The sequence below is a fragment of the Pseudoxanthomonas daejeonensis genome (assembly GCF_022637495.1).
In the GTDB taxonomy this organism is placed as follows: Bacteria; Pseudomonadota; Gammaproteobacteria; order Xanthomonadales; family Xanthomonadaceae; genus Pseudoxanthomonas; species Pseudoxanthomonas daejeonensis.
The window spans coordinates 1,194,969-1,421,881 of record NZ_CP093331.1; the positions used below are offsets into that span (position 1 = coordinate 1,194,969).

Below are 226,913 nucleotides of genomic sequence, written 5' to 3' on the forward strand. Positions count from 1 at the left end.
GCGTCCGGCACGGGCACGTCGGGGAGCCGACGGTCACCGGGCAGCGGCAGCCAGCCCAGCTCGAGCAGCAGCGGCGTCGCGCCTGCCGCGGAGGGCTGGAACACGCGGTAGGCCCGCACGCCCGCGCGCCCGTCGCGGTTCTGGTTGTCCAGCAGCACAGCCGGCAGTGGCAGGAAGCGGCCTTCGCCGGCCGCCCAGTCGTAGGCGCGCGTCCTGGAGGGATCGGCGGCCCATTCAAGCGGCTGTGCGCGGCGTTCATCCAGCACCTGCGCCGACGCTTCCAGCAGGGCCTGCTTGGCGTGCATGCGCTGCAGCTGCCACAGGCCCAGCGCCGCGCATGCGCACGCCACGGCCAGGGCCAGCAGCCAGCCCGCCCACAACGGCAGGCGCCGACGGCTCATCGCGCCATCCCCGTGCGCGCCTGCGATAATGCCGGCCATCGCATTGCTGCCGCCAAGGCCACCGCCATGAACGACTCGCTGAAGACCCTGCTGGTGGTGGCGTTCCTCATCGTCATCCTGTGGAACCTCGGTTCGGCCCTGTACTACCTGCTGGTCGACCGGGGCCAGAGCAAGCGCACGGTCAACGCGCTGACCCGCCGCATCGGCCTGTCGGTCGCGCTGATCCTGCTGGTGATCCTGGGCATCTGGACCGGCGTGATCCAGCCGCACGGCGTGGGTCGCTGACCACCGACCCGCGGGCGCAAGCCCGCGCTTTCCGTTTCCTGAAAACAGCAGGGACGCCCGGAGGCGCCCCTGTCGTTGTCGCGTCGCGCTTTAGGCTGCCGGCCAGGGCCGGCGGCACTCAAAGCACGTAGACGAACAGGAACAGCGCCAGCCAGACCACGTCCACGAAATGCCAGTACCACGCGGCTGCTTCGAAGGCGAAATGGTTGTCGGAAGTGAAGTGGCCCTTGGCCACGCGCAGCCACATGATCGCCAGCATGATCGTACCCAGCAGCACGTGCGCGCCGTGGAAGCCGGTGAGCATGAAGAACGTCGAACCGTAGATGCCCGAACCGAGGGTCAGGTTCAGGTCCCTGTAGGCGTGGATGTATTCCTCGACCTGGAAGAACAGGAACGCCAGGCCCAGCACCACGGTCAGACCGAGCCACAGCAGCACCTGGTTGCGGGCGTTGGCCTTGAGCGCGTGGTGGGCGATGGTCAGGGTCACGCCCGAGGTCAGCAGGATCAGGGTGTTGAGCAGCGGCAGGCCCCAGGCCGGGATGGTCTGGAACTGGCCACCGACCTCGCCCGGGCCGGCGGTCGGCCAGGCGGCGGTGTAGCCGTCCCACAGCAGCGCGTTGGTCATCACGCCGTCGCCTTCGCCGCCCAGCCACGGCAGGGCCAGGTGGCGGGCATAGAACAGCGCGCCGAAGAACGCGGCGAAGAACATCACTTCGGAGAAGATGAACCAGATCATCCCCATCCGGAACGAGACGTCGACCTGGCGGTTGTAATGCCCGGCCAGCGACTCACGCACCACCTCGCTGAACCAGTAGAAGAGCACCGCCAGCATCGCGGCCAGGCCGACGAAGAACGTCCACTTGCCCCACGTGATGCCGTTGAGCCACGTGGCCACGCCCAGCATCAGCGTGAACAGCGCGACCGAAGCCATGATCGGCGCCTTGCTGTGGGTCGGTACGAAATATTGGTCCGCGTTCGGTTGGGCCATGGCGTGTGGTTCCGTGCTCGTCAGGGCGCCGAATGCGGCGCGTTTGAAGCCTGTGCCACGCCAAGTCGCGCGGTCAGGTCGTCGTTCTTGAAGAAAGTGTAGGACAGGGTGATCGTCTTGACGTCGCCCGGCAGGTCGGCGTCGACGATGAAGCGCACCGGCATGTCGCGCGATTCGCCCGGCTGCAGGGTCTGCGCGGTGAAGCAGAAACACTCGGTCTTGGTGAAGTGCCCCGACGCGCGCGCCGGTGCAACCGACGGCACCGCGCTTCCGACGATGGGCCGGTCGCCGTCGTTGCGGGCGAAGTACATCGCCTCGTTCAGTTCGCCGGGCACCACCTGCATGGTCAGCTGCTCGGGCTCGAACGCCCAGGGCAACTTCGAGTTCACGCCGCCATCGAACTGCACGGTGACGGTGCGCGCCTTGCGCGCCTCGCCGGCGACGGCCGCGGTGCCCGCGCGCGCCTGGCCGGTGCCGCCCTCGAGGCGGATGCCGAACACCTTTTCGCAGGCGATCCGGTACAGCGGCACCAGCGAGAAGGTGAAGGCGAACGCGGCCAGCGCCACGCCGGCCAGCTTGAGCCAGCCCGCACCGCGCTTCGCCTGGGCCCGGGGCTCGCTCATGCCGCGCCCAGCACGCCGGACAGGATGAAGCCGACGTAGATCGCGATCGCGATGATGCCCACGATCCACGCCGTGCGCGCCACGCCCTTGCGGCGCTGCGTGCTGTCCTGGTTGTGGTTGCTCGGTGCGGTCATGGCTGCTGCTTTTTCTTCAGTGCCGGCATCCGGTCGGAGGCCAGCGCTTTCGGGTTGATCACCCGCACATGAATGTGCGGGCTCTTGCGAAGGACTCGCCTCAGTGACTCACGTCACCGTGGGCCAGGTCGCCATCCTTGATCACCGGCGGCGTGGCGAAGGTGTGGTGCGGCGCCGGCGACGGCACGGTCCACTCCAGGCCACGCGCGCTTTCCCACGCGCGGGCATCGGCCTTGGCGCCGTTGCGCAGAGAGTGCAGCAGGATGCCGGCCATCAGGAACGGGGTGGCAAACATGCCGAACGCACCGATCGAGCTGACCAGGTTCCAGTCGGCGAACACCACGTTGTAGTCCGGGATACGGCGCGGCATGCCGGCCAGGCCCAGGAAGTGCTGCGGGAAGAACAGCACGTTGACGAACACCATGGTCCACCAGAAGTGGAACTTGGCAGCGGTCTCGTTGTACATGCGCCCGGTCCACTTCGGCCACCAGTAGTAGACCGCGGCGATCAGGCCGAACACCGCGCCGGTGACCAGCACGTAGTGGAAGTGCGCCACCACGAAGTAGGTGTCGTGATACTGGAAGTCCGCTGGGACAATGGCCAGCATCAGGCCGGAGAAACCGCCGATGGTGAACAGGATCACGAACGCGACCGACCACAGCATCGGTGCTTCGAAGCTCAGCGAGCCCTTCCACATCGTGCTGACCCAGTTGAACACCTTCACGCCGGTCGGCACCGCGATCAGCATGGTCGCGAACATGAAGTAGATCTCGCCACCCAGTGGCATGCCCACGGTGAACATGTGGTGGGCCCAGACGATGAACGACAGGAACGCGATCGAGGCGGTCGCGTAGACCATCGCCTGGTAGCCGAACAGCGGCTTGCGGCTGAAGGTCGGGATGATCTCGCTGACCACGCCGAAGGCGGGCAGGATCATGATGTAGACCTCGGGGTGTCCGAAGAACCAGAAGATGTGCTGGAACATCACCGGGTCGCCGCCACCGGCGGCGTTGAAGAAGCTGGTGCCGAAGAACTTGTCGGTCAGCAGCATCGTCACCGCGCCCGCCAGCACCGGCATGACCGCGATCAGCAGGAACGCGGTGATCAGCCAGGTCCAGCAGAAGATCGGCATCTTCAGCAGGTCCATGCCCGGCGCGCGCATGTTCAGCACCGTGGCGATGATGTTGATCGAGCCCATGATCGAGCTGACGCCCATCATGTGGATGGCGAAGATCGTGAACGCCACGTTGTAGCCGCCCTGCAGCGACAGCGGCGGGTACAGCGTCCAGCCGCCGGCAGGCGCGCCGCCCGGCAGGAACAGCGTCATCAGAAGCAGGGTGAAGGCGAACGGCATGATCCAGAAGGACCAGTTGTTCATGCGCGGCAGCGCCATGTCCGGCGCGCCGATCTGCAGCGGGATCATCCAGTTGGCCAGGCCGACGAAGGCCGGCATCACGCCACCGAAGATCATGACCAGCGCGTGCACGGTGGTCATCTGGTTGAAGAATTCGGGGGTGACGTGCTGCAGGCCCGGCGTCATCAGCTCCAGGCGGATGATCACGCTCATGCCCGCGCCGATGATGAACATCACGAAGGAGAACAGCAGGTACAGCGTGCCGATGTCCTTGTGGTTGGTCGAGAAGAACCAGCGATCGAAGAACCCCTGCTTGTGGCCGTGGTGGTCGTCGTGGTGGTCGACTGCGGAATGGGCCATGGCGTTGCTACCTCTGGAATGCGTGTGCGTGGCGGCCGCCGGGCGGCCGTTGCCTTGTTCTTGTCGGACCGGGCGGATCAGCCCTGCGCGGCGCCAGCTTCGGGAGCGGCGTCCGGCGCGGCGGCTTCGGGAGCGGCGCCGGCATCGGCCGGGGCGCTAGCGTCGACCGGAGCTGCCTCGGGTGCCGGGGCAGGCTCGACCGGTGCAGCAGGCGCGGGCTTCTTCGATGCCAGCCAGCGGGCGAACTCTTCCTTCGACACCGCCTCGACCACGATCGGCATGAAGCCGTGGTCCTTGCCGCACAGCTCGGCGCACTGGCCGCGATACACGCCGGGGGTCTTGATCTCGGTCCAGGCCTCGTTGATCAGGCCGGGGATCGCATCCTGCTTCCAGCCCAGCGCCGGCACCCACCAGGCGTGGATGACGTCGTCGGCGGTGATGACGAAGCGGACCTTGGTGTCGACCGGCAGGACCAGGCGGTTGTCCACGTCCAGCAGGTAGTGCGGGTTGGCCTCGAGGGTCGGCTGCTCGCCGCTCTGGCGGATGCGGTCGGACTCGCGGTCCAGGCGGCTGGTGAACGACACGCCCTCGCCCAGGTAGTCGTACTTCCACATCCACTGGTAGCCGGTGACCTTCACGGTCATCGCGGCGTCGCGGGTGTCGTACATCGCGATCAGCTTGGCCGTCGCCGGCCAGGCCATGGCGATCAGGATCACGACCGGGATCACCGTCCAGATCACCTCGGCGGTGGTGTTGTGGCTGAACTGCGCCGCGACCGCGCCCTTGGAGCGGCGGAACTTGAACATCGCGTAGCCCATCGCACCGAACACGATCACGCCGATGACCACGCACACGATCAGCACGATCATGTGCGCTTCGTAGGCGTTCTGCGAGGAAGCGGTCACCCCGCGCCCCATGTTCAACTGCCAGCGGTGCGGATCCGCCGACTGGGCCCAGGCCAGCGCGGGGAACGCCAACAGCGCGCCCGTCGCGATCAACCGCTTCCACCAACCCTTCGCTTGCATCATTGCCTAGACCCTGTCTGCGTCATCGGTTGCGGCCATCGCCATGGGCTGCGGCCGCCAGGAATTCGTTCAAACACCGCGCCAGCTGCGAGCGTTCGGCCGGGCCCAGGAAAGCGCCCACCTCGACCCGTCTGCCGCTGGACGACAGCGTGACCCTGCCGTCGTCCCCCTCCACGCGCACCCGCACCCAGTACGGATGGGCGCTGAAAACAGCATCGGCCCCGCGACGGACTTCCACCGTCCCGGGACCGATGGCGATCTCCTCGCCCCGCTCCCCGCTGCGCCACACCCATCGCAGCGCCAGCGCGACCCCCGCGCTGTGCAGCAGGGCGAAGGCAGGCGCGAAGACGTTGCCGGCCAGCCAGCCAAGCCCGGCCACCAGCCACATCGCCCCCGCCAGCGCGGCGAACAGGGACCTGAACTGGCGGGCCGTCAGGGCCCGCGGCGGGCGCAGCCGCAGCTGCGCGCCGGCGTCGCCGGATCTGGACGGAACCACCTCGATCATGTCGCCCACCGCCGCTTGCCGCCTGCGGAAAACACTAAAGATGGTAAGCGTTGGGCATACCCAGCGGCAACTTGCATTGATCCGGAGCAACTAATGGAGCGGGGACTGCCGGGACTCGCAGCGCCCGCATGCCGGGTCCGTGGCCCCGTCTCCAGCACCGCCACGCGAGCCTCTGGACGGGACAAGGTGACATCGCCAATGCACAGGCCAGCTACGTCTGGACACCGATGCCGGCCCGCCCTCTGCCGCCAACGATCCATCACATGGCCGAGCAATCAGCCTTCTCCCACCCGTTAGACGATGGCTCATCGCGACCGCACAGAGGGGCAGCAGGAAGCCTAGCCCGGAATTCGGACGCCTCTTGACGACGTGCGACACATGTCGCATTGTTGCGACACAAATCAAACGCCGGAGCTCCTCGATGGGCAGTTCGCCGACCCCGTCCAATGCGGAACTGGAAATGCTGAAATGCCTCTGGCGCCACACCGCCTGCAGCGCCCGCGAGCTGCACAACAGCGTGGCTCCGGCGCTGGACTGGTCCTACTCCTCCACCCGCAAGACCCTCGAACGCATGGTCGACAAGGGGCTGGTGGCGGAGGAATCCCTCCACGGCCTCAACGTGTACCGGGCCAAGGTCGGCAAGGTGGCGACCCTGGCTGCGCTGAGCGCGGACTTCGCCCGCCGCGTGCTGGAGATCGATGGCCCCTTGCCGGTGCAGGCGTTCGCCGACAGCCGCCTGCTGAGCGAGACGGAGATCGAACAACTCGAAGCGTTGTTGCGCGCCCCCGACGCGGAGGACCGGTCATGAGCCTGCCCGCCTCCAGCTTCTGGATCGTCCATGTCTTCGGCTGCCTGGTGGCCGGTGCACTTGCCTGGGGCCTGGGAGTAGGGCTGCAGCGCTGGCTGCGCATCTCCCATGCATCGCGCAACTACTGGCTCGGGTTGTGGCTGCTGGCGGCAGCGCCGGCCATCATCGCGGTTGCGCTGGATCTGTGGGCTCCTGCGGTCGTTCCGCTGCCGGCGTACTTGCCCCTGCCTTTGGCGATCGACGACGGCGTGGATGCCGGGATTGCCGCAAGAACGTCGGCCCTTTCCCTGCCGCAACCTGCCCTGCTGCTGGCCGCGCTGTACCTAGCCGGTGTCGGCGTCGCCCTGCTCGCCCAACTGCGTGGCGCGCTGGCGGTACGGCGCGTGTTGCGCGCATCAACGCCCGTGGGCCGTACCCGCTGGCCGGGGCAGGCCTGCGCGGAGGAAGTGCGGCGCCTGATGAATGCCGGGATCGGTGTGCGCCTGACCGCGCAGACGGTCAGCCCGTTTGCGGTGAGCTGGCCGCAGCCGGTCATCGTCCTGCCGGCCACCGCGCTGGAACGCTTCAGCGACCGCCAGCTGCACATGGTCATCCGCCATGAGGCCGCGCATCTGCTGAACCACGATCCGCAGCGGGCGGCATGCATGCGGCTGGCCGGCGCCGTGCTCTGGTTCGACCCGTTCGTCCGCCTTCTTGCCGCGCGCGTCCAGATGGCGGCCGAACTGCGCTGCGACGCCTGGGCGCTGCAGGTCGATACCGCGGCCGGACGCGACCTTGCTTCGGCCTACGTCGACACGTTGCGCATGGACCACACCGGCGGCCACGCCACCATGGCGTTTGCCGGGCGGCGCATCGACGATCACCTGCTGCGCTTGCGGCACATGCTGGGCGGAGATCCGGACCGGGCCTTGCCGCTACGTCTACGCGTGCTGTTCACGGCCATGGCGATAGCCGTCGGCGGCCTGCTGGCCTCGATGCAGGCCGCGCTGGCGGACCCGCGCGTTCCCGTCGCCAGTTCCAGTGTCGGTACCGCCCTCCATGTAGCCGTGGCCGAGCCCGAGCCGCTTTTCTCCAGCCCTGTCCCCTCGGCACGCGTGAGCAGCCATTTCCAGGACACCGGCGGCGGCCGCAAGCGAGCGCACAACGGCATGGACCTGGCAGCCCGGCGAGGCACGGACGTGCTTGCGCCCGCCGACGGCATCGTCGTGGCCGCCACCATGCAATACCCAGGCGGCCCGCGCTACGGCACCGTGGTCGTGCTCGACCACGGCCACGGCTGGCAGACGCTGTATGCCCACCTGGACAGCTTCGACGTGACGCCGGGCCAGCAGGTCAAGGCGGGCGAACGCATCGCCGGCATCGGCACCACCGGCGAGACCACCGGCCCCCACGTGCACGTGGAGCTGCTGCGGCACGGGCAGCGGATCGATCCGGAACCGCGACTGCGATGAACGCGTAGCCCGCGCCACAGATACCCCTTCTTCAGGCGCACCACTTTCCTGGCCGCAGGACGGGCGACTGCGCGCGCGAAACACCCCACGACACGGAGAACACGACCCGATGCCATGCCGCCGCATGCTTCCCCTGGCGATCGCGATCGCCCCGCTGTGCGCCACCCCGCTCGCTTCGGCGCAATCAACCCAGGCGCAATCCGCTCCGGTGCAAGCGACCTCGGCGCCTGCCCCGGCCCCCTCCGTGCCGGCGACGCCCGCCAACGCGACCGCCACCACGGACCTGGACAGCGTATCGGTGCAGGGTGAACGCTACGACGCCCGCCGCGACGACACCGCGACCCGCATCGTGATCGCCCGCGAAGAACTGCTCCGGCAGGGCGACGCCACCCTGGGCGAGGCCATGAAACGACTACCCGGCGTCACCATCGGCATCGGCACGCCCGGGCGCTCGGGCGCGATCGCGTTGCGCGGCATGGCCGGCTACACCCAGGTCCTGATCGACGGACAGCGCGCACCCACCGGCTTCGATTTCGACTCGCTGACGCCGGACATGGTCGAGCGCATCGAAATCCTGCGCTCCCCGACCGCCGACCTCAGCGGCGAGTCCATCGCCGGAACGATCAACATCGTGCTGGCGCAGACCGCGCGCACGGACGCCAGGCAACTGACCCTGGCCTGGGCCACGGCCGATGGTCGGCAGGCGCCATCGGCAAGCTGGCGCTCGAGCCGTCGCGAGGAAAGCCGCAGCCATGTGCTCACCGCCACCGCGGCGCGGCGCGAGTTCCTCTACGAAGACACCGGCCTGGAGCGCGGCTACGATCCTGCCGGCGTGGAAAACCTGCGCCGCACCACCCGACTGCGCTCCATCGGCGTGCGCGATGGGCTAACCCTCGCCCCCACCCTGGACCTGCGCCTGGCCAACGACGACACCCTGGCGCTGCAGGCCTTCCTGGACAGCAGCCATCTCGAACGCACCGGGGACGTGGACTGGGAAACGCTGCTCGGCCCGCAGCTGGACCACGTCCGCTACCGCCAGGGCAACGACATCGACAACACCCAGTTCAACACCAGCGTTACCTGGACCCACCCGTTCGCGGGCGCCGGCACACTGACCGCCAAGGCCAACGCCGCCTGGAACCGCGAGGACTACCAGTTCCGCGAACAGGGCTATGCCGCCGACGGCTCACTCAACCTGGAGGACAGCACGACCGCCGACATGGATGTTCGCAACCTCGGCAGCAACGGCAAGTGGGCGCTGCCGAAGACCGGTCGGCACCAGGTCCAGACCGGGTGGGAGGCCAGCGTGGACCGGCGCCGCGAAACCCGGATCCAGCACCTGCTACCGGTTGCCGGCAAGGAAGGATCCATCAGCGACCTGTCGTTCGATTCGCAGATCCGCCGCCTGGCCGCCTATGCCCAGGACGACATCGCGTTCTCACCGCAATGGTCGATGTACCTGGGGCTGCGCTGGGAGGCCATCGAGACCACCAGCGGCGGCACCGGCTTCGCCGCCGTGCGCAACCGCGCCAGTGTATTTTCCCCGGTACTGCAGTCGCTGTGGAAAATGCCCGGCAGCGACAAGGACCAGGTCCGCCTGGCGCTGAGCCGCACGTTCAAGGCACCCACCCTGGCCGCGCTCAGCGCGCGCCCCTACACCTCCACCAACAATCGCCCGTTGAACCCGGACGTGCGCGGCAATCCCGGACTGGAACCGGAACTGGCCACCGGCCTGGATGCGGCATACGAACGTTATGGCAAGGACGGCGCGCGACTGAGCGTCGGCGGCTACGTGCGCCGGATCCGCGGCGTGATCCGCACTGAAACGCGGATGCTCGAAGGCCGCTGGGTCGCCTTCCCGGCCAACGGCGGCGACGCCAGCGCCTGGGGCCTGGAGATGGATGCGCGTGCCGGCCTGGCGCAGCTGCATGCCGGTGCCCCGGCCATCGACCTGCGCTTCAACGCCACCCTCAACCGCTCCAGGGTCGACGGTGTTCCTGGCCCCGACAACCGCATAGACCAGCAGGTTCCGTTCAGCGCCACACTCGGCGCCGATTGGAAGTTCGATCCGGAGTGGACCGCCGGCCTGGGCTACACCTATCGCAGTGGCGGCCCGGTGCGGATCACCGCCTCCCGCGGCAACCTGGACGCGTACCGGCGCGAGCTGGACATGTACCTGCTGTGGGCTCCGGCCAGGCGCGCGAAACTGCGCCTGGCCGTCACCAACGCCCTGCATCCGACCCTGGAAACAGGCCAGTGGTATCTGGACGCCGATGGCCTGCAGCGGATCGACCGGCAGCGCCGCCCGCCGGTGGGCGTGCGGCTGCAATGGGAGATGCAGCTGTAGCCTGCGGCGATCAAAGGCCGACGTCGAAACCGGCCAACGCCCGCGGCAGCGTGGGCATGCCGCAGGTCCTGACCCGTCCGCAAGCGGGGCACTGGCCCGGCAAGCCCTAGAATGGCCGCCTCCCGTCCGCTCCGGACCCCTGCGCGCCCCGTCACGCCGTGAAGCCCACCCCCCTGGCCGTGGATGCCGCCGAGGTCGAAGCCCTGTTCGACTCGATCCCGGACGTGCTGTTCTTCATCAAGGACCGCGAGGGCCGCTACACCCACGTCAACGCGACCATGCTGCGCCGGCTGGGCCTGCGTTCGCGGCGCGAGATCATCGGCCGCCGCGCCATCGAGCTGTACCCCGGCGGCCTGGGCGTGACTTATGGCCTCCAGGACCAGCAGGTGCTGGAAGGCGCGGTGATCGACAACCTGCTGGAACTGCAGCTGTTCCCCGACCAGGAGCCGGGCTGGTGCCTGACCTGCAAGCGGCCCTTGCTGGTGGACGGGCAGGTGGCCGGCCTGGTCGGCATCTCCCGCGACCTGGCCAGCCGCGAGGGCCTGGCAGCCGACTACCAGTCGCTGCGGGAAGCCCTCGTCCACATGAACCGGCATTACGCCGGGAACATCCGCATCCACGACCTGCTGGCGATCACCGGCTTCTCGGCTTCCAAGCTTGAACGCACCTTCCAGAAAGTGTTCCAGCTCACGCCGCTGCAGCTGCTGAGCCGGATCCGGATCCAGGCGGCGATGCATCGCCTGCACGGCCCGGGCAGCATCGCTTCGATCGCCCAGGCCTGCGGCTTCGGCGACCAGAGCGCGTTCACCCGCCGCTTCGTGGCCCTGGTGGGAATGACCCCGAGCGAATACCGGGCGCTGCGCCAGCCCTGAGCCTGCCGCGGGGCGGTTTGTGCCGGCCCGGGCGGCCATCGCGCCGGAATCCGTCAAGCCAGCCGCGGCCGGCGGCGCCATCATGGCCGCTTCCCGCGCCCGCCCGGGCCCGTCGCCACTGCGCCCGTCCGAAGCCGGATGCCGGCGGCGTTCGTCCTCCTGCCGATACCCGCCATGACCGCCCAAGCCACGCCCCCATCCTGCACGCCGCCCACCGACGCCCCCGCTGCCGATGCGCCGATCCCGGTCGTCGCCACCGGCAGCGCCGCCACGCCATCGCCGCTGCGCGTCGCGATCACCGCGGCTTGGCTGCGCGACGAGGACACCCACGTCCGCGAGCTGCTGGTGCAGGCCCGGCAGGACGCGCTGGCACAGGACGAGATCGACGCGCTGGCCGCCGACCTGGTCCGCCGCGTGCGCGCCCGCGCCCAGGACCAGGGCGCGATCGAAGCCTTCATGCGCCAGTACGACCTGGGCAGCGAGGAAGGCGTGCTGCTGATGTGCGTGGCCGAAGCCCTGCTGCGCATCCCCGACCAGGAAACCGCCGACAAGCTGATCCGCGACAAGCTCGGCGACGCCGACTGGGAAAAGCACCTGGGCCAGAGCGAATCGGTGCTGGTCAACGCCTCGACCTGGGGGCTGATGCTCACCGGCAGGCTGGTCAACCTCAACGACCTCACCCGCCACGACGTGCCCGGCGCGTTCAAGCGCCTGGTCGGCCGCGTCGGCGAGCCGGTGGTGCGCCTGGCCGTGCGCCAGGCGATGCGGATCATGGGCCATCAGTTCGTCATGGGCCGCACGATCTCCGAAGCGCTGTCGCGTTCGAAGAAAGGCGACAACGCCGCCTACCGCTATTCGTTCGACATGCTCGGCGAAGGCGCGCTGACAATGAAGGACGCGCAGCGCTACCTGCAGGCGTACCGCGACGCGATCCACGCGATCGGGCGCAGCGGCAACCATGCCGCTGGCGACGTGTTCGCCGCGCCCAGCATTTCGATCAAGCTTTCCGCGCTGTTCCCGCGCTACGAACACGCCAAGCGCGAGCGGGTCATGGCCGAGCTCGCACCGGCGGTGCTGGAACTGGCGCACCTGGCGAAGGGCTATGGCATCGGCTACACGGTCGATGCCGAGGAAAGCGACCGCCTGGAGCTGTCGCTGGACCTGATCGAGGCGACCTTCTCCGATCCGTCCCTCGATGGCTGGGAAGGCTACGGCCTGGCGGTGCAGGCGTACCAGAAGCGCGCGCCGTTCGTGATCGACTTCCTCGCCGACCTGGCCCGCCGCGTCGGCCGCCGCATCCCGGTGCGCCTGGTCAAGGGCGCGTACTGGGACGCGGAGATCAAGCGCGCCCAGGTCGAGGGCCAGGCCGGCTACCCGGTGTTCACCCGCAAGCAGAACACCGACGTGTCCTACCTGGCGACGGCCCGGCGCATGTTCGTCCATGGCGACGCCTTGTACCCGATGTTCGCCACGCACAACGCGCAGACCATCGCGGCGATCAGGGCGACCGCGAAGGGCCGGCCGTACGAGCACCAGAAGCTGCACGGCATGGGCGACGACCTGTATGCCGAAGTGGTGCCGGCCGACCGCCTCGGCGTGCCGTGCCGCGTGTACGCGCCGGTGGGCAGCCACGAGGACCTGCTGCCGTACCTGGTGCGCCGCCTGCTCGAGAACGGCGCCAACTCCAGCTTCGTCAACCGGATCACCGACGAGGACGTGCCGGTGGCCGAACTGATCCAGGACCCGGTCGCCGCGGTGGCCGGCTTCGATTCAGGCGGCTCCTCCATCGCCCATCCGCGCATCCCCTTGCCGCGCGATCTCTTCATCCAGCAAGGCTTCGACAGGAACAACTCCATGGGCGCCAACTTCGCCGACGACAACGAACTGAAGACGCTGGCCGCGCGCCTCGGCGAACATGCCGGCCCCTGGCGCGCCGCACCGCTGGTGCCGGGCGCCGCGCAGGCCAGCAGCGAAAGCCTCGCGGTCACCAGTCCAGCCGACCGCCACCAGGTCGTGGGCCACTGGCAGCCGGCCGATGCCGCCACCGTGCAGCGCGCGCTGGCCAATGCCGTGTCCGCGCAGCCGGCCTGGGACCTCACCCCCGCCGCCAGCCGCGCCGCGATCCTCGAGCACGCCGCCACCCTGCTCGAGCAGCGCATGCCGGAGTTCATGGCGCTGTGCGTGCGCGAAGCCGGCAAGACCCTGCCCGACTCGGTCGCCGAAGTGCGCGAGGCGGTCGACTTCCTGCGCTACTACGCCGGCCAGGCGCGCCGCCAGTTCGGCGCACCCGAGCAGCTGCCCGGGCCGACCGGCGAATCCAACGTGCTGCAGCTGCAAGGCCGCGGCGTGTTCGTCTGCATCAGCCCGTGGAACTTCCCGCTGGCGATCTTCCTGGGCCAGGTCGCCGCAGCGCTGGCCGCCGGCAACAGCGTGATCGCCAAGCCGGCCGAACAGACCAACCTCATCGGGCATGCGGCGGTGAAGCTGCTGCACGAAGCCGGCGTTCCCGAACAGGTCCTGCAGTTCGTGCCCGGCGACGGCGCCACCGTCGGTGCGGCGCTGACCGCCGACGCGCGCGTGGCCGGCGTGGCCTTCACCGGTTCCACCGACACAGCACGCGCGATCAACCGCGCGCTGGCCGCGCGCGACGAGGCGCCCATCGCGGTGCTGATCGCCGAGACCGGCGGCCAGAACGCGCTCATCGCCGACTCCTCCGCACTGCCCGAACAGCTGGTCAAGGATGCGATCGGTTCCGCCTTCACCTCCGCCGGCCAGCGCTGCTCGGCCGCGCGCGTGCTGTTCGTGCAGGACGACATCGCCGACAAGGTGATGACGATGCTCGCCGGCGCGATGGCCGAACTGAAGGTCGGCGACCCCGGCCTGCTGGCCACCGACGTCGGCCCGGTGATCGATGCCGACGCACTGGAGCTGCTGCAGGCCCATGCCCAGCGCATGGACCGCGAGGCCCGGCACATCGCCACCGTCCCGGTGGACGCCGGCGCCGCGCAGGGCACGTTCTTCGCCCCGCGCGCCTACGAACTGCAGTCGCTTTCGCAGCTGCGAAGCGAGGTGTTCGGTCCGGTGCTGCACGTGCTGCGCTGGAAGGCCGAGCACCTGGACGCGGTGATCGAGCAGGTCAACGCCACCGGCTACGGCCTGACCCTGGGCATCCATTCGCGCATCGACGAGACCGTGGACCGGATCGTGTCGCGGGTGAAGGTCGGCAACGTCTACGTCAACCGCAACCAGATCGGCGCGGTGGTCGGCGTGCAGCCCTTCGGCGGCCAGGGCCTCTCGGGCACCGGCCCCAAGGCCGGCGGCCCGCACTACCTGCCGCGCTTCGCCACCGAGAAGACCGTGACCGTCAACACCACCGCCGCCGGTGGCAACGCTTCGCTGCTGACCCTGGGCGACTGATCGCAGCTGAACGCGAGTGACGGAGGAAGGGGCGCTCGATGCGCCCCTTCCTGTTTGCGCGCGCGGGTGACTTCAGGGGCTTGCCTGCCCGCAACGCATCGGCGACGCTTGGGTCGTCCCGATGGAAGCGGGGCACATCGGAGGCGGGCCGGCGGCGTCCGCGGCGGGGACAGGGAGGCGGATGACTACCGATTTCTACAACCTTCTGCTGACCGACTGCGCGCTGGCACTGATCCTGCTGGGCCTGTTCTGGTACGTGTCGAGGGTTTCGCGCGGGGTGCGCGGCATCGCGTCGTGGGGCGCGGGGCATTTCATCTATTCGCTGGGTGCGGCGATGCTCGACGGCACCGCCACCGGGCTGGAGCGCGCCGGTTCGGCGACCGCGACCGTGGTGGTCGCGGCCATCGGCGGCATCCTCGCCTGCGGCGGCCTGGCCGTGCTTGCGGGCGCGACCATCAAGTTCGTCCAGCAACGCCCGCTGCGGCGCACGGAATGGATGCTGGTGCCGGCATTCGTCGCCCTTTCTTTGCTGGCCTGGCTGGCCGGCGACGCGATCGACGGCCAGGGCGCGGCGATGAGCCTGGCCGAACTGGCCATGCTGGCGGTGATGCTGTGGCAGCTGCGCCAGCTCGACACCCCGCCGCTGCGCGTGCCGGCGCGACTGGTGATGCTGGGCTGCATGGTGCTGGCCTTCCTCTATGGCCGCGACCTGTTGCATGCCTTCACCGGCCGCTACGGCCCCAACGACGCCTGGGTCAATGTCGACCTGTCGACGTGGTACCTGATCAACTTCTGCATGCTGATGCTGACCAGCTTCCGCGCCGCCGAATCCTTGCGGCAGACCGCGATGCTCGATCCGCTCACCGGCACGCTCAACCGGCGCGGACTGTTCGCCCGGCTCGACCCGGACCTGGAACGGCTGACCCGCGAGGGCCACCTGGCGGTGATCGCGCTGGACCTGGACCACTTCAAGCGGGTCAACGACCGCTACGGGCACGAGATCGGCGACCTGGTGCTGCAGAAGCTCAGCGACACGATCCGCAGCCAGACCCGCGAGCACGACGTGTTCGCGCGCACCGGGGGCGAGGAGTTCGTGATCGTGGTGACCGGCCCGGACGCGCATAACGCGCACCACCTGGCCGAGCGCATCCGCGTCTCGCTGTCGACCATGCGCCTGGATCCGCCGGCGCCACCGGTGCGGGTCACCAGCAGCCTGGGCGTGGCCATGTCGAACCGGTCGATGCCGCTGTCGATGCTGATGCGCGGCGCCGACGAGGCGCTCTATACCGCCAAGCGTGCCGGCCGCGACTGCGTGGTGACGCACACGCTGTAACGGCGTGCAGGCGCCAGTTCCACCGCTTCCCACAGGGTTGCGCCGACTCGCCTCTCTTTGTAGGAGCGGGCATGACCGCGACACCGACGCCGTCGGTAGATGCGACACCTTCGTCCACCAATGCTCCGGCCGTTACTACGTCATCCAACATGACGGCCGTGCACCACTTGCAGGCGCGAGGGAGAAGGCATCGACGGACCGGGGCGCCTTCAAACGTCGATCATGCCGACGGCGTCGGTGTCGCGGTCATGCCCGCTCCTACAGAAGCGGAGCAATGCGTCGGCCGCTTCAGCCGGCGACCAGCCTCACCCGCGCGAAGTTGCGCTTGCCGACCTGCAGCACGCCTTCGAAACCGGGCGCGAACGACTGGGTCGCGTCCTCGACCACCACGCCCTCGACCTTGACCGCGCGCTCCTTGAGCTTGCGGTTGGCCTCCGAGTTGGACGGGGTGATCCCGGCGGCGGTGAGCAGCGCGGCGATGCGGATACCTTCGGCCGGCACCAGCACGTCCTGCAGCGGCAGGGATGAAGTATCGCCCTGTCCGGTGACCACCGCATGCCAGCCGGCGATGGCCTGCTCGGCGGCGGCGGCATCGTGGAAACGCGTAGCCAGCTCGCGTGCCAGGCGCAGCTTGACCTCGCGCGGGTTCAACGCGCCGGACTCGACGTCCGCGCGCAGCTTCGCCGCCTCGGCCACCGAGATGTCGAAGCTGAGCAGGTCGATCCAGCGCCAGGTCAGGTCGTCGCCGATCTTCATCGTCTTGGTCACGATGTCGATCGCCGGCTCGCTGATGCCGATGTAGTTGCCCAGCGACTTGCTCATCTTGTTGACGCCATCCAGGCCTTCCAGCAACGGCATGGTCAGCACGATCTGCGGCTTCTGCCCGTGGTGCTCCTGCAGGCCACGGCCCATCAGCAGGTTGAACTTCTGGTCGGTGCCGCCCAGCTCCACGTCCGCCTCCAGCGCCACCGAGTCGTAGCCCTGCACCAGCGGGTAGAGGAATTCATGGATGGCGATCGACTGCTGCGCCGCGTAGCGCTTGGCGAAGTCGTCGCGCTCGAGCATGCGCGCCACCGTGTGCTGGCCGGCCAGGCGGATCATGTCGGCCGCCGGCATCTTCCCGAACCACTCGCTGTTGAAGCGCACTTCGGTGCGCTCGCGGTCCAGCACCTTGAACACCTGCTCCTCGTAGGTGCGGGCATTGGCCAGCACGTCCTCGCGGGTCAGCGGCTTGCGGGTGACGTTCTTGCCGGTCGGGTCGCCGATCATCCCGGTGAAGTCGCCGATCAGGAAGATCACCTGGTGCCCCAGGTCCTGGAACTGGCGCATCTTGTTCAGCAGGACGGTGTGGCCGATATGCAGGTCCGGCGCGGTCGGGTCGAAGCCGGCCTTGACCCGCAGCGGGCGGCCCCCGGCCTTCATCGAGGCGGCGAGGCGCTCCGCCAGCTCCTCGCGCTTGAGGATCTCGTCGGCACCGCGACCGAGCAGGGCTAGGGACTCTTCAACGGACTTCTGCTCGGAAAACACGACCGGCTCCACAGTTCTGGCGATGACAAACTTGAACGAAATGTTACGTGCGGGTTAACTGGAAAGCCAGAGGAAAGTTCAGGTTCTTCAATGGTTTGACGCACTACTTTCAGGTGACTATGTTACGCGCCAGTGGGCCGCGCTCCGGGGTCCCGTGAAGGAAGTTGAGCGATGTCCCTGACCGACCACGGCCGCGTCCGCAAGCAGCAGTTCCACGACCGCCTCGGCATCCTTCACCACCGCAACCTGCACCGCAAGCTGAAGGAGCGGTTCCCCGCCGCCTTCAACACCCGCTGGACGCGCCGCCACTGGCTGCACGCCAGCCTGTTCGCCACCCTCGGCGCGCTGCTGGCCACCATCGTCCCCGGCTTCTCCGCGCAGCTGGAACCGGAGCGCCAGGCCAACGCGATGCTGCCGCTGGTCCTGCCCCCGCTGACGGTGCGCTCCACCGGCGAGACGGCCGGCTACTGGGAAGTCGTGCAGATCGAGCGCGGGCAGACCCTGGGCTCGGTGTTCGGGCAGGTCGGCGTGCCGGCCAGCACGATGCACCGGATCCTGGACAACCCGGCCAACCGCGACGCGCTGACCCGGCTGCGTCCCGGTGCCGAAATCGCTTTCCAGCGCGACGCCGACGGCGAGCTGCGCGGCTTCCGCTTCGACCGCAGCCCGACCCAGCGGGTCGAACTGCGCCTGCAGGGCGAAAGCATCCACGAGAAGGTGCTCGAGCGCGCCACCACCACCCGCCTGGCGGTGACCAGCGCCGAGATCGACCACTCGCTGTATGCCGCGGGCCGCAAGGCCGGCCTGAGCCCGGCGGCGATCGCGGTGATGACCGACGAGATCTTCAAGTACGACATCGACTTCAAGGACGTCCAGCCGGGCGACCGCTTCAGCGCGGTGGTCGAGGAGACCTGGCGCGAGGGCGAGCGGATCGGCACCGGCCGGATCCTGGCCGCGACCTTCAGCACCAACGGCAAGAGCTATACGGGCTTCCGCTTCGAGCGCAACGGCAAGGCCGAATACTTCACCGCCGACGGCCGGCCGCTGAAGAAGAGCTTCATCCGCATGCCGATCCCGTATGCGCGCCTGTCGTCGAACTTCGGCGCGCGCCGGCACCCGGTGCTGGGCAAGATGCGCATGCACAAGGGCGTGGACTATGCCGCCGGCACCGGCACGCCGATCATGGCCGCAGGCGATGCGCGCGTGCAGTTCGTCGGCACCCAGCGCGGCTACGGCAACGTGGTGATCCTCGACCACGGCCGTGGCCACACCACGCTGTACGCGCACATGTCGCGCTTCGGCAAGGTCAGGAAGGGCCAGCAGGTCGGCCAGGGCACCGTCATCGGCTACGTCGGCGCCACCGGCCTGGCCACCGGCCCGCACCTGCACTACGAATTCCGCGTCAACGGCGTGCACCGCAACCCGCTGTCGGTGACCATGCCCCCGCCGGAGCCGCTGAAGGGCGGCGACCTGGCGGCGTTCCGCGCGGCGACCGCGCCGACCCTGGCGCGGATGGAGTCGATGGAGAAGCTGATGTTCGCCCACGCCGACACGGCCAAGGCGAAGAAGAAGGACAAGCGCGGCTGAGCCCAGCGCAGGCGCACCGGCGCGGACGCCTGTCCGCGAACCGCCACGCCAGGGATGCCGCATCACCACCTCCGTCGTCCAGACGCCCTGTCGCGGCCATGCCTGCTCCTGCAGGCGGATGCGCCATCGCCGCGACCCCGGGTTCCGGATAACCTGCGCGCATGTCGCACCTCTACCTTGGCCTGATCTCCGGCACCAGCGCCGACGGCATCGACGCCGCGCTGGTCGAATTCCCCGATGGCACCAGTGCACGCGGCCTGCAGTTGCGCGCCGCGCGCGTGCACCCCTGGCCCGCCGCCCTGCGCGAGCGCCTGGTCGCACTGGGCCAGGGCGGCGAGCTGACGTCGCTGGATGAACTGGGCCGGCTCGACGTGCAGGTGGCGCAGCAGTTCGCCGACGCGGCCCTGTCGCTGCTCGACGATGCCGGCATCAGCCCGCGACAGGTCGCCGCGATCGGTTCCCACGGCCAGACCCTGCGCCATCGGCCGCATGGCGATGCACCCTTCACGATGCAGGTCGGCGATGGCAGCGTGATCGCCGAACGCACCGGCATCGCCACCGTCGCCGACTTCCGTCGCCGCGATGTCGCCGCCGGTGGCCATGGCGCACCGCTGGTGCCGGCCTTCCACGCCGCGCTGCTGCATTCGCCGGACGAAGACCGCGCGGTGCTCAACCTCGGCGGGATCGGCAACTACACGCTGCTGCCGCGCGTGGGCACGGTGCGCGGCTTCGATACCGGCCCGGCCAATGCCCTGCTCGATGCCTGGTGCCTGCGCCACACCGGCGAGGCGTTCGACGCCGGTGGCGCGTTCGCCGCCCGCGGCCGGATCGACGACGCGCTCCTGGCACGGCTGCTCGACGACCCCTGGTTCGCACTGCCGCCGCCCAAGAGCACCGGCCGCGAACAGTTCCACCTGGACTGGGTGCGCACGCGACTGCATGGCGGCGAATCACCCGCCGACGTGCAGGCGACCCTGCTGGAGCTGAGCGCGGTGACCATCGCCCGCGCGCTCGGTGCGCACCAGCCGGGCACCGCGCGGGTGATCGCCTGCGGCGGTGGCGTGCGCAACCCGCAGCTGCTGGCGCGCATCGCCGCGCACCTGCCGCACGCGCGCATCGCATCCACCGACGCGCATGGGCTGGATCCGGATTTCGTCGAGGCCATGGCGTTCGCCTGGCTGGCGCGGGAAACGCTCGCCCAGCGGCCGGGCAACCTGCCCGCGGTGACCGGCGCGCGCGGGCCGCGCGTGCTCGGCGTGGTGCATCCCGCCTGAGAGCCGAGCACTCGCAGAGCGAGATCGCTCCGCTGCTCCTTCGCTTCTCGTAGAGCGGCGCGCCTAGCCCCGCTCTACGAAGTCGCCGCGTCGTTATCGATGCGAGTGCCGCATCGGCACCGCCAATCGAAAAAAAAGGCCCCGCCTCCGCCATGGAAGCGGGGCCGTTTTGCGATCGTTACTGCGCGCTGCCGCCGAAGTGGTGGGTGAACTGCAGGTTGATCGTGCGGCCGACCGAGTCGAACCAGGAGATGTCGTAGTACGGATACGCCGTATAGGTCGGATCCTTCGGCGGCATCTTGTTGGCCAGGTTGGTCACCGCCAGCGCCAGGCGCGACTGGCCGTTGAAGCGGTACGACACCGACGCGTTGTAGCGGTAGGTCGCCTCGATCCACGGACCCGGGTCGCCCTCCTCCCACACCTGGTCGTAGGACCAGCCGTTGGGCAGGCTGCCCAGCCGCTGGCCGTACAGGGTCGCCGACCAGGCGCCGTTCTCCCAGCCGATGCTCGCATTGCTCTTGTTGCGCGGGATGTCGAAGCCGCTGTTGATCGCGAACTCGTCCTCGACCGGATCTCCGGGGAACTGCTGGAAGTCGTGCTCGTTGACCCAGGTGTGGTTGAACGTGAAGGTCCAGCGCCCGATCGAGGTGTCGAAGCGGTAGCGCGCGGCCACGTCCACGCCGTTGGTCCTTTCGCGGGCGACGTTGATCGGGTTGACGTAGATCCCGTACAGGCTGTCGTTGGAGGTGCGGGTCACCCGCGAGAGCGCGTCCACGCAGGTCGGCGAAGCGATGTCCAGTTCGCCGAGCCGGCACGCGGCCTCGTCGCGCAGGATCGCGTCCACGCTCATGTCCTGGACCTGGTCGCGCATGTCGATGTCGAACCAGTCCGCCGACAGGTCCAGGCCCTGCAGCGGCGACCAGACGAAACCGGCGGTCCACGACGTGCTGGTCTCGGCGTCCAGCTCGCGGTTGCCCTCGCGCGTGCGGATCAGGCCTTCCTCGTAGTCGGAGCAGTCGTCGGCATCGTCGAGCAGGCAGTAGTAGTAGTCGTTGCCCGAGGTTTCGTCGTTGCCGATGCCCGAATAGACGTAGTGCAGGTCCGGCGCGCGGAACGCGGTGCCGTACGAGCCGCGGACCAGCAGGCTGTCGACCGGCCGCCATTCCAGGCCGGTGCTCCAGGTCGGCTTGCCAATCGAGTTGCCCGAGTAGCGGTACTGGTCGTAGCGCGCGGCCAGGCTCCAGTTGAGGCTGTCCAGCACCGGCATGCGCAGCTCGCCGGCGGTCGCCCAGCGGTTGCGGCTGCCATGGCCGTCCGAATCCTTCCAGCTGTAGTAGTAGTACTGCGTGGCCAGCGGATCGGGGTTGAGGTCGTAGGACTGGTTGCCGAACTCCACCGTGCCGGCGAAACCGGCGTCGCCGCCGGACAGCGTGAACAGGTCGGCCTTGCTCACCGTCAGCGCGAGCGTGCCGGTTTCCGATTGCGGCCTGTAGACCGAACGTGCGGCGATGCTGTCGAACTCTTCGCGGGTCAGCGGCGTGTACAGGCGGTCGGGGTCGGCGCTGAAGATCGGGAAATCGTCGTCGTCCACGCCCAGCTGCGGGCCCAGGAACAGTTCGTTGGCGCGCGCGGCCACGATCTGCGGCCAGCTGATCTCGGCCTTGTACTGCGAGTAGCTCAGCGAGGCCTCGTAGTCCCAGTCCTGGGCGAAGGTGCCCTTGAAGCCGGTGGTCAGGCCGAAGGTCTTCTGCGTGGTCTCGACCATGCCGCGATCCAGCCCGCCCATCTCCTCGGGCGAGAACTGGCGCTGCCAGTACTCCACGTCGCCAGTGGCGTCGTTGTAGAAGTAGCCTTCCTCGTTGCCGTCCGGCGCCATGTAGCTCCACGAGCTCACGTCGCGGAACAGCTCGACGTTGTGGTAGCCCAGCTGCACGTCGGCGAACCATTCGCTGCCGTTGTCGAACGCGTAGGACAGCGAGGCGTAGCCGTTGGCACCGCGGCGCTTGCTCAGGATCGTGCCGTAGCCGATCGACTCGTCGCTGCCGCAGTAGTAGCCGTAGCGCGGGCGGAACGCGTAGTAGGTGGTGCCGCCGTTCTGGCCGGCCAGCGCGTCGCAGGTGTCCTGGCCCGGATCGAGGTAGTCGTCGTACCAGTCGGTGCGCAGGTAGGCGCGGCGCGCGATCTGCGAGCCGGTGGTCGGCCCGTCCTTGGTCGAATCCTGGATTGGGCGCTCGTAGGCCCACAGCGGCGTCTGCGACTGCAGCTCGATGCCGTACAGGCCGCTGAAGCGGCCGCGCTCGAAGCCGTCGACGAAGGTGCCGTTGAACGACTCGCCGCCGCCATCGCTGGTGGTGCCCAGGCGCATGTCGACCAGGACGCCATCCACCTTCTTCTTGAGGATGAAGTTCACCACGCCGGAGATCGCGTCCGAGCCGTAGATCGCCGAAGCGCTGCCGGTCAGCACCTCGACCCGCTCGATCATCCCGATCGGGATGCCCGAGATGTCGGTGAAGTTGCTGCGGCCCTTGAACGGCATCGGGAAGTCGGCGATGCGGCGGCCGTTGACCAGGACCAGGGTGTGGTTCGGGCCCAGGCCGCGCAGGTCGACCTGCTGCGCGCCGGGCGAGAAGTCCGCGCCGCTGGCCGACTGCTGGCTCTGGGTCTCGCCGCCGTTCTGGGTCATGCCGCGCAGGATGTCGGGCACCGACGTGAAGCCATTGGCGCGGATCTCCTCGGCGGTGATCACGCTGATCGGGGCGGGGCCGTCGATCTGCGCGCGCGGGATGCGCGAGCCGGTGACCTGGACCGCTTCGATCTCGGTCACCTCCTCTTCCTGGACGACGGGCGGGCTGCCGGAGCTGGCGTCCTGCGCGGCCGGTTGCGGGGCCGGCGCGCGGCGCGCGGTATCGACCCGCGCCACCAGCACCGCGCCGGTGGCCTGGTCGCGTTGCGCACCGAATCCGCTGCCATGCAGCAGCTGCTGCAATGCCTGGTCGGTCGAGGCCGCGCCCTGGACGCCGGCGGTGCGGCGGCCCTTGAGGTCATCGGCCCGGTAGACCAGCTGGGTATCGGACTGGCGGGCCAGGGTATTGAGCGCGGCCGCCAGGTCGCCGGGCGGGACATTGATCGGACCGGACGAATTGGCCGCCTGCGCCGCCAGCGCGGTCGAACAGGCCAGGCTCAACAGCAGGACTCGCGACGGATGACGCATCGGTTCTTCTCCCCGGTACCGGAACGGCACTCTTTCGAGCTATGGACGAACGACGCGGCCGATGCCCCCATGGCCACGCACGGATCAACGCGAATGCAGCACGATCCGGTCCGGATGACGCTCGGCACGGACCGGGAAACCCTGTTCGAGCAGGCCCACGAAACCTTCGAGGTTGGACCAGCGGAAATTGCCGCCGATGCGCAACTGGGCCACGGCAGGATCGGCCAGTTCGAGCCGGCGGGCATTGAAGCGGTTGAATTCGTCGGCCGCGGTCGTGAGCGGCACGTCCTCGAAGGCCAGGAAGCCCTTGCGCCACTCCAGGTAGCGCTTCGCCTGCGCCAGCGGCAGGGAGCGCACCAGCACGCCTTCGCGGCCGGCCGTGGCCAGGCTGCCGGCCGGAAGCAGGGCGGAAGGCACAGCGCGGCCATCGGCACCCGGCGCGGACTCCAGCCGCACCCGGCCCTCGGTCACCACCACCCGCAGCGTCTCGGCGTCGCGGCGCACCGCGTAGCGCGTGCCCACCGCCACCGCGCGATGGCCGTCGGCCTCGACCACGAACGGACGCGCGCGGTCGTGGGCGACATCGAAGAACGCCTCGCCCCGGACCAGGGCGACATGGCGCTGGCCGCGGTCGAAGCGCAGGTCCAGCCGGCTGTCGCTGCTTAGGGTGGCGCGGCTGCCATCGGCCAGCACGACCTCGCGCACCTCGCCGATGGCGCTGGCGTAACTGGCCTGGTGGCGCCCGCCCAGCTGCCACCCGCCCCAGCCCAACCCGGCCGCCAGGAACAGGACCGCGGCGGCGGCCGCCGCCGAGGGCCAGCGGGCGCTGCGTGTCGCCCTGGGCCTGGGCGCGAATGCGAGTGCGCGCAGGTCCGGGGCCGCGTTGACCGCGGACCCGACCGCATCCATCGGAACGGACACCGGCTCGCGCGCGCCTGCCACGATCCAGTCCGACCACTGGTCGCGCGGTGGAATCTCGCCTTCCGGCAGGCCCGCGGCCAGTGCCTGCAGGCGCCCGGCTTCGGTCCAGGCCGACTGAAGGCGCAGCAGCGCCACCCGGTGCGCGGTGCTCTCGGCGAGCCAGGCCTCCAGCGCCTGCTGGTCGTGCGCGGTCCATGGCCCGGCGTCGCGCTGGGCCAGCCAGGCCGCGGCGGCGGATTCAATCTTCCTGCTGTCGGCCATGTCCCGGATCCCCTTCCGCGTCGGCCCGTGGCACCCGCCGGCCGGGTACGGGCGCGCCGCCACCGTAGAGGTGGTCGGCGATCAACCGCATGCCCTTGGCCAGGTGTTTTTCCACGGTCCTTCCGCTGATGCCCAGGCGCTGGGCGACGTCGTTCTGCGACAGTTCCTCCACCCGCCGCAGCCACACCACCTGGCGGCAACGTTCGGGCAGCGCGTCCAGGGCTTCGGCCAATCGCCGCAGCGCCTGGCGGGTGCCGACCCAGCGTTCGGGCGACACCTCGTCGATCAGGTAGACGTTCGAGGACTCGAAATCACCCACCGGCTCGATCGACACCACCCGGCTGCGGCGCAGCCGGTCGGTCATCAGGTGCCGGGCGGTGGTGAACATGAAGGCGCGCGGGGCGGTCGGGCGACTGCGCGCGGCGGCTTCGTACACGCGGACATAGACCTCCTGGCGCAGGTCGTGCAGTTCGTCGCGGCGCGGCCAGCAGCGCTGCAGGAACTGCATCAGCGCCCGCTCGTGGACCAGGACCTCGCGGACGAACCAGTCGTCTAATTCGGTGGACATGCCCGCACTCTAGCCCAGCGCGCGGCCGGCGACGGGACATCGATGGGGGAATGCAGCCGCAGGTTCGTCTAGGCTGGTGGCGGCCCGCGGTGTCCTTCCGCGGCGCCAGAACCGGGAGTGCTGGAATGACGATGCGTGGCGGCAGTTTGCGGAAGGTGGCGGGCGCGGTCCTGGCGGGCCTGCTGGGGGCCGGCATGCTGGCGATGCCGGCGGCGGCGGCCGACTACGGCCACTACGTGCTCGGCGACACCACGGCCCGCACCCCGGGCAAGGTCCAGCCGGGCCTGCTGCTGATGGGTGGCGGCGACCGCAACTTCGACGCGATGCACTGGTTCATGAAGAAGGCCGGCAACGGCCACATCGTCGTGCTGCGTGCCTCGCAGGGCGGCGAGATCGGCGAGGAGTTCTTCAACGAGATCGGCGGCATCGCCTCGGTGGAGACCTTCGTGTTCAAGGATCGCGAGTCCGCCTCCGATCCGGCCGTGCTGGCCGCGCTCAAGCGCGCCGACGGCATCTTCCTGGCCGGCGGCGACCAGTCGCGCTACGTGCGCTACTGGCGTGGCACGCCGGTGGCCGAGGCCCTGGACGCGCACGTGCGCGCCGGCAAGCCGCTCGCCGGCACCAGCGCCGGCCTGGCGATGCAGGGCGAATACCTCTACGGGGCGATGGACGGCGGCAGCCAGACCACCCCGCAGGCGCTGGCCGACCCGCTCGGCGACGGCAACACGATCGAGACCGGCTTCCTGCACCTGGACAAGCTCAAGGGCGTCATCACCGACACCCACTTCACCGAACGCGGCCGGCTTGGCCGCCTGGTCGCCTTCGTCGCCAAGGGCGAGTCGCTGGCCGGAAGGCCGCTGATCGGGCTGGGCGTGGACGAGGACGCGGCGGTCGCGGTGGAAGGCGACGGACGCGCCCGCGTCTACGCCACCGCGCCGGGCGCCGGCGCCACGGTGGTCAAGGGCGGCTTCGCGCAGAAGCAGGCCGAAGACGAACCGATGCAGCTGGCGCAGGTGGAAACCGTCGTCGCCGGCGTGGATTCGGTGCTGCACCTGCCATCGGGCAAGATCGACCGCCCTGCCGCGCAGCGCCGTTACGCGGTGCGCGACGGAGTGCTGGTCGCGCTGGACGCGCCTTTGCTGGTGATCCATGGCGGTGCCGGGGTGGAGCGCGCCAGCCTGTCGGCGGAGGAAGAAGCCGAGGCGCGCAAGGCGCTGGCCGCCGCGCTGCGTGCCGGACACGCGCAACTGAAGGCTGGCAAGCCGGCGGTCGAGGCTGTGTCCGCCGCGATCCAGGTGCTGGAGGATGCGCCGCAGTTCAACGCCGCCCGCGGCGCGGTGTTCACCCACGACGGCAAGAACGAACTGGACGCCTCGATCATGGACGGCGCCAGCAATCGCGCCGGCGCGATCGCCGGCGTGCACCGGGTGAAGAACCCGATACTGCTGGCGCGCGCGGTGATGGACCACTCCCGGCACGTGATGATGGTCGGTGACGGCGCCGAGGTGTTCGCCGCCGAACAGGGCATCGCGCTGGTCGATCCGTCGTACTTCCGCACCGAGAAGCGCTGGCAGCAGCTGCAGCAGGCGCTGGCCGAAGAAGCCAAGGCGCAGGCCTCCAGCACGCCGCTGATGCTGCCGGGCAAGGCCTACTTCGGCACGGTCGGTGCGTTGGCACTCGACGCACAAGGCAAGCTGGCCGCAGGTACCTCCACCGGCGGCATGACCAACAAGCGCTATGGCCGCGTCGGCGACGCGCCGATCATCGGTGCCGGCACCTGGGCCGACACGCGCTGCGCGGTGTCCGGCACCGGCTGGGGCGAGTTCTACATCCGCAGCGCCGCGGCGCACGAGATCTGCGCGCGCGTGCGCCTGGGTGGGCAGCCGCTGGCGCGCGCGGCCGAAGGCGTGATCGACCGCGACATCCCCAAGGCCGGCGGCGACGGCGGTGCGATCGCGCTGGGCGCGGACGGCAGCGTCGCCTTCCCGTTCAACACCGAAGGCATGTACCGCGGCTGGATCGGTGCCGATGGCGTACCGCACGTGGCGGTGTTCCGCGGCGAAGAACTCGCCCGCCCCTGATCGCACCCTGCCCCGGCGCGGACTTCACTCCGCGCCGGCGAGCAGCGCCTCGTAGCATTGCAGGTCGGCGGCGGAGAAACAGCAGAACAGCACTTCGCGGACCGCACGGCCGCTGGAGCCGGCGACGCTGGCCACTGCGACCGGTGCCGCCAGCGCCAACGGATAGCCGTACACGCCGGTGCTGATCGACGGAAAAGCCACGCTGGCGCAGCCGGCCGCGTCGGCCAGGGCCAGGCTGTTGCGGTAGCAGTCGGCCAGCAACGCCGCTTCGCCGTGGCCACCACCGCGCCAGACCGGACCGACGGTGTGGATCACGTACCGCGCCGGCAACCGGTAGCCGGCGGTGATGCGCGCCTGGCCAGTCGGGCAACCGCCCAGCGCCCTGCACTCGGCCAGCAGTTGCGGACCGGCGGCGCGGTGGATCGCGCCATCCACGCCACCGCCGCCAAGCAGCGAAGCGTTGGCCGCGTTCACGATCGCATCGACCGCCAGGGTGGTGATGTCGACGCGGACCGCGCGCAGGGCCGGGCGCATGGGCCTGGCGCTCAGAAACCCTTGCCCGCCGGCACTTCCTTCAGCGCGGCGATCGCATCGGCGAGCGCCTCGACTTCGGTGTTCTCGAAGCCGCCGCGGACCTCGTGTTCGGATGCGAACAGGCCCTGTTCGAGCAGGCGCAGGATGGTTTCGTGCTGGTCCCAGCCGCGCGCCACGGAGACCCGGCGGATCCGCTCGGCCAGGATCGGATCGATGTCGCGAAGCAGCAGGTCGGTCATGACGCCCCCTGTCGGCTGTCCCAAGACTGCCATGAATCGAACGCCGGCTGGTATCCCGAACGGCCGGCCATCACCCCGTCGCCGGCGCGCCCTGCTCGCGGATGCGCGGCCACAGCCACGCGAGCAGCAGCAGGGTCGGCACCACGGTCAACGCGCTGAGCGTGAAGAACGTGGCGTACGAACTGGCCTCGACCAGGTATCCGGACAAACCACCGGCGAACTTGCCCGGCAAGTTGGCCAGCGACACCATCAGCGCGAACTGCGTGGCGGTGAAGTTGCGGTCGGTCAGCGAGGACATGAAGGCGACCAGGGTGGTCCCGGCGAAACCCTGGGCCACGTTGTCGAAGGTGATGGCCGCGTAGAACGCCCAGATCTCCGACGGGTGCGCGGCCATCAGCAGGAACGCGAGGTTCGAAAGCGCCACGCCCAGCGCCGCTGCCAGCAGCATGCGCCGGAACCCGAACGCGGCCACGCACACGCCACCGAGGAACGCACCGCCGATCCCGGCCCAGATGCCGTACAGCTTGGACACAGTGGCGATGTCGGCCTTGGTGTAGCCCGAGTCCAGGTAGAACGGACCGGCCATCACCCCGATCACCTGGTCGGGGAACTTGAACAGGCCCACGAACAGCAGCAAGGCGATGCCGAAGGTCAGGCCGTTGTTGGCGAAAAAACTGGAGAACGGCTGCCAGAACGCACCGAGGAAATCGATCCGGCGCTGCACCGAGGCTTCCGGTGCCACCGGTTCGCGGCTGAGCAGGGTCGCCAGCAGCGGCAGCACCATCAGCGCGGCCAGACCCAGGTAGGCCACGGTCCAGCCGGCGAAATCGGCCAGGTACAGCGCACCGGCACCGCCCAGGATCAGGCCGATCCGGTACCCCAGCGTGTAGGTCGCCGCGAGCGCGGCCTGCGCGTCGGCCGGCGCCACTTCGATCCGGTACGCGTCGACCACCGAGTCCTGGGTCGCGCCGGCGAAGGAGGTGAACAGCACCCAGCCCACCAGCGGCATCACCCCCAGTTCCGGGCGGACGAAGGCCAGTGCACCCAGGCCCAGCGCCACGCCCAGCTGCGCGGCCACCAGCCACGAACGGCGTCGGCCGAGGAAGCCCAGCGGCCGGAACAGGTAGCGGTCCAGCAGCGGCGCCCACAGGAACTTGAGCAGGTAGAAGAAGCTGGCCAGGCTGATCAGGCCGATGCTGTGCAGGTCCAGGCCCGAATCGCGCAGGCGCGTGGACAGGGTCAGCGAGGCGATCGGCAGGAACGGCAGGCCGCTGCCGAAACCCAGCACCGCCAGGGTCAACGCCGAGGGCGTGCCGAAGGCGCGGCGGATCCCGGCCCAGCCCTTGTAGGCGGGCTTTTCCGCTGCGGCGGGCGGCGTCCCGGCGCTCACTTGCCGGCGTCCGCGTAGTCCACGGTGAACGGGGCGTGGTCTGAGAAGCGCTGCTCGCGGTAGATCGAGCAGCCGCGCAGCCGCTCGCGCAGCGACGGGGTGACGAACTGGTAGTCGATCCGCCAGCCGACATTGTTGGCGCGCGCCGCGCCGCGGTTGCTCCACCAGGTGTAGTCCTGGCCTTCCGGGTGCAGCACGCGGTAGGCATCGACCCAGCCGCGCCCGGACTTCGCGTCGGCCTCGCCGGCCTGGTCCGCGCACAGGCCGTTGAGCCAGTCGCGCTCCGGCGGCAGGCAGCCGGAATTTTTCTGGTTGGAGGTCCAGTTCCTGATGTCCAGGCGGCTGCGGACGATGTTCCAGTCGCCGCACAACACGTAGTCGCGGCCGCTGGCCAGCCACTGGTCCAGGATCGGCCTGAGCCATTCCATGACCTCGAACTTGTAACCCTGGCGCAGCTCGCCCGAAGACCCTGACGGGATGTAGAACGACACCACGCTGAGGTTGCCGAAGCGTGCCTCGATGTAGCGGCCCTCCTCGTCGAAGTCCGGCCGGCCCAGCGACGTGCGCACCTCGTCCGGCTCGCGCCGGGCATAGATCGCCACGCCGCTGTACCCCTTCTTGGTGCTCGCGTCGCGGTAGAAGCAGTGGTGGCCGTCGGGGCGGAAGCGTGGATCGGACAGCTGGTCCTCCTGCGATTTCGTTTCCTGCAGGCAGACCACGTCGGCCTGCTGCGCGTCGAGCCAGTCGAAGAAGCCCTTGGTGGCGGCGGAGCGGATGCCGTTGGCATTGAAACTGATGATGCGCATGCGGGCGACGACCGGAACGGGAGCAGCGGCTAGCCTAGCGAATCGCGCGACCCACGGGCGGCCTTCCGCCGCGGCTCCGCGGGCCGGTGGCCGCTCCATCGCCGGCTACGTGAACGGCATGCACATCATCGCCGCGCGCGAAGGGTGCATGACCCCCGCAGATCCGGGGCCGGTGGTCTTCCGGATCGAAGACGGCCGCGCCCACCGGTGGTCCGCCCCGTCCATACATCCGAGCGGCCGTGAGCGACTTCCGACCGCAGCTGGCGATGCCTCGAAGGCAGGCAGGTATCCTGTCGACCTCCACCGAACGATCCACGCCCAAGATGTCCGACCATCGCACCCGTTTCCTGCAGCTGGCACTGGACGCCGACGCGCTGCGTTTCGGCGAGTTCACCCTGAAGTCCGGGCGCACCAGCCCCTACTTCTTCAACGCCGGCCGCTTCGACAGCGGCGCGCGCCTGGCCGCGCTGGCCAGCTGCTATGCCGATGCGATCGATGGTGCGGGGATGGATTTCGACCTGCTGTTCGGCCCGGCCTACAAGGGCATCCCGCTGGCCACCGCGCTGGCCTGCGAGTACGCGGGCCGCGGTCGCGACCTGCCGCTGGCCTTCAACCGCAAGGAAGCCAAGGCCCACGGCGAAGGCGGCACCCTGATCGGCGCGCCGCTGGCAGGCCGCCGGGTGCTGGTGGTAGACGACGTGATCACCGCCGGCACCGCGATCCGCGAGGCGCTGGCGACCATCGGGGGCGCCGGAGGCCAGGTGGCGGGGATCGTCGTGGCGCTGGACCGCCAGGAGATCGCCGCCGATGCGGACCGCCGTTCAGCCGCGCAGGCGGTGGCCGAGGAAGCCGGCGTGCCGGTGCGCGCCGTGGCCGGGCTGGCCGACCTGCTTGCATTCGCCGACGGAAACGAGAAACTGGCAGCATTCCGCGCACCCCTGCAGGCCTACCGTGTCCGCTATGGTTGCGATCCGACAGGCTGACTGACAGCAGGGGGCTGCCGCGATGCCAGTGAAGACCGAACATCGCACCCTGCGGGTGCTGCTGGCGGCAGGCCTGGTCCTGCCGGCGCTGGCGCTTGCCCAGGGCAAGAAGGACGAGGCGCCCAAGAAGCTTTACTGCTGGAACGAGAACGGCCAGCGCAAATGCGCCGACTCGCTGCCACCGGAGGCCATGGCCGCCGCGCGCGAAGAGATCAGCATCCGCAGCGGCATGCGCACCGGCGAGGTGCAGCGCGCGATGACCGGCGAGGAGCGCGCCGCGCAGGCCGAGGAAGAAGCCAAGCGCAAGACCGAGGCGCTGGCCGCCGAGACCCGGCGCCGCACCGACCAGGCGATGCTGACCTCGTTCCAGAGCGAGGACGAGCTGCGCCGGGTGTTCTCGGAGCGGATCAACCTGGTCGACAACAGCATCAACACCGCGCGCTACAACGTCACCAGCCTGCGCGAGGGCCTGGTCACCCTGCTGCGCAGCGCCGGCGAACGCGAACTGGCGGAAAAGCCCGTCCCCGAGAAGCTGGCCACCGATATCCGCGTGCGCCATGCGCAACTGCTGTACCACTCGGCCCTGCAATCGAGCTTCGAACGGCAGCGCGCCGAACTGGACGTCGAGATCGACGACATCCTGCAACGCTATCGCCAGCTCAAGGCGAGCGACGCGCCGGGCGCGCGCGTGGCCATGGACCTGCCGCCGAAGCCGCGACAGTAGGGCACGCCCTGCCGCGCCTCAGCGCGGCCGCCGGATCAAAGCAGCGGGCAAGCCAACTCTACGAAAACGTCTCTTCAGGCCGTGGCGCACACTGGCGGCGGCGATCCCGGACCGTGCCGGCAACCATCCCGGCCTGCGCCACGCGCTCGACGGGCCTTGCCGGACCGCCGCACCCGGCGGCATGCGATGACGTCGAGGGTCGGCGCCTCGTGATCCACGCGTTCCGAGGATGTGTCACGCGCCTCCGGCGACGGTCCGGCACCCGACAGGTGCCGGCAACGCCGGCGGACCTCAGAACTCCAGCGTCGCGTCCGGCAACAGCACGCTCAGCTGCTCGCGGTAGAGGTCCTTGATCCGCGCCAGCGCGGCCTGGTCGTCGGCCTCGAAGCGCAGCACCAGCACCGGCGTCGTGTTGGATGCACGCAGCAGGCCCCAGCCATCGTTCCAGTCCGCGCGCAGGCCGTCGATGGTGGTCAGGCGCGCGCCGGCGAACGGCGCATCCTCCACCTGTGCGGCCGAAGCGAACCTGGCCACCACCGCATGCGCGTCGCCAGCGACCGGCACCTTGATCTCCGGGGTCGACACGCTGTCGGGCAGTTCGCCCAGCACCTCGGACGGGGTCTCCATCCGGCCGGCGAGGATCTCCAGCAGGCGCGCGGCCGAATACAGGCCGTCGTCGAAGCCGTACCAGCGCTCCTTGAAGAAGAAGTGGCCGCTCATCTCGCCGGCCAGCTCCGCCTCGGTCTCGCGCATCTTCGCCTTGATCAGCGAATGCCCGGTCTTCCACATCAGCGGGCTGCCGCCCTGGCGCAGGATGTAGTCGGACAGCTTGCCGGTGCACTTCACGTCGTAGATGACCAGCGCGCCCGGATTGCGCTGCAGCACGTCGGCTGCGTACAGCATCAGCAGGCGGTCGGGGAAGATGATCTGGCCTTCCTTCGTCACCACGCCCAGGCGGTCGCCGTCGCCATCGAAGGCCAGGCCCAGGTCGGCGTCGAAGCGCTTGACCATCTGCACCAGGTCTTCGAGGTTGTGCGGCTCGCTCGGGTCCGGATGGTGGTTGGGGAAGCTGCCGTCCACGTCGCAATACAGCGGGATGACTTCGGCGCCGATCGCCTCCAGCAGGCGCGGCGCGATGTCGCCGGCCACGCCGTTGCCGGCATCGACGACCACCTTCAGCGGCCGCTCCATCTGCACGTCGTCGGCGATGCGGCGGATGTAATCCTCGTCCACCGCCTGCTGCTGCAGCGAACCGGTGCTTGCGGCGCGAAGCAGGTTGTTGTCGCGGATGCGTACGTACAGGTCCCGGATGGCGTCGCCGGACAGGGTCTCGCCGCCGACCACGACCTTGAAGCCGTTGTAATCGGGCGGGTTGTGGCTGCCGGTCACCGCCACGCCGCTGCCGGCGCGCAGGTGGTAGGCGGCGAAATACACCACCGGGGTCGGCACCATGCCCACGTCGATCACGTTGCGGCCGGCGCGGCGCAGGCCCTCGATCAGCCCGCTGGCCAGCTCGGGGCCGGACAGGCGTCCGTCGCGGCCGACCACGATGTCGGTCAGGCCCTGCTCGGCCATCACGCTGCCGATCGCCTGGCCGATCCAGGCCGCGACCTGCGGGGTCAGCTCGCGGCCGACCACGCCGCGGATGTCGTAGGCGCGGAAGATGCCCGGCTCCAGGGCCACCTCCGCCGCCGTGGGCGCGGTGCGCACCGGCGCCGGCGGCGCCGCCTCCAGCTCCCGCTGGATGGTTTCCCCGAGCGTAGGGACTTCCTCTTCGATGGCGCCTTCGGCGACGCGGCGGCGGTGCTGCGGCAGCTTGCCCCAGGCCAGCAGCATCACCCCGATGGCCAGCAGCGCCAGCACCACGGCGGCGACCAGGCAGGGCAGCGCGCCGAGGCCGAATGGCCCGTGGGCCACGTCCGGCACCGCGGCCGCGGCACGCAGCCCGGTCTTGCCGACCTCACGCGAAAGCACATCCGCGCTTCCGCCCAACTCGGCATCGCCGCGCTCGATCACGTTGTAGCCACCCTGGCGCAGCGCCAGGTAGGCGCCTCCGGGGACGGCGGCCTTCTCCAGCCCCGCAGCCAGCGGGGCCACCGGCAGGCGCACGTAGGCGACCGCGGGTGAACCGGCCAGGCTCACCGGGATGGCAACACCCAGGCGCGGGGCCTGGTCCTCGCGCACCACCGCGACCACGGCGGCGCCTTCGTTCATCGCTTTTTCCAGCAGGCCCAGCCGTGCGTAGCCGAAGCGTCCCGCATCGGCATAGGCCGGCCCCAGGTCGGCGGTCAGCACCTGCGCCTGTTCGGCGTCCGTCCAGCCGTCGGTGAGCGCGGCGGCGGCGGCGGCGGCATCGCCGGCCGCGAGCGCGGCCTGTACGTCCGGGCGCTTGATCCGCTCGTCCAGGGTCCGGGTCTGCGCCACGAGCGCAGCCGTGGCACTGGCCACCAGTCCGTCGCGGGCGGCGGTCAGTTGCTGTTCGCGGGCATCCGCCCGCCATTGCGCCACACCGCTCCAGGCGAACCACGCGGCCAACAACGCCAGCAGCGCCGCCAGCAGCGGCGCGCGCTTCCTGAACTCCCCCGCTGGCACCCGGCCTGCATCCATATGGCTCATCACCCCGAAACTCCCCCTGTTATACGGTTAACGCACGCCGGTGTGGCCGAAGCCCCCTTCGCCACGCGCACTGCCCGCAAAAGTATCCACCACCTTCAGTTTCGCACGCACGATTGGTGCCAACACCAGCTGGGCGATGCGGTCGCCGGGCTGGACCGTGAACGCGTCCCGCCCCCGGTTCCACAGGCTGATCAGCAGCGGGCCCTGGTAATCGGCATCGATCAGGCCGGTGCCGTTGCCGAGCACGATGCCGTGCTTGTGGCCCAGTCCCGAGCGGGGCAGGACCAGCGCGCACAGGTTCGGGTCGGCGACATGGATGGACAGGCCGCTGGGCACCAGCGCCGCGTCGCCCGGCAGCAGAACCAGTTCGGTCTCCAGCGCCGCGCGCAGGTCCATGCCGGCGCTGGCCTCGGTGGCGTACTCGGGCAGCGGCCAGGTATCGCCGAAACGCGGGTCGAGCAGCCGCACTTCCAGTTCGGTCGAGGCCATCGGACTCATGCCTGCAGCCGCTGCGCGACCAGCTCGACCAGCCCGTCGGCCAGGCGGACCTTGGGCGCGGGCGGGAAGTCGCGCTCGCCGCCGGGCCAGTACGCGGTCATGGCGTTGTCGTCGCTCTCGAACCCCGCCCCGGGCACCCCGACGCGATTGGCCACGATCAGGTCCAGGCGCTTGGCCGCCAGCTTCTGCCGGGCGTAGTCGGCGATGTTGTCGGTCTCGGCGGCAAAGCCGACCACCAGCTTCAGGCCAGCATCTTCGCGGCGCGCGACTTCGGCCAGGATGTCCGGCGTGCGCACCAGGTCCACGGCGAGCGTCTCGCCAGTCCCGGTCTTCTTGATCTTGTTCGGCGAGAACGCGCGCGGGGTGTAGTCGGCGACCGCCGCCGCACCGATATAGATGTCAGCCGGCAATGCGGCCGAAACCGCCTCGCGCATCTGCGCGGCCGAGCGCACGTCGACCCTTCGCACGCCAGGCGGCGTCTCCAGTTGCACCGGGCCGGCGACCAGGACCACCTGCGCGCCCTGCCGGGCGGCGCTGGCAGCCACGGCGAAACCCATCTTGCCGCTGCTGCGGTTGCCCAGGTAGCGCACCGGGTCCAGGTCTTCGTAGGTCGGGCCGGCGCTCACCACCACCTTCAGGCCCTGCAGCAGGCCCGGGCCTGCCTGCACGGCCGTGGTGGAGGCCAGTTCGGCGACGATGGCGTCCGGTTCGCGCAGGCGACCCGGGCCGGACTCGCCCTCGGCGAGCGGGCCGTCATCGGGTCCGATCACCTGCGCGCCGCGCGCGCGCAACACCGCCACGTTGGCCACGGTCGCCGGGTGCTGCCACATGCGGTGGTTCATGGCCGGGACCACCGCGAGCGGTGCCTCGGTCGCCAGGCACAGGGTGCTGACCAGGTCGTCGGCCAGGCCATGGGCCAACCGTGCCAGCAGGTCGGCGGTCGCCGGGGCGACGACCACGCGATCGGCCCAGCGCGCCAGTTCAAGATGTCCCATCGCCTGCTCGGCGCTGCTGTCCCACAACGTGGTGCGCGCCGGATGGCCGGAAAGTGCCTGGAAACTGAGCGGGGTGACGAACTGCTGCGCGCCGGCGGTCATCGCCACCTGCACTTGGGCACCCGCTTCGCGCAGGCGCCGCACCAGTTCCAGTGCCTTGTAGGCGGCGATCCCGCCGCCGACGCACAACAGGATCCGCTGCCCGCCGAGCGGGCCGGTGGCCGAAGCTGTCACCTGGCATTTTCCTACGCTGAACAGGGCGACCAGCTTACTCCAAGCACCCCCGCGCACCGATGCCCGCGTTCAGCGGAAAACGGCAGCCTGCGGTCATGCATATCCGCGACTGGCCCAGCCACGAACGTCCCCGCGAAAAACTGCTCGCCCGGGGCGCGGGCGCGCTTTCGGACGCCGAACTGCTGGCGATCTTCCTCGGCTCGGGCCTGGCCGGCCGCGACGCGGTGCAGACCGCGCGCGAACTGCTGGCCGCGCACGGTCCACTGCGCAGCCTGCTGGACCATCCACCATGCGAGCTGGCCCGCCTGCCCGGGCTGGGCCCGGCCCGCGCTTGCCAGCTGGCGGCCGCGCTGGAACTGGGCAACCGCCACCTCGCCGCGGCGCTGGAGCGCGGCGACGCGTTGACCGACCCGGTCGCTGCCGGCCGCTACTTCGCCCGGCGCCTGCGGCCGCGCCCGCACGAGGTGTTCGCTGCGCTGTTCCTTGACACCCGGCACCGCGCGCTGGCGTTCGAAGAGCTGTTCCAGGGCACCATCGACGGGGCCGAGGTGCATCCGCGCGAAGTCGTCCGCCGCGCCCTGGCGCACAACGCCGCGGCGGTGATCGTCGGCCACAACCATCCCTCCGGATGCAGCGAGCCTTCCGCTGCCGACCGCGCCGTCACCGTGCGCCTGAAGCAGGCGCTGGCACTGGTGGAAGTCCGCCTGCTCGACCACTTCGTGGTCGGCGACGGCGAGCCGGTATCACTGGCTGCGCGCGGGATGGTCTGAACCCCACGCTCGCCGGCACGGTAGATTGAAGGCCCGTTCCCGCCGGAAATCCGCGATGACCGCCTACGCCGCCCTGCTGCGCGCGATCAACGTCGGAGGCACCGGCAAGTTGCCCATGTCCGAGCTGCAGGCGATGTGCGAAGCCGAAGGCTATGCCGGCGTGCGCACCTACATCGCCAGCGGCAATGTGGTGTTCCAGACCGCACTCGGCGAGGCGCAGGTCAAGGCGGCGCTGGAGCGGCGACTGCACGAGTACGCCGGCAAGCCGGTGCGAGTGCTGGTCCGCACCGCCGCGGAACTGGCCCGGATCCTGGCGGCCAATCCCTTTCCGGACCAGGCGCCCAACCGCACCGTCGCCATCCTCCTGGACGATGTGCCGTCCCCCGACGCGCTCGTGACCGTGGTCCACCAGCGGAACGAGCGCCTGGCGCTGGGCGAACGGGAGATCTACGTCGACTATGGCGCCGGGATGGCCGATTCCCGGCTGCGGATCCCGGCCGGCGACATCGGCACCGGCCGCAACATGAACACCATCGCCCGGCTGGCGGCGATGACCGCCGCGCTGGGGATGGACCCGCCGGCGGCACCAAGCGCACCCGCGGCCAGGCCACCCCCGGCCCGGGCGCGGCGGAGCAGGTAAAATGGCCGACCGAACCGCATGAACCGCCTCCCCGAGTGAAGACCCTCCTCAACGCCCTGATCATCCAGGGCATCGACGCACTGCGTGCCGCAGGCACCGTGCCGGCCGACGCGGCCACTCCCGACTTCGTGGTCGAGCGGCCCAAGACCCGCGAGCACGGCGACTTCGCCACCAACGTGGCGATGCTGCTGGCCAAGGCCGCGCGCACCAATCCACGCGCGCTGGCGCAGGCGCTGGTCGCCGCACTGCCCCCGAGCGAGGACGTGGCCCAGGTCGAGATCGCCGGGCCGGGCTTCATCAACTTCCGTCTCGCACCGGGCGCCTGGCAGCGCGAAGTCGCCGCCGCGCTGCGCCATGGCGACGAATACGGCCGCAACACCTCCGGCCAAGGCCACACCGCGGGCGTGGAGTACGTGTCGGCCAACCCGACCGGGCCACTGCATGTGGGCCACGGCCGCGCCGCGGCGATCGGCGACTGCATCGCGCGCGTGCTCGACGCCAACGGCTGGACGGTCAAGCGCGAGTTCTACTACAACGACGCCGGCGTGCAGATCGAGAACCTGGCGCGCTCCACCCAGGCGCGCGCGCGCGGCTTCAAGCCCGGCGATGCGGAATGGCCGGCGGAAGCCTACAACGGCGACTACATCCAGGACGTGGCCGACGCCTACCTGCGCGGCGACGCCGTGCAGATCGAAGGCCACAGCGTCACCGGTGCGGGCGACCCGCAAGATACCGATGCGATACGGCGCTTCGCCGTGGCCTGGCTGCGCAACGAGCAGAACCAGGACCTGGCCGCATTCGGCGTGGACTTCGACATCTATTTCCTCGAGAGCTCGCTGTACACCGGCGGCAAGGTCGAGGAAACCGTGCGCGAGCTGGTGGCCAAGGGCCACACGTACGAAGAGGGCGGCGCGCTGTGGCTGCGCACAACCGACTTCGGCGACGACAAGGACCGCGTGATGCGCAAGTCCGACGGCACTTACACCTACTTCGTGCCGGACGTGGCCTACCACCTGAGCAAGTGGCAGCGCGGCTACGAGCGCGCGATCACCGAACTGGGCGCCGACCACCACGGTTCGCTGGCGCGCGTGCGCGCCGGCCTGCAGGCGCTGGACGTGGGCATCCCCAAGGGCTGGCCGGAATACGTGCTGCACCAGATGGTCACGGTGATGCGCGGCGGCGAAGAGGTGAAGCTGTCCAAGCGCGCCGGCTCGTACCTGACCCTGCGCGACCTGATCGAGGAAGCCGGCCGCGATGCGACGCGCTGGTTCCTGATCGCGCGCAAGCCCGATTCGCAGCTGGTGTTCGACATCGACCTGGCCCGCCAGCAGAGCAACGACAACCCGGTGTTCTACGTGCAGTACGCGCATGCCCGCGTGGCCGCGCTGCTGCGCCAGTGTGCCGAGAAGGGCTACGCGTACGACCAGGCCAACGCGCTCTCGCGCCTGGCGCTGCTCGACGACGAAGGCTCGCTGTCGCTGATGGTCGAACTGTCGCGCTGGCCGGAGACGGTCGAGGCGGCTGGCCAGTCGCTGGAACCGCACCTGATCGCCCAGTACCTGCGCGACCTGGCCTATGCTTTCCACACCTGGTACGCGAATACGCCGGTACTGGTGGAGGACGCGGACCTGCGCGACGCGCGACTGGCCCTCGCCCTGGCGGTCCGCCAGGCACTGGCGAACGGACTTGGACTGCTCGGCGTCAGCGCGCCGGAGCGGATGTAACGCGCTGGATCCATCGCGCTGAATAACGGAGACAGGTAGTAATGGCGGCAAGACGTGGCAAGAACCAGGCACGACGCAACGGCGGCAGCAATGGCCGTCCGGCGTGGGTCTGGGTGGTGGCCGGACTGGCGATCGGCGCGGTGGTGTTCCTCGCAGGCCCGGGCCTGTTGAAGAAGGACGGCGACGGCTTCGTCCGCTTCGGACCGCAGGCCAATCCCGACGCGCAGCCGGCGCCGATCGCCGACACCGAGGCGATCGCCGAGACGCCGGGCACGGAGACGCGACCGGCCGAAACCGCGCCGCAGTACGACTTCTACACGGTGCTGCCCGGCAACGAAGTGCGCATGTCCGATGCCGAGCTGGCGGCGAGCGCACGCGAAGAAGATGCGCGTCGCGCGCAGGACGAGGCGCGCCGCGCCCGGGATGCACTGGAAGGTCGTACCCCGGCGCCCGCCGCGACGACCGCCGCCGCACCCGCGGCGGCGGTGGCGGCGACCGACACCAGCCCGACGCAGGTCGCCAGCGCCGCCCCTGCGGCGGCCGATGGTGCGCGGTACATCCTCCAGGCTGGCGCCTTCGGTGCTTCCAACGACGCCGAGCAGGTCAAAGCCAAGATCGCACTGCTCGGCCTGAGCGCGCGCGTCGAATCCGGCCAGGCGGCCGGCAAGACCGTCTATCGCGTGCGCATGGGGCCGTACGGCACCGCCAGCGAACTGGCCGAAGCCAAGCAGAAACTCGCCAGCGGCGGCCTGCCCGCGATGGCGATCAAGGCGCAGTAAGTCCGCGCAGTAAGTCCGCTTGGCGGAATTACTCCCAAGGTTTGCAGATGCAAACCTTGGGCCCCGCGCCCGCTAAACCCACAACCCCCACGCCTGCCGGCGCGCCCCCTTGACTCAAGGGGGCTGATTCTTCGGCCAATTTTTTCGGCAGAAGGACTTGCGCCATATCCGGCGGACCGCTGCCCCTGATGGTGCGAGAATCAGCGGGCTTCTTCCAAAGGAAATCGCGATGTCCAAGACCGCCCTCATCACCGGCGCCACCTCCGGCTTCGGCCTGGCCGCCGCACGCCGCTTCGCCGCCGCTGGCTGGAAAGTCGTTGCGACCGGTCGCCGCGGCGACCGCCTGCAGGCGCTGGTCGACGAACTGGGCGCTGCGAACGTGCACGCGGCGCAATTCGACGTGCGCGACGCGGCAACGATGGGCGCGGCGATCGACGCGCTGCCCGAAGGCTTCCGCGACATCGACGTGCTGGTCAACAACGCAGGCCTCGCCCTGGGCACCGCCTCGGCGCAGCAGGCCAGCCTCGAGGACTGGCGGGTCATGATCGACACCAACATCACCGCGCTGGTGACCCTGACCCATCGCCTGCTGCCCGCACTGGTCGCGCGCAAGGGCGTGATCATCAATGTCAGTTCGGTGGCCGGCGTGTATCCGTATCCGGGCGGCAACGTGTACGGCGGCACGAAGGCCTTCGTCAGCCAGTTCTCGCTGAACCTGCGCACCGACCTGCACGGCAGCGGCGTGCGCGTGACCACGATCGAGCCGGGCATGGCCGAGACCGAATTCACCCTGGTGCGCACGCACGGCAACCAGGCCGCATCGGACACGCTGTACAAGGGCGCGCAACCGATGACCGGCGAAGACATCGCCGAGCAGATCTTCCACGTCGCCACCCTGCCGGCGCACCTCAACATCAACCGGCTGGAAATCATGCCGGTGACGCAGTCGTTCGCCGGATTCCAGGTCTACCGCGGCTGAGGCCGCGCACGGATCCGCTGCGCTTCCCCCGTCCTGATCGACGGCCGAACCGCGCAGCGCCGCCACTCAGCGCAGCAGCGCGGCCACTTCCTCGGCGACTTCGTAGAAGCCGTTGATCACGAACTGCACGCCGATGCAGACCAGCAGGAAGCCCATCAGCCGCGAGAACGCCTCCACGCCGCTGTTGCCGAGCACGCGCATGATCGCGCCGGAGCTGCGCAGGCACAGCAGCAGGATCAGGCTGGCCAGGAAGAACGTGAGCGGCGGCGCCGTGTGCATCACCCACTCGGCATAGGGCCGCTCGTCCTGCACGGCCGCCGCGGTGCTGATGATCAGGGCGATCGTGCCCGGACCGGCGGTGCTGGGCATGGCCAGCGGAATGAATGCGATGTCCTCGGTGCGGCGCTGGCGCAACTCCTCGTTGCGGCGCTCCACTTCCGGCGTCTCGTCGAGCTTCTGCTGCGGGAACAGCATGCGGAAGCCGATGAACGCGACGATCAGCCCGCCCGCGATGCGCAGGCCCGTGATCGAGATGCCGAAGACGTTCATTACCAGCTGCCCGGTGTAATACGCCGTCGCCATGATCACGAACACGTAGATCGCGGCCTTGAGCGCCTGCCGGTCGCGCTCTTCCTCGCTCATGCCGCGCGACAGGCCCATCAGCAGGGCTACCGTGGTCAGCGGATTGGCCAGGGGCAGCAACGTCGCCAGGCCGATGCCGACCGCCTTCAACAATTCAAGCACGCAGTGACTCCCGCCGGGTCCGGGAGTCACGATACACGCCCCGTCGTTTCGTCGCACCGCCGCCAGGCGGTGCAACCCGGGGCGGGCGCGCCGGGTCAGGCCAGCGGTTCGTCCGACAGGTAGGTGTAACCGGTCAGGCCCGCTTCCAGCGCCTCGGCCAGCGCCAGCGACTCGGCTTCCGGCAGCGCCGCGTCGTGCACCCGCTGCGCGTAGGCCTGCCGCAAGTCGTCGAGGCGGTAGCCGACGTAGTCGAGCATCACGTCGGTGGTGTCGCCGCGGCGCTGCTGGGTCAGCTCGTAGCCGCCACCGGCGGTCAGCCGCACTTCCACCGCGTCGGTGTCGCCGAACAGGTTGTGGATGTCGCCGAGGATCTCCTGGTACGCGCCGACCAGGAAGAACGCCAGGCAATAGCTCTCGCCATGGCGCACCGGGTGCAGCGGCAGCGAGGTATCCAGGCCACCGTGCTCGACATAGGTCTTCACCGTGCCGTCCGAATCGCAGGTCATGTCGGCGATCACGCCACGCCGCGTCGGCGCCTCGTCCAGGCGGTCGATCGGGACGATCGGGAATACCTGGTCGATCGCCCAGGCATCGGGGATGGATTCGAACACGCTGAAGTTGACGAAGTACTTGTCGACCAGGCGGTCGTTGAGCTCGTCCAGCACCGCTCGATGGTTGCGCTCGCCCATGTCCAGGCGCGCGCGCACGCCGTGCGCCACGGCGTAGAACAGGTCGTCGACACGGGCGCGCTGCGGCAGGTCGATCTGGCCCAGCGCGTAGGCCGAAAGGCCTTCGGCATGGAAGTGCTGGGCTTCGTGGAACAGCTCCAGCGGCGGTCGCCGGTCGAGGTCGCCATGCAGTTCGCGCAGGTGGCGGATCGCGGCCGGCTCGTCGTCGTGCACGTCGGGCACGCGCCCGTCCGGCGCGGTCTCCACCTCGGTCGTGTTGGCCACCAGCACGGCGTGGTGCGCGGTCATCGCGCGGCCGCACTCGGTGACGATGCGCGGCGGCACCAGCCCCTGCTCGGCGCAGGCCTCGGCCAGTGGCTGGACGATGTTGGCCGCGTACTGGGCCAGGCCGTAGTTGATCGAGCACTCGCTGCGCGAGCGGGTGCCTTCGTAGTCGATGCCCAGGCCACCGCCCACGTCCATGTAGCGCACCTTCGCGCCCAGCCGCGACAGCTCGCTGAAATAGCGCGTGGCTTCGCGCATGCCATTGGCGATGTCGCGCACGTTGGAGATCTGCGAGCCCATGTGGAAGTGCAGCAGCTGCAGGCAGTCGCTCATGCCCGAGTCGCGCAGCGATTTCCACAGGTCCAGCAGCTGGCGCGGGGACAGGCCGAACTTGGCCTTGTCGCCGCCGCTGTTCTGCCACTTGCCCGCGCCCAGCGAGGCCAGGCGCATGCGCACGCCCAGGCCGGGGCGCACGTCGAGGTTGCGCGCCTCTTCCATCACCAGCGCCAGCTCGGAGGGCTTCTCGATGACGATGAAGGTCTCCAGGCCCAGCTTGCGGCCGATCAGCGCCAGCCGGATGTACTCGCGATCCTTGTAGCCGTTGCAGACGATCAGCCCGCCGGGCCGCGACAGGGCCAGCACCGCCATCAGCTCCGGCTTGCTGCCCGCCTCCAGGCCGAAGCCCTCGCCATGGTGGCTGGCCAGGGTGCCGGCCACGCCGCGATGCTGGTTCACCTTGATCGGATACACGGCGGTGTAGCCGCCGGCGTAGTCCCAGTCGGCCATGGCCTGGGCGAAGGCGGCCTGCAGCCGGCCCAGGCGGTCGCCGAGGATGTCCGGGAAGCGCAGCAGCAAAGGCAGCTGCATGCCCTGGGCGCGAGCGGCCTCCACCAGCGCCGGCAGCGCCAGCGACGGACCGCCCTCGCCGCGCGGCAGCACCTGCATGGCACCCTCGGCCACGTCGAAGTAACCGCCGGACCAGTGCGGGATGGACCAGGTCTTGCGGGCGAGGTCGGCGGACCAGTCGCTCATCGGCGTAAAACTCGGGCTGCAATGAAGGACGCGCATTCTAACCCCGGCGTTCAGAAGGGTCCGTTACAATGCGCGCCCTTCGCCACCGGCCCGCCTGCCGGACCGGCCCGCCCCCTTACGACGCCCCTACGCGCCCAGCCCCACGAGGACCGCCATGAGCACCCAGGACAACTGGTACATCGAGCACTTCGAGCCGACCGGCTCGGCCATCGGCTACCGGATCAAGGCCAAGCTGGACGAGGTGCAGTCGCCGTTCCAGAAGATCGAGATCTACAGCACGACCGACTGGGGCAACCTGATGCTGATCGACGGCGCGGTGATGCTGACCAGCCGCGACAACTTCCTGTACCACGAGATGATCGCCCACCCGGTGCTGTTCACCCACGCCGCCCCCAAGCGCGTGGTGATCATCGGCGGCGGCGACTGCGGCACGCTGCGCGAGGTGCTCAAGCACCCGGGCGTGGAGAGCGCGACCCAGTGCGACATTGACGAGCAGGTCACGCGCATGGCCGAGAAGCACTTCCCGGAGCTGTGCGATTCCAACGGCGATCCGCGCGCCGAGCTGCTGTTCGACGACGGCGTGGCCTACATGGCCAACTGCCCGGCCGGCAGCGTGGACGTGGTCATCGTCGACTCGACCGATCCGGTCGGCCCCGCCGAAGGCCTGTTCAACAAGGACTTCTACGCCAGCTGCTTCCACGCCCTGAAGGACGACGGCATCCTCGTGCAGCAGTCCGAATCGCCGCTGGCCCAGCTGGAGCTGATCAAGTCCATGCGTTCGGAAATGGGCAAGGCCGGTTTCTCGACGTTCAAGACCCTGCCGTTCCCGCAACCGTGCTATCCGACCGGCTGGTGGAGCGTGACCCTGGCGCGCAAGGGCCAGGGCTTCGGCTTCCGTGACGGCGATGCGGCCGCCAAGACGTTCAAGACGAAGTACTACAGCGCCCACCTGCACCAGGGCGTGCTGGTCGCGCCGCCGTTCGTGGCGGAGGCGCTGGGCGAAGCGCAGGGCTGAAACGCGGTCAGATCCCGCGCACGGGGTCGAAGCCAGCCGGGAGCGACCAACCCTGCTGCGCGCTCTCCCTGCGTTCGCCGGCGACGGCGCGTGTATGACTGAAATGCCCCGCCATGGCGGGGCATTTTCTTCGCGGTCGTGCCGCAGCGACGGGCGTCGCGTTCACGCCAGCAGCTTGGCCTTCTCCGCGGCGAACTCCTCGTCGCTCAGCACGCCGCTCTTCTGCAGTTCGGCGAGCTTCTGCAGCATCGCGAGTTTCTCGTCGGTCATGCCGGCCGCCGGTGCCGGTGCGGCAGCCGTTTCCGACGGGGGTGCCGCAGCGTTCCCCCTGCCCATCACCGCCTTGGCGGTGCCTGTGATGACCGCGGTGCGTGCCACCGTTCCAAGCAGGCTTCGGGTCCTTCTCATGGCCACCCTTCCTGTCAGTTCATGCGGCCGGGCCGCATCCCGCACCGTCGCGCAATGGCAAGGTGCGCAGCCACTCTACGCCCGCCGGCAAGGGCAAACATGACTAGGGCAGCGCAGGTCCCGTGTGACAGGCGCAGTCTCCGGCCATGCGCCGGACCTGCTCCTTACAGCGCGTCGGCGTCCAGCTCGCCAGTACGGATCCGCACCACCTGGCCCAGGTCATAGACGAAGACCTTGCCGTCGCCGATCTTGCCGGTGCCCGCCGCGCGCACGATCGCCTCCACCACGGACTCGACCTGGTCGTCGGTGACGGCGACTTCGACCTTCACCTTCGGCAGGAAGTCGACCACGTACTCGGCGCCGCGGTACAGCTCGGTGTGGCCCTTCTGCCGGCCGAAACCCTTGACCTCGGTGACGGTGATCCCGGCGATGCCCTGGCCCGACAGCGCCTCGCGCACGTCGTCCAGCTTGAACGGCTTGATCACGGCCATGATCATCTTCATCCGGGAACTCCAGTGGTGGGGCAGGCAGACAGGATAACTCGACCCGCGCTTGCCACGTCCGCGGGCCTCCGGTCCAATGCCGACGCATGCTTCGGACTTTTCCGACCGCATGCACCGCCACCGCCCGATTCCCGCCGTCGCAACGCCGGCGCATGCTGCCCCCAACGCCGGAGAACCCCATGATCGACCTCAACCACATCGACGACCTCGCCCGTCGGCTCAGCGAGCTGGTCCCGCCGGGACTGCGCGCCTCCGGCGAAGAACTCCAGGCCAGCTTCCGCAGCGCGCTGCAGGCCGGCCTGGGCAAGCTGGACCTGGTCACCCGCGAGGAGTTCGACGTGCAGCGCGCGGTGCTGCTGCGCACCCGCGAAAAACTGGAAACCCTGGAGCGCACGGTCGAGGAGCTGGAAGCGCGCCTGCACGCCGCCAGCCAGCCGCCAGCCGCCAGTCCGTACTGACGCCGCCATGGGCCTGGCGCTGGTGCACAGTCGCGCCCGCGCCGGGATCGCCGCGCCCCCGGTGCAGGTGGAAGTACACCTGTCGGGCGGCCTGCCTTCCACACAGATCGTCGGCCTGCCGGCCGCAGCGGTGCGCGAATCGCGCGACCGCGTGCGTGCCGCGATCCTCTGCGCGCAGTTCGAATATCCACAGCGCCGCATCACCATCAACCTGGCCCCGGCCGACCTGCCCAAGGACGGCGGCCGCTTTGACCTGCCGATCGCCCTGGGCATCCTTGCCGCCAGCGGCCAGATCGACCGCGACGCCCTGGCCGGCTGCGAGTTCCTCGGCGAGTTGGGCCTGACTGGCGAACTGCGACCCATCGACGGCGTGCTGCCGGCCGTGCTGGCCGCCACGCGCGCCGGGCGCCGCCTGGTGGTGCCGGCCGGCAGCGGTGCCGAGGCGGCGCTGGCCCGCGATGCCGAGGCCTACGTCGCCCGCACCCTGCTGGAAGCCTGCGCCGGGCTCGGAGGACAGACCCCGCTCCCGCGGGCGCAGGCGGCGCCCGTGCAAGGGGAAGGTCCGAACCCCGGCACCGCAGCCGACATGGCCGATGTGCGTGGCCAGGCCCAGGCCCGGCGTGCGCTGGAGATCGCCGCCGCCGGTGGACACCATCTTCTGATGAGCGGACCGCCTGGTTGCGGCAAGACCCTGCTCGCCTCGCGCCTGCCCGGACTGCTGCCGGAGGCCTCCGAGGCCGACGCGCTGGAGACCGCCGCGGTCGCTTCGATCAGTGGGCGCGGCTTCGATCCGGAACGCTGGCGCCAGCGCCCCTGGCGCGCGCCCCACCACGGTGCCAGCGCGGTCGCCCTGGCCGGCGGTGGCAGCCCGCCGCGGCCGGGCGAGATCTCGCTGGCGCACAACGGCGTGCTGTTCCTCGATGAACTCCCCGAATGGAACCGTGCCGCGCTGGAAGTGCTGCGCGAGCCGCTGGAATCCGGGCGGATCACCGTTGCCCGCGCCGGGCGCAGCGCCGAATTCCCCGCGCGTTTCCAGCTGGTCGCGGCGATGAACCCCTGCCCGTGCGGCTGGGCGGGCGACCCGTCCGCGCGCTGCCGCTGCACGCCGGACCGGATCCGGCAGTACTGGAGCCGGATCTCCGGGCCATTGCTCGATCGCATCGACCTGCACCTGGCCATGGCCCGGCTGCCGCCACGCGCGTTGCGCGCCGACACGCCGCCGGGTGAGTCCAGCACGACGATCCGCGGACGCGTGGTCGCCGCGCAGGCGCGCCAGCACCGGCGCGGCGGTCCGCTCAACGCCCATCTGGACTCCGCGGCCCTGGCGTCCGCATGCCAGCTCGATACGCGAAGCCAGGACCTGCTCGAACAGGCCGGCGAACGCCTGCAGCTGACCGCGCGCAGCCTGCACCGGGTACTGCGCGTGGCCCGCACCATCGCCGACCTCGATGGCGAGGGCGCCATCACCACGGCCCACCTGGCCGAAGCACTGGGCTATCGCGCGCCGTTGCACGCCGGTGGTCGTTGACGCGCGGGCTTGCAGTCCGGCGGGCAGGCGCTGCGCCGCTTGAGCACCCCGCAAATTGCGGCGCGATGCCCTGCGTGCTGGCTGTCCCGGCACCCAAGGCACCGGTCGCACGCACGCACCCGCCCGGCGGCGCCTTCAGCCCCTCGCGGGCGGCGCCCCCCCCTCCCATCGGTCATGCCCCTGGTTTAACGCGTCGGCAACGACGTCGGCCCGCCCATGCGCTAGCGTGGCGTTCCAATGCCATCCCGGCATCCCCGGAGCCCGCCACCCATGCATCGCTCGCACACGTCACTGCGCACGACCCTGCTTGTCTCCAGCCTGGCCCTGGCCCTGTCCGCCTGCGGCGGCAAGCAGGACGACACCACGGCCGCGGCCAACGCCACGCCCGAAGCACCCGCCGTGCCGAAGGAAGTGGAACTGATCCCGCGCGAAGCCCTGTTCGGCAATCCCGAACGTGCCGGCGTGCAGATCAGCCCCGATGGCAAGTACCTGAGCTGGATCGCGCCGGTCGACGGCGTGATGAACGTATGGGTCGCCCCGGCCAACGATCCGTCGGCCGCGCGCGCGGTCACCGAAGACAAGGCGCGCGGCATCCGCAACTACTTCTGGTCCTACCACCCCGACACGCTGCTGTACCTGCGCGACAGCGGCGGCGACGAGGACTTCCACCTGTACTCGGTCGACCTGGCCAGCAACCAGAGCCGCGACCTCACCGCGTTCCCGAAGACCACCGCGCAGGTGGTCGGGGTCAGCCCGACCCAGCCCGGCAGCATCCTGGTCGGCATGAACGACCGCGACGCGAAGTGGCACGACCTGTATCGCGTCGACCTGGCCAGCGGTGCGCGCACCCTGGTGGAGAAGAACACCCAGGAGATCGCCGGCTACATCGCCGATGGCGAATACAACCTGCGCTATGCCCAGCGTTCGCGCCCGGACGGCGGCATGGACATCCTCAAGCGCGCCGGCGATGCGTGGGAGAAGTCCGACGACATCCCGTTCGAGGACGTGCTGACCACCAGCACCCTGGGCCTGACCAACGATGGCAAGACCCTGTACCTGGCCGACTCGCGCAACCGCAACACCTCGGCGCTGTATGCGGTCGACAGCGCGACGGGCGAGCGCAAGCTGCTGGCCGAAGACGCGCGCGCCGACATCGGCGGCGGTTTGAGCGACCCGCGCACCGGCGAGCTGCAGGCAGTCTCGGTGAACTACCTGCGCGAAGAGTGGAAGCCGCTCGGCGATGCGCTGGCGGCGGACCTCAAGACCCTGGAGGCGATCGGCCCGGGCGAGGTCGGGGTCAACTCGCGCACGCTCGACGACAAGACCTGGATCGTCACCTACTCGGCCGCCGAATCGCCGGTGGTCTATTACCGCTACGACCGCACGCCCGGCGCGGAAGGCAAGTTGACCAAGCTGTTCTCCGCGCGCCCGGCGCTGGACGGCAAGCCGCTGGCGCCGATGTGGCCGCTGGAGATCAAGTCGCGCGACGGCCTCAACCTGGTCAGCTACCTCACCCTGCCACCGCAGGCCGACGCCAACGGCGACGGCAAGGCCGACCACCCGGTGCCGATGGTGCTGCTGGTCCACGGCGGTCCGTGGGCGCGCGACGACTACGGCTACAGCAGCTACGACCAGTGGCTGGCCAACCGCGGCTACGCGGTACTCGGGGTCAACTTCCGCGGCTCGACCGGCTTCGGCAAGGAGTTCACCAACGCCGGCGACGGCGAATGGGCCGGCAAGATGCACGACGACCTGATCGACGCGGTGCAGTGGGCCGTCGGCCAGGGCATCACCACCGACGACAAGGTCGCGATCATGGGCGGCAGCTACGGTGGCTACGCGACCTTGGCCGGCCTGACCTTCACCCCCGACACCTTCGCCTGCGGCGTGGACATCGTCGGCCCGTCCAACCTCAACACGCTGCTGGCCACCGTGCCGCCGTACTGGGCCAGCTTCTATGAGCAGCTGGCCAAGCGCATGGGCGACCCGCGCACCGAGGAAGGCAAGAAGTGGCTGACCGAGCGTTCGCCGCTGACCCACGCCGACAAGATCACCAAGCCTTTGCTGATCGGCCAGGGCGCCAACGACCCGCGCGTGAAGCAGGCCGAAAGCGACCAGATCGTCGACGCGATGAAGGCCAAGAACATCCCGGTGACCTACGTGCTGTTCCCCGACGAGGGCCATGGTTTCGCCCGCCCGGAGAACAACAAGGCCTTCAATGCGATCACCGAGAACTTCCTGGCCAAGTGCCTGGGCGGGCGCGCCCAGCCGATCGGCGAGGACCTCAAGGGCTCCAGCGTCACCGTGCCCGCCGGCTCCGATGGCGTCGAGGGCCTGAGCGCGGCACTGCAGGTGCATACGCAGGACGTGCGGAAGTAACAGCGCGGGGCGCCGATCCTTCGGCGCCCCGTTTTCCATGATTCGCCATCAGTTCGGCGAGGCCTGTGCGGTCGCGGCCGTACGTGTTCGTGGCAAAAAAGCGTTTCTCAGCCAGCGCCTAGGACTTCCAGACCTCGCCCAGCGGGTCCAGCTCCATGGTTTCCATCGCCGGCGCTCGCCAGCCGAATCCACACACGGCCAAAGCACCTTCGTTCATCGAATCCAGGCCGAATGCTTCATCCAGCCATGTCTCATTGATTGCGCATGTCACGTACGCGGCGAGGCCAGCTTCGGTGGCAGAGAGATATAACGTCTGCGAAAGATGCCCCGCCTCGAGCAAGACGGCCCTATATGCCTTGGGATGCTGCCGATACTTCCAGAAATTGCGAGCGTAACGAGGCGCCATGACCACCATTACGTGTGCATCGGCAAACCAGTCCTGAGCGGCGACCGCGCGCAGCATGAGCTCCTGAAGCGGAACGACCGGATCGGGCAAGTGCCGCAACGCATGCGCGACTGGATCATAGTGATACAGCCCCGGTTGAACTCCAGCGACATCCCGTATCAAAAGGTACGCCTCGACCGGGTGCAGCCCGCCTCCCGAGGGACTGCTCTTCTTCAAGAAGACCGTATCTTCAGTTACCCGTACCGAGGCGTGTGCCGAGAAGACCCGCTCCAGCAACTGGGCTGTCAGCTCTAGCGGGACCGTGCGGTTCAGATCGAAGTTCCGGCAGGTGGCACGGCGGCGAAGCAACCTGTCGAAATCGACATGATTACTGCGAGGCAGGGAAATGGATTCGCCGGCCATCTCGTGGGCAATCCGCTCCGGCGGCGGCGGTCCGAGCTGGGCACGCAGTTCTGCTGCGGTTTCTGTCCCGCCTTTCCGCATGGCCGCTACCGAGTCGGTCTCACTCCAGCGAGTGAGCCCGTGAACCAGCGCCGAAAGTGGATGCCAATGCGCGCTCCGTAGCGCATCGTCCTGCCGCAGGTAATAGGCGTGAGCCGGGTCATCGGCCACGACCAGACCTGCGTGAACAAGACGGGCCAGAGCGAGCTGGCTTTCGTCCGGAAACGTTTCCAGTTCGACCCACTTCTGCGGGCTCAGCTGGCCGAACAATTTGCACTCTTTTGGGTCCAGTGAGTGCTCTCGACCGGTATGGGGTGCCAGTGCGATCCAACCCATATCGCGCACCACCCCATTGCCGCCCTCCAGCAGGTTGGCCAAGTCGAAGCGCACACTTTCCCGGGGCTCCAGATAAACCACCCCACATCGCCGAATCCGCACAAGCGCTCCCTATGCAAGCACAATTTTCCCGCTAAGCTTTCGCCCCGAACCCATCCAAGACGGATGGCAAAGGGGAAACCGATGTCAGACAAGATTCCGGGCGCATCACCGACGCCCCTCCCTCCCGACGTCGCCGAACGCCTGCTTGACCTGCTTTCTACCGACGATGAATTCCGCCAGCTTTTCGCAAAGGACCCGGTATCCGCGCTCCTGGAGGCAGGCTACAAGCCGAGCGACGAAGATCTGAAGCAGCTTCGGTCCAACATGAAAGTCGGATCCCTGGCTTCCAAGGACGAAATTGCAAGCGGACGCGATGAACTCAAATCTTCGCTCACATCACTTCTCTGCATGCACCCGATCCAGCTCAATGCGGGCTCTTCCGGTCAGAAATCGGAGTGAGAAGACAAAACCTGCGCCGGCGTAGACCTCTGCGCGTCCATGCGCCGGCGCAGGACATCTTGATCGCCTGCATCTGACTTGAGCGCAGCGATATGCGCTTGGGCCAGCCGTGAATCAACGACATTCAGGGGTTGCTGGCACCAGGAGCAGCCGTATTCGCCATAGGAACGTCCGCGATGGGAAGCCAGCCAATTGGCATTGGCTAAAGCCTCTTCTCTATTTCCTGCCAGCATGTGCGCCTCCATAAGAGCCACACGTGCCTGCACGGGCTCCGTGTCGTCCATAAGGGGCTGCAGTATCTCTATGGCCACTTTCGGTTTCCCGTCATTCGCTGCCCGCCGCGCGCGCATAACGGCGGCCAGTGCGCTGACCGGCTTCAACGATGCGACGTCAGGCGCACCAGCCAGTGCCGCCTCGACTTGCGCAGCGAGTTTGGTATCGCCCAGACGCTGGGCGAAAATCGCCGCATACAACGCAGTCATCGCGTCTCCGCGCCGATCGGTAACGCTCTTTGGCTGGGCAAAGGCCTGCAATGAGAGCTTGACCATCCGACCAAGCTCTTCAATGGCGACGTCTCGATCGCCATCCGACCACAGCGCCACGGCGAGCGGCATGAGACTTTGGCGAGAACGGCTGGGGAACTTATGGGAAAGCTCCACCAAGCGCTCGGATTCGACGCGCGCCTCGCTCCACTTTCCTTGATCCAAATAGATCGAAACCCTGTCGAAGTAGGGCACTGAAAGAGATCGCTCGGGGGGCCAGGCTTGCTCAGCCTCCGTGAAGTTCCCCTGGGCGGCATTCCAAACGGATTTCCAGACACAAGCACTGGCCACGGAACTTTCGCAAGCGAACTTCAACGGCTCAAGCGCTCGCTTGTAGTCGTCTCGGGCCAGACGCATTCTGCCGAGATGCTCGGATGAGAGCGCGGAGAATTCGCTTTGCGGGGATACAGCCCGCGCCGCAAACTCTTCGGCCTTTGCGTATTCGTTTAGAACAGCAAGCTCATAAGCCGCGTTGGTCTGAGCGGGGAAGAAGTCCGGATACATCTTTGCCATCTGCATCCAGGCCAACGAAATCTTTTGAGGTTCGTCGACCTGTGAGCCCCAAGAATCCAGATAGACCTGATCTCTTGGCGTCAGATTCTGGCGAAGTGCCTGGGCATGGCGCAGGAAGGGCAAGCCTTCCTGTAGGTGGTCCGTTGCATTCAGGGCACGTGTCACGCCCAGGTGAGCAAGGGCGAACTCCGGGTCCAGAGATATGGCCCGCCCGTAGAAGCCACGGGCCTGCTCGTACTCCCCTTTCCCATACGCCTCCTGGCCCAACGCGTAGGCTCGCAGAGCATCCAAGCTTCGTGTGGACACTTGAGGCAGGGGCTTGGAATTCGTCGCCAATTCGATCTGACCTTCGCCAAGTTTTGACCGCAAGAGCGACGTCACCCCGTCTATGGAAGTCAGAACCGAATCGAGACCGGCCCCATCCTCAGATGCGGAATAAATGGTCTGTGCAGTCGTCGGATCTATCAGTTCCAAGCTGACACGCACCTTGCCCCCGACCTCGGAGACCGTAGGAAGGATCACGGCGCGAGCACCATCACGGATCGCAACTTCCGACGCGGTTGTCCGGTCAAGGGTTGTATCGGCGGGCCGGCGCATACGCGCCAGGCTGTCACGCACCTTCAGATCGCTCAGCACATTGACGTATCGCGACTGCTCCAGGCTGATCCGGAATGCCTGCTCCAGCGAATCGTCGAGCACGGTCTGGCCGGTGAGGTTGCGCAGGTCGCCCACCACCACCCAGTCACGCTCGGAGAACGCGATCGCCGGTTCGGGGCGGGTCATGAACCAGCCGCCCACGACCAGGCCGGAGACCACCGCCAGTTCGGCCGCCAGCGCTATGGGGCGTCGCCAGGCCGGGATGTCACGCCGTGCCTTCGCATCGCCGCGCGGTGCGCGCAGCGGGGCCAGGCCCGGCTCGCCGACCTCGTGGACCTCCTGTATTTCCGGCAGGCCCTTGAAGTACCAGCGGCCGTGCGTGCGCCAGTGCAGCGCCTCGCCGCGCTCGCCCAGCTCGCGGGACGCACGGCGGACCAGCGGTTCGGTGATCGAGGAGATCAGGATCTGCCCGGGCCGCGCCAGCTGCATCAGGCGTGCGGCGAACGGCTTGGCGAGGCCCTCGACCTCGATCGGCTTGGCGCCGGCACTGATGGCCTCGTCGCTGTTGCGCCAGATCAGCACCTCGCCAACATGCAGGCCGGCGCGCGCCAGCATCGGGCCGATGCGGTGCGCCTGGCCCAGCGCATCCAGGCCACGCCGGTAGTCCAGGGCGAAGCCCAGGCCGTCGAGCGGACGCTCGAACAGCAGCAGCAAACCATCGGATCGGTCGATCAGGCGGCCGCGCCAGCGCTGCTGCAGTTCCAGCACCAGGCGGTCATGGTCGCGGAACAGGGTGGCCGCGGTGCTGTCGCCCAGCCGCTCCACCAGGCTCGTGGAATCGCACAGGTCCGTCAGCAGCAGGGTTCGCAGCTGCGGGGCGTGGGCGTCGTGTGGCATGCCGTCCATCGTCGCCGGCTCAGGGTCCCGGCGACCCGAGGTCGTCGATCCAGAACGCGCGGTTCCCGCCCATGCGCTTGGCCTCGTACAGCGCCGCGTCGGCGCGCGCGTACCAGTCGTTCCAGTCCTGCTCGGGCTCGACCATGCAGGCGCCGACGCTGACCGGGCAGATGGTCGGCACGGCCTGCTGCAGTTGCAGCAGGTTGCGGGTGGTGGCGACCACGAACTCGGCGTAGCGCATCACGTCCTCGCGCCTTTGCGCCGACACCAGCAGGCAGAACTCGTCGCCGCCCAGGCGGCACGGCACGTCGTTGGCGCCGGCGACCGAGCGCAGGATGCCGGCGATGTTCTGCAGCACGCGGTCGCCGACGAGATGGCCATGGTCGTCGTTGACCTGCTTGAAACGATCGCAGTCGACCAGCACCAGGCCCATCGATTCCTTCATGCCCAGGCGCCGGCATTCCTGCAGGTGCAGGGTCAGGCCGCGCCGGTTGTACAGGCTGGTGAGTTCGTCGGTGCGGATCAGCTCTTCGGTCTGGTTGAGCTGGTGGGTGGTGGCGTAGAGGTTGTCCAGCGCCGTTTCCAGGTCCTGGTTGCGGCGGCGCAGCTGCCGGATCAGGCTCTGTTCGTTGAGCACCACGCGGGTGATCGAGCGGCGCAGGAACTGCGCGACCAGGCCAGGATCGCGACCGACCAGCTGCTGGAATTCCTCCTCGCCCAGCTCGATCACGCGTCCGTCGCTGGTGGCCACCGCGTCCGCGCTGCGGGTGTGTTCGCCGATCAGCAGGCCCAGTTCGCCGAAGAATTCCTGCGGCCCCAGCTGCTTGGTGGCCAGGTCATTGCCGAAGTCCAGTTCGACCCGGCCATGGTCGATGACATACATGAGGTCGCCGGTATCGCCGCGGCGGAAGATGCGCTCGCCGGACCGCACCGCGCGGGCACGGCCCACCGCGGCGAAAAGATCGAACTCGCACGCAGCCAGGGCGGCGTTTCCGCCACCACTGCCATCCTGCTCGACTCTGTCTCGGACGTTGCGCGTCACGCCGTCGCTCGACATCCCACGGCTCCCATACCCGGCCCCCCCCGGATGAGCACGGAGCATACCATCGCCCCGCGTACGGAACGGGGGAAAAGCCGGCCCCCGGGCGCCGATGGTCGGACCGGAATGACCACCGGGCGATCGGAGCGGGACCCGGCCCGGCGGACGGGCCTGCGGGACCGCCGCAACCGGCCGCATCCCGGGCGCCGCGGAGTTCCTCATGGTTGCGACCCCCGTTGCCGGCCAGACGCCGGCTCCTACAGGGGTTAACGTCGGAACTGGGGTGGCGGCGGCCTGGAAAGTGGCGGGTGCGCACCCTCCCAGGCGCACCCGCCGCGCCCGCCCCCTACTGGTGGGCGGGCCGAACCTGCGTGCTCAGGCCGCGACGCGGTCGTGGAACTGTTCTTCCTCGGTCGAGCCCTTCAGCGCCGTGGTCGAGGACTGCCCCTGCTGGATCGCCTGGGTCACTGCGTCGAAATAGCCGGTGCCGACCTCGCGCTGGTGCTTGACCGCCGTAAAGCCCTTTTCGGCAGCGGCGAACTCCGCCTCCTGCAGTTCGACGAACGCGCTCATCTGGTTGCGCGCGTAGCCGTGGGCCAGGTTGAACATCGAGTAGTTCAGCGCGTGGAAGCCGGCCAGGGTGATGAACTGGAACTTGTAGCCGTAGCTGGCGATCTCCTTCTGGAACTTCGCGATCGTCGCGTCGTCCAGGTGCTTCTTCCAGTTGAAGCTGGGCGAGCAGTTGTAGGCCAGCAGCTTGCCCGGGTACTTCGCGTGGATCGCTTCGGCGAACTTGCGCGCGAACTCCAGGTCCGGCTTGCCGGTCTCGCACCAGACCAGGTCGGCGTACGGCGCGTAGGCCAGGCCGCGGCTGATCGACTGGTCCAGGCCGTTGCGCACCTTGTAGAAGCCCTCGACGGTGCGCTCGCCGGTGCAGAACGCCTGGTCGTTGGGATCGATGTCGGAGGTCAGCAGGTCGGCGGCCTCCGCATCGGTGCGCGCGACCAGCAGCGTCGGCACGCCCATCACGTCGGCGGCCAGGCGCGCGGCGTTGAGCTTCTCGATCGCCTCCCGGGTCGGCACCAGCACCTTGCCGCCCATGTGCCCGCACTTCTTGACCGAAGCTAGCTGGTCCTCGAAGTGCACGCCCGAGGCGCCGGCTTCGATCATCGCCTTCATCAGCTCGAAGGCGTTGAGCACGCCGCCGAATCCGGCCTCGGCGTCGGCCACGATCGGCTGCAGGAAGTCGATGCTGTCGTCGCCCTCGGCATGCTGCAGCTGGTCGGCACGCAGCAGTGCGTTATTGATCCGGCGCACCACCGACGGCACCGAGTCGGCCGGGTAAAGCGACTGGTCCGGATACATCTGCCCGGCCAGGTTCGCATCGGCGGCGACCTGCCAGCCCGATAGGTAGATCGCGTTCAATCCCGCCTTGACCTGCTGCATGGCCTGGTTGCCGGTCAGCGCGCCGAGCGCGTTGACGAAGTCCTTCTCGTGCAGGTAGCGCCACAGCTTCTCGGCCCCGAGCCTGGCGATCGAATGCTCGACCGGGACGGTGCCGCGCAGGCGAACCACGTCCTGCGCGCTGTAGTTGCGGGTGATGCCGGCCCAGCGCGGGTCGGTATTCCATTCGTGCTGGATCTGCTCGGCGGTCTTCAGCGTGGTCATGGTGTTTCTCCGTGGGGCGTGGTCAATACGGCAGCGGAAAGTGAGCGGCGTGCATGTTCTTTTGTAGGAGCGGGCATGACCGCGATACGTGCGTCGGAATTACGGGGACGTCGCCCGTGCCGAGTCGTCGGGTCGCGGTCATGCCCGCTCCTACAAGGGTCATGGCGCACGGATCGCGGACGGTGCTCAATCGATGCGTGCGTAAGCCGGCAGGGTCAGGAACTCGACCAGCTGGCAGGCGCGGGTCAGTTCGTCGAGCAGGGCGATCGCCTCGGGTATGCGCCTGCCGCCCGGCAGGGTGGCGGTATCACCCAGTCGGCCCGGCAATGCGGCCAGGGTCCGTTCGAACAGGGCGAAATCGATCACCGTGCCGTCGGCCAGGTGGACCGGGCTGCCATCGGCATGGCGGCCGCGCGGATCGGAGTGGTGCAGCCACTGCCACAGCTGCGCACGCGCGATCTCGGCGGTGGCCGCGTCCTCCATCAGCCAGTGGATCGGCACGCAGCCGTTGCCGTCCAGCCAGGAGGCGATGTAGCGCACGCAGACCTCGACGTTGTTCTCGAAGCCTTCGCGGGTGATCGTGCCTTCGCTGGGACGGATCAGGTCGTCGCGGCTGGCGTGCACGTCCTCGCGGCGCACGTGGTGCTGGTGCGGCGTGGGCATGTGCGCATCGAAGATCGCGCGCGCCACCGGGATCAGCGCCGGATGCGCGACCCAGGTGCCATCGTGGCCGGCGGTGACCTCGCGCAGCTTGTCGGCGCGCACCCGCGCCATCGCCTGCTCGTTCGCCGCCTCGTCGCCGGCGATCGGGATCTGCGCGGCCATGCCACCCATCGCGTGCGCGCCGCGACGGTGGCAGGTGCGGATCAGCAGTTCCGAATAGGACTTCAGGAACGGCTGGGTCATCGTCACCTGGCCGCGCTCGGGCAGCACCCGGTCGGCGTGCGCGCGGAAGGTCTTCAGGTAGGAAAAGATGTAGTCCCAGCGCCCGCAGTTCAGGCCGACGATGCGGTCCTTGAGCGCATGCAGGATCTCGTCCATCTCGAACACCGCCGGCAGCGTCTCCACCAGCACGGTGACCTTCATCTGCCCGTGCGGCAGGCCCAGCATCGCCTCGACGTGCGACAGCGCGGTTTCCCACAGTGCGGCTTCTTCCATCGACTGCAGCTTGGGCAGGTAGAAGTACGGGCCGCGGTCGTTGGCCATCAGCGTGCGCGCGTTGTGCCAGGCGAACACCGCCATGTCGAACAGGCCGCCGGCGATCGCCTCGCCGTCGATGCGCACGTGCTTCTCGTCCAGGTGCCAGCCGCGCGGACGCACGATCAGGACCGCACGCTCCTCGTACGGACGCAGCCGGTACTGCTTTCCGGTGTCGGCTTCGAAGGTGAGCGTGCCGTCCACCGCCGCGGCCAGCGCACGCTGGCCAGCCAGCAGGTTGCGCCAGGTCGGCGCGGTCGAATCCTCGAAGTCGGCCATGTAGCACTGCGCGCCGGAGTTCAGCGCGTTGATCACCATCTTCGGGTCGGTCGGACCGGTGATCTCCACGCGGCGGTCCAGCAGTGCGCGCGGGATCGGCGCCACGGTCCAGTCGCCGCTGCGCAGCGCCGCGGTATCGGCGCGGAAGTCGGGCAGGCCGCCGGCGTCGAAGAAGGCCTGGCGTTCGCGGCGCGCCGCCAGGCGCGCGCGGCGCTCGGGTTCGATCGCCCGGTGCAACGACACCAGCAGGCCCAGCAACGGCGCAGGCAGCAACTGCTCCTGGCCGGCAACGCGTTCGGTCAGTGCAAGCCCGGCAGCGGCGCGTCCACCCGAGGGGACGGAGGCGGCGGGTACCGGGCGGCTGGCCGGACGGGTCGACGGAATGGAGGGAATTGCGGCGGTGGCGATGGCGGACATTGCAGGCTCCATGACGCTGCGGTCGGGAGGCCACGCTGCGCTGCGGCAAATTATTTGACAAAGCAGTTTTGGCAATGTATTGCATAAGCACAATTAATATGCAGGCTTAACTGTTTGGTGCCCCCGACCGTAAGCCCCCGTTTTTCCTACAAATCTGATCGGCTGAAACCGCTAAGGGCGTTCTGCCAGACGGTCCGCCTGGGCTCGGTATCGCGGGCCGCGGACGCGCTTTTCGTCAGCCAGCCGGCCATCACCCTGCAGCTGCAGGCGCTGGAACGGGACCTGGGCGTGCCGCTGCTGGAGCGAAACGGCCGCCGCCTGGCCCCCACCCGGGAGGGCGAGGTGCTGTACGAGATGGCCCTGCCCCTGGTCGAGCAGCTGGACGGACTGGAGTCGGCGTTCCGCGACCGGGTCCGCGGGCTGGACGCCGGCGAGCTGAAGATCGCCGCCAACAGCTCGACGATCCTCTACCTGCTGCCGCAGATCGTGGAGGCCTTCCGCTCCCGGCACCCGGACGTGCACCTGTCCCTGCACAACGTGGTCACCAGCGAGGGCACCGACCTGCTGCGCGAGGACGCGGTGGAACTGGTGGTCGGCACCCTGCTCGACGTACCGGCCGACCTCAGCTACGAACCGGCCTACCGGTTCGAACAGCGACTGATCGCGCCGCCCGGCCATCCCTTGCTCAACAAGCCCCGGCTGGAGCTGCAGGACCTCGGCACGTACCCGTTGATCCTGCCGCCGAAGCGGCAGATCACCTGGCGGCTGGTCGACCTGGTGCTGCAGCAGAACCGCGTGCCCTACACGGTCGCGCTGGAAGTCAGTGGCTGGGACGTGATCAAGCAGTACGTGGCGATGGGCATGGGCGTGTCGATCGTGCCTTCGATCTGCCTGGGCGAGAACGATGGCGATCGCCTCGCCTCGCGCTCGCTGGCTGCGTTCTTCCCCTCGCGTGGCTACGGCGTGGTGGTGCGCAAGGGCCGCGTACTGTCGCCCCAGGCGCGCGCTTTCATTTCGCTGATCAAGCCCGACCTGATGGCACCGCGCGAGCACGACGAGTCCGGGCACTCGGAGCGGTAAGGGCGATTCCCCGGCGCTGGGGGCCGCTCGCACCCGTCGCGCCCCCGTGGCGAGATCAGGCCTTCCTGTCGGCATCCGGCGCAGGCTTCTTCTTCGGCGGTGCCGGCACCTCGCGCCCCTTCAGCTCCAGGCCGTAGTAGTGGTTGTATTCGTGCGTCCTGCGGCGCGATGCCACCGGCTTGCCGGTTGCCTTGTCCGTTTCGCGGCGGGTTGCCATGGGATCTCCTCTCTTGCGCCGTGCCTGTCGACCGGCGCGGTGCTGCGCCGATGCCAGGAAGAACGCCGACTGTGGCGCCGACGGGCCAGCGCGACGAGCGTGGGCGTCGTGCATTCAGATCTGGGCCAGCATCAGCACGTAGCCGTCCGGATCCTCCAGCCGGAATTCGCCGCCGGGCATGTAGAACGGACACCGGATCTCGCCCGGCGCATGTCCCAGTGCCACCAGGGCTGCGCGTGCCTGGCGGATGTCGTCGTAATACAGGTAGAACAGGATGGCCTGCTGCGCGGCGTCGACGGGGCCCGACGCGAGCCCGACCATCAGTTCGGCGCGTCCGCTTTCCAGCCGTGCCCAGATGGGCGTGGACCGGCCCTGTGGAACGACCGTGTTCTCGACCGAAAATCCGAGGTCGGCATAGAAGCGGATGCTGCGCTCGACATCGGCAACGTGGGCGAATGCGACCAGCGAGCGGGTCTTTGCGGTCATGGTGCTTCCCGGGTGTCGGACAAGGGCACGTCAAGGGTACGAGGCTCCGGCCGATCGCATCGCGCGTGCCAGCCCGGCGATACGGCCTGCCGCGTCAATCGGCGACCGGCGCGTCCACGCCCAGCAGCCACCGCGACAGCCGCAACCAGGGCGCACTGGTGATCGCCAGCAGTTCGATCGCGTGCACCACTACCATCGCCCCGCCGGCCCACAGGTACACCGGATGTACCCGGCGCATCGCGATCCAGTCGCGCGCGATGGCGACCACCAGCAGCGAATCGGCCATGATCGAGAAGGTCACGAACGGATGGGGTACGCCCGGTAACAGGTGGCGGAAACGCATCCAAGCCGGAGCGAGCGCCGAGATGGTGGCCAGCAGCAACAGGCGCTTGTGGCTCTCGCCGTCGCGGCGCAGCACCACCGCTGCAGCGACCAGCCCGCCGAACAGGAGCATCTCGATCAGGATGTTCACGAACTGGCCGAGTGCGAAATCGCCGCCGCCCGCAGCCAGGTCGCGATGCGTGGCGAACAGCCCCACGCCGACCCCCGACGCCATGATCGCCACGCACATCGCCGCGCCGAACCAGCCCCACTGCCGGTGCCGCACCATGTGTCGCTGCCGCACGCGCCAGGCCTGGGCGATGAACAGCAGCAGCCAGCCGAATACCAGCACGCCATGCACGTGGACGATCGCCGGTGCATCGAAACTGCCACGCGCCATCGGAACGAAGTAGGTGCCCATGAAGCCGGTCAGGGCAACGGCCAGGAATACCGCGCCCATCGCCAGGAAGAACCGGCTTCGGGGCCTGGCCCCGGCATTCGTCCGCCCGCCGCGCTCATTCATACCAACCCCCCGCGTCGTCGCTTCGCGGACCAACGCGCTGGAAGCCCCGTACCGGCCACCGGCCTGCGGGCGCCGCTAGCGGACTTCCTCCATCAGCCCGACCAGGTTGCCGTCGGGATCGCGCAGGAACGCGGTCCACAGCTCGTGGTCGGGCATGCGCGCGGCCAGTTGCGGGTCGCGTTCGCCGGTGGCGCCGCGCACGAGCATCGCCGCGTGGGCGGCCACGATGTCATCCACGCGGAAGTAGAGGATCGAATTTGCGCCCACCGCGCCCGAACCCTGCGGCGTGGTGAGCATGATCCGCACGCCGTCGGCGTCGAGGAAAGCCAGCTCCGGGCCGGCACGGAACAGGAATGGCAGGCCGAGCACGTCGCGGTAGAACGCGAGCGCCGCATCGACATCGGCGACGGTGATCGCGACCTGGCGGATGCCCTGTACCTGCTGCGATGCCATGCGCTTCTCCCAGCCCGGTCGACGTGCGTCGCCGACGATGGCCGCATCATGCACGGTCCGCGCCGGTGCTTCTACAGCTTGAACAGGGGCTGCAACAGGCGCGCCATCCAGCCCGAGAAGCGCAGCGGCGCGTCGGTGGCGGCGACGCAGATGCATGGCACGCCGGGTACGGTGACGGGCTGGTGCTCCACCTCCGAATCCAGGTCGGCGACGTCACCCGGTGCGAAGTGGCCGATCGCATCGCGATAGGCGCCTTGCAGGATCAGGGTGAGTTCGGTGCCGCCATGGGTGTGCATCGGCACGCTGCGGCCGGGCGCGGTGCGCAGCAGCATGAGGTGGCCGTCATCGACATGCGCTGCGCGCACGTAGTGGATGCCGGGGCCGAGCATGCGCCAGCGCAGGTCCGCGTAGCGTTGGCCGAAATAGGGTTGCAGCGTGCGCGGCAACTCGCCGGCGGCCACCTGCGCACGGGCGGGGCGGCGGCGCGGCGGCAGCGGCTTGCCCTGGGCCAGCACGCGCGAACGCAGCTGTTCACGGGCATCGTCGGGCAAGGGTGCACCCTCCTGCTGCACCAGCAGGTGCCCGCCGATGCGGTCGGCCAGCGCCAGCTGTTCGCGGCACTGCGCGCAGACATCGAGGTGGGCGATCACGACTGCGGCGAATGCCTCAGCAAGCGCACCCGCGGAGAACGCGAGCAGGGTCGGGGAATCGGGATGATGGTTCGGGTTCATGGCGCGGCCCCCAGTCCGGCCTTCAGCCGCGCGAACGCACGGCGCAGGGTGGATTTGACCGAGCCCAGCGGCATGCCGAGTTCGGCGGCGATCTCGCTGTGGCTGCGCGCCTCCAGGTAGGACATGCGGATCAGGCGCGCCTGCCCGGCGGGCAGCTCGCGGATCGCACGGTCCAGGCCGACATGGTCGGCATAGGCATCGGGTGACACGGCATCCTCGTCGCTGGCCCAGTCGTCGCCGGCTTCGGCGAACACGGTCTCCGTCTCGCGGCAGGCCTCGCGGCGGTGTGCGTCGATCTGCAGATTGCGGGCGATGCGGAACAGCCAGGTCGACAGGCTGGCCCGGGCCGGATCGAACGAGGCGGCGTTGCGCCACACGCGCAGCATCGCTTCCTGCACCAGGTCGTCGGCGTGCGCGCTGGAGACGCCATGGCCGAGCAGGTAGCGCTTGAGCCGGGGCGCGAAGTGGTCATGGATGCTGAGGAACGCATCCATGTCCTCGCGCGCGGCGACCGATCGCATCTGCTCGCCCCAGTAGCGGGTATCGTCCGGCATGGCGTTGGTCTGGCTGGACACGCGCTTGTGCGCCGCGAGCGGCGTTACTTTCCCGATGACTGGATCGGCTGGCATCTTAACCCTGGCGTGTCCATGCTTGGTTCCATGGGCTATACGCACCAGGCAGCCAACCGGATCCCGGTCGCCGATGCCAAGACGCGTGCGGCCACCGCCTCATCGCGGTGCCGGGCGCGGGGCCGCTTCGGGCCACTGCTGCGGAACCGTCCGCAGGCGCGAAATGTCGTAGCCCATGCCCTCTACCTCGGCCACCAGCTGGCGGTAGCGCGCCTCGGGCAGGGTGGGGGTGCGCGCCATGATCCAGACGTAGTCGCGCTTGTTGCGTGCCACGATGGTGTCCGAGTAGTCCGGCGCCAGCGAAGCGATGATGTACTCGGCCTTGACCGGCCATAGGAACCGCATGCCCAAGACGGCGTTGCCGGTGCCTTCGCGGACGAAACCGGTCGGGGTCATGGTTTCCAGCTCGCCGTCGAAACTGTCCTTGCGATAGCGGAACACGGTGTCGATGCGCCCGGCCGCGCCTTGCGAGTAGGTTTCCACCGCGTTGAACGCGCCGCGCTCGAACCGGGTGGGAATGGAGGCGATCACGTACCAGTCGCCCATGAACCGCTCCAGGTCCACGTGCGCGACCGGTTCGACCGGGCCGGCGTTGCCGCGATCCGCACACGCAGCCAGCACGCCGGCGATGGCCAGCGAAGAGACGATTCGGGCTACCCGGTGAACCTTCATGATCCGATCCTCAGCGCCGCGGCGCGAACAGGTAATGGGCGACCAGCCACTGCTGGCCGCCCTCGTAGCCGAACAGCTCGGCGCAGGACATCCAGAACATCCGCCAGCGCTGGAACCAGAGCCGTCCCTGCGCATCGCCACCGTAGGCCTGCGCCAGGACCGGGAGCAGCCGTTCGCGCTGGCGATCCTGGTTGTCGAGCCAGGCTTCGGCGGTTCGCTGGTAGTGGACGCCGTCCACCAGCCAGCGCCGCTCCAGCACCAGGTCGCCCTGCAGGTGCAAGAGGGTATCGGCGGCGGGCATCAGGCCGCCGGTGAAGAAATGGCGCCCCATCCAGTTGCCTTCGCCGCCGGTGTCGAACGGATACGCTGCGAGCCGGTGGGCGAAGATATGCACGAACAGCCGTCCACGCGGGCGCAGCCACCCGGCGATGCGCGCCATCAGGGCTTCGTGGTTGCGCACGTGCTCGAACATCTCCACCGACACGCAACGGTCGAACGACCCGGCAGGCAGGTCGAGCACGTTGACGTCGCAGGTGAGTACACGGACGTTGGCCAGCCCCTGCTCGCGGCAGCGCTCCTCGATCCAGGCCCGCTGCGAGTGCGAGTTGGACACCGCGGTGATGCGTGCACCCGGGTAGCGTTGCGCCATCCACAGGGTCAGCGAGCCCCAGCCGCAGCCGAGCTCGAGGATGTCCATGCCGTCTTCCAGCCCGGCCCGCACGCCGTATAGGCCCAGCATCGCTTCTTCCGCCTCGGCCAGGGTCGCGCCGGGCCGTTCGAACAGGCACGCCGAGTACTTCAGTCGCGGACCCAGGCACCGCTGGAAGAATGTCGCCGGCACCTCGTAGTGCTGCGCGTTGGCTGCTTCCGTGTGCACGGCCAGCGGCATGCGCCGCAACGCTTCCACCAGGCGCTGGTGGCGTGCCTGCTGCATCGCAGCGCCGCCGCCCATGCATTCCTGCAGTCGCTGCGCGCAGAGGCGACGGATGCCGAAGCGGATCGCGGCATCGGGCAGCAGGCCACGCTCGGCCAGCCCGAGCAGGCCGGTTTCCGGCGCGTCCTGGCGCAGGACGCCAGGCGTGGGCAGTACGGTGCTCATGTGTGGGGACTCCTGCGATCGACGTCGCGTGGAAACCAGGGGAACAGCATCGGGGTGCGTTTCTGGTAGCGCCGGTAGTCATCGCCGCGGGTGCGCAGTGCCTGCGCCTCGGACCAGGGGATGCCGCTGAGGTAGCGCAGGAACAGGTACATCAGCACCGGACCGACCCAGCTCAGCACATGCAGCGGCGAGCCGACCGAAAGAAGCACGTAGGCGAACCAGTGCAGCCATTCGAAGAAATAGTTCGGATGCCGCGACCAGCGCCACAGCCCGCGGTCGCAGGTTCGGCCGCGATTGGACGGATCGGCGCGGAACCGCGCGAGCTGCCGATCGGCCACCGCTTCGCCCGCGACACTGGCCAGCCAAACGGCCACGCCCAGCACGGTCCAGGCCGTGACGCGGCCCACCGGATTGGCCGCGACCGCCGCGAACGGCAGCGCGAAGAGCACGACCACCACTGCCTGGCCCAGGAAGAACACAAGGAACGGCAGGCCACGATCGCGCCAGTGCTCGCGAAGGTGGCGGTAGCGGCCGTCTTCCGGCTCGCCGAACACGCGCACCGCAAGATGCGCGGCCAGGCGCAGGGCCCAGCCTCCGGCCAGCACCGCCAGCAGTACCCGCGGCAATGTCGCGCCGCTGCCGCCGGCCGCCAGCACGAGCGCCGCCAGTCCCATGCCGGCGGCCCACAGCACGTCGACGATGCCCGCGTTGCGACGCGCACGCTCCCATGCCCAGCCCGCCAGCATCAGTGCCACGACCATCGCGGCGATCACTCCCAGCAGCGCCGGCGTATCCATCAGCCAGCCTCCGCAGCGACCCAGCGATCGCCGTGCGCCGGACGCGCGCCGGGACGGGCCAGCAACAGGTGCGACACGCCGATCGAACGTTCGAGGAAGCCGCCCTCGCAATAGGCCAGGTAGAACTCCCACAGGCGCAGGAAGCGCTCCTCGTAGCCCAGCGCCTTCGCCTGCTCGCGCGCGCCCATGAAGCGCTCGCGCCAGGCCCGCAGCGTGCGCGCGTAGGACAGGCCGAAATCCTCCAGGTGCACCAGCTGCAGGTCGCTGGCCCGGGTCTTGGCGGCCAGCATCGCCTGCACCGAGGGAATGAAGCTGCCAGGGAACACATGGCGCTTGATGAAATCGACCGAGTGCAGCGCCTGCGCGTAGCGGTGGTCCTCGATGGTGATTGCCTGGACCAGGGCCAGGCCATCGCCGGACAGCAGCGAAGCCAGCTTGCCGAAGTACGTCTCCTGCCAGCGCGCACCGATCGCCTCGATCATCTCGATCGACACCAGCCTGTCGTACTGGCCTTCCAGGTCGCGGTAGTCGCGCAACAGCACCGTGACCCGCTCCTGCAGGCCGGCCTGCTGCACGCGCGCGGATGCCAGGTCGAACTGCTCCTGCGAGATCGTGGTGGTGGTGACGTGGCAGCCGTGCCTGCGCGCGGCGTGCAGGGCGAACCCGCCCCAGCCGGTGCCGATCTCCACCACCCGCTGCCCGGGCTGCAGGTCCAGCTTGCGGCAGATCGTCTCGAGCTTGCGGGTCGAAGCCTGCTCCAGGGTGTCGTCTTCGGCCCACAGCGCCGACGAGTACATCAGGTCCGGCGACAGGAACAGGCTGAAGAAATCGTTGCCCAGGTCGTAGTGCGCGGCGATGTTGCGGCGTGCGCCGTCGCGGGTGTTGTCTCGGGCCGCGTGCCAGGCGCGCAGGGCGGCGGCACCCAGGCGCGCAGGGCCGGTTTCCATCGCATCGAGCAGGTCGCGGTTGCGGACCAGCAGCCGCACGAGTCCGACCAGGTCGTCGCAGCGCCACAGTCCATCGGCATACGCGGCACCTGCACCTACGCTGCCGTTGAACGCCAGCGCGCGGAAGAAGCGCGGATCGTCCACCGACAACCGCACCGCAGCGGCGCTTGCCTGGTCGCCCAGCCGCGCGTGGCCCCACGCGTCGTCGATCTCCAGCGCGCCATGCCGCAGTCCCGCCAGTCGCCGCAACAGGCGCTCGCGCAGCCAGCCGTCCAGCGCCATGGGCCGCTCCGCAGCAGCGATGCGGGCTTGAAGGGACGTCTGGCTCATCGATGGGCTCCGCGATCGGTCGGGTCGGGCGCCGGCAGCCGCTCGACGGCATGCAGTCGCGGGTGGTCGTGGACGGGCGTGCGCTTGAGCCACAGGCGCAAGGCCTGCCAGTGGATCGCGCCCACCACCTGCGCGGTCATGAGCGGATAGCGCCACAGCATCCGCGCCAGCGCCGCGCCATCCAGCGCACGGCGGTGCAGGCGCAGGCTCGCGTCGAACTCCCGCGAGTCGCCCTCGCTGACCTGCATGTGCACGCGCAGGTCCTCGCCGGGCTCACTGAACTTCCAGTCGTAGCGACGCGCCATCGCCATGAACGGGGAGACATGGAAGGCCTTGTCGAAGCGCCAGCGCAACGAGGCTCCGCAGCGCTCGGCCGTCGCCACCGGCAACACATAGGCATGGCGTTCGCGCCAGGGCGTGTTGGTGATCTCGGCGACTACCGCCTCCAGCGCGCCGCCGGCGTCGGCGGCGGCATGGCAGTAATAGAAAGTGACCGGATTGAACACGTAACCGGCGTAGCGCGGGTGGCACAGCATGCGCACCGCGCCGGCCGGGCGCTTTCCACTCGCCCGCTCGACCTGGTCCAGCACCGCGTCGCGCAAGGGCCGCGTGGCGGGGGCCAGGTAATCGCTGCGTCGCCACTCGGCCAGGCTGCGGCCCCGTGCCGACCACAACCAGCGCCCGTCGAACACGTGGTCGACCTCGTCCAGGTCCAGGTACAGCTGGGCGATGCGGTAGCCGAAGGCGTGGGCGCGCGGCTGGTGGCGGCGGTGCGCCACGCGGCCTTCGAATACCGCGCTGTGGAGCACGCTCATGCGACTGCCCCGAGTTGCCGCGCAGGATGGGCCTCGATCGCGGCCGCCACGTCCTCGCCACTGCGCATGCCGTCCTCGTGGAATCCCCAGCCCCAATAGGCGCCGGCGAACCATGTGCGGCGCACGCCCTGGATCTCGTTGAGCCGCGCGCGCGCGGCGACAGATCCGGTCGTGTACACCGGATGCGAGTACCGCATGCGTCGCAGGATCTTCGCAGGGTCGATGGCTTCGTCGCGGTTGAGGGTGACCACGAACGGCTCGCGCGACTCCAGTCCCTGCAGCAGGTTCATGCAGTAGCTCACCGTACATGGCGACTGCGCTTCGGCGGGCACGAAGGCGTTCCAGGCTGCCCAGGCCTTTCGCTGGCGTGGCAGCAGGCGTGCATCGGTGTGCAGGACGACCTCGTTGTCCTGGTATTCGATGGCGCCCAGGATCGCGCGCTCGCGCGGGTGCAGGTCCTCGATCACGCGCATCGCCTGGTCGCTGTGGCAGGCCAGCACCACGTGGTCGAAGTCCTCCGGGCCGCCGGCATGATTGAGGCGCACCCTTCCCGGCTCGCGCATGAGCAGGTGGACCGGGCACGAGCGTCTTACCTGCACGCGACCGCGGAAGCGCTCCTGCAGGCGTTCGACATACGTGGCCGACCCGCCTTCCACCACGCGCCATGCCGGGCGCCCGGCGACCTGCAGCATCTGGTGGTTGGCCATGAAGGCGACCAGGTACTGCGCGGGGAATTCCATGATCCGCGACGGTGGCGCCGACCACAGCGCCGATCCCATCGGCACCAGGTGGTCGTCGCGGAACGCGGCGCCATAGCCGTGCTGCTCCAGATAGCCGCCCAGGGTCGGTCCCGGGCCCGGCTCGCGAAGCAAGTCCGGCGCCTGCCGGTAGAACCGCAGCAGGTCGGCGAGCATTCCCAGGAAGCGCGGCGAGGCCAGGTTGCGGCGCTGGCAGAACAGCGCATCGAGCGAGGTCGCGTTGTATTCCAGCCCGTCCTCGCGCTGCACCGAGAATCCCATCGTGGTCGGCCGGGTCGCCACGCTCAGCTCGTCGAAGAGCGCCGACAGCCGCGGGTAGTGCTCGGTGTTGTGGACGATGAAGCCGGTATCGACGCGATAGCTGCGGCCGTCCTGTTCGACGTCGTGCGTGTGGGTGTGGCCACCCAGGCGATCGTCAGCCTCGAACAGGACCACCTCGTGGCGACGCGAAAGCCGCCACGCCGCCGCCAGCCCGGCGATGCCCGAACCGACCACGGCGACCCTCACGGCCGCACCGCCTTGTCCATCACCCAGGCCGGCACCGGCCGCAGGTCCCATACCAGGCCCAGCGCCTGCATCACCCGCAGCCCGTACCAGGTCGGATCGAACTCGTACCAGCGAAAGCCCTGCCGCACCGATCCCGGATAGAAGTGGTGATTGTTGTGCCAGCCCTCGCCCAGGGTGAGCGCAGCCAGCCAGGCGTTGTTGCGGCTGTCGTCGCGGGTGGCGAAGCGGCGCCGGCCGAAGCGGTGGGCCAGCGAATTGATGGTCACGGTGGCGTGGAACAAGGCCACGGTCGACACGAAGAAGCCCCACACCAGCATCTGCGGACCATTCGTGCCCAGCTCCGGTGCGACCCGCTGCAGCAATGCACCCAGTCCGTAGAGCGCCACCGCCAGAAGCAACGGGACCACCGCGTCATGGCGGTCGAGCCAGCGCAGTTCCGGGTAGCGCACCAGGTCCTGGACGCGCCGCCGGTCGGTGGCGAACGCTTCTTCGGTCAGGAACCAGCCGACATGGCTCCAGAAGAATCCGCGCCGTGCGGGCGAATGCGGATCCCGTGCGGTATCGGCATGGCGATGGTGGTGGCGATGGTGCGCGGCCCACCACAGCGGGCCTCGCTGCGCGCTGGAAGCACCGATCGTCGCGAACAGTGCCTGCACCACGCGCGACGTCCGGAACGCGCGGTGCGAGAAATAGCGATGGTAGAACGCGGTGATCGCGAACATCCTGAGCAGGTAGAGCGAAGCGGCAACGACCACCGCGACCGGCGAAGCGCCGGTCCACAGCATGCCCAGGCAACCGGCGTGCAGTGCCAGGAACGGCGCCGCGCGCACCCAGTCGATCCGGTGGCCCACCAGGCCTTCGCCCTCGCCGCGCACGGTGCCACCGCCCAGCCAGCGACCCAGGCGCGGCCACGGGGACGCTCGCGCCGCGGAGGGCTGGATCGCGGTCGGAGGAACATCCTGCATGGTTGGCCTTGGACGCGGGATCGTTGGGAATCTCCCGGTATACGCAGCAGCGGGGCGAATGGATCCCTTCGCGTGGATGCCTGAACGCGTCAAGGGATGTGCAGCGTCCGTGATGAATCCGATGCATCGCGACGGGCGTAAAAGCCTGCGCTGCGCCATGCAGCCCGACGTTTCCCTTCTCCGAACTGCACGAGGCATCCCAATGAAGCGCCACCGCATCGCACTCGCTCTTTCGTTCGCCCTGCTCGCTCCTGTTGCCATGCCCGCGCTGGCCGGCAACGCCGCCACCCCGGCCTCGCCACGCGCCGACGTCGTCGACCTGGCCATCGGCTCAACCGACCACACCACCCTGGTGGCCGCGGTCAAGGCGGCTGGCCTTGTCGACACGCTCAAGGGCGCCGGACCGTTCACCGTGTTCGCCCCGACCAATGCGGCGTTCGACACACTGCCCGCCGGCACCGTGGACACGCTGCTCAAGCCCGCCAACGAGGCCAGGCTTGCCGCGGTCCTGACCTACCACGTAGTGGCCGGCAAGGTGGACGCCGCGACCCTGCTCGGCCAGATCAAGGCCGGTGGCGGCAAGGCCGCGCTCAAGACGGTACAGGGTGAATCGCTGGTCGCGCGCCTGGACGGCGACCGCGTGCAGCTGACCGATGCCAAGGGAAATACCTCGCACGTCACTACTGCCGACCTGCGCGGCAGCAACGGTGTCGTCCACGTCATCGACGGCGTGCTGATGCCCTGACCGCAGGCGGATGCCGGTGCGGGCGGCGGCTTTCGCAGTCCGCGCACGGCCCGTCGCTCGACCGCACAACCACCCAATCACCTATCCCTTCATGAGATCACTGCCATGAACAGACTGCTGCTCTCCGCTGCACTGTGCACGCTGGCCGGACCGGCGCTGGCCGGACCGGCCGAAGGTCGTTTTTCCATGTCCCTGCTGGGTGGCATCGACACGCCGGTCAGCGGCGACGTGCACACCGGCGCCATCTCGGACATTCCGGACCTGGGTCCGCTGAACCCGGCACTTGCCGGCGTCGGTGCCCAGCTTCGGATCGAGTCGCGCGGACACGATCGGGTCTATGGCGCGGCCAGTTCGTACGGCCTGGAGTTCGCGTACGGCTTCGACGACCGCTCGGAAATCTTCGGCCACCTGCGACAGGCCAACGCGGGCGCCGGCCGCGTCCGCGTAGGCGGCGCCTACGTACCTGCGCTCGCCACCGAGCTTTCGGTGTTCGGAACCTTCAGCCGCTATGAAGCGTACACGGCCGAAGTCGGCTATCGCCGCTACTTCGGCGAAAGCGGCTGGGCACGACCGTTCCTGGCCGGACGCATCGGCGGCACCGAGACCGATGCCATCCGGGCCACCTTCGAGATCCCCGATGCAAACATCGTCATCCCCGACGCGCCGTTCTTCGACAAGGACTGGGCGCTCAGCGCGGGGCTGGAGGCTGGCGTCATCATCCCGGTGGGCGGGCGTTTCAGCATGACCGTGAGCGGCGGCGTGCAGTACGTGGGCGACCTGTCCGGTGATGATTCGGCGATCGGCGGTCTGGGGCTGGCATCGATCAACGACACCGGCAGCCGGGTTTCCGTACCCGTGTCGATCAGCGGCCGCTGGGATTTCTGAGAAACCCCGGTGCAGGCTCCACTCGGAGCCTGCACCGGCACAGGTGCATCAGCGCGCTTGCGGATCCAGGCGGAACAGCCGGCCTTGCGCGCCCTTGTCGCCGTCTTCCAGCAGCCAGATCGTGCCATCAGGGCCCTGCTCGACTTCGCGGATGCGGGTACCCATGTCGAAACGTTCGGCCTCGCGCGCGCGCTCACCGTCGAAAGACACCCGCACCAGGCTCTGCGAGGACAGGCCGCCGATCAGGCCGCTGCCTTTCCAGCCCGGATAGCGGTCGCCGCTGTAGATGACGAAGCCGGCCGGCGAGATCACCGGCGTCCAGGTGATCACCGGTGCGCGGTATTGCGGCTGGGTGTCGTGGTCGGGAATCGGGCGGCCGTCGTAATGATCGCCGTTGGAGACGATCGGATAGCCGTAGTTGGCGCCCTTCTCGACCAGGTTAAGTTCGTCGCCGCCCTTGGGGCCCATCTCGTGCACCCACAGCCGGCCGTCGCCGTCGAAGGCGATGCCGAGCATGTTGCGATGGCCGAGCGACCAGACCTGCGCGGTGACATCGCCCTGGCCGGCGAAAGGATTGCCCTCGGGCAGGCTGCCATCGTCGCGCAGGCGCACGATCTTGCCGAGGTTGGAGGCCATGTCCTGCGCCGGATCGAACTTCTGCCGTTCGCTGGAGGTGATCCACAGCAGCCCGTCGCTGCCGAAGGCGATGCGATGGCCGTAATGGCCGTTGCCCGTGACCTTGGGCACCTGCCGCCAGATCACCTGCAGGTCTTCCAGTTCGTTGTCTTCGAGGTCGAGCCTGGCGCGCGCGACCGCAGCGCCGGAGGTATTGCCTTCACCGGCCTCGGCATAGCTGAGGTAGACCCAGCCGTTCTGCGCGAACTGCGGATGCAGCACCACGTCGCCGAAGCCGCCCTGGCCGGCATGCACCACGTCCGGCACGCGCTCGATGCGGGTGCGCTTGCCGCTGGTGACATCCTGCAACCACAGGCGACCGGCCTTCTCGGTGACCAGCAGGCGGCCGTCGGGCAGGAACGTCATCGCCCAAGGCTCGTCGAAGCGACCCGCCTCCACGGCATTGAAGGGCTTTGCGGCGGTGCCGGGCGATTGCGCGCCGGCGCTGCTGCAGGCTACGGCAAGCGCGGCGGCAAGCAGGAGGGTGGAATGGAAGCGCATGCGATACACCTCGCTGGAAGGGATCATCCGATCCTACCCGTGGCGCGTCACGTGGCCGTGACGCCGCTGCGAACGCCGTCGGTGCGGGCCGCTGTCAGCGCGTGCGCTTGAGCGCGGCGAATGCTTCCAGCGCCGCCTGCCTGCCCTCGGCAAGATCGACCTGCGGCATGCGCGGATAGCCCGGCGCGTGCCGCCGCAGGAGGTCCGGCTGCTCCCAGGGCGCGAACCGCGCGGGCAACGGCAACGCCGCCAGCTCCGGCACCCAGCGTGCGACGTACGCGCCGTCCGGATCGAACTTGCGCGCCTGGGTCACCGGATTGAACACGCGGAAGTAGGGGGCGGCATCGGCACCGGTGCCGGCGGTCCATTGCCAGCCCTGCGTATTGTTGGCGAGGTCCGCGTCGACCAGCGTGTCCCAGAACCAGCGCGCGCCGTGTTGCCAGTGCACGCGCAGGTGCTTGGTCAGCCAGCTGGCCACGATCATGCGCACGCGGTTGTGCATCCAGCCGGTGTGCCAGAGCTCGCGCATGCCCGCATCCACGATCGGTACGCCGGTACGGCCGTGGCGCCAGGCGTCGAGCCGGGCCTGCAGCGGCCGGGCCCAGCGGAAGTCCTCGAAGCGTGGGTCCAGGTCGCGCTCGGGCACGTGCGGGAAGTGGTGCATGACGTGGTGCGCGAATTCACGCCAGCCCAGTTCGGCGAGGAAGCGGTCGCGGTCGGCGGGCGCGACGCGGTCGCCGTCGCCTGCATCGATGATCGACGCGGCCACGCGCTGCACCGATATCTCGCCGAAGTGCAGGTGCGGGGACAGGCGCGAGGTGCCCGCCTCGGCGGCCATGTCGCGGGCCGCCGCGTAGCCGTCGAGCGATGCGCCGAGAAAGCGCGCCAGCGCCTCGCGCGCGCCCGCTTCGCCCGCATTGAAGCGTTTCCAGAAGCCCGTGTCCCACGCCGGAACCGGCGCCGGCAGCGCATGATCCATCGACACGCCATGCGGTGCCTCGATGGCATCGGGCGAAGGCAGTTGCGCCGGCGCATCCCAGGTTTTCGGCACCCGCCACTGCGCGCGCGCCGAACGCCAGAACGGGGTGAACACGCGATAGGGATCGCCCTGCTTGGTGGCCAGTTCCCAGGGCTCGAACAACAGCGAGCCGTTGAAGCTCTCCGCGTGCAGGCCTGTCTGCCGCAGGCTGCGCTTGATTCTTGCATCGCGCTGTTCGATCGCCGGCTCGTAGCGGCGCGTCCACAGCACCGCCTCTGCGCCGGTGAGCGCGGCCAGCGCCTGCAGCGTGCCCAGGCTCGGGCCATGCAGCACCAGCAGGCGCGAACCGCGCCGCTCGAGCTCGGCCGACAGTGCAGCCAGCGAACGGCGACGCCACGCATCGGACGCCGCACCCGGCGCCCATCCGCCTTCTTCGTCGGGTGCGTGGATGTAGACCGGGATCGGCAACCAGCCGCGCTCGAGCGCCGCGCGCAGGGCCGGCTGGTCGTCCAGGCGCAGGTCGTCGCGGAACCAGACCAGGGCCGCTCCCATGCGCGCTCCTAGCCGGTGCCGCGGTTCTTGCCCCGCCAGGGGCGATACCACGCGCGGATCGCGGCCATGTCGGCGGCCAGGTCGCCGGTGGTGTGGAACAGCGGACCGAGGCCGATGACCTTGTCCGGATAGTGGAAATAGGCCATCAGGATCGGCACCTCGGCGCCGTGGGCGATCTTGAGGAAGCCGGACTTCCACTGCTCGACCGGCTTGCGCGTGCCTTCTGGCGCGAGCGCGAACCACAGCCTGGGCGACTCCCGGATCAGGTCGACGCTCTGTCCGACCACGCCTTGGGGCTTGCTGCGGTCCAGCGGGATCACGCCCAGCCGGCGCAACACCAGCGACAACGGCCACCAGAACAGCGAATCCTTGCCGAGGATGCGCGCATCGAAACCCATCGCCATCTTCGCCGCCAGGCCCAGGATGCCGTCCCAGTTGGAGGAATGCGGCGCGGCGATCAGGACCAGCTTCGGAATGTCCGGGAGGGTTCCCACGACGCGCCAGCCGGCGAGCCTGAGGATGCTGCGGCCAAGCCAGCGCGAGAAGCGGCGTGCAGGCGGCACCTGCGGCATGTTCGGCGGAAGCGCAGGCAACAGTGGCTCGTGGACGGCCATGGGTCAGTCCCAGCTGCTGGTGCCGCGGCCGCGCTTGATCTCGCTGCGCTCGCGCTTGCCCTGCAGTCGACGCTGCTTCGACGCGCGGGTCGGCTTGGTCTCGATCCGCCGCTTGGGCACCGACAGGCCGGCAACGACGAAAGCGGCGAGCCGCTCGCGTGCGTCCTGGCGATTGCGGTCCTGGGTGCGGAAGCGCTGCGCGTCGATCACCAGCACGCCGGCGTCGGTCACGCGGCGGTCGCGCCGGGCCAGCAGCCGCGCACGCAGGGGCTCGGGCAGCGAGGGCGAGCCGGCGATGTCGAAGCGCAATTCGACCGCCGTGGACACCTTGTTGACGTTCTGCCCGCCGGCGCCGCTGGCACGTACGAAACGCTCGACGATCTCCGCATCGGGGATCGCCAGGGTGGGGCTGATGACCAGGTCGTCGGCGGGCATGGGCCGGAATTCTAAGCGAACAGCCGAGGCGCCGGGCGTGAGGGGTGCGCAGGTTTTCCTGCCCGCGCGATAGGATCTCCAGCACCCCGCCAACCGGAGCCCGACCCATGCTGATTGTCCGCGGCCTCGCCGTATTTCTGGCGCTTTCCGCCCTGGCCCTGCCGGCCGCGGCCGCAGCGCCGGACGACGCACGCCTGCAGCGCCTGTTCGAGCTGACCAATGTCGAACAGGACTACGCCCGCGTCCTGGGCCAGATGGAGGCCATGCAGCGTGACCTGATCCAGGGCGCCCTGCCCGCCGATACCGCGCCCGAGCGGCGTGCGCAGCTGCAGCGGTTCTTCGAGGAACAGCAGGCGGAGATGCGCCAGATCCTGGCATGGGAAAAGATGCTTCCGTTTTACCTGGAGGTCTATCGCCAGACCTACGACGTACAGGACATCGAGGCGATGATCGCCTTCTACGAAACGGCTGCCGGGCAACGCATGATCGAACGCCAGCCGGCACTGCTGCAGAACCTGATGAGCGCGATCGTCCGGGTCATGGAGCCCGAGATGGCCGGGCTCCGCGAACGGACCGAAAGCCGGGTGGAAAAGATGCATGCATCCGGCGAGCCGGCCCGTTGATGTTCACGAAAGTTCCGGCACGCGCCAGCCGAAAAGATCCATTGCCCTGACGAATTCACCCTGCGGCGGCGCTTGGACGTTCAAGATTTCGCCGCTGCGCGGGTGCGGGAATCCCAGTCGCCATGCATGCAGCAGCATCCGGTGCACGCCACGCATGCGGAACTCGCGGTTGTGGCGGCCGTCGCCGTGGCTGGTGTCGCCGACCAGGTGGTGCGAGGCGTGCTTGAGGTGGCGGCGGATCTGGCGGAAGCGGCCGGTCAGCAGCTCGCATTCCAGCAGCGCATAGCGCGAACTGTCGAAGCCACCCGACGGCACGGGCAGTTCGCCGGTGGCCAGGCGGCGGAACCGGGTGACCGCCGGCTTCTTCTGCGGCTTGCCCGGGCCGCCATCGAGTGCATGGTCGATCGTGAACGCCTCGTCCGGCCAACCGCGGCACACCGCGAGATAGCGCTTGTCGAGCTGCTGCGCCATCACCGCCTTGCCCAGCGCCGAGGCGCTGTCGCGGTCGAACGCCAGCAACAGGCAACCACTGGTCGCGCGATCCAGCCGGTGCACCAGGTGGATCGACCGCCCGAACTGCGCGCGCAGGCGATCGGCGGCGAAGTCGGTCTCGTCGGCGGCCAGTGCGCTGTCGTGCACCATCAGCCCGGCCGGCTTGTCGACCACCGCCAGCCATTCGTCTTCGTACACCACCGGCAACTGCATCGATTCCTACCCTTTTGCGTGCGTAAACCCTACCGGGTTGCGAAACCTGCGGCGCAGCGGCCCGGGATGACATCTGCGACACTCGCCGGGCCGGCAACCCGCCCGGCCCTCTTCGTTGGAGACCACGGATGATCCCCGGCAAGTCCATTCTCGCATTCGCCCTCGTCGTAGCCCTTGCGCTGCCCGGCCCCGTGCCGGCCGCCGCGGCGCAGGCACCCGCACTGCCCAAGGGCATCGTCGCCGGGCCGAGCATCGAAGGCATCAGCGAGTTCACCCTGGCCAACGGCCTGCGCGTGCTGCTGTTCCCCGACCCGACCAAGCCGACCGTCACCGTCAACCTCACCTATGGCGTGGGATCGGTGCACGAGAACTACGGCCAGACCGGCATGGCCCACCTGCTCGAGCACCTGCTGTTCAAGGGCACGCCGAGCCATGACGATATCAGCGGCGAGATGAAGCGCCGCGGCATCGCCTTCAACGCCACCACTTCGCTGGACCGCACCAATTACTTCGCCTCGTTCCCGGCCAACGCACAGACCCTGGATTGGGTGCTGGGCATGGAGGCCGACCGCATGCTCGCCTCGCGCGTGGCACGGAGCGACCTGGACAGCGAAATGACCGTGGTCCGCAACGAGCTGGAAGCCGGCGAAAACAATCCGATCGGCGTGCTGATGCAGCGCCTGCGCTCGACCGCCTACCTCTGGCACAACTACGGCCACTCCACCATCGGCGCGCGCTCGGACGTGGAGGGCCTGCAGATCGAGCAGCTGCAGGCGTTCTACCGGACCTGGTACCGGCCTGACAACGCCACCCTGGTGATCGCCGGGCGCATCGATCCGGACCAGACCCTGGCCAAGGTGCAGGCCGCATTCGGCCCGCTGAAGAACCCGAAGACGCCGCTGCCGCACGCGCCCACGCTCGAACCGGCGCAGGATGGCGAGCGCGAGGTCACCGTGCGCCGGGTCGGCGACCTCAACCTCGTCGCCGCCGCGTACCACATCCCTGCCCGCACCCACGCCGACAACGCGGCCCTGGCCGTGCTGGCCAACGTGCTCGGCCACACCCCGGGCGGCCGCATGCACCGGGCGCTGGTCGAGACGCGCATTGCCGCTGCCTCCGGCGCCAGCGCCGAAGGGCTTGCCAATGCGGGCATGTTCACCGCCGTCGCGGTGCAGCCGCGCAGCGGCGATGCACGGAAGATGGAAGAAGTAATGCTCGCCCAGGTCGAGCAGGTGGCCAAACTGCCGGTGACCGCCGAGGAAGTGACGCAGGCGCAGCAGCGCATCGCCAATTCCTACGACCTGTACTTCACCGACGTCAACGCGGTCGGCATGGGCCTGTCGGAGTTCGTCTCCGCCGGCGACTGGCGCCTGCTGTTCACCAGCCGCGACGCGGTGGCCAAGGTCACCGCGGAAGACGTCAACCGTGTCGCCGCCCAGTACCTGCGTTCGGGCAACCGCACCCTGGGTCGCTTCGTGCCGACCGACGCGCCCGACCGCGTCGACGTGCCGGCCGCACCGGCCGCCGCCAGCGTGGTCGCGGGGTACACCGGGCGCGCGGCGGTCGACGCAGGCGAGCATTTCGAGCCGACGCCGGCCAACATCGAGGCGCGCACCGAGCGTTTCATTCTCGGCGACAGCCTGAAGGTCGCGCTGCTGCCCAAGCGCACCCGCGGCGGCACGGTCGTAGTGAGCGGCAACTTCCGCTTCGGCGACGTCGCTTCCCTGACCGGGCGCGATACGGCCGCCGACTTCACCGGCGCGATGCTGATGCGCGGGGCCAAGCAGTTGAGCCGCGTGCAGATCGACCAGAAGCTTGAAGCGCTGCAGACCAAGGGTGGTGTCGGCGGCAGTCTCCAGGGCGGCAGCCTGTCCTTGCTCAGCCGGCGGGCGCAGCTGCCCGAAGCGCTTGCGCTGATGGCCACGCTGTTGCGCGAGCCGACCTTCCCGCAGGACGAATTCGAACAGCTCAAGTTGCAGGCGATCACCGGCCTGGAGGCTTCGCGCAGGGAACCGGGCAGCATCGCCGGCCAGGCGCTTGCCCTGCACTTCGACCCGTGGCCCGCCGGCCACCCCCTCCATACCGAGACGCTGGACGAATCCCTGGCCCGGCTGCGCTCGCTGACGCGCGAGGACCTGGTCGCTTTCCACCGCGACTTCTACGGCACCGCGCAAGGCGAGATCGCCATCGTCGGCGACTTCGACGCCGAAGCGGTGAAGAAGCAGCTGGAGACGCTGTTCGCCGGCTGGAAGACCGCTCACGCCTACGCGCCCATCAGCACGAGCTACACCGCCGTGGCCGCGGTCGACGAGCGCCTGCCCGCGCCGGACAAGCCCAATGCGGTGTTCATGGCCCGCCACAACGTGGCCCTGCGCGTGACCGATGCCGACTATCCTGCCCTGATCGTGGCCAACCGCATCTTCGGCGGTGGCGCGCTGAAATCGCGCCTGGGCGACCGCATCCGGCAGAAGGAAGGCCTGAGCTACGGAGTGTCCAGCACGATCGGCGCCGACGACAGCCTCGCCGGCAAGGACGACGCCGGCAGCTTCTCGATCCAGGCCATCGCCGCCCCGCAGAACATGGACAAGGTCGAAGCGGCGGTGCGCGAGGAGCTGCAGAAGCTGATCGCCAGCGGCATCACCTCCGAGGAGCTGCGTGATGCGGTATCCGGCCTGTTGACCGAGCGCGAGCAGGGTCGTGCCAACGACGGCCAGGTCGTCGGCATGCTGCAGGACCAGCTGTATTTCGGCCGCACCATGCAGTTCACCGCGGACCTGGACGAGAAGTACCGCGCGCTGACGCTGGACCAGGTCAATGCCGCGATCCGCAAACACCTGGATCCGGCGAAGCTGAGCGTGTTCGCTGCCGGCGACTTCGCCGCGGCGGCGAAAGCCGCATCGACCGACGCGGGTGCCGGTCCCGCAGGCCGGTAAGGCAATCCACGATAGCGCTGGTGGACGGGCGGCCCGCGAGGGTCGCCCGTTTCTTTTGCGCAACATCGCGCGATGCAAGGCGAGGCGCGCTGGCGGTCACCGGCTTGTGTCGTTGCATTCCTGCCCGCGGATCCGCTCTTCTGCGGCACGGGCCCGGGGCATGGCTGCGTCACCTGTGTCGATGACGCCGCACGTCGACGCATGCGCCACCGACCCGGGCAGTAATGGCATGGCGGCAACATCGCCGCCGCTCCCTACCGCCGCGGCAATGCCGCCAGGATCGCCCACAGGCCGCCGAGGCCGGCGATCCATGCCGAGGCCGGGATACCCAGCACGCTCGGGCCACCGGCTTCCAGCGCGTACAGCACGGCCGCCACCAGCAAAAGGCCGCTGCCGAGGATCGCGGCCACCGAGCGGCGCTGCATCGTCTGCAGGGTGCGCGCCAGTTCGGCCAGGTCCTGCGAGCGGATGCCCATCTCGTGCCGGCCCTCGACCTGCTGCTCCAGCCAGGCATGCAGCAGTCGCGGCATCTCCGGTGCGCGGGTCATCAACTCCGGCACGCGCTTGCCGAATTCACGCAGCAGCCGGCGCGGGCTGTAGCGTTCGCGCAGGATCTTCTCCAGCACCGGTTGCGCCACCGCCCAGATATCCAGTGCCGGATCCAGCAGGCGGCCGACGCCCTCGATGTTCAGCAGGGTCTTCTGCAGGAGGATCAGCTGCGGTTGCAGGGTCAGCTCGTAGCGCTGCGCGGTGCGGAACAGCTTGGCCAGCACCTCGGCCAGCGGAACTTCGCTGAGCGGCCGGGTGAAGTACGGCTCGCACACCCCGCGCACGGCCGCCTCCAGTTCGTCGATGCGCACGGTCGCCGGCATCCAGCCGGCCTCCACGTGCAACTCGGCGATGCGGCGGTAGTCCTTGCGGAAGATCGCCATGAAGTTCTCGGCCAGGTAGTACTGGTCCTGCGCCGACAGCTGGCCGACGATGCCGAAATCCAGGGCGATGAAACGCGGATCGTGCCGCCGCGCCGGATCATCGTCGACCCAGATGTTGCCGGCATGCGCATCGGCGTGGAAGAAGTTGTCCCGGAACACCTGCGTGTAGAACACGCGCACGCCCTTGGCCGCGAGCACCTTGCGGTCGATGCCGGCCGCCTCCAGCGCGACCACGTCATCCGAAGGGATGCCGCTGACCCGCTCCATGGTCAACACGCGCGAGGCGGTGTGCGTCCACACCACCTCCGGCACGTACAGGTCCGGCGAATCGGCCCACAGCCGCCGCATCACGCTGGCATTGGCACCTTCGCGCTGCAGGTCCAGCTCCGCGGCCAGGGTCGTCTCCACTTCGGCGACCACCGCCTGCGGACGTATCTTGTCGGCGTTGGGATGGGTGCGGTCCACCAGCGCGGCCAGCGACCTGAGCAGGGCGATGTCCGAAGCGATCTGCTTCTCGATGCGTGGACGCAGCACCTTGACCACGACCTCGCGCCCGCCGTGCAGGCGCGCGGCATGCACCTGCGCGATCGACGCGGACGCCAGCGGCACGGTGTCGAACGCGGCGAATGCGCTGGCGATCGGCTGGCCCAGCGCCTGCTCGACGATGACGCGCGCGGTGTCGCCGTCGAAAGGCGCCACCTGGTCCTGCAGCAGGGTCAGCTCTTCGGCGATGTCATGCGGCACCAGGTCGCGGCGGGTCGACAGGATCTGGCCGAACTTGACGAAGATCGGCCCCAGCTCCTGCAGGGCCAGGCGCAGGCGGGCGCCGCGCGGAAGTCCGGCGACGTGGGCCGACGCGCGCGGCACGAACGGCTTGCCCAGCCGCAGCCAGCGTTCGACCGGAGTGTCGTCGAGCAGTTCGTCCAGGCGGTAGCGCAGGACCACGCGACCGATGCGCCAGGCGCGCGATGCGGCCCTCACTGGGCCGCCTCCGCACGCGGCAGGCGCGCCACGCGCGCGGCAATGCGCTCGACGTCGTCGCGCAAGGCATCGACGTCATCGTTGAATGCGGCCAGCTCGGCGCGCGCGACCACGTCGCGGGATTCCTCGGTGACGTACTCCGCCCCCGACCGGGCCAGGCCGGTAGCGGCCACCCGGGCGCCACGCAGCGCGGCGGCGGCGGCGTTGGCGACCTGCACGCCGATCACCTCGCCGAAGGCGGCGACGAAGGGCTGCTGCCAGTCCGGCTCGAATCCGGCGGCCAGGCGCTGCAGGCGTTGGGCCAGGTCCGCATCGCCGGAGACATGCAGGCGGCCGTTGCCCCGCGCGCCCGCCAGGAACGGCAGCTGCCCGAGCAGTCCGCCGATCGTGCCACGCACGGCGAGGTCGGCCTCGCGCAACGGCGGACCGACCTGCAGGTAGCCACCGTGTACGCCGATCTCCAGCGCCAGCGGCGGCGATTCCAGCGCCAGCGAGATGCGCCGCCCGTCCATGGACGCGAGCGCGGTGCGGGTATCGGGATCCAGCGCCACTGCGCGATTCAGCGCTGTTTCCAGGGCGCGTCCGGCCAGTGGCTTGAAGGCATCGAAGGGCGTGGGCATGGCCGCATTCTACCGGCCGCCACCAGGCCAGGGCGCAACGACCTCGGTGCATGGCGGCGTGGCGACGGAAAAAGGAACGGGCGAGGCTTGCGCCTCGCCCGCTCCATGGCCTCCATGCCTGCCGCACGCCGGTTGCACACGGCCCGGGCGGCGAGCTCCCTCCTTGCGGTGCGTGGCGCTAGACCTTGCGGCCGCGCAGCAGCGAGATCGCGCCCAGGATCAGGAACACGACGAACAGGATCCAGGCGATGTTGGTCGCGGCACCGGCGATTCCGCTGAAACCCAGGATCGCGGCGATGACGGCGATGACGAAGAAGACGACGGCGTAATGAAGCATCGGGGTATCCCTCGGTGAGCGCCACTCCAGGCGGTTGCCGGGGATGCTGCGCGGTCGCCGGTGGTGATCAGGTGATGGCGCCGGCTTCCTGCCATGCAGCCTTCAGCCTTGTGAGTCCCTCGTCAAAGGACACCCGTGGCACGTAACCGAAGTCGCGCTGCGCCGGCTCCATGCTGTACCAGTGCGGGGTACTGAGCTGCTCGGCGAGGAAGCGCGTCATCGGCGGCTCGCCGCGCAGGCGCAGCAGCGGCCACAACCGTTCGCACACCGCACCGATGCGGTACGCGGCCTTGAACGACAGGTGCTTGTCCACGGGCGGAGCGCCCGCGGCGGCGAGCAATGCATTGAGCAGCTCGCGCATCGGCTTGGGTTCGCCGTTGGAGATGAAATAGGCCTTGCCGGCGCATGCGGCGCCGGGTGCGAGGTGCTCGAACGCGTCGAAGTGCGCCTGCGCGGCGTTGTCGATGTAGGTGGTGTCGACCAGGTTGTCGCCACTGCCGACGATGCGCAGCCGGCCTGCGCGCGAGCGCTCGACCAGGCGCGGCAGGATCTGCGCGTCGCCCGGTCCCCAGATCAGGCGCGGGCGCAGTGCGACGACGGCCAGCTGCGCGCTGTTGGCGGCCAGGACTTCCTGCTCGGCGATCGTCTTGGTCGCTGCGTAGGGCGCCTGGAAGTCCTCGCCGTAGGGCACTTCGTCGGCGCCGAGTCCTTCCACCGGATGGGTGGCGCGATGGGTCACGCTGGGCGTGGAGGTGTAGACCAGCCTGCCGACCCGGTGCTCGCGGCAGGCCGCCAGCACGTTGCGGGTGCCCACGACATTGGCCTGGAAATAGCTGTCGTAGCTGCCCCATGCGCCGGCCTTGGCCGCGTTGTGGAAAACCGCGTCGATGCCGGCGGCAGCGTGCATCACCGCGTGCCCGTCGGCGAGGTCGCCGCGGATCTGGCCGACGCCGAGCGCGGCCAGCGCCGGCGAGTGGCTGCGCTGGAAGCTGACCACCTCGTGCCCGCGCTGGCGCAGGCCGCGGCACAGCGCCTGGCCCAGGAATCCGCCACCGCCGGTGACCAGGATCTTCATGCATTCGCTCCGAGGCGGGCGGTGGCCCAGGCGGCCAGCTTCTCGCGGCCGATCTTGGCATTGTGGCGGATGTCGACCGGGAACCCCGGGTGCTGCAGGAAACGCTCGACGCGTGCGGCATGGGCGTGCCGCGCGCCGCGCGCGCGAAGTTCCGCTTCGATCCGCGCGAACTCGCCCGCATGCACGCCCGCCGCCAGCTCCACGCACAGCACCACGCGCTGCGTGCCGCGCGCGCCGACGCCGACCAGCGCGGTGCGGCGCACCTGCGGGTGCACGTTGAACACCGGCTCGACCTGTTCGGTATGGAGCGGCCCACCGCTCGCTTCCACGCGCTGGGTCTTGCGGCCGCAGAACCAGAGCCGGCCCTCGTCGTCGAAATAGCCGACGTCGCCCATGCGATGCACGACCCGTTCGCCGCCGGATTCACGCACTTCGCGGATCTTGGCCGCGGCCGTGGCCGCGTCGCGGTTGAAGTAGCTGTCGGTGGCGGTAGGACCGGCCACGGTGATCTCGCCGACCTCACCCGGCGCCAGCTCGCGCACGCCGGACCAGTCTGCGATCGGTGCATCGTCGATGGCGATGATCCTGACTTCGTTCGGCGGCACCGGGCGGCCGACGCAGGTGCCGGCTCCGGCTTCGGTCGCCGCGCGCGTGTCCTGCAGCTCGCGCCCTTCGATCACCGCCACCGGCAGGCATTCGGTGGCGCCGTACGGCGTCCAGAACTGCGCGTCGTCGGGCAGCAGGGTGCGGATCTTCTCGACCACTTCCGGCGGCACCGGTGCACCGGCGGAGGTCACCCGGCGCAGGCTGGGCAGTGGACGGCCATGCTCGGCCAGCACCCGCATCAGCGCCGGCGAGCCGAACAGCTGGGTCACCCCGAAGCGGCGGATCGCGTCGTGCAACCGCTCCGGATTGGCCCGCGCCGGCCGGGTCGGGTCCATGTCGGGGATCACCGAGGTCAGGCCCAGCGCCGGATCGAACAGCGCGAACGGCGGGAACGTCGGCAGGTCCACGCCGCCGGGCTCGATGCCGAATGCGGTGCGCATCATCTCGATCTGGGCGACGAAGTGGCGATGGCGGTAAACCACCCCCTTGGGCACGCCGGTCGATCCGCTGGTGAACAGGATCGCGGCGACATCGTCCGGCGCGGTGTCGGCCAGTTGCGGCCCGGCGGCGGAGCCCTGGCGTTCGACCTGGGCCAGCGTCGCGCCGCCCCAGCCCCAGCGCCGGCCCACGGTGACCAGCACCTGTGCCGACTTCGCCCAGCCCAGCACGCGACGCGCGACGTGGGCCAGCGGGATGCCGATGAAGGCCTGCGCCTGCGCCTCGTCCAGGCATTGCCGCAGCGCGCGCCGGGCGATGCCCGGATCGACCAGCACCGGCACCGCGCCGGCCTTGAACAGGGCGAACATCAGCAGGAAGAACTCCGGCGACGGCCGCACCATGACCACCGTGCGCATGCCGCGGACGATCCCGTGCCGGGCCAGGCCGGCGGCGATCGCGTCGCTGCGCACATCCAGCGCGCGGTAATCCAGGACGACGTCATAGGCGGCCAGGCCCGCGCCCGCGCCACGCCGGCCGGGGCAGCGGATCGCGGGCTGGTCGGGACGTTCGGCGGCCAGTCGCGGCAGCGCCGCGGCGATGTTGCAGGGTTGCGTCATCGGCCGATTATCGCCGATCCCCCCGTACGCTCGCCTTGGCCGAAGCTGAAGCGCCGCCGCTTGCGCCGGCCCGCGGTTCCGGCAGAATGCCGCGCCCCCCTCGCATCGCGGCTCCCGATGGCGCATCCCTGCCTGACCTGTGGTGCCTGCTGCGCCTACTTCCGCGTCAGCTTCCACTGGAGCGAGGCCGACGCCGCCCATGGCGGACAGGTGCCGCTGGAGTTGACCGACACCCTGCGCACCCATGAGCGCGTCATGCGCGGCACCTCGCAGGCGCAGCCGCGCTGCATTGCCCTGGACGCCGACATCGGCCGCTACAGCCGCTGCACGATCCACGACCGCCGGCCGTCGGCGTGCGCCGCGGTGCCGGCTTCGCTGGAGTTCGGCGCGCGCAGCGCGCAATGCGACAAGTCGCGACTGGCGCATGGGCTGCACGCGTTGACCGAAGCGGACTGGATCGGCGTCGGCGAAGCCGAACGCAATCCGCCGCCGGACGCGTAAGCCCATCACGGTGCATCGAAGTCGTGCCGCGCTCCTGTAGGAGCGGGCATGACCGCGACACGGGCATCGGAATCACGAGAGCGTCGCCTGCGCCAATGGCGTCGGGTCGCGGTCATGCCCGCTCCTGCAAGAGCACGGCTCAGTCGCTGTTCGGCGGATTCGCGTCGAGGAAACGCCGGATCGCCGGCACCAGCACTTCATGCCTGTCTTCGAGCACGTAATGCCCGGCATCCTCGAATGCATGCACTTCGGCCTGCGGCAGGTCGGCGCGGAAGCGTTCGAGGAAGTGGTGGTCGAACACGAAGTCCTTCAGGCCCCAGCCGATGAAGGCGGGGCGGTCGGCGAACGCGGGCAGCGCCTTGCCGGCCGCCTCGAGCAGCGGCCAGGCCTCGTCCTTGGGCGACAGCGGGATGTCCTGCATGAAGCGGATGGTGGCGATGCGGTTCTTCCACGAGTCGTACGGCGCCACGTAGGCACGACGCACGTCGGCGGGCATCTTCCGCTCCACGCCCAGCCAGGACGCCCCGGCTGAGAACGCGTTGAACATGCGGACCACCAGCTCGCCGACGAAGTAGTCGCGGCCCAGCGCGATCTGCCACGGCATCGCCTTGTCGGCCGGCATCGGGAACGCAGCGGTGTTGAGGATCACCAGCCGCTTCACCTGCGCGGCGTGCTTCAGCGCCCAGCCGAAGCCGATCATCCCGCCCCAGTCGTGCACGGCCAGGGTCACCGGCGTGCCATCGTCGACGCCGGCATGGCGCAGCAGCGCCTCCAGGTCGTCCACCCGCGACTGCAGGGTGTAGTCGTAGCGCGGCGAGGACGCCAGGTAGTCGTCCGGCTTGTCCGACAGGCCCATGCCGACGTGGTCGGGGACGATCACCCGGTATTGCTTGCCGCCAGCCGGGTCCGTCAACCCGGCCACGAGCGTGCGCCAGTAGTAGCTCCACGACGGATTGCCGTGCAGCGCGACCACCACTTCGCCGTCGCGCGGGCCCTCGTCCAGGTAGGACATGGCGATGCCGGGACGGACTTCGAAGCGCTTCGGGTCGCGGGGATAACCGGGAAACTGGGGCACGGGCAGCGGGTTCGCGCGGAAACCCCGCATTGTAGGCCAGTGCGACCCGGCGCCAGCCGGCGGTGCAGGCGACGGCGACAGCCCTCGTGCCTCGCAGGGACTACCATGCATGCCCCTCCCACCATCCCGCCCGCCATGGCCAAGCCCCCGCTCCAGCTCGACGACACGCAGATCGAACGGCTCTCCGCGCTGCTCGAACAACGCGCCGTGCCGTTCCGCGGCTTCAACCTGGAAGCGCTGGACGGGTTTCTTTCGGCGCTGGTAGTGGCGCCCTCGCCGGTGCCGCCGGAGGAGTGGCAGCCGGTGGTATGGGGCGGCAAGGCGCCCGGCTGGGGCAGCCCGGAGGAGGCGCAGGAAGTCCAGGACCTGCTGGCCGGCCACTGGAACATGTGCGCCGCCCGCGCGCGCCACGGGGAGCAGGACCTGCCGGACCACCTGATGCCGCTGATGTGGCTGCCGGAGGATCCGGAAGACGGCGATGAGGCCCTGGGCGAGGATGAACTCGACGTCGGCCGGGAATGGGCGCTGGGCTTCTTCGAAGGCGTGGCCTTGCGGGAGGCCGAATGGGATCAGTGGCTGGAAGCGAACGACTGGATCGACGAGCTCTTCGACCTGCTCGAGCGCCTGGCCTCAGGCGAAGTCGCCGACGCAGACGATCCGGAGAAGGCCCCGGCGCCACTGGGCTATCGCGAGCGGCTGGAGATCGTGATGGACCTGCCGGCCATGCTGGCCGATCTCAACCACCACCACATCGCCGCGCTGACCCCGCGTACGCCGATCCGCCGCGAGGCGGGCCCGGGCCGCAACGATCCCTGCCCGTGCGGCAGCGGGAAGAAGCACAAGAAGTGCTGCGGGGCGGACTGAACAGCGACCCTGGCTGAGACGGGCCCGGGCAACTACCGGGATCCGGCGACGACGCGCCCAACGGGCCAGACATGAAAAGGGCCGGACAAGCCGGCCCTTCGTTCCACTCAGGTGTGCGCGGGGCGCCTCACCATTCGACCTCGGCCATCGAGCAGTTCAGGCCGGAGCCGATCCCGAGCAGGGCGATGCGGTCGCCCTTCTTCAGCCGGCCCAGCTCCTTGAGCTTGCTCAGCACGATCGGCACCGAGGCCGGGCCGATGTTGCCGTGCTCGCCGAAAATGGTCATGACCTTCTTCGGGTCGATGCCGATCGACTTCACGAACGCGGCGGTGTGCGGGCGGCTGACCTGGTGGATCACGAACTGGTCCAGCTCGTCCACCGCCCAGCCCAACGCCAGCTTGGCCGCGATGAAGGTCTTCTGCGCCAGCTTGATGCCCTCGATCAGCAGCATGCGGGTGTCGGTGACCATGCGGTCCAGGTTGCCGCGGCACAGCTGGTTGAATTCGGTGGCCGAGCGGGTCACGCCGCCCTTGTAGCGCGGCGCGTCCGGGACCAGCTCGCGGCGGGCCATGACCATCGCCGCGGCGCCGCAGCCCAGGGTCAGGGCGGCCATCTCATCGCGGAACTGCTGCTCGGTCACGTCCGGGGAAGCCATCCGCTCGAGGGTCTTCTCATAGACCAGGTTGGCGGTCTCGCCGTCCACCACCAGCGCGTAGTCGATCTCGCCGCGCTCGAGCATGCGGGCGGCGATATCCATGCCGTTGATGAAGGCCAGGCAGGCGTTGGCGACGTCGAAGGTCATGCAGTGGTCGGACACGCCCAGGTTGCCGGACACGATCGACGCGGTGGACGGCTCCAGGTAGTCGCGGCTGACGGAGGTGTTGACCAGCAGGCCGATCTTGTCCACGCCGATGCCGGCGTCGAGCAGCGCCTTGCGCGCGGCCAGGGTGGCCACGTCGGAGGCCTGCTGGTCGTCGTCCCACATGCGGCGGGCATGGATGCCGGCGATGTCGCCGAGCACGTCGGTGCGGATGCCCAGGCGGTCCAGGGTCGGCTTCAACCGTTCGTTGATTGCCTGCGAGGTCAGCGTGTGCGGCGCATCGATGTGCGCCAGACCCGCGATGGAGACATTCTTGAAAAGCATGGCAGGCCGCGCCGGAAGGGCGAAAGGGGCATCGATTCTAGCGGCTGGCCGCCTTCACCGCACCTTTACGTATCGACCGTCCCCGGCCGGCATTCAGCGGGCGCAGCGCCAGGCGGCGAAACGCTGGGTGCCGTCGGCCGGCTCGCCCAGCGGCTGCAGGGTGTCGGCCGGCAGGCCCAGGGCCTCGTTGCGGGCCAGGGTTTCCAGCTCGTCGCGCACCTTGACGGTGTTGCGCTCGTAGAAGGCCACGCTGTTCTTCACCGAGACCTCGATCTCGCCCTGCTTGGTACACCCGGCAGGTGCGGCCCCGGCCGGGACCACCCGGACCTGCTTGGCCTCGGGCTTGAGCGATACCCAGGTACAGGCCGCCAGCGGCAGGACCAGGAGCAGGACGGACAGGGGACGGAGCATGGCGGGGTTCCAGTTGGGGGCGAAGCCGGCCCAAAGAGTGCCGGAGAGCCCGGCATGGAAGATGAACGGCGCGCGAGCGCGTGATACGCAAGCGTCCGGATGCGGCAAGCGCCGCATCCGGGCCCGCGATCACTTCTTCGCCGCGGCGACCGGCTTGCCGTCCGCATCGACCACGCGCACCTCGCCCAGGTTCAGCGCGCGCACCGGCGCCTCCACCTGCTTGAGGTCGCCGACCACGACCCAGACCAGCTTGTCCGGATCCAGGGTGGACGCGGCCTGCGTCACCTGCTCCAGGGTCAGCGCCTCGATTTCCGCCTTGCGCTTGAACACGTAGTCATCCGGACGGTCGTAGCGGACGATGCCGCCCAGCGTGCCCATCACCGCGCGACCGGTCTCGTAGGCGCCGGGCAGGCTGCGGATCTCGGTGGCCTGGATCTTGTTCACCTCGGCGGCCGTCGGCGGGGTCTTGCCGCCCGCGTATTCGCGGATCTCGCGGTCCAGTTCCTTCAGCGATTCGGCGGTCTTGTCGATCTGCACCGGGGCGAAGACGATCCACGGCCGCTGGCCCTGGGCACCGGGGCTGGAGCTGTAGGCGCCATAGGCCCAGTGCTTGTCCTCGCGCAGGTTCATGTTGAGGCGCGAGGTGAACTCGCCGCCGAGCACCGAGTTGGCGAAGTCGAACTTGATCGCGCCCGGGTCGCGGGTCGAAGGCACGACCTGGCCGGCCAGGATCGTGGCCTGGACGGCGCCGGGCTGGTCGACCAGATAGACCGTGGACCTGGCCGGACGCTGCACCGCCGGCAAGGCGGCGGCTGCGGCAACCGGAACGCTGGCCTTCCAGTCGCCGAGGTGCTTCTCCAGCAGCGGCACCACCTCGTCCAGGGTGGTGTCGCCCACCACCAGGACGGTGGCGTTGTCCGGGCGCACCCACTGCCGGTGGAAGGCGACCAGGTCGTCGCGGGTCAGCGAGGCGATCGAGGCCTCGGTGCCGCTGCCACTGAACGGAATCGCATAGGGATGGCCCTTGCCGTACAGCAGCGGCGGCAGGACGCGCAGCGCCGCACCATTCGGACGCGCCTTCTCCTGGCCGATGCCGGCGATCCAGGTCGCGCGGACGCGGTCGATCTCCTTGGTGTCGAAGCGCGGGCGGCGCAGCATGTCGGCGTACAGGCCGACCGACTCGTCCAGGTTCTCCTTCAGCGCCGACAGGTAGGCGTTGCCGCCATCCAGCGAGGCGCCGGCGCCGAGCGAAGCGCCGAGCGATTCGGCGCGGTTGGCGAAGGCCAGGGCATCCAGCTCGCCGGCACCTTCGTCGAGCATGCCCATGGTGAAGCTGGAGGTGCCCAGCTTGCGGCCCTGGTCGGCGGCGAAACCACCCTTGAATTCATAGCTGAACTGCACCACCGGGACCGCGTCGCGACGCGCCAGGATCACCTTGGTGCCGTTGCTCAGGGTGGCGCGCTCGAGCGCCGGGAACTTGAGGTCGGGGAAGCTCTCGGGCATCGGCACGCCCTTGCTGCGATCGACCGTGGTCTTGACCGTCTTGAACTTCGCGTCGGGCTTGGGCAGCACGAACGGCGCCGGCGTCGGCGATGCTTCCTCGGCCAGCACGGTACGCTCGCCCGGCAGCACCACCAGGGTGTGCGAGCCCTCGCCCAGCCAGCGGGCGCCGCTCTTCTGCAGGTCGGCGGCGCTGGCCTTGGCGATCACGTCCAGGCTGGTGCGGAAGCAGCCCGGATCCTTTGCGTACACCGCGCACTCGGCCAGCGCGTCGGCCTTGCCGCCGAAGCCGCCGATGCGCTCGACGCCGCGCACGAAGCCGGCCTTGATCATGGTCTGTGCTTGCGCGAGTTCGGCGGCGGTCGGGCCTTCGGCGAGCAGCTTGCGCAGCTCCTCGTCGATGATCGCCTCGACCTTGGCCGGGTCCACGCCCTGCTTCACGTCGGCCTCGATGTAGAAGGTGGAGGCAAGCTCGAACGGCTGCACGTAGGCGCTGACCTTGTCGACCAGCTTTTCTTCATGGACCAGGCGGCGGTCCAGGCGCGAGCTCTTGCTGCCGCCCAGCACCTGGCCCAGCAGCTGCAGCCGGTCCAGGTCGGCGTCGGCGTAGCCGGCCACGCTCCAAGCGCGGTGGATGCGCGCCTGCGGCACCTTGTCGGTCATCGTCGCGCGGCTTGTCTCGCGCTTGACCGGGCCGGCCTGCACCCGCGCCATCGCCGGACCGGCCGGGATGTCGCCGAAATAGCGGGTCACTTTTTCCTTCGCGGTGGCCACGTCGATGTCGCCGGCCAGCACCAGCACCGTGTTGTTCGGGCCGTACCAGGCGCGGAACCAGTTCTTCACGTCCTCAAGCGAGGCGGCGTCGAGGTCGTTCATCGAGCCGATCGTGCTGTGGTGGTACGGGTGGCCCTTCGGGTACAGCGCGCGGTAGATCTCGTCGTCGGCCTGGCCGTAGGGCTGGTTCTCGCCCTGGCGCTTCTCGTTCTGGACCACGCCGCGCTGCTCGTCGAGCACCTTCTGGTCGATCGCGCCGAGCAGGTGGCCCATGCGGTCCGATTCCATCCACAGCGCCATGTCCAGGGCGGTGGTCGGCACGTTCTGGAAGTAATTGGTGCGGTCCAGCCAGGTGGTGCCGTTCTGGTCGGTCGCGCCGGCCAGCTCGAACGGCCCGAAGTATTCGTCGCGGTAGTTCTCCGAACCGTTGAACATCAGGTGCTCGAACAGGTGCGCGAAGCCGCTGCGGCCCGCCGGCTCGTCCTTGCTGCCGACGTGGTACCAGAGGTTCACCGCCACGACCGGCGCCTTGCGGTCGGTGTGCACGATCACCCGCAGCCCGTTGGGAAGGGTGAACTCCTCGTACGGCACCAGCTGCTCGCCCGCGGCAGCAGCGGTCCTGGCCGCCAGGGCCGGCGAAGGCGCCAGTGCGGCGACGCCGAGCGAAGCAGTGATGGCCAGGACCAGGGCGGCCGTGCGAGGGCGGCGGGCTGCCGTCATGGTGGTGCTCCTTGTGATGTGATCTCCCGATCCTACCCAGCGCCCACCGCCTTTACACTAGGCCACAAGCCATGCTGGACCGGAGCCCGTGATGCCCGATCCCACCCCGATGGATCGCCACTGCCTGGTGACCGGCGCCAACCGCGGCCTGGGCCTGGAGTTCGTCCGCCAGCTGCTGGCCCGCGGTGAACGCGTGGTCGCCGCCTGCCGCCAGCCCGGGCGCGCCACCGCCCTGAACATGCTGGCCGGCGAACATCCCGGCCGCCTGCACGTGCTGCCGCTGGATGTCACGACCGCACGCAGCCGGGACGAGCTGGTGCGCGAACTGCCGCTGGTGCTGGACGGCGCGCGCATCAGCCTGCTCCTCAACAACGCCGGTGTTCTGCATGGCGGCGAGCGTTTCGGCCAGGTCGCCGAAGCCGACCTGGAGACCAGCCTGCGCACCAATGCCATCGGCCCGTTCCTGCTGGTGCAGGCGCTGGCGCCCTTGCTGGCGGACGCGGCGGCGTCGCCAGGCGCGGTGGTCGCCAACCTCTCCTCGGAGATCGGATCGCTGGCGCAGCGCCACGAGTTCCGCACCCCCAGTTATGCGATCGGCAAGGCTGCGCAGAACATGGGCAGCGTCCTGCTGGCACGGGCGCTCGCGCCGCGCGGCATCCGCGTGGTGGCGCTGCATCCGGGCTGGGTGCGCACGGACATGGGCGGCGCCCAGGCGACCTTGTCGGCGACCGAGGCGGTGGCTTCGCTGCTGCAGGTGGTCGATCGCCTCGGACCCGCGGACACGGGCCTGTTCCTCGACCGGGAAGGCCAGCCCCTGCCCTGGTAGACCTGTCGCGGGGCACCCATGCGCCCACCATCTGCTGAAGGCATCCCCCGCGGCCCTCGATTGGCCGCCGGCGGCACGTCGCAACTCGGCACCGCCTTCTTCTGATGCCCTCTTTGCGCGCTGCGCGGACGTCCGCACCCGGCTGCGGACACTGCGGGCGCGCCTTAATTCCCTCTAATTTCAATCGCTTGCAGTTGGCACGCGACATGCGTTGCTTTTCGGCACGAAGCGCATCACCAAGAAACACTGAACAGATGGTGAACAAATAAGGGGAATGTTGAACTTTTCCTTGCGCTAGCTGGTTAGGTGTATTACCTTACTACCACACCACCGTTACACAACACCGGAGCACGCCATGAACACCAAGACCCTGTCCGCCGCGATGAGTCTGATCCTGTCGCTGGCCGCGCTGTCCACCACCGCCGTTGCCGCCGACACCCGCGTCGACCACATCGTCGACCTGCCGACCGTCACCGTCCGCCCCGACGCCGGCCTGGCCGCCGACACCGCCCGCGTCGACCACATCGTCGACCTGCCGGCCGTCACCGTCCGCCCCGACGCCGCGCTGCGCACCGAACTGGCCGCCCACGCCTTCGTGGCCCGGATCGTCGACCTGCCGGCCATCAACGTCCGTCCGACCGGCGAGCAGCTGGCCGAGCGCGCCGCGATCGTCGCCACCGAGCAGGCCAAGGCCCTGACCGCGCAGCTGGCCACCACCCTGCTGGCCGAAACGCTGGTCGTCGCGCTGCCCTGATCGCCGCATCCGCGCGGCGTCAGGCGGGCCTGCCCGCATACAATCGCCGCGATGCCAGACCCTGTTTACGACGTCCTGCTCTACCAGCCCGAGATCCCGCCGAACACCGGCAACGTGATCCGGCTGTGTGCCAATACCGGCGCGCGCCTGCACCTCGTCGAACCACTCGGGTTCGCGATGGAAGACAAGCAGCTGCGGCGCGCCGGGCTCGACTACCACGAGTTCGCCCGCGTGCAGGTGCACGCCAGCCTGGACGCCGCGCTCGATGCGATCCGGCCGCAGCGCCTGTTCGCCCTCAGTACCCGCGGCCAGGTCCGCCACGACCAGCCGCACTACGCCGATGGCGATGCCTTCCTGTTCGGCCCGGAAACGCGCGGCCTGCCCGACGAGGTCCTCGACGCGATTCCGCCGCCGCAACGCCTGCGCCTTCCGATGCAGCCGGGCAATCGCAGCCTCAACCTCTCCAACGCGGTCGCGGTGGTGGTGTTCGAGGCATGGCGCCAGTCAGGTTTCGCTGGCGGCCAGTAGTACACGACGGTTGTGCAAAACCCTTAGTCAGGGGGCAATCAACATAGTCCAGTCGATGCCCTCCCGAAACTCGGGAATCCTGGATCAATCGGACGCGCCGTCGCCATCACCTTGCTTGATGAAGTCCACCATCATATGCAGGTACCCCTCGGGCTGACGGGTCGACACGCGCTCGCCATGCGCATCAGTTTCGAACTCGTACATGCCATGGTCCGCCTCCGGAAATACGGCTGTGGTGATGGGACGACCCGCGCGCTTGAGTCCGTCCAGCCGCCGCAATGTCTCGAAAGGCGGGGCATCGCGATCTTGTCCGCCGAGGATCCACAGCTGCGGCACGTCGAGGTTGGACAGCACGGGCATCGGATCGTAAAGCGCCGGCACGCCCTCGAGCAGCGCCGGAAAGTCCCGGCGCGCCGCCGCTTCGGGAGTGGAAAGCAGGTAGGAGGTGAAGTTGCCGCGCACGAACGGGAACCATGGCTCCTTCCCGTACTTCTCCTTCAACGCATCCAGGCGGTCGAACCCTTCTGTGAAGTTGCTTCCGATGATGGCTGCAGTAGCGTCGGCGACTTCGCTGGCCTTGCGCTGTACTTCCGGACCGAAGCTGGCGCGCGCCATGTCGAAGGCGATCGCCTCGCGATCTTCCTCGATCGGCGACACGGCAAGACCGAAGCTGACGATCACGAAATCAACCGGCTCGATGCTCGCAGCCAGCGGTGCCACCCACCCTCCCTGGCTGCCGCCCTGGTATCCGATGCGTCCTGCGCGCTTGCCCGCAAGGCGCCGGGCCTCGCGCATGGCATGGATCGCATCGGTGGCGAGGATGAGGTAGTTCTGCGTATAGCGGCCATCCGAGTGGCCGGTGCCGCGCTTGTCATAGGCGAAGACACCGATGCCCTGGCTCGCCAGTTCGCGCTGGAGTGAGTACGTGTCCACCGCCGAGGAACGCTCCGCACCGTGGATAAGCACGACAACAGGCACGCGTGCCTCGCCGGGCGGCAGCGTCAATCGTCCGCTCAACGTGGCTCCGCTTACCTCGAAGCGCGTACTGACCTGCACCAGCGACTGCCGTTTGCCGGGTACGTCGTCGAAGCGAATCTCACCCCGATCGCAGTCCGTCACCATCATTCGATGACCATCGCGACGATCGGTCCAGCCGAGCGTGCTGATCCACACGCCATCGGCTTGCCTCGCGAGTGCCCCGGTCCTGCCATCGGTACGCCGCCAACGGAGCCCGCCCGCTGCCCCAGGCCCGATGTCGAGCGCGCTGCCATCGGCCATGCGATAGCTGCCCGTGTGGCAGGAAGGGGCTTGCTGCTCCGGTGAATCCGGCTCTGCTGCCTGCACCGGGGCATGGAACGCAGCCAGCACGAGGATCACGGCGAACGACAGTCCGCGCATGGCGGCTCCAATTAGGTTAACATTTACGTAAATGCTGACCTTTTGCCTCGAAGGCGTCAACCCTCCGGGAAAATCACGACATGACCGACTTCATCCAGCAACAAGGACCTGCGTTTCTGGCTCACCTTCTGCGGCGACTTGCCGACGAACTCGTGCAAGGCGCGGCCGACTGGTATCCGTCGGTTGGCGTCACGGCACCGCCGCGCACGATATCCACGCTTCTTGCACTGGACGAGCACGGCTCGCTGGGCGTGACCGAACTGGCAGGGCTGCTGCGACAGTCGCATCCTCTGGTGATCGTCTGGATCAAGGAGCTGACGCGGCTGTCGCTGGTGAAGTCGAGCGACGATCCCGCCGACCGGCGCAGAACCGTGGTGACCCTGACGACAAAGGGCCGGAACGAGCTGGTACGCATCCGCAAGGCCTTGGTGGTCATGGAGCAGGCATCCACCGAACTGCTGGACCTGGCCGGGCCCGATTCGCTTCGAATGCTGTGGGAGCTGGAACGCAACTGCCGGGAACTGTCTTTCCGGCAACGCCTGCAACAGAAGGCGAGCCAGCGCGGGCAACACGATTCCTAGCTGCGATATCCGCTGGCTTCCGCCCGTATCCGGATACTCGTGCTGCGCGCCGGGACTCGGCCGTGCTGCTGCAGGCGCAGCCTCAACGTACCCCGGAAGAGCGAACACACTCCTGGATAGTCATGGGATCGCTGTGGACGCCAGATGCAGCTCGTCCACGACAAAGGGGCCCGCTTGGCGACAAGGCCGCCAGAAGCGTGCCGGGAGGCGAGCGACTTGATCTTCAGGCGCGGCGGCGGCTACATCGCGCCGGCCATGTGTTCATTGCTGCGGCGCGGCCCCGTTGACGGATGTCACCGGGCCGAATCGTGCAGGATCTGGCAGGTCGACCGGCACGCCAGCGGCGTTACACGTGCCTGCATCGCACAACTGGGTCCGCAGCGCGGGGGTTGCCTGCACGATGACGTGATAGATCACGTTCTGCTCCATCGTGCTGCGAAACGCCTGGCTGCCGGGACCGCGCGCCCAGATGCCCACGTCATCGCCGCCATGGGTTTCGGCCTGCATCGGCAGCAGCGCTTCCTGCATGAAGTCAGGATGCTCCGTATCCACCTGTGACAGATCCGGTCGGCCCTGCACCGGCTCGTAGCTTGAAGGTACGTGCGGGTGGCGCTTCGGACCCGCTGGCTGCAGGTTGGTGGCGCCGGTGTTGCCCGCGCCACCGGCGTAGACCAGGGTGGTATAGGGCAGGCCCAAAGCGTCAAGCGCGTACTGGTCCGGATCGCCGCCTTCGCCGGCGGTGCCGCGAACCTTGCCCAGGATCGGGTTCCCGCGCCGCGGGTAGCCGACGATGTTGAGCGTGTGCGAATGGTCGGCGGTGACCACGATCAGGGTGTCGTCTTCCGAAGTCATCTCCGCCGCTACCTGGACCGCGCGCGCCATCGCGGCAGTCTCGTCCAGCGCGCGGAAGGCGTTGCCCTCGTGGTTGGCGTGATCGATGCGCCCGCCCTCCACCAGCAGGACGAAGCCGTTGCCCTCGCGCGCCAGGCGCGAGATCGCGATCCGGGTCATCTCCGCCAGGTCCGGCTCGCCGGCTTCGTCCCGGCGCCGGTCATGCTCGTACTGCATGTGATCGAACTCGAACAGGCCGAGCAGGCGGGTGGCATCTTTCGCCAGGCGCAGCTGGGCGTTGTTCCAGACGTAGGCGCCACCCGGGTTGCGTTGCAGCCATTCGGCGGTGAGGTCGCGCCCGTCCAGCCGCAAGCCTGCCTTGCCGGGGTACTCCGGGTCGCGCACGGTGCTCGGGGTGAGATAGCCCCGGCCACCGCCCAGGACCACCGACGGGCCGCGACCAGGCGCAAAGTCGAGCAGCTGTTGCGCGATGTCGCGGCAACCCGCATCGCGTGCCGCCTGGGGCATGGCGGCATCGGTTTCCCAGTTGCGGTCCGGGACATGGGCGTAGGTTGCCGCCGGAGTGGCGTGGGTAATGCGCGCGGTGGTCACGACCCCGCTGGCCAGGCCGGCGGCGTCGGCTAGCCGCAGCCAGGAGACCACGTGCCGGCTTTGGCTGTCGGCGCAATCGTGGCGCGGCCCTGCGGAGACGCCGATCGCGCCCATGTGCGACTTCACGCCAGCGGCGATGGCGGTCATGGTGCCTGCCGAGTCGGGCGTCTGCGAGTTGGTGTTATAGGTCTTGCTAAAGGCCGAATGCGGGAAGCGTTCCCAGGACAGCAGGTTTTCCTCGCCCGCACCCCCAGCACGCTGGCCCTCGAGGATTCGCGCGGCCGCCACCGTGCTCAGGCTCATGCCGTCGCCCAGGAAGACGATCACGTTCTTTGCCTGTGCGCCCATCGCACCATTGCGCGCAGCGTGCGCTGCTCCGCTGCGGTACCACCATTCGGCAGTTTCACCGCGTGGATGCGCGACCGGCGACACATCGACCGCCCACGTACTGGTGTCGGCAGCACTTTGGGGCGCGGTGGAGCAGCCCGTGATCGAGGAGGCCAGCGCCGAGGCAGTGATGGCCGCGCAAAGCACAGCCTTGGTCGAGTTACCCATACCAATCCTTCCAAGTGAACAGTTGCCCGATATGTGCACATATGCTCACTTAGTAGAGTGCCTGTAAAGCGCTTTCGATCATGCGCTGCAGCATTCGGCAGGCAGTGATGTACCCGCACACAGCAGGAGCCGGCGGCCTCGAGAGTTCCACAATGTCCGCCAGCAACGAGCCAAGCTCCTCGCTGGGCGGAAGGAGCCCCCAATCGCAAGCGTGAGTACGCACCTGGCAAGGCTCATCGCCGAGGACGCGCCGGGAGTACCACTACGCTGAGGGTTATCGCGCACCGACCACCGCCCGCCGGGGCTTGAGCCGCCCAGCCGGCCTTCGGCGCAGCCTCGCCCCGCGAACACCATCCGGGCCGGGGACGCGCCCGTCCTATCGCGAGCCGCGATCTCGCGGGCCGCGCCGGCACCGTCGTGCGCAACAGTTATTCGGGCTGGTATGTTCGGCCAGCTGCGCGCTTGATATACCCGACCGCGCAGATGGATCCGCCTACCCACTTCATCGATGACTTCCAGGAGTCGATACAGGCCGCAAGCGGCGTCCTGACGGCTCTCCGATGCGGACGCGGGTGCCACAATGCCAATGCTGCAGCGCATGATCGAAAGCGCTTTACAAGCGCCCCGTATCGTGAGCATATGCGCATCGCAAGGGCAATTGTTCGACTCGGGGAGGCACGAATTGAATACATCGACCACAGCCATTCTTTGCGCAGCCATCGCTTTGGCGGTGTCTGCATGCGGGAAGTCCGGCGATGGCGGCACGGCGAGCAAGGCTGACACGCTGGTCATCGCCACGGTCAACAATGCCGACATGATCCGCATGCAGAAGCTGGCATCGGACTTCACCACGCAGCATCCCGACATCAGGCTGGAATGGGTCACGCTGGAGGAAAACGTCCTCCGCCAGCGCGTGACCACCGATATCGCCACCCAGGGCGGCCAGTTCGATGTGCTGACGATCGGCACCTACGAAGTACCCATCTGGGCCGCTCGCCACTGGCTCAAGCCACTGCAGTTCGGCCCGGAATACGACGTGGACGACCTGCTGCCGCAGATCCGCCAGGCCGCCAGCTTCGACGGGCAGCTTTACGCGGCCCCCTTCTACGGCGAAGGCTCGATGCTGATGTACCGCACCGATCTGTTCGAGCAGGCCGGTTTGGCAATGCCCGAACAGCCATCGTGGTCTTTCGTCGTCGACGCCGCCCGCAAGCTCACCGACAAGCCCGGCGGCGTGTATGGGATCTGCCTGCGCGGCAAAGCCGGCTGGGGCGAGAACATGGCCCTGCTCAGCGGCATGGGCAATGCCTTCGGCGCGCGCTGGTTCGACGAGAACTGGAGGCCCCAGTTCGACCAGCCGGAATGGAAGGCCGCGCTGCAAACCTATGTGGACGTGATGAAAGATGCCGGTCCGCCCGGCGCGGCGTCGAACGGATTCAACGAGAACCTGGCGCTGTTCAACGCGGGCAAGTGTGCGATGTGGGTGGACGCTACCGTGGCAGCCTCGTTCGTAAGCGATCCGAAGGAATCCCGGGTGGCCGACAAGGTGGGCTTTGCCGCCGCTCCCGATACCGGCAAGGGCAAGACCACCGGCTGGCTGTGGGCATGGAACCTGGCTATCCCGGCGAGCTCCAAGAAGGCCGACAAGGCCCAGACGTTCATCGCCTGGGCGACCAACCGCCAGTACACCGAATTGGTGGCCTCCAGGGAGGGGTGGGCCAACGCCCCCCCAGGCACCCGCGCCTCGCTCTACCAGAAGCCCGAATACCTCGAGGCGGCCCCGTTCGCGGCGCAGACCCTGGCGGCCATCAAAAGCGCGGACACGCACAACCCGACGGTGAAGCCGGTGCCCTACGTGGGCGTGCAGTACGCGGCCATCCCGGAGTTCCAGTCCATCGGCACCACCGTTGGCCAGCAGTTCTCCGCCGCCCTGACCGGATCGATCAGCGTTGCTGACGCGCTCGCCAATGCACAAGCCAGCACCGAGCGAGAGATGAAACGCGCGGGTTATCCAAAGTAAGCGCCCACCCGAGGGCCGGCTTCCCGCTTCGGTCGCGGGTCGCCGTCCAGTCTTGATTTCCGGACCTGCGGGCGGACACACCGGGCTCTCCCTCCCCGCCCGGGTGTCCGCGGCAGGCGGTCGACTCTCCGTCGCCGCGTTCGGTCCGTACCCATCCACGGAAACGCTTGATGGCAACGCAACAGACGCAAAAACTCGGACGACTGCTGATCGCCCCGTCGGTCATCCTGCTGCTGGCGTGGATGATCATCCCGTTGGCGATGACGATCTGGTTCTCCACGCTCGACTTCAACCTGATGAACCCGGAAAGGACCTTCGTTGGCCTCGCCAACTACAGGTACTTCCTCGAGAACCCGGCATTCCTGTCTTCGCTCGGCAACACGTTGCTGATGGTCGGCTCCGTGCTCGCGATCACCACGGTCTTCGGCGTGCTTATCGCGCTGCTGCTGGACCAGGTGTTCGTCGGCCGGCGGATCGTGCGACTGATGCTGATCGCCCCGTTCTTCATCATGCCCACGGTCAGCGCCCTGGTATGGAAGAACCTGTTGATGCATCCGGTGTCGGGCCTGCTCGCTTGGCTGTGGCAGGTGTTCGGCCTGACCCCGGTCGACTGGTTCACCGAGCATCCGATGCTCTCGATCATCCTGATCGTGGCCTGGCAATGGCTTCCCTTCGCCATCCTGATCCTTCTCACCGCCTTGCAATCGATGGACGGCGAACAGCAGGAAGCGGCGCTGATGGACGGCGCCGGCGCGTTCGATCGCTGCCTGCACCTGACGCTGCCGCACCTGGCGCGCCCGCTGACCATCGTCATCCTGATCCAGACGATTTTCCTGCTGACGGTATTCGTGGAGATCTACGTCACCACCGGCGGCGGCCCCGGCACGCAGACAACCACGCTGGCGTACCTGATCTACTCGCAGGCGCTCCTCCAGTACGACGTAGGCGCAGCTTCCGCTGGCGGCCTCATCGCGGTGGTGCTGGCCAATATCGCCGCCCTCTTCCTGGTCCGCATCATCGGCAGGAACCTGGAGACCTGAACCATGGCACGCCGTACGTCCGCCCCGCAGCTCGCCCTGACCACCGTGACCGCCTGGCTGGTAGGCCTGGTCATCTTCTTCCCGATCTTGTGGATGCTGCTTACCAGCTTCAAGACCGAGATCGATGCGTTCTCCTCCCCGCCCTCGTTCCTGTTCTTCGACTGGACGTTGGAGAACTACGTCGCGGTCCAGGAGCGTAGCAACTACCTGGCGCACGCCTGGAACTCGGTGGTGGTGGCGCTGGGCTCGACCCTGCTCGCCATGGCCATCGCCATCCCGGCCGCATGGTCGATGGCATTCTCGCCCACCCGGCGCACGCGCGGCATCCTCCTGTGGATGCTGTCGACGAAGATGCTCCCGCCGGTGGGCGTGCTCGTGCCCATCTATCTCATCTATCGCGATGTGGGTCTGCTCGACACCCAGCTTGGCCTGGTGATCGTGCTGTGCCTGAGCAATCTTCCGATCGTGGTGTGGATGCTGTTCAACTACTTCAAGGATATTCCCCGGGACATCCTGGAGGCCGCACGCATGGACGGGGCCACGGTCGGCAAGGAAATCCTCTACATCCTCGCGCCGATGGCGCTGCCTGGCATCGCCTCCTCGCTGCTGCTCAACGTCATCCTGGCGTGGAACGAGACGTTCTGGTCCTTGAACCTGTCTTCGTCCCAGGCGGCCCCACTGACCGCATTCATCGCTTCCTACTCCAGCCCCGAGGGGCTGTTCTGGGCCAAGTTGTCCGCCGCATCGACGATGGCGATCGCGCCAATCCTCGTACTGGGATGGTTCTGCCAGAAGCAGCTCGTACGCGGGCTGACTTTCGGCGCCGTCAAATAGTCAGATAAACCGTTTCAACAGGTGCTCAATGGGACGTATCACACTGCAAGGCGTTCGCAAGGTCTTCGACGACACGACCGTTATCCACGGAGCGGACCTCGAGATCGAGGACGGGAAGTTCATCGTCTTCGTCGGTCCATCAGGATGCGGCAAGACCACCCTACTGAGGCTGATCGCAGGATTGGAGGACCTCAGTGATGGAAAGATCCTGATCGATGGCCGGGACGTGACCCGCCTGCCACCGGCGGGCCGCGGGCTGTCGATGGTGTTCCAGTCCTATGCGCTGTACCCGCACATGACCGTCCGCAACAACATCGCTTTCGGCCTGAAGATGGCGCGCCTGCCGAAGGACGAGATCGCGCGTCGCGTCGCCAAGGCTGCCGAGATCCTCAACCTCACCGATTATCTGGAGCGACGCCCCGGGCAACTGTCAGGTGGACAGCGTCAGCGCGTGGCCATCGGCCGCGCCATCGTCCGCGAGCCCAAGGGCTTCCTGTTCGACGAGCCGCTGTCCAACCTGGATGCCGCCCTGCGTGCCCAGATGCGCCTGGAGGTCACGCGACTGCAGAAGCAGTTGAAGACCACCGCCATCTACGTGACCCATGACCAGGTCGAGGCCATGACCATGGCCGACCAGATCGTGGTACTGCAGGCGGGCCGGATCGAACAGGTCGGCTCGCCACTCGAACTGTATGAGCGCCCGGCCAACGTGTTCGTTGCCGGCTTCATCGGCTCGCCACGCATGAACCTGCTGACCGGCGCGGTGGCCGAGCGCCACGACGCAAGCACATTGGGGATCCGGCCCGAGCATGTCCGCGTGCGACACGGCAGCGTCGAGGCCGATGGCCCCGGAGAGGCATGGATCGGCACGGTGGTACAGGCCGAGCACCTGGGCAGCGACACCTTCCTATATGTCGACGTTCCGGGCATGGGCGCGGTGAACGCGCGCTGCACCGGCGAACTGCGCGCGGCCCCCGGGGACAAGGTGACGCTGCTGCCGGACGCGGCGCGCCTGCATCGCTTCGATGCGAACCAGCAGGCGATCCGCTGACGTTCCTACGTCGCTTCCCATCCGAAACTCCAATACAGACAGGAATGACACCATGTACATGGACATGTTCAAACTCGACGGACGCGTGGCTGTGGTCACAGGCGGAGGTCGCGGCATAGGGTTGGCTATCGTCGAAGCGCTCGCCGAGGCCGGCGCCAAGGTCGTGATCGCCGACCATGACCTGGCCGTGGCCGGGGAGGGCCTTTCCACCCTGCGCAGCAAGGGACTGGACGCCGAGATCACGCAGATGGACGTTACCGACCCTGCGCGCGTCAACGCCGTCGCCGACGAGCTGGTCGCCAAGTACGGCAAGGTCGACATCCTGGTCAACAACGCCGGCATCGCCCGCAGCCAGACGCCGGCCGAGAACGTCGCCGACGAGCACTGGCTCAACGTGATCGACGTCAACCTCAATGGAACCTTCTGGTGTTGCCGCGCCTTCGGCAAGCACATGCTGGAGAAGCGCGAAGGCACCATCGTCAACATCGGCTCCATGTCCGGTTTCATTGTCAACAAGCCACAGGAACAGGCGTACTACAACGCTTCCAAGGCGGCGGTACACCACCTGACCAAGTCCCTGGCCGCCGAGTGGGCCTCGCGGGGCGTCCGGGTCAATGCACTGGCGCCGACCTATGTCGCGACACCGCTCAACGCCTTCGTCAAGGACGATCCCGCGATGTACGACGCCTGGATCGGCGGCACGCCGATGGCGCGACTGGGCGAAGTCGAGGAAGTGGCGTCAGTGGCGCTGTTCCTTTCCTCCAAGGCTTCCAGCCTGATGACCGGAAGCGTCGTGCTGGTCGATGGCGGCTATACCTGCTGGTAGGCCAGCGCTTCGGCCCATGCCGCGTTGCCGACGGCGGCGGCATGGGTAACACGCGGTCCGGCGCCTGCTCGCAGACGCCCACCATGGACCGGAAACCCCGCGGGGGTAATGCACCCCCGCCGTATCCTCTGGCTTGACGCGGCACAGGCAACGTTCGATGTATCTAGTTTGCGGAGAGGCGCTGTTCGACGTTTTCGCCCAGGGCGAACGCGGCGACGTGCTGGAGCTGGCGGCGCGTCCCGGTGGCTCGCCCTTCAACGTCGCCATCGGCTTGACCCGACTCGGCCACCGGGCTGGCCTCCTGGCCGGCCTGTCCACCGATGTGCTCGGCCGCCGCCTACGCAACGTGCTCGTGCGCGAGGGCGTGTGCCTGGACTACATCATCGACAAGCCGCACCGGACCACCGTCGTTCTGGTGGCGCTGGACGGGGATGGTGTACCGCAGTATTCGTTCTACGGCGACGGTTGCGCTGATCGCGAGATCGTCCAGTCCGAATTGCCGACCCTGGGAGATCGCGTCGAAGGGCTGCACTTCGGATCCTACACGCTGGTGACCGATCCCACGGCCTCTGCCTACTTCGCGCTGGCGGAACAGCAACGCGGGCGCCGGCTGATCTCCCTTGACCCGAACGTGCGAGCGACCGTGGAGCCGGACATGCAGGTCTGGCGCGATCGCGTGACGCGATGGCGGCAGCTCGCTGACCTCGTCAAGGTCAGCGAGGAGGATCTGGCGCTGCTCCATCCCGGCATGGAAGTCGACGAGATTGCACAAGCGTGGTTGCAGTCGCCGGTCCAGGTGCTCGTGGTGACACGCGGTGGCGGCGGCGCGCTTGGTTACACTGCGCACGCCCGCGTTGAGCTTCCCGCATCCGAAGTTGCCGTCGTCGACACGGTCGGGGCCGGCGACAGCTTCCAGGCCGCCCTGCTCTCCTGCTTGCCGGACCGTTCGGCCCTGCGTGAGGCATCCACATCGCCGCAGCGCCTTCAACAGGTCCTGGCCTATGCCACGCGCGCTGCGGGGATCACCTGCACACGCGAGGGCGCCAATCCGCCTTACGCGCAAGAGATGGCATAACGCGCGGACGGGAGACCTCCCGCGTAGCCGCGCGTCCTGTCCAGTGGTCGCGACAGGTATGCGGTTCGCCACGCGGGCGATACTTCAGGGCGGGAAGCTCGCCGCCGGAATCCGTGCCGGGCGTGTTTGCGGCCATCGCCTCGTGCGATGGCCAGCACACCCGGTGCGGATCCGCTTCTCGCGCTGCTCAGCGTATATCGCGGGCGAGATGCTGCAGGCGCTTGAACGCCTCGAAGCGACGGTCATGCAAGCTGGCGATCTCGCCGCCCGCCGGCAGGCAGGTTTCGCCCGGGTGGCTGAGCGTGGCCATCGCCGCACGGATGTCCGGGAACAGGCCTGCCGCGACCGCGCCGAGCGTTGCGGCACCCAGCAGCACAGGTTCCGCGGCCTGTGGAGCCATCAGCGGCTTGCCGACCGCGTCGGCCAGCAGCTGGCGGATCAGGCGTGACTGGCCTGCACCGCCGCTGATGACGATCCTCTCGACCGACGCGCCCGCCTTGGCCTGGGTTTCGATGATCTGCCGCAAGCCGTACCCGACGCCGCACACGCCGGCCAGGTAGAGCACCGCGAGGCTGTCGAGGTCCCGTTCCATGCCAAGCCCGACGATCGCGGCACGGGCATGGGGATCAGCGAACGGCGAGCGATTGCCGAGGAATTCCGGCACGACATGCAGTCCTTCCGCTACCCGGGCGACCTCGGAGAGCGACGAGGCCCTGGCCAACAGCCTCTCGGTCAGCAGCTCCGAGACCGGAATGCCGCGGGCGCGCGCCAGCGCCTGCGCCTCGCCCGCTGCAGGATGGCATTCGACCAGTTGGTCGATCGCCGCGCCTGCGGCGGACTGTCCGGCTTCGTTGAGCCAGGTGCCCGGGATCAGGGCCGAGTAGTACGGCCCCCAGACGCCGGGCATGAAGTTCGGCTCGACGGTCGAAGTCAGGGTGCAGGAGGATGTGCCGAACACGTACCCCATGTTCGTGAACGGGTCGCCCTCGATGCCCACCGTGCCGATGCCGCCGGCATGGGCGTCGATCATGCCCGTCGACACGGCTGTGCCGGGCGCCAGGCCGAGGTCCGCGGCCGCGGCCTCGGTAAGACCCGCGCCCAGCGCGATGCCCGGGTCGACCACATGCGCGCCGATGCGGACGAAGCCGTCGTTGGCCAGCTCGCCAAGACCGATCCTGTCGAAGTAGGTCGGGTCCCAACGCCGCTCATGGGCAAGATAGGTCCACTTGCACGTCACCGTACATGTCGAGCGGGAAAGATCGCCCGTGGCCTTCCATGTCAGGAAGTCGGCCAGGTCGAAGAACGCCCAGGCCTTGGCGTAGACCTGCGGGCGGTTCTCCTTGAGCCAGAGCAGCTTTGGCGTCTGCATTTCGGGCGAGATGCGTCCGCCGACGTACTTGAGCACGTCGTGTCCATCGGCATTGATGCGCTCCGCCTGCCCGACCGCACGGTGATCCATCCAGACGATCACGTCGCGCGCAGGATCTTCCGAGGGCCCGACCGGAAGCGAGACGCCCTCCTCGCCCAACACGACGAGCGAACATGTCGCGTCGAAGCCGATGCCGACCACCTGGCGGGGGCTCGCCTTGGCCTCGTGCATCGCGGCGCGTACCGAGCGGCAGACGGCATCCCAGATCTGCGCGGACGACTGCTCGACCATGGCGCCCGGTCCACGCCATATTTCCAGCTCGGCCTTGGCCGAAGCGACCATGTGGCCTGACAGGTCGAAGAGGCCGGCGCGCGCGCTGCCGGTGCCGACATCGATGCCCAGGACGAGGCGCTCGTCAGTTCTGCTCATTTCAGTGCTTCCACGATGGAGGATGTAGCGGGTGTCTGATCAGATGTCGTGGGTGCTGGGCATGATGACCAGGTCGCGGATGGTCACCCCGGGTGGACGCGTGAGCATGAAGAGGACGGCTTCGGCCACTTCCTTCGGCAGCATCAGGCTGCCAGCGGCGATTGCCTCTTCCATCTTCGCCTTCGGCCAGTCGTCCAGCAAAGCGGTGACCACCGGTCCGGGCAGCACTGCGCCGATGCGCACGCCATGCGGCGCGACCTGGCGGCGCGTGGAATGGACGAACGCCTGCACCGCGAACTTGGATGCGGTGTAGATCGGCTCCCAGACCACCGGAACGACGCCAGCGACCGAAGAGGTGAACAGGATATCGCCCGACTTCTGCGCGATCAGGTGCGGCAGCACGGCGTGCACCGACCGGAACGCGGCGTTGATGTTCAGGTTCAGCATGCGATCCCATGCGTCTGGATCGCCCTCCGCCACCACGCCACCGATGTAGGCGCCCGCATTGGCGTGGAAAGCGTCGAGGCGCCCGCCCAGCTCGAGGATGCGCGGCAGCATGGCCGATACCTGGGGGCCATCGAGCAAGTCGACCTCCAAGGGCAGCGCGTTCGGGCCCATCTCGTCGCAGACTGCCTCCAGGCGGTCCGCTGTCCGGTCAATCAGCACCACCTTGGCGCCCGAGGCGACGAGGATGCGGGCGCATTCCCGGCCAATGCCCGATGCTGCACCGGTGATCGCGACGACCTTCCCTTTCATCTGTTCCGACATTCTTTTCTCCTTGGTTACCGGTCAGCTACGGCCGTGCGCCGCGCGGGAGCGGCGGGCGAGCGAGTCGACGATCACGGCGATCGCCAGGACGCCACCCGTGATCATGTAGCGCAGGCTGGACGGCAGGTTGAGAAGCGTCAGCCCATTGGAAATCGCCTGGATGACGATGATCCCCAGCAGTGCCGAATAGGCGCTGCCGCGACCGCCGAACAGGCTGGTGCCACCGATCACCGCCGCCGCGATGGCATTGAGGTTTACGTCCCCGGTGCCGGCCTGCTGGCTCGACGAGGCAAGGCGGGCCGCCGACAGCAGGCCACCCAGCGCGGCCAGGCTCGAGCACAGCACGAACGCCGAGAGGTATACGCGCTTGACGTTGATGCCCACGCGACGCGCCGCTTCGCGATTGCCGCCTACCGCGAACATCGAGCGGCCCCACCGCGTCCGGGTGAGCGCGTAGTCGAGGATCACCACCAGCAGCACGAAGAGACCGAACATCCACGGCACCCCGCGACCCAGGTTGAGATACCACGCCGCGAACTGGAGCGCGATCGTCAATGCGGCGACCTTGGTCAGCAGCGCTCCAGCGGATTGCGCAGACAACCCGACCGCGCGGCGGCGCCTGGCGGTGTGCATGCCCGTGAGCAGGACGGCCAGTCCCGGCAGCAGCGCGGCCAGGTGCGAAAGCCAGTCAGGCATGATCATGAGCTGGCCAAAGCTCACGAGAGCCGATGCGTAGGGGAGGTTGATCGATCCGGCATTCCCCAGCAGGTAGAGCTGCAAGCCCAGCAACGCGAGCAGGCCCGCCAGGGTCGACACGAAGCTGGGCATGCCGATCCAGCTCAGCAGGGTCGCGTAGACCGCGCCGATCACGGCGCCGGCGACTACGGCCAGCAGGATGGCGAGGGGCAGGGGCAAGCCCATGTTGACCCAGACCACGCCGACGATCGCGGAAGCCAGTCCGCTCATCGACCCCACCGACAGATCGATCTCGCCCAGCATCAGGACGCAGACGATTCCGAGCGAGATGACGCCGACGGTTGCGCAATCGAACAGCAGGTTGACCAGGTTGTTGGGATCCAGGAACAGCGGATTCAAGCTGGTGAACACGATCGAGATGACCACCAGGCCGACCACCACCGGCAGCATCCCGAGATCGCCCGAGCGGACCCGATCGTAGAAGGCGCCGATGGCGCCCGCGATGCTGTCGTCGTGCCTGACCCGCTCGTCGGAACGGTCGAGTGCTTTCGTGGTTTCGCTGCTCATTGCGCTTCCCCCTCGGCTTGCGCCGCCTTTCTCTGGCTGCGGCGTGATACGGCGTTCTCGCTCGCGCCGGTGATCGCGGTGACGAGCTCATGGTTGCTCGCATGGGGCTCGAAGATGCCGTTGTTCCTGCCCAGGCGCAGCACGACGATGCGGTCGGCGACGGCCCGGACATCCTCCATGTTGTGACTGATGATGATCACGCCGAGTCCGCGCTCGCGTACCCGCTCGATCAGATTGAGGACCTCGGCGGTTTGGGCCACGCCCAGGGCAGCGGTGGGCTCATCGAGCATGATGATGCGCGGATCCAGCAGCAGCGAACGGGCGATCGCCACGGTCTGCCGCTGCCCGCCCGACAGGGACGCCACGGGCTCACGCACCGAAGGAATGCGCGCGGCCAGTTCCTTGAGCAACGTCCATGCGCGAACTTCCATCTGGACTTCGTCCAGGCACATCGGGTTGAGCTCGTGGCCGAGGAACAGGTTGGCCACGACGTCCAGGTTCTCGCACAGGGCCAGGTCCTGGAACACGGTGGCGATGCCGAGCTTGAGGGCCGTCGCGGAGCTGTCGAGCCTGACCGACTTCCCGTTGAACTCGATGGAGCCCGATGTCGGCTGATGCACACCCGCCAGGATCTTGATCAGCGTCGACTTTCCCGCGCCGTTGTCGCCGACCAGCGCGACCACTTCACCGGCGTGCACGTCGAGGCTTACATCGGTCAGCGCGGAAACTGCGCCGAAATTCTTTGACACGCCCTTGATGCTGAGAATCGTCTCGCCTGGGGGCGGGCGTTTCGCCGTATCGGTCATTGCGGTGGTCTCCGTATCTGGACGTGCTCGCGCATGACGGCATCCGGCGGGCAGCCGCGCCCGGCCGGGATGCGCCAACTGGCGGGACTTCGGCAGGCGCCGGTTAATTCAGGATGCCAAGGCCCTTGCAGTCTTCGACATACTCGGCGGTGCAGACCTGCTCCGGGGTGTGGATGCCCGTGTCGAAGATCTGCGCCTTCATGTTTTCCCTGGTCACGACGGTCGGGACGAACAGTTCCGACGGCGTGTCGAAGAGCGTCGCCTTGGGTTCGGGCACCTCGCCCCTGAGCAGCTTGACGGCGACGTTTGCGGCAGCGGCAGCGACAATTTCCGAGGGCTTGGAAATGGTGTTGTACTGGTCGCCGGAGATCACGCGCTGAAGCGCTGCGATCACCGCGTCGTTGCCGGTGACGGGCGGGAGCGAATCGACGCCAGCCGCCTTGAGGGCGGCGATGGCGCCACCGGCGGTGCCGTCATTGGCTGCGGCGATGCCTTTGATCTCCGAACGGAAGCGCGTGATCTGGCCCGCCGTCCACTGCTGGGCCTCGCTCGGCTTCCAGTCCGGCGTATCGAACTCAGCAAGCGTGGCGTAGCCGGATTCCTTGAGACCGCGACGGATCCCGTCGCCGATCAGGCCGGCGGCCGCATCGGTCGGCGAGCCATTGATCTGGAGCACGCCGGAGCCAGCGGGCACGCCCGTGGCGGCCAGGTGGTCGACGAGCGATTTGGAGATGGAATAGCCGATGCCCTCGTTGTCGAAGGAAACGTAGTAGTCGGCCGGCGTATCCGGAATAGGCCGGTCATAGGCGATGACTTTCACTTCCTGCGACCTGGCGAACGTCACCAGGGCCGCGGCAGAGGACGAGTCCACGGGGTCGAGGACGACGACTTTCGCGCCCTGGATCAGGGCGGCGTTGAACTGTCGCTGCTGCAGCTCTGCGTCCCCGTTCGCGTTCTGGTAGATCACCGCGCAGTCCGGGCAGAGCTTTGCCAACTCGGCCTTGAAGGCGGGGAAGTCCCGCTCCTCGTAGCGGGTCGATCCCTGGTCGGGCATCAGGAAGGCGATCGTGTCCTGGGTCTGGACCTTGCAGCCGCTGGTGAGCAGCAGCCCGAGCATGCCAACACCCGTTGCCAGCCTTATGGGATTCATATCGATGCTTCTCCGGATCGTTCGGTTTTGCCCGGGGCGGCGGCCGGCGCGCACAAGAGGCTGCAACGGCGCTGCTTTCCCGGGCGCGCTGGGCGCCGCTGGTTCAACCGGTGGAGCACCCATGCTCAACCGGTGGAGCTAGGTTGCTTCGGGGGGCTCAAGGATGTCAAGCTGCGCCGCAAGGGAACGGGGCGGTCGAGGGACGAGCATTGGCCGGCAAGCGAGTTACCGCGGGAAAACGCACGACGATCTACGACCTCGCGGAACTGGCGGGTGCATCGCCGTCCGCCGTCAGTTCGGTCCTCAACGGCACCTGGCGCAAGCGCCGGATCGGTCCGGCGCTTGCCGAGAAGATCAAGCGGCTTGCCGACGAGTACGACTACTCGGTCAACATGCAGGCGAGCGGATTGAGCCGCGAGAAGTCCAATCTCATTGGAATGATCGTGCCGAAGTATGACAACCGATACTTCGGGTCAATCGTAGAGAAGTTCGAGGAGATGGCACGCGAGCGCGGCCTGTTCCCGATCGTCACCTGCACGCAGCGCGACGCCGGGCTGGAGATCCAGGCCGCGCGGGAGATGATCTCCCACCAGGTCAATTACCTGATCGCGACCGGCGCCACGGATCCCGATCGCATCACCGAGCTCTGCGCCTCCGCTGGCGTGGGCTCCTTGAACCTCGACCTGCCCGGCAAGCTTGCGCCCTCGGTGATTTCAGACAACCGCGGCGGCGCGAGGGAGCTGACCCGCTGGATCCTGGAAGCCTCGCTGGGCCGGCGAGCCGCGGACGAGCCACTGCTGTTCATCGGCGGGCGCGCGAAGGACCACAACACGGTCGAGCGCATCAAGGGCTTCCGCGAGGCGCATGCCGAGGCCGGCATCGCGGTCGGGCGCACCAACATCCTGGCCAAGGGCTACTCGCCCGGCGAGGTGCGCGATGCACTGGATGCGCATGTCGCCGCGGGCCGCAGCCCGCCGGAAGCGTTCTTTGTGAGCTCCACGATCGCCCTCGAGGGTGTCGTGCAGTGGATCGATGCAAACCCGGCCTATTCGGCCGCGCGCCCTTTCATCGGCTGCTTCGACTGGGACCCGATGGTGCCCGTGCTCGAACCGAACATCCTCATGCTGAAGCAGGACGTGCCAGGAATGCTGGAAGTACTGTTCGACATGATCGACGGCAGGATCGAGGCCGCGGGCGTCGTGGAGATACCGACGTCACTGGTGCGCCAGTAAGCCTGCGACAGGGGCGGACTGCATCCGCCGGTCAATCGGGTCGGCCACGCTCCACCTGTCCAGGGGAGCCCGCGACACTGTAGTGCGACTACTCCCCGACCAGCACCGGCTCTCCGGTGGCCGTGGGCAAAGATACGCCCAGAAAGTTCGCCAGCGTCGGCGCGATCTGGCGGATATCCATTCTTCCGAGGTTCTTTCCGGGCTTCACGCCAGGGCCCAACACAAAGAAGGCCGCGTTCATCTCCGGATGGGTGTTCCGATATCCGTGCGCACCCGTCGTATTCGCCTGCTGCCTCACGGTTTCTCCGGCCAGCGCGCCTCCCATGGCCAGGCCACCCTTGGCGTCGACCAGGAATGAAGCCTCCTCCAGCGCACCTTCCCTCACCGCGGCCTCGCCGCGCAGCACGCTTGCCACGCCGCCGGCCGGGTCTTTCTCCAGCGCGGCAAGGATCGCGTCCACCGTGTCGCGACTTGCGACGTCGTTCTTGTCCTTGAGCACGACCGAGGCGCTGCCCCCCGAGTTCCAGGAGTAGGCCTTCCATGACTGGAGCTTGCCCTCCTGGTCCACTGCGATGAGGCCGGCCTTGGCGAATGCGGCGTTCAGGTTGATGGTCGCGTCGACCCGATGGAAGCCGTGATCCGAAACGATGGCGATGATCGAGCCTGGATACACCGCACGCTGGGCTTCGATCAGGCGCGAGATCATCGCGTCCGTTTCCTCCAGCGCCCGCTTGGCCCCGTCGTTCGCCGGCAGGGGGCCGCGCTTGTGCTGGGCGCTGTCCAGGCCGGTCAGATGGACGGTGAGGAGTTGCGGCTTGGCCTCCTGGATCATCGCTAGCGCGATGCTGGTCAGCTTCTCGTCGAATGACCACTCTTCACTGTTGTCGGCCGCATCGAACAGCTTGTCTGCACCCGCCACCTTTTCCAGGAATCCTCGCGGCGTGCTTACCGCATAAAGAAGGTGGCTGTCCGAAGCCGTCTTCTTGGTGCGCCAGTACTCGGGCATGTTGTAGTCGATGGCCGGGTGGGCCACGCTCACCGGCCACAACACGCTGGCGGTAGTCAGGCCGCCCGACTTGGCGGCGTCCCAAAGTGTAGGCACCCGGATCTGCGAGCCGTACCAGTTCCATGCACCTTTCTCGACGCCCTCGGGATCGAAGACCGTGTTGGTCCTGATGCCGTGCTCGGCAGGCGCGGTGCCCGTGATGATCGAGGTGTGGTTGGGATACGTGACGGTTGGCGTCACGTTGACGACCTCCGTCGAGTAAGCGCCTTTCCGCACGAATTCGCGCAGGGTCGGAACCTGCAGGCCAAGCCGGTGTGCTTCGATCACGTAGTCCGGATGGAGGCCATCGACGGATATCAGCAGCACCGCGCGTTCGTTCTCCCGCGCAGCCGCAAGGGGACTCGCCAGCAGTAGCGAGGCCAGGACGAAGTTGAGCTTGGATGCGGTGTTCATTGGCCTCTGCACGACGGGGCTGAAGTGGAGCGCCCGGATCAGCGGGCGCGAGCGGGGCTCTTCGGGAGGAATCCGATCACTCCCAGCGGGTCATTGGTGAAGATCGCGTCGTAGCCGAGCTCGACGGCCTTGCGCCAGTCATCTTCTTTGTCGATCACACCGGAGAAGACGAGCACGCCGTCCTGCTGGAACTGCCTGACCTGCGCCGGCGTCGTTTCGTCCGTCTCCAGGACGATGCAGCTTGCGTGCAGTTCGCGCAGGGTCGCAGCATAGTCGTGGCTGTTCCGAGGCACGCCCAGCGGGCACGTGCGTACGCGCGGATTGAGGTCGTGCATCGCGCTGATCGTGCGCCAGTCGAAGGACTGCAGGACTACCCGGTCCTCGAGGCCATACTTGCGGATGAGCTGGTCGACCTTGGCCGCATAGAGGGTCGTATCGATCGCCCGTCCCGGCGCGCCATCCTTCGGCAGCTTCGTTTCCACAAAATACTTGATCCGGGTATTGCCCTTGAAGGCGCGGAATACCTCCTCCAGCGTCGGCATGCCCGCGGCACGCTTCTCGGCGTCCGGGTAGATTTCGCGGGATTTGCTGCCGCAGTCGAAATTCCGGCTCTGCTCCAGGGTCAGCACGCGAACGGGCTTGGGAGTCAGGCCGATGCCCGGCGGCGCCGTACAGAAGGTCGGATTGATGTTGTTGTCATGCGTGACCAGAAGCTCGTTGTCCGCGGTCATCTGCAGATCGAACTCCAGGTACTCGACGCCCGCCCGCGCGGCCTGCTCGAACGCATACATCGTGCTCTCGGGCCACAACAGGGCGCCGCCGCGATGGGCGATGACATCGGGCCTGTTGGCGCCCGCCGCCGCCGAAGCGGCCGACGCCGCGACGACCATGACCATCGTTTGAAGCAGCTTCATCGACCACCCTCCCGCTCACGACCAAGGAAATCCACCATATCGGAGGGCTTGTCCGTCAGGAACAGCGTCGCGCCCGCATCCAGCAGCCTGCGGTACTCGGCATGGCGTTGCGCCAGGGGCAGGCTGTCGATCTCCCACAAGGTTTCGGTGGTCAGCCGCGTGCCCTCCGGGCGCTTGGCCGCGTTGAAGGCCGCAAAGTACTCCGGCGTGCTTCGGTACCAGAGGAAGTACCCCGCCGGGTTGTACTTCGCGAACCCCATCAGTTGCCCCAGATCACTGGGCCTGCAGGTTGCCGGCGCGTCTGCGGGGCAGTCCTGGATGCGAGGCACGATGGCGAGCGCGTCCGCCACCCCGGCATCGGGCTGGCGGGAGTCGTCCGGTGAACCGGTCACCCACGCGGTCGTCTGGCCTTGCATCCCGACTTTCCTGACCAGCTCGGCCACTTCGGCGTGGGTGGCAGCCTTGATGTCGAGGTGGACGATCAGGCCATGCTGCTTCGCGGCCAGCAGCATCTCCTCCAGCGTGGGAAGGGGCTCGTCCGTGACAACTACGCTCGGTCCACCGTTGCCGCGGCGCAGACGCAGCTTGCGCAGCTCCTCCGAGGTGAAATCGGCAACGCGCCCCGTGCCGTTGGTGGTGCGGTCCAGCGTTGCGTCGTGGATGGAGACAAGTGCGCCGTCCTTGGATTTCCGGATGTCCAGCTCGATGCCGTCGATGCCCTTGTCGGCGCAGGCATGGATCGAGGCCACGGAGACCTCTGGCGCTTCGCCTACGCAGCCACGATGGGCAATTACCAGCACACGGCTTGTATCGCGAAGCTTGTGTGCCGGATTCGTTTCCTGGGAGGCTTGCCCGAGGGCGCCACCCGCCTGCACAAGCAGGCAGGTGGCGACCGCGACACGTGCGAGACGGATCGCTGGCTTTGGCATCAGAAATCCGCCTTGAGGGTGACGAAGAAGTATCGACCGATGGCATCCATGTAGGCCGAGCCATTGTTCGAATTCGCCGTATCAGCGCTCAGGTGGGGGGTGGTGGCGAACGCACGCAACACCGGGTGCTTGATCTCGCTGTCGGTGAGGTTCTTGATGCCCAGTGAGACCGAGTACCTCGTGGTCGGGAACCAGCTGATGTTCAAGTCGTGCAGCCAGTAGGACGGGACGTACGGCATTTCGCGCGTCTCCAGCGACTGGTCGTTCATCTCGTACCGGCTCTTGCTGTTGTAGCGCGTGGTGAGTCCGAAGCTGAACTGACCGACCTCATACTTGTTCAGCATGGTGGCCTTGAAGTCCGGGTACTGGAACTGCCCCGCATCGTCGCTGCCCTCGCTGCCACGCTGCGCAATGACGCGGCGCTCGAGATTGCGCGTGCCGTTGAGGGCGATCCGGTAGCGCCCCGGACCGAGGTCGAAACCGTAGTGCGCTCCGAGATCGATGCCGCGGGTCCTGCGTCCGGCCAGGTTGGCGTACTGCGCCTGCACGTAGTCCACTTCACCCACCTGGTGCCCGGTACCGCTCGTGGTATGGCGGTTCACGAACTGGCAGTACCCCATGTCGGGGCCCCCGCTGGCGTTGACGCAGTTGTTCATGATCGTGCCGTAGGCGATCGACGTGATCACGTTCTCGATGTCGATTTCCCAGTAGTCCGCGGTCAGGTCAAGGCCGCGCACGAAACTCGGCTGCCACACGACGCCGTACGAGAACGAGTTGGACGTTTCTGGCTCGAGGTCCGGGTTGCCGCCGGTGTAAACGCGCGGCGTGTTCTGGTTCGGCCTCGGCAGGGGGCCGGTCCAGCCGGGGACCGTAGCAGCGCAGTTGGCCATGCGATCGCTGTCCTGGAGGATCAGGACGTCCTGGCACGGATCGGAGATGTGCCCGAGCGTGACCATGCCAATCGGCGAATACAGCTCGCCGAAGTTCGGCACGCGGATGCTGAAGCCCTTTACGCCACGCAGGCTCACGCCTTCGAACGGCGTCCAGATCAGGCCGAGCTTCCACGTATTGGTGGATGGGTTGTCGCTGTAGTGCGAGTACCGGTACGCGGCCTCGAAGTCGAGCTTGCGCGCGCCTGGCATGTCGCTCAACACTGGAACCACTACTTCGCCATAGACTTCCGACACCTGGCGGCTCGCCTGCATGTCCGGGTGCAGCGCGTGGTCATTGCCCGGCGACCAGATGATGTTGTTGAGCTTGGCGGTGTCAGGATCGTCGCGCGTGTCCAGCTTCTCCTCGCGCCACTCCAGGCCGGCCGCGAACCTCACGCTGCCGGCGGGCAGGCTGAACAGCTCTCCGTTCATGCCGAAGCCGGCATTGAGCATGCTGTTCTTGGTGCGCTCGTCACGCTGGTAGGGCATGACATAGTTGAGCCATGCGTCGCTTGGCATTTCCGTGCTGTAGAGATTGGTCGGAACGCAGCCAGCTGCCCGCGCCGCTTCGCTGGCGCAGATGGGATTTCCTGCCGAATCCACCGTCACGTCGCGCGCCAGCAACCATTCGTTGACGCCGAGCATGTTCGTGGTGGTGATGTCGTCCTCCACCGTGCCCCAGCGGACAAAGCCTTGCCAGTCGATCCAGTCGGTCAGCCTGCCACTGAGGTCTGTGCCGAAACTGATCGCATCGCGACGGTGGGTCTCGCGGGACATCGGCAGATGCGAGTAATGCCGGCTCATCGGCATCTGGCTCACGCCCAGGGCCTGCATGTGGGCGCGCATGGAATCAGGCAGGTACGGATCACTCAGGCGCGCGATCATGCCCGGGCGGGCCACGCCGGTCACAGGGTCGGTTCCCCACCAGTTCGTCGGGCGCACGTCGTCACGATGGCCCGGCCACTGCGCGTGACCGCTGACGTACGTGGTCGCGTAGCCGAAACTGGTGTTCCACACGAGTTCCGGGGTCAGCTGGACTTCCAGGTTCGCGTACGCCGAGGCCTTCTCGGACTTGTCGCGCAGCAGCATGTAGTCGTAGATGCCGAACGTCGAGTCCGGGCCGCCGTTCTGGGTGCCGGTGTCGTTGTTGGAGATCGTCTGGTAGCTGTCGCGGGGGACGTTGACCACCTGCCCGTCGATCAACTGGTACCAGTTGCCGTTGATGGCGTTGTTTCCGCACGGCGTCCGCCCGTTGAACTCGCACCACGTCGGATAGGGCGAACGGTAGAACTGGTGGAAGTCGATGATGATGTTGTCGGGGATGCCATCATCCGGACCGGTGTTGGCCGGATTGGCCTGGTAGACCATCCGCTCCTGGAAGCGATCGAGCAACGGTATGTCGTCGGTGTAGACATAATTGACGCCGAAAACCAGGTGGGCTCTTTCTTCCAGGAAGTCGAAGCCCGATCCCAGCGAGAAGTTCGTCTGCCGCGCATCGCCCTGCTCGGACATGCCGGTGGTGAAGGATGCGCTGGTGCCGTCCATGCGCTTCTTCATCACGACGTTGACGGCGCCGGTGACGGCGTCAGCCCCGTAGATCGCAGAAGCACCGCCGGTGACGGTTTCGATGCGTTCAACCAGCGCCGAAGGAATGGTGTTCAGGTCGACCGCCGCGGTACGCGCGCCGCCGGATACCCACCGGCGTCCATCGACCAGCACCAGCGAACGGTTGGTGCCCATGCCGCGCAGATCGATGTTGGCGACGCCCTTGTCATACTCCTGGCCCATCGAGTTCATTTCGCCCAGGCCCGGGCCGACCGCGGGATTGAGCAGCAGCGCGTCGTACACGGTGAAGCGGCCGCTTTCCTTCACTTCCTCGAAGTCCACGACCGAAATCGGCATCACCGATTCCAGCTCCGGACGCGCGATGCGGGAACCGGTGACGACGACGCTGTCCAGCGTCTTCGCCGTTTGCTCCTGCCCCTCCCCCGCGGGCTCTTCTTGGGTCGAATTCGCGGTCTGTGCCGCGACCGATGGTGCGAGCGCCAGCAGCAGCGCCGTCGTAAGCAGGCGCCTATTCGGCCCAGCATGGAATGACTTCATCAACCTTTCTCCCGTTTGGCTGTGAACAATTACCCTTGCGTTGCGCATATGCTCACGATGGGCACGGGTTGTAAAGCAGTTTCGATCCCGCATTGCAGCATACGGCGATCCTCTGCAGGCACGCGCAGTCCGCGGCGATGCCGCTGCGAAAAAGAGGCTTGGGTTGGCGCGTGCGCGCCTGGCTCAGCCGGCCAGAATGGCTCGGGCCGTGCTCTCGTCGGTGATGAGGCCGTTGATGATGCCGCCCTTGAGTGCGGCCTTGATCGGCGCGACCTTGGCGCTGCCCGCTGCCACCCCGATGGTCAGGCCGGTGCAGGGTGAGGAATGGGGCACGCTTGTCAGACGCAAGTTGCTGCCGCCCTCGATCACCTTTCCGTTGCCGTCGAATGCCCAGCCGACGACTTCGCCTACGGCGCCAAGGCGGATGAGTTCCAGCAGTTCGGTCCTGCTCACGAACCCGTCTACATGCAGCGGGGCAGTCTGGTCGAGCTGGCCGATGCCCACCAGGCGCAAGGTCGCGTTCTGGGCGATCGTGCGGATGCGCTTCACCGCGTGGATCTCGAGCAGGCTTTGGCATTCCTCGGGCGTGGGCAGTATCACGGGCAAAGGCATCGGGTAGGACTGCGCGCCCGTCAGATCGGCCAGCTTGGCGATCGCGTCGAAGGGACCGGCCGAGCCGTCCGGGGAGATATTGCCAACCAGCGAAACCAGCACGTGATTCCTGGTCTGCAGCGCGGGGATGCGCTCCACCGTGGCGCGCATCGCGCGCCCGGTGCCGAGGCCGATGATGCTCGGCGTCTCGCTGCGCAAAGTGATTTCCAGCAGGGCGGCGGCGCGCTCGGCGATGCCCACGAGGGTGCCCGAATCGCCGGGGTCGCTGGGTGCGACCTCGCAGAAGCGCAGGTTGAATCGTTCCTGCAATTGAGCGGCCACGTCCATGCAGGACGCAATGGGGTGCTCAAGCCGGAAAGTTATCAGTCGCTGGGACAAACAGAGGGAAACCAGGCGCTGTGCCGTCGCCCGGGACACATTGAGCTTGCGGGCGATCTCATCCTGCGTATTGCCGGCGATGTAGTACAACCAGCCTGCACGGGCAGCGGCATCCAGGCGGGTAGTTTCGTTGTCAGCATTTGCCATGTACGGCTGCCTAGGAGGCGGACGGGTATCCCGCATTGCCCGGGGCCGCGGCAATGGCGGATCCTAGTTTACGCATGTCCTCGAAGAGGCGGTGGGCGCCCGCCTCGAGGAGGGGGCGACCTGGATCGTCGCCTTCGCGATGGTGGCTTCCGCCGGTGAAACCCCAGACCTCCATGCCTGCGGCTCGTGCCGCCAGGACCCCATAGGGGCTGTCCTCGATCACCAGGCAGGCAGCCGGCTCCACACCCATCTGGCGGGCTGCATACAGGAACAGGTCGGGTTCTGGCTTGCCACGGGCCACCATCTCGGCGGTGTAGACGTTTTCGCCGAAGTACGCCGCCAACCCGGTGACCTCCAGGCTCAACCTCACCCGGGCGAGATCGCTGGAAGATGCCACGCAGCGAGGAAGGCCAAGCCCCGCGAGAGCGTCAGCCACGTGCGGGATGGGAAGGAGTTCTTCGCGGAACCGCTGGACGAGGCGGGTATTGAGGTCGTGCTCGAATCCTGGCGCCAGATCCAGCTGCTGGGAAAGGGCATGCGTCCGCACCGTGCTCAGCTGTCGGCCGAGGAAATGGCGGGTGACGTAGGGGATGTCGGCCGGCAGTCCTTGTCCGGTCAGCGCCTCGGATAGGACGGAAAGCGAGAGCGGCTCGCTGTCGACCAGTACGCCATCGCAATCGAAGATCACCAGTGAATAGGCTTGGTCGGAGTCCACCGGTGGCCACCTCGTCAGTCGGGTGGACACTATACAAGGTGAGCGAAAGCGTATCTAGATGAGCAAATGTATCAAATAGGCCGGTTTGGGGGCTTGGCCGGGCAATCGTCGCCACCTGGCCACCGCTGCTTTCGTTTAGGGGGATTGATCGGCCGGGTCCCGCGGGTCGGCTCACCTGGCCAAACAAGCGGACATGTCTCGGCTGCTCTGGGTCGCGCTCCCGCACGGAAGATCGGCAAGGCGAGCGGGCCGACAACTGTCCGAGCAGCTTCGAAGGGCGAGCAGTATCGAAGTCATCCCCGCACCGGGCCGCTGTTCAACCGCGCACTCCAGTCAGCGTTGCACATGGCGACGCTTGAGCCGCTCCTGCCGCGCTCGATCTCCGTGACCGCTTGAGCGAGTGGTCCCGGTTGCAGAATGGCCTTCAGCCAAACAGTGGGCTCAGCGCTCCTTGTCGGTGGCGCTCGCCCTCGTTGCAGCCCGGTATTGGAACCAAAGAGAGCGCGCGCGGCTTGCGATCGCCGTGCCGGTTCCGCGATTCCATGGTTCTTCTGTGGACCGCATTTCCCTAGGTCGTTCCCAGCGAACAGTGCTACGCGCTTGCCACAGGCGCCGAAGTTCCCAGTCGGCGCACCAAATTTATGTACCGGTCAGTTTGATATTCAGGATTGATTGCAGCGCGATACGAATAATTGCGCTCACCGGCCGCATTCAGGGCCGGAAATAACAACCGACATAGAGGTCGATAGAACAATGAAGAAGTCCCTGCTTGCCTTGACCCTGCTCGCCGCCGCCCCCTTCGCCGCCTCGGCCGCCGAGGGCGTGTCCTACAACTACGTCCAGGGCGGTTACGCCGCGACCAATACCGACGGCGCCGACGCCGATGGCTGGGGCCTGGATGGCTCCGTCGCGATCGCCCCGAACTTCCACCTGTTCGGCGGCTACAGCAACCAGGAGATCGACGGCACCTCGATCGACTTCGACCAGTGGCGTGCCGGCGTGGGCTACAACCGCGAGATCGCCCCGTCCGCCGACCTGGTCACCCGCGTGGCCTACGAGAAGTTCGATGCCGGCAGCGGCTTCGACTACGACGGCTGGAGCGCCGAAGTCGGCGTGCGCGGCGCGCTGCACCCGAACTTCGAGGGCTACGTGATGGCCGGCTACGAAGACGGCGACAACTACGACGGCGAGTTCTACGGCCGCGTGGGCGCCCAGGCCAAGTTCAACCCGAACTGGGGCGTGAGCGGCGACGTGAAGTTCGTCGACGGCGACACCCAGTGGTTCGTCGGTCCGCGCTTCAGCTGGTAAGCCGAAAGGCGTGCAATAGCCGGGGGGCGGTCCCTCTCTCTCCCGTTCCCCGGCTTGTTTCACTGGCGTGTTTCCCTCCCCACACGCCAGACCGGAGCCCGGCGCAAGCCGGGCTCTTTTTATGTGCGCGATAAGCGCGCGCATCAAAGCGCGCTGCGGCAACGTCGGCACGGGACGGCCGCCGCAGCGCGACGCGCAGGTCGCGCGACGGGGTCGCGACTCAGCGGAACAGGGTGTCCGGGTACTCGGGCTTCTGCTCGCGCCCCAGCAGCTGGCGCAGCCCGTCGACCGGGGTGATGTCCCCATGCAGCACCGCGCGCACGCCGGCGGAAATCGGCAGCTCGATGCCATGCCGGTCGGCCAGGCGCATGACCTCGTCGGCGGTCTGCACCGATTCGACCACCTGCCCGATCTGCGCGATCGCCTCGCCCATCGGCTGGCCACGACCCAGGGCCAGGCCCAGGCGGCGGTTGCGCGACAGGTCGCCGGTACAGGTCAGCACCAGGTCGCCGAGGCCGGCCAGGCCCATCAGCGTTTCCGGGCGGGCGCCGATCGCCGCGGCCAGGCGCAGCATTTCGTTGAGGCCGCGGGTGATCAGGCCGGCGCGGGCATTCAGGCCCAGCTCCATGCCATCGGCCACGCCGGTGGCGACGGCCAGCACGTTCTTCATCGCCCCGCCCAGTTCGGCGCCGACCATGTCGTTGCCGGTGTAGGCGCGGAAGGCCGGGCCGTGCAGCGTGTCGGCCACGACCTGGGCGAACTCCGCATCGGCGCCATGCACGGTCACCGCGGTGGGCAGGCCGAGCGCGACTTCCTTGGCGAATGACGGGCCGGTGACCACGGCCAGCGGCACGTCCGCGCCCAGCACGTCCTCGGCCACCTCGTGCAGGAAGCGCCCGGACCCCGGCTCGAAGCCCTTGGTCGCCCAGGCCACGCCGGCACCGGCCGGCAGCAGCGGCTTGAGCGCATGCAGGGTTTCGGTGAACGCGTGCGAGGGCACCACGACCAGCACCCAACTGGCACCGCGGACGGCGGCGGCCAGGTCGGTGGTGGCGCGCAGGGTCGCCGGGAGTTCGATTCCGGGCAGGTAACGCGGGTTCTGGTGGTCGCGGTCGATCGCCGCGGCCATCGCCGGATCCCGGCCCCACAGGGTGGTGGCCAGGCCGTTGCGCGCGGCCAGGGTGGCCAGCGCCGTGCCCCACGAGCCGGCGCCGAGGACCGCCAGGGTGTCAGGCACGGCAGTCACGGGGCCGGCGCGGGACTGCAGGCTCAGGCGTTGCCGACCGGCTCGGCCAGGGCCGCTTCAGCGGCGCCCGCCTGCTGCTGGCGCTGGCGCAGGGTCTCGGCGTACAGCGCATCGAAATTGATCGGCTGCAGCAGGAACGGCGGGAAGCCGCCAGCCTGGATCAGGTCGCCGACCGTCTGGCGCACGTACGGGAACAGGATGTTCGGGCACTGGGTGCCCAGCAGGACGTCGATCGCCTGCGGCTGCAGGCCGACCAGGCCGAACACGCCAGCCTGCTCGACTTCGGCCACGTACGCGGTCTTGTCGCCGACCTTGCAGGTCAGGGTGACGGTCAGCACGACCTCGAACAGCGCCTCGTTCAGGCGCTGCACGCGCTGGTTGAGGTTGAGCTGCAGGTCCGGCTGGCCCGGCTCGCTGAAGATGCCCGGGGCGCCCGGGGCCTCGAAGGAAACGTCCTTGACGTAGATCTTCTCGACGCTGAAAGCAGGACCCGCGGCTTCCGGCTGGGCGACGGCGGCGCCGTTGGTGGTTTCGTCGGACATTTCAGGAACTCCAGATGCATTGGGAACGCGACCAGCATTGATCGCAGTGAACGCCGGATTATGGCATGCCCACCCGGGCATGGCCGCTCCGCCGGGGGTATGTCAGGCGCGGCCCTTGACCAGCGGCAGGCCGGCCGCGTCCCACGCGCCGGTGCCACCCTCGAGCCAGTGGACCTGCTCGAAACCGGCCTTCTTCAGCTTCTTGGCCGCATCGGCCGACGCCATGCCGTTGCGGCACACCAGCACCACCGGCGACTGCTGCTTGCCCGCCAGCAGCTTGCCCTGCGGGTCGAACTGGCTGGGGATCACGTTGCGGCTGCCGGGGATGTGGCCTTTCTCGAAATCGGCGATCGCCGACAGGTCCACCACCAGCGCACCGCCCTGGTTGACCAGGCTGGTCAGCTCGGCCGGCTTGAGCGCCTTGTAGCCACGGAACAGGCGGGCGATCTCGGTGTAGGCGATGGCCACGGTCAGGCCTGCCAGCGCCATCGACAGCATGGGGTGGCGGCCGAAGAAGGCCATCAGGGTTTCTGCATTCACGACAGTCGGGATCGGCAGCGGAAAGGGCGGCGATTGTCGCACAGCCCCCGGTCGCGACGCGCCGCGGCTACTTGCCTTCCCAGAAATCGGGCAGCCCGGCCACCTGCCACCAGCGCTTGGCCTTGGGGTCCCAGCGCCACTTTTCCTGGTAGCGGACCGAGCGTTCGGCCTGGGTGTGGCGGTTGATCACGCCAACCTCGACCGACCGCACCACCGTGCCGTCCTCCAGTTCGCCATTGCCGCCTTCGCGGTAACTGGACACCTGCAACTGGTTGTAGCGCTCCAGCTGCAGGTCGGTCAGCGGCTGCGCCTCGCGCAAGGCGGGGTCGACCATCTGCCAGGCGCCTTCGTAGTCGCTCCAGCGCATGGCCGAAGAGAACACCGTCTGCGCCTGCTCGAGCTTGCGCGAACTGCCACCGGCGGCCTCGGCGTGCGGCATCGCCAGCAGCATCAGCCAGGCGAGCAGCAGGGTCGGGATCGTGCGCATGCAGGGGCTCCGGGGCGGATACGACCCATCCTAGCAGGGCCGAAGCGGTGCTCAGTCCGGGCGCAGGGCCACGAAGCGCCCGCTGAACACGGTCGCCTCGCCGCCGTCGGGCAGGCGGACGCAGGCGGCGATGCGGCACCGGGAGCGGCCGCGCTGGCGGAAGGTGGCGACGAAGGTTTCCCAGCCACCCTCCTCCAGCCAGGCCTCCGCCCGCAGGTCGGCCTCCAGCGGCGCCAGGTAACGCACGGTGCTGTCGGCGACGTAGACCTCGGCCTTCAGCCCTGCGTCGGCCAGCCGCGAGGTGGCCAGGGCCCAGCCGGCCAGGGTCATCAGCGAAGCCAGGCTGCCGCCGAAAGCGGAGCCCTTGTCGTTGATATTCGGTGCCAGCGGCGCGTCCAGGCGCAGGCGCCCGGCCGTTTCGCCCACGATCTCGACCTGCATTGCGCGGACCTGCGGGATCGACTGCAGGTGGGTGCGCAGTGCGGCCAAGCTTGAAGCTTCGATCATCGGATACATCCACGGGCGCGTGGTCCCACGCGCGGGGCCCGCATAATGCCGCAATGTCCGCGCCACGTCCGCCCGCCTGGTACCTGATCTCATTGCGTGCGCAGGCCGATCATTCAGCCCCGCGCCGCGCCGCCGCGCGCCATGGCGGTGGATTGCTGCCGCTGTCGCCCTGGCGGATACGGCTGCGAGACGATGCGGCCAGCCGGCAGGCGCTCGAAGTGGCCCTGGACGCTCCGGTCCTGGTGTTCACCAGCCCTGCCGCGGTCCGTGCCGCCGTCGCGCTGCGGACGCTTTCCGCCGCGCCGGCGCAGCAGTGGCTGGCGGTGGGTGCGGGTACGGCCGCCGCACTGCGCCGGGCCGGCATCGGGCGGGTGCAGGCGCCATCGAGGATGGACAGCGAAGGCCTGCTGGCGCTGCCGGCCCTGGCCGGTGCCACCCGGGTCGGCCTGGTAACCGCCCCCGAGGGGCGTGGACTGCTCGCGGCCACGCTGGCCGATCGCGGCACCCGGGTGGACCGCGCCGATGTCTACCAGCGGGAGCCGTTGCCTCTGACGGCGCCCGCGGTGGCCCGGCTGGCAGCGCTCCAGACGCCAGCCTGCCTGGCCCTGAGCAGCGAGCTGGCCCTGCGCCTGGTGCTGCCGCAGCTGCCGCCTCCGGCCCTGCGGGTCCTGCAGGGCGCAGCGGTGGCCGCCGCCAGCCCGCGCCTGGCCGGGTTTGCCCGCGAGCTGGGCTGGCAACGGGTGGTGGTCGCCGGCAGTCCGCGCCCGGCGGCGCTGGTCCGGGCCGCGGTCGAGGCGCTGTCGACCAAGGTCTGAACTGGTTGCGCTTGCAGCGCCACGGGCGCCAAGCGATCCTTTCGACAGGGTCGCCGGTACGACGCACGTCACGGTTGACGACGCGGCAGCGGCCCACGGACAAGGACGCTCCCGTGAACGAGGTTTCTCCCGCCGCTTCCCGCCGCGTCCGTTGGCGCGCGCCTGTCGCCGCACTGCTGGTGCTGGCGCTGGGAGTGGCCGGCTGGTCCGGATGGCATGGCTGGCACCAGCGCCAGCAGCAGGCACGTGTGCAGGCACAGGAGGACGCGCGCCAGATAGATGCGCTCGGCCAGCGCATGGACACGCTGCGCGGCGACCTGCGCGCGCAGGGCCGACTGCTGCAGGATGCCGCCGCGTCCAACCGCGTGCTGCGCGACGAAGTGCTGGGCCTGGGCCAGCGCAATGCGCTGCTCGAGGACACCGTGGCCAGGCTCGACGCGAACAGTCGACAGGGCCACCAGGCCCTGCGCCTGGACGAAGCGGAACTGGCGCTGGTCGCGGGCGCGCAACGCCTGCACCTGGCCGGCGACCTGGATGGCGCGCGCCGCGCCTATGCGCTGGCCGCAGGCATGCTCGACGACCTCGACGATACGGCCGTGCTCAACCTGCGCCAGACTCTCGCCGCGGAACGCGCCGCGCTCGATGCGCTCGGCCCCGGTCCGCGCGCGAACCTGGCCCGGCGGCTGCAGGCGCTCGATGAAGCACTCGGGCAACTGCCTCGCGAGCCGTCCGTGTCCGCCACGCGGCAGGCACGCCTGCCACTGTGGCAGCGCCTGCTTTCGCCGTTGCTGGAAATCCGGCCCTCAGGCAGCAACGCGCTCATGGGCGCCGCGCAGCGTCGCGAGGGCGCGGATGCGCTGCAGGTGGAGCTGACCCTGGCGCGCGCGGCCCTGGAACGCGGCGACGTTGACGGCTTCCATACCGCGCTGAACCGCAGTGCGGCGTGGATCGCCCGCTTATGGCCTGATTCACCTGCGCTGCACGATGTTCTCGGTGAACTGGATTCGATGCGCGAGGCACCGCTGCAACCACAGTCGCCGCTGCTCGACAGCACGCTGCCGCAGCTGCGGGCCCTGCGCGACGGGAGGGACGCGCCATGAACATGAAGCCGTACCGTTGGCTGGTCGCGCTGCTGGTGGTCGCCGTGCTCGGCGTGCTCGGGTCGCAGTGGCTGGCGCAGCACAACGCCTCGGACCTGGGCCAGGTGATCGTGCGCAGCGGCGGTTACGACTACAGCACGACGCTGCCACGCGCGGCGTTGCTGCTGCTGCTGGCGTGGCTGGTGCTCGCTGCCGCATGGTCCTTGCTGCGCCTGCCGTTCCGGATCTGGGGCCGCTATCGCAAGCGCCAGGGTCGCGCGCGACTGATCGAGGGGCTGCGCGCGCTGCAGGGCGGCCACTGGCTGCGCGCCGAGCGTCTGTTCGCCGCAGCCGTGGACGACCCCGAAGTCGGCGCGATCGCGCTGGCCGCTGCGGTGCGCGCGGCCGACGGCCGCGGCGATCCGGCCGCCGCCGAAGGCTGGCTGACCGCGCTGGCCACACGCGATCCCGCCGCACACGCGATGCTTGCCGGGGAACGCCTGCTCGAACGTGGCCTGCCGGTCGATGCGATCAATGCACTCGACGTCGCCGCCGCTCAACCGCTGCCGCCACGCGGACTGCTGTTGCGCACGCGCGCGCTGAAGAGCATCGGCCGCGCCGGTGAAGCCTATGGCCTGCTCGGCGCGCTGCGCCAGCAGTCGGCCTTGCCCGAAGCGGAGCTGGCACGACTGGAGATGGAACTCGCCACCCAGTCACTGCGCGAAGCCGCCGATGCCAACCTGCTGGCCGAGCGCTGGGAAGCCATGCCCAAGCCGTTGCGCACCGAACCACCGGTGGTGGCCGCCTATGCCGCCCGCGCCGCCGCGCTGCGCTGGGACGAGGCCGCGCTGCGCCATCTCGAGCAGGCGCTGGACGCGCGCTGGGACGAGTCGCTTGCCGACCTGTATGGAAGCCTGGCGGTCGGCCATGTCGATTCGCGCCGTGCCAGCGCCCAGCGCTGGCTGCAGGCACATCCGGCCAGCCCGGCCCTGCTGCTGGCGCTCGCGCGGCTTTCGCGCAAGCAGGGCCAATGGCTGCAGGCGCAGGACTTCCTGCATCGCGCCATCGCCCAGGGGGCGGGTGCGGAAGCATGGGAAGAAATGGGTGCCGGGTTCGCTGCGGCCGGCGAAGAAGGCCTGGCGCGGCGCGCGTATGCCAACGCATTGCATGCCGCACGTGGCGAAGCTGCCGAGGAACTTCCTGGCCGCGACCTGCGCGAGAAGATCTACGACCTGGCGGTGGGCGAGGACCGCGACGCGCACGGCATCCCGCGACTGAAGGACTGACGCGGAAGCTCAGCGGCCCGGGTCGGCTGCCGCATCGGCGGCGGCCTCGACATCCCCTGCAACGCCTGCGTCCTTCCCGGCCATGGAGGCCATCGTCCTGCGCGCGTCTCCCTGTTCCACCAGCGCGAGCTGCTGGGCCACTTCGGATGCGTACTGGGCACGCGCATCGGCATCACCCACCAGCTGCGGCGGCAACGGCTGCAGGCGCTCGAAGCGTGCGCGGGCGGCATCGAAGCGCGAGGACCGACGCTCCCATTCGCCGCGGATCAGCTGGCAGTACAGCCATTGCTCGTCGCGCTGCGTGTGCGCGGCATCATCCGGACAGGCGGCGGCGAAGGCGGTGGCGGCAGCTTCCACGTAATGCGGGTACTGCGCCGGCGACGCTTGCCAGGTCGCGCGCATCAGGGTGCCGGCGCGATCGACCAAGGACACGCCGAGCGCCTCCTGCAGGGACGCCGCCAGCCAGTATGTCGTTTCGGTCTGGCGCAGCTGCTGGTATGCCTGGCCCTGGACGAAGGCGGTCAGCACCTCCAGTTCCGCCGGGCTGAAATCATCGCGATACATGACGAAACCGTTGCCGGGGCATTTCGCCAGCGGCCACGGGGACATGATCGGCCCGTAGGCCTGGCCGTCCAGGTAGTGGCCGAAGGCCGTCCCCGAGCCTGCCGTTTCCTGGCGGAAGCGCTCGCCTCCGACGGGGCACTGGTAATCCATCTCCATGATGGTCAATGCCTGTGCCGGTCCGGCCGCGACCACCGCCAGCCACACCCCCGCGCACGCCCACGCTGCCATCCGGCTCATCCGCGCCCCTTCGCGTCTTGTCCGCGATCCACGATAGCAGCACGGTGCCCCGAAACGCGGAAGGGCGGCCAAGCCGCCCTTCCGGTGGACAGGATCCTGCGCTCAGCGTTCGACGATCGCGACCACACCCATGCCGCCGGCCGTGCAGATCGAGACCAGTGCGCGGCCACCCCCGCGTTCGGCGAGCTGCTTGGCGGCGGTCGCGATGACGCGAGCACCCGTGGCGGCGAAAGGATGGCCGGTGGCCAAGGAGGAACCGACCGGGTTGATCTTCTCCGGATCGATCCGGCCCAGCGGCGCATCCAGCCCCAACCGGTTGCGGCAGTAGTCCTCGCTCTCCCACGCGCGCAGCGTGCACAGCACCTGCGCGGCGAACGCCTCGTGGATCTCGTAGAGGTCGAAATCCTGCAGCGTGAGTCCATGCCGGCGAAGCATCTCCGGCACCGCGACGGTCGGCGCCATCAGCAGGCCTTCGCCATGGACGAAGTCGACAGCGGCCACCTGCGCGTCGCGCAGGTACGCAAGCGGCTCGTGGCCATGCGCACGCGCCCATTCCTCCGACGCCAGCAGTACCGCGGCGGCACCATCGGTCAGCGGCGTGGAATTGGCCGCGGTCAGCGTGCCGCGACCGGAAACCTTGTCGAATGCCGGCTTCAGCGTCGCCAGCTTTTCGAGCGTGGTGTCGGCACGCAGGATGTTGTCGCGCTCCACGCCGCGGAACGGCGCGATCAGTCCGTCGAAGAAGCCGCGCTCGTAGGCCGCGGCCAGCTTGCGGTGCGACGACACCGCCCACTCGTCCTGCGAGTCGCGCGAGATGTTCCACTGCTTGGCCATGTCCTCGCAGTGGTCGCCCATGCTCTTGCCGGTGCGCGGCTCGGCCACGCCGGGGAACTCGGGCTTCAGCTCGGCCAGCTTGAAACCCTTGAACGCGGCGATCTTGTCCTTGGTGGTTTTCGCCCGGTTGGCGGCCAGCAGGCGCGCGCGCAGCTTCTTGCCGTAGACGATCGGCACGTCGGAGGTGGTGTCCGAACCACCGCCGATGCCCGACTCGATCTGGCCGACCGCGATCTTGTTGGCGATCGTGATGATCGAATCCAGGCTGGTGCCGCAGGCGCGCTGCAGGGTGATGCCGGGAGTCAGCGGCGACAGGCCCGACGACAGCGCCGCCTCGCGGCCCAGGTTCCAGTCCGACGAGTGCTTGATCACCGCGCCCATCGCCACTTCGCCCAGCTGCTGGCCGTGCAGGCCGAAGCGCTCGACCAGCGCGCCGAGGGTCCGCACCGACATGCCGAGGTTGCCGACGTCCGAATAGGCGGTGTTCTGGCGGCAGAACGGGATGCGGACGCCGCCTAGGATGGCGACGGGACGGACGGCTGGCATGCGGTGACCTCGGTCGGATTCCGTTCGTGGGGGCGGCCTGCATACGCGGCCGAATGCATAATGCGCAGTGTAGCCCCGACCCGTCAGGCGGCCAATGATCCAGACCCACCCCGGCATGAACGAAGTGACCGCGCGCACGGCCCGTGTGTGCGACAACGCCCGATGGAGGCAGGCGCATGGCTGAAGCGATATTCAGGGGCGCGTTCGCGCTGGAGTTGGCCGGCGGCGCCGAACCCGGGCACGCCGCGTTGCCGCCGGAGCAGGCCGGCGAACTGGCCACCCGGGTCGGTCGCGACCTGGCGGCGCTGGTTGAGGGCGTATCGGGCCTGGACCTGGTCCTGGCTGCCGCACACTTCGATCCGGCCGAATCGCTGCGCCCGGGCTGGCCACTGCACCAGCGGCTGCAGGAACTGCATGCGCGCGCGCCCGGTCGAGACCAGGGTCCGCGCGTGCTCGCCTTCGGCGCCGATGCCGAGGGCGGGGTGCCGATGCCGTTCCAGGCCGATCCGGCGCTGGCTGGCGGCGGCCTGCGCGTGCTGCCGTTCGTCCTTGTGGGCGCCGCGGATACGGTTTCCGCGGTCGCCGAAGCCCTCGAGGAAAAGTTGCTGGCCCTGGGCATGGCCCAGCCCGATACCGCCCTGGCCGCGCAGGACGGCTTCGCGGCACGGATCGAGCACGCCCGCTATCTCAGCGTGCACGACCTCGCCGCGATGATGGCGATGCAATACGACAACCAGGGCCTGGCGCCGTTGTGGAACCTGGTCGAGGCCGCCTTGCTCGCCCCCCACGCGGTCGAGTGGCTGGACCAGGGCGCCGAACCGCTGCTGCGGCTGGAGAATGGCGAAGTGCGGATGGCGCTGTTCGATCCGGCCGGCTGGTGCATGCACTACCAGGGCGGTGAAGGCGATTGCGACCGGCTGCAGCGCGTGTACGAGCACTTCCTCGCGCGTCAGCGCCAGTTCGCCGCCGTGCTCGAAGCACACGGCATCCCGGTGCTGTTCGTGCATTGCGACGGCCAGCAGGACGCGCGCGCGCAATTGCAGTAGGTCGTCACGCCGTCCCGCGCCCTCGCATCACGGCATCACGGCATCGCGGCCCCGCCGCTCAACGGTCGCCGGTCACCGCGCGCGGCGGCCGGCATCCTTCTTCGATCGCCTCGACCGCTCCGCGCCGCGGAGCTACTGCACCACCTTGATCACGCCACAGGCAACCCGCGCGCCGGCATTGCCGGTGGGCTGGGTGTGGTAGTCGTCCGGTGCGGCATGCACGATCACCGCGCGGCCGGCGATGTCGTTGGCCGCTCCGCCGCCCAGGGTGACGCCGCGCAGGTGCACGTTGACCCTGGCCACGCCGCCGGCATCGCTGGTGATGTTGTCCATGTCGCCGGCATGGTGGATCGGGGTGCCGGCACGCCCATGCGCGCTGGTGGCCGGATTGAAATGCCCGCCGGCGCTGGTCGCGTCGACCGCGCTGCAGTCGCCCTTCTCGTGCACGTGGAACCCGGACTGCGTGTTCGGTACCAGGCCGCCGACTTCCCCGCTGATGTGCACGCCGTCGCCCATCGGGGCCAGGGTCAGCTTGCCGCTTACCCGGCTGCCCGAGGCCGAGGCCATGACCGCGACCGCCTGCTGCGCGGTGCTGGTGGCGACGGGCGGCGCCGGCGCGGCGGGCGGCGTGCTGCTGCAGGCAGCCAGGACGGCGAGTGAACCGAGCAGGCCGAGGGGGACGAATGCGGTTCGCATGGTGGAACTCCAGCGGGAATGGACGAAGTAGCCCCGAGGATAAGCCGCATGGCAGTTCAGGCGGCATGAACGTGCGCGCGCCGTGGCGCGCGGTGCGACCCGGCGTCAGCGCCGCTTGCGCCCCGGCCCGAGCTTGCGGGTGACCGTATTGCGGCCGACGCCCAGCAGCGCCGCCGCTTCCACGCGCCGGCCGCCGGTGTGCTGCAGGGCCGCGTTGAGCAGCGCCTGGTCGAAACGGTCGCGCGCCTCGGCGTGCAGGTCGCGCGCGCCGGCCTGCAGGCAGTCCAGCGCCCACTTGCCGAGCTGTCGATCCCATTCGGCCGGCGGCACCGACGCCGCCGAGGCAGCCGGCACGACCCCACTCGCCGGTGCCTGCACTTCGTCGAGATCGTCGACGGTGATGGTCTCGCCCGGCGCAAGCGCGGCCAGTCGCCAGCACAGGTTCTGCAGCTCGCGTACGTTGCCGGGCCAGTCCATCGCCTGCAGCGCAGCCGTCGCTCCGGCGTCGAAGCGCTTGCCGCCCGCACCGAGCTTGCGGGCGGCGCGGTGCAGGAAGGTATCGGCCAGCAGCGGGATGTCGGCGCGGCGCTCGCGCAGCGGCGGCAACTGCAGTCGGACCACGTTGAGCCGGTGCAGCAGGTCGGCGCGGAAGCGGCCCTGCTGGACCAGCGTCTCCAGGTCCTGGTGGGTGGCGGCGATCACGCGCACGTCGACGCGGATCAGCTCGCGCCCGCCGACGCGGAAGAATTCGCCCTCGGCCAGCACGCGCAGCAGTCGGGTCTGCAACGAGGCGGGCATGTCGCCGATCTCGTCCAGGAACAGGGTGCCGCCGTTGGCCTGCTCGAAGCGGCCGACATGGCGCTTCTGCGCGCCGGTGAATGCGCCGGCCTCGTGGCCGAAGAGCTCGCTTTCCAGCAGTTCGGCGGGGATCGCGGCAGTGTTGAGCGCGACGAACGGCCCGGTCGAGCGCGGCGATTCGCGATGCAGCGCGTGCGCCACCAGCTCCTTGCCGGTGCCGGTCTCGCCGGTGATCAGCACCGACAGCGGCGCCTGCGCCAGCCGGCCGATCGCGCGGAACAGCGCGCGCATCGCCGGCGTGTCGCCGATCAGCTCGGGAGCCCCGGCCACCGTTTCCGGCGCCGGCTCGGGATCGGCGGCGGGAGCGGCGATCGCGCTCGCCGGCAAGGCTCGCGCAGCCAGCGCCACCGCATCGTCCAGGTCGAACGGCTTGGACAGGAATTCGTGCGCGCCGCCGCGAAACGCGCTGGCGGTGCTGGCCACGTCGGTATAGGCCGACATGACGATCACCGGCAGGTGCGGATGCGCGGTCTTTAGCCGGTCCAGCAGCTTCAGTCCGTCTTCGCCGGGCATGCGCACGTCGGTGAACAGCAGGTCCGGCGCCCCGCGCACGCGCAGTGCCGCCAGCGCGCTGGCCGCGTTCTCGAAGCCGTCGACCTCGTAGCCGGCATCGCGCAACGCGGTGGCCAGCACGAAGCGCACCGAGCGGTCATCGTCGACCACCCAGACGCGTCGGTTGTCGGCGCTCATGGCGACGCTCATGCGGTGGGTGCTCCTTCGGATTCGTTGTGCGGCAGCAGCAGGGTGAAAACGGTATGCCCGGGGCGCGAGCGGAAGGTCAGCGAACCGCGGTGCTCGCGCGCGACCTGGTGGGCCAGGGCCAGGCCCAGGCCGGTGCCTTCGGCGCGACCGCTGACCAGGGGCAGGAACAGGTGTTCGGCCAGTTCGTCGGGCACGCCGCGGCCGTCGTCCACGATCTCCACCCGCAGCGCGCGGGCGTGCAGGTGGTCGCGGATATGCAGGCCGTTCTCGACCCGGGTGCGCAGGATGATCGTCGACGCGCTGGCCTGCTGCGCGTTGCGGACCAGGTTCCACACCGCCTGGGTAAGGCGGTCGGCATCGCCTGCGAATTCGGGGATGCTGGGGTCGTAGTCGCGCTGCACGCGCACCGTCCAGCCGCCTTCGGCCTCGGCCAGGCGCAGCACGCGCTCGAGCACGGCATGGATGTTCAACGGCGCATGCGGTCGATGCGGCGCCGGCGACAGCAGCTGGTCGACCAGCTGGCTGAGGCGATCGATCTCCGCGCCGATCAGTTCGATCAGTTCGCGCTCGCCCGTCTCCTCCGGGCGCTGGCCGGCGCGGCGCGACAGCAGCTGGGCGGCGCCCTTGAGCCCGGCCAGCGGATTGCGCAGCTCATGGGCCAGGCCCTTGAGCGCGGCCTGCAAGGCGCCTGGGAGTGCCCGGGCCGGGTCGGGCTCGGCGAACGCATCGGCCGGATGGGCTTCCAGCAGCCAACCGTCGGCCGTGCGGGTGACCCAGCCATCGGCGTAGCGCGGCGCTTCGCCGGGCAGTCCCAGCGCGATCCGGTGCAGGCGCAGCACCTCGCGCTCGTCCTGTTCCAGGAAGCGGGCCAGGGCATCCCCGTCCAGCTCGAGCGCCGCCAGCGGCTGGCCGAGCAGCCGCCGCGGACCCACCCCCAGCCAGCGCGGGAACGCCGGGTTGACCCCGGTGATGCGCGCCTGATGGTCCGCCCAGGCCACCGGGGTGCCCAGCTGTTCGAGGGTGGGGGCTGCGGGGGTCACGGCGTCCATTGCACCAATTTAGTGCATAGAGGCGTGCCGTGCGATATCCCCCCGGTTGCGGCGTCAGCGGACCCGGCGCGCCTGCAGCACCAGCGAATGCAGGATGCGATGGTCGTCCTGGTCCAGGACCTCGGCCTCGTCGCCCCGGTAGTGGCGGCGGTATGCACGCACCGTGGCGGCGCGGTCGTCGAGCGGGTAACCGATCGCCTGCAGCGCCAGCCAGGGATCGAAGTCCGGGGGCGGGATACCGTCGGCCGGATCGGGCCACAGGCCGAAGCCTGCGTCGGCCAGTTGCCGCCACGGGAAACGCGGCCCCGGATCGCGCTTGCGCGTCGGCGCCATGTCTGCATGCGCGATGACCGCGTGGCGCGGGATGCGCAGCCGCGCGCTGACGTCCTCGAGCAGGCGCAGCAGCGCATCGATCTGCGCGGGCGGGAAAGGCTCAGTGCCATCGTTGTCCAGCTCGATGCCGATGGACGCCGAATTCAGGTCGTCGATCGTGCCCCAGCTGCCACCCCCGGCATGCCAGGCGCGGCGCGAATCCTCGACCAGCTGGTACAGCGACCCGTCGGCACCGACCAGGTAATGCGCGCTGACCGGCCCGCCGCTGTTGGCGGTGCGCAGCGTGTGCAGGCTCTGCGCCACCGACTCCTGCTCGGTCGCATGCAGCACCACCACGATCGCGCGGCGCGCATCGTGGTTGGGCGATGGCTCCCACTGCGCGAGCGGATTGCGCACCGGTGCCGGCGCGCAGGCGCACAGCAGCAGGGCGGACATCAGGAGGGAGAACCGGTGAAGGGCCATGGCCCATTGCAGCGGCAGCCGGCGCCAATGGCAAGCGCGGGCCGCGGATCGGGGAAATGAGGGGGAACACGGGATCACCTCGGCGATGGCGGATGCGCTACGCCCCCCGGCAGCGCGCTTGGCAGTAACCGCCCGGGGATGCGGCCGACCACGCCGGCCGCATCGGGAGGAACCGGCCCACGGCTGCACCGTGGGCCGGGTATCGCTTGACCGCCGTATCAGGCCTCGTAGGCCGACTCGCCGTGCGAGGTGATGTCCAGGCCGATGCGCTCGGACTCCTCGTTCACCCGCAGGCCGAACACCAGCTTGGCCACGCTGAAGCCGATCACCGAGACGAGGCCGATCCAGGCGATGGTCAGGCCCACGCCCAGCGCCTGGGTCGCTACCTGGGAAGCCATGTCGAAGTCCTCGCCGCCCTGGCCACCCAGCGCCGGCGAGAAGAACACGCCGGTCAGGATCGCACCGACGATGCCGCCGACCGCGTGCACGCCGAACACGTCCAGGCTGTCATCCGCACCCAGCAGCTTCTTCAGGCCGGTGACGCCCCACACGCAGATCACGCCGGCCGCAAAACCGATGGCCACCGCGCCGAACGGACCGACCAGGCCCGCGGCCGGGGTGATGCCGACCAGGCCGGCGACCATGCCCGAGGCCACGCCCAGCGCCGAGGACTTGCCCTTGACCAGCTTCTCGGTCAGCGACCAGCCCAGCACCGCGGCGGCGGTGGCGACCAGGGTGTTGAGGAAGGCCAGCGCCGCGCCGGCGGTCGCCTCGAGGTTGGAGCCGGCATTGAAGCCGAACCAGCCCACCCACAGCAGCGAAGCGCCCACGAAGGTCAGGGTCACGTTGTGCGGCTTCAGCGCGGTCTGGCCATAGCCCAGGCGCTTGCCGATGAAGTAGGCACCCACCAGGCCCGCGACGCCGGCATTGATGTGCACCACGGTGCCGCCGGCGAAGTCCAGCGCGCCCTTCTCGAACAGGAAACCACCGGTCGCCCACACCATGTGCGCCAGCGGCAGGTAGCCGAACGTGAACCAGATCACCGAGAACAGCAGCACCGCCGCCAGCTTGGCGCGTTCGGCGAAGGCGCCGACGATCAGCGCGCCGGTAATGCCGGCGAAGGTCGCCTGGAAGCCGACGAACACGTACTCCGGCAGGCTCACTCCCTCGGTGAAGGTGGCCGCCAGGGTGTCGATGGTGACGCCCTTCAGGAACAGCTTGTCGAGGTTGCCGATCCACGCGCCCTCGCCCGAGAAGGCCAGGCTGTAGCCGTAGACGATCCACAACACCGTCAGCAGCGAGAACACCACGGCGACCTGGACCAGCACCGACAGCACGTTCTTCGCGCGGACCATGCCGCCGTAGAACAGGGCCAGGCCGGGCACGACCATCAGCAGCACCAGCATGGTCGAGGTCAGCATCCAGGCGACGTCGCCCTTGTCGACGACAGGCTCGGCGGCGGGCGCTTCGACTGCAGCGACTGCGGCGGCGACGGCCGTGTCGGCCGCCGCTACGGCAGCCGCAGCCGCCGCATCGACTTCACCGGACGTACCAGCGGCCTCATCGGCAGCAACGGCGGCCGCTTCGGCAGCCGACGGCGCGGCGGGTTCCTGCGCGATCGCCGAACCGGCGAACGTGGTGACCGCCAGCGCGCTGACCAGCATGGTCAGGCAGATGGCATAGAACCGGGCTTTCCACCCGGACAGCAAACGGATGTTCATGGGCTGTGCTCCGAGTGGTGGTTAGAGCGCGTCCGCGCCGATCTCGCCGGTGCGGATGCGGATGACCTGTTCGACCGCGGTGACGAAGATCTTGCCGTCGCCGATCTTGCCGGTGCCGGCCGACTGCTGGATCGCTTCCAGCACCGCATCCAGGCGCTCGTCGGTGACGACGGTTTCGATCTTGATCTTCGGCAGGAAATCGACGACGTATTCGGCGCCGCGGTACAACTCGGTGTGGCCCTTCTGGCGACCGAAGCCTTTGACTTCGGTCACGGTGATTCCCGACACGCCCGCCTGGGCGAGGGCTTCGCGCACCTCGTCAAGCTTGAACGGCCGGATGATTGCGGTGATCAGTTTCATGTTCGCATCCCGATGGTGGAGGGTCCGGCCTTGCGGCCGGCGTTCGGAACCCCGGGGAACTGCCGGGTCAAGAAGGACCCGGCGTCCCGGTCGACATGGCCGCTCCGTGACGGCGGCGGCGCACCGATTCGCAGGCTGCACCCGACTTCTTGGGGGAGGTCATGCAGGCCCGTGAATCTCTCTCTTGCTTCCCCTGTGCTGCGTGCTGCTCTCTCTGCTCAGGCGCCGGCGCGAGGCCGGCCCAGTGCACGACGCGCGCGATTCCCCAACCGCGCGCGCCGGCTTCCCACTCAGTTGCCGTAGTACAGCTGGTATTCCAGCGGGTGCGTGGCCGCGCGGAACTTGGTCACTTCCTGCATCTTCAGCGCGATGTAGCCGTCGATGAAGTCGTCGGTCATGACGCCGCCGGCCTTGAGGAACTCGCGGTCCGCGTCCAGCGCCTCGAGCGCCTGGTCCAGGCTCGAGCACACCTGCGGGATCAGCTTCTCTTCTTCCGGCGGCAGGTCGTACAGGTCCTTGTCGCTCGGCGCGCCCGGGTCGATCTGGTTCTTGATGCCGTCCAGGCCGGCCATCATCAGCGCGGTGAAGGTCAGGTAGCCGGACTGCAGCGGATCGGGGAAACGGATCTCGATGCGGCGCGCCTTCGGGTTGGACACCCACGGGATGCGGCACGAGGCCGAGCGGTTGCGCGCCGAGTAGGCCAGCATCACCGGCGCCTCGAACCCGGGCACCAGGCGCTTGTAGCTGTTGGTGCCGGAGTTGGCGAACGCGTTGATCGCCTTGGCGTGCTTGAAGATGCCGCCGATGTACCACAGCGCCATCTGCGACAGGCCGCCGTAACCGTCGCCGGAGAACAGGTTGGTGCCGCCCTTGGCCAGCGACTGGTGTACGTGCATGCCGCTGCCGTTGTCGCCGACGATCGGCTTGGGCATGAAGGTGGCGGTCTTGCCGTTGCGGTGGGCGACGTTCTTGATGATGTACTTGGTGGTGAGCAGCTCGTCGGCCTTCTTCACCAGGGTGTTGAACTTGGTGCCGATCTCGCACTGGCCGGCGGTGGCGACCTCATGGTGGTGGACCTCGACCTCGATGCCGGCCGCTTCCAGCTCCTTGCACATCTCCGAGCGCAGGTCGTGCAGCGAATCGGTCGGCGCGACCGGGAAGTAGCCACCCTTCACGCCCGGGCGGTAGCCGGTGTTGCCGCTTTCGTACTTGGTGCCGGTGTTCCAGGCCGCCTCTTCCGAATCGATCTTGAAGAAGGTGTGGCCCATGTCGTTGGCGAAGCGCACCGCGTCGAAGATGAAGAACTCCGGCTCCGGGCCGAAGAACGCCACGTCGGCGATGCCGAGCGACTTCAGGTACGCCTCGGCGCGCTTGGCGATGCCGCGCGGGCAGCGCGAGTAGCCCTGCATCGTGGCCGGATCGAGCACGTCGCAGGTCAGGATCAGGGTCGGGTCGGCGGTGAACGGGTCGAGCACCGCGGTGTCGGCGTCGGGCAGCAGGACCATGTCCGATTCGTTGATGCCCTTCCAGCCGGCGATCGAAGAGCCATCGAACATCTTGCCGTCCTCGAACAGCGACGCTTCCACGATGCTGGCGGGGAAGGTCACGTGCTGCTGCACGCCGCGCATGTCGACGAAACGCAGGTCGACGAACTCGACCTGGTTGTCCTTGATCAGCTTCTCAACGTTTTCCACGGACATCGCGTGCAACCTCGGGGTTGTTAGGTATCGATGACCTAGCAGGGCGCATGCCAACCACGGAGCGAATCACAAGTTGTTGATTTGACTGAACGTCGAGGTGCGAATGATGCAATTGCACCATTCGGGTGCATCAATTCGGTGCATGCTTAGAACCTTTTTGGTGCATGGAGGGCGAGGGGCGGATTGCTTATCCTGTGCGCCCTTCTTCCCGCCCGGTTCCCGTCGTGTCCGACCTGTTCGCCGCCCTGCTGCTGGGCATCCTCGAAGGCGTGACCGAATTCCTGCCGATCTCCAGCACCGGGCACCTGCTGATCGCGCAGCACTGGCTGGGCGCCCGCTCGGATTTCTTCAACATCGTCATCCAGGCCGGCGCGATCCTCGCGGTCACCCTGGCCTTCCGGCACCGCCTGTGGGAGCTGGCGACCGGGCTGGGCCAGCCGGCGAATCGCGATTACGTGGCCAAGATCGGCGTCGCCTTCCTGGTCACCGCGCTGGTCGGCCTGCCCGTACGCCTTGCCGGCTGGGAGCTGCCCGAGACGGTGACCCCGATCGCCTGGGCGCTGGTCCTGGGCGGCCTGTGGATGCTGGTGGCCGAACACTTCGCAGAAAAGCGCGGCGACCTGGCCACGGTGACCTGGAAGGTGGCCGTGCTGGTCGGGCTGGCCCAGGTCGTGGCAGGAATATTCCCCGGCACCTCGCGCTCGGCCGCGGCGATCTTCGTGGCGATGCTGGCCGGCACCAGTCGCCGCGCCTCGGCGACCGAGTTCGTGTTCCTGGTCGGCATCCCGACCATGTTCGCCGCCAGCGGCTTCGCCTTCCTCGAACTGGCGATGGCCGGCGGGCTCGGCGACGAGGACTGGTCCTCGGTCGCGGTCGCCTTCACCGCCGCGGCGATCACCGGCTTCGTGGTGGTGCGCTGGCTGATGGGGTATATCAAGGCACACCGCTTCACCGGTTTCGCGATCTACCGGATCGTGCTGGGCCTGCTCCTGCTGGCGCTGATGCCGGCCGGGGCCTGACCGGCGACGTTCACGCCCGGCGAACCCCGGCGGGCGCATCCAGCCGTTGTACCGATACGTGCCGCATCCCACTGCCGGCCCCGCGGCCGGCCCGCACCGGAGGTCCCATGAAGCTCCCGCACACCCGTAGCCCGCTGGCGCTCCCGCTCGTCCTGCTGCTGCCCCTTGCGCTGGCCGCCTGCACCAAGCCGGCGTCCGACTCCGCCGAACCGCCCCCGGGCGAGCTGCCTGCCGCGGCCACGTCCGATCCGGCCGCGCCGCCGACGATGGCCACGCCCGGCGACACCGCCGCCTTGCTGCCGGCCTTCCACTGGAAGCTGGCCACCGCCACCGATGCCCAGGGGCAATCCATCGAGGCCCTGCTGGTACGCGCCGATGCCCCGCTGCAACTGGACTTCGCCGACGGGCGGCTGGCGGTATCCAACACCTGCAACCGCATGTCCGGCGGCTTCACCCTGGCCGGCGACACGCTGAGCCTCAGTCCGATGGCGTCCACCATGATGGCCTGCTCCGATCCGAAGCTGGCGGCGCTGGACGCGGAGGTCGGCAAGCGCCTGGCCGGCACGCTGGGTGTCGCCAGCACCGCCGGCGACACGCCCGAGCTGGTGCTGACCAATGCCGGCGGCGACCGCCTGGTGTTCCAGGGATCGCCCACCGCGGCCAACCGTTTCGGCGGCCCGGCCGAACGCGTCTTCCTCGAGGTCGGACCGGAAACCAAGCCGTGCAGCCATCCGCTGATCCCGGACAAGCAGTGCCTGCAGGTGCGCGAGATCCGGTTCGACGAGAACGGCCTGCGCGCCGGCGAGCCGGGCGAGTGGCAGAACTTCTTCGACGAGATCGAGGGCTATACGCACCAGCCCGGCGTGCGCAACGTGCTGCGCATCGACCGCTACACGCGCAAGGACGTGCCGGCCGACGCCTCGAGGTATGCGTACGTGCTGGACATGGTCGTGGAGTCGGAGCAGGTGAAGCGCTGATCGATCCGGCCAGCGTTTCGAGAGGACGGCCGCCTTCGCGCGGCCGTTCCTTTTTCCGGTGCTGCACGCGGCCGTGCGAGCTCGCCCCCTGGCGGACGATGTGCTGCCGTACCCGGCAGCGCCCGATGGCGGGACCAGCCCCTGTGCCACTCGCGCCGGACCGGCGCTACGACAGCGATGGATTCAGGCTGTAGGTGCCGTAGACCGACGCCTCGGCCAGCACGTGGCCCTGCATCGCGCGATGCACGTCGCCGGCGGTGAAGCGCGCCGGCAGGTCCAGCGTGGCCACGTCCAGGGCGAACAGGCGGAAGAAGTAGCGGTGCACGCGCAGGTCGTTGAACGGCGGATACGGGCCGTCGTAGCCGAAGTAGTCGCCGCCCATCTGCGCGTCGCCGGCGAACCAGCCGGTGTAGTCGTTCAGGCCCTGGCGGGCGCCCGGCAATCCGGGTGGCGAACGCTTGCCCTTCGCCGTGATTCCGTCCGAGCAACTGCCGGCGGCGACCAGGCGCACGTCCGCCGCGATGTCCGCCACCGCCCAGTGGACGAAGTCCGCGCGCGGCTGTTCGACCGGGATCTGCAGGTCTTCGCGGCCGACCGTCTCCGGCACGGTCGGCGCATCCGGATCGATGCACAACAGGGCGAAGGAACGGGTGCCGTCGGGCACGCCGTCCCAGGCCAGGTGCGGATTGCGGTTGGCGGCGAATCCATCGGCCTGGCCCATGGCGAACTCGGCCGGAATCGAACCGCGAGGATCGAAACTGTCGCTCCCGATGCGCATGCTCGGCTCCTTTGGATCAGGCGTCAGGGTAGCCCAGCCGCGCCGCGACTGGCGCCAGGTGGGCGAACGGACCGGCCAGCAGATCGGCGTACGCACGCCAGCGACCCGGCGGCATGCGCCGTGGCGCGGGCGGCGGCGGCGGCAGCTGCACCCCGAGCGCCTGCCCGACCACGGCGGCCAGCTGCGCCGGCGCATCCAGCACCCCATCCAGTCGCATCAGCAGGTGCGGATAAAGATCCTGCTCGTGCAGGTCAGCCAGCTGTTCCAGGCCCTGGGCCAGCCATGCCGCGGCGGTGTCCGGATCGTCCAGCGCCAGCGGCACCGGCGACCCGCTCGCCAGCCAGTCCAGCAGCATGTCGCGCGGATCGCGCACCGCCACCATCAGCAGGCCTTCGGGCAGGTGCGGCCGCAAAGCCAGCAGCAGGGCGTTGTCCCACCAGGTCAGCCAATCGATCACGTTGCCGTCGGCGATGCCGCGCGCGGGCAGCTGTGCGCGCCACTGCTCGACCAGCTGTGCCGGAGCGAGCGTGCCATCGCGCAACGCATGCGCCGATGCGGGTGCGGCCAGCGGGTCGGCGGGCGCCTGGTCGCTGAAGCGGTCGCGCAGCATCGGGCCGGCCGCCAGCGTATCGACGACGCGCTCGATGCCCGAGCCCGGCAGGCCCCACAGCAGGATGGGATGGCCGGTGCCGGGAACGGGCGTGGACAGCGCCGGCCAGCCGGCGTCCGGCGCCGGCGCAAGGACGGGCAAGGCCAGCCGGTTCGCGCCGAACTCGGCGTGCAGGGATCGCCACTGGGCCAGTGCGTCGGCGGGGCGTCCGGCGCGATCGAGCAGGCGACCGAGCCAGCCGCGCATCGGCGTGCGCGTCTCTTCCGAAGCCTGCGCGGCCACCGCCGCGCGTGCGCGGTTCACGGCCGCGTCGGGATCACCGGCCAGCAAGGATTCGGCCAGGAACTGCCCCGCCGCCGGATGCGCCGGCTGCAGCTCCAGCAGGCGGGCCGCGAAACGGCCGGCGCCTTCCAGGTCCGCGGCGCGGTCGCGCTGGAACATCGCCGTCTCCAGCGCCGGCACGAAGTCGGGCATCGCCCCGAGCCAGCGCTCCAGCACCTGTTCGCCCTCGGCGGTGCCGGGAGTTTCCAGCGCCAGTCGCGCGGCCCACAGGTCGCCGGCGTCGCGGTGCGTCGCCAATGCCGCCTCCAGCGTCGCCTGGGCCTCGTCGCGGTCATCACGTTCGCGCCACAGCTGCATCAGCCCCTGCAGCACCGCGCGATCGGGACCCGCGGCCAGGGCACGGCGCAGTTGCTCCAGCGCCTGGTCGGTACGCCCGGCCTGCAGCGCGTACAAGCCGCCGACGCGACGCAGCGCCGCCGTGGCGGTCGCCTCGTCCTCGAGCAGCGGCGCGACCAGGTCGGCCGCCTCGTCCATCCGGCCCTGCGCGGCGGCCAGCTGCGCCAGCAGCGGGCGCAGCGCGCGCGCATCGGGCAGCAGTTCGGACACGCGGCGGAAGGCCTGCTCGGCGAACGCCCAATGGCGCTTGGCCAGGTAGCCGAAACCGAGCACCGAGAGCAGCTGCGGATCGTCGGTGACCTTCGCGCTTGCCGCCGAGGCCAGGGCCAGGGCGCGATCGGCATCGCCGCCGCGCAGGGCCAGCAACGCATCCAGGGCGGCCAGGCGCGGGTGCTCGGGATCGATCCGCGCGGCGGTGCGGCTCAGCCGCTCGGCTTCGGCAATGTCGCCGCGCGCCAGTGCGATCTGCGCCTGCACCAGGTAGGACGGCAGGTGGTTCGGGTCCAGGCCCAGGCTCTGGCCCAGCGCATCGCGGGCCGCATCGTTGTCGCGCGAGCGCAGCAGCAGCGCGGCGCGCTCGAAGTGCAGGCCCGCGTCCTCCGGTGCCAGCAGGATCGCCTGGTCCAGCGCGACCAGTGCGGCCGCCACGTCGCCGGCCTGGGCCAGGGCGGTGGACAGCGCGCGCTGCGCCTGTGCGTCGTCGGGGGCCTGGGCCACCCAGTCCTGGGCCAGGGCCAGCGCCTCGTCGACGGCATCGCGCTTCAGCGCCTCGTGGATCCGTTCCAGCATTTCGGGGTCTTCCGCGGAAAACCCGCAGTTTACCGCGCCCGTCGCGGGTGACCGCTGTTCAGCGGCCCGGCAGGGCGGCGCGCAGCCGTTCGGCGACCCAGCGCTCGGCGAAACCATCCCCGTACAGGTTCTCCACGAACGCGCAATGCCCGCCCCAGCGGGCCACTTCCAGTTGCGCCGTTGGTGGCAGCCGCCAGCGGTGGAAGTCGTCGAACGGGATCACCGGGTCGTCCTCGGCCATCAGGATGTTCGCCGGCACGCCCAGCGTCGCCAGCCGGTCCCCGGCGATCGAGTAGCTGTCGAAGTAGTCCTCGACGCGGCCGAACCCGGCATAACGCTGGGCCAGCCACGCGGTCAGGCTGCGCATGTCCAGGGCCAGGGTGGCGTCGTCGTAGCGGTGCTGCTCGGGAAACAACGCGCGCTTGCGCAATAGCGAGGTGCGCCACTTGCGGCGGAAATACCAGTCGTAGATCTGCGGCGCGCGTTCCATGCAGGCCATGGTCGTGGCCGGATCGACTAGCGGGCAGACCGCGGCGATCCGCCGCAAGGGCAGCCCGGCCACCTCGGCGCGCAGGCCCACGCGCAGCGCGAAGTTGCCGCCCAGCGAATACCCGGCCACGACCAGGTCGCGCACGCGCAGCAGGCGAACCATGTCGGCGACCGCGTGCACCACCTCGTCCAGGCGGTTGGAGTGGAACAGCCCTTCGTTGAGGTGATGCGTGTCCCCGTGGTCGCGGAAGTTGAGGCGGAACACATCCATCCCGTCGGCCAGCAGGCGCGCCGCGGTCAGTCGCATGTAGCCCGACTCGGCACTGCCTTCCCAGCCGTGCAGCAGCAAGGCGGTACCGCGCGCTTCGCGACCCGGGATGTGGCTGTGCCAGCCCTGCAGGCGCGCGCCACCGCCGCCGTCGAGGATGTGCTCGGTGGTGGTGGCGCCGCTGGCGAGCAGTGCGCGCAGTCCGCGCCGCCGGCGCAGCGCGCTGGAACCCAGCACCGATTGCAGGTGCGGATTGCGCAGGAGTCTGGGGGGCTGGTAGTCGGCGGCGTTGAGCATGGCGGGGGTATCGGGCGACGGGCGCCCGGGACCATTTTGCACCGCAGCATCCGGGGCGCAAGTGCGCCGGTGGTGCCTCAACGTCCCATTACCGTCGCCTCAACCGGCCATGGCCGCCACGATCCGCTCCCGGGCCAGTTCGGCGATGCGGCGCCGGCCGTCGACATCGCCCGGCGCGACCGGGGCGAGGAAGTGCACCTCGGCCACGCGTGGGCGCTCACCGAGCAGGCGCAGGAAGTTGGCCAGGAAGCTCTCCCGCGGCGCGAACGCGACCACGGTCTGCGCGTCGCCGCCGTTTCCGTACCGCAGCGCCACCGGCTGCACCGGCACCTGCGCATCGACGGCGGCCTGGAAAATCCGCGCATGGAACGGCCCCACTTCCTCGCCGCTGCGGGTACGCCCCTCCGGGAACACGCCCACCGCGCGCCCCTCGCGAAGCCGGCCGACCATCAGTTCGATCACGCCGTTGAGCGAGTCGGTGCTGCCACGCTGGTGGAAGATGGTCTGCCCGCGCGCGGCCAGCCAGCCCACCAGCGGCCAGCGGGCGATCTCGCTCTTGGCCACGAACCCCATCATCCGCTGGCTGTGCAGGGTCTCGATGTCGATCCAGCTGACATGGTTGGCCACGAACAGGGCCGCGCCCGGCAGCGGCGTGCCGAAGCGGCGCAGGCGGAAGCCGAAGATCCACAGCAGCCCGGCCGACCACGCGCGCACCGCGCGATCGCCCAGTGTCTCCGGTCCCCACGCGATGCGCGCGAACGGTGGCGCCAGGCAAAGCATGGTCAGCGGCAGCGGCAGCAGCAGGTGCAGCAGCAGCAGCGGAATGCGGTAGAGGTAGCGGCAGATGCGCGCAAGGCCGCCAGCCGGTCGTCGGGAGCGCCGGGGGGCACGTGGGGGGGTGGGGTTCATGGTCGCGCACGATACCGCGCCATGGCGCGTCGTGGATATCGCGCCGCGATGCGAAGCCACGCCGGCGACGAAGGACGCCATGTCGGAAGGATCGAGCGGACGCGCCGCTGCCCGGCCGGTCCGCCCACGGCAGCCATCCGGCGCGACCCCCGACCGCTGTCCGTCGTGCCTACGCCGGGCTCGACACCGGCACCACGGCCAGGGTCAGCCGCGATACGCACACCGCGCGGCCACGTGCGTCTTCGATCCGGATGTCCCAGACCTGCGTAGTGCGGCCGACGTGCAGCGCCCGCGCGGTGCCGGTGACCGTGCCCTCGCGTGCCGCCCGCAGGTGGTTGGCGTTGATCTCCAGGCCCACCGCCATCTGCTCGCGCGTGTCCAGGCACAGGTTGCCGGCGCTGCTGCCCAGCGTCTCGGCCAGCACCACCGAGGCGCCGCCATGCAGCAACCCGTAGGGCTGGCGCGTGCGCGCGTCGACCGGCATGGTCGCCCGGACCCAGTCCTCGCCGGCTTCGGTGAAGACGATGCCGAGGTGCTCGATAAGCGTGCCCCGGCTGAGCGTGTTGAGGGCTTCGATGGAAACGGGGGCGCGGAAGACCATGGCCGGATTCGCTTTCGGGGATGGCGAAGATTATCGCCGTGGAGGTTCGGGTGCGGATGGATTACCGCGCTGCAACCTGGAGCGGGCAACTGGTGTGGCCTTGGGCACGCCCACCGCGCATCGGTTCACGCGAGCGCTTGCCGCCGGACCAGGCGCCGGACATGGCGAGTCTGCTTGCCGCGCTGTGCAGGTCTAAAGCATCCGCTTCGGTGGGCTGCCGGGCCATGGGGGTATCGCGGCAGCGGACATGGATGTCCGCTTCGGCGCGTCGGCACAAGGACGTGCCGCCGTGCCGACCGCGGTACCCCTGGCCTGCCGCAGACCAGACCGGAGCCGACCGCTCCGCAAGGATCAGAGGATCGGCACCAGTCCCGCGCCGAAGGCGGTCAGCATGCGGGTGAAGATCGTCTTCGGCCCCAGGCTTACTTCGGGGAAGTCGCCCGCCGCCACGTAGCACCGGTGGAATGCAGGGTCGCGGCGCGACACAGGGAGGGGACAATCCGGACCGGGCTGGAATTCATAGTTGGTGGCGTAGCGCCAAGGCCACAGATCCAGGATCGGCGAAGCCTCCAGCACCTTGCCCATGCTGTAGTTCAGTCCGGAAAGCACCGGCGGCTTTTCCCGCGGCGCCACCGTCCACGAATTTCCCGGCGCGATGTCGCGCTCGATGCTCTGCGCCAGTGCTAGCGCGAAGGCGGGGTCGTCGATCACCACCACCGCTTCGGTGTTGTAGGTCTCGCTGCGCGGATCGAAGTTGTGCGTGCCGACCACGCCGATGCGGCGGTCGATCACCACCGATTTCGCGTGCAGGCCGGTGCGCGGGCCCTCGCCGCTGACCGGAACCGGGCGGTTGGCCGGCGCGCTGGTGCGCAGCAGCGACGGACGCGTTTCGGTGCGCAGCTTGTCCTCGACCTGGCGGTCCTCACTGGCGCCACCACTGCCGCTGCTGCCACCCGGCGCTTCGCTGCGCGCCACCGCGGGCGAGGCGCCGGGATCGCCCGGCTGCCAAGCACCCAGCTCGGGATCCACCGGTGGATCGGCAGGGAACGGTTTGTATTCGAAGATGTCGAAGCCCAACTCGCGCACATGCCTGCGCTTGTACTTGTAGGTCAACGCGTAGACCACGGGGTTGTCTGTCGCTGCCAGGCTGTTGGTGGACACCACCACCCTTGGAGGCTCGGGTCGGGCACGCAGGTCCCGGAAGATTTCCAGCGCACTGTCTGACAGGACCAGGTAAGGCGTCTGCAGCAGGATCTCCTCCTGCGCGCCAGCCAGCAACCCGGCCAGCCCGGAGACGCCCGCGCCGTCGGGGTCCGGCCCTTCGTGGTGCTTCTGCGGCACGTCGGCCAGGTACGTCACCTCGCCCACCGCGATCGCGCGCGCCACCAGGCGCGCATGCACCATCTCCGCGTCGGCGGCGGCGCGCGACATCATTTCCACCCGCTCCGGCCGCTGCGACGGTGCCGGCGGCAGCGGAGGAACGCCCTGCGCCAGCAACACATGCGCGACATCGTTGAGGCGCTCGGCCGGCACGCTGCGCGGATCGGCCCAGTACTCGGCGAAGTTGCGCTCCATCTCCCGCACCACCGGCCCGGCGACGAGCACGTCGCGGTCGCGGAAATTGAACTCCGCGTCCCAGTCGTAATAATCGTCCTGGTAGTTGCGCCCGCCGGCGATGGCGACCGCGTCGTCGATCACCAGCAGCTTGTTGTGCATGCGCTGGTTGAAGCGGCGGAAGCAGCAGATCACGCTGGCCGAGTAGTGCATGTAGTTGGGCATGGCCAGGCCGAACGTGGGGTTGTAGATGCGCAACTCCAGGTTCTGGTGCGCGCCGGCCAGCGCGGCCAGGATCTGCAGGTCGGCGATGGCCGACAGCTGGTCGATCAGCACCCGCACGTGGACCCCGCGCTTGGCAGCCGCCAGCAGCTCGTCGATCACCAGCCGCGCGCTGTCGTCCTTGTCGAAGATGTAGGTCTGCAGGTCGATCTTGCGGGTCGCGCTGCGGATCAGGTTGATCCGCGCCAGCAGCGCGTCCCCGCCCTCGTCCAGGATCAACACGTGATGCCGGGGCGGCGCGTCGGGCCCGGCCGCCGAGGCGGCGAACGCCTCGCCGCCCAGCGCGCGCAGCTCCGACGGGACCGCGCAGCGGTCCGCGCGTTCGCAATCGACCGTGGTGGCGCGCCCGGCCACCGCGATCGCGGCCGCGCGCTCGTGCTGGCGCGGGGTCAGGCTGCTGCAGGCGGCGGACGACAACAGCAGCGCGACCAGCGACGCCCGCAGCAGCAGGGTCACGGCGCGGTCTCTTGCAGGCGCACCCGCACCTCCAGGTGCACCTGGTCGGCCAGGGCGAACTGCCATTCGCGCATGCCGTAGTCGGCCCGCTCGATCGCGCCGCTCACCTGGATGTCGCACTCCAGGCCCGGGCGCGCGCAACCCGCCGGCGCCACCTCCAGCTCCACGTCGCGGGTTACCCCGCGCAGGCTGAGCCGGCCCCGCAACGGCCCGCCGTCGTGCAGCAGCGAGGGTGCATAGGGTTCGGACACGAATTCCATCCACGGATGGCGGATCGCGTCGAAGAAGCTCTGGCTGCGCATCCAGCTGGTGTAGCGCGGGCGGTCGGGGATCATCGCCTCGCTGGTGGCGATCCGCAGGCGCACCCGGTGGTTGCCGTCAGGCAGGTGCTCGACGGCGCCCTGGTAGCGCGGGAACTCGCCGGCCAGGCGCTGGCCGAAGCGGGTCCGGACCTCGAAGCCCAGCCAGCTCCTGGCCGTGTCGAAGGCCACCGTCGGCGACGCCGGCTGCGCGCCGGCCGTGGGTGCGCTCACAACCAGGGCTACGCACAGCAGCCACACATGCAGCCCGGATTTCCACATCGGTTAAGGCCACCAGAACGCCGTCAGCCGGCCAAGACCCGGTTCGATCGGATCCTGCCCGGGAAGTTCCGGCAACGCGAGCACGGCCACGGCCGCCGGCGGCATGCCGCGGTAGTCGCTGGTCTGGCCGCTGTCGAGCAGCGCCACCAGGCGCTCCAGCCCCGGGTTGTGCCCGACCAGCAGCAGGCGTTCGACCTCCTCCTGGCCCTGCAGCAATCCGATCAGGGTGCCCGGGGTGGCTTCGTAGATGGATTCGTCGAGCCTTTGCTCGGCGTAGCCGATGATCCCCAGTACCGCCTCGAGCGTCTCGCGGGTGCGTCGCGCCGGCGAACACAGCACGCGATCGGGCTGCAGGCCCTGTTCGGCCAGCCAGCGGCCGGCAGCTTCGGCCTCGGCCAGCCCGACCGGCGACAGCGGCCGGTCCAGGTCGGCCTGTCCCGGCGAGGCCGGCTCGGCGTGTGCATGGCGCAGCAGAATCACCTGTCTCATCGCGTACTCCCCCCGGTCACGCCTTGGCCAGCCACTTCAGCAACGGCTCCCAGTCTGCCTGGTGCTCGCGTACCTGCGCGGAGTGGTAATCGAACAGGCTGCGGCCCAGCCCGACCAGGACGACGTAGGCCTGGGTATCGCGCAACTGGCCGACCACCGGATACGGCCAGCCCTTGAGCATCTCCAGCGCCTGCTGGCTGGCATTGGTCCGCGGCTTGGTCCGGTTGAGCACCAGCCCGACCGGCAGCTTGCGGTTGTGCACGCGCGGCACCTTGGCCAGCGTGTTGAGGAAGCCCACGGTGGCCTCGATGTCCAGCGCGGAGGGCTGGACCGGCACCACGATCGCGTCGGCATGGTCGATGAAGCTGTCCAGATCGTCGGCCAGCGCGCCGGCGGGGGCATCGATCACGACCTGCTGTGCATCGTCGGGCAACCACGAGCGCCAGGCGCGGCGACGGCTGGCATCGATCGGCAGCACGGCACTTTCCAGTTCCGCGCGGCGCTCGGCCCAGCGCGTGGCCGAATGCTGCGGATCGGCATCCACCAGGACCGTGCGCCGCCCCTGCAGGGCGGAGTGCGCCGCGAGATGCGTGGCGATGGTGGTCTTGCCCACTCCCCCCTTGGAACCGGCCACCAAAATCGTCTTCATGCGCGGTCTGCCTCCGGATTGGCTGTCCGCAGGGTACACCGGCCTCCGTGGAGGCGGTAGGAAGGCCGGGCATGCCGCTGCTATCGTGCGCCGGCCCCCGCCACGGACCGCCCATGAGCCAGCTGCAGGACCTGACCGCCCTGATCCGGGCCAACACTCCGTTGATCGTGATCGAGACCCGCGACGAGGAGCGGGTGGTGGAACTGTTCCGGCAGGCGCTGATGCAGGTGTGGCGCGCGTTGCACCGCTGGACGATCACCGAAGGCCTGCGCCGGATGGACCTGGACCGCGAGGACGCGGCCGAGGGCCCGCCCGACGCCAGTTCGGTCCTGCACGCGATCCGCCAGGCCGACCAGCGCGGCATCTACCTGCTGCTCGATATCCATCCCTACCTGGGCTACGCCAGCCACCAGCGCCTGCTGCGCGACATCGTCCAGCGCCGCGGCTGCGAACCGCACGTGCTGGTCCTGGTCGGCGCCAAGGTGGAGTTGCCGGCGGAACTCGAAGCGCTGGCCGTGCGCTTCAGCCCGCGCCTGCCCGATGCGGCCGCGCTGCTGAGGCTGGTCAAGGAAGAGGCGGCCGCCTACGCGCGCGAGAACGGCGGCCGCCGGGTCGAGGCTGAAGAGGACGCGGTGCGCCAGATCGTGCGCCACCTGCAGGGCCTGGACCTGCACGACGCGCGCCGGATCGCCCGCCAGCTGATCCATGGCGACGGCGCGATCACCGCCTCGGACGTTCCGCAACTGGCCAAGCTGAAATTCGAACTGCTCAACCGCAGCGGCCACCTCCACTACGAGTACGACACCGCCGGCTTCGACGACGTGGCCGGCGCGCGCCGGCTCAAGCGCTGGATCGGCCAGCGCCGCGCCGCGTTCGGCGGCAGCCCGCCGCCCGGGCTCGAGCCGCCGCGCGGCGTGCTCCTGCTCGGCGTGCAGGGCTGCGGCAAGTCGCTGCTGGCCAAGGCCATTGCCGGTGGCTTCGGCGTGCCTTTGCTGCGCCTGGACTTCGGCACCCTCTATGCGAAATACCACGGTGAGACCGAGCAGAACCTTCGCGCCGCGCTGGCCTCGGCCGAACAGCTGGCGCCATGCGTGCTGTGGATCGACGAAATCGAGAAGGGCGTGTCGGCCGATGCCGGCGAGGGCGATGGCGGCGTGTCGCGGCGCGTGCTCGGCTACCTGCTGACCTGGATGGCCGAGCGCACCGCACCGGTGTTCCTGGTCGCCACCGCCAACCAGGTCCAGCACCTGCCGGCCGAACTGCTGCGCAAGGGCCGCTTCGACGAGATCTTCTTCGTCGACCTGCCCGATCCGGATACACGGGTGGAATTGCTGCGGATCCACCTGCACGAGCGCGGGCTGGATCCTGAAGCTTTCGCGCTGCCGGCACTGGCCGCGGCCGCCAACGGCTTTTCCGGCGCAGAAATCGAACAGGCGATCGTCTCCGGCCTGTATGCCGCGCATGCCGAACAGCGCGTGCTCGACACCGACCTGCTCATGCACGAGATCCGCGGTACGCGGCCGCTGTCGGTGCTGATGTCCGAGCAGGTCGAGGCGTTGCGGGCGTGGGCGCTGGAGCGGACGGTGCCGGCGGACTAGCCGGCGCCGGGCTTTGCTGCCGCCGAATCCGGCGGGCTTGGCGCGGGCGCCACCGGTTCGCGTCCCTCGAGCACCAATCCGCGCATGCGTGGATTCTCCGGCAGCCAACCCGCGGGCGCCTGCAATGGGATGCCGCTTGCCTCCAGCAGCGCGTTCATTGCCGCCATCTCGCCGTCGCGCAGGGAGCGCTGCAGGTAATCGGCCGGCAGTGGCGCCGTCGAGGACATGATCAGATGCTGCGCCTGCTCCTGGGTCCAGTTGAGCTGACGCAGGCGCTCACGCCACGCGGCGGCCTCCTTCCCTTCGCCGGCCAGGCGCACGCTGCGTACGGTGCCGAGCATGGCTTCGATCAGGATCGGGCTGTCGGCCAGCCGCGCCATGATCCGCGTGCAGTCGTCGCGGAGCCCGGCCGACGTATCGGCATCGACCCTGCACATGCTGCTGAGCGGGCCGTAGGCGGGCAACGCCTGGGCCGCCCATACGGCCATCGCCACGACTCCGTTCTGGTCCGCAACGGTGGCCGCGCGATTGAGCCGGAAGTCACTGCCGAGCGCGGCGGCGACTTCCGGCGGCATCGCGGGAGCCTGCAGGGTCGCGACGGAATCCAGCAGCAGTCGCCCCAGCTCCACCAGCGGACCCGAGTTCCGCACCGCCTGCACCGCAGCGTGGAGATGGTGGGCTGCGGCCTCCATCTCGCCGCGCTGATGGGCGGCAGCCAGCGCCGAAAGGTGCACGGCCATATCGTCGCCGGCGGTTTCCAGCAGGAATGCAAGCGCGCCGGCCGGATCGCAATGGCGCCAGAGCGGCTGGCAACCGGTGGTCTCCCGCCAGGCCACCAGCGGATCGCGCGGCCGGACCGCGGACGCGGCATCGAACCAGCCGTCGCCTTCGGATGCGACGGCCGACGACCCGGTACCGGTCGCCGGGTCGACCCCGGCGATGGCCGGCCGCAGCAGCGCAGCGGCGAGCAGGCCACGTGCGTTTCCTTGCGCCGCCAATCCCTGCAGGTGCGCCTTGAGCGCGCGTGCGTAGGCCGCGTTCCAGTCCTTTACCGCCGCGCGGTGTGTCGCATGCGCATCGTGCCCGGCGACCGCGTTGGCCTGGGTCCCGGCTTCCTTGCCGGCGACGGCCGCCTGCGCAGGCGGGTCGTGCGCCCAGGCCGGCATCCCCGCACCCAACGCCATTACGGCGGCGAAACCGTACCGGAAGGCGCCTTGCCTCCGCGGGCCGCGCGAAATCGCTCTCTTGGCCATGCTCCATCCCGTTGGCTATCGACCGGTGCTCGCCGGAAACATAGCATCCGACGCCAGCCGTGCCGCCGGCCGGAGAGCCGCGGATCAGCTGGTGAGCCGCCCCAGCAGCCACGCCCACGCCGGCAGGGTGAACAGGCACAGCACGATCCCGTAGCCGACCAGCGCGGCGGCCAGGCGCGGCGCCAGGCCATGCGCCATCGCCAGCGCGGCGGCGGAGATCATGGTCGGCATCGCCGATTCGAGGACGTTGGCGCGCAGCATCGTGTCGGACATGCCGAACGCCAGCGAGATCGGCACGGCCAGCGCGGGCATCACCAGCAGCTTGAGCACCAGGCCGGTCGCCAGTGGCCGGATCTCGTCGCGCGGCAGGCGCAGCTGGATCGACAGGCCCACCGCCAGCATCACCAGCGGCAACATCGCCTCGGCCAGCCGGCGCAGGCCCGAAGCGATCCACTCCGGCGGCTGTTCCGGCATCAGGGTCAAGCCGAACAGCAGCGCCCACGCGGGCGGGAAGCGCGCGATCCGCGAAGCGATTTCGCGCGCGCCCGGCGTGGCGTCGCCGCTGTAGCGGGCGACGACATAGATCCCCACCGTCGACAGCAGCATGAAGGTGCCGAACTGGTCGTAGACCACCGCGTACTGCACCGAGTCCTCGCCCAGCAAAGCGCGCACCATCGGATAGCCGATGAAACTGGAATTGCACAGGCCCACGCACAGCAGCAGCACCGCGTACTCGTCGCGGCGGAACTTCCACGCGCGCGCCGCCAGCGTCACCAGCACCCAGGTCGCGCCCATCAGCAGCCACGGGGTGAGGGCCACGCCGAGCAGCGACCATTCCATGTGCAGCCGCGGCACGTACAGCAGCACCGCCGCCGGCAGGCACACGTACAGCACCACCAGGTTCAGCGTTTCCGACGCGTTGGCCGGCAACAGCGTGGTCCGGCCCAGGGCCATGCCCAGGCCGAGCATGGCCAGGATCAGGGCGAATGCATCCCAAGCGACCATCCAGCCGGCTCAGCCGCGACGGAACCAGCCGGTGATGCTGTAGCGCGGCGAACCGGCCCACGGCGCCACCAGGCTGACCACGTGCGGCTGCGGCACGCGGAACAGGCTCAGCGAATTCCACAGGGGGGTGAAGGTGTCGACCACGCGGCGCTCGGCCGGGTCGAGGAACTGCAGCAGCCCACCCCAGTCCGGCAGCCAGTCGCGGCTGAGGTTCAGCACATAGGCGAAGGCGCGGTCCTCCTCGCTGGCGTGGTCGCTGTGCGAACGCAGGAAGTGGCCGTGGCGGTAGCGCACCGCGATCGCGCTGACCATGCGGATCGCAGGGTCGCCGGTCAGCTGCCGGGCGAAGTCGAGGAAGGGCGCGCTGTTGAGGAAATCGACCACCGCGTGCAGGACCAGTTCCGGATCCTGTCCGTCACGGCGCGCATCGATCATGCGGTAGCGGTCGAAGTAGAACTCGAAGCCGTCGCGGGCACGCAGGGTGGCGGCTTCGAGCAACGCCGCGTCTTCCGCGCTACCGGGTGCCGCGCTGTGCACCAGGCCTTCCGCCAGTTCTGCGTCGGTGCGCTGCGCGGTCTCCCAGCGCACCTCGTCGCGCAGGCAATCGTGCAGGCGCGAGGCCGCCTCGGCCTGCAGGAAACCGGGAATCTGCACCCTGCCCTGCGCGCGCAGGCGCGCGCGCCAGGGGTCGATGTCGAGTTCGTTGCTGATCATGGACCGCTGCGGAAAGGGCGCCGGTCCGGCGCCATCGCATTTTCGCACAGCCCGCCGGAGCGGGCCCCGTAGCCGGCGCTTACGGCCAGGCCGGCGGATCGGCCTGCCAGGCGGCCTGCACCTCGGCCAGCGTGCCGCGGTCTTCCTCGCGCCAGTCCGGCAGCATCTGCGCGTAGGTGGAGGCCACGCTCCACTGCTGAGGTTCGGTGCGCACGGCCGCCGCATACCAGGCGATCGCTTCGGCCTTGTGGCCCATCTTCCACAACGCGAGCGCCAGCGTCGGCGGCTGCCAGGAAGGCGTGCTCGGCCAGCCACCGATCAGCTTCTGCCACTGTTCCAGCGCGCGCGGGTGTTCACCGGCACGATAGAGGTCCCATCCGTAGTTCCACGCCACCGCGCGCGCCAGGCGCTGGTTGCTCCCGGCATTCTTCTGGGCGGCACGGTACAGCTCGTCGCCCAGTTCCAGGCGTCCGGTCTGCATCGCGATCCGGGCCAGTTGCACCCGCGATTCGACGTCAGCCGGCTTGCGGGCGACCGTGGACGCGAGCCGGTCGACCACCGCATCGCCCTCGCCCGGGACAGCCACGATCGCACGCGTGGTCTGCGGATCGGGGTCGAAATAGAACTCCTTCGGTGCCGGCAGCGATTGCGCCGCTGCAGACAGCGAAAACAACGCCAGCCCCAAGGCGAGCGGAAAAAGCAGCTTTTTCACCTGATCATCCCCGAGAACAACCTCCCCACCCCGCATCCTAACCGCAGCAGCGCACAGTCGGGGAGTGCGGGCCATCACAGAATGGCGCTTGATATCATTCCGCACCGGGCCGGCGAGGCCCAGCTCCAGCCAGCGCCAGGGCCCGTCCATGACCAGCACCGCCGAACTGACCTCGCCCGCTTCGGCCAACCGGCCGGAGCTGGATACGTTCGACAACGACTACACGCTCGAGCACAAGTACACCCGCCGCGATGGCCGCATCTATCTCAGCGGCGTGCAGGCGCTGGTCCGGCTGCCGCTGATGCAGCAGCTGCGCGATGCCGCCGCAGGACTGGATACCGCCGGCTTCATCAGCGGCTACCGCGGCAGCCCGCTGGGCGGCTTCGACCTGGAACTGTGGCGCGCGCGCAAGCACCTGGAGGCGGCGAAGGTGCGCTTCCAGCCCGGCCTCAACGAGGACCTGGGCGCGACCATGGTCTGGGGCACGCAGCAGACCAACCTGTTCCCCGGCGCCAGGGTCGATGGCGTCTACGCCATGTGGTACGGCAAGGGCCCGGGCGTGGACCGCTGCGGCGACGTGTTCAAGCACGGCAACGCGGCCGGCACCTGGCGCAACGGCGGCGTGCTCGCGCTGGCCGCCGACGACCATGCCTGCCGCAGCTCGACCCTGCCGCATGGCAGCGAGGACGAGTTCGTCAGCGCGATGATGCCGGTGCTCAACCCGGCCGGCGTGCAGGACATCCTCGACCTGGGCCTGGTTGGCTGGGCGATGAGCCGCTACACCGGCCGCTGGATCGGCTTCAAGACGATCGCCGAGACGGTGGAGTCGTCGGCCTCGGTGCAGGTCGATCCGTTCGCGCGCCAGATCGTGCTGCCGGAGGATTTCGAACTGCCGCCCGGCGGGCTCAACATCCGCTGGCCCGATCCGCCGCTGGACCAGGAGATGCGCCTGCACCGTTACGCGGTGCGCGCCGCGCAGGCGTTCGCCCGCGCCAACGGCATTGACAAGGTGGTGATGGATGCGCCGAACGCGCGCCTGGGCATCGTCACCACCGGCAAGAGCTACCTGGACGTGCTGCAGGCGCTGGAATACCTGGGCCTGGACGAGGCGGCCTGCCGCGACATCGGCATCCGCGTCTACAAGGTCGGCATGACCTGGCCGCTGGAGCCCGAAGGCATCGCCCGCTTCGCCCGCGGGCTGGAAGACATCGTCGTGGTCGAGGAGAAGCGCGCCTTCCTCGAGCGGCAGATGAAGGAACAGTTCTACAACTGGCCCAACGACTGGGGCCGGCGCCCGAGCATCGTCGGCAAGTACGACGAAGCCGGCGAGTGGATCCTGCCGTCCACCGGCGAGCTGACCCCGGCGACGATTGCCGGCGTGATCGGCCGCCGCATTCTGCGCCTGCTCCCCTCAAGTGCGATCAATACCGAGTCGATCGAGCAGCGCCTGCGCTGGATGGACGCCAAGGAGGCGGAGATGGCGCTGCCGCGCGCCAGCTTCCCGCGCGTGCCGCACTACTGTTCGGGCTGCCCGCACAACACCTCCACGGTGGTGCCGGAGGGCTCGCGCGCGCTGGGCGGCATCGGCTGCCACTACATGGTCACGTGGATGGACCGCTCCACCGACACCTTCACCCACATGGGCGGCGAAGGCGTGACCTGGGCCGGGCAGGCCGCGTTCACCGACACCCCGCACGTGTTCCAGAACCTGGGCGACGGCACCTATTTCCACAGCGGCTCGCTGGCCATCCGCCAGGCCGTCGCGGCGAAGGTGAACATCACCTACAAGATCCTCTACAACGACGCGGTCGCGATGACCGGCGGCCAGCCGGTGGACGGCAGCCTGACCGTACCGGACATCGCCCACCAGATGCGCGCCGAAGGCATCGACACGATCATGCTGGTCAGCGACGACATCGGCCGCTGGCACAAGCGCGAACTGTTCCCCTCGGGCGTGGAGTTCCACGACCGCGCAGAGCTCGATGCGGTGCAGAAGCGCCTGCGCGAGGTGAAGGGCGTCAGCATCCTGATCTACGACCAGACCTGCGCGACCGAGAAGCGGCGCCGGCGCAAGCGCGGCAAGATCGAGGACCCGCAGAAGCGGGTGATGGTCAACACGCTGGTGTGCGAGGGCTGCGGCGACTGCGGGCAGAAGAGCTTCTGCGTGTCGGTGCTGCCCAAGGAAACCGAATTCGGCCGCAAGCGCGAGATCGACCAGTCCAACTGCAACAAGGACTACTCGTGCGTGTCGGGCTTCTGCCCGAGCTTCGTCACCGTGCACGGCGGCAAGCCGCGCAAGGGACGCAAGGCAGACGCGGCGTCGCGGCTGGAGGGCCTGCCCGACCCGGTCTTCCGCTCCGTGCTCGACCAGCCCTGGAACATCCTGATCACCGGCGTCGGCGGGACCGGCGTGGTCACCATCGGCGCATTGCTGGGCATGGCCGGCCACCTGGAAGGCAAGGGCGCCACGGTGCTCGACCAGACCGGCCTGGCGCAGAAGGGCGGCGCGGTCACCACCCACATCCGCATCGCGCGCACGCCCGAAGACATCCACGCGGTGCGTATCGCCGCCGGCGAAGCCGACCTGGTGCTGGGCTGCGACATGGTCGTGGTCAACGACTACTGGGCGCTGTCGAAGGTGCGCGGCGAGCGCTCCGAAGTGGTGCTCAACACCTACGAAGCGATGCCGGGCACGTTCACCATGCGCCCGGACCTGCACTTCCCCGCCGCCGACATCATCGCCGGGATCAAGCTCGCACTGGGTGGGCGCGAACCGCGCCTGCTGGACGCCACCCAGCTGGCCACCGCGTTGCTGGGCGATGCCATCGCCACCAACCTGTTCATGCTCGGCTACGCCTGGCAGCTGGGCCTGGTGCCGATCTCGCACACCGCGCTGATGCGCGCGATCGAGCTCAACGGCGCGGCGATCGAAATGAACCAGCAGGCCTTCGCGTGGGGCCGCCTGGCTGCGGTCGATCCGCAGGCGGTGGCGGCCGCCGCCGGCCTGGTCTCCAATCCGGTGACCGCCGACGAGCGCGTGCCCGATGGCCTGCACCAGTTGCCGCCCGGCGACTGGGAAGGCAGCGAGTGGGGCAGCACCAGCGCGCCGCGGCCCAATGGCGGCGAGCGCGAACTGCGCGGGCTGCCCGAGAGCGACAGCCTCGCCGCTGGCGGCGCCTCGCCGCTGGACGTGGCCACCGGCGAGATTGCCGCGCTGCCACTGGACGACCTGCGCCTGTCGCGCAGCCTCGACGAACTGGTCGCGCGCCGCGAGAAGTTCCTCACCGATTACCAGGACGCCGCCTATGCGCGCCGCTACACCGGCCTGGTGGCCAGGGTCCGCAGCGCCGAGGCACTGAAGGCCCCGGGTTCGACCGCGCTGGCGGAAGCCGTGGCCCGCTATGCCTTCAAGCTGATGGCCTACAAGGACGAGTACGAGGTCGCCCGCCTGTACACCAGCGGCGAGTTCCAGCGCCGCCTGCAGCAGCAGTTCGAAGGCGACTACACGCTGCGCTTCCACCTCGCCCCGCCGCTGCTGGCGAAGAAGGACGAACAGGGCCGGCTGCTCAAGCGCGAGTACGGGCCGTGGATGTTCACCGCGTTCCGCTGGCTGGCCAAGCTCAAGTTCCTGCGCGGCGGTCCGCTGGATCCGTTCGGTCGCAGCGATGAACGGCGCACGGAGCGGCAACTCGTCACGGACTACTTCGCCACCATCGACCGGCTGCTGGCGGGGCTCGACGGCGGCAACCTCGCCTTGGCCGCGGAGATCGCCAGCCTCCCCGAGCACATCCGCGGCTACGGACACGTCAAGGAAGCGCACCTGCACAAAGCCCAGGCCCGCGAAGCCGACCTGCTCCGGGAGTGGGACAACCCGCTGCGCGTGGTGTTGCGCAGCGACGCTGCCTGAGAGGCCTGTCGGGCCGTTTACCGGGGGCGCTGGCCTGTCGTTGCGCGCCGACGCCCCGCGTCGGCGGCAGGGAGCGGCGCGCAGCGGATCCCGATCGACCTAGAAGGTGATCGGGACGCGCGTGGTGAGGGTCAGGTCGGGCGTGTCGCGGGTAACCCCCGCGCCTAATGCGACGTTCAACGAAACGTGGTCGTTGAAGCGGTAGGTGCCGCCCAGCAGCAACGTGCCCAGGGTGACCCGGACCGAGCCGGGCACGTCCTCGCCGTTCTGCGTGGTCTTGCCAACCATGCTCTGGTCGTAACCGAGGCTGATGGAGGCCTTCTCGTTCAGCGCCAGGCCCAGGCCCACGTTGAAGCCCCAGATATCGCCGGCCTTCACGTCGCCCAGGTGCTCCTGCTCGCCACCGATCACGGTGCGCGAGACGTCGGTGCGCTCGAAGTTGTAGAGGTAACTGAAGCTGCCGAAGAACACGACCGGATCGGAGGGATACAGCCAGGTGATGCCCGGCTGGAGCGCATCGAAGCCGCTGCCCATGGGCAGCTCCAGCGGCAGGCCCGTGCCGGTGGCGTTGGCGACGCACCGGGTCACGCAATCGGTGACGACGTCGAAGATGTCGGTGCCGGACCGGCTCTTGTAGCGCAGCCATCCTACGTAGAACGCCTTGTCCGGGCCGCCGCGGTTGAACTGGTAGCGCACGGACATCTCCATGTCGCCCAGGCCGCGTCCGCTGGAATTGAACACGCGGTCCAGCGCCGACCCGGTGAAGATTTCGCGACTGACCGTATCGCCGCTGGCGTAGACGTAGGGAACCTTGAACTCCAGTTCCAGCCGGTTGTTCAGCCCGTAGCGTCCCGTCATCGTGGCGATCGCGGTGGTCGTCTTGACCTGGCGCACATCGATCAGCCCGATCAGGATCGCCGGGATGACGGTGTATCCGACCAGCACGACGCGATCGTTGGCCGTATAGCCGTACTGGAGGGAGGGTTCCAGCACGAACGTTCCGGCCGGCGTGAGCGCGCCGGGCTGGTCGAAGATCTGCGCGACTTCCGGGGGGCGCGAGTCGGACTCGGGGGCCTGGCCCACGGCCTGGGTCTGCGCGTCGGACGCAGGGGGTTGTTGCGTCGGCTGGGCCGCCTGCGCTTGCCCGGTTTCCTGCGGCGCGTAGGCGACCCCCTGGGCCAACGATGGCACCAGGACCGGAACGGCCGCGCCGCGCGCGCGCGCGTTGGCCAGTATTTCCTCGTTCAATGCAGCCTGCAGCTGCGCCATTCCCCGGGTCTGTTCGCCCAGCTCGTCGCGCAGCTCCTCTATCCGCCGGGACTGCTGGTTGATCCGGCTCTGCAGCGCATCCAGCCGGGCCTCGGGCGTAGCTCCACCCGCGGTGTCACCCGAAGACGCTTCCTGCGCACCAACCTGTCCACAGACGACCAGGCCGATGGCCAGGGCCAGCGGCGCGGCGGCATTGGGCGACATCCGTTTCATGGCGCTCTCCTTGGGGCGGGAGCCGGGTGGCGTGGGCATCGGTATCAGGGCGGGCCTGGAACGCGCGCCAAAGCATCGCCGAGCGCACCATAGGAGTTGATGCCCTGGAAGACACCCAATGCACCGGTGCCCACTTCGACATGGGTGACCGTGCGGATACGCTGGCTGTCGAGCGTGTTCTGTATCACCACGCCACCGGCAACACCTGCGGGATCGAAGTGGTTGCCTTCGCCCACCTGGACCACGATGCCCTTGTTGAAATCGGCCAGGGCCTGCGCCTGTCCGGCATCAAGGTCCGCCACATCCGGAATCCGCACCGAGACGCTGGCGACCAGCACGTCATTGACATAGACGACGCGCTCGATCCCGAACGAGAGCATCTGCCCGGACGGCAGCTGGAAACCGCCGCGCATCTCCGCCAGGCGCGCCGGATCGATCGGCTTCCACGCCCCGCCCAACGGCGTGGACCGGCCATCCCATGCCTGCGCCTGCGCCTGCGCGGACACCGCAGCGCATGCAACAAGCAGCAACGCGGGAAACGATCGACGGACGACGTACATGGCTTCAGATGTCCGTGGGGCCGCGCCTGGGCGCGGTGATGTTGCGCAATCCATCGCGCTGGATGCCCATGTCGAGCGGCGCCGGGGGCGCCGTGCGCCAGTCGTCGGGATTGTTGAAGCCGGCCTGCTCCCGCCGGTTGTGCACGACGAACAGCACCCGGTTGTCCCATAGCGCTTCGAAGCGAGAACGCGGCATCGCGCGCGTGCCCCGCGCGGGATCGCCCAGCAGCACGCGTCCATTGCGCATGCCCTTGACCACCACGAAATGCCGGTACCCGCGATCGTTCAGGAGCACGATCGCCGGAACACCCTCTTCTTCGAGCTTTTCCAGCGGCAGCTCGAAGCCATCCGCATCGAAGCCCTTCGTAGCCAGGTATCGGCGCATGTCCAGCAGCGAGAATCCTTCCTTCCGGATCCTGGCCTGGTCGCCGTTGTCGTACATCTGCACGAAGACGTCCGCTTCGCTGACCGGATGGCCGTACTGGTAGGTCAACAGCGTCGCCGTGGCCGCGGAGCCGCAACTGAAGTCGTACTGCTGGGGGACCGTGGTACGGAAGCGCGCCTCCTTCAGGCTGACGACCCGCATGCCGTAGGTGCCGCCACCCTGCGGTACGCGGATGTCGGTACTGGCGGCCCATGCGCCATGCGCGCACGCGAACGCGCACCCCAGCGCGCCCCACCCCGCCAGGCGCCGATTGCTCATTGGCCTGGATTGGCGAAGATGACCTGGATGCTCATCCCGTTCTGGATCAGCACGTTGCTGCCGCTGTTCTGGATGACCGTGTTGAGGCCGCTGGCGTTGGAGAAGGCTTCGCCGTTGATGGAATTGGAACCACTGACGACGTGGTCGGCCGTGTTGTCGTGGACGCTACCATCCACGGAAGTGTTGCTTTCATTCGTCTCTTCGCCACCGCGCATGGCGGCCAACCGTTCGATATCGACTGCCTCGCTGCCGGCGAAGCCGGGAACGGATGCTGCAGGGAGAAGCGCCTGCCTAGCGTCCGGCGTTGAGGTCGCCGTACCCGGCTGCGCTTGAGGGGTTGCCGGATCGATCAGTGGCGCGAGATTCGCGGCAGCTGGATCGTCAGCGGCGAATGCGGGGCCGGAACCGGAAGCCAGCGCCGCCATCGCGATGCAAAGTGAAAGCGGACCTAGTGAAAGTGGACGGTGCGGATGCATGGGACACACTCCTTCCCGAACGCTCCTGCCTGCATGGGCACGGCGCCCCGTCGGGATGACGGGACGCCTTGTGCTCGTGCGATGGATGCATCGGGGTTTCCAGGCCCCGATGCACGTGGGAGCGCCTAAGGGCTTATGGCCACTACGGGCCTACGGTCAGGTTGGCCTGCACGGTGATGCCCTGCTGGATCAGCGACGCAAAGCCGCTGTTCTGGGCCGTCACCATGATGCCCGCCGCCGACTGCCCAACACTGGTCATCTGGTTGGACATGTCGAAGGTGCCCGCGTTGTTGGCCACAGATCCACCTGCGCCAGCCGCACCGCCTGCACCGCCGGCGCCGTTGCCACCGGTGTTGGTGCCACCGGTGCCTGCGCCGCCCGTACCCGCTGCGGCCGTGCCGGAACCACCCGCTCCACCACTGCCGCCCGCGCCGCCTGCTCCGCCCTCGGCGCCGTTGCCGGCCGTTGCGTCGCCATTGCTCGCGGTGGAAGTGGCGCTGCCATTGGTGGCATCGCCATTGGTTGCGGCACCGCCATCACCGCCCGTTCCTGCGGTAGCGGTCAGGCTGCCGCCGGCACCGCCCGTGCCCGTGCCGGAACCACCGGTGCCCGTGCCATCGCCTGCGGTCGCCGTGCCAGCACCACCGGTGCCGGTGCCGTCGCCTGCAGTGCCCGCACCACCGGTCGCGGTGCTCGCACCGCCGGTCGCGCTTGCACCACCGGACGTGCCGTTGCCGGCGGTGGCGGTACCGCTTCCACTCGTCGCATCGCCCGCCCCACGTTCGCGTACACGACCGCTGTTGGCGTCGGCATTGCCGCCGCTTGCGCCGCTGTCCTGCGCGCCCGTCGGACCACTGCCCGAAGCGCCGGATCCGCCCAGGGCCGCACTGGCGGCCAGACCATCGCCACCGCCCGCCCAGCCACTTCCGCCAGTGCCATTGCCACTGGCGCCACTACCCGTGCCATCGGCACCGTTGGCGCCACGATTGCGAGTGGCGTTGCCGCCATCGCCGCCATTACCCGCGTTGGCGTCCGCGACGCTCGCGTCGCCAACCCCCGTCGGGCCGGCCTGGACGTCGCCATTGTTCGCGGTACCGCCACTGCCACCGCTGCCCGCAGTGCCACCACGGCCACCACGGTCGCCGGCACCTCCGGTGCCGTTGCCACCGTCCCCATCACCACCCCTGCCATCACCACCCAGGGCCAGGCCGCCGTAACCGGCGCCACCTTTCCCACCGTTGCCACCGTTGGCGTTGCCGTTGTTGTTGGCGACGTTGCCGATGCCATACACGCTCAATCCAGAAACGCTTCCTTCAAGTCGCGTAGTGGCCACAGCGGAGCTGTGGTTGAAGGAATTCGAGAACGTGGCGGTGGCAGTGCCGCCATTGCTGGCGGCCGCCGTGCCTTGGCCATCTGCATATGCGCTGTAGTCGTTGACCGTTGTTGGAGTTTCTTCAGGAGTTTCCTGAGCGAAGGCCTGCCCCGACAGGCCCAGTCCGAGCATCACTGCGGATGCCATAAGTGTCTTGCTGATATGCATATCACTCTCCTAGACGTCACCCAAGGGTCAGGGGGGTCCCGAAATTAAGTGACGTGCGTCGCATTGTCCTCGCGAATTGTTAGTCGTCGGAAGGTTGATGGTTAGCTTTTGGTGAACCGCATACCGCTCGTCTGCGGCTTTGCAGTCTTCATGTATTCAGCGATGCGAAATCTGCGCACCGGCAGGCAGTGCGTATTCACGCTGTTTTGGGCTTCTTTGCGGGTTTCCGGCGAATGCAGGTCGCAGAGAACGGGAGCCGCGCTGTTCGACGATGCATCGAAGACACAAGGAGCCGTCAGCCATCGTTGCGCGACCGATCGCGCGGATCGGCTTGCTTCGCCGCGCATCGCGGCTTTTCACCGCTGCTCGCCACAACCCGTAGAGCGGGACTCGCCCTGCTGCGCGCATCGTTTGGAAATGGAAAGCGGCGGCGCGAGCCCTTCGACGGGGAGCCGCCGATCCGCTCAGTGTGTTCCACACAGGTTTCCGCGCCGGAGCCCGCGCTGTCCTGCTCAGGCCGGGGGCACCGGCCCGGTCGACTGACGCAGCTGCAGCGAGTACGGCATGCGTACCATGCGCCCGGCACTGCGGTCGCGGATCGCATTGAGCAGCTGAACGGTCGCGACCTGGCCCATGTCGCGGGTGGGCTGCTGCACGGTGGTCAGCGCCGGAAAGATCTGCTGCGAGATCGGCGTGTTGTCGAAGCCGCACACCGACACGTCGCGCGGCACGCGCAGGCCCAGTTCACTGGCCGCACGCATCACGCCGGCAGCCATGTCGTCGTTGGCGGCGAAGATCGCCGTGGGGCGTTCGGCAAGGGCCAGCAACTGGCGGCCGGCCGCCAGGCCGGAGTCGAACGAGAACTCGCCGTCGACCACCAGCGCCGGGTCGTAGCGCAGGCCGGCGCGGCGCAGCGCGCTGCGGTAGCCCGCCATGCGCCATTCGCTGGCGCCATGGTCCGGATGTCCGCGCACGTGGCCGATGCGGCGGTGGCCCAGCTCGATCAGGTGCGCCATCAGCTCGCACACCGCCTCGTGCTCGTCCAGGGTCACGCCGATGCGTCCTTCACGGCCCTTGGGCGAGATGCACGAGAACGGGATGCCGCGCTGGTCGAGGCGATCAAGCAGCGCGTCGCTGTCGGTCAGCGGCGGGGTGAGGATCAGTCCGTCCAGGCGCGAGGACACGACCAGCGAATCGATCGCATCGAGGAAATCCGGGCTGTGGTAGCTCACCGGCTGCATCACCATCCCGTAGTGGTGGCTCTCGCAGGCCTCGACCACGCCGGTCAGGATCTCCATCAGGTAGTTCGGCGACGGGTTGTCGTACAGCAGCGCGACCAGGTAGCTGCGGTTGCCGGCGAGGCTGCGCGCGGAGGGATCGGGGCGATAGTTCATCGCCGCCACCGTTTCCATGACCTTCGCCCGCGTGGCCTCGCGCACGCCCGGCTCGTTGTTGAGCACGCGCGACACCGTCTTCATGGACACGCCCGCCCGCTGCGCGACATCCTCGATCCTGACCCGCATTACGCCTCCGCCCACTGCATTCTCATGCCCCAGCTGGCTCACCAGAAGACCGCGTACAGCGCGACCAGGATCGCGATCACGCCCAAACCGGCCATATTGAAGCCTGCCGACGTCGAGTAGTCCACGTCGTCGGTACGGATCAGGTCGCTGCCGGCCTGCTGCGGCCGCGTCGCCAGCGACACGATCGCCGCGAGCGCCAGCGCCAGCAGGAACACCAGCCCGACGCGATCGATGAACGGAAGCGACGGCCAGGCCAGCTTGAGCACGATCGACAGCACGAACGAACCGATCGCCGCGGCCAGCGCGCCGGCCTCGTTGGCGCGCTTCCAGAACAGGCCCAGCACGAAGATCACCACGATGCCCGGGGTGAAGAAGCCGGTGTATTCCTGGATGTACTGGAACGCCTGGTCGAAGCTGCCCAGCAGGGGACGCGCGGTCAGGATCGCGAGCAGCACCGATACCGCGGCCGCGATGCGGCCGACGCGCACCAGGTGCGACTGTTCCGACTGCGGACGCGACTTGGCGTAGAAGTCCAGGGTGAAGATCGTCGCCACCGAGTTGATCTTGGATGCCAGCGAAGCCACGATCGCCGCCACCAGCGCGGCGAACACCAGGCCCAGGATGCCGGTCGGCAGCAGCCGCATCATCGTCGGGTAGGCCTCATCGGGCTTGGCCAGGTCCGGCGCCAGCACCACCGCCGCGATACCCGGCACCACCACCACCAGCGGCATCAGCAGCTTGAGGAACGCGGCGAACACCACGCCCTTCTGCGCTTCGCGGATGTCCTTGGCGGCCAGCGCGCGCTGGATGATGTACTGGTTGAAGCCCCAGTAGCTGACATTCATGATCCACATGCCGCCGATCAGCACGCTGATGCCCGGCAGGTCCTTGTAGAAGGGATTGTCCTTGCTGAGGATCATCTCGAAGTGTTCGGGATGGGCACTCCACAGCTGCGAGAAGCCGGTGGTGACACTGCCGCCGCCGATGTGGCTCAGGGTGATGCAGGTGACCAGCAGGCCACCCATCACCAGCAGGGTGACCTGCACGATGTCGGTCAGCGCCACCGCCTTCAGGCCGCCGTACAGCTGGTAGGCCATCGCGAACACGCCCAGCAGCACCAGCGCCAGCATCTGGTCCATGCCGGTGACCTGGGCCACGGCGATCGAACCCAGCCACATGATCGAGGTCAGGTTCACGAACACGTACAGGCCCAGCCAGAACACCGCCATCAGCGTGCGGATGCGCGTGCCGTAACGCTCTTCCAGGAACTGCGGCATCGTGTAGATGCGGTTGCGCAGGAAGATGGGCAGGAAGAACTTGCCGACGATCAGCAGGGTCAGCGCCGCCATCCACTCATAGGAGGCGATCGCCAGGCCGATCGCGTAGCCGGACCCGGACATGCCGATGATCTGTTCGGCGGAGATGTTCGCCGCGATCAGCGAGGCGCCGATCGCCCACCATGGCAGCGACTTGCTGGCCAGGAAGTAGTCGCTGGCCGACTTCTGGTGCCCCGCCTTCTCGCGCGAGACCCATTGGGCCAGGGTGAAGATGCCCGCCAGGTAGACGAGCACGATCACGATATCCAGTGTTGCCAGCTTCATCCGCGCTCTCTCCGTCCCATGCAGTCGATGTGTGGAGGACGCGGCCCACCGCGGATGCCGTCATGGCACCCGTGGCGGAGAAGCTCGGACCGGCCCGCGCCGCCGCCCTCCCGGCGCGGCGCAGGCCCACGTGCGCTTACTTCGACTGCGGGCAGGCCAGGATGTGCTGCGCTTCGCTGACCGCGCCCACCGCGACGCGCGAGATCGACAGCGTCGCTGCCGCATCGCTTTGCAGCTTCAGCAGCGTATCGAGCTTGGCCACATCCGCACCGGACGCGGCGAAGCACTTGAGCGGAATCCCCAGCGTGGTCCACTGCCCGGCCGGCAGCTTGGCCAGCGTGTCGAGCAAGGGCAGCGACGTGCCGGCCCCGGCGCTGGCGGTGAGCGCGCCGCTCGCCGGCAATGCATCCGGGCGCAGGGTCAGCACCAGCAGCAGGTCGCCGTTGGTCTCGCGGGTCAGTTCCTGCGCCGGCTCGGACAGGATCGTCGCGCTGGCCGCCTGTGCACCGGACCACGTGAAGCGGCGTGCGTCTTCCTGGCGCTCATGGTCGACCGCGCTGATCGCCAGGCTGTTGTCGGCCAGTGCGACCGGCACGGTGGTGACCGCGGTGGCCGCACCCTTGCCGTCTTCCAGCTTCAGGGCCAGGCCCGGGGCGAGCTGGCCGCGGGCGAAGTACACGCCGGCCGGCGCCTGCAGGCCTTCGATGCCCGAGTCTTCCGGCAGCGCCGCCAGGTCGCCCTTGTCGGCGTAGGTCAGGCCATGGCCGAACGCGAACTGCGGCTGGTATCCGGGCTTGTTGACCGCTGCATCCACCGCGTTGCGCGGCCAGGAGAAGCTGAGCTTGCCCTTGAAGTCGTGGTCGACGCTGCCATCGGCCTTGCGCAGCAGCACGTCGGCCACGCCCGCGCCTTCCGAGCCCGGCAGCCACGCCGCGACGAAGGCATCGGAAGCGTTGATCTCGCGGTTCATCCACAGCGGACGCCCGGTGATGAACACCGCGACCACCGGGATGCCGTCGGCCTTGAGCTTCTTGATCAGCTCCAGGTCGCTGTCGTCGCCCGGATGGAACAGCAGGTTGGGGATATCGCCCTGGAATTCGGCGTAGGGGTTCTCGCCGAACACCACCACCGCCACGTCCGGCTTGGCCTTGTACTTGCCGTCAACCGCCAGCTCGGCCTGGCCGCCACCGGCCTTGACCGCGCGCGCGATGCCTTCCCAGATCGTGTCGGCGTTGGGGAAGTCGGCGCGCGTGGTGCCGGTGCCCTGCCAGTTCAGCGTCCAGCCGCCGGTCTGCTTGCTCATGTTGTCGGCGCCATCGCCGACGACCAGCACGCGCTGGTTGGTGCGCAGCGGCAGCACGCCACCGTTGTTCTTCAGCAGCACCAGCGATTCACGCACCGCCTGGCGGGCGACTTCGCGATGCTCCGGTGCACCGAGCAGTTCGAACTTGCCACCCAGCGCGCGCTGCGACGGCTTGGGCGCGTCGAACAGCTTCATCAGGAACTTGACCCGCAGGATGCGGCGCACGGCGTCGTCCAGGCGCTCCATCGACAGCGTGCCGTTCTTCGCGGCGGCCAGCGTCGTGTCGTACATGCCCTTCCAGCTGTCGGGCGCCATCGCCATGTCCAGGCCGGCGGTGAAGGTCGCGGGGCAGTCGTCGTTGGTGCAGCCGGGAATCTGGCCGTGGCCGTTCCAGTCGCCGACGACGAAGCCGCCGAAGTGCATGCGGCCCTTGAGCACGTCGGTCAGCAGCGGCTGGTGGCCGTGCATCTTGGTGCCGTGGAAGCTGTTGAACGAGGCCATCACCGACTGCGCGCCGGCTTCGATCGCGGTCTTGTAGCCGGCCGCGTGCACGTCGCGCAGTTCGGCCTCGCTGACCACGGTGTCGCCCTGGTCGCGGCCGTTGGTGGTGCCGCCGTCGCCGACGAAATGCTTCACCGAGACCATCACCCGGTTGTCGCCGAGGAAATCCGCCGCGCCGGGCTTGCCCTGCAGGCCTTCGACCATCGCGCGGGCGAAATCGGCCACCACCTGCGGGTTCTCCGAGTAGCCCTCGTAGGCGCGTCCCCAGCGCACGTCCTGCGGCACCGCCACGGTCGGCGCGAACGCCCACTCCATGCCGGTGGTGCGGGTCTCCTGCGCGGTGATCTCGCCGATGCGGCGCAGCAGCTCGGGGTTGCGCGTGGCGCCGAGGCCGACGTTGTGCGGGAACAGGGTCGCGCCCACGACATTGCTCTGGCCGTGCATCGCGTCGATGCCCCAGATCACCGGGATCGCCTTGCCGCCGCCGGAGGTGTCCATCGACGCTTCCCAGAACGCGTCGGACAGGGCCAGCCATTCGGCCGGGGTGGCGTTGTACTTGCCGCCGGGATCGGAGCTGCCGCCGGCCAGGATCGAACCGAGCCGGTACTTGCGCACGTCCTCGGGCGTGATGCTGCCGATGTCGCCCTGGATCAGCTGGCCGACCTTCTCTTCGAGGGTCATGCTCGCCAGCAGTTCGTCGATCCGCTTCTCCACCGCCGGGTCGGCGGCCACGGGCCAGGCCAGTTCCGGCCATTGCTCCGGGTGGATGCTGCCGTCGCTCGCGGCAGCCTGCGGGGCATCGGCGGCGGGCGCGTCGACCGGCGCCGGGGCGCGATTGCAGGCGGCCAGCACGGCCAGGGCCAGCGCTGCGGCCAGGACATTGCGGATGCGGGCGGCAGGCGCGGTCGCGCCGGCGTGGGTGCTCATGCTGGATCTTCCTCCGGTCGGTGGAGCGCCCGCGTCCCCGGGCGCCTTGCGGCAGTGACGGGCGCAGAGGCTTGTCAGAAATGGCAGCGCTGTCAACCGGACAGGGCCCCGCCGTGGCCTGACTTCCCGGCGCGTTCCGGGTCGCGACGTGGACGTGCGTGCGGGCCGAGCCCGTAAATCCCGGCGCTGGCGGTCAATTGGACCCACCAGCGACTGCATGCACGCGACACCGCGAAATCGCACCCCGACCCGCAAACCTGCTGCATCGCAACAGCCGATTTGCGGCATCGGCTGCTGCCTGGCCACCCGATCCATGCCCCCTTCGCCCGCCCGCCCGCGGCCACGGCAGGGGCGTCCAAACCGGCGTCCGCATCCGCATCGCCCGCCCGGCAAGGCTTGCCGGCTTCCGAAGCCGGGGCGTCCCTCTCTATAATCGGCGCCAGCTGTGGCCGGCCGCGCCACTCGCCATAGGATGCGATGTGCGTAATTACGATCTGGAATTCCTGAAGCGCTTCTCGATGGTGATCGGCCTCCTGGCCCTGGTCACCCTGGGCCTGATCCTGCTGGCCATTTATCTGCATGGCCGGTTGCCCCCGGAAGTCTCGCCGACGGCCGCCAGCCGGACCGCTGCGCGCATTCATCCGGCCGGCGCGGTCTACGCCGGCGATACCGGTGCCGCCGCCCAGGCCGCCGCCGCCGCCGCCGCGGTCGCCAAGGCCTCCTCGCAGGTCGCCTACGGCGGGACCACCGATGGCGCGGTGATCTACCAGAACCTGTGCGGCGCCTGCCACACCAGCGGCGTGGGCAACGCGCCGACCCTGGATCACGCGCACTGGGATGCGCGCCTCGCCCAGGGCGCCGACACCCTGCACAAGCACGCGATCGAGGGCTTCACCGGCCCCAGCGGCGGGATCATGCCACCCAAGGGCGGCAACCCGGCGCTGACCGACGAGCAGGTGAAGGCGACGGTCGACTGGATGCTCGCCAACCTGAAGTAAGCCCCGCGCCATACCTGACAACGCCGCCTCCGGGCGGCGTTGTCGTTTCCGTCCTGGACACCTGCCATGAAGCCGCATCCCGCCCTGCGTCGCCTGCCCGCCCTGCTCCTGCTGCTGGGGGTCCTGCCGGCCGTGGCCCGACCCGCGGCGGAACCGGCCATCGGCCAGCTGCAGGGCGATGGTCCGCGCAGCCCACTGGTCGGCGAACAGGTCACGGTGACTGCCACGGTCAGCGCGGACTTCCGCGAGGGACTGGGCGGCATCTTCGTCCAGGACGCAGGCGACGGGGACCCACGCACCTCGGACGGCCTGTTCGTGCAGCCGGTCGAGGGCTTCGCCTTCCCCGACAACCTCGGCGTCGGCACGCAGTGCCGTTTCCATGGCCGGGTGGTGGAGCTGGATGGGCGCGGCGGCGACAGCCTGACCACGCTGCAGGTCGACCGTGTCGACCGCTGCCGCGCGGGTACGCCGGTGCGTGCGCAGGCGGTGCAAGCATTACCCGGCGACTGGGAAGCGCTGGAAGGGATGACCGTGCGCATCGAGGCACCGCTGACCGTCACCGGTACCGACGCGCTGCAACGCTTCGGCGAGCTGGCGGTGTCGTTCGACGGTCGCCAGTGGCAGCCCAGCGAGCGGGCACGCGCCGGTTCGGCCGAGCACGCCGCGCTGGCCGCGGCGAACGCGCGCACGCGACTGCTGCTCGACGACGCCAGCCGCCAGCGCGATCCGGAGCAGGTCGCGTACCTGGGCGGTGGCGACGTCCCGCGCACCGGCAGCGTGGTGCGCGGTGCCGAAGGCATCGTCGATCCGCGCCATGGCTGGCGCCTGCAGCTGACCGGTACGCCGTCGATCGAAGTCGCAGCGCGACCGGCACCGCCGCAGGTACCCGGCAACGTCCGCGTGGCCGCGTTCAACCTCGAGAACCTGTTCAACGGCGACGGCCAGGGCGGCGGCTTCCCGACGCCGCGCGGCGCGAAGACACCGCAGGCGCTCGACGCGCAGCTGGCCAAGCTGGTCGCCACCATCCAGGGCCTGGATCCGGACGTGGCCGCGCTGATGGAGCTGGAAAACGACGGCTACGGTCCCGACTCCGGCCTCGCCCGCCTGGTGCAGGTGCTCAACGCCGATGGCGCGCAGTGGCGTTTCGTCGATGCCGGACGCGGGCCGGGCACGGACACCATCCGCGTCGGCCTGATCTACCGCGGCGATCGCCTGGTCGCGCGCGGCAAGCCGGCGGTGCTCGAAGGCGGGCCTTTCGGCGAGCGCAGTCGCGTGCCGCTGGCGCAGGCGTTCCGGCGCAAGGATGGCGGCAAGGACGACTTCGTGGTCGTCGCCAACCACCTCAAGTCCAAGGGCTGCAGCGAGGCCGAAGGCGCCGACGCCGACCGCAAGGACGGCCAGGGCTGCTGGAACGCGCTGCGCCTGGATTCGGCGCAGCGCCTGCACACCTGGCTGCAGTCCGCGCCGCTGGGCAAGGGCCGCGAGCGCGTGGCCATCCTCGGCGACTTCAACGCCTACGCGATGGAAGACCCGGTGCGCTGGCTGCGCGAGGAAGGCGGCTGGACCGATGCCCTCAAGGCCGCCGCCGTGGCCGCCCCGGGTTCAGAGCCGCCTTACAGCTACGTCTACCAGGGGCTCAGCGGCCGCCTCGACCATGCCCTGCTGAGTCCCGCGCTGGTCCCGCACCTGCGCGGCGCGACCGAGTGGCACGTCAATGCCGACGAACCGGACGACGCCGGCTATGCCGGCCGCAACGTGCCGGGCCCGTGGCGCAGCTCCGACCACGATCCGCTGCTGCTGGGCTTCGATCTGTAGCTGCGCACCGCGCAGACCCCGATGCCGGAAGACGCGCCATGACACTGGCGCCTCCCGCACAACCAACGCCACCGCGCCTGTTGCGCCCCCGGTTCGCGGCCTGAAGTCCGCTCCTACAGGGAGCATCGTTGCGCCACGCCTGGAACACACATCTCCACAACCAGCTTTACCGCACCCGCCCTTGTAGGAGCGGGCACGACTGAAGTCCGCTCCTACGAAGAACACCGCTGCGACGCACCTATTACGCGGCCCAAAGACCCGCTTCTCTGCCCGCTCCCGTAGGAGCGGGCATGACCGCGACACCCACGCCTTCGACACAAGCGACGCCTTCCGCAATCCCGTGCCGCGTGTCCCGGCCTGCGGCCCGGAAGCCTCGCGGCCTGCCGGGCTTCGTCAGCCCGCCGTGCCGTGCAGGTAATCCAGCGACACCTGCAGCAACGCGCGGAAGCCCACGTCGAGCGACTTCTCGTCGAGCATGAACTCCGGCGAATGGTTGCCCGGCGCGGTCGCCGGATCGATCCCCGGCGCGGTCGCGCCCACGAAGAAGAACAGCGCCGGCGTCTTCAACCCGTACAGGGAGAAATCCTCCGAGCCCATCTGCAGCGGCGGCTCGAACACGTTGTCGGCGCCGACCACGGCCTGCAGGCTGGGCAGCATCTTCGCGGTCAGCGCCGGATCGTTGATCGTCGGCGGATTGCCCTCGCTGTCGGGCACCTTGGCCTCGACCTTGGCCCCGTGCGCGGCGGCCACGTGTTCGGATACGTTGCGCAGGTCGGCGAAGATCTTCTCGCGCATGCCTTCGTCGAAGGTGCGGATGGTGCCGATCATTTCCACGTCGTCGGGGATGATGTTGTAGCGGATGCCGCCCTTGATCGCGCCGAAGGTCACCACCGCTGGCAGCTTGGCCAGGTCGGTGCGGCGAGAAACAATGGTCTGCGCGGTGCCGACCAGGTCGGCGGCGGCCACGATCGGATCCACCCCGCCCCATGGCCGCGAACCATGCGTCTGCCGGCCGACCACCTTGATGCTGAAACGGTCCGAGGCGGCCATCAACGGCCCGCTGCGCACCGCGATCTGTCCGGCCGGCACGGTCGAGAACACGTGCAGGCCGAACACCGCTTCCGGCTTGAAGTCCTTGAACAGGCCCTGCGCCAGCATCATCGACGCACCGCCTTCCTCGTCGGCCGGCGGACCTTCCTCGGCCGGCTGGAAGATCAGCATCACTTCGCCGGGCAGCGTGTCGCGCATCGCGACCAGCGCCTTGGCCACGCCGAGCAGGATGCCGGTGTGCGCGTCGTGGCCGCAGGCATGCATCACGCCGACTGTTTCGCCGCGGTATTCACCGGTGGCCTTCGAAGCGAACGGCAGGCCCGTGCGTTCGGCCACCGGCAGCGCGTCCATGTCCGCGCGCAACGCGATCTTCGGGCCGGGCTTGCCGCCCTTGATGATCGCGACCACGCCGTGGTGGGCGATGCCGGTCTTCGGCTCCAGGCCCATCCGACGCAACTCCTCGGCGACCACCCTGGCGGTGCGTTCCTCGCGGTTGGACAGCTCCGGGTGCTGGTGGAAGTCGCGGCGCCAGTCGATGACCTGCTGCTGCAGCTGCTTGGCGGCGGCGGCCACTTCGGGACGTTGCGCGGTGGCGGCGTGGGCCGGGACGGCCGCGGCGAGCGACAGGGCGAACGCCAGCAGGGAAACCTTGGATCGTACGGCCAGGACCATCGGGCGACTCCGGGAAAGGTTGGGTCGATGCTAACGGTTGCGACGCGCCTTGCGGCAACCGCCGCTTAGAATGGCGGCGCACGCCAGGTCCAAGCGCCGGCGTTGTTCCTTCGCTGGTGGCCCATGCCCGATCTCGCCCTGCAGCTGCTGATGCTGCTGTTCCTCGCCGGCCTGCTGGCCGGCTTCATCGATTCGATAGCCGGCGGCGGCGGCATGGTCACCCTGCCGGCGATGCTGCTGGCCGGGATCCCGCCGCTGCAGGCGCTGGGTACCAACAAGCTGCAGTCGCTGTTCGGCTCGGCCTCGGCGAGCTGGTCCTATGCGCGCCACGGGCACGTCGACCTGCGCGCGCAGCTGCCGATGGCGCTGACCGCCGCGGCCGGCGCGGTCGCCGGCGCATTGCTGGCCACGATCGTGCCGGGCAGCTGGCTGCGTGCGGTGCTGCCGTTCCTGCTGATCGGCATCGCCCTGTATTTCGCACTCAAGCCCGACATCGGCACGGTCGAGCGCCACCACCGGATCAGCCCACGCGTGTTCGGCCTGACCTTCGTGCCGGTGCTCGGCTTCTACGACGGCGTGTTCGGACCCGGTACCGGCTCGTTCCTGATGCTGGGCTTCGTCGGCCTGGCCGGATTCGGCCTGCTCAAGGCCACCGCGCACACCAAGTTCCTCAACTTCGGCTCGAACGTGGGCGCCTTCGCGGTGTTCCTGGCCTCCGGCGCGGTGCTGTGGAAGGTCGGCCTGGTGATGGGCGCCGGCCAGTTCCTCGGCGCGCAGCTGGGTTCGCGCTTCGCGATGCGCCACGGCACGCGGGTGATCAAGCCGCTGCTGGTGATGGTGTCCGTGCTGCTGGCGTTGAAGCTGCTGGCCGATCCGGCGCATCCGCTGCGCAGCTGGATTGCCACGCTGTAGGAGCGGGCATGACCGCGACAGCGGGGGCTGTAGCGGATGAGTACGTCGGTCCTGCCCAGGGTGTCGGTGTCGCGGTCATGCCCGCTCCTACAAAGAGCAGACCAGGTTCGCGGGTCAGCGGAACACCACCGTCTTGTGCCCGTTGAGCAGGATCCGGTGCTCGACGTGGCGGCGTACCGCGCGCGCCAGTACCTGCGACTCGATGTCGCTGCCGACGCGGACCAGGTCGCGTGGCGTCATCGCGTGGTCCACCCGCGCGATGTCCTGCTCGATGATCGGGCCTTCGTCCAGGTCGGGCGTCACGTAGTGCGCGGTGGCACCGATGATCTTGACCCCGCGCGCGTGCGCCTGGTGGTACGGCTGGGCGCCCTTGAAGCTGGGCAGGAAGCTGTGGTGGATGTTGATCGCGCGCCCGGCCAGGGCCTGGCACAGCCGCGGCGACAGGATCTGCATGTAGCGCGCCAGCACCACCAGGTCGATGCGCTCGCGTTCGACCAGGTCGATGATCGACGCCTCCTGCGCCGCGCGGTTGGACGCGTCCACCGGCAGGTGCAGGAACGGCACGCCGTAGGACGCCGACAGCGCGGCGAAATCTTCGTGGTTGGACGCGACCGCGGCGATGTCCACGCGCAGCTGGCGGCTGTGCGCGCGGAACAGCAGGTCGTTCAGGCAATGGCCCTGCCTGCTGACCAGCACCAGCAGGCGCGCGCGGCGGCGCGCGTCGTGGACCTGCCAGTCCATGCCGAACTCGTCCGCAAGCGTGCCGAAGCGCTCGTGCAACGCCGGCAACGCATCGGCCGCCGGCAGGTCGAAATGCACGCGCAGGAAGAAGCGCCCGGTTTCCTCGTCGCCGTACTGCTGCGCGTCCAGGATATTGCAGCCCTGGCCGAACAGCAGTCCCGTGACGCGATAGACGATGCCGGTGCGGTCCGGGCAGGACAGGGCGAGGATGTGTTCATGGCGCATGGGTGGCCATGGTAGGCGAGCCTGCAACCGCGCGGCGGCTCGGTTGCAGCTGATACCTCCGCGTGCCCGTCAGCGCCGCGCGAACACTCCGCGCGCCTCGGGCGGTTCGCAGCGCAGGTACTGCGGCGCCGGCACGAGCGTGGCGCCGAGCTCGGCCGCCGCATGCCAGGGCCAGCGCGGGTCGTAGAGGATGCCGCGCGCCAGCGCGACCGCATCGGCCTGCCCGTCGACGAGCACCGCTTCGGCCTGGCGCGGCTGCGTGATCATGCCGACCGCGATCACCGGCATCCGCACCTGGGCCTTGATCGCCTCGGCGAACGGCAGCTGGTAGCCGGGGCCGGTGGCGATCTGCTGGCGCGGATCCAGGCCGCCACTGGACACGTGGATGAACTGGCAGCCGCGCGCATCCAGCGCGCGCGCCAGGGCGAGGCTCTGCCCGATGTCCCAGCCGCCTTCGACCCAGTCGGTGGCCGAGATGCGCATGCCGACCGCGACCTTCGCCGACACCGCCGCGCGCACCGCGTCGAATACCCGCAGCACCAGCCGCATGCGGTTCTCCAGCGAGCCGCCATAGGCGTCGTCGCGGGTGTTGCTCAGCGGCGAGAGGAACTGGTGCAGCAGGTAGCCGTGCGCGGCGTGGATTTCCACCAGGTCCAGGCCCAGCCGTTCGGCACGACGCGCAGTGGCGACGAAATGTTCGACCAGCGCATCGATGCCCTCGCCATCCAGCGCCTGCGGCACCGCATGCGCGTCGTCATAGGCCAGGGCCGACGCCGACACCGTGCTCCAGCCATCGGGGTGGTCGGCCGCGATCGCGCCGCCACCGTCCCACGGACGCGGTGTGGACGCCTTGCGCCCGGCGTGCGCCAGCTGGATGCCCACGGGCATCGGCGACCAGCGCCGCACCGAGGCCAGCAAAGCGGCGAGCGCGGCTTCCTGGTCGTCGTTCCACAGTCCCAGGTCGGCGTGGCTGATCCGCCCGCGCGACTCGACCGCGGTCGCTTCGAGGATCAGCAGGCCGGCGCCGGACAGGGCCAGGTTGCCGAGGTGGATGTGGTGCCAGTCGCTGACGCAGCCGTCGTGCGCCGAGTACTGGCACATCGGGGCAATGACAATGCGGTTGGACAGTTCGAGCGGACCGAGCGACAGCGGCGAGAACAGCAGGCTCATGGGCGATGGCGTACTGGTGGGGAGCGTGGCATTCCAGCGCGCGCGGCGCGGCGCATCAAGCCCGCCGGTGGATCACTGCTTCGTGGTGCCGCCATCGCGAGAGGGATGGTTCAGGCTGCTTTCGGCGCACGCGCCACCAGGCGCAGGAACGGAACCGCGACCAGCAGGTTCAGCAGCACCGACAGCAGCACCGCCGCCAGCGCCAGGCGATGTTCGGGGAAGGTGGTGGCGATCACGCCCAGGGCCACGCCGGGATGACGGGTCGCCGCGGCCAGCGCCAGCGCGGTCCGGTGCTCCGGCGAGGTGCCGCCCAGCAGGTGGCCTGCGGCCAGGCCGCCCAGGATCATCGCCAGCAAGGCCACCAGCGTGCCGCCGCCCAGCAGGCGCCACATCCCCGGCGCCATGATCGCCACCAGCGCCAGTGCGCAGAGGACGAGCAGCAACATGCCCGCCTTGCGCAGCGCGAGGGCCACCGCGAACGCGCGGTCGCGCAACAGGCGCTGCACGAGGAAGCCCAGCAGCATCGGCGCGCCGATCGTGAGCAGCAGGGTGATGGCCACCCCGCCGGGGGAGATCCGCATTTCCAGGCCGAAGAGGGCTCCGAACAGGTGCAGCCCCAGCGGCATCACCACCAGGGAGGCCAGCGCGGCGGCCACCAGCAACCCGGTGGTGTAGGCAGCCTCGGCCCCGGCCTGCAGCTGGCGCCTGGGCAGCAAAGGCGGCACCGGCGACAGCGACAGGACCAGCAGGGCGATCTTCACGTCCGGCTTGAAGTCGAAGTTGAGCATCAGGGCCAAGGCGATCGCGGGCACGACCACGAACATCGCCACGAACGCGCCAAGCCCCGCACGCCAATGCTGGAACATGTACCACGTGTCCTGCGGCCGGGAGCGCATCGCCATCGCCATCACGTTGAGGACGACGCTGGCCAGGACCAGCAGTTTCAGGACGGCGAGGAACGACATGCGGTCTCCAGGTGGAGCAAGCCAGGCAGCCGGCATGCCGCCATGCGCGGATCGGCCGTCGACGGCCGGCGGCGTGTCGCCCCGGATCATAGGCGGCAGCGGGTGCTGCCGGCCATCGCGCGATGCGCCTCAGCCGGAGTCGCGCGCGACCCACCCGGCCAGCGCGGCCACGCAGTCGGCTTCCACCTTCAACGAGAGCAGCTCGTCGGCGCGGGTGCGGCCCAGGTTGAGCGCGGCGACCGGAATGCCCGCCTCGGCCGCCATCCGCGCGAAGCGCAGGCCCGAATAGACCATCAGCGAGGAGCCGACCACCAGCATCGCGTCGCTGCGTCGCAGGTGCGCAACCGCCGCCTCCACGCGTGCCCGCGGCACGCTTTCGCCATAGAACACCACGTCCGGCTTGAGCAGGCCGCCGCAGCCCACGCAGTCGGGCACCTCGAAGCTGGCGAAGTCCACGCCGTCCAGGTCGGCATCGCCGTCGGGCGCGATCGCGGCGACATGTCGTTCCCAGCCGGGATTGCGCGCCAGCAGCCGCTGCTGCAATTCCTCGCGCGGATGGCGTGCGCCGCACCCCAGGCACACCACCTGGTCCAGGCGTCCGTGCAGGTCGATCACCGTGGCGCTGCCGGCCTGCTGGTGCAGGCCGTCCACGTTCTGGGTCACCAGCGCCTCGATCCGGCCTTCGCGCTCAAGCGTGGCCAGGGCACGGTGCGCGGGATTGGCCCGTGCGGTGGCGAAGCGCGGCCAGCCGGCCAGGCTGCGCGCCCAGTAGCGGCGCCGGGTCGCCGCCTCGCCGGTGAAGGCCTGGAAGGTCACCGGCTGCGGCCGTTTCCAGCCGCCTTCGGCATCGCGGTAGTCGGGAATGCCCGAGGGCGTGCTGCAGCCGGCGCCGGTGAGCACGAACAGCCGGCGGTGGCGCTGGACGAACGCGTTCAGCGCTTCGACCTGCACGGCCGTGGCGTTCGCGGCGGCGGTGGAGATCGCGTTGGTGGTAATCGCCATGCCCCGGTGATGGGGCTTGCCCGCCGCGAGGGCAAGGCCGGATTCGCTCCGGGTGGCCATTGGACAGCGCTGTCTCCTCTTTTGATGCTGCGACGCACGAGGCGGCGCGCTACCATTTCCATTCGCCCATCGCACAGGAACCAGCCGAGTGCCCATCCATCAGGAACAGAAGGACCGGATCGCCTCCGGCCAGGGTTTCATCGCCGCGCTCGACCAGAGCGGCGGCAGCACGCCCAAGGCGCTCCTGCTTTACGGCATCGAGGAGTCGGCCTATTCCAGCGACGCGGAGATGTTCGGCCTGGTCCACGCGATGCGCAGCCGCATCGTCACCAGCCCGGCGTTCACCGGCGAGCGCGTGCTTGGCGCGATCCTGTTCGAGCGCACGCTCGATGACAGCTTCGGCGGGCAGGAAGCGGCGCACTACCTGTGGCAGACCAAGCAGGTCGTGCCGTTCCTGAAGATCGACAAGGGCCTGGAGGACGAGGTCGACGGCGTGCAGCGGCTCAAGCCGATCCCGGGCCTGGCCGAGCTGCTCGCACGGGCCAAGGCCAAGGGCGTGTTCGGCACCAAGGAGCGCTCGGTCATTAAGGCCAACAACCCCGCCGGCATCGCTTCGGTGCTCGACCAGCAGTTCGAGCTGGGCCAGCAGGTGCTCGATGCGGGCCTGGTCCCGATCATCGAACCGGAAGTGGACATCAAGGCGCCCGACAAGGCGGCGATCGAGGTCGAGCTGAAGAAGGGCCTGCTGGCGCGGCTGGACAAGGTCGACCCGGCCACGCCGGTCATCCTCAAGCTGACCCTGCCCAGCGTGGACGGCTACTTCAAGGAGCTGGTCGAGCATCCGTCCGTGCTCAAGGTGGTGGCGCTGTCGGGCGGCTACAGCCGCGACGACGCCAACGCGAAGCTGGCCCGCAATCCCGGCGTCATCGCCAGCTTCAGCCGCGCGCTGACCGAGGGGCTGAGCGCCCAGCAGGACGACGACAGCTTCAATCGCACCCTGGACGCGACGGTCGAATCGATCTACCGCGCCTCGATCGCCTGAGCCTTGGCCGCCGCCGCGCCACGGCGTGGCGGCGGTCCACTACGCGCATCGCCTGTGCCACGCCATGCAGGCGCTCGCCAGGTCCGTGTGCTTGGCATAACCGGCACGCGGCGCGCCGCACCCCGCTGCTAGGCTGTAGCCCGTGAGCGACGATCCTTCCCTTTCCGCGGCACGCCTCGCGGACGACCCGCGCCCGCAGCCGCCGGAAAAGCCGCTGCCACAGGAATGCTGCGAGAGCGGCTGCCCGATCTGCGTCTACGACCTCTACGCCGAAGCGCTGGAGCAGTACCGGGAGGCGCTGGCCGCCTGGTTGCAGCGCCATCCATCCGCCGACGGCGAACCACCCGCGCACCGATAGGCCTGCGGTGTGGGTCGCGTAGACCGGACCCGTCCTTTCGACTCCCGCGCTTCCGCTGAGGGCAGTCGAACGCCGGCACCACCACTGCCGCGCTCGCGGGCCTTCGCCTGATGCTCGATTCAATGCGTCCGTAGCGCCTCGCCAGCGGGATCGGCCTGCGCAATCGGCGTGCACGCCATATCCGCCGCGGTTGCGGCGCTCCCCGGGCGGCGCCTAAGACGATGCGGGCACGGTGGCGGATGGCAGCGGTGGCGCCGGCGTCGGCTGGCCCAGAGGATCCAGCGCGATCATCACGAAGCGGCCGCGCGTGCACAGCTTGCGTTCGCCGGTCAGCAGGTTCTCGGTGATGACCTCCACCTCCACGTTCATCGAGCTGCGCCCGACCTTGGCGATCGTGGCGACGACCTCGACCAGGTCACCCTTGTGGATGGGCTGGTTGAAGTCGACCTGCTCGGAACGGGCGGTGACCACGGTGCTGCGCGCCCAGCGCGAGGCGACGATGAAGGCGGCCATGTCCATCCACGCCAGCGCCTGTCCGCCGAACAGCGTGCCCAGGTGGTTGGTGTGGTCGGGGAAGACCATGTGCAGCAGACGCGCCTCGACCGGGCGCGACTCGGGGCTCGGGACTTCTGACATCGGGTGCTCCTGCGCGGGTACGGCCTCCCGGATCAGCGTAGCGCAAGCCCGGATCACGGTGGCGTATCGGCGCTGCCGTGTCCCACGGGCCTAAAGTTCGTTCTACAGGGGCCTTCGCTGCACGCGCTGCTATGGGAGCGGGCATGACCGCGACACCGGCACCCTCGGAACCTCCGCGGCGTCGCCTGTGTCCACGGCGTCGGCTTCGCGGCCTGAAGTCCGCTCCTGCAGAGGCATCGCTGCACCGCTGTTGTAGGAGCGGGCATGACCGCGACACGGGCACCCTCGGAACCTCCGCGGCGTCGCCTGTGTCCACGGCGTCGGCTTCGCGGCCTGAAGTCCGCTCCTACAGAGGCATCGCTGCACCCGCTGTTGTAGGAGCGGGCATGACCGCGACACCGCCACCCTCGGAATCTCCGCGGCGTCGCCTGTGTCCACGGCGTCGACTTCGCGGCCTGAAGTCCGCTCCTGCAGGGGTTCGTTTCACCCGTTATAGGAGCGGGCATGACCGCGGCTCAGACGTCGAACGCGAGCAGGTCCAGGCCGGTGGCCGCGCGCACGACCCGGCGGTACAGCACGTTGCCGTTCGTGGCGTTGGTCGACACCACGATCGCGCGCTGCCGCGCGACGTCGCCCAGGGCGAAACTCTTGAAGATGCCGCCGTTGCTGCCCGAGTGGTAGAACACCGGCCCGCGCATCGTCGACTCCAGGTTCCAGCCCAGGCCCTTGTCGGTCCAGCGGCCCGGCACCTCGATCTGCCTTGCCAGCATCGCCGCGCGCGTGGCCGGGCGCAGCTCCCAGGCCGCGGGCTGGTCGTGCACCATCAGCGCCATGAAGCGGGCGTAGTCCTGGATCGTGCAACGCAGGCTGGCGGCCGCGTTGGCGAGGATGTCGGCGGGCCATGCAACCAGTCCCGCCGGCGCGATCGCCTGCACCTGCGGCAGCGCGCGCGCGGCATCCGCGTAGCGCCAGTCCGAGAGCGCCGTGCCGGTGCGATCGGCCAGCACCTGCGCAGCGCTCCACTGCTCGCGCAGCATCTGCGGCGGCATGTCCTCGCTCCCGCCAGGCTCCACGGTCGCGTCCGGCGCGCGGTGGCCGTAGACCGACCGCTCCGCCAGCGCCGGACTCCAGGCGTAGCTGCTGTCGCGCATGCCGGCCGGCTCGAACAGCAGGCGCCGCATCGTTGCGTCCAGGCTCTCACCGGTGACCGTCTCGACCACGCGCTGCAGCCAGACGAACGCTTCACCGGAATAGTCGATGCGCGTGCCTGGTTTCACCGACGGCACCAGTGCTTCGTGCGCCGGGTCCTTGCGCCAGTCCGGCAGTCCCGTGGAATGGCGCAGCACGTCGCGCACGCTGATCGACTCCACCCACGCCCTGGCCTCGCCACCACCCAGGTATTCCGGACGCACGTAGTCCACCAGCGGCCGGTCCAGCGACAGCTCGCCGCGGTCGACCAGTTGCAGTACCGCGTAGGCGAACACCGGCTTGCTGAGCGAAGCGACTTCGAACAGGGTCGTGTCGGTGACCGGCGTACGCCGCTGCGCATGCGTGACCCCGAACCCGCGCGACCAGGCCAACGCGCCGCGCTCGACGACGGCTATTCCGATTCCGGGTACGCCCAGCGCCTGCATCTGCCGTGGCAGGTCATCGAGGAATGCCGCTGACGGTATCCAGTCCGCATCGTCGTCGCGGCGTGGCGCGGCCCATAGGCCCGCGGGGGCCGCACCCAGTGCCAGCAGGCCCAGGCCCGAGCCCAGCAACCGGCGACGGGACGCAAGGAGACGTGTGTCGCGGGGATCGATGCGCATGACCCATTGGAGCCGCTCGCCAGCCGCGCTTCAAGCACCGGCCACCGCCCGGCCTCGTTGCGTGGCCGCATTGCCCACGGCTAGGCTGCGGGCATGAAACCACTTCGTGTCCTCGCGCTGGTCGTGGCCATCGCCTCCGCCTCCCTGCCCCCGGCCTTCGCAAAGGAGGCCTTGAAGGCGGAGGACATCTACGCCCTCTCGATGGTGACCGACCCGGTGGTCGCGCCGGACGGCAGGCGCGTGCTTTTCACCCGCGCCACCTTCGACAGGGCGAAGGACCGCCGCACCGGCGAGCTGTGGCTGGCCCACCTGGACGAACGGGGCACGGTCGTCGACAAGCGCCTGCTGGTGGGTCGCGACATGGCCCCGCGTGGCGCGGCGTTCTCGCCCGATGGACGTCGCCTCGCCTACATCGCCAATTCAATCGACAAGCCGCAGATCTTCGTGATGGTGCTGGCCGATGGCGTGGGCCAGCCCTTGACGACGGGCGACCTGGACCCGGGCAGCCTGCGCTGGTCGCCCGATGGCACGCGCATCGCCTTCATCGGCCGCGAGGCCGCCAAGCCCGCCTCCATCCCCGGCATGCCCGAGAAACCCGAGGGCGGCGATGCGGCGGCGGATGCCAAGATCATCACCGACCTGTTCTGGCGCGCCGATGGCGCCGGAGAGGTCAAACCGGGGGCCCGCCACCCGTACGTGGTGGACGTGGCTAACGCCACGATCACGCGCCTGACCCAGGGCGACACCCACCAGGTCGACGACGAAGGTGTTGCCTGGATGGCGGACGGCAGGCACGTGGTCGGCAGCTACACCGCCGATCCGATCAACGGCCCGCTGGAGACCGACCTCTACCTGTACGACGCCGCTGGCAAGGCGCCGAAGAAGCGGCTGACGTCACGCGCCGGCCGCGAATTTGCCCCGGAAGTCTCGCCCGACGGCCGACGCCTCGCCTTCCTCGGCAGCGAAGCCTCCACCGGCTTCTACGACATGCCGCGCCTGTGGACGACCACGCCGGCGCCTGGCGCACCCGTCCAGGCCCTCGCCGCCGACCTCGACCGCCCGGTGGCCGAAATCGCGTGGCGCGAAGATGGCGCGGCCATCCACGCCCTGTACAACGACCAGGGCGTGCAGCGCATCGCGACCATCGATGCCGTCACAGGTGCGCGCACGCCAGTCGTGCCTGTCGTCGGCGGCACGCGGCTCTACCTGCCTTCGTCAGGCGGCCAGTTCTCCGCCGCGCACGGCACCTTCGCCTATACCTCCGCGTTCACCGACCGGCCCGCCGGGCTGGGCGTGAGCCGCGGCAATGGCGAGAGCGGTGCCATCGATTTCAACCGGGCATGGGCCGACAGCAGGACACCTGCGCGGATCGAATCGCTGACCGTGGCCAGTCGTGCCGACGGCCTGCCGGTGCAGGGCTGGATCGCCTTCCCGCCCGATTTCAAAGCCGGCAAGCGCTATCCGCTGATCCTGGACATCCACGGCGGACCGAACACCGACTACGGGCCGTTCTTCTCGATCACGCACGGCCTCTATGCGGCGGCGGGCTATATCGTCGTGTTCGCCAATCCGCGCGGCTCGATCGGCTACGGCGACCGTTTCGCCAATGCGATCACCAACGCCTATCCGGGCCAGGACCACGATGACCTGATGTCGCTCCTGGACGAGGTGGCCCGGCGCCCCTATGCCGACGCGAAGAACCTGTTCATCGGCGGCGGCTCGGGCGGCGGCGTGCTGACCTTGTGGGCCATCGGCAAGGAGCCGGAGAAGTTTCGCGCGGCCGTGGCGCTGCGGCCGGTGGTGGACTGGACCGACCAGGCCACCACCGCAGACTTTTCTTCTTTCTTCATGAAGCACTGGATGGGCGCCACGCCCTGGGACAAGCCCGAGCTGTATTTCCAGCGCTCGCCTTTCAGCCTGGCCGGCCAGGTGAAGACCCCGACCATGCTGATCACCGGCGAGCAGGATTTCCGCACCCCGATCAGCCAGACCGAGCAGATGTTCGGCGCGTTGAAGATGCGCGGGGTGGAGGTCGAGATGATCCGCCTGCCCGGCGCCGGCCATGGCATGGGCAGGCCGAGCCAGTGGTTGCAGTCGGTGCTCGCGCCGATCGACTTCTTCAACCGGCACAAGGCGGAATAGGACCCGGCGTGCTCAGAACGCGTGGTCGAAACCGACCTCGCCCTGCACGCCGACCTGGTAGGCCGACACCCGGCGCTCGAAGAAGTTGGTCAGCTCCTGCACGTCCTGCAATTCCATGAACGGCAGCGGGTTGCGCACGTCATAGCGCCTCGGCATGCCCAGCTTGGCGAAGTGCTGGTCGGCGCAGTGCTGCAGGTACTGGCGCATGTCGCGCGTGGAGATGCCGGCCACGCCGCCCGACAGCACGTCCTCGGCGAACTGCACTTCGCACTCGATCGCCTCTTCCAGCATGTCGTAGACCTGCTGCTGCATCCTGTCGTCGAACAGGTCCGGCTCCTCCTCGCGTACGGTGCGCACGCACTCGAACGCGAATTCCATGTGGCAGCTCTCGTCGCGGAACACCCAGTTGGTGCCGCTGGCCAGGCCCGGCAGCAGGCCGCGCGAACGGAAGTAGTAGACGTAGGCGAACGCGGCGAAGAAGAACAGGCCCTCGATGCACGCGGCGAAGCAGATCTGGTTGAGCAGGAACTGGCGGCGCTGCTCGCGGGTCTCGATCCGGCGCAGGTCCTGGATGGAGTCGATCCACTTGAAGCAGAAGTCGGCCTTCTTCTTGATCGCCGGGATGTTCTCCACCGCGGCGAACGCCTTGAAGCGCTCGGACGGGTCGGGCAGGTAGTTGTCGAGCAGGGTCAGGTAGAACTGCACGTGCAGCGCTTCCTCGTAGAGCTGGCGCGACAGGTACATGCGCGCCTCGGGCGCGTTGAGGTGCTGGTACAGGTTCAGCACCAGGTTGTTGGACACGATCGAATCGCCGGTGGCGAAGAACGCGACCAGGCGGTGGATCAGGTGCTGGTCGGCCGGCGTCATCTTCGAATGCAGGTCGGAGATGTCGATCTGGAAATTGATCTCCTCCACCGTCCAGGTGTTCTTGATCGCGTCGCGATACATGTCATAGAACTGCGGGTAGCGCATCGGGCGCAGGGTCAGTTCGAAACCGGGGTCGAGCAGCATCTGGCGGTTGTGGGTGGACATCGTGTCTGGGTTCTCTGCGAGGGGAACGGCGCGAGGTCGGCACGTCCATGTGCCTGGAACATCCCTGTTCCGCATCCTGCCCGTTCCCGTGGTCGGTCGAAGGTCAGCGCTCGTAATCGTCGTGCGCGTGCTGGCTGATGTAGGTGGCAAGGCCCTCGCCGGCTTCGGCAAGGCGCTTCATCCGCGCCACCTTCTGGGGGCCGGCGCGGCCCGTGCTGCGGTACTCGTACGGCTCGGCCCGGTTACGGAACCGGACGAAGATCGAAAGCGCGGTGACCTGGTACGACTCCACGCCTGAATTTCCGGAATGATTGGCGTAGCGGCGCATGGTGGCGTTACCGGTGGGGGCTGGGGATGCGCGACCTGCCTACTGGCAGGCCTCGCAGGCTTCGGGGTTCTCCAGCGAACAGGCGACCGCTTCGACCGGCGTGTATTCCGGCTTCGGTGCCACGGTCGCGGCGTGGCTCACGGTGGTCTTGGCGATCCGCGTCGCCGGGCGCGAGCGCAGGTAGTAGGTGGTCTTGATGCCCTGCTTCCACGCGTACATGTACATCGACGACATCGCGCCGATGTTCGGGCTTTCCATGAAAAGGTTCAGTGAGGCCGACTGGTCGATGAAGGCGCCGCGGCCGGCGGCCATGTCGATCAGCGCGCGCATCGGCAGTTCCCAGGCGGTGCGGTAGACCTGCTGCAACGCATCTGGAATGCCGGCGACGCCCTGGATCGAGCCTTCGGCCAGCTTGATCGCGTCGCGCGTTTCCGGCGTCCACAGGCCCAGCTTCTTCAGCTCGCCGACCAGGTAGCGGTTGACCTGCAGGAAGTCGCCCGACAGCGTCTCGCGCTTGAACAGGTTGGACACCTGCGGCTCCACGCATTCGTAGCAGCCAGCGATCGAGGCGATCGTCGCGGTCGGGGCGATGGCGATGAGCAGCGAATTGCGCAGGCCGTGCTCGCGGATGCGCTCGCGCAGCGCGTCCCAGCGCTGGGCGTTCTCGGGCACCACGTTCCAGGCATCGAACTGCAGCTCGCCGGCCGCCGCGCGGGTTTCGGCGAAGGACGGATGGCGGCCGCGCTCCTGGGCCAGCTCGACCGAGGTCTCCAGCGCATGGAAATAGATCGCCTCGGCGATCTTCGCCGACAGCGCGCGCGCTTCGGCGCTGTCGAACGGCAGTCGCAGCTTGAAGAACACGTCCTGCAGGCCCATGCAGCCCAGGCCTACCGGGCGCCAGCGCAGGTTGCCGCGACGCGCGGTCTCGATCGGATAGAAGTTCAGGTCGATCACCCGATCCAGCTGGCGCACAGCCAGGCGCACCGTTTCGGCCAGCCGCTCGAAATCGAAGTAGCCGTCCGCGTCGAAGTGGTTGCCCAGGTTGATCGAACCAAGGTTGCACACGGCCGTTTCCTCGGCCGAGGTGACTTCCAGGATCTCGGTGCACAGGTTGGACAGGTGGATGACGTTGCCTTGGCGCAGGGTCTGGTTGCTGGCGCGGTTGCACTTGTCCTTGAACGTCATCCAGCCGTTGCCGGTCTCGGCCAGGGTGCGCATCATCCGCGCGTACAACTTGCGCGCGGGAATCGTCCGTTGCGCCTTGCCCTGGGACTCGGCCTGGACGTAGGCGGCCTCGAACGCTTCGCCGTACAGGTCGGTCAGTTCCGGAACCACGCGCGGGTCGAACAGCGACCACTCCTGGTCGGCCTCGACCCGTTGCATGAACAGGTCGGGCACCCAGTTGGCGAGGTTGAGGTTGTGCGTGCGCCGCGATTCGTCGCCGGTGTTGTCGCGCAGCTCGAGGAAATCCTCGACATCGGCGTGCCAGGTCTCCAGGTAGACGCAGGCCGCGCCCTTGCGCTTGCCGCCCTGGTTGACCGCCGCGACCGAGGAATCGAGCGTCTTCAGCCACGGCACGATGCCGTTGCTGTGGCCATTGGTGGAACGGATCAGCGAGCCGCGCGAACGCACGCGCGTGTAGCTCACGCCGATCCCGCCGCTGAACTTGGACAGCTGGGCGATGTCGCCGTACTTCTGGTAGATCGACTCCAGCGTGTCCTGCGGCGAGTCGAGCAGGAAGCACGAGGACAGCTGCTCGTGGGTGGTGCCGCTGTTGAACAGGGTCGGCGAGCTGGGCAGGTAGTCGAGCTGGCCCATGCGCCGGTACAGCGCCAGCGTTTCGGGCACGTCCTCGCTCAGTGCGCAGGCGATGCGCAGGAAGAACTGCTGCGGGGTCTCGATCACCTTGCGGGTGTGCGGGTGGCGCAGCAGGTAACGGTCGTACAGGGTGCGCAGGCCGAAGTAGTCGAAGCCCTGGTCCAGCGAGGCATCGAGCGCGTCGTTGAGCTTGCGCGCGTTGGTCTGCACGAAGCCGAGCAGGCGCTCGTTGATCAGCCCGACCTCGTGGCCGCGGGTGACCGACTGCGAGAACGCATGGATTTCCTGGCCACTGACTTCCTTGGCGATGTACGCCGCCAACAGGCGCGCGGCCAGGCGGCTGTACTCGGGCTCCTCGCCTGTGAGCAGCGCGGCGGTGCGGATCGACAGTTCGTCGAGTTCGCGCGTGCTGGCGCCGTCGTACAGGCCGGAGATGGTGCGCGTGGCCACGCGCATCGGGTCGACCGCGTGCAGGCCCTCGCAGCAGCGCTGCACCGCGCGCACGATCTTGTTGAGGTCCACCGGCTCGCGACTGCCGTTGCGCTTGGTCACGCTCATCGCGGTGGCGGTGGGCGGCGGGGTCAGCAGGAATGCGTCGTTCGGGGACGACGCTTCGCCGCCGGCGACGACGGTATCGATCTGGGTCACGGTTCTTCCTCCATGCATGGCGCACGCGCCGGCCCATCCCTCGCGGGGCAGCGGAAGCCGGTGGTCTTGCCTTGGAGGATGGAAGAGCGGCGTCGCAGGGAGCGAGAACGCGCAGGCGACTGCGCCACTGGCCCTGCTTCACCAGCCATCTCCCCCCGGAGACTGCACGGCCGGTACCGCGCGGTGTGCATCGCGCGGCTGTCGGCAGGTCTTCGGACTCATGGGTGTGGACGGCCGTGCCGTCCTCCTACTTCCGTCGCTTCCCGGAACCAGGCGGCTCCAGTGCTCGATGACGGGTTCGTTCCCAATTACCGCTGCGGGGCAGTGCCGGACTGGCGCATGTGCGCGTCACCGGCTTCCCTTTTGATCCTGTGGCGAGCGGGCCACCGGAACCGACGGGCCCAAGATAGTGGGGTCCACATCCATGGTCAACACCAGATATCGCGCTTTCCATATATAGAGCCGCGGTGCAAGTGCTGCGTGCCGGCGTGCCTGCCGCGAAGCGTCGGCTCAAAGGCCACGACGCGTTTCGCGTTCGGGATCGGACTCCGGACAAGGATTCCAACCTGGGAGTGCAGGCAGCACGCCCCTTGCCGCGCATCGCCGCCTGCGCGCGCATTGCATGAAGTGCGGGCAGCGGGAAACAACCGCGTGGCATCTGCTCATGGCCGGCCACGCTCATGAGCTCATGAGCGGGCACCCCCATAAGCAGATGCTTCTAAGTGATTTTTTCATGCTGCAGTGCAGCTGGCAGATTCCCTGCGTCGTTCGCGCATGTCGCGCCGAACCAGGGGTTACCACATGTCGTTGCGTTCACTCTCCGCTTCCGGACGCGGTCCGGGAGGATGGCCGGCTGCGGCCCACGATCCGCGCGGTCAGGTCACACTGCGCCGCAGCGTGCTGGCGCTGCTGGTGGCCCATGCGTTGTTCCTGCCCGCGATGGCCCAGGGTGAAGAGGCCGCAGCGGCCAACGTAGACGCGTCCACTGCGGGCGCGACGGTCGACAGCACGGCCGCCGCTGCTGCCACTGCCACGCAGCTGGACGCCGTCACCGTCACCGGTTCGCGCATCGCGCGCCTGGACTACGCCAGCAGCAGTCCGCTGACCAGCGTCACCCGCGAGACCCTGCGCGACACCGGCACCTCTACCCTGGAGGAAGCGCTGAACCAGTTGCCGCAGCTGGGCATCGGTGCGAACAAGACCAATGCCGGCTGGGGCGGCACCGGCCAGGCCACGCTCAACCTGCGCGGGCTCGGGCCGCAGCGCAACCTGGTCCTGCTCGACGGTCGCCGGCTGCAGCCGGCCACGACCGACAACGTCGTGGACGTCAACACGATCCCCAGTGCGCTGATCGAGGACGTGCAGATCATCACCGGCGGCGCGTCGGCGGTGTACGGCTCCGATGCCATCGCCGGCGTGGTCAACATCCGCCTCAAGGAGGACTTCGAGGGCATCCGCCTGGACAGCCAGTTCGCCCGGTACGGCGAAGGCGATGGCGACACCACCGACGTGGCCCTGACCCTCGGCGGCAACTTCGCCGAAGACCGCGGCAACGCGGTGCTGTCGCTGTCGTGGTCCGACCGCGAGGGCGTGGACTTCATGGCCCGCGAGTTCTTCCGCAAGGCTCCCGGCGGCACCGACTTCCGGATCCAGACCGGCACCTACGAACTGGGTTCCAACCTGCCCACCCAGGCGGCGGTCAACCAGGTGTTCGCGCAGTACGGCGCCGCGCCGGGCCGCGTGCCGGTATCGCCAACCACCTACCTGGGCTTCAACGACGATGGCACGCTGTTCTCGGCCAACAAGGTGCCGTTCAACTGGCGCGGCCCGGACGGACAGCTCAACAACACAGGTACCCAGCTCAACAACCTCAACCAGTTTTCTTTGATCCAGGTGCCGCTGGAGCGCCACGGCGCGTTCGGCCGCGTCACCTACCGCGTCACCGACGACATCCAGGCCTACGGCCAGTTCAACTGGTCCAGCCTGCATAGCTACGTCGCCGCCGAAGGTGGCAACACCGGCATCAACGTGCCGGTCACCAATCCGTTCGTTCCCGCGGACCTGCGCACGATCCTGGCCTCGCGCGCCAATCCGAACGCGGACTTCCGCCTGCACAAACGCTTCCAGGAAGCCGGGCCGCGCACCTTCGAGCGCGACTTCGACAACTGGCAGTTCCTCGCCGGTGCCAAGGGCAGCCTCGATGCGATCAACGGTTCCTGGGATGCCTACGCCAGCAAGGGCAGCCTGAGCGCGCACGAGGTCAACAACGGCGCGGTGGTCATCGCCTCGCTGCGCAGCGTGCTGACTGCGGCCGATGGCGGCGCCAGCCTTTGCGCGGGCGGCTACAACCCGTTCGGCCTGACCGTGCTGTCGCCGGAATGCCGCAACTACCTGGTTGCCGCCACGATCAGCGACACCGAGCTGGACCAGGAGGTCGTGGAAGCGAACGTGCAGGGCGGGCTGTTCGACCTGCCGGCCGGCGAGCTGCGCTTCGCCGCCGGCCTGGGCTGGCGCCGCAACAGCTACGACTTCCAGCCCGACCGCCTGCTCCAGCAGGGCGGCATCGTCGGCGTGCCGTCGCGGGGGCCCAGCCACGGCAGCACCAGCGTGGGCGAGGTGTATGTCGAGACGCTGGTACCGGTGCTGTACGACAAGCCGTTCGCGCATTCGCTGGACGTGGGCCTGGCCTACCGGTATTCCGACTACGACCTGTCCGGCGGCGTGGACACCTACAAGGTCGATTTCAACTGGGCGCTGATCGAAGACCTGCGCCTGCGCGGCGGCTACCAGCGCGCGGTGCGCGCGCCCAGCGTCGGCGAACTGTTCGTGGCCTCGGAGACCGAATCCAACAGCTACGGCCTGGTGGTCAACGGCCAGGGCGACCAGTGCGAAGCGGGCAGCCCATTGCGGCGCGGCGCGACCGCGGCGGCGATCGAGGCGCTGTGCCTGGCCCACGGCATTCCCGCCGCATTGCTGCCCAGCTACATCGACACCCAGCGCGAGTCGCTGGCCACCCGCGCCGGCAACACCGCGCTGGCGCCAGAGACCGCCGACACCTACACCTTCGGCCTGGTCTGGACGCCCGAAGGCACCGGCTTTTCGCTGGCCGCCGACTACTTCGATATCCGCGTGGAAGACGTGATCGGCACGCTGACCTCCTCGCAGGTACTGGCCGCGTGCTTCAACCAGGACGGCTCCAATCCGAACCTGTCGGTGAACAACTTCTACTGCTCGCTGATCCAGCGCAATCCGGACACCGGCCGCATCGACAACATCGACAAGCCCACTTTCAACATGGGCAGCCTGGAAACCAGCGGCGTCGACTTCCAGCTGGACTGGCAGGGCGACATCGGCAACGCCGGGCGGCTGTCGGCCGGCTCGGTGGTCAGCTGGGTCGACAAGTACGAAGTGCAGGCGGTGAAGGGCGGCCCGGTCTACGACTACGCCGGCTATGTCGGCACGCTGCCGACCTGGAAGGCGGTCAGCCAGGTGCGTTACCAGCAAGGGCCCGGCAGCGTCGGCCTGCGCTGGCGCTACATCGATGCGATGGAGCACTCGTCCAAGGTGCTCAATCCCGCCTCGACCACGCCGGCGGTGGACGCCTTCAGCTACTTCGACCTGTTCGGCAGCTGGGATTTCGGCACCCACCTGCGCCTGGGCGCGGGCGTCAACAACGTGCTCGACAAACAGCCCCCACAGGTGGGCGGCACGCCCGGCGCCACCCACAACAGCACCTACGACATCTACGGCCGCCAGTACTTCGTGGCCCTGACCGTGCAGCTCTGACTACGCACACCCATCGTCCCACACCCAAGGAGTCACACCATGATCGGCAAGAAACACCTCCTGAGCATCGTCGCGGCCATCGGCCTGGCGGTGGTCGGTATCCAGGGCGTCGCCGCCCAGGCATTGTCCGGACGCGACCTCCCCGACCGGCCGCGCGTCGGCGTCAGCTACTACAAGGTTCCACCCGGCAAGCACGACGAATGGCTGGCGCTCTACAAGAAGTGGCATCGACCGATCATGGAAGCGCAGATCAAGGCCGGTACCACCACCAGCAGCAACCTGTACGCGTTGCGCAACCACCAGATCGGCTCGCCCTACGATTTCGTGATCATCAGCGTGTCGCCGGCCGAACCCAAGCCGCTGGGCCTGTCGCGCGGCGAACTGATCAAGAAGCTGTTCCCGGACATCGAAGCCTACGTGGCCGGCGAGAAGCGGCGCTGGGAACTGACCGTCGACCACTGGGATACCAGCCTGCTGGAGATCGACATCGACGATCCGAACCCGTCGGTGTACTACCCGATCATCGAGGGCCGGGTCGTGCGCTGACCTGACCGGAACGGGAGGCCGCGGCGACGCACATCGCCGCGGCCGGCCGCCCTCGCGCACACTGTGCGCATGCGATCCCACCCGCCAAGGTTCCTGCGCCACGCAGCCGGCATTGCCCGCGCCGGACTGGCGTGGTTTGTCCTGGTGGCGGTCGCGGTGCAGGGCGCACGCCCGGAGTACGACTGGTGGCAGGCGCCGCTGAGTTTCTATCTGTCCGGCCCGAACAGCCTGTGGCTGCGCACGGCCTACGACGGCCTGGCCGTGGCGGCAGTGCTCCTGGGCGTGGGGTTGTGGCGCGGGCTGGCTCCATCGGCACGCTACGTGCTGGCACCTGCCTTGTTCGTCGCCGGCGGCGTGTCTTTGGCGGTGACCGCGACCTGGCCTGGGGCCAGTCCCGATCACGCGGTCGGGGACTTCGATGCGGTCGTCCACGGGCTGTCGGCGATCGCCAGTTTCCTGTTCGCGGGCGTGGCGATGCTGTTGCAGTCGGCCTCGCTGCATCGTGATCCGCACTGGCGCACGATTGCCCCCCTGCTGCTGGCGCTGGCGGCCTTGGCATTCGCCGCCCTGTGGCTGCATGCATTGTGGCGCGAACTGCCGCGCGGCGGCTCGCAGAAGATCGTGATCGCCTTGTACCTGTGCTGGCTGTTCCTGGCCGGATGGCACCTTCGGCGGACACCGGCGGCGCTCGACTCCGGAGCGTGATCGCCACCGATGCGTCGGGTAGCTGCGGTCCGCTTGCCATCGCACCACTCGCTCGCGCGGCCCAGGCCGGCTGCATGGGACGCAACGGGCCGCATGTCTTCCCGGGTGGCCTCAGCCGCGGTGCGCGCGGGCCAGGTACTCGGCGCTCTGCATCTCGATCAGGCGCGATGCGGTGCGTTCGAACGCGCCGGCCAGGCGAGTGCCGCTGTACAGCACCACCGGCGCGGCCGCCGCGGTGCAGACCACGGTGACCTGGCGGTCGTACAGCTCGTCGATCAGGTTGACGAAGCGGCGCGCGGCGTCTTCGTTGCTGGCGTCGAAGGTCGGGATGCCGCCGACCATCACCACCTGGAATTCGCGCGCGATCTCGATGTAGTCGGCGGTCGAGCGCGGTCCCTCGCACAGCTCGGCGAAGTCGAACCAGGCCACGCCATGGCCACGCGCGCGCACCGCGATGCGCCGGCCTTCGATCTGGATGCCGCCCGGCCGTGCCGGCGCGCCCGCCGCCAGCGACTGCCAGCGCGCGGCCAGCCACGCCTCGCCGCCCGCGTCCAGCGGATGCCGGTACACCGGCGAACGGGTCAGCGCGCGCAACCGGTAATCCTCGCGGCCGTCGGCGGCCAGCTCCACGCAGTGCTCGCGCAGCTGCGCGATCGCCGGCAGGAAACGCTCGCGCTGGAGGCCATCGCGGTACAGGTTCTGCGGCGCGGTGTTGGAGGTGGTGAGCAGGGTCACGCCCTCGGCGAACAGGCGCTCCAGCAGCCGGCCGAGCAGCATCGCATCGCCGATGTCGGTGACGAAGAATTCGTCGAGCACCAGCACGCGCACGTTCTGGCGCCATTCGCGCGCGATCTTCACCAGCGGATCGGCCTGGCCGGCGTGTTCGCGCAGGTGTTCGTGCACTTCGCGCATGAAGCGGTGGAAGTGGGTGCGCTGCTTCTGCTCCAGCGGCAGGCCGTCGTAGAACAGGTCGACCAGGAAGGTCTTGCCGCGACCCACGCCGCCCCACAGGTACAGGCCTTTCACCGGCGCCGGACGTCCGCCCAGGCCCAGCTTCGCGCGCCAGCCGGTCGGCGTGGCCGCCAGCAGCTCGCGCTGGATCCGGTCCAGTTCGCGCAGGGCCGGATGCTGCGCCGGGTCGTCGCGCCAGCGTCCGGCTGCGGTACCTTCGGCATAGGCCTGCGACGGCAGGCGGGACGCGGCGGCCTCGCTCATGCCAGCGGCGGCCACGCCTTCACTTCATGCTGGATCGCACCGCGCAGGTCGATCAGCTTGCGGTGGAAGAAATGGCTGGTGTCGACCATGCGCACCAGCTGCGGCTTGCGCGGCAGCGCGTCAATCCAGTCGTAGACCGCCTGCGCGTCGACGATCTCGTCGGCGTCGCCCTGGATCACCAGCCATGGCACTTCCGGGATGACGATGCGGCTGAAATCCCAGCCGCGCCCGGAGACGGGTGGCGCGACGGAAATGAGCGCATCCGGTTGCAGCCCGGCCGCCGCGGACAGGCTGACGTAGGAGCCGAAGCTGAAGCCCGCCAGCCACAGCGCATCGCCTGCTCGCGCGGCGCGCACCCAGTCGACCACGCAGCGCAGGTCGTCCTGCTCGCCCGATCCGTGGTCGAACCCCCCCGCCGACTGCCCGGTACCGCGGAAGTTGAAGCGCACGGTGGTCGCGCCGAGTTCGCGCAGCGCGCGCGCCAGCATGGTCACGACCTTGTTGTGCATCGTGCCGCCCTCGGTCGGCAACGGATGGCAGACGACTGCGACCAGCGGGCGGGCCTGGTCCGGCTCGGGAAGGTCGACGGCGACTTCGAGCGGTCCGGCCGGGCCGTCGACCAGCAGCGTTCCGGAGTCGAGGGGGAAGGGAGGTTGCGGCATGCGCCCATTGTAGGGCGGGGGCCGTCCCGCTGCTTTCGCGCGATCACGCCGGGCAACGGGGCGAGGCCCGCTCTACAATCTCGCACCCCCGGTCGGCGCGGCGTCTTCCATGCATTTGATCCTGCTCAGCGTGGCCTGCAGCGTGCTGGTGTCGGTGCTGCTGAAGCTGGCACCGCGCCGCGGCTGGGACGTGGCGCAGATGGTGACCTGGAACTACCTGGCGGCCGCCGTGCTGTGCGCCTGGCTGCTGCAACCGCCGCCGGCGGCGCTGCGCCAGCCCGGCGCGCCCTGGATCGAGCTGCTCGTGCTGGCCGTCGTGTTGCCGACGCTGTTCCTGGTGCTGGCCGCATCGGTGCGGCATGCGGGCATCGTCCGCACCGACGTGGCCCAGCGCCTGTCGCTGCTGCTGTCGCTGGCGGCGGCCTTCCTGTTCTTCGGCGAACGTGCCGGCCCCATGAAGCTGGCCGGCCTGGCGCTGGGCCTGGTCGCCGTGGCCGGCATCCTCGCCCGCCCGGAAAGGGGGGCAATGGCCGATCGCCGCGGCTGGCTCCTGCTGCTGGTGGTGTGGGCCGGGTTCGCCGCGGTCGACGTGATGCTCAAGCGCCTGGCGATGTCGGGCACGCCGGCGACCGCCGCGCTGCTGGTCGCCTTCATGCTGGCCTTCGCCGGGATGCTCGCCTGGCAAGGATGGCGGCGCCTGCGCCATGGCGTGCGACCCGGGCTGCGCCACATTGCCGCCGGTGTACTGCTGGGCCTGCTCAACTTCGGCAACATCGTGTTCTACGTGCGCGCCCACCAGGCGCTACCGGGCAGCCCGGCCGTGGTGTTCGCCACGATGAATATCGGCGTGGTCCTGCTGGGCACGGCGGTGGGCGTGCTTGCGTTCGGCGAGAAGACCTCACGCCTGAATCGCCTCGCCATCGTCCTGGCGGTGGCGGCGATCGCGCTGATCGCGCTGGCGCCGCGCTGAGCTCGCTGCCGGCGGTTCGTCGGCTGCGCGCGGGCCCGCCGCAGCAGGCTGCGGTTCGGGCATGCGCGACTAGAATGGACGCATGAGCACTCCGCACGATTCCAGCCTGGGCCGCGAGGTCGCCTACCCGACCGGGTACGACCCCACCCTGCTGTTCCCGATCCCGCGCGCCGGCGCGCGCGCCGAACTCGGCCTGGCCGGCGGCGCAGCGCTGCCGTTCGCCGGCCACGACCGCTGGCATGCGTACGAGCTGGGCTGGCTTGACGGGCGCGGCAAGCCGCGCGCGGCCGCCGCGACCCTGCAGGTACCCGCGAGTTCGCCGAACCTGGTCGAATCCAAGTCGCTCAAGCTCTACCTCAATTCGCTCAATGGCGCGCGCTTCGACAGCGACGACGCCCTGCGTGCGCGGATCATCGAGGACCTGTCGGCCTGTGCCGGCGCGGCCGTCGCCTTCGATTTCGGGTTGCCGCCGATGGCGGGCGGACGCGACGCTGGCGAGGGCCAGTCGCTGGATGCGATCGAAGCGGACTTCGACGCCTACGGGCCACCCGACGCCGCCTACCTGTCGGCCGATGGCGAAACCACCGTCGACGAGTACCTGCGCTCGGACCTGCTCAAGTCCAACTGCCCGGTCACCGGCCAACCGGACTGGGCCAGCGTGCACCTTCGCTATCGCGGTCCGCGCATCGATCGTACCGGGCTGCTGCGCTACCTGGTGAGCTTCCGCGAGCACGCCGAGTTCCATGAGCAGTGCGTGGAGCGCATCTTCCTCGACGTGCTGCAGCGGTGTCGTCCCGCCAGCCTGTCGGTGGAGGCGCGTTACACGCGGCGCGGCGGACTGGACATCAATCCCTGGCGCGGCAGCGTCGGCATGCCGCCCCCGCCTGCATTGCGTGACCTGCGCCAGTAACTCGGGCACGCAGCGGCGAAAAACAATAAAGACTTCACGAGCCTGAGATGCTTTGTTAACAGGCGCTGTGAGACCGTGGCCGCGCTTCCCCAACTCCCCACAAGGGCCACGCGCATGGGTACCGGAAACAAGCCGGACTTCTCCAACGTGCAGGGCGGCGCGCGCAGCACCGAAGCCGAACGCCCGGATTTCTCCAACGTGCAGGGTGGCGTCACCTCGACCGAGGAGATCGTCAATCTGCCGGACCAGACCTATACGGTCGAGAAGGGCGATTCATTGTCGAAGATCGCCAAGCAGTTCTACGGCAAGGCCAGTGCGTGGCCGCAGATCTTCGAGGCCAACCGCGACCAGCTCGACGATCCGGACCGGATCAAGCCGGGCCAGGTGCTGAAGATCCCGCCTGCACAGGCCTGACCTCCCAGGACCGTTCATACGGATCGGCCTTCCCGAACAACAAGGACCTCCCCGACATGAGCCGCACCCGACTGCTGTACCCGCTCTCTGCCGCGCTGGCCACCGCGCTGGTTCTTTCGGCCTGCAAGAAGCCCGAACCCACGCCAGCCCCCGCGCCGACCGCGACCACGCCTGCGCCGATCACGCCGGCTCCCGCCGCCGCGCCGACCGCCAGCGTCACCGCGCTGGACCTGGGCAACAGCGTCGGCGCCGACAATCGCGTCGCCGCACCGGCCACCACGTTCGCACCGAAGGACACCATCTACGCCTCGGTCACGACCCGCACCAGCGATGTCGCGGCGACGGTGCCCGGCAGGCTCGGCGCGAAGTGGACCTTCCAGGATGGCCAGACCGTGCATGAGGACAGCCGCGACCTGAGCCTCACCGGTGACGGCACCACCGCTTTCCAGATCAGCAAGCCGGACGGTTTCCCGCCCGGTCGCTACAAGGTCGAAATCTCCCTCGACGGCACGGTCGTCCAGTCGAAGGAGTTCGAGGTGAAGTAGGGACGCTCTCTCTCCTGTCTCTCTCCCAGCAGGGTGAGCAAGCTTGGGCGCGGTGCGAACCGCGCCCGTTTTTTTGCACGTCGCCCTTGATTCGTCGCAGCATGGCCGCCATGGATCTGGTTCGAACAAGGGAGTGAACATGAGCCGCGACCCGCTCCAGCCGTCGAGTGCCGCCGAGCGCGACCGTCGCCGGCTCCTGCTCGCCTTCAACCTCAGCCTGGGTTTCATCGGCCTGCTGCTGCTGGTGTTCGTCCTGCAACCACGCCTGCCCGTCGGCGCGCTGGCGGTATCGCCTCGCGATCCGGCTGCATTGCTGGGCCTGCTCACCGCCCCCTTGTTGCATGGTTCGGTCGCGCACCTGGCCGCCAACGCGACCGCGCTGCTCATCCTGGGCACGCTGGCCGGCAGCGTCTATCCGCGCGCCACTTCGCGTGCACTGCCCCTGATGTGGCTGGGCTCGGGCCTGGGCGCGTGGCTGCTCGGCGAAGACGGCACCCGCCACCTCGGCGCCAGCGGCGTGACCCACGGCCTGATGTTCCTGGTGGTCACCCTGGGTCTGTTGCGCCGCGACCGCCCGTCCATCGCCGCGGGCATGATCGTGATGCTGTTCTATGGCGGCTCGGTGCTGGCCGTACTGCCGCATGGCGATGGCATCTCCTGGCAGTCGCATCTGGGTGGCGCGCTGGCCGGCGTGCTGTCCGGCTTCCTGTTCCGTCGCCTCGATCCGATGCCACCGCGCAAGCGCTACAGCTGGGAGGTCGAGGAAGAACAGCGCGAGGCGCGCGATCGCACCGAACTCGAACCCCCGCCGGCCGAGCATGTGCCGGTGCTGTGGCAACGCCGCGAGGATCCGGCAACGGGCAAGGTCCTGAACTTCCCGCCGCGGCCCCCGCAACCGCCACCGGAATGAAACCGACACGCCAGCGCCACGCGCGCCGGCAAGACAGACGCGCCATGACGCGATCGGCCACGCCTGGTCCGGAAGGATGTCCGGATCCTGTCTCGCGGCACTGCATTTGCAGCCACCCGCTCGCCATCGGCAGCGACACGCGGCGAGGTTGAGGACGCGGAGGCGGGAGCGCCTATAGTGGCCGGCCTGCAATCGTGATCGGAACGGCATGGCCTCCAGGCTCTCTCGCGCTTCCGTCCTTCTGGCCGCGGTCCTGCTCGCCGCGACGTGGCCGGCGATGTGTCCTGCCTCCAGCGCCTGGGCCGGATCGTCGCCCGAAGTTACGCGACTGAAGGTGATCGGTTACGTGATGGATGGCCCGGCGCTGCCGCAGGTCAGCGCGCGCAAACTCGATGCGATCAACTTCGCCTTCGCCCTGGTCGATGCGCACGGCGAGGTGTACCTGCCCGGCGATACCACCTCCCGGTCGCTGGCGGGACTGACCGCGTTGCGAAGCGGGAATCCGCAACTGAAGGTGCTGGTCTCGATCGGCGGCTGGGGCGCGGACCATTTCTCCGAGGCCGCGCTGACACCGGCATCGCGCGGGCGCTTCACCGACAGCGCGGTGCGGCTGATGCTCGAACACCGGCTCGACGGCATCGACATCGACTGGGAGTACCCGACCCTGCCCGGCCCGGGCATCAGCCATCGCCCGCAGGACAGGGAGAACTTCAGCCTGATGCTGGAAGACGTGCGCGCGAAACTCGACGCGCTCGGGCGCGAACAGGACCGCCACTACCTGCTCACGATCGCCGCCGCCGACGGCGAGGCCGCGCGCGGCCTGGAGCTGGCGCGGATCGCGCCCGTGCTCGACTGGATCAACCTGATGACCTACGACTTCCATGGCAGCCTCAGCGAGACCACCGGCCACCACGCCGCGCTCGATCGCTCCGCGCTGGCGCCGCCCGGCAGCCGCACCACGATCCGGGCGGTGGACGAGTTCCTCGCTGCCGGCGTGCCGGCGCGCAAGCTCAACGTCGGCGTGGCCTTCTACGGCCACGAGTTCGCCGACGTCGAGCCGGTGCACAACGGCGTGCACCAGCGCTACGGGCACTACGTCGATGCCCTGCCGTGGCGCGACCTGCGCGGCATGCCCGGCCGCGATGGCTACGTGCGCCACTGGGACGCGCAGGCCCAGGCGCCGTACCTGTGGAATGCGGACACACGGCATTTCATCACCTACGACGACCCGTACTCGCTGGCGGCAAAAGCCGAGTTCGTGCGCGAGCGTGGACTCGGCGGCATGATGTACTGGGAACACCGGCACGATGCCGGCGACGAACTGCTCGATGCGCTGCGCGCCGGGCTCGATGCGGCCGCCATTGCGACGGACGCCACACCTGCCGGGGCCACGCGATGAAGCGCCTTCAACCACCGATCCCGATGCCCCGCGCGACCGCGCGGGCATTTCCCGCGCTGCTGGGCGCCCTGCTGCTGGCCGGCTGCACCAGTGCTCCTGCACCGCGCGCAGCGGAGGCGGCGCCCGCACCGGCAGCGGTGCCGGAAATCCGGCCCGGCGTCCCTGCCGGCTACCTGCCCGCCGCCGCGATTCCCGACAGCCTCGCGCTGGTGCCAGCGCCGCCGGCGGCCGGAAGCGCGGCCCTGGCGCAGGACCATGCCGTGATGAAAGCCGCGCTGGCGTTGCGCGGCACGCCGCGTTTCCAGCAGGCCACGCACGATGCCGACCTGGACTTTCCGTTCGCCGCCGGCACGTTCACCTGCGCACTGGGCGTGGGCATCGACGCCCAGCACACGCCGGCGACCGTGCGCCTGCTGCAACGCACGCTGATGGATGCGGCGATCTCCACCCGTGCCGCCAAAGAGCGCTACCAGCGCACGCGGCCGTTCGTGGAGAACGCCGCACCGACCTGCACCCCCGACGACGAAGCCGCATTGCGCGGCAATGGTTCCTATCCGTCCGGGCACGTCGCGATCGGCTGGACCTGGGCACTGGTGCTCTCGCAGGTCGCGCCCGAGCGCACCGACGCGCTGCTCGCGCGCGGACGCAACTTCGGCGAGAGCCGGCTGGTATGCAATGTCCACTGGCAGAGCGACATGCTGCAGGGGCGCTTCATGGCCTCGGGCACGTTCGCGCGGCTGCAGGCCGATCCGGTCTTCCGCGCCGATGTAGCCGCAGCGACGAGGGAGCTGGCCGATGCCCGCGTGCAGGGCCTGCCCCCGGGGCGCGACTGCGCGGCCGAGGCCGCCGCGCTGGCGCAGCCGCTGCAGGGCGCGCTCTAGCCGGGCGACCTGTCACGGGGGATCGCCGCGGCGCAGGAAAGCCCGGCCCGGCATCGACGAAGTCGCAGCAGACGCTCCCGCAGGTGCGCTTGGTGCGGGCGCCCGGGTCGGGCACAGGCGGTCATCCGGCCGATGGCAAGGCGCAGTAGCGATCGAAGCCCTCGACGGTGTTGTCGAAACCCTTCGCCTGCGCCAGTTCCCACGGACGCTCGCACCGGGCGGTATGCCCGCACCAGCGGTAGCCCGCGGCAGGAAGACAGCCGTGCCCGTCGCGATCACCGCCGATGGGTCGTGGCGCCTCGGTCGCGGCCGGCGGCGCGGGCGCCACGGGCGGCGTGCCACATCCGCCCGCGAGCACCCCGGCTACCAGCATGGCGCCGGCAACCCACGGCTTCACCCGGGACCGGGCGAACATAGTTGGAGTCGCATCCATCGATTGCCCTCGCTTGTGCATGCGGCGCACCCGTCAGCCCTTCGGATCGGCGACCGAGATCGACGCGTGGCGCTCGCGGGCGCCACGGGCGATCCGGCACTCCACCTTCACGTCGCGGCCTTCCACGCGCAGGCGGCCCTCGACCGAAAGCGTGTTGCCGCGATCGCTGTATGACGCGCTCCACTGGTAGGTGGTCTCGCCGCGGGCGGTGTAGCGGGCTTCGGCCTCCTGCCGGCACCACGGCACCAGTTCGCTGGCCTGGAGGATCTCGCGCTCGTGGCTGTCCGGATCATGGGCCAGCGCGGGCAGTGCAACCCACAGCAGCAGTCCGGTGCCGATCACCTTGCGCATGGTCGCCTCCACGGGATGGTGTTCCCGCGATCTTATCGCCATGTCGGAGCTGTCACGGCGTCGCCGCATCCGATGGCGCTTCGGCCGGCTGCAGCCAGCGTCCATGGCGCATCGCCAGCTTGACCATTTCGTCCTGGAAGGCGGGGTCGCCGCGCTGGACCGTCTTGTGCAGCTCGGCGCGGTCGATGAAGAACTGTTCGAAGCCACCCGGCGTGATGGTGAGCAGCAACCGCACCGGCTGCGCGGTGCGATTGCCCTGCGCATGCGCGGCACCGGGCGGGATGGTGACGTAGGAGCCGGCCGGATAATCGCGCGTGCCTTCCGCGCTGCTCAGGGTGAGCGTGCCTTCGGCGACGTAGTAACGCTCCTCCATCGCGTCGTGCCGGTGCCAGGGAGTCTGGTAGCCCGGACCCTCGACCAGTTCGATCACCGCGAAGCGACCGTCCTGGGATTCGGCCGGAACCAGCAGGCGGTAGACGCCTGCGTCGTAGGGCACCGGCGGCGTGGATTCGATCGTCTGCGCGGTCACCTGCGCCTGCGATTGCGCCGGTGTCGCAGCCTGGGCCATGGACGCCAGCAGCATGGACGCCAGTGCGCCGGCCAAGACGGTCATGCGCTTCATCGTGGCTCGCCCCTTCACGGTTGGTGTGACCAACGCGCATCGCATCCGCGCGCGGACACAAGGCCCGGCCAGGACAGCGAGGGCCGGATCGCGTCCCTCAACCCGGCAACGGCAATCCGCTGAAACCCTTCACCGTGCGCAGCACGAAGCTGGAGTTCACGTCGGCCACGCCGGAGGCGTTGAGCAACCGGTCCAGCAGGAAGCGCGAGAAGTGCTCGAGGTCGCGCACGTAGACCTGCAGCAGGTAGTCCATGTCGCCGGTGAGCGCGTGGCAGGCCACCACTTCGTCCCAGTCCTGCACCGCCGCGATGAAGCGTTCGATCCCCGCCGCGCCGTGCTTTTCCAGCTGCACGCGGACGAAGGCCTGCAGGCCCAGGCCCAGCACCTGCGGATCCAGCCGCGCGCTGTAGCCGGCGACCACGCCGGTGGCCTCGAGCCGCTGGATCCTGCGCAGGCAGGCCGAGGGCGACAGGTTCACCTGCGCGGCCAGGTCGGCGTTGCTGGCGCGCCCTTCGCGTTGCAGCAAGGCCAGCAGGCGCAGGTCAGTGCGGTCGAACGTGGGTGCATCGGCCATTTGTTGCTCCGCAACATGTCTTTCGCGCAACAAGATTGCATCCAGAGCCAACATTGCTGCAACTTTGCAATCCTGTTGCGCCGCTTCCCCCCTAGGCTGGGACTCCACCGCAGGATCGACCGCCATGTCCGAAGCCGCCTCCCCGCGCCGCGTCGAACGCGAACAGACCGACAAGGGTTACGTCCCGGTCTACACCACCGCCGTGGTCGAGCAGCCGTGGCTGGACTACAGCGCCGATGACCACGCCACCTGGGGGACCCTGTACTCGCGCCAGCGCGAACTGCTGGCCGGGCGCGCGTGCGACGAGTTCCTCCAGGCGCAGGACGCGATGGGCATGGACGCGCATGCGATCCCGCGCTTCGAGCAGCTCAACGAGGTCCTCGGCGCGGCGACCGGCTGGACCCTGGTCGGCGTGGAAGGCCTGTTGCCCGAGCTCGACTTCTTCGAACACCTCGCCAACCGCCGCTTCCCGGTGACCTGGTGGATCCGCCGTCCCGAGCAGATCGACTACATCGCCGAGCCGGACCTGTTCCACGACCTGTTCGGCCACGTGCCCTTGCTGATGAACCCGATGTTCGCCGACTACATGCAGGCGTACGGCGCCGGTGGGGTGAAGGCGCACGCGATCGGCCCGGACGCGCTGCAGAACCTGACCCGCCTGTACTGGTACACGGTGGAGTTCGGCCTGATCCGCCAGGCCGATGGATTGCGCATCTATGGCGCCGGCATCGTCTCGTCCAAGGGCGAATCGCTGCACTCGCTGGAATCGGCCGCACCGAACCGGATCGGATTCGACCTGGAGCGGATCATGCGCACCCGCTACCGGATCGACACCTTCCAGAAGACCTACTTCGTGATCGACAGCTTCGAGCAGCTGATGGACGCGACCGCACCGGACTTCACCCCGATCTACGCACGACTGGCGGCGCAGGACACCCTTCCGGCCGGCGGCATCCACGAAGCCGATCTCGTGTACCAGCGCGGCAGCGGCGAGGGCTGGTCCAGCGACGGGGACGTGTGACCGGGGACGGGACGCCTGGCGAGCCATCCTCGTCCCGTCGCGACTGATCCTGACGCCGTCCCTTCGCAACTGTCCCGCCGCCTGCCGCCCCGTTCCCGCTGCCCCTCGCGGCTGTCGTAGGAGCGGGCATGACCGCGACACCGAGGCGGCCACCAGATGCGATGCGTGGTTCCTGCTGGCATGGCCTGCACGCAGGAACGACGGCCGGTGGTTTTGGCTGTGTCGGTGTCGCGGTCATGCCCGCTCCTACGGGAAGAGCTGGCGCCTCGGCGGCCTAGCCGCCGGCGCCCGCCACTCGCAGCGCCGGCTCGCGCGCCCGCGGTTGGCCCGCTTTCGCCGCCACGCCATTCCTGAGCAGCTGCTGTGCCAGCTGCCGCGCCGCCACGCGCAGTTCCGGCACCGCGGTGATCTCCCACAACTGGCCGCGCAGCAGCGGGCCGATGCAGTAGAGGCCGCGCACCGGCGCACCGTGCCGGTCCAGCGCCTCGAACTGGGCGGTCGCGCGCAGGCCCAGGCCGAGCGGATCGGCGCTGATCGTGCCGGCGTCGCGCAACTGCCCGACCAGCGGATGGCTGGTGCGCTCGATATCGGTGTCCAGGCCGGTGGCGCGCACCAGCACGTCGTACTGTTCTGCGCTGGCATGCGCCTGGCCCCGGTCGCGGACCAGCACTTCCACGGCCGCTTCGCCCCGGCTCGCCCGCAGCAGGCGACCGGCGCGGATGCGCAGCTGCCCCTGCGCCTGCAGCGCCTGCAGCTCTTCATGCACGCTGGGCGCGATCCGGTGGCGGACGATCTCCCAGTAGGAGCGCAGGTGCCGCAGGAAGCGCCCGCGCTGTTCGTCGGGCAACGTCTTCCAGTAGCCCTGCAGGTAGGGACGCAATGCATCCACCAGGCCACGCCAGTCCGGCACGATCGGCGCGAGGCTGCGCAGCGCGCGCAGCAGGAGGGCGACATCGGCGCTGTTGAGCGCATGCAGGACGGTCGGCGGCAACGCGATCGCCGGCCCCGGTTCGGGCAGGTGCGGATGCGGCAGCAGGCCGTGGCGCGACAACGCGGTGATCGGGCCCTGGTGTCCGCGACGCAGCAGGGTGACCACGGTGTCGGCCATGGTCAGGCCGGTGCCGATGATCAGCACGCGCGCATCGTTGGGCACGCGTGCCAGCGCATCCTCGCCGCGCAGGTTGCGCTGCCACGGCCAGGCCACGTACCCGGGGTCGACGAGCAGGCGCGGCCCCACGCCCTGCAGCCGCTGCGGCGGCAGCGTGCCCACCGCCAGCACCACCTTGTCGGTGAGGAAGTCCGAACCGTCGGCCAGCGTCACCCGGAACGCCTCGCCTTCGCGGTCGATCGCCACCGCTTCCCGGGCGACCTGGTTGAAGCCGGCCAGCGAGACCTGCGCGGCCGACTGCAGGCGCGAGTACAGGTATTCGCCATAGACCAGCCGCGGCAGGAAGCTCTCCTCCGCGCGCCGGGTCAGGTTGAGCCAGCGCGCGAACTCGGCCGGCTGGTCCTGGGTCGCGCCCAGTTCGCGCGCGCGCACGTTGAGCAGGTGCTCCGGCCGGGCCTCGCCGTAGGCCACGCCGCGTCCGTAGCCGTCGGGCGTACCGACCAGGCACAGGTCCACGCCGGAAGGTGCGCAGCGCGCCAGTTCGGTGGCCAGCACGCTGCCGCTGAAACCTGCACCGATGATCGTGATCCGCATGTCCGCGCCCTCCTGCCGTTGCGAGGACGCAGTAGACCTGCGTCCTCGCCGGGACAGGTAAAGCGCGGGTTATCCGACGCACTTTCCATGGCAACCGTTCGGAAGGTGCACATGGCCGATTGGAATGATGGTGATTGGTTCTGAGCGGTCGACTTCGCGTCGAGGTGATGCAGGACACGCGTGCGTGGACATCGGCTCACGTCCGCCCCGCTTACACTGCAGGCCATGACTCCCCGGATCCGGCGCAACGCCGCCTGCGCGCTCCTTGCCGCCGTCCCTGCACTCGCCTGCGCCGCCGATGGCGCCACGCCGTTGCCCCGGGTGATGGTGACCGCCAGGATCGACTCGGCACCGGCCTTCGAACTGCCCGCCTCGCTCGACGCGATCGATCTGGTGGATTCGAAGCGGGCGCAGGTCAACCTGTCCGAAGTGCTCGGGGGCGTGCCCGGGGTGCTGGCGCGCGACCGCCAGAACTTCGCGCAGGACACCCAGCTTTCGATCCGCGGTTTCGGCGCGCGCTCGACCTTCGGCGTGCGCGGCGTGCGCCTGTATGCCGACGGGATCCCCGCGACCATGCCCGACGGGCAGGGCCAGCTGTCGCATTTCGCCCTGGCCGCCGGCGACCGGGTCGAGGTGATGCGCGGGCCGTTCTCCGCGCTGTACGGCAACTCCTCCGGCGGCGTGGTCCAGCTGTGGAGCGCCGACGGTACCGACCCGGTGCAGGCGGACTTCCGCGGCACCGCCGCACACTATGGAACCGTGTCCGCCAGCGCTCGCGTACGCGGGTTTGCCGGTGCCACCGGCTACCACCTGGCGGCATCGGCGTTCGATACCGACGGCTATCGCGAGCACAGCGCGGCACGGCGCGAGTCGGCCAACCTGAAGCTGCATCGGGACTTCGAAGGCGGCGGCCGGCTGGAGCTGGTCGGCAACCATTTCAACGCACCGCATGCCCAGGATCCGCTGGGCTTGAACCGGGCACAGGTACGGGCCGACCCCCGCCAGGCCACCGCGGCCGCATTGCAGTTCGACACGCGCAAGTCGGTCGGCCAGGACCAGCTGGGCGCCAGCTGGCGGCAACCGCTGGGCCGGACCGGACAGCTGCGCGTGACCGGCCACGGCGGCGCCCGCGATGTGGTCCAGTACCTGGCAGTGCCGGTCGCCGCCCAGGCCAGCACGCTCAGTGGCGGCGGCGTGGTCGACCTGGACAGCACCTACGGCGGCATGGACGTGCGCGCGAGCTGGCAGGGCCAGGCCGGTGCCGGCACGCTCGAGTTCACCCTTGGCGCCAGCGCCGACCGCCAGCGCCAGCAGCGGCGCGGCTACGAGAACTTCGTCCGCGATGGCGGCGCCACCACGACCGGCGTGCGTGGCGCACTGCGCCGTGACCAGCGCGATGTGGTCGACAGCTTCGACCAGTACGCGCAGGCGTGGTGGGAGTTCGCCCCACGCTGGTCGCTCCAGGCCGGTGCGCGCCACGGCACGGTGCGGTTCCGTTCTACGGACCACTACGTCAATGCAGGCAACCCCGATGACAGCGGCGGGGTGGAGTACGCGCAGACCACGCCGGTGGCCGGCCTGGCCTTCGCGGTGCACGAAGACCTGCGGCTGTACGCATCGGCCGGGCGCGGCTTCGAGACCCCGACCTTCAACGAGCTGGCCTACCGCGCCGATGGCGGCGCCGGGCTGGCATTCGACCTGCGCCCCGCAGTCAGCCGCAACCTCGAGTTCGGCATGAAGTGGCGCAAGGCCACCGGCGCGGCGCTGGAAGCGGCACTGTTCCGCGCCGACACCGAAGACGAACTGGCGGTCGCGCGCAACAGCGGCGGGCGCAGCAGCTATCGCAACGTCGGCCGTGCGCGTCGGCAGGGCGGCGAGCTCTCCGCGCGCCTGCCGTTGGCGGACGCGTGGTCGCTGCAGGTGGCCGCGACCTGGCTGGACGCGCACTTCCGCGACGCATTCCCGGTCTGTGCCGGCACCTGCGCCACGCCGAACGCGATGGTCGCCGCCGGCACCGGCATTCCCGGCGTTCCGCAGCGCTTCGGCCAGGTCCGCCTTCAATGGCAGGACGCAGCGTGGGAAGCGGCGCTGGAGACTTCCGCGGTCGGCGCGGTGCCGGTCGATGATCGCGGCACCGAATCGTCACCCGGTTATGGATTGCTGCACGTTGAAGCGGCGCGCACCTGGACGCCGGGACGCGGCCGCCTGCGCGGCTTCGCGCGCATCGACAACCTGCTGGACCGGCACTACATCGGGTCGGTGATCGTCAACGAAGCCAACGGCCGCTTCTACGAACCCGGCGCCGGTCGCAGCCTGCTGCTGGGCATCGAATGGCAGCCATGAGCCCGGCACCGCCACCACGCCGGCTCGGGCGCGCACGATCGCAGGTATAGTCGGCGCGCAAGCTGCTCCGCGGATCAACCGCGCCATCATCGCGGCTCCGCGGTCCCGCCACGGACCTGGGGATCCCATGCCATACGCGTCGCGTCGCACCAAGTGCATGCTGCTGGCCGCATTTTCGCTGTTGCCAGGCGCCGCCGCCGCCGTCGAACCGCTGGACACCTTCAGCGTCAGCATCGGCGGCTACGTCACCCGCTTCGACACCCGCGTGCGCGCCGACGGCGCGTCCTTCGACGGCACCCCCATCGACCTGTCGCGGGACCTCGGCCTGGACAAGGACGACACGATCGGCTTCCTCGGCGCGACCTGGCGCCCGTTCGAGCGGCACGAGGTCGGCCTGCTGTATTTCCAGAACGGCGTGGACAGCGAGAAGCGCCTGGAGCGCGACATCGTGTTCGAGGACCACCTCTACCAGGCCTCCGCCACCGTGCGCGGGCACTACAACGTGGACGCGGTCGAGGCCTACTACACCTGGTGGGGCTTCTCGGAGGAGAAGTGGGCGTTGGGTCCGCGCGTGGGCCTGACCTGGTACCGGATCGAGCTGGGCATCGAACTGGAAGCGGACGTCAACGGCCGGCCGGTCGGCAGCGGTGGACTCGAGGATGCCATCAGTGCCGACCTGCCCGCGCCGACGCTCGGCGCCGCCTGGCGCTGGACCCCGGCCGAAGACTGGCGGATCGTCGCCGATGCCGGCTGGTTCTCCACCGAGATCAACGGGATCGACGGCGACGTCACCTACGTGCGAACTGGCCTGGAGTGGTTCCCGTGGGATCGGATCGGCGTGCTGCTGGACTACACCCTGAGCAACATCAACGCGCGCACCGATCGCGACGCGTTCACCGGCCACCTGGAACTGCGCAACAGCGGCCTGCGCCTGGGCGCGATCTACCGGTTCTGACGCACGCCCGGTGGCCATGGGGCTCGTCACAGGGGAAACGGTCGAGGCCGCGACGGTGGCCTGATAGCATTGCGCGTGCGGTTCGCGCCCCTTTCCGCCCTGCATCACGCGGGCGCCGACATGCCTCCCCTAACGAAAACAGAGCCAAGCCGTGTCCTTCTTCTCGAACGTCGAACTGGTACCGGGCGATCCGATCCTGGGCCTGACCGAGGCCTACAACGCCGACTCCCGCACCACCAAGGTCAACCTGGGCGTTGGCATCTACTACGACGAGCAGGGGCGCATCCCGCTGCTCAAGGCGGTGCAGCAGGTCGAGCAGTCGCTCGCCGCCGCCGCCCGCCCGCGCGGTTACCTGCCGATCGACGGCCTGCCGGCGTACACCCAGGCCACGCGGGAGCTCCTGTTCGGCAAGGATTCGCCCCTGCTGGCGGCGGGCCGCGTGGCCACCACCCAGACCGTGGGCGGCAGCGGCGCGCTGCGCGTGGGCGCCGAGCTGCTGCGCAAGCTGCTGCCGCACGCCACCGTGGCGCTGAGCAACCCGAGCTGGGAGAACCACCGCGCGGTGTTCGGCGCGGCCGGCTTCGAGGTGGTGGACTACACCTACTTCGACGCGGCCAGCCACGGCCTGGATTTCGCCGGCATGCTCGCCGACCTGGGCAAGCTGCAGCCGGGCACGACTGTTCTACTGCACGCGTGCTGCCACAACCCCACCGGCGCCGACCTGAGCGTGGCGCAATGGAAGCAGGTCGCCGCGCTGCTCAAGGAACGGCAGCTGTTCCCGTTCGTCGACATGGCCTACCAGGGCTTCGACAAGGGCATCGCCGAGGACGCCGCCGCGATCGGGATCCTGGTCGACGCCGGCATCGACAGCTTCGTCGTCGCCAGCTCCTATTCCAAGTCGTTCTCGCTGTACGGCGAGCGCGTGGGCGCGCTGTCGATCGTCGCGCCGACCGCCGACGAGGCCAAGGCCGTGCAGTCGCAGATCAAGCGCATCATCCGCACCATCTACTCCAGCCCGTCGGCGCACGGCGCCTCGCTGGTGGCCGGCGTGCTGACCAGTCCGGAACTGCGTGCGGTGTGGGAAGCGGAACTGACCGGCATGCGCGAGCGCATCCACGCCCTGCGCGATGGACTGGTCCAGAACCTGGCCGCGCTTGGCCATCCGGAGTTCGAATTCATCCGCCGTCAGGCCGGCATGTTCTCGTACTCGGGCCTGAGCAAGGCCCAGGTCGACCGGCTGCGCGACGAGTTCGGCATCTACGCGGTGGGCACCGGCCGCATCTGCGTGGCCGCGCTTAACCAGGGCAACCTGGAATACGTGGCCAAGGCGGTGGCCGCGGTCAGCCGCGGCTGACGCGCGCCGTCGCCGCCCCGGAACCCGGCTCCGGCCGGGTTTTTTTTGCTCCTGCCCGCCTACTTCGGATCGGGCAGCTTGGCCGGCACGAAGGGCGACACCGGGTCGCTGGCCGGGAACGTCTCTTCCAGCGCCTCGTCCTGGTTGCGGCTCTCGTGCTGCTTGCGCACCTTGCGCTGCAGTTCGGTTTCCTCGGCCGGGGTGCAGCCCGGCTCGGGGGGATCCTTGCGGTCTCGCGTGGCCATGGCCGATGCCTCGCCGGTTGAAGCGGCCATGCTCGCGCCGGCCGCGGAAAGGGCGCGTGATCCGGTGGTGATGCCATCGTGAGGCGCTGTTCCGCCATCACGATCGCCTGACACCGGGCGTGAAACGCTGCGCTCCCGTCGCGACGCGAGAACCCGCCATGGCCCGACCGATCTGGACCGGCACCCTGTCCTTCGGCCTGCTCAACGTGCCGGTCTCGCTGATGTCGGGCGAGCGCAGGACGGACCTGCACTTCCGCATGCTCGACTCGCGCGACCGCAAGCCGGTCCGCTACGAGCGGGTCAACGCCGAGACCGGCGAAGAGGTTCCGTGGAAGGAGATCGTCAAGGCCTACGAGTACGACAAGGGCAGCTACGTCGTGCTGGAAGAGGCGGACATCAAGGCGGCCGCGCCGGAGAGCCACGAGACGGTGGAGGTCGAGACCTTCATCGATGCGGCGGACATCGACCCGCGCTACTACGAGAAGCCCTACGTACTTGTTCCGGCGAAGAAGGCCGAAAAGGGCTACGTGTTGCTGCGCGAGACCCTGCGCAACAGCAAGCGCGTGGGCATCGCCCGGGTGGTGATCCGCACCCGCGAATACCTGGCTGCCGTGCTGCCGCAGGGCGATGCGCTGGTGCTGATGCTGCTGCGCTATCCGCAGGAACTGGTCGACCCCGCCGACTATCCGCTGCCGGCCGGCAAGGCATCCGACTACCGGCTGAGCCCGAAGGAACTTCAGATGGCCGAGCAACTGATCGACTCGATGAGCGGCAAGTGGGTACCGGACGACTACAAGGACGAATTCCGCGACCGGCTGCAGGCGATCATCCGCAAGCGGATCAAGGGCAAGGGCAACACCACCGAATTCGAAGATACGGACGAGCCCGAAGAAGAAGCGGCCACCAACGTGGTCGACTTCATGTCGCTGCTGAAGCAGAGCCTGGACGCCAAGAAGCGCACGCCCGCCAGGAAGCCTGCGGCGACGCCGGCGAAGGCCGCAGCGAAGGCCGCCAAGGCGCCAGCGAAGAAGGCCGCGCGCAAGACGGCCACGAAGAAGGCTCCCGCCAGGAAGACCACGGCCAGGCGCAAGACCGGGTAAGCGCCGATGTCGTTGCACGATTACGACCGCAAGCGCGATTTCGCCGCCACGCCGGAACCGCGCGGCGGCGCGCGCGGACGCGGCGCGGCGCGGCGGCCCATCTTCGTCGTGCAGCTGCACCACGCGTCCAGTCGCCACTACGATTTCCGGCTGGAAGCCGATGGCGTGCTCAAGAGCTGGGCGGTTCCCAAGGGCCCGTCGCTGCGCCCCGGCGAGAAGCGCCTTGCCGTGCAGGTCGAGGACCACCCGCTGGACTATGCGGGGTTCCAGGGCGACATCCCGGAAGGCCACTACGGCGCAGGCCACGTCGACCTGTTCGACCGGGGTACCTGGGTGATCGAGGGCGATCCGCTGTTGGCGATCGCCAGCGGCAAGCTCGACTTCGAGTTGCACGGCGGCAAGCTGAAGGGCGCGTGGAAACTGGTACGGACCGGGAAGCAGGCACGGCAGCCGCAGTGGCTGCTGATCAAGCGAAGCGATGCCCACGCCGCCGATACCGAAGCGGACGACCTGGTCGGCCAGCCTTCGGCCCGGCCCCGCGCGCCACGCGGCACGGCGAAACCCCGCACGGCGACGGCGCGCAGCACGCCCTCCGCGCAGCGCGGCCAGCCGCGGCACAAGACGCCGCGACGGCAGGACGCCCTCTGGCATCGTCGCGCCCTGGCCCTGCCGGGCGCGCGCGATCACCCGCATCCGCCAGGCTTCGCGCCGGAACTGTGCACGCTGCGCAGCGCGGCGCCGGCCGGTGACGGCTGGCTGCACGAGATCAAGTGGGACGGTTACCGCCTGCTCGCCGAGGTGGTCGATGGCGTGGTGAAGCTGCGCTCGCGCAACGACCTGGACTGGACGGACCGCGTGCCCGGGGTGGCGCGGGCGGTCGCGGCGCTGCCGATATCGGATGTGCGCCTGGACGGCGAGCTGGTGGTGCTGGACGCGCGCGGCAGCAGCGATTTCTCCGCGCTCCAGCGCGTGCTCGAGGGCAGTTCGCGGCAACCGCTGCGCTACGTCGTGTTCGACCTTCCCGGGTTGGCCGGCGTGGACCTGGCGGATACGCCGCTGCTGAAGCGCAAGCAGCTCTTGAAGCAGCTGCTGGGCGACGAGGTCGGCACCCTCGCCTACAGCGACCATGTGGTGGGACATGGCGCGGAGGTGTTTGCCGCCAGCGGCAAGGCCGGTTTCGAAGGCATCATCAGCAAGCGCGTGGATGCCCGCTACGCCGCTGGCCGCAGCCAGGACTGGATCAAGGTCAAGCACGAGCAGGGCGACGAATTCGTGGTGGTCGGCTACACCAAGCCCAAGGGCGCGCGCGCGCATTTCGGCTCGCTGCTGCTGGCCCGGCCCGAGGCCGGCGGCCTGCGCTATGTCGGCCGTGTGGGCAGCGGCCTCGATGACGCCGCGCTGCGCGACATGTACCGGCGCATGCGCGCACTGGCGACGGACACGGCGAGCGTGGACTTGCCCGCGCACGTGCCGCTGAGCGTGCGCAACGTGCAGTGGGTGCGGCCGCAACTGGTGGTGGAGGTGGCGTTTCGTGGCTGGGCCAAGGAAGGCCTGCTGCGCCAGGCCAGCTTCCGCAAGCTTCGGGAGGACAAACGCATGGCCGATCTCACCACACCGGGCGCATCGGCTTCGACACGCGCGGGCGCCAGGCCCAAGCGGTCGAAGACCTCGCCGGAAGGGCCGGCGAAGGCGCCTGCCAGGACCGCGCGCACCTCGCCCCGGAATGCGACGAAGGCGCCGCCGAAGGATGCGGTAACCATCACCCACCCCGAGCGGGTGGTGTTTCCCGCCGATGGCCTGACCAAGGGCGACGTCGCCGCCTACTATCGGGCCATCGCGCCCTGGTTGTTGCGCGACGTCGCGCGACGGCCCCTGTCGCTGGTGCGCTGCCCGGACGGCGTGGCGGGCGAATGCTTCTTCCAGAAGCACCACGGCGCCGGTTTCGGCGAGGCGGTGCACGCGTTGCCGCTGCGGCAGAAGAGCGGGGTGGAAGATTACGTCTGGATCGACGACGACGCGGGCCTGCTGCAACTGGTGCAGATGAACGTGCTGGAGTTCCACCCCTGGGGTTCGACGGTGGACGATCCCGAACACGCCGACCGGCTCGTGTTCGACCTGGATCCGGGCGACGGCGTGACCTGGAAGCAGGTGCGCGATGGCGCACGCGAGGTGCGCGCACGCCTGCGCGAGGTGGGACTGGAAGGCTTCCTGCGCATGAGCGGCGGCAAGGGCCTGCATGTGGTGGTTCCGCTGGTGCCGGCCTCGCCCTGGGAGCAGGCGCGCGATTTCTGCGAGGCGTTCGCCCGCGCGATGGAAGCCCACGCACCGGACCGGTGGCTGGCCAGCGCGCGCAAGTCGCAGCGGCAGGGACGCATCTTCCTGGACTGGCTGCGCAACACCCGCGGCGCGACCAGCGTGGCCAGCTGGTCGCTGCGTGCACGCGAGCATGCGACCGTCGCCGTGCCCCTGCGCTGGGAGGAGCTGTCGCGCGTCGCCGGCCCGGGCGAATTCACCCTGGACAAGGCGCGGCAGCGAGCCGCGCGGCTGCGCAAGGATCCGTGGGATGGCATCGACCGCCTGCGCCAGGCCCTGCCGGAGGGCTGACCCGCGCGGCGCACGCCGGGTGCCGGAAGTCACTTCCTGATCGCCGGCCATTGCCAGGCGCGCGCCACCACCGGAGCATGCGCGCATGCGCCAGATGCTCCGGACCCTCCTGCAACCGCTCCCGCTCGCCGGGCTGCTGACCCTGCTCACCGTCGGCTATTCGCTGCGCTTCGTCGATCCCGCGCAGCGCCTTCCCGCGGCCGTGCTGCTGGGTTTCTTCCTGGTGCTGTTCCTGGTGCTGCAGCTGCTGCCCGAGCACCGGCGCATTCCGCAGCACCTGGTCCTGGTGGCGATGCCGCTGGTCGCGATGGCGCTCAACGCGTTCTCCGGCAAGGTCGGCACCGCCCAGGTCCTGCTGGTGATCTGGGCCGCCTGCCTGTTCGCGATATGGCCGCTACGCGCGGCCATCGCCGCCGGACTGCTGGCCAATGCGGGCTTCTACCTGCTGGTGCGTCGATCCGGCTTCGACTCGCCGCTGTCGATGGTGCTGATCAACATGGGCTTCCAGGGGCTTGCGGCCATCTGCGTGCACTACGCCCGCTCGGCCGAGGGGTCGCGCGACGCGCTGGCCCGGGTCAACGCCGACCTGCTGGCCACCCGGGCCCTGCTCGCCGACAGCGCGCGCGATGCCGAACGCCTGCGCGTGGCCCGCGAGCTGCACGACGTCGCCGGGCACAAGCTCACCGCCATGCGCCTGAACCTGCGCGTGCTGGCCGCCGATCCGGTGCTGGGCGGGCGCGAGGAGCTGCGCATCGCCGAATCCCTGTCCGGCGAGCTGCTGGCCGACATCCGCCAGGTCGTGCAGTCGCTGCGCGATGACCGCGGCCTGGACCTGGCCACCGCCCTGCGCGCGCTCGCCGCCCCCTTCCCGCGCCCGGCGCTGCAACTCACAATCGCACCCGGAGTCCGGGTCACCGATCCAGCCGTGGCCGAAACCGTGCTGCGGCTGGCGCAGGAGGCCCTGACCAACACAGCGCGGCACGCCGGTGCGGACCGGGTATGGCTGCGGATCGAAACAGAGGACCAGCGTTTGCGCATCGACATCCACGACGACGGCCAGTGCGGCGCGCAGATCCGCGAGGGCAACGGCATGGCCGGCATGCGCGAGCGGCTTGCTGCCCTGGACGGCACCCTCGAGGTCGGGCGCACCGCCGAGGGCGGCCTGCGCCTGCGGGCCCTGCTGCCGGCATGAGCACGATGGAACGGCCGCTGCGCGTCGCGCTCGCCGACGACCAGGCCCTGATCCGCGCCGGCCTGCGCGCCCTGCTGGAACGGCTGGGCATCGAGGTCGCATTTGAAGCCGAAGACGGCCAGGGCCTGCTGGACGCGCTGCTGATGCAGCCGGTGGACGTGGTCCTCAGCGACATCCGCATGCCGGGCGTGGACGGCATCGCCGCCCTGCGCGAACTGCGCGACGAAGGCGACCGCACGCCGTTCCTGCTGCTGACCACCTTCGACGACAGCGACCTGCTGCTGCGCGCGCGCGAAGCCGGCGCGCAGGGATTCCTGCTCAAGGACGCCGCCCCGGAAGACCTGCATGAGGCGATCATGCGCGTGGCGGCCGGGGAAACCCTGCTCGCGCCGGTCAGCACCGACCCGGTGCGCGCGCGCTACCGCTTCCATGACGAGGCGCCGCCCACCGACACCTTCGGCGAGCGCGAGGTCGCGATCCTGCGCCTGCTCGCCGGCGGCTACTCCAACAAGGAGATCGCCCGCAGCCTGTTCCTGGCCGAGGGCACGGTGAAGAACTACGTGTCCACCATCCTGGACAAGCTCGGCACGCGCGACCGCACCCGCGCCGTGCTCAAGGCGATCACGTTGCGGATCATCTGAGGCGTACGCGAATCGACGACGCTACGCCGTCGATTCCCGGGCTGCGCCCCCCAGCGAGCGGGTGATCGCCGCCGCGTCCACGTTGCGGAACCGGCATGACACGGTCCCGGACCACAGGGGCGTGAAGTCGTCGCGACCCATCGCTTCGGCACGCGCCCGCAACGGCGCCAGCGCCTGCGAGGCCCAGGGAAACGGGGGCGGCAGGTCGGACATCGCTCCGAGATCCCGCATCAGCCGGTTGACGATCCCGCGTGCCGGGCGGCCACTGAACAGGTTGGTCAGTGCCGTGTCGATCGGGATCCGCTCCAGTGCGGCGCGGTGGACTGCAGTGGTGGTCGCTTCCCTGCACAGCAGGTAGGCGGTGCCGGCCTGGACGGCGCACGCGCCCGCTGCGAGCAGGACCTCGACATCGCCATGGTCGCCAATGCCGCCCGCCGCCACGACCGGCACGCGCAACCGTGCACGGAGCTGGACGACCAGCTCGCGCGTGGACGGCGGCGGCACGGGCGCCTGCGAGCGGAAGCCGCCACGATGGCCGCCTGCTTCGATGCCCTGGGCGATGACGACGTCGGCGCCGTTTCGCTCGAGCCAGCGGCCTTCCTCCAGCGAGGTGGCGGACGCGAGGATGGTCGCGCCCCAGGCCTTGATCCGCTGCACCAGGTGGGCCAGTGGCAAGCCGAAGTGGAAGCTGAGGATCTGCGGACGATGCGGCTCCAGCAGGTCCACCGTCGATGCATCGAGCGGGCGGCGGACACCGGCGCCTGTTTCCGCCGGAAGTTCAAGGCCCAGCTCGCGGTAGTAGGGCGCCAGCGCCGTGCGCCAGCGCACTTCGTCCGCAGCTCGCGGCGCGGCCATCGCATGGCAGAAGAAGTTGAGGTTGATGGGCAGGGCCAGCGGCGCGATCCGCCCCAGCAGTTGCCCGAGTGCCCTGGCGTCGAGCAGCGCGCAGGGCACCGAGCCCAGGCCTCCGGCCCGTGACACGGCAATGGCGAGTTCTTCGTCCTGCACCCCGGCCATGGGCGCCTGGATCACCGGCAGCGCCAGCACGCGCAGGCATTCTGGAAGATTCACCGGTCGCCCTCCTGCCCCCGCGTCGCGAGTGTATGGGCAAAGCGCGCGCCTGTAGCGAACGTGCTCGCTACCGCCTGTGCGTCGAGGGGGATGCGGAACGGGCGGCCGAAGCCGCCCGTGCCCGGTGATCCGAGACGGTGCGCGTCAGCGCTTCACGTCGTAGCGCCCTTCGCCGACCAGCGCCTCGACGTCGGCTTCCGACACCAGGTTGAAGTCGCCCGGGATTGAATGCTTCAGGCAGCCGGCAGCCAGGCCGAAGCGGATCGTGCGTTCCGGCGCCCAGCCCTTGATGAGGCCGTGCAGCACGCCGGCGGCGAAGGCGTCGCCGCCGCCGATGCGGTCCACGATCGGGCCCACTTCCTCCTGCGGCGCCAGCGCGGTGCCCTGGTCGCGGCCGACCAGTACGCCCGACAGCGCATGTGCGTCGACGTTGCGCGGTTCGCGGATGGTGCATGCCATCCACTTCAGGTGCGGGAATGCGGCGAAGGCGTCGGCTGCGCCCGCCTGCACCCGCTCCAGCGCGTCGGCCTGCGGGTATTGGCCGCCGAGCACCACGCCCATGTCGCGGTAGTCGGCGAACAGCAGGTCGGCCTCGGCCATCAGCTCGGACAGGATCGCCTTCGCATCGCCTTTCCACACTTCCCACAGCTTGGGCCGGAAGTTGCCGTCGAAGGACACCTTGACCCCCATGGCGCGCGCCGCGCGCGCCGCGGCCAGCGCGGCGGCGGCGGTGTTGGCGCCCAGCGCCGGGGTGACCCCGGACAGGTGCAGCCAGTCGGCGCCCTGCAGCAGCGCCGGCCAGTCGTAGGCGTCAGCGGCGGCCAGGGCGAAGGCCGAACCCGCCCGGTCGTACAGGACTTCGGCCGGGCGGTGGATCGCACCCGGTGCGAGGAAGTACAGGCCCATGCGCCCGGGCACCTTGCGGATGCCGCGGGTGTCCAGGCCATGGCGGCGCAACTCGCCGGTTGCCGCTTCGCCCAGCGCGTTGTCGGCCACCGTGCCTACCGCCGCCACGCCGTGGCCGAAACAGGACAGCGACACGCCCACGTTGGCCTCCGCGCCGCCGATGCGAACCTCCAGCTGCGGGCTCTGCAGGAGGCGTTCACGACCCGGCGCGCTCAGGCGCAGCAGCAGTTCCCCGAAACACACGACACGCGCCATCTTCCCTTCTCCTGAGTGCCGGTTTACGGCACGGATGGTGGCATGTCCCACCGCGTGGGCTGCCGCTGACCAGCGGTGTCAATTCTAGCCGGCCGGACGCGGATCACCAGATGGCGTCGGACCATCCCTTGCTGCGCTGCAAGATGATGCGGCTGGCGGCAGGTGTTAGCTTCCCGTTTGACCAGCGGTGTCATCCGTTGGACCTGAGCCATTCCGACCTTCGCGATTCACCGTATTTCCTTTGGGAGGGGATATGCACACCCGGAACACTCGCCGGAAGACACCGGTTACCCTGCTGGCCGCCTCGATCGGCCTCGCGCTTTACATGCCGTCCTCGTTCGCCCAGGAAGCCGCTGCGGCGCAGGATCCGGCGCCGCAGGCGACCGCCGAAGTGGCGACCGACCTGGACACCATCGTCGTCACCGGCTACCGCGCCAGCCTCGAGCGTGCGCAGGACATCAAGCGCGGCGAGATCGGCATGGTCGATGCGGTCGTCGCCCAGGACATCGGCAAGTTCCCGGACCTGAACCTGGCCGAGTCGCTGCAGCGCATCCCCGGCGTGGTCATCAGCCGTGACGGCGGCGAAGGCCGCCAGATCACCGTCCGCGGCCTGGGCCCGGATTTCACCCGCGTGCGCCTGAACGGGCTGGAAGCGCTGAGCACGGTCGGCAGCACCGACGGCCAGGGCGGCACCAACCGCGGCCGCGGCTTCGATTTCAACGTGTTCGCTTCGGACCTGTTCTCGCAGCTGGTGGTGCGCAAGACCGCATCGGCCGACGTGGACGAAGGTTCGCTGGGCGCCACGGTCGACCTGCGCACCGCACGCCCGTTCGACTATGACGGCTTCACCGCCGTCACCAACGTGCAGGCCAGCTGGAACGACGCCGCCGGCGCCGCCAGCCCGCGCTTCGCCGGCATCATTGCCGACACCTGGGCCGACGGCAAGTTCGGCGCCCTGCTCTCGGTCGCCTACTCCGAGCGCGAGACGGTCGAGGAAGGCTCCGGCACGGTGCGCTGGGCAAACGGCCCGGCCAACGGCGGCTTCAACCCGAACTCGGCGTTCAAGCCGGCGCTGCAGGCCGACGTCTTCGCGCCGCGCTTCCCGCGCTACACGCTGATGGAGCACGACCAGCAGCGCCTGGGCGTGACCGGCGCGCTGCAGTTCCGCCCGACCGACAGCACCCAGTTCAACCTGGACATGCTGTACTCGAAGATCGACGCCGAGCGCCGCGAGAAGTACATCGAGGCCAACGGCCTGAGCAAGACCGGCGCGGCCGGCAAGTCGCAGATCCTGGTCAACGACGGCGTCGTCCAGAACGGCGGCCTGGTCTACGCGCAGATGGACAACGTCGACATCCGCGCCGAACACCGCTACGACGAGTGGGCGACCGAGTTCCACCAGATCAGCCTCGATGGCGAACACGAGTTCTCCGACAGCTTCACCCTGTCGGGCAAGATCGGCACCTCGAAGTCGGACCACAGCAACCCGGTCCAGGCGACGGTCATGATGGACAAGCTGGACGTCGACGGCTACAGCTACGACTACCGCGGCAACATGAACAAGCCGGTGTTCAACTACGGCGTCAGCCCGACCGACCCGAACGGCTGGACCCTGTCCACCATCCGCCTGCGCGAAAACTACGTCACCAACGAGTTCGACACCGGCGAGCTGGACTTCAGCTGGGTGTTCGGCCCCTCCTTCACCCTGAAGGGCGGCATCCAGGCCAAGGACTACAGCTTCGATTCGATCGAGCGTCGCCGCACCGCGACCGAGACCATCGTGCCGACGTTCCCCGGCGGCACCACCGTCGTGCCGGCCAACATGACCGAGCTGGCCAGCCTGCGCGGCATGACCGGCAACCCGGGCACCTGGGTCGTCCCGAACTTCGACCAGATTGTGGACCTGTTCGGCGTGCTCAGCGGCGAAGGCACCTTCGCCCTGTCCAACTACGCGCCCAGCGACCGCAGCGTGGAAGAGGAAGACCGCGGCGCCTGGCTGATGGGCCAGTTCGCGGCCGACCTCGGCTCGATCCCGCTGTCGGGCAACTTCGGCGTGCGCTACGTCAAGACCAAGCAGTCCTCCACCGGCATCGCCACCGCCAGCGGCGTGCCGACGGCGGTCACGGTCGATCGCGAGTACAGCGACACCCTGCCGTCGCTGAACCTGGTCGCCGAGCTCACTCCCGACCTGCTGCTGCGCCTCGGCGCCGCCGAAGTCATGTCGCGTCCGGGCCTGGGCAGCCTGACCCCGGGCGTCACCGTCAGCGTCAGCGGCAGCGCGCGCACGGTCAGCGGCGGCAATCCGCTGCTGGATCCGACCCGCGCCACGACCGCCGACCTGGGCCTGGAGTGGTACTTCGACGAAGGCGCGATGCTGGGCCTGGCGGTGTTCTACAAGGACATCGACAGCTTCATCCAGAACACCCGCGAATCGCGCGTCTACGCCGACAGCGGCCTGCCGGCCAGCCTGCTCGACGGCACCACCGCCACGGTCAACGACGAGTTCGTGTTCACCGTGCCGATCAACACCCCCGGCGGCGACCTGACCGGCCTGGAGTTCAACTACACCCAGCCGTTCACCTTCCTGCCGGGCATCTGGCAGAACTTCGGCGTGCAGTTGAACTACACCTACGTCGATTCGGAGATCCAGTACCTGCTGTCGAGCGGCGTCGCCGCGCAGAAGACCGCGATGACCGGCCAGTCGAAGAATTCGTGGAACGCCACCGTGTTCTACGAAGGCGAGCGCTTCTCCGGCCGCATCTCGGCGACCAACCGCGACGACTTCCTGATCCAGGTGCCGGGTACCGAGACCGGCTTCAACAGCGCGGCCAACGGCGTTCACGGCCAGAGCGGCACCACGGTGCTCGATGCCTCGGTCCGTTACAAGCTGGCCGACAACGTCGAGCTCAGCCTGGAAGGCAGCAACCTGACCAACGAGCCGCAGGAATCGTGGGTTTCCAACCCCAACGTCTCGCTGCCGCTGGAATACAGCGAGACCGGCCGCACCTTCCTGCTGGGCATGCGCTACACGTTCTGATCCTGTCCATGCAGTCGTGATGCAAGCCGGGGCGGCCCGACCGCCCCGGCTTTTTTTGTCCGCCGCCCGCGCGGTCCGGCCCGGCGGAGTGCACCGATCGCGTGCGTCCAAGGTGCTGCGCTGCAAGATGCCAACCCTCCGGGGCGCTGTTAGTTTTGCCTTTGACCATCGGTGTCATCGACACCAGCCATCGCCGGAACCACGGTATCGCCGTCCGATCCGGCTCCACGCCTGCGCAACGACACTCCTGGGAGGGAAAACCCGATGCAGCATCACGCCAGTCTTCGGAAGACACCGGTTACCTTGCTTGCCGCCACGATCGCCATGGTGCTTTCCGCACCGGTCGTAGCCCAGGAAGTGGAAGCGCCCACGCCCGGCGAGAACATCGCCGACCTGGACAAGGTGACCGTCACCGGCTACCGGCAGAGCCTGCAGAAATCGCTCGACGAGAAGCGCTACAGCACTGAACAGGTGGACGCGATCTTCGCCGAGGACATCGGCAAGTTCCCCGACCAGAACCTGGCCGAGTCGCTGCAGCGCATTGCCGGTGTGTCGATCGACCGCGAAGGCGGCGAAGGCCAGCGCATCTCGATCCGCGGCCTCGGTTCGGATTTCACCCGCGTGCGCCTGAACGGCCTGGAGGCGCTGGCCACCGCCGGCACCGGCACCGGTGGCGTCAACCGCAGCCGCGGCTTCGACTTCAATACCTTCGCCTCCGAGCTCTTCAGCCAGGTCAAGGTCAACAAGACCCAGTCGGCGCAGATGGACGAAGGCTCGCTGGGTTCGACCGTGGACCTGCGCGCCTCGCGCCCGTTCGACTACGACGGCTTCCGTGCGTCGGCCAGCGCCCAGGTCGGCTACGGCGAGCTGACCGAGAAGTTCGACCCGCGCATCTCGGGCCTGGTGTCCAACACGTGGGCGGACGGCACCTTCGGTGCGTTGCTGTCGGCGTCCTACAGCAAGCGCAACGTGTACGAGGAAGGCTACAACCCGGTGCGCTGGGAGCACGGCAACCACCGCAACTCCAACCAGTCCACCGCCGCCAACAACGGCACCTACGGCTTCTGCTCGCCGGTCGGCTACAACCCGCAGACCCCGCGCAACCCGCTGGCCAACGAGACCCCGGCCGGCAGCGGCTCGCAGGCCAACCAGGACCGCAACAACGGCTGGGGCAGCTTCGGCATCACCTCGACCACCTGCGGCACCGGCCTGCCGCGCCCGGCCAACACGCCGGGGAACATCGCCGCCTACGAGACCGCGACCAACGCCTGGCTGCCGCGCTACCCGCGCTACATCCGCACCGCGCACGAGATCGAGCGCATCGGCGTGACCGGCGCGCTGCAGTGGAAGCCGTCCGACGACACCGTGCTCAGCTTCGACGCAATGTATTCGAGCCTGTCCAAGGACCAGCGCGAGGACTCGCTGGGCGCCAACCTGCACCGCGCCGCCAACCTCGGCGGCAAGACCCAGATCGTGGTGCGCGAGGCCGAGGTCGACAGCATGAACCGGCTGACCTACGGCGTGTTCGACAACGTCGACTTCCGCACCGAGTCGACCGCGATCGAGGAAAGCACCGAGTTCCAGCAGTACAGCCTGACCCTGGAGCAGCACATCAACGACTCCGTCCGCCTGGACGCGCAGATCGGCCACTCCAGCTCCGATTACGAGCGCCCGGTATTCTCGCTGGTCAGCTTCGACAACCAGAACATGGACGGTTTCGTCCTGGACCTGCGCGGCGACCCGGACATGCCGCGCATGACCTTCCCGTTCGCGCTCAACGATCCTTCGGCGTGGTCGTGGCTTGGCTATGGCGCCGTGCCGGTGAACAGCAACGGCACCGCGCGCGGCACCAACATCAGCGAGGTCCGACTCAACCCGCAGTATGTCGAGAACACGTTCGACACGGCCAAGGTCGACCTCGAGTTCACCCTCAATCAGACCTTCACCCTGCGTGGCGGCCTGGCGTACAAGAGCTACGACATGAGCTCGGAGGAGTACCGGCACATCAGCTACGGCCGCCTGGCGCAGGCGCTGCCGGCCGGCGTGGGCGTGGGTGACCTGAGCACCACCCTGGATGGCTTCGGCAACAACCTGTCGGGCGCCCCCGCCAGCTGGCTGGTGCCGGACTTCAACAAGGTCGCCGAGCTGCTGGACATCTACTGCAACTGCAACAGCGGCGCGCTGGGCGGTGATTACCGCCTGGCCAGCGTCGGCCACTTCGGCGCCTCCAACAACAACTTCGAGGTCAACGAACGCAGCCTGGGCAGCTACCTGCAGCTGGACTTCAACACCGAGCTGCTCGAGCGCGCGTTCCGCGGCAACGTCGGCGTGCGCGTGGTCAACACCCAGATCACCGCTTCCGGCTGGGCCCCGTGCGCGGCGACCAACCCGGCGCAGAATTCCGAGAACTGCGAGGCCTTCTTCGGCGTGGCCAGCGCCACGGCCGCGGCCGGCGACCGCTACCTGGTCTCCACCGAGGTCACCCACGACTACCAGGACGTGCTGCCGGCCCTGAACGTGGCCTGGGACCTGACCGACGAACTGGTGCTGCGCTTCGGCGCGGCCAAGACCATGGCCCGTCCGGCCCTGTTGTACCTCTCTCCGGGCGTCAGCGGCGGCCCGACCCAGTACTTCGACGACGGCCGCACCTACTCGATCAACCTCGGCAACCCGCAGCTGGAACCGTTCCGCTCGACCAACTACGACCTGATCGCCGAGTGGTACTTCGCCGAAGGCGCGCTGCTGTCCGGCGCGATCTTCTACAAGGACATCGAGAGCTACATCCAGCGCACCCGCCTGCTGAGCACCTGGGAAGACATGGGCTACCCGCTGGACCTGCTGCCGGCCGGCTTCGGCCCGGACACCGTGTTCAACGTGCAGAGCTACTTCAACACCCCGGGTGGCCCGTTGAAAGGCTACGAGCTGACCTACCAGCAGCCGTTCACCTTCCTGCCCGGCGCATGGCGCAACTTCGGCCTGCAGCTGAACTACACGCATGTCGAGTCCGAGATCACCTATCTGTTCAGCACGGCGGCCAACAGCAACACCACCGTCGTCACCCAGTACACCAACAACGACCTGATCAACCTGTCGCCCAACTCGTACAACGCGACGCTGTACTACGACGACGGCCGCTTCAGCGCCCGCCTGTCCACCAGCTACCGGGACGGCTACATCAGCGAGATCCTGACCCGCGAGAACGTCTGGGACCTGGACGGCAACCAGCTGATCACGCCGGACGTGA

197 protein-coding genes, 1 pseudogene and 1 riboswitch (2 of these 199 cut by a window edge) are annotated in these 226,913 nt (G+C 69.0%); of the genes and pseudogenes, 76 read left to right on the plus strand and 122 right to left on the minus strand.

Translation table 11 applies throughout. The features are described 5' to 3' along the window. Window positions 1-401, minus strand: the 5' portion of a protein-coding gene (locus tag MNQ95_RS05455) for an SURF1 family protein (protein ID WP_241954035.1). The gene continues 325 nt to the left of window position 1, outside the view; the window shows 401 of its 726 coding nt (coding positions 1-401); it begins with the start codon at window positions 399-401; its stop codon lies off the left edge, out of view. A 66-nt stretch (window positions 402-467) separates the two neighbouring features. Between MNQ95_RS05455 and MNQ95_RS05460 the strand changes: the two genes are divergently transcribed. Further along, a complete protein-coding gene (locus MNQ95_RS05460; protein ID WP_162408011.1) occupies window positions 468-686 on the plus strand; it encodes a twin transmembrane helix small protein in 219 nt (72 codons plus the stop codon). Window positions 687-804: 118 nt separating this feature from the next. Here MNQ95_RS05460 and MNQ95_RS05465 read toward each other — a convergent pair whose 3' ends face one another. The 6 genes from MNQ95_RS05465 to MNQ95_RS05490 all read right to left on the minus strand — a co-directional run bounded on the left by MNQ95_RS05465 (window position 805) and on the right by MNQ95_RS05490 (window position 5,675). Then, the gene (locus tag MNQ95_RS05465) at window positions 805-1,674 is read right to left on the minus strand and encodes a cytochrome c oxidase subunit 3 (RefSeq protein WP_241954036.1); all 870 of its coding nucleotides are present in this window, start codon (window positions 1,672-1,674) and stop codon (window positions 805-807) included. Between the two features lie 20 nt (window positions 1,675-1,694). Beyond that, window positions 1,695-2,297, minus strand: a complete 603-nt coding sequence (locus MNQ95_RS05470; protein WP_162408013.1) for a cytochrome c oxidase assembly protein — start codon at window positions 2,295-2,297, stop codon at window positions 1,695-1,697. Further along, window positions 2,294-2,431 carry a hypothetical protein gene (locus MNQ95_RS05475; RefSeq protein ID WP_202922800.1) on the minus strand — a complete coding sequence of 46 codons (138 nt, stop codon included), beginning with the start codon at window positions 2,429-2,431 and terminating at the stop codon, window positions 2,294-2,296. The genes MNQ95_RS05470 and MNQ95_RS05475 overlap by 4 nt, the downstream gene beginning before the upstream one ends. A 100-nt stretch (window positions 2,432-2,531) precedes the next feature. Continuing rightward, window positions 2,532-4,145, minus strand: a complete 1,614-nt coding sequence (gene ctaD, locus MNQ95_RS05480) for a cytochrome c oxidase subunit I (RefSeq protein WP_162408014.1) — start codon at window positions 4,143-4,145, stop codon at window positions 2,532-2,534. Window positions 4,146-4,222: 77 nt separating this feature from the next. After that, window positions 4,223-5,173, minus strand: a complete 951-nt coding sequence (gene coxB / locus MNQ95_RS05485; RefSeq protein WP_241954037.1) for a cytochrome c oxidase subunit II — start codon at window positions 5,171-5,173, stop codon at window positions 4,223-4,225. A 19-nt stretch (window positions 5,174-5,192) separates the two neighbouring features. Beyond that, a complete protein-coding gene (locus MNQ95_RS05490; protein WP_162408016.1) occupies window positions 5,193-5,675 on the minus strand; it encodes a DUF2244 domain-containing protein in 483 nt (160 codons plus the stop codon). A 421-nt stretch (window positions 5,676-6,096) separates the two neighbouring features. Between MNQ95_RS05490 and MNQ95_RS05495 the strand changes: the two genes are divergently transcribed. The 6 genes from MNQ95_RS05495 to MNQ95_RS05520 all read left to right on the plus strand — a co-directional run bounded on the left by MNQ95_RS05495 (window position 6,097) and on the right by MNQ95_RS05520 (window position 15,903). After that, entirely contained in the window at window positions 6,097-6,483 is a 387-nt protein-coding gene (locus tag MNQ95_RS05495; protein WP_241954038.1) for a BlaI/MecI/CopY family transcriptional regulator, read from the plus strand. Then, window positions 6,480-7,934 carry a M23/M56 family metallopeptidase gene (locus tag MNQ95_RS05500; protein ID WP_241954039.1) on the plus strand — a complete coding sequence of 485 codons (1,455 nt, stop codon included), beginning with the start codon at window positions 6,480-6,482 and terminating at the stop codon, window positions 7,932-7,934. Before MNQ95_RS05495 ends, MNQ95_RS05500 begins: the two co-directional genes overlap by 4 nt. A 244-nt stretch (window positions 7,935-8,178) precedes the next feature. Next, window positions 8,179-10,281 (plus strand): TonB-dependent receptor plug domain-containing protein, encoded by a 2,103-nt coding sequence (locus MNQ95_RS05505; protein ID WP_241954040.1) that lies wholly within the window; start codon window positions 8,179-8,181, stop codon window positions 10,279-10,281. 173 nt (window positions 10,282-10,454) lie between these two features. After that, window positions 10,455-11,153 carry an AraC family transcriptional regulator gene (locus MNQ95_RS05510; protein ID WP_241954368.1) on the plus strand — a complete coding sequence of 233 codons (699 nt, stop codon included), beginning with the start codon at window positions 10,455-10,457 and terminating at the stop codon, window positions 11,151-11,153. A gap of 174 nt (window positions 11,154-11,327) precedes the next feature. Continuing rightward, window positions 11,328-14,570: a bifunctional proline dehydrogenase/L-glutamate gamma-semialdehyde dehydrogenase PutA gene (gene putA / locus MNQ95_RS05515; protein ID WP_241954041.1), complete on the plus strand. Its 3,243-nt coding sequence runs from the start codon at window positions 11,328-11,330 to the stop codon at window positions 14,568-14,570. A 181-nt stretch (window positions 14,571-14,751) separates the two neighbouring features. Further along, window positions 14,752-15,903, plus strand: coding sequence for a GGDEF domain-containing protein (locus MNQ95_RS05520; protein WP_162408021.1), 1,152 nt, complete (start codon window positions 14,752-14,754; stop codon window positions 15,901-15,903). A gap of 288 nt (window positions 15,904-16,191) precedes the next feature. Here the strand turns inward: MNQ95_RS05520 and tyrS are convergent, their stop codons facing one another. Further along, window positions 16,192-17,430 (minus strand): tyrosine--tRNA ligase, encoded by a 1,239-nt coding sequence (tyrS, locus tag MNQ95_RS05525; RefSeq protein ID WP_241954042.1) that lies wholly within the window; start codon window positions 17,428-17,430, stop codon window positions 16,192-16,194. A gap of 171 nt (window positions 17,431-17,601) precedes the next feature. Between tyrS and MNQ95_RS05530 the strand changes: the two genes are divergently transcribed. Continuing rightward, a complete protein-coding gene (locus MNQ95_RS05530) occupies window positions 17,602-19,017 on the plus strand; it encodes a M23 family metallopeptidase (RefSeq protein WP_162408023.1) in 1,416 nt (471 codons plus the stop codon). A 161-nt stretch (window positions 19,018-19,178) separates the two neighbouring features. Continuing rightward, window positions 19,179-20,291 (plus strand): anhydro-N-acetylmuramic acid kinase, encoded by a 1,113-nt coding sequence (locus MNQ95_RS05535; protein ID WP_241954043.1) that lies wholly within the window; start codon window positions 19,179-19,181, stop codon window positions 20,289-20,291. A gap of 178 nt (window positions 20,292-20,469) precedes the next feature. On the opposite strand, the gene MNQ95_RS05540 is transcribed toward MNQ95_RS05535, so the two are convergent. The 3 genes from MNQ95_RS05540 to MNQ95_RS05550 form a co-directional block, all read right to left on the minus strand. Beyond that, window positions 20,470-23,502, minus strand: a complete 3,033-nt coding sequence (locus MNQ95_RS05540; protein WP_241954044.1) for a TonB-dependent receptor domain-containing protein — start codon at window positions 23,500-23,502, stop codon at window positions 20,470-20,472. A gap of 84 nt (window positions 23,503-23,586) precedes the next feature. Continuing rightward, entirely contained in the window at window positions 23,587-24,684 is a 1,098-nt protein-coding gene (locus tag MNQ95_RS05545; protein ID WP_241954045.1) for a FecR family protein, read from the minus strand. Continuing rightward, window positions 24,662-25,252 (minus strand): RNA polymerase sigma factor, encoded by a 591-nt coding sequence (locus tag MNQ95_RS05550; protein WP_162408027.1) that lies wholly within the window; start codon window positions 25,250-25,252, stop codon window positions 24,662-24,664. Before MNQ95_RS05550 ends, MNQ95_RS05545 begins: the two co-directional genes overlap by 23 nt. A 335-nt stretch (window positions 25,253-25,587) precedes the next feature. Here MNQ95_RS05550 and MNQ95_RS05555 point away from each other — a divergent pair. Both MNQ95_RS05555 and MNQ95_RS05560 read left to right on the plus strand, forming a co-directional pair. Then, window positions 25,588-26,100: pseudogene (locus MNQ95_RS05555) on the plus strand (cyanophycinase); the annotation flags it as partial. A gap of 252 nt (window positions 26,101-26,352) precedes the next feature. After that, on the plus strand, window positions 26,353-27,333 hold the full coding sequence (locus MNQ95_RS05560; protein ID WP_241954369.1) for an isoaspartyl peptidase/L-asparaginase family protein: 981 nt from the start codon (window positions 26,353-26,355) through the stop codon (window positions 27,331-27,333). A gap of 24 nt (window positions 27,334-27,357) precedes the next feature. Here MNQ95_RS05560 and MNQ95_RS05565 read toward each other — a convergent pair whose 3' ends face one another. From MNQ95_RS05565 to MNQ95_RS05580, 4 genes are all read right to left on the minus strand, one after another. Next, on the minus strand, window positions 27,358-27,867 hold the full coding sequence (locus MNQ95_RS05565; RefSeq protein ID WP_241954046.1) for an O-acetyl-ADP-ribose deacetylase: 510 nt from the start codon (window positions 27,865-27,867) through the stop codon (window positions 27,358-27,360). Between the two features lie 11 nt (window positions 27,868-27,878). After that, a complete protein-coding gene (locus tag MNQ95_RS05570) occupies window positions 27,879-28,106 on the minus strand; it encodes a hypothetical protein (RefSeq protein ID WP_162408029.1) in 228 nt (75 codons plus the stop codon). Between the two features lie 70 nt (window positions 28,107-28,176). After that, on the minus strand, window positions 28,177-29,496 hold the full coding sequence (locus MNQ95_RS05575; RefSeq protein ID WP_241954047.1) for an AmpG family muropeptide MFS transporter: 1,320 nt from the start codon (window positions 29,494-29,496) through the stop codon (window positions 28,177-28,179). Continuing rightward, complete coding sequence (locus tag MNQ95_RS05580) at window positions 29,493-30,302, minus strand: exodeoxyribonuclease III (protein WP_241954048.1); 810 nt, start codon at window positions 30,300-30,302, stop codon at window positions 29,493-29,495. The genes MNQ95_RS05575 and MNQ95_RS05580 overlap by 4 nt, the downstream gene beginning before the upstream one ends. 323 nt (window positions 30,303-30,625) lie before the next feature. Between MNQ95_RS05580 and pyrE the strand changes: the two genes are divergently transcribed. Then, window positions 30,626-31,285 (plus strand): orotate phosphoribosyltransferase, encoded by a 660-nt coding sequence (pyrE, locus tag MNQ95_RS05585; RefSeq protein WP_162408032.1) that lies wholly within the window; start codon window positions 30,626-30,628, stop codon window positions 31,283-31,285. Window positions 31,286-31,307: 22 nt separating this feature from the next. Then, a complete protein-coding gene (locus tag MNQ95_RS05590) occupies window positions 31,308-32,009 on the plus strand; it encodes a hypothetical protein (protein WP_241954049.1) in 702 nt (233 codons plus the stop codon). A 291-nt stretch (window positions 32,010-32,300) separates the two neighbouring features. Here the strand turns inward: MNQ95_RS05590 and MNQ95_RS05595 are convergent, their stop codons facing one another. Genes MNQ95_RS05595 through coaBC form a run of 3 tightly spaced genes read right to left on the minus strand, consistent with a single transcriptional unit; the run spans window position 32,301 to window position 36,352 of the window. Continuing rightward, complete coding sequence (locus MNQ95_RS05595; protein WP_241954050.1) at window positions 32,301-34,625, minus strand: phosphomannomutase/phosphoglucomutase; 2,325 nt, start codon at window positions 34,623-34,625, stop codon at window positions 32,301-32,303. Window positions 34,626-34,652: 27 nt separating this feature from the next. After that, window positions 34,653-35,114 (minus strand): dUTP diphosphatase, encoded by a 462-nt coding sequence (gene dut / locus MNQ95_RS05600; protein ID WP_425605734.1) that lies wholly within the window; start codon window positions 35,112-35,114, stop codon window positions 34,653-34,655. A 5-nt stretch (window positions 35,115-35,119) separates the two neighbouring features. Then, complete coding sequence (gene coaBC, locus MNQ95_RS05605; protein ID WP_162408036.1) at window positions 35,120-36,352, minus strand: bifunctional phosphopantothenoylcysteine decarboxylase/phosphopantothenate--cysteine ligase CoaBC; 1,233 nt, start codon at window positions 36,350-36,352, stop codon at window positions 35,120-35,122. Window positions 36,353-36,447: 95 nt separating this feature from the next. Between coaBC and radC the strand changes: the two genes are divergently transcribed. The 5 genes from radC (at window position 36,448) to MNQ95_RS05630 (ending at window position 41,244) form a co-directional block, all read left to right on the plus strand. Further along, the gene (gene radC, locus MNQ95_RS05610; protein ID WP_162408037.1) at window positions 36,448-37,122 is read left to right on the plus strand and encodes a RadC family protein; all 675 of its coding nucleotides are present in this window, start codon (window positions 36,448-36,450) and stop codon (window positions 37,120-37,122) included. 55 nt (window positions 37,123-37,177) lie between these two features. Then, the gene (locus MNQ95_RS05615; RefSeq protein ID WP_241954052.1) at window positions 37,178-37,762 is read left to right on the plus strand and encodes a DUF1697 domain-containing protein; all 585 of its coding nucleotides are present in this window, start codon (window positions 37,178-37,180) and stop codon (window positions 37,760-37,762) included. Window positions 37,763-37,797: 35 nt separating this feature from the next. Next, on the plus strand, window positions 37,798-39,486 hold the full coding sequence (gene argS / locus MNQ95_RS05620) for an arginine--tRNA ligase (RefSeq protein ID WP_241954053.1): 1,689 nt from the start codon (window positions 37,798-37,800) through the stop codon (window positions 39,484-39,486). Window positions 39,487-39,527: 41 nt separating this feature from the next. Beyond that, entirely contained in the window at window positions 39,528-40,265 is a 738-nt protein-coding gene (locus MNQ95_RS05625; RefSeq protein ID WP_241954054.1) for an SPOR domain-containing protein, read from the plus strand. A gap of 229 nt (window positions 40,266-40,494) precedes the next feature. Beyond that, window positions 40,495-41,244 carry an SDR family NAD(P)-dependent oxidoreductase gene (locus MNQ95_RS05630; RefSeq protein WP_241954055.1) on the plus strand — a complete coding sequence of 250 codons (750 nt, stop codon included), beginning with the start codon at window positions 40,495-40,497 and terminating at the stop codon, window positions 41,242-41,244. A 66-nt stretch (window positions 41,245-41,310) separates the two neighbouring features. On the opposite strand, the gene MNQ95_RS05635 is transcribed toward MNQ95_RS05630, so the two are convergent. Together MNQ95_RS05635 and speA are read right to left on the minus strand one after the other, a co-directional pair. Beyond that, window positions 41,311-41,988, minus strand: coding sequence for a MarC family NAAT transporter (locus MNQ95_RS05635; protein ID WP_162408042.1), 678 nt, complete (start codon window positions 41,986-41,988; stop codon window positions 41,311-41,313). Between the two features lie 95 nt (window positions 41,989-42,083). Beyond that, on the minus strand, window positions 42,084-43,973 hold the full coding sequence (gene speA / locus MNQ95_RS05640; protein WP_241954056.1) for an arginine decarboxylase: 1,890 nt from the start codon (window positions 43,971-43,973) through the stop codon (window positions 42,084-42,086). Between the two features lie 154 nt (window positions 43,974-44,127). On the opposite strand from speA, the gene speE reads away from it, so the two are divergent. After that, window positions 44,128-44,988: a polyamine aminopropyltransferase gene (gene speE / locus MNQ95_RS05645; RefSeq protein WP_162408044.1), complete on the plus strand. Its 861-nt coding sequence runs from the start codon at window positions 44,128-44,130 to the stop codon at window positions 44,986-44,988. Window positions 44,989-45,150: 162 nt separating this feature from the next. Here speE and MNQ95_RS05650 read toward each other — a convergent pair whose 3' ends face one another. Further along, window positions 45,151-45,396, minus strand: a complete 246-nt coding sequence (locus MNQ95_RS05650; protein ID WP_162408045.1) for an SHOCT domain-containing protein — start codon at window positions 45,394-45,396, stop codon at window positions 45,151-45,153. Between the two features lie 164 nt (window positions 45,397-45,560). Then, the gene (locus MNQ95_RS05655; RefSeq protein WP_162408046.1) at window positions 45,561-45,899 is read right to left on the minus strand and encodes a P-II family nitrogen regulator; all 339 of its coding nucleotides are present in this window, start codon (window positions 45,897-45,899) and stop codon (window positions 45,561-45,563) included. Between the two features lie 179 nt (window positions 45,900-46,078). Between MNQ95_RS05655 and ubiK the strand changes: the two genes are divergently transcribed. The 3 genes from ubiK to MNQ95_RS05670 all read left to right on the plus strand — a co-directional run bounded on the left by ubiK (window position 46,079) and on the right by MNQ95_RS05670 (window position 50,264). Beyond that, window positions 46,079-46,357 carry a ubiquinone biosynthesis accessory factor UbiK gene (ubiK, locus tag MNQ95_RS05660; RefSeq protein ID WP_162408047.1) on the plus strand — a complete coding sequence of 93 codons (279 nt, stop codon included), beginning with the start codon at window positions 46,079-46,081 and terminating at the stop codon, window positions 46,355-46,357. Window positions 46,358-46,364: 7 nt separating this feature from the next. After that, on the plus strand, window positions 46,365-47,885 hold the full coding sequence (locus tag MNQ95_RS05665; protein ID WP_241954057.1) for a YifB family Mg chelatase-like AAA ATPase: 1,521 nt from the start codon (window positions 46,365-46,367) through the stop codon (window positions 47,883-47,885). A 291-nt stretch (window positions 47,886-48,176) separates the two neighbouring features. Further along, entirely contained in the window at window positions 48,177-50,264 is a 2,088-nt protein-coding gene (locus MNQ95_RS05670; protein WP_241954370.1) for a S9 family peptidase, read from the plus strand. Between the two features lie 118 nt (window positions 50,265-50,382). Here MNQ95_RS05670 and MNQ95_RS05675 read toward each other — a convergent pair whose 3' ends face one another. Continuing rightward, entirely contained in the window at window positions 50,383-51,549 is a 1,167-nt protein-coding gene (locus MNQ95_RS05675) for a putative peptide maturation dehydrogenase (protein WP_241954058.1), read from the minus strand. 81 nt (window positions 51,550-51,630) lie between these two features. Here MNQ95_RS05675 and MNQ95_RS05680 point away from each other — a divergent pair, with 81 nt between their 5' ends. Then, window positions 51,631-51,948 (plus strand): NHLP-related RiPP peptide, encoded by a 318-nt coding sequence (locus MNQ95_RS05680; protein WP_241954059.1) that lies wholly within the window; start codon window positions 51,631-51,633, stop codon window positions 51,946-51,948. On the opposite strand, the gene MNQ95_RS05685 is transcribed toward MNQ95_RS05680, so the two are convergent. From MNQ95_RS05685 to aceB, 4 genes are all read right to left on the minus strand, one after another. Then, the gene (locus MNQ95_RS05685; RefSeq protein ID WP_241954060.1) at window positions 51,933-54,497 is read right to left on the minus strand and encodes a putative peptide modification system cyclase; all 2,565 of its coding nucleotides are present in this window, start codon (window positions 54,495-54,497) and stop codon (window positions 51,933-51,935) included. The genes MNQ95_RS05680 and MNQ95_RS05685 overlap by 16 nt on opposite strands. Before the next feature lie 19 nt (window positions 54,498-54,516). Continuing rightward, window positions 54,517-55,554 (minus strand): GGDEF domain-containing protein, encoded by a 1,038-nt coding sequence (locus tag MNQ95_RS05690; RefSeq protein ID WP_162408052.1) that lies wholly within the window; start codon window positions 55,552-55,554, stop codon window positions 54,517-54,519. A gap of 357 nt (window positions 55,555-55,911) precedes the next feature. Next, window positions 55,912-57,204 (minus strand): isocitrate lyase, encoded by a 1,293-nt coding sequence (gene aceA / locus MNQ95_RS05695; protein ID WP_241954061.1) that lies wholly within the window; start codon window positions 57,202-57,204, stop codon window positions 55,912-55,914. Window positions 57,205-57,390: 186 nt separating this feature from the next. Then, window positions 57,391-59,097: a malate synthase A gene (aceB, locus tag MNQ95_RS05700; RefSeq protein WP_241954062.1), complete on the minus strand. Its 1,707-nt coding sequence runs from the start codon at window positions 59,095-59,097 to the stop codon at window positions 57,391-57,393. Between the two features lie 117 nt (window positions 59,098-59,214). On the opposite strand from aceB, the gene MNQ95_RS05705 reads away from it, so the two are divergent. After that, complete coding sequence (locus tag MNQ95_RS05705) at window positions 59,215-60,177, plus strand: LysR family transcriptional regulator (RefSeq protein ID WP_162408055.1); 963 nt, start codon at window positions 59,215-59,217, stop codon at window positions 60,175-60,177. 55 nt (window positions 60,178-60,232) lie between these two features. Here MNQ95_RS05705 and MNQ95_RS05710 read toward each other — a convergent pair whose 3' ends face one another. The 13 genes from MNQ95_RS05710 to MNQ95_RS05770 form a co-directional block, all read right to left on the minus strand. After that, window positions 60,233-60,394, minus strand: coding sequence for a hypothetical protein (locus tag MNQ95_RS05710; RefSeq protein WP_162408056.1), 162 nt, complete (start codon window positions 60,392-60,394; stop codon window positions 60,233-60,235). A gap of 114 nt (window positions 60,395-60,508) precedes the next feature. Further along, entirely contained in the window at window positions 60,509-60,880 is a 372-nt protein-coding gene (locus MNQ95_RS05715) for a VOC family protein (protein ID WP_241954063.1), read from the minus strand. A 94-nt stretch (window positions 60,881-60,974) separates the two neighbouring features. Beyond that, entirely contained in the window at window positions 60,975-61,661 is a 687-nt protein-coding gene (locus tag MNQ95_RS05720) for a hypothetical protein (protein ID WP_241954064.1), read from the minus strand. Window positions 61,662-61,799: 138 nt separating this feature from the next. Next, window positions 61,800-62,177 carry a VOC family protein gene (locus MNQ95_RS05725; RefSeq protein ID WP_241954065.1) on the minus strand — a complete coding sequence of 126 codons (378 nt, stop codon included), beginning with the start codon at window positions 62,175-62,177 and terminating at the stop codon, window positions 61,800-61,802. A 71-nt stretch (window positions 62,178-62,248) separates the two neighbouring features. Beyond that, window positions 62,249-62,908: a ChrR family anti-sigma-E factor gene (locus tag MNQ95_RS05730; protein WP_241954066.1), complete on the minus strand. Its 660-nt coding sequence runs from the start codon at window positions 62,906-62,908 to the stop codon at window positions 62,249-62,251. Continuing rightward, a complete protein-coding gene (locus MNQ95_RS05735; protein WP_241954067.1) occupies window positions 62,905-63,537 on the minus strand; it encodes a sigma-70 family RNA polymerase sigma factor in 633 nt (210 codons plus the stop codon). Before MNQ95_RS05735 ends, MNQ95_RS05730 begins: the two co-directional genes overlap by 4 nt. Before the next feature lie 99 nt (window positions 63,538-63,636). After that, a complete protein-coding gene (locus MNQ95_RS05740) occupies window positions 63,637-64,209 on the minus strand; it encodes a lipocalin family protein (protein WP_241954068.1) in 573 nt (190 codons plus the stop codon). Between the two features lie 10 nt (window positions 64,210-64,219). Further along, window positions 64,220-65,308 carry an SAM-dependent methyltransferase gene (locus tag MNQ95_RS05745; RefSeq protein WP_162408062.1) on the minus strand — a complete coding sequence of 363 codons (1,089 nt, stop codon included), beginning with the start codon at window positions 65,306-65,308 and terminating at the stop codon, window positions 64,220-64,222. Continuing rightward, window positions 65,305-66,105: a DUF1295 domain-containing protein gene (locus tag MNQ95_RS05750; protein ID WP_425501283.1), complete on the minus strand. Its 801-nt coding sequence runs from the start codon at window positions 66,103-66,105 to the stop codon at window positions 65,305-65,307. The genes MNQ95_RS05745 and MNQ95_RS05750 overlap by 4 nt, the downstream gene beginning before the upstream one ends. Beyond that, window positions 66,105-67,382, minus strand: a complete 1,278-nt coding sequence (locus MNQ95_RS05755) for an SAM-dependent methyltransferase (RefSeq protein WP_241954069.1) — start codon at window positions 67,380-67,382, stop codon at window positions 66,105-66,107. The genes MNQ95_RS05750 and MNQ95_RS05755 overlap by 1 nt, the downstream gene beginning before the upstream one ends. Beyond that, window positions 67,379-68,197 carry a DUF1365 domain-containing protein gene (locus tag MNQ95_RS05760; RefSeq protein ID WP_425605711.1) on the minus strand — a complete coding sequence of 273 codons (819 nt, stop codon included), beginning with the start codon at window positions 68,195-68,197 and terminating at the stop codon, window positions 67,379-67,381. Before MNQ95_RS05760 ends, MNQ95_RS05755 begins: the two co-directional genes overlap by 4 nt. After that, window positions 68,194-69,513: an NAD(P)/FAD-dependent oxidoreductase gene (locus MNQ95_RS05765; protein WP_425605712.1), complete on the minus strand. Its 1,320-nt coding sequence runs from the start codon at window positions 69,511-69,513 to the stop codon at window positions 68,194-68,196. Before MNQ95_RS05765 ends, MNQ95_RS05760 begins: the two co-directional genes overlap by 4 nt. Next, on the minus strand, window positions 69,459-70,427 hold the full coding sequence (locus MNQ95_RS05770) for an acyl-CoA desaturase (protein WP_241954071.1): 969 nt from the start codon (window positions 70,425-70,427) through the stop codon (window positions 69,459-69,461). Before MNQ95_RS05770 ends, MNQ95_RS05765 begins: the two co-directional genes overlap by 55 nt. Before the next feature lie 259 nt (window positions 70,428-70,686). Here MNQ95_RS05770 and MNQ95_RS05775 point away from each other — a divergent pair, with 259 nt between their 5' ends. Together MNQ95_RS05775 and MNQ95_RS05780 are read left to right on the plus strand one after the other, a co-directional pair. Further along, window positions 70,687-71,172 (plus strand): fasciclin domain-containing protein, encoded by a 486-nt coding sequence (locus MNQ95_RS05775; RefSeq protein WP_425605735.1) that lies wholly within the window; start codon window positions 70,687-70,689, stop codon window positions 71,170-71,172. Between the two features lie 105 nt (window positions 71,173-71,277). Next, window positions 71,278-72,057, plus strand: coding sequence for a hypothetical protein (locus MNQ95_RS05780; RefSeq protein ID WP_241954073.1), 780 nt, complete (start codon window positions 71,278-71,280; stop codon window positions 72,055-72,057). 48 nt (window positions 72,058-72,105) lie between these two features. On the opposite strand, the gene MNQ95_RS05785 is transcribed toward MNQ95_RS05780, so the two are convergent. From MNQ95_RS05785 to arfB, 4 genes are all read right to left on the minus strand, one after another. Next, a complete protein-coding gene (locus tag MNQ95_RS05785; RefSeq protein ID WP_241954074.1) occupies window positions 72,106-73,233 on the minus strand; it encodes a PQQ-dependent sugar dehydrogenase in 1,128 nt (375 codons plus the stop codon). A gap of 94 nt (window positions 73,234-73,327) precedes the next feature. Next, a complete protein-coding gene (locus tag MNQ95_RS05790) occupies window positions 73,328-74,764 on the minus strand; it encodes a cryptochrome/photolyase family protein (protein WP_241954075.1) in 1,437 nt (478 codons plus the stop codon). Between the two features lie 8 nt (window positions 74,765-74,772). Then, window positions 74,773-75,378 carry a lysophospholipid acyltransferase family protein gene (locus MNQ95_RS05795; protein WP_162408069.1) on the minus strand — a complete coding sequence of 202 codons (606 nt, stop codon included), beginning with the start codon at window positions 75,376-75,378 and terminating at the stop codon, window positions 74,773-74,775. 3 nt (window positions 75,379-75,381) lie between these two features. Then, window positions 75,382-75,813, minus strand: a complete 432-nt coding sequence (gene arfB / locus MNQ95_RS05800; RefSeq protein ID WP_162408070.1) for an alternative ribosome rescue aminoacyl-tRNA hydrolase ArfB — start codon at window positions 75,811-75,813, stop codon at window positions 75,382-75,384. A gap of 107 nt (window positions 75,814-75,920) precedes the next feature. On the opposite strand from arfB, the gene MNQ95_RS05805 reads away from it, so the two are divergent. Next, on the plus strand, window positions 75,921-76,436 hold the full coding sequence (locus MNQ95_RS05805; protein WP_241954076.1) for a DUF2059 domain-containing protein: 516 nt from the start codon (window positions 75,921-75,923) through the stop codon (window positions 76,434-76,436). A gap of 3 nt (window positions 76,437-76,439) precedes the next feature. Here MNQ95_RS05805 and MNQ95_RS05810 read toward each other — a convergent pair whose 3' ends face one another. Beyond that, the gene (locus MNQ95_RS05810; protein ID WP_162408072.1) at window positions 76,440-77,141 is read right to left on the minus strand and encodes a pseudouridine synthase; all 702 of its coding nucleotides are present in this window, start codon (window positions 77,139-77,141) and stop codon (window positions 76,440-76,442) included. A 128-nt stretch (window positions 77,142-77,269) separates the two neighbouring features. Between MNQ95_RS05810 and MNQ95_RS05815 the strand changes: the two genes are divergently transcribed. Next, the gene (locus tag MNQ95_RS05815; RefSeq protein WP_241954077.1) at window positions 77,270-80,074 is read left to right on the plus strand and encodes a M16 family metallopeptidase; all 2,805 of its coding nucleotides are present in this window, start codon (window positions 77,270-77,272) and stop codon (window positions 80,072-80,074) included. Between the two features lie 254 nt (window positions 80,075-80,328). On the opposite strand, the gene ubiB is transcribed toward MNQ95_RS05815, so the two are convergent. From ubiB to oleC, 5 genes are all read right to left on the minus strand, one after another. After that, complete coding sequence (gene ubiB, locus MNQ95_RS05820) at window positions 80,329-81,987, minus strand: ubiquinone biosynthesis regulatory protein kinase UbiB (protein WP_241954078.1); 1,659 nt, start codon at window positions 81,985-81,987, stop codon at window positions 80,329-80,331. After that, entirely contained in the window at window positions 81,984-82,607 is a 624-nt protein-coding gene (locus MNQ95_RS05825; RefSeq protein WP_241954079.1) for a ubiquinone biosynthesis accessory factor UbiJ, read from the minus strand. The genes ubiB and MNQ95_RS05825 overlap by 4 nt, the downstream gene beginning before the upstream one ends. Window positions 82,608-82,785: 178 nt before the next feature. Next, window positions 82,786-82,944 carry a DUF1328 domain-containing protein gene (locus MNQ95_RS05830; RefSeq protein ID WP_162408076.1) on the minus strand — a complete coding sequence of 53 codons (159 nt, stop codon included), beginning with the start codon at window positions 82,942-82,944 and terminating at the stop codon, window positions 82,786-82,788. 67 nt (window positions 82,945-83,011) lie between these two features. Next, complete coding sequence (oleD, locus tag MNQ95_RS05835; RefSeq protein WP_241954080.1) at window positions 83,012-84,019, minus strand: 2-alkyl-3-oxoalkanoate reductase; 1,008 nt, start codon at window positions 84,017-84,019, stop codon at window positions 83,012-83,014. Next, complete coding sequence (gene oleC, locus MNQ95_RS05840) at window positions 84,016-85,680, minus strand: olefin beta-lactone synthetase (protein WP_241954081.1); 1,665 nt, start codon at window positions 85,678-85,680, stop codon at window positions 84,016-84,018. Before oleC ends, oleD begins: the two co-directional genes overlap by 4 nt. A 117-nt stretch (window positions 85,681-85,797) precedes the next feature. On the opposite strand from oleC, the gene MNQ95_RS05845 reads away from it, so the two are divergent. Next, window positions 85,798-86,181, plus strand: coding sequence for a YkgJ family cysteine cluster protein (locus tag MNQ95_RS05845; protein WP_241954082.1), 384 nt, complete (start codon window positions 85,798-85,800; stop codon window positions 86,179-86,181). 139 nt (window positions 86,182-86,320) lie between these two features. Here MNQ95_RS05845 and MNQ95_RS05850 read toward each other — a convergent pair whose 3' ends face one another. Then, window positions 86,321-87,256, minus strand: coding sequence for an alpha/beta fold hydrolase (locus MNQ95_RS05850; RefSeq protein ID WP_241954083.1), 936 nt, complete (start codon window positions 87,254-87,256; stop codon window positions 86,321-86,323). 135 nt (window positions 87,257-87,391) lie between these two features. Between MNQ95_RS05850 and MNQ95_RS05855 the strand changes: the two genes are divergently transcribed. Beyond that, window positions 87,392-88,120, plus strand: coding sequence for a UPF0149 family protein (locus tag MNQ95_RS05855; RefSeq protein ID WP_162408081.1), 729 nt, complete (start codon window positions 87,392-87,394; stop codon window positions 88,118-88,120). A 127-nt stretch (window positions 88,121-88,247) separates the two neighbouring features. On the opposite strand, the gene MNQ95_RS05860 is transcribed toward MNQ95_RS05855, so the two are convergent. From MNQ95_RS05860 to MNQ95_RS05870, 3 genes are all read right to left on the minus strand, one after another. Next, the gene (locus MNQ95_RS05860; protein ID WP_162408082.1) at window positions 88,248-89,264 is read right to left on the minus strand and encodes a 3-oxoacyl-ACP synthase III; all 1,017 of its coding nucleotides are present in this window, start codon (window positions 89,262-89,264) and stop codon (window positions 88,248-88,250) included. A gap of 93 nt (window positions 89,265-89,357) precedes the next feature. Further along, window positions 89,358-89,675 (minus strand): DUF4156 domain-containing protein, encoded by a 318-nt coding sequence (locus MNQ95_RS05865; RefSeq protein WP_162408083.1) that lies wholly within the window; start codon window positions 89,673-89,675, stop codon window positions 89,358-89,360. 129 nt (window positions 89,676-89,804) lie between these two features. Next, window positions 89,805-92,669, minus strand: coding sequence for a M16 family metallopeptidase (locus MNQ95_RS05870; protein WP_241954084.1), 2,865 nt, complete (start codon window positions 92,667-92,669; stop codon window positions 89,805-89,807). A gap of 91 nt (window positions 92,670-92,760) precedes the next feature. On the opposite strand from MNQ95_RS05870, the gene MNQ95_RS05875 reads away from it, so the two are divergent. The 3 genes from MNQ95_RS05875 to trmL all read left to right on the plus strand — a co-directional run bounded on the left by MNQ95_RS05875 (window position 92,761) and on the right by trmL (window position 94,777). Continuing rightward, window positions 92,761-93,495 (plus strand): SDR family oxidoreductase, encoded by a 735-nt coding sequence (locus tag MNQ95_RS05875; protein WP_241954085.1) that lies wholly within the window; start codon window positions 92,761-92,763, stop codon window positions 93,493-93,495. Between the two features lie 355 nt (window positions 93,496-93,850). Beyond that, window positions 93,851-94,249, plus strand: coding sequence for a hypothetical protein (locus MNQ95_RS05880; RefSeq protein WP_241954086.1), 399 nt, complete (start codon window positions 93,851-93,853; stop codon window positions 94,247-94,249). A 51-nt stretch (window positions 94,250-94,300) separates the two neighbouring features. After that, window positions 94,301-94,777 (plus strand): tRNA (uridine(34)/cytosine(34)/5-carboxymethylaminomethyluridine(34)-2'-O)-methyltransferase TrmL, encoded by a 477-nt coding sequence (gene trmL / locus MNQ95_RS05885; protein WP_241954087.1) that lies wholly within the window; start codon window positions 94,301-94,303, stop codon window positions 94,775-94,777. 84 nt (window positions 94,778-94,861) lie between these two features. Here the strand turns inward: trmL and MNQ95_RS05890 are convergent, their stop codons facing one another. Beyond that, on the minus strand, window positions 94,862-96,175 hold the full coding sequence (locus MNQ95_RS05890) for an alpha/beta hydrolase family protein (RefSeq protein ID WP_241954088.1): 1,314 nt from the start codon (window positions 96,173-96,175) through the stop codon (window positions 94,862-94,864). An 80-nt stretch (window positions 96,176-96,255) separates the two neighbouring features. Between MNQ95_RS05890 and MNQ95_RS05895 the strand changes: the two genes are divergently transcribed. Beyond that, window positions 96,256-96,756, plus strand: coding sequence for a MarR family winged helix-turn-helix transcriptional regulator (locus MNQ95_RS05895; protein ID WP_241954089.1), 501 nt, complete (start codon window positions 96,256-96,258; stop codon window positions 96,754-96,756). 261 nt (window positions 96,757-97,017) lie between these two features. Here MNQ95_RS05895 and MNQ95_RS05900 read toward each other — a convergent pair whose 3' ends face one another. Beyond that, entirely contained in the window at window positions 97,018-98,754 is a 1,737-nt protein-coding gene (locus tag MNQ95_RS05900; RefSeq protein WP_241954090.1) for an alkaline phosphatase, read from the minus strand. A gap of 586 nt (window positions 98,755-99,340) precedes the next feature. On the opposite strand from MNQ95_RS05900, the gene MNQ95_RS05905 reads away from it, so the two are divergent. From MNQ95_RS05905 to MNQ95_RS05930, 6 genes are all read left to right on the plus strand, one after another. Beyond that, on the plus strand, window positions 99,341-100,774 hold the full coding sequence (locus MNQ95_RS05905) for an ABC transporter substrate-binding protein (RefSeq protein WP_241954091.1): 1,434 nt from the start codon (window positions 99,341-99,343) through the stop codon (window positions 100,772-100,774). Between the two features lie 170 nt (window positions 100,775-100,944). Then, window positions 100,945-101,814 (plus strand): carbohydrate ABC transporter permease, encoded by an 870-nt coding sequence (locus tag MNQ95_RS05910; RefSeq protein ID WP_241954092.1) that lies wholly within the window; start codon window positions 100,945-100,947, stop codon window positions 101,812-101,814. A gap of 3 nt (window positions 101,815-101,817) precedes the next feature. Further along, window positions 101,818-102,648 carry a carbohydrate ABC transporter permease gene (locus tag MNQ95_RS05915; RefSeq protein WP_241954093.1) on the plus strand — a complete coding sequence of 277 codons (831 nt, stop codon included), beginning with the start codon at window positions 101,818-101,820 and terminating at the stop codon, window positions 102,646-102,648. Window positions 102,649-102,676: 28 nt separating this feature from the next. Further along, entirely contained in the window at window positions 102,677-103,699 is a 1,023-nt protein-coding gene (locus MNQ95_RS05920; protein WP_241954094.1) for an ABC transporter ATP-binding protein, read from the plus strand. Between the two features lie 58 nt (window positions 103,700-103,757). Further along, the gene (locus MNQ95_RS05925; protein ID WP_241954095.1) at window positions 103,758-104,525 is read left to right on the plus strand and encodes an SDR family NAD(P)-dependent oxidoreductase; all 768 of its coding nucleotides are present in this window, start codon (window positions 103,758-103,760) and stop codon (window positions 104,523-104,525) included. A gap of 157 nt (window positions 104,526-104,682) precedes the next feature. After that, on the plus strand, window positions 104,683-105,600 hold the full coding sequence (locus MNQ95_RS05930) for a carbohydrate kinase family protein (RefSeq protein ID WP_241954096.1): 918 nt from the start codon (window positions 104,683-104,685) through the stop codon (window positions 105,598-105,600). A gap of 187 nt (window positions 105,601-105,787) precedes the next feature. On the opposite strand, the gene MNQ95_RS05935 is transcribed toward MNQ95_RS05930, so the two are convergent. The 5 genes from MNQ95_RS05935 to MNQ95_RS05955 form a co-directional block, all read right to left on the minus strand. Beyond that, a complete protein-coding gene (locus MNQ95_RS05935) occupies window positions 105,788-107,398 on the minus strand; it encodes an FGGY-family carbohydrate kinase (RefSeq protein ID WP_241954097.1) in 1,611 nt (536 codons plus the stop codon). A gap of 39 nt (window positions 107,399-107,437) precedes the next feature. Then, a complete protein-coding gene (locus MNQ95_RS05940) occupies window positions 107,438-108,154 on the minus strand; it encodes an SDR family oxidoreductase (RefSeq protein ID WP_241954098.1) in 717 nt (238 codons plus the stop codon). Window positions 108,155-108,187: 33 nt separating this feature from the next. Then, window positions 108,188-109,429, minus strand: coding sequence for a sugar ABC transporter permease (locus MNQ95_RS05945; RefSeq protein WP_241954099.1), 1,242 nt, complete (start codon window positions 109,427-109,429; stop codon window positions 108,188-108,190). Then, complete coding sequence (locus MNQ95_RS05950; RefSeq protein WP_241954100.1) at window positions 109,426-110,235, minus strand: ATP-binding cassette domain-containing protein; 810 nt, start codon at window positions 110,233-110,235, stop codon at window positions 109,426-109,428. The genes MNQ95_RS05945 and MNQ95_RS05950 overlap by 4 nt, the downstream gene beginning before the upstream one ends. 103 nt (window positions 110,236-110,338) lie before the next feature. Further along, on the minus strand, window positions 110,339-111,352 hold the full coding sequence (locus MNQ95_RS05955; protein WP_241954101.1) for an ABC transporter substrate-binding protein: 1,014 nt from the start codon (window positions 111,350-111,352) through the stop codon (window positions 110,339-110,341). Between the two features lie 176 nt (window positions 111,353-111,528). Between MNQ95_RS05955 and MNQ95_RS05960 the strand changes: the two genes are divergently transcribed. Further along, on the plus strand, window positions 111,529-112,617 hold the full coding sequence (locus MNQ95_RS05960; RefSeq protein WP_241954102.1) for a substrate-binding domain-containing protein: 1,089 nt from the start codon (window positions 111,529-111,531) through the stop codon (window positions 112,615-112,617). 88 nt (window positions 112,618-112,705) lie between these two features. Here the strand turns inward: MNQ95_RS05960 and MNQ95_RS05965 are convergent, their stop codons facing one another. The 6 genes from MNQ95_RS05965 to MNQ95_RS05990 form a co-directional block, all read right to left on the minus strand. Continuing rightward, window positions 112,706-114,076 (minus strand): alkaline phosphatase family protein, encoded by a 1,371-nt coding sequence (locus tag MNQ95_RS05965; protein ID WP_241954103.1) that lies wholly within the window; start codon window positions 114,074-114,076, stop codon window positions 112,706-112,708. 38 nt (window positions 114,077-114,114) lie between these two features. Continuing rightward, window positions 114,115-114,990 (minus strand): glycerophosphodiester phosphodiesterase, encoded by an 876-nt coding sequence (locus MNQ95_RS05970; protein ID WP_241954104.1) that lies wholly within the window; start codon window positions 114,988-114,990, stop codon window positions 114,115-114,117. After that, complete coding sequence (locus MNQ95_RS05975) at window positions 114,987-115,919, minus strand: glycerophosphodiester phosphodiesterase family protein (protein ID WP_241954105.1); 933 nt, start codon at window positions 115,917-115,919, stop codon at window positions 114,987-114,989. The genes MNQ95_RS05970 and MNQ95_RS05975 overlap by 4 nt, the downstream gene beginning before the upstream one ends. Next, window positions 115,919-118,954, minus strand: a complete 3,036-nt coding sequence (locus MNQ95_RS05980) for a TonB-dependent receptor domain-containing protein (protein ID WP_241954106.1) — start codon at window positions 118,952-118,954, stop codon at window positions 115,919-115,921. The genes MNQ95_RS05975 and MNQ95_RS05980 overlap by 1 nt, the downstream gene beginning before the upstream one ends. A 183-nt stretch (window positions 118,955-119,137) precedes the next feature. Continuing rightward, window positions 119,138-120,091, minus strand: coding sequence for a sugar-binding transcriptional regulator (locus MNQ95_RS05985; protein ID WP_241954107.1), 954 nt, complete (start codon window positions 120,089-120,091; stop codon window positions 119,138-119,140). A 10-nt stretch (window positions 120,092-120,101) separates the two neighbouring features. Further along, window positions 120,102-120,806 (minus strand): HAD family hydrolase, encoded by a 705-nt coding sequence (locus MNQ95_RS05990; RefSeq protein ID WP_241954108.1) that lies wholly within the window; start codon window positions 120,804-120,806, stop codon window positions 120,102-120,104. 753 nt (window positions 120,807-121,559) lie between these two features. Between MNQ95_RS05990 and MNQ95_RS05995 the strand changes: the two genes are divergently transcribed. Continuing rightward, window positions 121,560-122,114 (plus strand): OmpO family porin, encoded by a 555-nt coding sequence (locus MNQ95_RS05995; protein WP_241954109.1) that lies wholly within the window; start codon window positions 121,560-121,562, stop codon window positions 122,112-122,114. 220 nt (window positions 122,115-122,334) lie between these two features. Here MNQ95_RS05995 and MNQ95_RS06000 read toward each other — a convergent pair whose 3' ends face one another. The 5 genes from MNQ95_RS06000 to MNQ95_RS06020 form a co-directional block, all read right to left on the minus strand. Continuing rightward, window positions 122,335-123,360, minus strand: coding sequence for an NAD(P)H-dependent glycerol-3-phosphate dehydrogenase (locus tag MNQ95_RS06000; protein ID WP_162408089.1), 1,026 nt, complete (start codon window positions 123,358-123,360; stop codon window positions 122,335-122,337). 23 nt (window positions 123,361-123,383) lie between these two features. Beyond that, window positions 123,384-123,902: a protein-export chaperone SecB gene (gene secB, locus MNQ95_RS06005; protein ID WP_162408090.1), complete on the minus strand. Its 519-nt coding sequence runs from the start codon at window positions 123,900-123,902 to the stop codon at window positions 123,384-123,386. Window positions 123,903-124,004: 102 nt separating this feature from the next. Then, window positions 124,005-124,442, minus strand: coding sequence for a rhodanese-like domain-containing protein (locus MNQ95_RS06010; protein ID WP_202922801.1), 438 nt, complete (start codon window positions 124,440-124,442; stop codon window positions 124,005-124,007). A gap of 67 nt (window positions 124,443-124,509) precedes the next feature. Beyond that, complete coding sequence (locus tag MNQ95_RS06015) at window positions 124,510-124,929, minus strand: hypothetical protein (protein WP_162408091.1); 420 nt, start codon at window positions 124,927-124,929, stop codon at window positions 124,510-124,512. 51 nt (window positions 124,930-124,980) lie between these two features. Further along, window positions 124,981-125,436 (minus strand): YiiD C-terminal domain-containing protein, encoded by a 456-nt coding sequence (locus tag MNQ95_RS06020; protein WP_238390218.1) that lies wholly within the window; start codon window positions 125,434-125,436, stop codon window positions 124,981-124,983. 53 nt (window positions 125,437-125,489) lie between these two features. On the opposite strand from MNQ95_RS06020, the gene MNQ95_RS06025 reads away from it, so the two are divergent. From MNQ95_RS06025 to MNQ95_RS06035, 3 genes are all read left to right on the plus strand, one after another. Next, window positions 125,490-126,251, plus strand: coding sequence for a uroporphyrinogen-III synthase (locus MNQ95_RS06025; RefSeq protein ID WP_241954110.1), 762 nt, complete (start codon window positions 125,490-125,492; stop codon window positions 126,249-126,251). A 113-nt stretch (window positions 126,252-126,364) separates the two neighbouring features. Next, on the plus strand, window positions 126,365-127,351 hold the full coding sequence (locus MNQ95_RS06030) for a uroporphyrinogen-III C-methyltransferase (RefSeq protein ID WP_162408094.1): 987 nt from the start codon (window positions 126,365-126,367) through the stop codon (window positions 127,349-127,351). Window positions 127,352-127,353: 2 nt separating this feature from the next. Further along, entirely contained in the window at window positions 127,354-128,616 is a 1,263-nt protein-coding gene (locus MNQ95_RS06035; RefSeq protein WP_162408238.1) for a heme biosynthesis protein HemY, read from the plus strand. Between the two features lie 9 nt (window positions 128,617-128,625). Here the strand turns inward: MNQ95_RS06035 and MNQ95_RS06040 are convergent, their stop codons facing one another. Both MNQ95_RS06040 and MNQ95_RS06045 read right to left on the minus strand, forming a co-directional pair. Continuing rightward, complete coding sequence (locus tag MNQ95_RS06040) at window positions 128,626-129,417, minus strand: hypothetical protein (RefSeq protein WP_241954111.1); 792 nt, start codon at window positions 129,415-129,417, stop codon at window positions 128,626-128,628. A gap of 102 nt (window positions 129,418-129,519) precedes the next feature. Continuing rightward, window positions 129,520-130,797 (minus strand): acetyl-CoA C-acetyltransferase, encoded by a 1,278-nt coding sequence (locus tag MNQ95_RS06045; RefSeq protein WP_241954112.1) that lies wholly within the window; start codon window positions 130,795-130,797, stop codon window positions 129,520-129,522. A 176-nt stretch (window positions 130,798-130,973) separates the two neighbouring features. Between MNQ95_RS06045 and MNQ95_RS06050 the strand changes: the two genes are divergently transcribed. Next, the gene (locus tag MNQ95_RS06050) at window positions 130,974-131,843 is read left to right on the plus strand and encodes a hypothetical protein (protein WP_241954113.1); all 870 of its coding nucleotides are present in this window, start codon (window positions 130,974-130,976) and stop codon (window positions 131,841-131,843) included. A gap of 132 nt (window positions 131,844-131,975) precedes the next feature. Here the strand turns inward: MNQ95_RS06050 and MNQ95_RS06055 are convergent, their stop codons facing one another. The 7 genes from MNQ95_RS06055 to glnA form a co-directional block, all read right to left on the minus strand. Next, entirely contained in the window at window positions 131,976-132,539 is a 564-nt protein-coding gene (locus MNQ95_RS06055) for a superoxide dismutase family protein (protein WP_162408098.1), read from the minus strand. A 105-nt stretch (window positions 132,540-132,644) separates the two neighbouring features. Further along, the gene (gene ntrC / locus MNQ95_RS06060; RefSeq protein WP_241954114.1) at window positions 132,645-134,099 is read right to left on the minus strand and encodes a nitrogen regulation protein NR(I); all 1,455 of its coding nucleotides are present in this window, start codon (window positions 134,097-134,099) and stop codon (window positions 132,645-132,647) included. Further along, window positions 134,096-135,148: a two-component system sensor histidine kinase NtrB gene (locus MNQ95_RS06065; protein ID WP_202922802.1), complete on the minus strand. Its 1,053-nt coding sequence runs from the start codon at window positions 135,146-135,148 to the stop codon at window positions 134,096-134,098. Before MNQ95_RS06065 ends, ntrC begins: the two co-directional genes overlap by 4 nt. A 54-nt stretch (window positions 135,149-135,202) precedes the next feature. Continuing rightward, complete coding sequence (locus MNQ95_RS06070; protein WP_241954115.1) at window positions 135,203-135,943, minus strand: N-acetylmuramoyl-L-alanine amidase; 741 nt, start codon at window positions 135,941-135,943, stop codon at window positions 135,203-135,205. A 218-nt stretch (window positions 135,944-136,161) separates the two neighbouring features. Continuing rightward, window positions 136,162-137,664 (minus strand): ammonium transporter, encoded by a 1,503-nt coding sequence (locus MNQ95_RS06075; protein ID WP_241954116.1) that lies wholly within the window; start codon window positions 137,662-137,664, stop codon window positions 136,162-136,164. Between the two features lie 21 nt (window positions 137,665-137,685). Further along, entirely contained in the window at window positions 137,686-138,024 is a 339-nt protein-coding gene (locus tag MNQ95_RS06080; protein ID WP_162375855.1) for a P-II family nitrogen regulator, read from the minus strand. 290 nt (window positions 138,025-138,314) lie between these two features. Beyond that, entirely contained in the window at window positions 138,315-139,724 is a 1,410-nt protein-coding gene (gene glnA / locus MNQ95_RS06085; RefSeq protein WP_162408103.1) for a type I glutamate--ammonia ligase, read from the minus strand. Window positions 139,725-139,948: 224 nt separating this feature from the next. Between glnA and MNQ95_RS06090 the strand changes: the two genes are divergently transcribed. Together MNQ95_RS06090 and MNQ95_RS06095 are read left to right on the plus strand one after the other, a co-directional pair. Further along, complete coding sequence (locus MNQ95_RS06090; protein ID WP_162408104.1) at window positions 139,949-140,743, plus strand: undecaprenyl-diphosphate phosphatase; 795 nt, start codon at window positions 139,949-139,951, stop codon at window positions 140,741-140,743. 134 nt (window positions 140,744-140,877) lie between these two features. Next, window positions 140,878-141,720, plus strand: a complete 843-nt coding sequence (locus tag MNQ95_RS06095) for an META and DUF4377 domain-containing protein (protein ID WP_162408239.1) — start codon at window positions 140,878-140,880, stop codon at window positions 141,718-141,720. A gap of 166 nt (window positions 141,721-141,886) precedes the next feature. On the opposite strand, the gene MNQ95_RS06100 is transcribed toward MNQ95_RS06095, so the two are convergent. The 9 genes from MNQ95_RS06100 to MNQ95_RS06140 all read right to left on the minus strand — a co-directional run bounded on the left by MNQ95_RS06100 (window position 141,887) and on the right by MNQ95_RS06140 (window position 151,150). Then, on the minus strand, window positions 141,887-142,498 hold the full coding sequence (locus tag MNQ95_RS06100) for a YbhB/YbcL family Raf kinase inhibitor-like protein (RefSeq protein WP_162408105.1): 612 nt from the start codon (window positions 142,496-142,498) through the stop codon (window positions 141,887-141,889). Between the two features lie 16 nt (window positions 142,499-142,514). Continuing rightward, the gene (locus MNQ95_RS06105; protein ID WP_241954117.1) at window positions 142,515-144,575 is read right to left on the minus strand and encodes a tetratricopeptide repeat protein; all 2,061 of its coding nucleotides are present in this window, start codon (window positions 144,573-144,575) and stop codon (window positions 142,515-142,517) included. 58 nt (window positions 144,576-144,633) lie between these two features. Then, a complete protein-coding gene (locus MNQ95_RS06110; protein WP_162408107.1) occupies window positions 144,634-145,629 on the minus strand; it encodes a YheT family hydrolase in 996 nt (331 codons plus the stop codon). A gap of 99 nt (window positions 145,630-145,728) precedes the next feature. Next, window positions 145,729-146,538, minus strand: a complete 810-nt coding sequence (locus tag MNQ95_RS06115) for a lysophospholipid acyltransferase family protein (RefSeq protein WP_162408108.1) — start codon at window positions 146,536-146,538, stop codon at window positions 145,729-145,731. A gap of 169 nt (window positions 146,539-146,707) precedes the next feature. Beyond that, window positions 146,708-147,139, minus strand: coding sequence for a hotdog fold thioesterase (locus MNQ95_RS06120; RefSeq protein WP_162408109.1), 432 nt, complete (start codon window positions 147,137-147,139; stop codon window positions 146,708-146,710). Window positions 147,140-147,490: 351 nt separating this feature from the next. Then, complete coding sequence (locus MNQ95_RS06125) at window positions 147,491-149,431, minus strand: phospholipase D family protein (RefSeq protein ID WP_241954118.1); 1,941 nt, start codon at window positions 149,429-149,431, stop codon at window positions 147,491-147,493. Beyond that, window positions 149,428-149,964: a YceI family protein gene (locus MNQ95_RS06130; protein ID WP_238390220.1), complete on the minus strand. Its 537-nt coding sequence runs from the start codon at window positions 149,962-149,964 to the stop codon at window positions 149,428-149,430. Before MNQ95_RS06130 ends, MNQ95_RS06125 begins: the two co-directional genes overlap by 4 nt. 51 nt (window positions 149,965-150,015) lie before the next feature. After that, entirely contained in the window at window positions 150,016-150,501 is a 486-nt protein-coding gene (locus MNQ95_RS06135; protein WP_162408112.1) for a SixA phosphatase family protein, read from the minus strand. Window positions 150,502-150,517: 16 nt separating this feature from the next. Next, window positions 150,518-151,150 (minus strand): ParA family protein, encoded by a 633-nt coding sequence (locus MNQ95_RS06140; protein ID WP_162408113.1) that lies wholly within the window; start codon window positions 151,148-151,150, stop codon window positions 150,518-150,520. A 113-nt stretch (window positions 151,151-151,263) separates the two neighbouring features. On the opposite strand from MNQ95_RS06140, the gene MNQ95_RS06145 reads away from it, so the two are divergent. Beyond that, window positions 151,264-152,748 carry an AAA family ATPase gene (locus tag MNQ95_RS06145; RefSeq protein WP_241954119.1) on the plus strand — a complete coding sequence of 495 codons (1,485 nt, stop codon included), beginning with the start codon at window positions 151,264-151,266 and terminating at the stop codon, window positions 152,746-152,748. Here the strand turns inward: MNQ95_RS06145 and MNQ95_RS06150 are convergent. From MNQ95_RS06150 to MNQ95_RS06165, 4 genes are all read right to left on the minus strand, one after another. Next, the gene (locus MNQ95_RS06150; RefSeq protein ID WP_241954120.1) at window positions 152,745-153,914 is read right to left on the minus strand and encodes a hypothetical protein; all 1,170 of its coding nucleotides are present in this window, start codon (window positions 153,912-153,914) and stop codon (window positions 152,745-152,747) included. The genes MNQ95_RS06145 and MNQ95_RS06150 overlap by 4 nt on opposite strands. A gap of 171 nt (window positions 153,915-154,085) precedes the next feature. Further along, entirely contained in the window at window positions 154,086-155,006 is a 921-nt protein-coding gene (locus MNQ95_RS06155) for an AEC family transporter (protein WP_162408116.1), read from the minus strand. A 9-nt stretch (window positions 155,007-155,015) separates the two neighbouring features. Then, the gene (locus MNQ95_RS06160) at window positions 155,016-155,720 is read right to left on the minus strand and encodes a 2OG-Fe(II) oxygenase (RefSeq protein ID WP_241954121.1); all 705 of its coding nucleotides are present in this window, start codon (window positions 155,718-155,720) and stop codon (window positions 155,016-155,018) included. 79 nt (window positions 155,721-155,799) lie between these two features. Beyond that, window positions 155,800-156,468 carry a tetratricopeptide repeat protein gene (locus tag MNQ95_RS06165; RefSeq protein WP_425501292.1) on the minus strand — a complete coding sequence of 223 codons (669 nt, stop codon included), beginning with the start codon at window positions 156,466-156,468 and terminating at the stop codon, window positions 155,800-155,802. Window positions 156,469-156,580: 112 nt separating this feature from the next. Between MNQ95_RS06165 and MNQ95_RS06170 the strand changes: the two genes are divergently transcribed. Further along, window positions 156,581-160,339 (plus strand): indolepyruvate ferredoxin oxidoreductase family protein, encoded by a 3,759-nt coding sequence (locus tag MNQ95_RS06170; protein WP_241954122.1) that lies wholly within the window; start codon window positions 156,581-156,583, stop codon window positions 160,337-160,339. 99 nt (window positions 160,340-160,438) lie between these two features. Here MNQ95_RS06170 and MNQ95_RS06175 read toward each other — a convergent pair whose 3' ends face one another. The 8 genes from MNQ95_RS06175 to MNQ95_RS06210 all read right to left on the minus strand — a co-directional run bounded on the left by MNQ95_RS06175 (window position 160,439) and on the right by MNQ95_RS06210 (window position 170,955). Further along, entirely contained in the window at window positions 160,439-161,821 is a 1,383-nt protein-coding gene (locus tag MNQ95_RS06175; RefSeq protein ID WP_202922803.1) for an acetate kinase, read from the minus strand. A 44-nt stretch (window positions 161,822-161,865) separates the two neighbouring features. Beyond that, window positions 161,866-162,327: a hypothetical protein gene (locus MNQ95_RS06180; RefSeq protein ID WP_241954123.1), complete on the minus strand. Its 462-nt coding sequence runs from the start codon at window positions 162,325-162,327 to the stop codon at window positions 161,866-161,868. 58 nt (window positions 162,328-162,385) lie between these two features. Then, complete coding sequence (locus MNQ95_RS06185) at window positions 162,386-163,084, minus strand: C39 family peptidase (protein ID WP_241954124.1); 699 nt, start codon at window positions 163,082-163,084, stop codon at window positions 162,386-162,388. Beyond that, complete coding sequence (locus MNQ95_RS06190; protein ID WP_238390221.1) at window positions 163,081-163,560, minus strand: hypothetical protein; 480 nt, start codon at window positions 163,558-163,560, stop codon at window positions 163,081-163,083. Before MNQ95_RS06190 ends, MNQ95_RS06185 begins: the two co-directional genes overlap by 4 nt. Window positions 163,561-163,702: 142 nt before the next feature. Continuing rightward, window positions 163,703-165,100 carry a hypothetical protein gene (locus MNQ95_RS06195; protein ID WP_162408121.1) on the minus strand — a complete coding sequence of 466 codons (1,398 nt, stop codon included), beginning with the start codon at window positions 165,098-165,100 and terminating at the stop codon, window positions 163,703-163,705. 512 nt (window positions 165,101-165,612) lie between these two features. Then, window positions 165,613-166,623 (minus strand): LacI family DNA-binding transcriptional regulator, encoded by a 1,011-nt coding sequence (locus tag MNQ95_RS06200; protein ID WP_162408122.1) that lies wholly within the window; start codon window positions 166,621-166,623, stop codon window positions 165,613-165,615. 38 nt (window positions 166,624-166,661) lie between these two features. Then, on the minus strand, window positions 166,662-168,224 hold the full coding sequence (locus MNQ95_RS06205; RefSeq protein ID WP_241954125.1) for a sodium/sugar symporter: 1,563 nt from the start codon (window positions 168,222-168,224) through the stop codon (window positions 166,662-166,664). A gap of 136 nt (window positions 168,225-168,360) precedes the next feature. Then, window positions 168,361-170,955 carry a glycoside hydrolase family 3 protein gene (locus MNQ95_RS06210; protein ID WP_241954126.1) on the minus strand — a complete coding sequence of 865 codons (2,595 nt, stop codon included), beginning with the start codon at window positions 170,953-170,955 and terminating at the stop codon, window positions 168,361-168,363. 479 nt (window positions 170,956-171,434) lie between these two features. On the opposite strand from MNQ95_RS06210, the gene MNQ95_RS06215 reads away from it, so the two are divergent. Further along, a complete protein-coding gene (locus tag MNQ95_RS06215) occupies window positions 171,435-171,953 on the plus strand; it encodes a c-type cytochrome (RefSeq protein ID WP_162408125.1) in 519 nt (172 codons plus the stop codon). 66 nt (window positions 171,954-172,019) lie between these two features. Next, window positions 172,020-173,768 (plus strand): ExeM/NucH family extracellular endonuclease, encoded by a 1,749-nt coding sequence (locus tag MNQ95_RS06220; RefSeq protein ID WP_241954127.1) that lies wholly within the window; start codon window positions 172,020-172,022, stop codon window positions 173,766-173,768. Window positions 173,769-174,161: 393 nt separating this feature from the next. On the opposite strand, the gene MNQ95_RS06225 is transcribed toward MNQ95_RS06220, so the two are convergent. After that, a complete protein-coding gene (locus MNQ95_RS06225) occupies window positions 174,162-175,490 on the minus strand; it encodes an amidohydrolase (protein ID WP_241954128.1) in 1,329 nt (442 codons plus the stop codon). A 123-nt stretch (window positions 175,491-175,613) separates the two neighbouring features. On the opposite strand from MNQ95_RS06225, the gene MNQ95_RS06230 reads away from it, so the two are divergent. Continuing rightward, complete coding sequence (locus MNQ95_RS06230) at window positions 175,614-176,402, plus strand: TSUP family transporter (protein WP_162408128.1); 789 nt, start codon at window positions 175,614-175,616, stop codon at window positions 176,400-176,402. 114 nt (window positions 176,403-176,516) lie between these two features. On the opposite strand, the gene purU is transcribed toward MNQ95_RS06230, so the two are convergent. From purU to MNQ95_RS06250, 4 genes are all read right to left on the minus strand, one after another. Beyond that, the gene (gene purU / locus MNQ95_RS06235) at window positions 176,517-177,368 is read right to left on the minus strand and encodes a formyltetrahydrofolate deformylase (protein ID WP_241954129.1); all 852 of its coding nucleotides are present in this window, start codon (window positions 177,366-177,368) and stop codon (window positions 176,517-176,519) included. A gap of 69 nt (window positions 177,369-177,437) precedes the next feature. Next, on the minus strand, window positions 177,438-178,538 hold the full coding sequence (locus tag MNQ95_RS06240; protein ID WP_241954130.1) for an NADH:flavin oxidoreductase/NADH oxidase: 1,101 nt from the start codon (window positions 178,536-178,538) through the stop codon (window positions 177,438-177,440). 110 nt (window positions 178,539-178,648) lie between these two features. After that, complete coding sequence (locus MNQ95_RS06245; protein WP_162408131.1) at window positions 178,649-179,503, minus strand: Na+-dependent transporter; 855 nt, start codon at window positions 179,501-179,503, stop codon at window positions 178,649-178,651. 129 nt (window positions 179,504-179,632) lie between these two features. Continuing rightward, window positions 179,633-180,505 (minus strand): NAD-dependent protein deacetylase, encoded by an 873-nt coding sequence (locus tag MNQ95_RS06250; RefSeq protein WP_241954131.1) that lies wholly within the window; start codon window positions 180,503-180,505, stop codon window positions 179,633-179,635. Window positions 180,506-180,653: 148 nt separating this feature from the next. On the opposite strand from MNQ95_RS06250, the gene MNQ95_RS06255 reads away from it, so the two are divergent. Together MNQ95_RS06255 and MNQ95_RS06260 are read left to right on the plus strand one after the other, a co-directional pair. After that, on the plus strand, window positions 180,654-181,547 hold the full coding sequence (locus tag MNQ95_RS06255; RefSeq protein ID WP_162408133.1) for a fructose bisphosphate aldolase: 894 nt from the start codon (window positions 180,654-180,656) through the stop codon (window positions 181,545-181,547). A gap of 142 nt (window positions 181,548-181,689) precedes the next feature. Continuing rightward, a complete protein-coding gene (locus tag MNQ95_RS06260) occupies window positions 181,690-181,905 on the plus strand; it encodes an oxidoreductase-like domain-containing protein (protein ID WP_241954132.1) in 216 nt (71 codons plus the stop codon). Between the two features lie 213 nt (window positions 181,906-182,118). On the opposite strand, the gene MNQ95_RS06265 is transcribed toward MNQ95_RS06260, so the two are convergent. Both MNQ95_RS06265 and MNQ95_RS06270 read right to left on the minus strand, forming a co-directional pair. Then, on the minus strand, window positions 182,119-182,541 hold the full coding sequence (locus MNQ95_RS06265) for an acyl-CoA thioesterase (RefSeq protein ID WP_162408135.1): 423 nt from the start codon (window positions 182,539-182,541) through the stop codon (window positions 182,119-182,121). Between the two features lie 515 nt (window positions 182,542-183,056). After that, on the minus strand, window positions 183,057-184,352 hold the full coding sequence (locus MNQ95_RS06270) for a serine hydrolase domain-containing protein (protein ID WP_241954133.1): 1,296 nt from the start codon (window positions 184,350-184,352) through the stop codon (window positions 183,057-183,059). Between the two features lie 93 nt (window positions 184,353-184,445). Here MNQ95_RS06270 and MNQ95_RS06275 point away from each other — a divergent pair, with 93 nt between their 5' ends. Further along, window positions 184,446-186,494 carry a S9 family peptidase gene (locus MNQ95_RS06275; protein WP_241954134.1) on the plus strand — a complete coding sequence of 683 codons (2,049 nt, stop codon included), beginning with the start codon at window positions 184,446-184,448 and terminating at the stop codon, window positions 186,492-186,494. 12 nt (window positions 186,495-186,506) lie between these two features. Here the strand turns inward: MNQ95_RS06275 and MNQ95_RS06280 are convergent, their stop codons facing one another. From MNQ95_RS06280 to MNQ95_RS06290, 3 genes are all read right to left on the minus strand, one after another. Further along, a complete protein-coding gene (locus MNQ95_RS06280) occupies window positions 186,507-187,526 on the minus strand; it encodes a ribonucleotide-diphosphate reductase subunit beta (RefSeq protein ID WP_162408137.1) in 1,020 nt (339 codons plus the stop codon). A 103-nt stretch (window positions 187,527-187,629) separates the two neighbouring features. Then, on the minus strand, window positions 187,630-187,854 hold the full coding sequence (locus MNQ95_RS06285) for a hypothetical protein (protein ID WP_241954135.1): 225 nt from the start codon (window positions 187,852-187,854) through the stop codon (window positions 187,630-187,632). A 39-nt stretch (window positions 187,855-187,893) separates the two neighbouring features. After that, the gene (locus MNQ95_RS06290; RefSeq protein ID WP_241954372.1) at window positions 187,894-190,230 is read right to left on the minus strand and encodes a ribonucleoside-diphosphate reductase subunit alpha; all 2,337 of its coding nucleotides are present in this window, start codon (window positions 190,228-190,230) and stop codon (window positions 187,894-187,896) included. Window positions 190,231-190,506: 276 nt separating this feature from the next. Further along, window positions 190,507-190,732, minus strand: a riboswitch (cobalamin riboswitch). A 389-nt stretch (window positions 190,733-191,121) separates the two neighbouring features. Here MNQ95_RS06290 and MNQ95_RS06295 point away from each other — a divergent pair. From MNQ95_RS06295 to MNQ95_RS06305, 3 genes are all read left to right on the plus strand, one after another. After that, entirely contained in the window at window positions 191,122-194,106 is a 2,985-nt protein-coding gene (locus MNQ95_RS06295; protein WP_241954136.1) for a TonB-dependent receptor domain-containing protein, read from the plus strand. A gap of 39 nt (window positions 194,107-194,145) precedes the next feature. Next, on the plus strand, window positions 194,146-194,652 hold the full coding sequence (locus tag MNQ95_RS06300) for a hypothetical protein (RefSeq protein WP_241954137.1): 507 nt from the start codon (window positions 194,146-194,148) through the stop codon (window positions 194,650-194,652). A 69-nt stretch (window positions 194,653-194,721) separates the two neighbouring features. Beyond that, window positions 194,722-195,357, plus strand: coding sequence for a DUF998 domain-containing protein (locus MNQ95_RS06305; RefSeq protein ID WP_241954138.1), 636 nt, complete (start codon window positions 194,722-194,724; stop codon window positions 195,355-195,357). A 111-nt stretch (window positions 195,358-195,468) separates the two neighbouring features. Here the strand turns inward: MNQ95_RS06305 and zapE are convergent, their stop codons facing one another. After that, window positions 195,469-196,572: a cell division protein ZapE gene (gene zapE, locus MNQ95_RS06310; RefSeq protein WP_241954139.1), complete on the minus strand. Its 1,104-nt coding sequence runs from the start codon at window positions 196,570-196,572 to the stop codon at window positions 195,469-195,471. After that, the gene (locus MNQ95_RS06315; protein ID WP_241954140.1) at window positions 196,569-197,234 is read right to left on the minus strand and encodes an alpha/beta hydrolase; all 666 of its coding nucleotides are present in this window, start codon (window positions 197,232-197,234) and stop codon (window positions 196,569-196,571) included. The genes zapE and MNQ95_RS06315 overlap by 4 nt, the downstream gene beginning before the upstream one ends. 109 nt (window positions 197,235-197,343) lie before the next feature. Between MNQ95_RS06315 and MNQ95_RS06320 the strand changes: the two genes are divergently transcribed. The 7 genes from MNQ95_RS06320 (at window position 197,344) to MNQ95_RS06350 (ending at window position 203,263) form a co-directional block, all read left to right on the plus strand. Next, window positions 197,344-198,204 carry a DMT family transporter gene (locus tag MNQ95_RS06320; protein WP_241954141.1) on the plus strand — a complete coding sequence of 287 codons (861 nt, stop codon included), beginning with the start codon at window positions 197,344-197,346 and terminating at the stop codon, window positions 198,202-198,204. Window positions 198,205-198,286: 82 nt separating this feature from the next. Continuing rightward, complete coding sequence (queF, locus tag MNQ95_RS06325) at window positions 198,287-199,114, plus strand: NADPH-dependent 7-cyano-7-deazaguanine reductase QueF (protein WP_241954142.1); 828 nt, start codon at window positions 198,287-198,289, stop codon at window positions 199,112-199,114. Window positions 199,115-199,228: 114 nt separating this feature from the next. Next, on the plus strand, window positions 199,229-199,528 hold the full coding sequence (locus tag MNQ95_RS06330; RefSeq protein ID WP_241954143.1) for a LysM peptidoglycan-binding domain-containing protein: 300 nt from the start codon (window positions 199,229-199,231) through the stop codon (window positions 199,526-199,528). 56 nt (window positions 199,529-199,584) lie between these two features. Next, window positions 199,585-200,073 (plus strand): DUF3244 domain-containing protein, encoded by a 489-nt coding sequence (locus MNQ95_RS06335; protein ID WP_241954144.1) that lies wholly within the window; start codon window positions 199,585-199,587, stop codon window positions 200,071-200,073. Between the two features lie 139 nt (window positions 200,074-200,212). Then, window positions 200,213-200,983, plus strand: a complete 771-nt coding sequence (locus MNQ95_RS06340) for a rhomboid family intramembrane serine protease (RefSeq protein WP_241954145.1) — start codon at window positions 200,213-200,215, stop codon at window positions 200,981-200,983. 277 nt (window positions 200,984-201,260) lie between these two features. Then, on the plus strand, window positions 201,261-202,382 hold the full coding sequence (locus MNQ95_RS06345; protein WP_241954146.1) for a glycoside hydrolase family 18 protein: 1,122 nt from the start codon (window positions 201,261-201,263) through the stop codon (window positions 202,380-202,382). 23 nt (window positions 202,383-202,405) lie between these two features. Then, window positions 202,406-203,263, plus strand: coding sequence for an acid phosphatase (locus MNQ95_RS06350; RefSeq protein ID WP_241954147.1), 858 nt, complete (start codon window positions 202,406-202,408; stop codon window positions 203,261-203,263). A gap of 121 nt (window positions 203,264-203,384) precedes the next feature. Here MNQ95_RS06350 and MNQ95_RS06355 read toward each other — a convergent pair whose 3' ends face one another. The 4 genes from MNQ95_RS06355 to MNQ95_RS06370 all read right to left on the minus strand — a co-directional run bounded on the left by MNQ95_RS06355 (window position 203,385) and on the right by MNQ95_RS06370 (window position 205,243). Beyond that, window positions 203,385-203,678, minus strand: a complete 294-nt coding sequence (locus tag MNQ95_RS06355; RefSeq protein ID WP_241954148.1) for a hypothetical protein — start codon at window positions 203,676-203,678, stop codon at window positions 203,385-203,387. 51 nt (window positions 203,679-203,729) lie between these two features. Then, entirely contained in the window at window positions 203,730-204,047 is a 318-nt protein-coding gene (locus MNQ95_RS06360) for a hypothetical protein (protein ID WP_241954149.1), read from the minus strand. 52 nt (window positions 204,048-204,099) lie between these two features. Further along, window positions 204,100-204,660, minus strand: coding sequence for a cupin domain-containing protein (locus MNQ95_RS06365; protein ID WP_241954150.1), 561 nt, complete (start codon window positions 204,658-204,660; stop codon window positions 204,100-204,102). A 106-nt stretch (window positions 204,661-204,766) separates the two neighbouring features. Then, complete coding sequence (locus MNQ95_RS06370) at window positions 204,767-205,243, minus strand: Lrp/AsnC family transcriptional regulator (protein WP_162408152.1); 477 nt, start codon at window positions 205,241-205,243, stop codon at window positions 204,767-204,769. Window positions 205,244-205,367: 124 nt separating this feature from the next. Between MNQ95_RS06370 and phhA the strand changes: the two genes are divergently transcribed. Next, window positions 205,368-206,264 carry a phenylalanine 4-monooxygenase gene (gene phhA / locus MNQ95_RS06375; RefSeq protein ID WP_162408153.1) on the plus strand — a complete coding sequence of 299 codons (897 nt, stop codon included), beginning with the start codon at window positions 205,368-205,370 and terminating at the stop codon, window positions 206,262-206,264. Window positions 206,265-206,538: 274 nt separating this feature from the next. Here the strand turns inward: phhA and MNQ95_RS06380 are convergent, their stop codons facing one another. Further along, complete coding sequence (locus MNQ95_RS06380; RefSeq protein ID WP_241954151.1) at window positions 206,539-207,966, minus strand: FAD/NAD(P)-binding protein; 1,428 nt, start codon at window positions 207,964-207,966, stop codon at window positions 206,539-206,541. A gap of 225 nt (window positions 207,967-208,191) precedes the next feature. Here MNQ95_RS06380 and MNQ95_RS06385 point away from each other — a divergent pair, with 225 nt between their 5' ends. From MNQ95_RS06385 to MNQ95_RS06395, 3 genes are all read left to right on the plus strand, one after another. Further along, complete coding sequence (locus MNQ95_RS06385) at window positions 208,192-210,309, plus strand: TonB-dependent receptor family protein (RefSeq protein ID WP_241954152.1); 2,118 nt, start codon at window positions 208,192-208,194, stop codon at window positions 210,307-210,309. Between the two features lie 157 nt (window positions 210,310-210,466). Further along, window positions 210,467-211,264 (plus strand): porin family protein, encoded by a 798-nt coding sequence (locus MNQ95_RS06390; RefSeq protein ID WP_241954153.1) that lies wholly within the window; start codon window positions 210,467-210,469, stop codon window positions 211,262-211,264. 151 nt (window positions 211,265-211,415) lie between these two features. Beyond that, on the plus strand, window positions 211,416-212,618 hold the full coding sequence (locus MNQ95_RS06395; protein WP_241954154.1) for an amino acid aminotransferase: 1,203 nt from the start codon (window positions 211,416-211,418) through the stop codon (window positions 212,616-212,618). A 59-nt stretch (window positions 212,619-212,677) separates the two neighbouring features. Here the strand turns inward: MNQ95_RS06395 and MNQ95_RS06400 are convergent, their stop codons facing one another. Further along, entirely contained in the window at window positions 212,678-212,863 is a 186-nt protein-coding gene (locus tag MNQ95_RS06400) for a hypothetical protein (protein WP_162408158.1), read from the minus strand. A 158-nt stretch (window positions 212,864-213,021) separates the two neighbouring features. Here MNQ95_RS06400 and ku point away from each other — a divergent pair, with 158 nt between their 5' ends. From ku to MNQ95_RS06420, 4 genes are all read left to right on the plus strand, one after another. Beyond that, entirely contained in the window at window positions 213,022-213,963 is a 942-nt protein-coding gene (gene ku / locus MNQ95_RS06405) for a non-homologous end joining protein Ku (RefSeq protein WP_241954155.1), read from the plus strand. Window positions 213,964-213,969: 6 nt separating this feature from the next. After that, entirely contained in the window at window positions 213,970-216,567 is a 2,598-nt protein-coding gene (gene ligD, locus MNQ95_RS06410; protein ID WP_241954156.1) for a DNA ligase D, read from the plus strand. Window positions 216,568-216,652: 85 nt separating this feature from the next. After that, the gene (locus MNQ95_RS06415) at window positions 216,653-217,759 is read left to right on the plus strand and encodes a sensor histidine kinase (protein ID WP_241954157.1); all 1,107 of its coding nucleotides are present in this window, start codon (window positions 216,653-216,655) and stop codon (window positions 217,757-217,759) included. A gap of 5 nt (window positions 217,760-217,764) precedes the next feature. Continuing rightward, complete coding sequence (locus MNQ95_RS06420; protein ID WP_425501293.1) at window positions 217,765-218,400, plus strand: response regulator transcription factor; 636 nt, start codon at window positions 217,765-217,767, stop codon at window positions 218,398-218,400. A gap of 21 nt (window positions 218,401-218,421) precedes the next feature. Here the strand turns inward: MNQ95_RS06420 and MNQ95_RS06425 are convergent, their stop codons facing one another. Next, complete coding sequence (locus tag MNQ95_RS06425) at window positions 218,422-219,471, minus strand: NAD(P)H-dependent flavin oxidoreductase (RefSeq protein WP_162408163.1); 1,050 nt, start codon at window positions 219,469-219,471, stop codon at window positions 218,422-218,424. A 144-nt stretch (window positions 219,472-219,615) separates the two neighbouring features. After that, window positions 219,616-220,632: a sugar kinase gene (locus MNQ95_RS06430; RefSeq protein ID WP_162408164.1), complete on the minus strand. Its 1,017-nt coding sequence runs from the start codon at window positions 220,630-220,632 to the stop codon at window positions 219,616-219,618. Window positions 220,633-220,885: 253 nt separating this feature from the next. Here MNQ95_RS06430 and MNQ95_RS06435 point away from each other — a divergent pair, with 253 nt between their 5' ends. Both MNQ95_RS06435 and MNQ95_RS06440 read left to right on the plus strand, forming a co-directional pair. Further along, a complete protein-coding gene (locus tag MNQ95_RS06435) occupies window positions 220,886-223,669 on the plus strand; it encodes a TonB-dependent receptor (RefSeq protein ID WP_241954158.1) in 2,784 nt (927 codons plus the stop codon). 264 nt (window positions 223,670-223,933) lie between these two features. Further along, on the plus strand, window positions 223,934-226,913 hold the 5' portion of the coding sequence (locus MNQ95_RS06440) for a TonB-dependent receptor (RefSeq protein ID WP_241954159.1). It continues 194 nt past the right edge of the window; the window shows 2,980 of its 3,174 coding nt (coding positions 1-2,980); the start codon lies at window positions 223,934-223,936; the stop codon falls past the right edge of the window.

What these genes read in the sequence shown, in the direction of transcription:
- MNQ95_RS05790 (WP_241954075.1), bottom strand. Translation starts at nt 74,764, where the DNA reads ATGGGAGCGGCCCTGGTCTGGTTCCGCGACGACCTGCGCCTGGACGAC.
- MNQ95_RS06315 (WP_241954140.1), bottom strand. Translation starts at nt 197,234, where the DNA reads ATGCCGCAACCTCCCTTCCCCCTCGACTCCGGAACGCTGCTGGTCGAC.
- secB (WP_162408090.1), bottom strand. Translation starts at nt 123,902, where the DNA reads ATGTCCGACGAAACCACCAACGGCGCCGCCGTCGCCCAGCCGGAAGCC.
- MNQ95_RS05650 (WP_162408045.1), bottom strand. Translation starts at nt 45,396, where the DNA reads ATGAGAAGGACCCGAAGCCTGCTTGGAACGGTGGCACGCACCGCGGTC.
- MNQ95_RS05930 (WP_241954096.1), top strand. Translation starts at nt 104,683, where the DNA reads ATGTATCTAGTTTGCGGAGAGGCGCTGTTCGACGTTTTCGCCCAGGGC.
- MNQ95_RS05950 (WP_241954100.1), bottom strand. Translation starts at nt 110,235, where the DNA reads ATGACCGATACGGCGAAACGCCCGCCCCCAGGCGAGACGATTCTCAGC.
- MNQ95_RS06105 (WP_241954117.1), bottom strand. Translation starts at nt 144,575, where the DNA reads ATGCTGGAACGGATCCACGAGGCGCTGAAGCGCGATGCCGTCGACGAG.
- MNQ95_RS05785 (WP_241954074.1), bottom strand. Translation starts at nt 73,233, where the DNA reads ATGCGCTTCCATTCCACCCTCCTGCTTGCCGCCGCGCTTGCCGTAGCC.
- MNQ95_RS05955 (WP_241954101.1), bottom strand. Translation starts at nt 111,352, where the DNA reads ATGCTCGGGCTGCTGCTCACCAGCGGCTGCAAGGTCCAGACCCAGGAC.
- zapE (WP_241954139.1), bottom strand. Translation starts at nt 196,572, where the DNA reads ATGAGCGAGGCCGCCGCGTCCCGCCTGCCGTCGCAGGCCTATGCCGAA.
- MNQ95_RS05735 (WP_241954067.1), bottom strand. Translation starts at nt 63,537, where the DNA reads ATGCCAGCCGATCCAGTCATCGGGAAAGTAACGCCGCTCGCGGCGCAC.
- MNQ95_RS05730 (WP_241954066.1), bottom strand. Translation starts at nt 62,908, where the DNA reads ATGAACCCGAACCATCATCCCGATTCCCCGACCCTGCTCGCGTTCTCC.
- MNQ95_RS06225 (WP_241954128.1), bottom strand. Translation starts at nt 175,490, where the DNA reads ATGGTCCTGGCCGTACGATCCAAGGTTTCCCTGCTGGCGTTCGCCCTG.
- MNQ95_RS06070 (WP_241954115.1), bottom strand. Translation starts at nt 135,943, where the DNA reads ATGGCCCTTCACCGGTTCTCCCTCCTGATGTCCGCCCTGCTGCTGTGC.
- ku (WP_241954155.1), top strand. Translation starts at nt 213,022, where the DNA reads ATGGCCCGACCGATCTGGACCGGCACCCTGTCCTTCGGCCTGCTCAAC.
- MNQ95_RS06065 (WP_202922802.1), bottom strand. Translation starts at nt 135,148, where the DNA reads ATGGACGCCGTGACCCCCGCAGCCCCCACCCTCGAACAGCTGGGCACC.
- MNQ95_RS05615 (WP_241954052.1), top strand. Translation starts at nt 37,178, where the DNA reads ATGACCGCCTACGCCGCCCTGCTGCGCGCGATCAACGTCGGAGGCACC.
- MNQ95_RS05905 (WP_241954091.1), top strand. Translation starts at nt 99,341, where the DNA reads ATGCTGCAGCGCATGATCGAAAGCGCTTTACAAGCGCCCCGTATCGTG.
- dut (WP_425605734.1), bottom strand. Translation starts at nt 35,114, where the DNA reads ATGGCCTCGACCGAACTGGAAGTGCGGCTGCTCGACCCGCGTTTCGGC.
- MNQ95_RS06135 (WP_162408112.1), bottom strand. Translation starts at nt 150,501, where the DNA reads ATGAGACAGGTGATTCTGCTGCGCCATGCACACGCCGAGCCGGCCTCG.
- queF (WP_241954142.1), top strand. Translation starts at nt 198,287, where the DNA reads ATGAGCACTCCGCACGATTCCAGCCTGGGCCGCGAGGTCGCCTACCCG.
- MNQ95_RS06300 (WP_241954137.1), top strand. Translation starts at nt 194,146, where the DNA reads ATGATCGGCAAGAAACACCTCCTGAGCATCGTCGCGGCCATCGGCCTG.
- ligD (WP_241954156.1), top strand. Translation starts at nt 213,970, where the DNA reads ATGTCGTTGCACGATTACGACCGCAAGCGCGATTTCGCCGCCACGCCG.
- aceB (WP_241954062.1), bottom strand. Translation starts at nt 59,097, where the DNA reads ATGTCCGCCATCGCCACCGCCGCAATTCCCTCCATTCCGTCGACCCGT.
- MNQ95_RS06250 (WP_241954131.1), bottom strand. Translation starts at nt 180,505, where the DNA reads ATGGCGATTACCACCAACGCGATCTCCACCGCCGCCGCGAACGCCACG.
- MNQ95_RS05770 (WP_241954071.1), bottom strand. Translation starts at nt 70,427, where the DNA reads ATGCAGGATGTTCCTCCGACCGCGATCCAGCCCTCCGCGGCGCGAGCG.
- MNQ95_RS06220 (WP_241954127.1), top strand. Translation starts at nt 172,020, where the DNA reads ATGAAGCCGCATCCCGCCCTGCGTCGCCTGCCCGCCCTGCTCCTGCTG.
- MNQ95_RS06330 (WP_241954143.1), top strand. Translation starts at nt 199,229, where the DNA reads ATGGGTACCGGAAACAAGCCGGACTTCTCCAACGTGCAGGGCGGCGCG.
- MNQ95_RS05685 (WP_241954060.1), bottom strand. Translation starts at nt 54,497, where the DNA reads ATGCCACACGACGCCCACGCCCCGCAGCTGCGAACCCTGCTGCTGACG.
- MNQ95_RS06345 (WP_241954146.1), top strand. Translation starts at nt 201,261, where the DNA reads ATGTGTCCTGCCTCCAGCGCCTGGGCCGGATCGTCGCCCGAAGTTACG.
- MNQ95_RS05595 (WP_241954050.1), bottom strand. Translation starts at nt 34,625, where the DNA reads ATGAGCCATATGGATGCAGGCCGGGTGCCAGCGGGGGAGTTCAGGAAG.
- MNQ95_RS06045 (WP_241954112.1), bottom strand. Translation starts at nt 130,797, where the DNA reads ATGCCAGCCGTCCGTCCCGTCGCCATCCTAGGCGGCGTCCGCATCCCG.
- MNQ95_RS05460 (WP_162408011.1), top strand. Translation starts at nt 468, where the DNA reads ATGAACGACTCGCTGAAGACCCTGCTGGTGGTGGCGTTCCTCATCGTC.
- MNQ95_RS05760 (WP_425605711.1), bottom strand. Translation starts at nt 68,197, where the DNA reads ATGAGCGTGCTCCACAGCGCGGTATTCGAAGGCCGCGTGGCGCACCGC.
- MNQ95_RS05805 (WP_241954076.1), top strand. Translation starts at nt 75,921, where the DNA reads ATGCTGATTGTCCGCGGCCTCGCCGTATTTCTGGCGCTTTCCGCCCTG.
- MNQ95_RS06280 (WP_162408137.1), bottom strand. Translation starts at nt 187,526, where the DNA reads ATGTCCACCCACAACCGCCAGATGCTGCTCGACCCCGGTTTCGAACTG.
- MNQ95_RS06150 (WP_241954120.1), bottom strand. Translation starts at nt 153,914, where the DNA reads ATGCCGGCCTGGGCGCACGACCCGCCTGCGCAGGCGGCCGTCGCCGGC.
- MNQ95_RS05570 (WP_162408029.1), bottom strand. Translation starts at nt 28,106, where the DNA reads ATGACCGACCTGCTGCTTCGCGACATCGATCCGATCCTGGCCGAGCGG.
- MNQ95_RS05970 (WP_241954104.1), bottom strand. Translation starts at nt 114,990, where the DNA reads ATGAAGCTGCTTCAAACGATGGTCATGGTCGTCGCGGCGTCGGCCGCT.
- MNQ95_RS05775 (WP_425605735.1), top strand. Translation starts at nt 70,687, where the DNA reads ATGCCCGCGCTGGCCGGCAACGCCGCCACCCCGGCCTCGCCACGCGCC.
- MNQ95_RS05900 (WP_241954090.1), bottom strand. Translation starts at nt 98,754, where the DNA reads ATGGGTAACTCGACCAAGGCTGTGCTTTGCGCGGCCATCACTGCCTCG.
- MNQ95_RS05965 (WP_241954103.1), bottom strand. Translation starts at nt 114,076, where the DNA reads ATGAACACCGCATCCAAGCTCAACTTCGTCCTGGCCTCGCTACTGCTG.
- MNQ95_RS06120 (WP_162408109.1), bottom strand. Translation starts at nt 147,139, where the DNA reads ATGGTCTTCCGCGCCCCCGTTTCCATCGAAGCCCTCAACACGCTCAGC.
- MNQ95_RS05725 (WP_241954065.1), bottom strand. Translation starts at nt 62,177, where the DNA reads ATGGCATCGCAGCAGGTACAGGGCATCCGCCAGGTCGCGATCACCGTC.
- MNQ95_RS06050 (WP_241954113.1), top strand. Translation starts at nt 130,974, where the DNA reads ATGGCTGAAGCGATATTCAGGGGCGCGTTCGCGCTGGAGTTGGCCGGC.
- pyrE (WP_162408032.1), top strand. Translation starts at nt 30,626, where the DNA reads ATGTCCGACCATCGCACCCGTTTCCTGCAGCTGGCACTGGACGCCGAC.
- MNQ95_RS06360 (WP_241954149.1), bottom strand. Translation starts at nt 204,047, where the DNA reads ATGCGCAAGGTGATCGGCACCGGACTGCTGCTGTGGGTTGCACTGCCC.
- MNQ95_RS06390 (WP_241954153.1), top strand. Translation starts at nt 210,467, where the DNA reads ATGCTGCTGGCCGCATTTTCGCTGTTGCCAGGCGCCGCCGCCGCCGTC.
- MNQ95_RS05815 (WP_241954077.1), top strand. Translation starts at nt 77,270, where the DNA reads ATGATCCCCGGCAAGTCCATTCTCGCATTCGCCCTCGTCGTAGCCCTT.
- MNQ95_RS06205 (WP_241954125.1), bottom strand. Translation starts at nt 168,224, where the DNA reads ATGAAGCTGGCAACACTGGATATCGTGATCGTGCTCGTCTACCTGGCG.
- MNQ95_RS05910 (WP_241954092.1), top strand. Translation starts at nt 100,945, where the DNA reads ATGGCAACGCAACAGACGCAAAAACTCGGACGACTGCTGATCGCCCCG.
- MNQ95_RS05710 (WP_162408056.1), bottom strand. Translation starts at nt 60,394, where the DNA reads ATGGCAACCCGCCGCGAAACGGACAAGGCAACCGGCAAGCCGGTGGCA.
- MNQ95_RS05540 (WP_241954044.1), bottom strand. Translation starts at nt 23,502, where the DNA reads ATGCGTCATCCGTCGCGAGTCCTGCTGTTGAGCCTGGCCTGTTCGACC.
- MNQ95_RS06075 (WP_241954116.1), bottom strand. Translation starts at nt 137,664, where the DNA reads ATGAACATCCGTTTGCTGTCCGGGTGGAAAGCCCGGTTCTATGCCATC.
- MNQ95_RS06270 (WP_241954133.1), bottom strand. Translation starts at nt 184,352, where the DNA reads ATGCGCATCGATCCCCGCGACACACGTCTCCTTGCGTCCCGTCGCCGG.
- MNQ95_RS06380 (WP_241954151.1), bottom strand. Translation starts at nt 207,966, where the DNA reads ATGCGGATCACGATCATCGGTGCAGGTTTCAGCGGCAGCGTGCTGGCC.
- MNQ95_RS05810 (WP_162408072.1), bottom strand. Translation starts at nt 77,141, where the DNA reads ATGCAGTTGCCGGTGGTGTACGAAGACGAATGGCTGGCGGTGGTCGAC.
- glnA (WP_162408103.1), bottom strand. Translation starts at nt 139,724, where the DNA reads ATGTCCGTGGAAAACGTTGAGAAGCTGATCAAGGACAACCAGGTCGAG.
- MNQ95_RS05535 (WP_241954043.1), top strand. Translation starts at nt 19,179, where the DNA reads ATGTCGCACCTCTACCTTGGCCTGATCTCCGGCACCAGCGCCGACGGC.
- MNQ95_RS06240 (WP_241954130.1), bottom strand. Translation starts at nt 178,538, where the DNA reads ATGAGCCTGCTGTTCTCGCCGCTGTCGCTCGGTCCGCTCGAACTGTCC.
- MNQ95_RS06020 (WP_238390218.1), bottom strand. Translation starts at nt 125,436, where the DNA reads ATGATCGAAGCTTCAAGCTTGGCCGCACTGCGCACCCACCTGCAGTCG.
- MNQ95_RS05865 (WP_162408083.1), bottom strand. Translation starts at nt 89,675, where the DNA reads ATGCTCCGTCCCCTGTCCGTCCTGCTCCTGGTCCTGCCGCTGGCGGCC.
- oleC (WP_241954081.1), bottom strand. Translation starts at nt 85,680, where the DNA reads ATGACGCAACCCTGCAACATCGCCGCGGCGCTGCCGCGACTGGCCGCC.
- MNQ95_RS05665 (WP_241954057.1), top strand. Translation starts at nt 46,365, where the DNA reads ATGGGCCTGGCGCTGGTGCACAGTCGCGCCCGCGCCGGGATCGCCGCG.
- MNQ95_RS05890 (WP_241954088.1), bottom strand. Translation starts at nt 96,175, where the DNA reads ATGCGCGGACTGTCGTTCGCCGTGATCCTCGTGCTGGCTGCGTTCCAT.
- MNQ95_RS05740 (WP_241954068.1), bottom strand. Translation starts at nt 64,209, where the DNA reads ATGAAGGTTCACCGGGTAGCCCGAATCGTCTCTTCGCTGGCCATCGCC.
- MNQ95_RS05495 (WP_241954038.1), top strand. Translation starts at nt 6,097, where the DNA reads ATGGGCAGTTCGCCGACCCCGTCCAATGCGGAACTGGAAATGCTGAAA.
- purU (WP_241954129.1), bottom strand. Translation starts at nt 177,368, where the DNA reads ATGCGCCATGAACACATCCTCGCCCTGTCCTGCCCGGACCGCACCGGC.
- MNQ95_RS05520 (WP_162408021.1), top strand. Translation starts at nt 14,752, where the DNA reads ATGACTACCGATTTCTACAACCTTCTGCTGACCGACTGCGCGCTGGCA.
- MNQ95_RS06080 (WP_162375855.1), bottom strand. Translation starts at nt 138,024, where the DNA reads ATGAAACTGATCACCGCAATCATCCGGCCGTTCAAGCTTGACGAGGTG.
- MNQ95_RS06055 (WP_162408098.1), bottom strand. Translation starts at nt 132,539, where the DNA reads ATGCGAACCGCATTCGTCCCCCTCGGCCTGCTCGGTTCACTCGCCGTC.
- MNQ95_RS05655 (WP_162408046.1), bottom strand. Translation starts at nt 45,899, where the DNA reads ATGAAGATGATCATGGCCGTGATCAAGCCGTTCAAGCTGGACGACGTG.
- MNQ95_RS06035 (WP_162408238.1), top strand. Translation starts at nt 127,354, where the DNA reads ATGAAGCCGTACCGTTGGCTGGTCGCGCTGCTGGTGGTCGCCGTGCTC.
- MNQ95_RS05875 (WP_241954085.1), top strand. Translation starts at nt 92,761, where the DNA reads ATGCCCGATCCCACCCCGATGGATCGCCACTGCCTGGTGACCGGCGCC.
- MNQ95_RS06040 (WP_241954111.1), bottom strand. Translation starts at nt 129,417, where the DNA reads ATGAGCCGGATGGCAGCGTGGGCGTGCGCGGGGGTGTGGCTGGCGGTG.
- MNQ95_RS05625 (WP_241954054.1), top strand. Translation starts at nt 39,528, where the DNA reads ATGGCGGCAAGACGTGGCAAGAACCAGGCACGACGCAACGGCGGCAGC.
- MNQ95_RS05500 (WP_241954039.1), top strand. Translation starts at nt 6,480, where the DNA reads ATGAGCCTGCCCGCCTCCAGCTTCTGGATCGTCCATGTCTTCGGCTGC.
- MNQ95_RS05880 (WP_241954086.1), top strand. Translation starts at nt 93,851, where the DNA reads ATGAACACCAAGACCCTGTCCGCCGCGATGAGTCTGATCCTGTCGCTG.
- aceA (WP_241954061.1), bottom strand. Translation starts at nt 57,204, where the DNA reads ATGACCACGCTGAAGACCGCCGAGCAGATCCAGCACGAATGGAATACC.
- MNQ95_RS06170 (WP_241954122.1), top strand. Translation starts at nt 156,581, where the DNA reads ATGACCAGCACCGCCGAACTGACCTCGCCCGCTTCGGCCAACCGGCCG.
- MNQ95_RS06400 (WP_162408158.1), bottom strand. Translation starts at nt 212,863, where the DNA reads ATGGCCACGCGAGACCGCAAGGATCCCCCCGAGCCGGGCTGCACCCCG.
- MNQ95_RS05550 (WP_162408027.1), bottom strand. Translation starts at nt 25,252, where the DNA reads ATGTCCACCGAATTAGACGACTGGTTCGTCCGCGAGGTCCTGGTCCAC.
- MNQ95_RS05590 (WP_241954049.1), top strand. Translation starts at nt 31,308, where the DNA reads ATGCCAGTGAAGACCGAACATCGCACCCTGCGGGTGCTGCTGGCGGCA.
- MNQ95_RS06320 (WP_241954141.1), top strand. Translation starts at nt 197,344, where the DNA reads ATGCATTTGATCCTGCTCAGCGTGGCCTGCAGCGTGCTGGTGTCGGTG.
- MNQ95_RS05490 (WP_162408016.1), bottom strand. Translation starts at nt 5,675, where the DNA reads ATGATCGAGGTGGTTCCGTCCAGATCCGGCGACGCCGGCGCGCAGCTG.
- MNQ95_RS06245 (WP_162408131.1), bottom strand. Translation starts at nt 179,503, where the DNA reads ATGTCGTTCCTCGCCGTCCTGAAACTGCTGGTCCTGGCCAGCGTCGTC.
- MNQ95_RS06145 (WP_241954119.1), top strand. Translation starts at nt 151,264, where the DNA reads ATGAGCCAGCTGCAGGACCTGACCGCCCTGATCCGGGCCAACACTCCG.
- MNQ95_RS05895 (WP_241954089.1), top strand. Translation starts at nt 96,256, where the DNA reads ATGACCGACTTCATCCAGCAACAAGGACCTGCGTTTCTGGCTCACCTT.
- MNQ95_RS06110 (WP_162408107.1), bottom strand. Translation starts at nt 145,629, where the DNA reads ATGCTCAACGCCGCCGACTACCAGCCCCCCAGACTCCTGCGCAATCCG.
- MNQ95_RS05855 (WP_162408081.1), top strand. Translation starts at nt 87,392, where the DNA reads ATGGCCAAGCCCCCGCTCCAGCTCGACGACACGCAGATCGAACGGCTC.
- MNQ95_RS05995 (WP_241954109.1), top strand. Translation starts at nt 121,560, where the DNA reads ATGAAGAAGTCCCTGCTTGCCTTGACCCTGCTCGCCGCCGCCCCCTTC.
- ctaD (WP_162408014.1), bottom strand. Translation starts at nt 4,145, where the DNA reads ATGGCCCATTCCGCAGTCGACCACCACGACGACCACCACGGCCACAAG.
- oleD (WP_241954080.1), bottom strand. Translation starts at nt 84,019, where the DNA reads ATGAAGATCCTGGTCACCGGCGGTGGCGGATTCCTGGGCCAGGCGCTG.
- MNQ95_RS06415 (WP_241954157.1), top strand. Translation starts at nt 216,653, where the DNA reads ATGCGCCAGATGCTCCGGACCCTCCTGCAACCGCTCCCGCTCGCCGGG.
- MNQ95_RS06355 (WP_241954148.1), bottom strand. Translation starts at nt 203,678, where the DNA reads ATGTTCGCCCGGTCCCGGGTGAAGCCGTGGGTTGCCGGCGCCATGCTG.
- arfB (WP_162408070.1), bottom strand. Translation starts at nt 75,813, where the DNA reads ATGCCCGCCGACGACCTGGTCATCAGCCCCACCCTGGCGATCCCCGAT.
- MNQ95_RS05565 (WP_241954046.1), bottom strand. Translation starts at nt 27,867, where the DNA reads ATGCGCCCGGCCCTGCGCGCGGTCCGCGTCGACATCACCACCCTGGCG.
- MNQ95_RS06025 (WP_241954110.1), top strand. Translation starts at nt 125,490, where the DNA reads ATGTCCGCGCCACGTCCGCCCGCCTGGTACCTGATCTCATTGCGTGCG.
- MNQ95_RS05465 (WP_241954036.1), bottom strand. Translation starts at nt 1,674, where the DNA reads ATGGCCCAACCGAACGCGGACCAATATTTCGTACCGACCCACAGCAAG.
- MNQ95_RS06275 (WP_241954134.1), top strand. Translation starts at nt 184,446, where the DNA reads ATGAAACCACTTCGTGTCCTCGCGCTGGTCGTGGCCATCGCCTCCGCC.
- MNQ95_RS05630 (WP_241954055.1), top strand. Translation starts at nt 40,495, where the DNA reads ATGTCCAAGACCGCCCTCATCACCGGCGCCACCTCCGGCTTCGGCCTG.
- MNQ95_RS06165 (WP_425501292.1), bottom strand. Translation starts at nt 156,468, where the DNA reads ATGCGGGGTGGGGAGGTTGTTCTCGGGGATGATCAGGTGAAAAAGCTG.
- MNQ95_RS06200 (WP_162408122.1), bottom strand. Translation starts at nt 166,623, where the DNA reads ATGCGGGTCAGGATCGAGGATGTCGCGCAGCGGGCGGGCGTGTCCATG.
- MNQ95_RS06160 (WP_241954121.1), bottom strand. Translation starts at nt 155,720, where the DNA reads ATGATCAGCAACGAACTCGACATCGACCCCTGGCGCGCGCGCCTGCGC.
- MNQ95_RS06285 (WP_241954135.1), bottom strand. Translation starts at nt 187,854, where the DNA reads ATGCGCCGCTACGCCAATCATTCCGGAAATTCAGGCGTGGAGTCGTAC.
- MNQ95_RS05945 (WP_241954099.1), bottom strand. Translation starts at nt 109,429, where the DNA reads ATGAGCAGCGAAACCACGAAAGCACTCGACCGTTCCGACGAGCGGGTC.
- MNQ95_RS05825 (WP_241954079.1), bottom strand. Translation starts at nt 82,607, where the DNA reads ATGCCCACGCCCTTCGATGCCTTCAAGCCACTGGCCGGACGCGCCCTG.
- MNQ95_RS06210 (WP_241954126.1), bottom strand. Translation starts at nt 170,955, where the DNA reads ATGAGCACCCACGCCGGCGCGACCGCGCCTGCCGCCCGCATCCGCAAT.
- MNQ95_RS05470 (WP_162408013.1), bottom strand. Translation starts at nt 2,297, where the DNA reads ATGAGCGAGCCCCGGGCCCAGGCGAAGCGCGGTGCGGGCTGGCTCAAG.
- speE (WP_162408044.1), top strand. Translation starts at nt 44,128, where the DNA reads ATGAGCACCCAGGACAACTGGTACATCGAGCACTTCGAGCCGACCGGC.
- MNQ95_RS05530 (WP_162408023.1), top strand. Translation starts at nt 17,602, where the DNA reads ATGTCCCTGACCGACCACGGCCGCGTCCGCAAGCAGCAGTTCCACGAC.
- MNQ95_RS05755 (WP_241954069.1), bottom strand. Translation starts at nt 67,382, where the DNA reads ATGAGCCAGACGTCCCTTCAAGCCCGCATCGCTGCTGCGGAGCGGCCC.
- MNQ95_RS06335 (WP_241954144.1), top strand. Translation starts at nt 199,585, where the DNA reads ATGAGCCGCACCCGACTGCTGTACCCGCTCTCTGCCGCGCTGGCCACC.
- MNQ95_RS06350 (WP_241954147.1), top strand. Translation starts at nt 202,406, where the DNA reads ATGCCCCGCGCGACCGCGCGGGCATTTCCCGCGCTGCTGGGCGCCCTG.
- MNQ95_RS05750 (WP_425501283.1), bottom strand. Translation starts at nt 66,105, where the DNA reads ATGGATACGCCGGCGCTGCTGGGAGTGATCGCCGCGATGGTCGTGGCA.
- ntrC (WP_241954114.1), bottom strand. Translation starts at nt 134,099, where the DNA reads ATGAGCGTCGCCATGAGCGCCGACAACCGACGCGTCTGGGTGGTCGAC.
- MNQ95_RS05940 (WP_241954098.1), bottom strand. Translation starts at nt 108,154, where the DNA reads ATGAAAGGGAAGGTCGTCGCGATCACCGGTGCAGCATCGGGCATTGGC.
- MNQ95_RS05870 (WP_241954084.1), bottom strand. Translation starts at nt 92,669, where the DNA reads ATGACGGCAGCCCGCCGCCCTCGCACGGCCGCCCTGGTCCTGGCCATC.
- MNQ95_RS05690 (WP_162408052.1), bottom strand. Translation starts at nt 55,554, where the DNA reads ATGTCGAGCGACGGCGTGACGCGCAACGTCCGAGACAGAGTCGAGCAG.
- MNQ95_RS05975 (WP_241954105.1), bottom strand. Translation starts at nt 115,919, where the DNA reads ATGCCAAAGCCAGCGATCCGTCTCGCACGTGTCGCGGTCGCCACCTGC.
- MNQ95_RS06175 (WP_202922803.1), bottom strand. Translation starts at nt 161,821, where the DNA reads ATGAAACGGATGTCGCCCAATGCCGCCGCGCCGCTGGCCCTGGCCATC.
- MNQ95_RS06370 (WP_162408152.1), bottom strand. Translation starts at nt 205,243, where the DNA reads ATGGCCGATGCACCCACGTTCGACCGCACTGACCTGCGCCTGCTGGCC.
- MNQ95_RS06295 (WP_241954136.1), top strand. Translation starts at nt 191,122, where the DNA reads ATGTCGTTGCGTTCACTCTCCGCTTCCGGACGCGGTCCGGGAGGATGG.
- MNQ95_RS06195 (WP_162408121.1), bottom strand. Translation starts at nt 165,100, where the DNA reads ATGCATATCAGCAAGACACTTATGGCATCCGCAGTGATGCTCGGACTG.
- MNQ95_RS06305 (WP_241954138.1), top strand. Translation starts at nt 194,722, where the DNA reads ATGCGATCCCACCCGCCAAGGTTCCTGCGCCACGCAGCCGGCATTGCC.
- MNQ95_RS05830 (WP_162408076.1), bottom strand. Translation starts at nt 82,944, where the DNA reads ATGCTTCATTACGCCGTCGTCTTCTTCGTCATCGCCGTCATCGCCGCG.
- MNQ95_RS06340 (WP_241954145.1), top strand. Translation starts at nt 200,213, where the DNA reads ATGAGCCGCGACCCGCTCCAGCCGTCGAGTGCCGCCGAGCGCGACCGT.
- MNQ95_RS05780 (WP_241954073.1), top strand. Translation starts at nt 71,278, where the DNA reads ATGAACAGACTGCTGCTCTCCGCTGCACTGTGCACGCTGGCCGGACCG.
- MNQ95_RS06420 (WP_425501293.1), top strand. Translation starts at nt 217,765, where the DNA reads ATGGAACGGCCGCTGCGCGTCGCGCTCGCCGACGACCAGGCCCTGATC.
- MNQ95_RS05745 (WP_162408062.1), bottom strand. Translation starts at nt 65,308, where the DNA reads ATGAGCACCGTACTGCCCACGCCTGGCGTCCTGCGCCAGGACGCGCCG.
- MNQ95_RS05580 (WP_241954048.1), bottom strand. Translation starts at nt 30,302, where the DNA reads ATGCGCATCATCAGTTTCAATGCCAACGGCATCCGCTCCGCCGCCACC.
- coxB (WP_241954037.1), bottom strand. Translation starts at nt 5,173, where the DNA reads ATGATGCAAGCGAAGGGTTGGTGGAAGCGGTTGATCGCGACGGGCGCG.
- MNQ95_RS06190 (WP_238390221.1), bottom strand. Translation starts at nt 163,560, where the DNA reads ATGCATCCGCACCGTCCACTTTCACTAGGTCCGCTTTCACTTTGCATC.
- MNQ95_RS05915 (WP_241954093.1), top strand. Translation starts at nt 101,818, where the DNA reads ATGGCACGCCGTACGTCCGCCCCGCAGCTCGCCCTGACCACCGTGACC.
- MNQ95_RS05985 (WP_241954107.1), bottom strand. Translation starts at nt 120,091, where the DNA reads ATGGCAAATGCTGACAACGAAACTACCCGCCTGGATGCCGCTGCCCGT.
- MNQ95_RS06115 (WP_162408108.1), bottom strand. Translation starts at nt 146,538, where the DNA reads ATGAACCCCACCCCCCCACGTGCCCCCCGGCGCTCCCGACGACCGGCT.
- MNQ95_RS05845 (WP_241954082.1), top strand. Translation starts at nt 85,798, where the DNA reads ATGGCGCATCCCTGCCTGACCTGTGGTGCCTGCTGCGCCTACTTCCGC.
- speA (WP_241954056.1), bottom strand. Translation starts at nt 43,973, where the DNA reads ATGAGCGACTGGTCCGCCGACCTCGCCCGCAAGACCTGGTCCATCCCG.
- MNQ95_RS06265 (WP_162408135.1), bottom strand. Translation starts at nt 182,541, where the DNA reads ATGTCAGAAGTCCCGAGCCCCGAGTCGCGCCCGGTCGAGGCGCGTCTG.
- putA (WP_241954041.1), top strand. Translation starts at nt 11,328, where the DNA reads ATGACCGCCCAAGCCACGCCCCCATCCTGCACGCCGCCCACCGACGCC.
- MNQ95_RS06430 (WP_162408164.1), bottom strand. Translation starts at nt 220,632, where the DNA reads ATGGCGCGTGTCGTGTGTTTCGGGGAACTGCTGCTGCGCCTGAGCGCG.
- MNQ95_RS05765 (WP_425605712.1), bottom strand. Translation starts at nt 69,513, where the DNA reads ATGGGACCTGCGGCCGGTGCCGGCCTGGGTGATGGACAAGGCGGTGCG.
- MNQ95_RS06100 (WP_162408105.1), bottom strand. Translation starts at nt 142,498, where the DNA reads ATGCGCATCGGGAGCGACAGTTTCGATCCTCGCGGTTCGATTCCGGCC.
- MNQ95_RS06230 (WP_162408128.1), top strand. Translation starts at nt 175,614, where the DNA reads ATGCCCGATCTCGCCCTGCAGCTGCTGATGCTGCTGTTCCTCGCCGGC.
- MNQ95_RS06290 (WP_241954372.1), bottom strand. Translation starts at nt 190,230, where the DNA reads ATGAGCGTGACCAAGCGCAACGGCAGTCGCGAGCCGGTGGACCTCAAC.
- MNQ95_RS05860 (WP_162408082.1), bottom strand. Translation starts at nt 89,264, where the DNA reads ATGCTTTTCAAGAATGTCTCCATCGCGGGTCTGGCGCACATCGATGCG.
- MNQ95_RS05545 (WP_241954045.1), bottom strand. Translation starts at nt 24,684, where the DNA reads ATGGCCGACAGCAGGAAGATTGAATCCGCCGCCGCGGCCTGGCTGGCC.
- ubiK (WP_162408047.1), top strand. Translation starts at nt 46,079, where the DNA reads ATGATCGACCTCAACCACATCGACGACCTCGCCCGTCGGCTCAGCGAG.
- MNQ95_RS06155 (WP_162408116.1), bottom strand. Translation starts at nt 155,006, where the DNA reads ATGGTCGCTTGGGATGCATTCGCCCTGATCCTGGCCATGCTCGGCCTG.
- phhA (WP_162408153.1), top strand. Translation starts at nt 205,368, where the DNA reads ATGTCCGAAGCCGCCTCCCCGCGCCGCGTCGAACGCGAACAGACCGAC.
- MNQ95_RS05795 (WP_162408069.1), bottom strand. Translation starts at nt 75,378, where the DNA reads ATGGCCGTCCACGAGCCACTGTTGCCTGCGCTTCCGCCGAACATGCCG.
- MNQ95_RS06435 (WP_241954158.1), top strand. Translation starts at nt 220,886, where the DNA reads ATGCACACCCGGAACACTCGCCGGAAGACACCGGTTACCCTGCTGGCC.
- MNQ95_RS05720 (WP_241954064.1), bottom strand. Translation starts at nt 61,661, where the DNA reads ATGGGCGCGGTATTCCTGGCCGTTGCCCTGACCGGCTTCATGGGCACC.
- MNQ95_RS06140 (WP_162408113.1), bottom strand. Translation starts at nt 151,150, where the DNA reads ATGAAGACGATTTTGGTGGCCGGTTCCAAGGGGGGAGTGGGCAAGACC.
- radC (WP_162408037.1), top strand. Translation starts at nt 36,448, where the DNA reads ATGCATATCCGCGACTGGCCCAGCCACGAACGTCCCCGCGAAAAACTG.
- MNQ95_RS05920 (WP_241954094.1), top strand. Translation starts at nt 102,677, where the DNA reads ATGGGACGTATCACACTGCAAGGCGTTCGCAAGGTCTTCGACGACACG.
- trmL (WP_241954087.1), top strand. Translation starts at nt 94,301, where the DNA reads ATGCCAGACCCTGTTTACGACGTCCTGCTCTACCAGCCCGAGATCCCG.
- MNQ95_RS06185 (WP_241954124.1), bottom strand. Translation starts at nt 163,084, where the DNA reads ATGAGCAATCGGCGCCTGGCGGGGTGGGGCGCGCTGGGGTGCGCGTTC.
- MNQ95_RS05925 (WP_241954095.1), top strand. Translation starts at nt 103,758, where the DNA reads ATGGACATGTTCAAACTCGACGGACGCGTGGCTGTGGTCACAGGCGGA.
- MNQ95_RS05980 (WP_241954106.1), bottom strand. Translation starts at nt 118,954, where the DNA reads ATGAAGTCATTCCATGCTGGGCCGAATAGGCGCCTGCTTACGACGGCG.
- MNQ95_RS06365 (WP_241954150.1), bottom strand. Translation starts at nt 204,660, where the DNA reads ATGACCGTCTTGGCCGGCGCACTGGCGTCCATGCTGCTGGCGTCCATG.
- MNQ95_RS05475 (WP_202922800.1), bottom strand. Translation starts at nt 2,431, where the DNA reads ATGACCGCACCGAGCAACCACAACCAGGACAGCACGCAGCGCCGCAAG.
- MNQ95_RS05715 (WP_241954063.1), bottom strand. Translation starts at nt 60,880, where the DNA reads ATGACCGCAAAGACCCGCTCGCTGGTCGCATTCGCCCACGTTGCCGAT.
- MNQ95_RS05680 (WP_241954059.1), top strand. Translation starts at nt 51,631, where the DNA reads ATGTCAGACAAGATTCCGGGCGCATCACCGACGCCCCTCCCTCCCGAC.
- MNQ95_RS06385 (WP_241954152.1), top strand. Translation starts at nt 208,192, where the DNA reads ATGACTCCCCGGATCCGGCGCAACGCCGCCTGCGCGCTCCTTGCCGCC.
- MNQ95_RS05935 (WP_241954097.1), bottom strand. Translation starts at nt 107,398, where the DNA reads ATGAGCAGAACTGACGAGCGCCTCGTCCTGGGCATCGATGTCGGCACC.
- MNQ95_RS06015 (WP_162408091.1), bottom strand. Translation starts at nt 124,929, where the DNA reads ATGCGCACGATCCCGACCCTGCTGCTCGCCTGGCTGATGCTGCTGGCG.